The organism is Proteus sp. TSJ240517, assembly GCF_047921575.1.
Taxonomy (GTDB): Bacteria; Pseudomonadota; Gammaproteobacteria; order Enterobacterales; family Enterobacteriaceae; genus Proteus.
Genome location: NZ_JBLRMH010000006.1, coordinates 1 through 230,686, shown reverse-complemented (window position 1 = coordinate 230,686; position 230,686 = coordinate 1). Strand labels below are relative to the sequence as shown.

195 protein-coding genes, 6 tRNA genes, 4 pseudogenes and 2 riboswitches (1 of these 207 cut by a window edge) are annotated in these 230,686 nt (G+C 38.5%); of the genes and pseudogenes, 114 read left to right on the top strand and 91 right to left on the bottom strand.

Annotated elements, in window-relative coordinates; all coding sequences use genetic code 11:
- The 5 genes from ACNARN_RS12135 to ACNARN_RS12115 all read right to left on the bottom strand — a co-directional run.
- Nucleotides 1-90, bottom strand: the start of a protein-coding gene (locus ACNARN_RS12135) for an autotransporter outer membrane beta-barrel domain-containing protein (RefSeq protein ID WP_416304502.1). It extends 798 nt beyond the left edge of the window; the window shows 90 of its 888 coding nt (coding positions 1-90); its start codon is at nt 88-90; its stop codon lies off the left edge, out of view.
- A 444-nt stretch (nt 91-534) separates the two neighbouring features.
- Complete coding sequence (locus ACNARN_RS12130; RefSeq protein WP_416304501.1) at nt 535-1,791, bottom strand: hypothetical protein; 1,257 nt, start codon at nt 1,789-1,791, stop codon at nt 535-537.
- A 505-nt stretch (nt 1,792-2,296) separates the two neighbouring features.
- Nucleotides 2,297-3,163 (bottom strand): YjjW family glycine radical enzyme activase, encoded by an 867-nt coding sequence (locus ACNARN_RS12125; RefSeq protein WP_416304500.1) that lies wholly within the window; start codon nt 3,161-3,163, stop codon nt 2,297-2,299.
- The gene (locus ACNARN_RS12120) at nt 3,135-4,676 is read right to left on the bottom strand and encodes a YjjI family glycine radical enzyme (RefSeq protein ID WP_416304499.1); all 1,542 of its coding nucleotides are present in this window, start codon (nt 4,674-4,676) and stop codon (nt 3,135-3,137) included. The genes ACNARN_RS12125 and ACNARN_RS12120 overlap by 29 nt, the downstream gene beginning before the upstream one ends.
- A 226-nt stretch (nt 4,677-4,902) precedes the next feature.
- Nucleotides 4,903-5,631: a YtjB family periplasmic protein gene (locus ACNARN_RS12115; RefSeq protein WP_196532861.1), complete on the bottom strand. Its 729-nt coding sequence runs from the start codon at nt 5,629-5,631 to the stop codon at nt 4,903-4,905.
- A 109-nt stretch (nt 5,632-5,740) separates the two neighbouring features.
- Here ACNARN_RS12115 and serB point away from each other — a divergent pair, with 109 nt between their 5' ends.
- From serB to ACNARN_RS12095, 4 genes are all read left to right on the top strand, one after another.
- Nucleotides 5,741-6,718, top strand: a complete 978-nt coding sequence (serB, locus tag ACNARN_RS12110; RefSeq protein ID WP_109374385.1) for a phosphoserine phosphatase — start codon at nt 5,741-5,743, stop codon at nt 6,716-6,718.
- A gap of 38 nt (nt 6,719-6,756) precedes the next feature.
- Nucleotides 6,757-8,148 carry a DNA repair protein RadA gene (radA, locus tag ACNARN_RS12105; RefSeq protein ID WP_075672711.1) on the top strand — a complete coding sequence of 464 codons (1,392 nt, stop codon included), beginning with the start codon at nt 6,757-6,759 and terminating at the stop codon, nt 8,146-8,148.
- An 11-nt stretch (nt 8,149-8,159) separates the two neighbouring features.
- A complete protein-coding gene (gene nadR, locus ACNARN_RS12100; protein WP_109374384.1) occupies nt 8,160-9,404 on the top strand; it encodes a multifunctional transcriptional regulator/nicotinamide-nucleotide adenylyltransferase/ribosylnicotinamide kinase NadR in 1,245 nt (414 codons plus the stop codon).
- A gap of 380 nt (nt 9,405-9,784) precedes the next feature.
- The gene (locus ACNARN_RS12095) at nt 9,785-10,924 is read left to right on the top strand and encodes an ElyC/SanA/YdcF family protein (RefSeq protein WP_198620698.1); all 1,140 of its coding nucleotides are present in this window, start codon (nt 9,785-9,787) and stop codon (nt 10,922-10,924) included.
- 73 nt (nt 10,925-10,997) lie between these two features.
- Here ACNARN_RS12095 and ACNARN_RS12090 read toward each other — a convergent pair whose 3' ends face one another.
- Both ACNARN_RS12090 and ACNARN_RS12085 read right to left on the bottom strand, forming a co-directional pair.
- Nucleotides 10,998-11,348: a type II toxin-antitoxin system RelE/ParE family toxin gene (locus ACNARN_RS12090; RefSeq protein ID WP_198620701.1), complete on the bottom strand. Its 351-nt coding sequence runs from the start codon at nt 11,346-11,348 to the stop codon at nt 10,998-11,000.
- Nucleotides 11,349-11,362: 14 nt separating this feature from the next.
- Nucleotides 11,363-11,632 carry a hypothetical protein gene (locus tag ACNARN_RS12085; protein ID WP_072069015.1) on the bottom strand — a complete coding sequence of 90 codons (270 nt, stop codon included), beginning with the start codon at nt 11,630-11,632 and terminating at the stop codon, nt 11,363-11,365.
- 231 nt (nt 11,633-11,863) lie between these two features.
- Here ACNARN_RS12085 and ACNARN_RS12080 point away from each other — a divergent pair, with 231 nt between their 5' ends.
- From ACNARN_RS12080 to ACNARN_RS12060, 5 genes are all read left to right on the top strand, one after another.
- The gene (locus tag ACNARN_RS12080; RefSeq protein WP_416304498.1) at nt 11,864-13,423 is read left to right on the top strand and encodes an alpha/beta hydrolase-fold protein; all 1,560 of its coding nucleotides are present in this window, start codon (nt 11,864-11,866) and stop codon (nt 13,421-13,423) included.
- A 187-nt stretch (nt 13,424-13,610) separates the two neighbouring features.
- Nucleotides 13,611-15,050: an alkaline phosphatase gene (gene phoA / locus ACNARN_RS12075; protein ID WP_196532858.1), complete on the top strand. Its 1,440-nt coding sequence runs from the start codon at nt 13,611-13,613 to the stop codon at nt 15,048-15,050.
- A 420-nt stretch (nt 15,051-15,470) separates the two neighbouring features.
- On the top strand, nt 15,471-17,096 hold the full coding sequence (locus ACNARN_RS12070) for a Na/Pi cotransporter family protein (protein WP_109374378.1): 1,626 nt from the start codon (nt 15,471-15,473) through the stop codon (nt 17,094-17,096).
- Nucleotides 17,097-17,098: 2 nt separating this feature from the next.
- Nucleotides 17,099-17,647 (top strand): GNAT family N-acetyltransferase, encoded by a 549-nt coding sequence (locus tag ACNARN_RS12065; protein ID WP_198620702.1) that lies wholly within the window; start codon nt 17,099-17,101, stop codon nt 17,645-17,647.
- A gap of 207 nt (nt 17,648-17,854) precedes the next feature.
- Nucleotides 17,855-18,118, top strand: coding sequence for a DUF1435 family protein (locus ACNARN_RS12060; protein WP_198620703.1), 264 nt, complete (start codon nt 17,855-17,857; stop codon nt 18,116-18,118).
- 66 nt (nt 18,119-18,184) lie between these two features.
- On the opposite strand, the gene ACNARN_RS12055 is transcribed toward ACNARN_RS12060, so the two are convergent.
- The 3 genes from ACNARN_RS12055 to rsmC all read right to left on the bottom strand — a co-directional run bounded on the left by ACNARN_RS12055 (nt 18,185) and on the right by rsmC (nt 19,579).
- Nucleotides 18,185-18,271: transfer RNA gene (locus tag ACNARN_RS12055), tRNA-Leu, on the bottom strand.
- Between the two features lie 35 nt (nt 18,272-18,306).
- Nucleotides 18,307-18,393, bottom strand: a tRNA-Leu gene (locus tag ACNARN_RS12050).
- 169 nt (nt 18,394-18,562) lie between these two features.
- Nucleotides 18,563-19,579: a 16S rRNA (guanine(1207)-N(2))-methyltransferase RsmC gene (gene rsmC, locus ACNARN_RS12045; protein WP_198620704.1), complete on the bottom strand. Its 1,017-nt coding sequence runs from the start codon at nt 19,577-19,579 to the stop codon at nt 18,563-18,565.
- Nucleotides 19,580-19,708: 129 nt separating this feature from the next.
- Between rsmC and ACNARN_RS12040 the strand changes: the two genes are divergently transcribed.
- The 15 genes and pseudogenes from ACNARN_RS12040 (at nt 19,709) to deoD (ending at nt 34,160) form a co-directional block, all read left to right on the top strand.
- Nucleotides 19,709-20,119, top strand: coding sequence for a DNA polymerase III subunit psi (locus ACNARN_RS12040; protein ID WP_023582915.1), 411 nt, complete (start codon nt 19,709-19,711; stop codon nt 20,117-20,119).
- Nucleotides 20,088-20,534: a ribosomal protein S18-alanine N-acetyltransferase gene (rimI, locus tag ACNARN_RS12035; protein ID WP_109374374.1), complete on the top strand. Its 447-nt coding sequence runs from the start codon at nt 20,088-20,090 to the stop codon at nt 20,532-20,534. Before ACNARN_RS12040 ends, rimI begins: the two co-directional genes overlap by 32 nt.
- A 633-nt stretch (nt 20,535-21,167) precedes the next feature.
- Entirely contained in the window at nt 21,168-21,398 is a 231-nt protein-coding gene (locus ACNARN_RS12030; protein ID WP_232797591.1) for an AbiEi antitoxin N-terminal domain-containing protein, read from the top strand.
- A 6-nt stretch (nt 21,399-21,404) separates the two neighbouring features.
- Nucleotides 21,405-21,548, top strand: a complete 144-nt coding sequence (locus tag ACNARN_RS12025; RefSeq protein WP_416304497.1) for a hypothetical protein — start codon at nt 21,405-21,407, stop codon at nt 21,546-21,548.
- Nucleotides 21,549-21,557: 9 nt separating this feature from the next.
- Nucleotides 21,558-22,010 carry a type IV toxin-antitoxin system AbiEi family antitoxin domain-containing protein gene (locus ACNARN_RS12020; protein WP_416304511.1) on the top strand — a complete coding sequence of 151 codons (453 nt, stop codon included), beginning with the start codon at nt 21,558-21,560 and terminating at the stop codon, nt 22,008-22,010.
- A 40-nt stretch (nt 22,011-22,050) separates the two neighbouring features.
- Nucleotides 22,051-22,850, top strand: a pseudogene (locus tag ACNARN_RS12015) (nucleotidyl transferase AbiEii/AbiGii toxin family protein).
- 277 nt (nt 22,851-23,127) lie between these two features.
- Nucleotides 23,128-24,717, top strand: coding sequence for a peptide chain release factor 3 (gene prfC / locus ACNARN_RS12010; RefSeq protein WP_109374372.1), 1,590 nt, complete (start codon nt 23,128-23,130; stop codon nt 24,715-24,717).
- Between the two features lie 694 nt (nt 24,718-25,411).
- Nucleotides 25,412-25,756, top strand: coding sequence for a BON domain-containing protein (locus ACNARN_RS12005; protein WP_198620706.1), 345 nt, complete (start codon nt 25,412-25,414; stop codon nt 25,754-25,756).
- Between the two features lie 129 nt (nt 25,757-25,885).
- Complete coding sequence (locus tag ACNARN_RS12000; RefSeq protein ID WP_109372965.1) at nt 25,886-26,950, top strand: patatin-like phospholipase family protein; 1,065 nt, start codon at nt 25,886-25,888, stop codon at nt 26,948-26,950.
- Complete coding sequence (locus ACNARN_RS11995) at nt 26,943-27,737, top strand: TatD family hydrolase (protein WP_198620707.1); 795 nt, start codon at nt 26,943-26,945, stop codon at nt 27,735-27,737. The genes ACNARN_RS12000 and ACNARN_RS11995 overlap by 8 nt, the downstream gene beginning before the upstream one ends.
- 342 nt (nt 27,738-28,079) lie before the next feature.
- On the top strand, nt 28,080-29,381 hold the full coding sequence (locus tag ACNARN_RS11990; RefSeq protein WP_416304496.1) for a NupC/NupG family nucleoside CNT transporter: 1,302 nt from the start codon (nt 28,080-28,082) through the stop codon (nt 29,379-29,381).
- 519 nt (nt 29,382-29,900) lie between these two features.
- Nucleotides 29,901-30,680 carry a deoxyribose-phosphate aldolase gene (gene deoC, locus ACNARN_RS11985; RefSeq protein WP_416304495.1) on the top strand — a complete coding sequence of 260 codons (780 nt, stop codon included), beginning with the start codon at nt 29,901-29,903 and terminating at the stop codon, nt 30,678-30,680.
- 70 nt (nt 30,681-30,750) lie between these two features.
- On the top strand, nt 30,751-32,073 hold the full coding sequence (gene deoA / locus ACNARN_RS11980; RefSeq protein WP_198620708.1) for a thymidine phosphorylase: 1,323 nt from the start codon (nt 30,751-30,753) through the stop codon (nt 32,071-32,073).
- Nucleotides 32,074-32,139: 66 nt separating this feature from the next.
- Nucleotides 32,140-33,366: a phosphopentomutase gene (gene deoB, locus ACNARN_RS11975; protein WP_099074519.1), complete on the top strand. Its 1,227-nt coding sequence runs from the start codon at nt 32,140-32,142 to the stop codon at nt 33,364-33,366.
- A gap of 77 nt (nt 33,367-33,443) precedes the next feature.
- Entirely contained in the window at nt 33,444-34,160 is a 717-nt protein-coding gene (deoD, locus tag ACNARN_RS11970) for a purine-nucleoside phosphorylase (protein ID WP_100158856.1), read from the top strand.
- Between the two features lie 144 nt (nt 34,161-34,304).
- Here deoD and ACNARN_RS11965 read toward each other — a convergent pair whose 3' ends face one another.
- Nucleotides 34,305-34,694, bottom strand: coding sequence for a hypothetical protein (locus ACNARN_RS11965; protein WP_416304494.1), 390 nt, complete (start codon nt 34,692-34,694; stop codon nt 34,305-34,307).
- Between the two features lie 693 nt (nt 34,695-35,387).
- On the opposite strand from ACNARN_RS11965, the gene ACNARN_RS11960 reads away from it, so the two are divergent.
- Nucleotides 35,388-37,124, top strand: a complete 1,737-nt coding sequence (locus tag ACNARN_RS11960) for a pyridoxal phosphate-dependent decarboxylase family protein (protein ID WP_198620710.1) — start codon at nt 35,388-35,390, stop codon at nt 37,122-37,124.
- A gap of 96 nt (nt 37,125-37,220) precedes the next feature.
- Here the strand turns inward: ACNARN_RS11960 and ACNARN_RS11955 are convergent, their stop codons facing one another.
- The 4 genes from ACNARN_RS11955 to ACNARN_RS11940 all read right to left on the bottom strand — a co-directional run bounded on the left by ACNARN_RS11955 (nt 37,221) and on the right by ACNARN_RS11940 (nt 41,362).
- The gene (locus ACNARN_RS11955; protein WP_198620711.1) at nt 37,221-37,487 is read right to left on the bottom strand and encodes a DksA/TraR family C4-type zinc finger protein; all 267 of its coding nucleotides are present in this window, start codon (nt 37,485-37,487) and stop codon (nt 37,221-37,223) included.
- Nucleotides 37,488-37,645: 158 nt separating this feature from the next.
- A complete protein-coding gene (locus ACNARN_RS11950; protein ID WP_099660231.1) occupies nt 37,646-38,806 on the bottom strand; it encodes an MFS transporter in 1,161 nt (386 codons plus the stop codon).
- Nucleotides 38,807-38,833: 27 nt separating this feature from the next.
- Complete coding sequence (locus tag ACNARN_RS11945) at nt 38,834-40,135, bottom strand: hypothetical protein (protein ID WP_416304493.1); 1,302 nt, start codon at nt 40,133-40,135, stop codon at nt 38,834-38,836.
- 39 nt (nt 40,136-40,174) lie between these two features.
- Nucleotides 40,175-41,362, bottom strand: a complete 1,188-nt coding sequence (locus tag ACNARN_RS11940; RefSeq protein WP_285714945.1) for an ROK family transcriptional regulator — start codon at nt 41,360-41,362, stop codon at nt 40,175-40,177.
- Between the two features lie 285 nt (nt 41,363-41,647).
- Here ACNARN_RS11940 and ACNARN_RS11935 point away from each other — a divergent pair, with 285 nt between their 5' ends.
- Nucleotides 41,648-42,052: a Rap1a/Tai family immunity protein gene (locus tag ACNARN_RS11935; protein WP_198620714.1), complete on the top strand. Its 405-nt coding sequence runs from the start codon at nt 41,648-41,650 to the stop codon at nt 42,050-42,052.
- Between the two features lie 106 nt (nt 42,053-42,158).
- Here ACNARN_RS11935 and pyk read toward each other — a convergent pair whose 3' ends face one another.
- Nucleotides 42,159-43,610, bottom strand: coding sequence for a pyruvate kinase (gene pyk, locus ACNARN_RS11930; protein WP_349442874.1), 1,452 nt, complete (start codon nt 43,608-43,610; stop codon nt 42,159-42,161).
- 65 nt (nt 43,611-43,675) lie between these two features.
- Nucleotides 43,676-45,013 carry an MFS transporter gene (locus ACNARN_RS11925; protein WP_151436087.1) on the bottom strand — a complete coding sequence of 446 codons (1,338 nt, stop codon included), beginning with the start codon at nt 45,011-45,013 and terminating at the stop codon, nt 43,676-43,678.
- 313 nt (nt 45,014-45,326) lie between these two features.
- Here ACNARN_RS11925 and ACNARN_RS11920 point away from each other — a divergent pair, with 313 nt between their 5' ends.
- From ACNARN_RS11920 to ACNARN_RS11875, 10 genes are all read left to right on the top strand, one after another.
- Nucleotides 45,327-46,616 carry an ABC transporter substrate-binding protein gene (locus tag ACNARN_RS11920; protein ID WP_109372977.1) on the top strand — a complete coding sequence of 430 codons (1,290 nt, stop codon included), beginning with the start codon at nt 45,327-45,329 and terminating at the stop codon, nt 46,614-46,616.
- A 57-nt stretch (nt 46,617-46,673) separates the two neighbouring features.
- On the top strand, nt 46,674-49,049 hold the full coding sequence (locus ACNARN_RS11915; protein WP_198620716.1) for an ATP-binding protein: 2,376 nt from the start codon (nt 46,674-46,676) through the stop codon (nt 49,047-49,049).
- On the top strand, nt 49,027-50,304 hold the full coding sequence (locus ACNARN_RS11910) for a sigma-54-dependent transcriptional regulator (RefSeq protein ID WP_196532842.1): 1,278 nt from the start codon (nt 49,027-49,029) through the stop codon (nt 50,302-50,304). Before ACNARN_RS11915 ends, ACNARN_RS11910 begins: the two co-directional genes overlap by 23 nt.
- Nucleotides 50,305-51,527: 1,223 nt before the next feature.
- The gene (locus ACNARN_RS11905) at nt 51,528-52,094 is read left to right on the top strand and encodes a fimbrial protein (RefSeq protein WP_109372980.1); all 567 of its coding nucleotides are present in this window, start codon (nt 51,528-51,530) and stop codon (nt 52,092-52,094) included.
- Nucleotides 52,095-52,187: 93 nt separating this feature from the next.
- Nucleotides 52,188-54,683, top strand: a complete 2,496-nt coding sequence (locus ACNARN_RS11900) for a fimbria/pilus outer membrane usher protein (RefSeq protein WP_416304492.1) — start codon at nt 52,188-52,190, stop codon at nt 54,681-54,683.
- A 26-nt stretch (nt 54,684-54,709) separates the two neighbouring features.
- Nucleotides 54,710-55,456 carry a molecular chaperone gene (locus tag ACNARN_RS11895; protein ID WP_368927804.1) on the top strand — a complete coding sequence of 249 codons (747 nt, stop codon included), beginning with the start codon at nt 54,710-54,712 and terminating at the stop codon, nt 55,454-55,456.
- 4 nt (nt 55,457-55,460) lie between these two features.
- Nucleotides 55,461-55,946 carry a fimbrial protein gene (locus ACNARN_RS11890; RefSeq protein ID WP_109372983.1) on the top strand — a complete coding sequence of 162 codons (486 nt, stop codon included), beginning with the start codon at nt 55,461-55,463 and terminating at the stop codon, nt 55,944-55,946.
- 16 nt (nt 55,947-55,962) lie between these two features.
- On the top strand, nt 55,963-56,454 hold the full coding sequence (locus ACNARN_RS11885) for a fimbrial protein (protein ID WP_109372984.1): 492 nt from the start codon (nt 55,963-55,965) through the stop codon (nt 56,452-56,454).
- Nucleotides 56,454-56,990 (top strand): fimbrial protein, encoded by a 537-nt coding sequence (locus ACNARN_RS11880; protein WP_349442872.1) that lies wholly within the window; start codon nt 56,454-56,456, stop codon nt 56,988-56,990. The genes ACNARN_RS11885 and ACNARN_RS11880 overlap by 1 nt, the downstream gene beginning before the upstream one ends.
- A 6-nt stretch (nt 56,991-56,996) precedes the next feature.
- On the top strand, nt 56,997-57,848 hold the full coding sequence (locus ACNARN_RS11875; protein WP_198620722.1) for a hypothetical protein: 852 nt from the start codon (nt 56,997-56,999) through the stop codon (nt 57,846-57,848).
- 105 nt (nt 57,849-57,953) lie between these two features.
- On the opposite strand, the gene dhaM is transcribed toward ACNARN_RS11875, so the two are convergent.
- The 4 genes from dhaM to ACNARN_RS11855 all read right to left on the bottom strand — a co-directional run bounded on the left by dhaM (nt 57,954) and on the right by ACNARN_RS11855 (nt 61,703).
- A complete protein-coding gene (dhaM, locus tag ACNARN_RS11870; protein WP_198620723.1) occupies nt 57,954-59,402 on the bottom strand; it encodes a dihydroxyacetone kinase phosphoryl donor subunit DhaM in 1,449 nt (482 codons plus the stop codon).
- Nucleotides 59,403-59,443: 41 nt separating this feature from the next.
- Nucleotides 59,444-60,076, bottom strand: coding sequence for a dihydroxyacetone kinase subunit DhaL (gene dhaL / locus ACNARN_RS11865; RefSeq protein ID WP_198620724.1), 633 nt, complete (start codon nt 60,074-60,076; stop codon nt 59,444-59,446).
- 29 nt (nt 60,077-60,105) lie between these two features.
- Nucleotides 60,106-61,170 (bottom strand): dihydroxyacetone kinase subunit DhaK, encoded by a 1,065-nt coding sequence (gene dhaK, locus ACNARN_RS11860; RefSeq protein WP_198620725.1) that lies wholly within the window; start codon nt 61,168-61,170, stop codon nt 60,106-60,108.
- Between the two features lie 272 nt (nt 61,171-61,442).
- Nucleotides 61,443-61,703: an ogr/Delta-like zinc finger family protein gene (locus ACNARN_RS11855; protein WP_109372990.1), complete on the bottom strand. Its 261-nt coding sequence runs from the start codon at nt 61,701-61,703 to the stop codon at nt 61,443-61,445.
- A gap of 504 nt (nt 61,704-62,207) precedes the next feature.
- On the opposite strand from ACNARN_RS11855, the gene ACNARN_RS11850 reads away from it, so the two are divergent.
- Nucleotides 62,208-62,543, top strand: coding sequence for a hypothetical protein (locus ACNARN_RS11850; protein ID WP_416304491.1), 336 nt, complete (start codon nt 62,208-62,210; stop codon nt 62,541-62,543).
- 63 nt (nt 62,544-62,606) lie between these two features.
- On the opposite strand, the gene ACNARN_RS11845 is transcribed toward ACNARN_RS11850, so the two are convergent.
- Both ACNARN_RS11845 and ACNARN_RS11840 read right to left on the bottom strand, forming a co-directional pair.
- Nucleotides 62,607-63,551 (bottom strand): sugar kinase, encoded by a 945-nt coding sequence (locus ACNARN_RS11845; protein WP_198626221.1) that lies wholly within the window; start codon nt 63,549-63,551, stop codon nt 62,607-62,609.
- Nucleotides 63,551-64,570, bottom strand: a complete 1,020-nt coding sequence (locus ACNARN_RS11840; RefSeq protein ID WP_416304490.1) for an SPFH domain-containing protein — start codon at nt 64,568-64,570, stop codon at nt 63,551-63,553. Before ACNARN_RS11840 ends, ACNARN_RS11845 begins: the two co-directional genes overlap by 1 nt.
- Nucleotides 64,571-64,723: 153 nt before the next feature.
- Here ACNARN_RS11840 and ACNARN_RS11835 point away from each other — a divergent pair, with 153 nt between their 5' ends.
- Nucleotides 64,724-65,437, top strand: coding sequence for an NUDIX hydrolase (locus tag ACNARN_RS11835; RefSeq protein WP_416304489.1), 714 nt, complete (start codon nt 64,724-64,726; stop codon nt 65,435-65,437).
- Here ACNARN_RS11835 and aes read toward each other — a convergent pair.
- The gene (gene aes, locus ACNARN_RS11830; RefSeq protein ID WP_416304488.1) at nt 65,434-66,402 is read right to left on the bottom strand and encodes an acetyl esterase; all 969 of its coding nucleotides are present in this window, start codon (nt 66,400-66,402) and stop codon (nt 65,434-65,436) included. The two genes, ACNARN_RS11835 and aes, sit on opposite strands and share 4 nt — an antisense overlap.
- Before the next feature lie 257 nt (nt 66,403-66,659).
- Between aes and ACNARN_RS11825 the strand changes: the two genes are divergently transcribed.
- Nucleotides 66,660-67,076, top strand: coding sequence for a TonB family protein (locus tag ACNARN_RS11825; protein WP_160230682.1), 417 nt, complete (start codon nt 66,660-66,662; stop codon nt 67,074-67,076).
- 67 nt (nt 67,077-67,143) lie between these two features.
- On the opposite strand, the gene ACNARN_RS11820 is transcribed toward ACNARN_RS11825, so the two are convergent.
- From ACNARN_RS11820 to ACNARN_RS11760, 13 genes and pseudogenes are all read right to left on the bottom strand, one after another.
- Entirely contained in the window at nt 67,144-68,643 is a 1,500-nt protein-coding gene (locus ACNARN_RS11820; protein ID WP_368927801.1) for a helix-hairpin-helix domain-containing protein, read from the bottom strand.
- 27 nt (nt 68,644-68,670) lie between these two features.
- Nucleotides 68,671-70,167, bottom strand: coding sequence for a PP2C family serine/threonine-protein phosphatase (locus tag ACNARN_RS11815; RefSeq protein WP_416304487.1), 1,497 nt, complete (start codon nt 70,165-70,167; stop codon nt 68,671-68,673).
- Nucleotides 70,167-71,207, bottom strand: coding sequence for a TerY-C metal binding domain-containing protein (locus ACNARN_RS11810; RefSeq protein WP_416304486.1), 1,041 nt, complete (start codon nt 71,205-71,207; stop codon nt 70,167-70,169). Before ACNARN_RS11810 ends, ACNARN_RS11815 begins: the two co-directional genes overlap by 1 nt.
- Before the next feature lie 105 nt (nt 71,208-71,312).
- Complete coding sequence (locus ACNARN_RS11805; RefSeq protein ID WP_075672662.1) at nt 71,313-71,951, bottom strand: vWA domain-containing protein; 639 nt, start codon at nt 71,949-71,951, stop codon at nt 71,313-71,315.
- Nucleotides 71,951-72,592, bottom strand: a complete 642-nt coding sequence (locus ACNARN_RS11800; protein ID WP_198626217.1) for a TerD family protein — start codon at nt 72,590-72,592, stop codon at nt 71,951-71,953. Before ACNARN_RS11800 ends, ACNARN_RS11805 begins: the two co-directional genes overlap by 1 nt.
- A 17-nt stretch (nt 72,593-72,609) precedes the next feature.
- Nucleotides 72,610-73,248: a vWA domain-containing protein gene (locus ACNARN_RS11795; RefSeq protein WP_198620735.1), complete on the bottom strand. Its 639-nt coding sequence runs from the start codon at nt 73,246-73,248 to the stop codon at nt 72,610-72,612.
- Nucleotides 73,249-73,761: 513 nt separating this feature from the next.
- Nucleotides 73,762-74,259, bottom strand: coding sequence for a tellurium resistance protein TerW (locus ACNARN_RS11790; protein ID WP_109373001.1), 498 nt, complete (start codon nt 74,257-74,259; stop codon nt 73,762-73,764).
- Nucleotides 74,260-74,543: 284 nt separating this feature from the next.
- Nucleotides 74,544-75,488 carry an HpcH/HpaI aldolase/citrate lyase family protein gene (locus ACNARN_RS11785; protein ID WP_198620736.1) on the bottom strand — a complete coding sequence of 315 codons (945 nt, stop codon included), beginning with the start codon at nt 75,486-75,488 and terminating at the stop codon, nt 74,544-74,546.
- Nucleotides 75,488-75,694 (bottom strand): annotated as a pseudogene (locus tag ACNARN_RS11780) (RNA-binding protein); the annotation flags it as partial. The pseudogene ACNARN_RS11780 and the gene ACNARN_RS11785, both read right to left, overlap by 1 nt.
- Nucleotides 75,695-75,819: 125 nt before the next feature.
- Nucleotides 75,820-76,564 (bottom strand): annotated as a pseudogene (locus ACNARN_RS11775) (cysteine protease StiP domain-containing protein); the annotation flags it as partial.
- Between the two features lie 2 nt (nt 76,565-76,566).
- Nucleotides 76,567-77,337: a hypothetical protein gene (locus ACNARN_RS11770; RefSeq protein ID WP_198620738.1), complete on the bottom strand. Its 771-nt coding sequence runs from the start codon at nt 77,335-77,337 to the stop codon at nt 76,567-76,569.
- Complete coding sequence (locus tag ACNARN_RS11765) at nt 77,330-78,466, bottom strand: phosphoribosyltransferase domain-containing protein (RefSeq protein ID WP_311750492.1); 1,137 nt, start codon at nt 78,464-78,466, stop codon at nt 77,330-77,332. Before ACNARN_RS11765 ends, ACNARN_RS11770 begins: the two co-directional genes overlap by 8 nt.
- A 14-nt stretch (nt 78,467-78,480) precedes the next feature.
- Nucleotides 78,481-79,548, bottom strand: coding sequence for an ATP-grasp domain-containing protein (locus ACNARN_RS11760; RefSeq protein WP_416304485.1), 1,068 nt, complete (start codon nt 79,546-79,548; stop codon nt 78,481-78,483).
- A gap of 324 nt (nt 79,549-79,872) precedes the next feature.
- Between ACNARN_RS11760 and ACNARN_RS11755 the strand changes: the two genes are divergently transcribed.
- From ACNARN_RS11755 to ACNARN_RS11730, 6 genes are all read left to right on the top strand, one after another.
- On the top strand, nt 79,873-80,457 hold the full coding sequence (locus tag ACNARN_RS11755) for a TerD family protein (protein WP_198620741.1): 585 nt from the start codon (nt 79,873-79,875) through the stop codon (nt 80,455-80,457).
- Nucleotides 80,458-81,618: a TerD family protein gene (locus ACNARN_RS11750; RefSeq protein WP_416304484.1), complete on the top strand. Its 1,161-nt coding sequence runs from the start codon at nt 80,458-80,460 to the stop codon at nt 81,616-81,618. It begins immediately after the preceding gene.
- Between the two features lie 25 nt (nt 81,619-81,643).
- Nucleotides 81,644-82,099 (top strand): tellurite resistance TerB family protein, encoded by a 456-nt coding sequence (locus tag ACNARN_RS11745; protein ID WP_109373009.1) that lies wholly within the window; start codon nt 81,644-81,646, stop codon nt 82,097-82,099.
- Between the two features lie 34 nt (nt 82,100-82,133).
- Entirely contained in the window at nt 82,134-83,174 is a 1,041-nt protein-coding gene (locus tag ACNARN_RS11740; RefSeq protein WP_198620743.1) for a TerC/Alx family metal homeostasis membrane protein, read from the top strand.
- A 53-nt stretch (nt 83,175-83,227) separates the two neighbouring features.
- Nucleotides 83,228-83,806: a TerD family protein gene (locus ACNARN_RS11735; RefSeq protein WP_100158820.1), complete on the top strand. Its 579-nt coding sequence runs from the start codon at nt 83,228-83,230 to the stop codon at nt 83,804-83,806.
- Nucleotides 83,807-83,885: 79 nt separating this feature from the next.
- Entirely contained in the window at nt 83,886-84,461 is a 576-nt protein-coding gene (locus ACNARN_RS11730) for a TerD family protein (protein ID WP_109373011.1), read from the top strand.
- Nucleotides 84,462-84,551: 90 nt separating this feature from the next.
- Here ACNARN_RS11730 and ACNARN_RS11725 read toward each other — a convergent pair whose 3' ends face one another.
- A complete protein-coding gene (locus tag ACNARN_RS11725) occupies nt 84,552-85,226 on the bottom strand; it encodes an HAD family hydrolase (protein WP_198620744.1) in 675 nt (224 codons plus the stop codon).
- 417 nt (nt 85,227-85,643) lie between these two features.
- On the opposite strand from ACNARN_RS11725, the gene ACNARN_RS11720 reads away from it, so the two are divergent.
- Both ACNARN_RS11720 and ACNARN_RS11715 read left to right on the top strand, forming a co-directional pair.
- A complete protein-coding gene (locus ACNARN_RS11720) occupies nt 85,644-87,170 on the top strand; it encodes a methyl-accepting chemotaxis protein (RefSeq protein ID WP_198620745.1) in 1,527 nt (508 codons plus the stop codon).
- Nucleotides 87,171-87,437: 267 nt separating this feature from the next.
- Nucleotides 87,438-88,967, top strand: a complete 1,530-nt coding sequence (locus tag ACNARN_RS11715; RefSeq protein ID WP_198620746.1) for a methyl-accepting chemotaxis protein — start codon at nt 87,438-87,440, stop codon at nt 88,965-88,967.
- Nucleotides 88,968-89,125: 158 nt separating this feature from the next.
- Here the strand turns inward: ACNARN_RS11715 and ACNARN_RS11710 are convergent, their stop codons facing one another.
- The 7 genes from ACNARN_RS11710 to rpsU form a co-directional block, all read right to left on the bottom strand.
- Nucleotides 89,126-90,043, bottom strand: a complete 918-nt coding sequence (locus tag ACNARN_RS11710) for a bestrophin family protein (RefSeq protein ID WP_198620771.1) — start codon at nt 90,041-90,043, stop codon at nt 89,126-89,128.
- Between the two features lie 207 nt (nt 90,044-90,250).
- Nucleotides 90,251-90,970 (bottom strand): enterotoxin A family protein, encoded by a 720-nt coding sequence (locus tag ACNARN_RS11705; protein ID WP_198630319.1) that lies wholly within the window; start codon nt 90,968-90,970, stop codon nt 90,251-90,253.
- Nucleotides 90,971-91,057: 87 nt separating this feature from the next.
- The gene (locus ACNARN_RS11700; protein WP_198626213.1) at nt 91,058-91,417 is read right to left on the bottom strand and encodes a hypothetical protein; all 360 of its coding nucleotides are present in this window, start codon (nt 91,415-91,417) and stop codon (nt 91,058-91,060) included.
- A 554-nt stretch (nt 91,418-91,971) separates the two neighbouring features.
- Nucleotides 91,972-92,048 (bottom strand) — tRNA-Ile (locus ACNARN_RS11695).
- A 317-nt stretch (nt 92,049-92,365) separates the two neighbouring features.
- Nucleotides 92,366-94,222, bottom strand: coding sequence for an RNA polymerase sigma factor RpoD (gene rpoD, locus ACNARN_RS11690; protein WP_198620772.1), 1,857 nt, complete (start codon nt 94,220-94,222; stop codon nt 92,366-92,368).
- 186 nt (nt 94,223-94,408) lie between these two features.
- The gene (dnaG, locus tag ACNARN_RS11685) at nt 94,409-96,157 is read right to left on the bottom strand and encodes a DNA primase (RefSeq protein WP_198620773.1); all 1,749 of its coding nucleotides are present in this window, start codon (nt 96,155-96,157) and stop codon (nt 94,409-94,411) included.
- Nucleotides 96,158-96,269: 112 nt separating this feature from the next.
- Nucleotides 96,270-96,485 carry a 30S ribosomal protein S21 gene (gene rpsU / locus ACNARN_RS11680; RefSeq protein WP_001144069.1) on the bottom strand — a complete coding sequence of 72 codons (216 nt, stop codon included), beginning with the start codon at nt 96,483-96,485 and terminating at the stop codon, nt 96,270-96,272.
- 342 nt (nt 96,486-96,827) lie between these two features.
- On the opposite strand from rpsU, the gene tsaD reads away from it, so the two are divergent.
- The gene (gene tsaD, locus ACNARN_RS11675; RefSeq protein ID WP_198620749.1) at nt 96,828-97,847 is read left to right on the top strand and encodes a tRNA (adenosine(37)-N6)-threonylcarbamoyltransferase complex transferase subunit TsaD; all 1,020 of its coding nucleotides are present in this window, start codon (nt 96,828-96,830) and stop codon (nt 97,845-97,847) included.
- 81 nt (nt 97,848-97,928) lie between these two features.
- Here the strand turns inward: tsaD and ACNARN_RS11670 are convergent, their stop codons facing one another.
- From ACNARN_RS11670 to plsY, 5 genes are all read right to left on the bottom strand, one after another.
- Entirely contained in the window at nt 97,929-99,341 is a 1,413-nt protein-coding gene (locus ACNARN_RS11670; RefSeq protein WP_198620750.1) for a 3-deoxy-7-phosphoheptulonate synthase class II, read from the bottom strand.
- A 59-nt stretch (nt 99,342-99,400) separates the two neighbouring features.
- Nucleotides 99,401-99,799: a cupin domain-containing protein gene (locus ACNARN_RS11665; protein ID WP_196532807.1), complete on the bottom strand. Its 399-nt coding sequence runs from the start codon at nt 99,797-99,799 to the stop codon at nt 99,401-99,403.
- A gap of 78 nt (nt 99,800-99,877) precedes the next feature.
- Nucleotides 99,878-100,402, bottom strand: coding sequence for a prephenate dehydratase domain-containing protein (locus ACNARN_RS11660; RefSeq protein ID WP_198620751.1), 525 nt, complete (start codon nt 100,400-100,402; stop codon nt 99,878-99,880).
- Nucleotides 100,403-100,418: 16 nt separating this feature from the next.
- Nucleotides 100,419-101,117, bottom strand: a complete 699-nt coding sequence (locus tag ACNARN_RS11655) for an RraA family protein (protein WP_198620752.1) — start codon at nt 101,115-101,117, stop codon at nt 100,419-100,421.
- A gap of 440 nt (nt 101,118-101,557) precedes the next feature.
- Nucleotides 101,558-102,214 (bottom strand): glycerol-3-phosphate 1-O-acyltransferase PlsY, encoded by a 657-nt coding sequence (plsY, locus tag ACNARN_RS11650; RefSeq protein WP_023582777.1) that lies wholly within the window; start codon nt 102,212-102,214, stop codon nt 101,558-101,560.
- Nucleotides 102,215-102,318: 104 nt separating this feature from the next.
- Between plsY and folB the strand changes: the two genes are divergently transcribed.
- Nucleotides 102,319-102,669 carry a bifunctional dihydroneopterin aldolase/7,8-dihydroneopterin epimerase gene (folB, locus tag ACNARN_RS11645; protein ID WP_099074474.1) on the top strand — a complete coding sequence of 117 codons (351 nt, stop codon included), beginning with the start codon at nt 102,319-102,321 and terminating at the stop codon, nt 102,667-102,669.
- On the opposite strand, the gene ACNARN_RS11640 is transcribed toward folB, so the two are convergent.
- Both ACNARN_RS11640 and ACNARN_RS11635 read right to left on the bottom strand, forming a co-directional pair.
- On the bottom strand, nt 102,670-103,908 hold the full coding sequence (locus ACNARN_RS11640; protein WP_368927796.1) for a multifunctional CCA addition/repair protein: 1,239 nt from the start codon (nt 103,906-103,908) through the stop codon (nt 102,670-102,672).
- A gap of 26 nt (nt 103,909-103,934) precedes the next feature.
- Nucleotides 103,935-104,555: a TIGR04211 family SH3 domain-containing protein gene (locus tag ACNARN_RS11635; protein WP_109373056.1), complete on the bottom strand. Its 621-nt coding sequence runs from the start codon at nt 104,553-104,555 to the stop codon at nt 103,935-103,937.
- Nucleotides 104,556-104,774: 219 nt separating this feature from the next.
- On the opposite strand from ACNARN_RS11635, the gene ACNARN_RS11630 reads away from it, so the two are divergent.
- The 3 genes from ACNARN_RS11630 to hldE all read left to right on the top strand — a co-directional run bounded on the left by ACNARN_RS11630 (nt 104,775) and on the right by hldE (nt 110,085).
- Complete coding sequence (locus tag ACNARN_RS11630; protein WP_198630321.1) at nt 104,775-105,698, top strand: inorganic triphosphatase; 924 nt, start codon at nt 104,775-104,777, stop codon at nt 105,696-105,698.
- Between the two features lie 26 nt (nt 105,699-105,724).
- Nucleotides 105,725-108,565, top strand: a complete 2,841-nt coding sequence (gene glnE, locus ACNARN_RS11625) for a bifunctional [glutamate--ammonia ligase]-adenylyl-L-tyrosine phosphorylase/[glutamate--ammonia-ligase] adenylyltransferase (protein ID WP_416304483.1) — start codon at nt 105,725-105,727, stop codon at nt 108,563-108,565.
- A 95-nt stretch (nt 108,566-108,660) separates the two neighbouring features.
- Nucleotides 108,661-110,085, top strand: coding sequence for a bifunctional D-glycero-beta-D-manno-heptose-7-phosphate kinase/D-glycero-beta-D-manno-heptose 1-phosphate adenylyltransferase HldE (hldE, locus tag ACNARN_RS11620; protein ID WP_109373059.1), 1,425 nt, complete (start codon nt 108,661-108,663; stop codon nt 110,083-110,085).
- A gap of 108 nt (nt 110,086-110,193) precedes the next feature.
- Here hldE and ACNARN_RS11615 read toward each other — a convergent pair whose 3' ends face one another.
- On the bottom strand, nt 110,194-110,898 hold the full coding sequence (locus ACNARN_RS11615; RefSeq protein WP_198632361.1) for a GntR family transcriptional regulator: 705 nt from the start codon (nt 110,896-110,898) through the stop codon (nt 110,194-110,196).
- Between the two features lie 301 nt (nt 110,899-111,199).
- Between ACNARN_RS11615 and ACNARN_RS11610 the strand changes: the two genes are divergently transcribed.
- Both ACNARN_RS11610 and ACNARN_RS11605 read left to right on the top strand, forming a co-directional pair.
- On the top strand, nt 111,200-112,828 hold the full coding sequence (locus tag ACNARN_RS11610) for an alpha-glucoside-specific PTS transporter subunit IIBC (protein WP_368887867.1): 1,629 nt from the start codon (nt 111,200-111,202) through the stop codon (nt 112,826-112,828).
- A complete protein-coding gene (locus tag ACNARN_RS11605) occupies nt 112,828-114,150 on the top strand; it encodes a 6-phospho-alpha-glucosidase (protein WP_198626207.1) in 1,323 nt (440 codons plus the stop codon). The genes ACNARN_RS11610 and ACNARN_RS11605 overlap by 1 nt, the downstream gene beginning before the upstream one ends.
- 103 nt (nt 114,151-114,253) lie before the next feature.
- Here the strand turns inward: ACNARN_RS11605 and ubiK are convergent, their stop codons facing one another.
- A complete protein-coding gene (ubiK, locus tag ACNARN_RS11600; protein ID WP_198620759.1) occupies nt 114,254-114,574 on the bottom strand; it encodes a ubiquinone biosynthesis accessory factor UbiK in 321 nt (106 codons plus the stop codon).
- Between the two features lie 202 nt (nt 114,575-114,776).
- A riboswitch (FMN riboswitch) is annotated at nt 114,777-114,936 on the top strand.
- 124 nt (nt 114,937-115,060) lie between these two features.
- Here ubiK and ribB point away from each other — a divergent pair.
- From ribB to ACNARN_RS11580, 4 genes are all read left to right on the top strand, one after another.
- Nucleotides 115,061-115,714 carry a 3,4-dihydroxy-2-butanone-4-phosphate synthase gene (ribB, locus tag ACNARN_RS11595; protein ID WP_023582768.1) on the top strand — a complete coding sequence of 218 codons (654 nt, stop codon included), beginning with the start codon at nt 115,061-115,063 and terminating at the stop codon, nt 115,712-115,714.
- Nucleotides 115,715-115,892: 178 nt separating this feature from the next.
- A complete protein-coding gene (ygiD, locus tag ACNARN_RS11590; protein ID WP_416304482.1) occupies nt 115,893-116,678 on the top strand; it encodes a 4,5-DOPA dioxygenase extradiol in 786 nt (261 codons plus the stop codon).
- A gap of 344 nt (nt 116,679-117,022) precedes the next feature.
- Nucleotides 117,023-117,274, top strand: a complete 252-nt coding sequence (locus ACNARN_RS11585) for a type II toxin-antitoxin system CcdA family antitoxin (protein ID WP_198626206.1) — start codon at nt 117,023-117,025, stop codon at nt 117,272-117,274.
- Entirely contained in the window at nt 117,274-117,447 is a 174-nt protein-coding gene (locus ACNARN_RS11580) for a CcdB family protein (protein WP_416304481.1), read from the top strand. The genes ACNARN_RS11585 and ACNARN_RS11580 overlap by 1 nt, the downstream gene beginning before the upstream one ends.
- Before the next feature lie 245 nt (nt 117,448-117,692).
- Here the strand turns inward: ACNARN_RS11580 and ACNARN_RS11575 are convergent, their stop codons facing one another.
- The 3 genes from ACNARN_RS11575 to tolC all read right to left on the bottom strand — a co-directional run bounded on the left by ACNARN_RS11575 (nt 117,693) and on the right by tolC (nt 121,320).
- The gene (locus tag ACNARN_RS11575; protein ID WP_109373065.1) at nt 117,693-118,856 is read right to left on the bottom strand and encodes a glutathionylspermidine synthase family protein; all 1,164 of its coding nucleotides are present in this window, start codon (nt 118,854-118,856) and stop codon (nt 117,693-117,695) included.
- An 8-nt stretch (nt 118,857-118,864) separates the two neighbouring features.
- Entirely contained in the window at nt 118,865-119,593 is a 729-nt protein-coding gene (locus ACNARN_RS11570) for a DUF1190 family protein (RefSeq protein WP_072070058.1), read from the bottom strand.
- Between the two features lie 329 nt (nt 119,594-119,922).
- Nucleotides 119,923-121,320, bottom strand: a complete 1,398-nt coding sequence (gene tolC / locus ACNARN_RS11565) for an outer membrane channel protein TolC (RefSeq protein WP_109373066.1) — start codon at nt 121,318-121,320, stop codon at nt 119,923-119,925.
- A gap of 213 nt (nt 121,321-121,533) precedes the next feature.
- Between tolC and nudF the strand changes: the two genes are divergently transcribed.
- The 10 genes and pseudogenes from nudF (at nt 121,534) to ACNARN_RS11515 (ending at nt 136,317) form a co-directional block, all read left to right on the top strand.
- Nucleotides 121,534-122,169, top strand: coding sequence for an ADP-ribose diphosphatase (nudF, locus tag ACNARN_RS11560; RefSeq protein ID WP_349442855.1), 636 nt, complete (start codon nt 121,534-121,536; stop codon nt 122,167-122,169).
- A gap of 226 nt (nt 122,170-122,395) precedes the next feature.
- A complete protein-coding gene (cpdA, locus tag ACNARN_RS11555) occupies nt 122,396-123,235 on the top strand; it encodes a 3',5'-cyclic-AMP phosphodiesterase (protein WP_109373068.1) in 840 nt (279 codons plus the stop codon).
- A 3-nt stretch (nt 123,236-123,238) separates the two neighbouring features.
- Nucleotides 123,239-123,814, top strand: coding sequence for an esterase YqiA (gene yqiA / locus ACNARN_RS11550; protein WP_198620762.1), 576 nt, complete (start codon nt 123,239-123,241; stop codon nt 123,812-123,814).
- A gap of 124 nt (nt 123,815-123,938) precedes the next feature.
- Nucleotides 123,939-125,834: a DNA topoisomerase IV subunit B gene (gene parE / locus ACNARN_RS11545; protein ID WP_198620763.1), complete on the top strand. Its 1,896-nt coding sequence runs from the start codon at nt 123,939-123,941 to the stop codon at nt 125,832-125,834.
- A gap of 31 nt (nt 125,835-125,865) precedes the next feature.
- Nucleotides 125,866-128,046: pseudogene (gene parC / locus ACNARN_RS11540) on the top strand (DNA topoisomerase IV subunit A); the annotation flags it as partial.
- A gap of 51 nt (nt 128,047-128,097) precedes the next feature.
- On the top strand, nt 128,098-128,823 hold the full coding sequence (locus ACNARN_RS11535; protein WP_406588771.1) for a DNA gyrase C-terminal beta-propeller domain-containing protein: 726 nt from the start codon (nt 128,098-128,100) through the stop codon (nt 128,821-128,823).
- 64 nt (nt 128,824-128,887) lie between these two features.
- Nucleotides 128,888-129,637, top strand: coding sequence for a 1-acylglycerol-3-phosphate O-acyltransferase (locus ACNARN_RS11530; RefSeq protein ID WP_198620765.1), 750 nt, complete (start codon nt 128,888-128,890; stop codon nt 129,635-129,637).
- 387 nt (nt 129,638-130,024) lie between these two features.
- Entirely contained in the window at nt 130,025-131,446 is a 1,422-nt protein-coding gene (gene ftsP, locus ACNARN_RS11525) for a cell division protein FtsP (RefSeq protein WP_198620766.1), read from the top strand.
- Nucleotides 131,447-131,899: 453 nt separating this feature from the next.
- Nucleotides 131,900-135,130, top strand: coding sequence for an autotransporter Pta (gene pta, locus ACNARN_RS11520; RefSeq protein ID WP_416304480.1), 3,231 nt, complete (start codon nt 131,900-131,902; stop codon nt 135,128-135,130).
- Between the two features lie 110 nt (nt 135,131-135,240).
- Nucleotides 135,241-136,317, top strand: coding sequence for a hypothetical protein (locus tag ACNARN_RS11515; protein WP_416304479.1), 1,077 nt, complete (start codon nt 135,241-135,243; stop codon nt 136,315-136,317).
- Nucleotides 136,318-136,363: 46 nt separating this feature from the next.
- Here the strand turns inward: ACNARN_RS11515 and ACNARN_RS11510 are convergent, their stop codons facing one another.
- A complete protein-coding gene (locus ACNARN_RS11510) occupies nt 136,364-136,978 on the bottom strand; it encodes a LysE family translocator (protein ID WP_416304478.1) in 615 nt (204 codons plus the stop codon).
- A 175-nt stretch (nt 136,979-137,153) separates the two neighbouring features.
- Here ACNARN_RS11510 and folA point away from each other — a divergent pair, with 175 nt between their 5' ends.
- Nucleotides 137,154-137,639 carry a type 3 dihydrofolate reductase gene (gene folA, locus ACNARN_RS11505; protein ID WP_088494660.1) on the top strand — a complete coding sequence of 162 codons (486 nt, stop codon included), beginning with the start codon at nt 137,154-137,156 and terminating at the stop codon, nt 137,637-137,639.
- Nucleotides 137,640-138,077: 438 nt separating this feature from the next.
- Here folA and apaH read toward each other — a convergent pair whose 3' ends face one another.
- Genes apaH through lptD form a run of 6 tightly spaced genes read right to left on the bottom strand, consistent with a single transcriptional unit; the run spans nt 138,078 to nt 144,864 of the window.
- The gene (gene apaH, locus ACNARN_RS11500) at nt 138,078-138,899 is read right to left on the bottom strand and encodes a bis(5'-nucleosyl)-tetraphosphatase (symmetrical) ApaH (RefSeq protein ID WP_198620961.1); all 822 of its coding nucleotides are present in this window, start codon (nt 138,897-138,899) and stop codon (nt 138,078-138,080) included.
- Nucleotides 138,900-138,901: 2 nt separating this feature from the next.
- Nucleotides 138,902-139,279: a Co2+/Mg2+ efflux protein ApaG gene (gene apaG / locus ACNARN_RS11495; RefSeq protein WP_006535978.1), complete on the bottom strand. Its 378-nt coding sequence runs from the start codon at nt 139,277-139,279 to the stop codon at nt 138,902-138,904.
- Between the two features lie 25 nt (nt 139,280-139,304).
- Nucleotides 139,305-140,123, bottom strand: a complete 819-nt coding sequence (gene rsmA / locus ACNARN_RS11490; RefSeq protein WP_156734007.1) for a 16S rRNA (adenine(1518)-N(6)/adenine(1519)-N(6))-dimethyltransferase RsmA — start codon at nt 140,121-140,123, stop codon at nt 139,305-139,307.
- Nucleotides 140,116-141,114 carry a 4-hydroxythreonine-4-phosphate dehydrogenase PdxA gene (gene pdxA, locus ACNARN_RS11485; RefSeq protein ID WP_198620960.1) on the bottom strand — a complete coding sequence of 333 codons (999 nt, stop codon included), beginning with the start codon at nt 141,112-141,114 and terminating at the stop codon, nt 140,116-140,118. The genes rsmA and pdxA overlap by 8 nt, the downstream gene beginning before the upstream one ends.
- Nucleotides 141,104-142,441: a peptidylprolyl isomerase SurA gene (gene surA / locus ACNARN_RS11480; RefSeq protein ID WP_198632353.1), complete on the bottom strand. Its 1,338-nt coding sequence runs from the start codon at nt 142,439-142,441 to the stop codon at nt 141,104-141,106. The genes pdxA and surA overlap by 11 nt, the downstream gene beginning before the upstream one ends.
- A 50-nt stretch (nt 142,442-142,491) precedes the next feature.
- The gene (gene lptD / locus ACNARN_RS11475) at nt 142,492-144,864 is read right to left on the bottom strand and encodes an LPS assembly protein LptD (protein WP_416304477.1); all 2,373 of its coding nucleotides are present in this window, start codon (nt 144,862-144,864) and stop codon (nt 142,492-142,494) included.
- A 430-nt stretch (nt 144,865-145,294) separates the two neighbouring features.
- Here lptD and djlA point away from each other — a divergent pair, with 430 nt between their 5' ends.
- Complete coding sequence (gene djlA, locus ACNARN_RS11470; protein WP_109373082.1) at nt 145,295-146,095, top strand: co-chaperone DjlA; 801 nt, start codon at nt 145,295-145,297, stop codon at nt 146,093-146,095.
- Between the two features lie 243 nt (nt 146,096-146,338).
- On the opposite strand, the gene rluA is transcribed toward djlA, so the two are convergent.
- From rluA to thiB, 6 genes are all read right to left on the bottom strand, one after another.
- Nucleotides 146,339-146,992 carry a bifunctional tRNA pseudouridine(32) synthase/23S rRNA pseudouridine(746) synthase RluA gene (rluA, locus tag ACNARN_RS11465; protein WP_072064290.1) on the bottom strand — a complete coding sequence of 218 codons (654 nt, stop codon included), beginning with the start codon at nt 146,990-146,992 and terminating at the stop codon, nt 146,339-146,341.
- A 55-nt stretch (nt 146,993-147,047) separates the two neighbouring features.
- Nucleotides 147,048-149,951: an RNA polymerase-associated protein RapA gene (gene rapA / locus ACNARN_RS11460; RefSeq protein ID WP_349442849.1), complete on the bottom strand. Its 2,904-nt coding sequence runs from the start codon at nt 149,949-149,951 to the stop codon at nt 147,048-147,050.
- 185 nt (nt 149,952-150,136) lie between these two features.
- Nucleotides 150,137-152,491 (bottom strand): DNA polymerase II, encoded by a 2,355-nt coding sequence (locus ACNARN_RS11455; protein WP_416304476.1) that lies wholly within the window; start codon nt 152,489-152,491, stop codon nt 150,137-150,139.
- Between the two features lie 88 nt (nt 152,492-152,579).
- Nucleotides 152,580-153,281 carry a thiamine ABC transporter ATP-binding protein ThiQ gene (thiQ, locus tag ACNARN_RS11450; protein WP_198620955.1) on the bottom strand — a complete coding sequence of 234 codons (702 nt, stop codon included), beginning with the start codon at nt 153,279-153,281 and terminating at the stop codon, nt 152,580-152,582.
- Nucleotides 153,274-154,854, bottom strand: a complete 1,581-nt coding sequence (thiP, locus tag ACNARN_RS11445; RefSeq protein ID WP_198632352.1) for a thiamine/thiamine pyrophosphate ABC transporter permease ThiP — start codon at nt 154,852-154,854, stop codon at nt 153,274-153,276. Before thiP ends, thiQ begins: the two co-directional genes overlap by 8 nt.
- A complete protein-coding gene (gene thiB / locus ACNARN_RS11440; RefSeq protein ID WP_198620965.1) occupies nt 154,854-155,816 on the bottom strand; it encodes a thiamine ABC transporter substrate binding subunit in 963 nt (320 codons plus the stop codon). The genes thiP and thiB overlap by 1 nt, the downstream gene beginning before the upstream one ends.
- Before the next feature lie 115 nt (nt 155,817-155,931).
- A riboswitch (TPP riboswitch) is annotated at nt 155,932-156,023 on the bottom strand.
- Between the two features lie 112 nt (nt 156,024-156,135).
- On the opposite strand from thiB, the gene rppH reads away from it, so the two are divergent.
- The 7 genes from rppH to ACNARN_RS11405 all read left to right on the top strand — a co-directional run bounded on the left by rppH (nt 156,136) and on the right by ACNARN_RS11405 (nt 162,576).
- Nucleotides 156,136-156,666 (top strand): RNA pyrophosphohydrolase, encoded by a 531-nt coding sequence (gene rppH, locus ACNARN_RS11435; RefSeq protein WP_036934096.1) that lies wholly within the window; start codon nt 156,136-156,138, stop codon nt 156,664-156,666.
- 8 nt (nt 156,667-156,674) lie between these two features.
- Nucleotides 156,675-158,921 carry a phosphoenolpyruvate--protein phosphotransferase gene (ptsP, locus tag ACNARN_RS11430; protein WP_416304475.1) on the top strand — a complete coding sequence of 749 codons (2,247 nt, stop codon included), beginning with the start codon at nt 156,675-156,677 and terminating at the stop codon, nt 158,919-158,921.
- A 79-nt stretch (nt 158,922-159,000) separates the two neighbouring features.
- Nucleotides 159,001-159,891: a prolipoprotein diacylglyceryl transferase gene (lgt, locus tag ACNARN_RS11425; RefSeq protein ID WP_109373089.1), complete on the top strand. Its 891-nt coding sequence runs from the start codon at nt 159,001-159,003 to the stop codon at nt 159,889-159,891.
- Between the two features lie 46 nt (nt 159,892-159,937).
- Entirely contained in the window at nt 159,938-160,789 is an 852-nt protein-coding gene (locus ACNARN_RS11420) for a thymidylate synthase (protein WP_198626198.1), read from the top strand.
- Between the two features lie 181 nt (nt 160,790-160,970).
- Nucleotides 160,971-161,480 (top strand): potassium:proton antiporter, encoded by a 510-nt coding sequence (locus ACNARN_RS11415; protein ID WP_416304474.1) that lies wholly within the window; start codon nt 160,971-160,973, stop codon nt 161,478-161,480.
- On the top strand, nt 161,474-162,118 hold the full coding sequence (locus tag ACNARN_RS11410; RefSeq protein WP_198626197.1) for a prepilin peptidase-dependent protein: 645 nt from the start codon (nt 161,474-161,476) through the stop codon (nt 162,116-162,118). Before ACNARN_RS11415 ends, ACNARN_RS11410 begins: the two co-directional genes overlap by 7 nt.
- Entirely contained in the window at nt 162,115-162,576 is a 462-nt protein-coding gene (locus tag ACNARN_RS11405; RefSeq protein ID WP_349442845.1) for a DUF2509 family protein, read from the top strand. Before ACNARN_RS11410 ends, ACNARN_RS11405 begins: the two co-directional genes overlap by 4 nt.
- Nucleotides 162,577-162,663: 87 nt before the next feature.
- On the opposite strand, the gene ACNARN_RS11400 is transcribed toward ACNARN_RS11405, so the two are convergent.
- Nucleotides 162,664-162,786 carry a hypothetical protein gene (locus ACNARN_RS11400; RefSeq protein WP_269812639.1) on the bottom strand — a complete coding sequence of 41 codons (123 nt, stop codon included), beginning with the start codon at nt 162,784-162,786 and terminating at the stop codon, nt 162,664-162,666.
- Between the two features lie 134 nt (nt 162,787-162,920).
- Here ACNARN_RS11400 and recC point away from each other — a divergent pair, with 134 nt between their 5' ends.
- The 4 genes from recC to recD are packed head-to-tail and all read left to right on the top strand — an operon-like array spanning nt 162,921 to nt 174,729.
- Nucleotides 162,921-166,304, top strand: coding sequence for an exodeoxyribonuclease V subunit gamma (gene recC / locus ACNARN_RS11395; protein ID WP_368927786.1), 3,384 nt, complete (start codon nt 162,921-162,923; stop codon nt 166,302-166,304).
- 15 nt (nt 166,305-166,319) lie between these two features.
- Nucleotides 166,320-169,208, top strand: coding sequence for a pitrilysin (gene ptrA / locus ACNARN_RS11390; protein ID WP_416304473.1), 2,889 nt, complete (start codon nt 166,320-166,322; stop codon nt 169,206-169,208).
- On the top strand, nt 169,205-172,816 hold the full coding sequence (gene recB, locus ACNARN_RS11385) for an exodeoxyribonuclease V subunit beta (protein ID WP_416304472.1): 3,612 nt from the start codon (nt 169,205-169,207) through the stop codon (nt 172,814-172,816). The genes ptrA and recB overlap by 4 nt, the downstream gene beginning before the upstream one ends.
- 2 nt (nt 172,817-172,818) lie before the next feature.
- Complete coding sequence (gene recD, locus ACNARN_RS11380) at nt 172,819-174,729, top strand: exodeoxyribonuclease V subunit alpha (protein WP_198620947.1); 1,911 nt, start codon at nt 172,819-172,821, stop codon at nt 174,727-174,729.
- A 72-nt stretch (nt 174,730-174,801) separates the two neighbouring features.
- Here the strand turns inward: recD and argA are convergent, their stop codons facing one another.
- Nucleotides 174,802-176,136, bottom strand: coding sequence for an amino-acid N-acetyltransferase (gene argA / locus ACNARN_RS11375; protein WP_196532769.1), 1,335 nt, complete (start codon nt 176,134-176,136; stop codon nt 174,802-174,804).
- 240 nt (nt 176,137-176,376) lie between these two features.
- On the opposite strand from argA, the gene amiC reads away from it, so the two are divergent.
- Nucleotides 176,377-177,639, top strand: a complete 1,263-nt coding sequence (amiC, locus tag ACNARN_RS11370) for an N-acetylmuramoyl-L-alanine amidase AmiC (RefSeq protein ID WP_109373098.1) — start codon at nt 176,377-176,379, stop codon at nt 177,637-177,639.
- 204 nt (nt 177,640-177,843) lie between these two features.
- Here amiC and ACNARN_RS11365 read toward each other — a convergent pair.
- The 3 genes from ACNARN_RS11365 to ACNARN_RS11355 all read right to left on the bottom strand — a co-directional run bounded on the left by ACNARN_RS11365 (nt 177,844) and on the right by ACNARN_RS11355 (nt 178,126).
- Nucleotides 177,844-177,920: transfer RNA gene (locus ACNARN_RS11365), tRNA-Met, on the bottom strand.
- A gap of 22 nt (nt 177,921-177,942) precedes the next feature.
- A tRNA-Met gene (locus ACNARN_RS11360) sits at nt 177,943-178,019 on the bottom strand.
- A 30-nt stretch (nt 178,020-178,049) separates the two neighbouring features.
- Nucleotides 178,050-178,126, bottom strand: a tRNA-Met gene (locus ACNARN_RS11355).
- A 296-nt stretch (nt 178,127-178,422) separates the two neighbouring features.
- Here ACNARN_RS11355 and mltA point away from each other — a divergent pair.
- Both mltA and tcdA read left to right on the top strand, forming a co-directional pair.
- A complete protein-coding gene (mltA, locus tag ACNARN_RS11350; protein WP_198620946.1) occupies nt 178,423-179,517 on the top strand; it encodes a murein transglycosylase A in 1,095 nt (364 codons plus the stop codon).
- A 110-nt stretch (nt 179,518-179,627) separates the two neighbouring features.
- Nucleotides 179,628-180,476, top strand: coding sequence for a tRNA cyclic N6-threonylcarbamoyladenosine(37) synthase TcdA (gene tcdA / locus ACNARN_RS11345; protein ID WP_198630374.1), 849 nt, complete (start codon nt 179,628-179,630; stop codon nt 180,474-180,476).
- A 77-nt stretch (nt 180,477-180,553) separates the two neighbouring features.
- Here tcdA and csdE read toward each other — a convergent pair whose 3' ends face one another.
- Together csdE and csdA are read right to left on the bottom strand one after the other, a co-directional pair.
- Nucleotides 180,554-180,994: a cysteine desulfurase sulfur acceptor subunit CsdE gene (csdE, locus tag ACNARN_RS11340; RefSeq protein WP_198620945.1), complete on the bottom strand. Its 441-nt coding sequence runs from the start codon at nt 180,992-180,994 to the stop codon at nt 180,554-180,556.
- A gap of 5 nt (nt 180,995-180,999) precedes the next feature.
- On the bottom strand, nt 181,000-182,211 hold the full coding sequence (csdA, locus tag ACNARN_RS11335; RefSeq protein WP_198632346.1) for a cysteine desulfurase CsdA: 1,212 nt from the start codon (nt 182,209-182,211) through the stop codon (nt 181,000-181,002).
- Between the two features lie 663 nt (nt 182,212-182,874).
- Between csdA and ACNARN_RS11330 the strand changes: the two genes are divergently transcribed.
- From ACNARN_RS11330 to rlmM, 3 genes are read left to right on the top strand one after another with little or no spacing between them, the layout of a single operon-like run.
- On the top strand, nt 182,875-183,795 hold the full coding sequence (locus tag ACNARN_RS11330; RefSeq protein WP_023582728.1) for a transcriptional regulator GcvA: 921 nt from the start codon (nt 182,875-182,877) through the stop codon (nt 183,793-183,795).
- 43 nt (nt 183,796-183,838) lie between these two features.
- Nucleotides 183,839-184,234, top strand: a complete 396-nt coding sequence (locus tag ACNARN_RS11325; protein WP_036913817.1) for a DUF423 domain-containing protein — start codon at nt 183,839-183,841, stop codon at nt 184,232-184,234.
- On the top strand, nt 184,227-185,324 hold the full coding sequence (rlmM, locus tag ACNARN_RS11320) for a 23S rRNA (cytidine(2498)-2'-O)-methyltransferase RlmM (protein WP_109373102.1): 1,098 nt from the start codon (nt 184,227-184,229) through the stop codon (nt 185,322-185,324). The genes ACNARN_RS11325 and rlmM overlap by 8 nt, the downstream gene beginning before the upstream one ends.
- A 134-nt stretch (nt 185,325-185,458) precedes the next feature.
- Here the strand turns inward: rlmM and xni are convergent, their stop codons facing one another.
- From xni to queF, 3 genes are all read right to left on the bottom strand, one after another.
- Nucleotides 185,459-186,208 (bottom strand): flap endonuclease Xni, encoded by a 750-nt coding sequence (xni, locus tag ACNARN_RS11315; RefSeq protein ID WP_416304471.1) that lies wholly within the window; start codon nt 186,206-186,208, stop codon nt 185,459-185,461.
- Nucleotides 186,209-186,214: 6 nt separating this feature from the next.
- A complete protein-coding gene (gene ppnN, locus ACNARN_RS11310) occupies nt 186,215-187,582 on the bottom strand; it encodes a nucleotide 5'-monophosphate nucleosidase PpnN (RefSeq protein WP_109373104.1) in 1,368 nt (455 codons plus the stop codon).
- A gap of 90 nt (nt 187,583-187,672) precedes the next feature.
- Nucleotides 187,673-188,518, bottom strand: a complete 846-nt coding sequence (queF, locus tag ACNARN_RS11305) for an NADPH-dependent 7-cyano-7-deazaguanine reductase QueF (protein ID WP_416304470.1) — start codon at nt 188,516-188,518, stop codon at nt 187,673-187,675.
- Nucleotides 188,519-188,674: 156 nt separating this feature from the next.
- Between queF and syd the strand changes: the two genes are divergently transcribed.
- The 6 genes from syd (at nt 188,675) to ACNARN_RS11275 (ending at nt 194,733) form a co-directional block, all read left to right on the top strand.
- Complete coding sequence (gene syd, locus ACNARN_RS11300; RefSeq protein WP_196532763.1) at nt 188,675-189,226, top strand: SecY-interacting protein; 552 nt, start codon at nt 188,675-188,677, stop codon at nt 189,224-189,226.
- A gap of 465 nt (nt 189,227-189,691) precedes the next feature.
- Nucleotides 189,692-190,015: a YqcC family protein gene (locus ACNARN_RS11295; protein ID WP_109373107.1), complete on the top strand. Its 324-nt coding sequence runs from the start codon at nt 189,692-189,694 to the stop codon at nt 190,013-190,015.
- A gap of 8 nt (nt 190,016-190,023) precedes the next feature.
- The gene (truC, locus tag ACNARN_RS11290; protein WP_196574366.1) at nt 190,024-190,788 is read left to right on the top strand and encodes a tRNA pseudouridine(65) synthase TruC; all 765 of its coding nucleotides are present in this window, start codon (nt 190,024-190,026) and stop codon (nt 190,786-190,788) included.
- Nucleotides 190,789-191,090: 302 nt separating this feature from the next.
- On the top strand, nt 191,091-192,536 hold the full coding sequence (gene ptsG, locus ACNARN_RS11285) for a PTS glucose transporter subunit IIBC (protein ID WP_198620940.1): 1,446 nt from the start codon (nt 191,091-191,093) through the stop codon (nt 192,534-192,536).
- Nucleotides 192,537-192,694: 158 nt separating this feature from the next.
- Nucleotides 192,695-194,215, top strand: coding sequence for a hypothetical protein (locus tag ACNARN_RS11280; protein WP_416304469.1), 1,521 nt, complete (start codon nt 192,695-192,697; stop codon nt 194,213-194,215).
- Between the two features lie 74 nt (nt 194,216-194,289).
- On the top strand, nt 194,290-194,733 hold the full coding sequence (locus ACNARN_RS11275; RefSeq protein WP_416304468.1) for a flavodoxin: 444 nt from the start codon (nt 194,290-194,292) through the stop codon (nt 194,731-194,733).
- A 146-nt stretch (nt 194,734-194,879) separates the two neighbouring features.
- Here the strand turns inward: ACNARN_RS11275 and ACNARN_RS11270 are convergent, their stop codons facing one another.
- The 4 genes from ACNARN_RS11270 to map form a co-directional block, all read right to left on the bottom strand.
- Nucleotides 194,880-195,266 carry a DUF3461 family protein gene (locus ACNARN_RS11270; protein ID WP_006535910.1) on the bottom strand — a complete coding sequence of 129 codons (387 nt, stop codon included), beginning with the start codon at nt 195,264-195,266 and terminating at the stop codon, nt 194,880-194,882.
- A gap of 70 nt (nt 195,267-195,336) precedes the next feature.
- On the bottom strand, nt 195,337-196,161 hold the full coding sequence (gene dapD, locus ACNARN_RS11265) for a 2,3,4,5-tetrahydropyridine-2,6-dicarboxylate N-succinyltransferase (RefSeq protein WP_160230642.1): 825 nt from the start codon (nt 196,159-196,161) through the stop codon (nt 195,337-195,339).
- 34 nt (nt 196,162-196,195) lie between these two features.
- Nucleotides 196,196-198,841 (bottom strand): bifunctional uridylyltransferase/uridylyl-removing protein GlnD, encoded by a 2,646-nt coding sequence (gene glnD / locus ACNARN_RS11260; RefSeq protein ID WP_416304467.1) that lies wholly within the window; start codon nt 198,839-198,841, stop codon nt 196,196-196,198.
- Between the two features lie 157 nt (nt 198,842-198,998).
- Complete coding sequence (gene map / locus ACNARN_RS11255) at nt 198,999-199,796, bottom strand: type I methionyl aminopeptidase (RefSeq protein WP_075671708.1); 798 nt, start codon at nt 199,794-199,796, stop codon at nt 198,999-199,001.
- A gap of 597 nt (nt 199,797-200,393) precedes the next feature.
- On the opposite strand from map, the gene rpsB reads away from it, so the two are divergent.
- From rpsB to tilS, 19 genes are all read left to right on the top strand, one after another.
- Nucleotides 200,394-201,119, top strand: a complete 726-nt coding sequence (gene rpsB, locus ACNARN_RS11250; RefSeq protein WP_023582712.1) for a 30S ribosomal protein S2 — start codon at nt 200,394-200,396, stop codon at nt 201,117-201,119.
- Nucleotides 201,120-201,254: 135 nt separating this feature from the next.
- Nucleotides 201,255-202,106 (top strand): translation elongation factor Ts, encoded by an 852-nt coding sequence (tsf, locus tag ACNARN_RS11245; RefSeq protein WP_109373115.1) that lies wholly within the window; start codon nt 201,255-201,257, stop codon nt 202,104-202,106.
- A 136-nt stretch (nt 202,107-202,242) separates the two neighbouring features.
- Nucleotides 202,243-202,971 carry a UMP kinase gene (gene pyrH, locus ACNARN_RS11240; protein WP_023582710.1) on the top strand — a complete coding sequence of 243 codons (729 nt, stop codon included), beginning with the start codon at nt 202,243-202,245 and terminating at the stop codon, nt 202,969-202,971.
- A gap of 112 nt (nt 202,972-203,083) precedes the next feature.
- Complete coding sequence (frr, locus tag ACNARN_RS11235; RefSeq protein WP_109373116.1) at nt 203,084-203,641, top strand: ribosome recycling factor; 558 nt, start codon at nt 203,084-203,086, stop codon at nt 203,639-203,641.
- Nucleotides 203,642-203,833: 192 nt separating this feature from the next.
- Nucleotides 203,834-205,027 carry a 1-deoxy-D-xylulose-5-phosphate reductoisomerase gene (ispC, locus tag ACNARN_RS11230; RefSeq protein WP_198626184.1) on the top strand — a complete coding sequence of 398 codons (1,194 nt, stop codon included), beginning with the start codon at nt 203,834-203,836 and terminating at the stop codon, nt 205,025-205,027.
- A gap of 282 nt (nt 205,028-205,309) precedes the next feature.
- A complete protein-coding gene (gene uppS, locus ACNARN_RS11225; protein WP_416304510.1) occupies nt 205,310-206,011 on the top strand; it encodes a polyprenyl diphosphate synthase in 702 nt (233 codons plus the stop codon).
- Nucleotide 206,012: 1 nt separating this feature from the next.
- On the top strand, nt 206,013-206,876 hold the full coding sequence (cdsA, locus tag ACNARN_RS11220) for a phosphatidate cytidylyltransferase (RefSeq protein WP_198620934.1): 864 nt from the start codon (nt 206,013-206,015) through the stop codon (nt 206,874-206,876).
- 9 nt (nt 206,877-206,885) lie between these two features.
- A complete protein-coding gene (gene rseP, locus ACNARN_RS11215) occupies nt 206,886-208,238 on the top strand; it encodes a sigma E protease regulator RseP (RefSeq protein ID WP_416304466.1) in 1,353 nt (450 codons plus the stop codon).
- Nucleotides 208,239-208,277: 39 nt separating this feature from the next.
- Entirely contained in the window at nt 208,278-210,671 is a 2,394-nt protein-coding gene (gene bamA, locus ACNARN_RS11210) for an outer membrane protein assembly factor BamA (protein WP_416304465.1), read from the top strand.
- 92 nt (nt 210,672-210,763) lie between these two features.
- Entirely contained in the window at nt 210,764-211,261 is a 498-nt protein-coding gene (locus tag ACNARN_RS11205) for an OmpH family outer membrane protein (RefSeq protein WP_036934019.1), read from the top strand.
- 3 nt (nt 211,262-211,264) lie between these two features.
- Nucleotides 211,265-212,293, top strand: coding sequence for a UDP-3-O-(3-hydroxymyristoyl)glucosamine N-acyltransferase (gene lpxD / locus ACNARN_RS11200; protein ID WP_109373121.1), 1,029 nt, complete (start codon nt 211,265-211,267; stop codon nt 212,291-212,293).
- Between the two features lie 123 nt (nt 212,294-212,416).
- Nucleotides 212,417-212,869 (top strand): 3-hydroxyacyl-ACP dehydratase FabZ, encoded by a 453-nt coding sequence (gene fabZ / locus ACNARN_RS11195; RefSeq protein WP_006535887.1) that lies wholly within the window; start codon nt 212,417-212,419, stop codon nt 212,867-212,869.
- A gap of 3 nt (nt 212,870-212,872) precedes the next feature.
- A complete protein-coding gene (gene lpxA / locus ACNARN_RS11190; protein ID WP_088494703.1) occupies nt 212,873-213,676 on the top strand; it encodes an acyl-ACP--UDP-N-acetylglucosamine O-acyltransferase in 804 nt (267 codons plus the stop codon).
- 7 nt (nt 213,677-213,683) lie between these two features.
- The gene (gene lpxB / locus ACNARN_RS11185) at nt 213,684-214,856 is read left to right on the top strand and encodes a lipid-A-disaccharide synthase (RefSeq protein ID WP_416304464.1); all 1,173 of its coding nucleotides are present in this window, start codon (nt 213,684-213,686) and stop codon (nt 214,854-214,856) included.
- The gene (rnhB, locus tag ACNARN_RS11180) at nt 214,856-215,446 is read left to right on the top strand and encodes a ribonuclease HII (protein WP_416304463.1); all 591 of its coding nucleotides are present in this window, start codon (nt 214,856-214,858) and stop codon (nt 215,444-215,446) included. The genes lpxB and rnhB overlap by 1 nt, the downstream gene beginning before the upstream one ends.
- Nucleotides 215,447-215,467: 21 nt before the next feature.
- The gene (dnaE, locus tag ACNARN_RS11175) at nt 215,468-218,950 is read left to right on the top strand and encodes a DNA polymerase III subunit alpha (RefSeq protein ID WP_160230641.1); all 3,483 of its coding nucleotides are present in this window, start codon (nt 215,468-215,470) and stop codon (nt 218,948-218,950) included.
- Nucleotides 218,951-218,962: 12 nt separating this feature from the next.
- Complete coding sequence (accA, locus tag ACNARN_RS11170) at nt 218,963-219,922, top strand: acetyl-CoA carboxylase carboxyl transferase subunit alpha (protein ID WP_416304462.1); 960 nt, start codon at nt 218,963-218,965, stop codon at nt 219,920-219,922.
- A gap of 239 nt (nt 219,923-220,161) precedes the next feature.
- Nucleotides 220,162-220,905: an SDR family NAD(P)-dependent oxidoreductase gene (locus tag ACNARN_RS11165; protein WP_198630373.1), complete on the top strand. Its 744-nt coding sequence runs from the start codon at nt 220,162-220,164 to the stop codon at nt 220,903-220,905.
- Nucleotides 220,906-221,077: 172 nt separating this feature from the next.
- On the top strand, nt 221,078-222,409 hold the full coding sequence (tilS, locus tag ACNARN_RS11160) for a tRNA lysidine(34) synthetase TilS (protein ID WP_416304461.1): 1,332 nt from the start codon (nt 221,078-221,080) through the stop codon (nt 222,407-222,409).
- A gap of 33 nt (nt 222,410-222,442) precedes the next feature.
- On the opposite strand, the gene rof is transcribed toward tilS, so the two are convergent.
- Nucleotides 222,443-222,703 (bottom strand): Rho-binding antiterminator, encoded by a 261-nt coding sequence (gene rof, locus ACNARN_RS11155; protein WP_109373127.1) that lies wholly within the window; start codon nt 222,701-222,703, stop codon nt 222,443-222,445.
- A 262-nt stretch (nt 222,704-222,965) separates the two neighbouring features.
- On the opposite strand from rof, the gene nlpE reads away from it, so the two are divergent.
- Nucleotides 222,966-223,646, top strand: a complete 681-nt coding sequence (nlpE, locus tag ACNARN_RS11150) for an envelope stress response activation lipoprotein NlpE (protein WP_160230640.1) — start codon at nt 222,966-222,968, stop codon at nt 223,644-223,646.
- A gap of 89 nt (nt 223,647-223,735) precedes the next feature.
- Here nlpE and proS read toward each other — a convergent pair whose 3' ends face one another.
- The 6 genes from proS to metN form a co-directional block, all read right to left on the bottom strand.
- Entirely contained in the window at nt 223,736-225,451 is a 1,716-nt protein-coding gene (gene proS / locus ACNARN_RS11145; RefSeq protein WP_198620929.1) for a proline--tRNA ligase, read from the bottom strand.
- Between the two features lie 478 nt (nt 225,452-225,929).
- A complete protein-coding gene (gene tsaA, locus ACNARN_RS11140; protein WP_198626180.1) occupies nt 225,930-226,637 on the bottom strand; it encodes a tRNA (N6-threonylcarbamoyladenosine(37)-N6)-methyltransferase TrmO in 708 nt (235 codons plus the stop codon).
- A complete protein-coding gene (rcsF, locus tag ACNARN_RS11135) occupies nt 226,634-227,044 on the bottom strand; it encodes an Rcs stress response system protein RcsF (protein ID WP_109373131.1) in 411 nt (136 codons plus the stop codon). Before rcsF ends, tsaA begins: the two co-directional genes overlap by 4 nt.
- A gap of 130 nt (nt 227,045-227,174) precedes the next feature.
- Nucleotides 227,175-227,990 carry a MetQ/NlpA family lipoprotein gene (locus tag ACNARN_RS11130; RefSeq protein WP_109373132.1) on the bottom strand — a complete coding sequence of 272 codons (816 nt, stop codon included), beginning with the start codon at nt 227,988-227,990 and terminating at the stop codon, nt 227,175-227,177.
- Nucleotides 227,991-228,056: 66 nt separating this feature from the next.
- Nucleotides 228,057-228,710 carry a methionine ABC transporter permease MetI gene (locus ACNARN_RS11125; RefSeq protein ID WP_109373133.1) on the bottom strand — a complete coding sequence of 218 codons (654 nt, stop codon included), beginning with the start codon at nt 228,708-228,710 and terminating at the stop codon, nt 228,057-228,059.
- Complete coding sequence (gene metN, locus ACNARN_RS11120; protein ID WP_099074391.1) at nt 228,703-229,734, bottom strand: methionine ABC transporter ATP-binding protein MetN; 1,032 nt, start codon at nt 229,732-229,734, stop codon at nt 228,703-228,705. Before metN ends, ACNARN_RS11125 begins: the two co-directional genes overlap by 8 nt.
- A gap of 192 nt (nt 229,735-229,926) precedes the next feature.
- Here metN and gmhB point away from each other — a divergent pair, with 192 nt between their 5' ends.
- The gene (gene gmhB / locus ACNARN_RS11115) at nt 229,927-230,493 is read left to right on the top strand and encodes a D-glycero-beta-D-manno-heptose 1,7-bisphosphate 7-phosphatase (RefSeq protein WP_109373134.1); all 567 of its coding nucleotides are present in this window, start codon (nt 229,927-229,929) and stop codon (nt 230,491-230,493) included.
- The last annotated feature ends 193 nt before the right edge of the window (nt 230,494-230,686 follow it).

Sequence of the window (230,686 nt, the reverse complement as noted above, 5' to 3'; positions counted from 1 at the left end):
GTGTGCAAAGCCACTAATACAGGCTTTTTCAGTACCCACAGAACAAGTTGCTGAAGCTAAATGGCGCAGTTGTCCTTGTTGCATATCCATCAGTTTATAACCGTTTTCAGCCATTAATTGCATTGATTTATAAGTATTTTCAATGTCGATAGGTTTGCTGATAACGATCGATGGTTTTGTGTTTTCTTTCTCTTTGGCCTTTTCTTTAGTGCGTTGTGCAAGTTCATCTTCTACAGAGATAGTGTTTCCAATATTTTTATCTATCTCAACATTAGTATTTTCTTGGCGTTGTTTCTCTTCTTGTTCAAGGCGTTTAGCTTCTTCTTGTCGCTGTTTCTCTGCGAGTTCTTGACGCTTAGCTTCTTCTTGTCGCTGTTTCTCTGCGAGTTCTTGACGCTTAGCTTCTTCTTGGCGTTGTTTCTCTGCTAGTTCAAGGCGCTTAGCTTCTTCTTGGCGTTGTTTCTCTGCTTGTTCTTGGCGTTTAGCTTCTTCTTGTCGCTGTTTCTCTGCGAGTTCTTGACGCTTAGCTTCTTCTTAGCGTTGTTTCTCTGCGAGTTCTTGGCGTTTAGCCTCTTCTTGTCGCAGTGTTTCTTCATCGATAATTTGTTTATCTTCTTTTGTATTATTTATTTTCCATGCGACAAGTTTCCATTTATTATCTCCATCTTGTGCAACACCAAAAATAGAATGACCATCTCTAGACAATGAGTGGGCTTCGGATTCATTATCAGCATTTCCTAGACCTTGTAATGAAATCATTTCGTTCTTATTATAAAAATAAGCAAAGCCATTTCTCAGATTTTCTGATTCAATATCACTATTTTCATCGTTGTATTCTTTTACAAAATTCTTTCTTTTTTTATTATTTTCTGACCAACCAACAATAATGTTACCATCACGAGAAATATCGGTTGCTTCGGAGTTGTAATTTTCGTTTTTAGTGAATGCTTGAGGTGTTATTATTTTATTTAATTTTGCATCATAGACGAATGCTTTACGTAACAGTTTGATATCTTTGCCAATAACATTATCAATACCATAATCAATAGCTACTTTTTCGGTTAACATTGTCTCTAACCAACCAATGGCTATATTGTTATCAGAAAAAGCATTTATTTTTGATGAACCATAACCATAAGTAGTTTTTCGAATAATATTTAACTTATTTTTTTTTCTATCATAAACATAACCTAATCTTATTCTTTTTATTACCTCGTAAGCTAATGCACCAGTTTTCTCTATTTCTTCAATATCTTTTTCAGTTAGTTTTAAATCTTTTCCATCCTTTAAACTGGGTATTATTTTCTCTAATTTTTTCCATTGAGCCGGAAAGCGTGGATTACCTTTTCTGTCTAGTGAACCATATAGAAAATGACCATCTGCTGATACTCCCATAATATCAGGACTTTGATCTTCGATTATGTTATCACGATCATATTCATCTTGTTGATTATCTTTTAAAAAATCGAGAGTTTGATAAGCTTTAAATTTCTCTTTTTCTTGATGATCTTTTAGTGCGCTATTTTCAAGTTCAGAAAGTAATATCTTTGTTTTATTATTAAGATCATAAATAAAAAATGTTTTTTTTTTAAAAGGAACATAAGTTTTCTCTCTATCATTATCTCTTGAATAAAGACTGAATAAACCGTCATGAGTAGTGAAATAATGATTGTCTATATCATCAATAGTTACAATTTCTTTTGATTGTGTATCATAGATGAAAAAAACATTTTCTTTGTCATCTGTTTTTCCATAACCTGTCGCAAATTGTCCATTATCTGATAAAGACAAAAAATTTATTCTGTGCAAGTTGTCTATTTTTATTTCTTCAAAGCTCGCTCCAGAATTGTAGCTAATAAGATTTCTTTTTCTTTTACTTAAAATTTTATCTTTACCATCAAGGATTATATCTGTAATAATTAGAGTGTTTTTCTGATTTAAAAAATGAGGTAAATCTCTATCGGAAAACGTACCATGTAAATGTCTATTATTACCTAAGTTTAAATTATTACGATTAATCTCCTGAAATTTAAATTCAATGTCATTTGTTTCTATTAATGGTGATGGACTATTTAAAGCGTAGCTATATGTAGAATTAATTATTATTGAAGCAATAATTGATAGTTTTAGTTTTTTTTATTCATAAGCATAAATTGTATTCCATTTATATTGGCAGGTTTTTTTGAAGACTAATTTGATCTTCTTTTTCTGTCAATATAAATGGATTTTATTTTAAAATGCATTGCTAATTATATTTATTATAATTTTAAATTATTATTTTTTTTATTGATTTTTGTTATGAATATATTTCAGGGGTTTTAACGTTGAATATATTTCTTTTATTTAATTCTTTACTAAATAAATCAATATGTTGTTTTTGTGCTGATGTCCATTTACTTGCTTCGCCATATACACCATGCTGATGAAAAGCATTAATTCTAACTAATACTGATTTACCAAGCGAATTAATAAACTGAGAAAGTAATTCAATATTCTCTAAATAATCAGTTTTTTCTGGAATATATAAAAGGCGTAATTCTGTAAGCAAATTATTATTAGCTAACCATTTGATTGATTCTTTAATACGCTGATTGCTACGACCGGTTAAATAAACATGTGTCTTTTCACCCCAACTTTTTAAATCGATCATGGCACCATCCATATAAGGGGCTATTTTTTGCCAACCATTAAGAGAAAGTGTGCCATTGCTGTCGATTAAACAGGTGAGATGCTTGAGATCGGGGGCTTGCTTAATTGTTTTAAAGTATTCGATTAAAAAAGGAAGTTGTAACGTCGATTCTCCGCCACTGACAGTGACGCCATTAATAAATGCAGCGTATTTACGTGTAATAGTGATTAATTCATCAACGGTATAACTTAATGTCATCGGGCTTGATTGACGAGGGCATTGCTGAATACAGGTGTCGCATTGTTCACAACTGGCACTGTTCCAACTTATAACACCATTTTGTAATGAAAGTGCTTGTTGTGGGCAAGTCGGAATGCAGTCACCACAATTGTCACAGATCCCCATTGTGTAGGGATTGTGGCAATTTTTACAGCGTAGATTACACCCTTGTAGGAAGATGGCTAGGCGATTGCCCGGGCCATCGACACAAGAGAAGGGCAGTATCTTATTTATCGAAACGCATCTGCTGTTCATAACTGATCACACGCGGTTTACGCTCAGTAATATGGCAGTTCGCGGTGGCTTCATCGCCTAACCAAGTGGTGTTTAAACGAGAGCCTTCTTCTTTGTATTTTTTCAAATCAGATAAGCGCACCATATAACCGGTGACTCTCACTAAATCATTTCCACCCACGTTTGCTGAGAACTCCCTTAGCCCTGAAGCGAAAGCGCCTAAACACAGTTGCATTAATGCATCAGGGTTTTGTTTAATGGTTTCATCTACCGTTAAAATATCGCTAATACCTGAAGTATAAAACGCATGATGTGGTGCAACAGTCATTAAGTGGGTAACGGGATCTGGCTCTTTACCATAAGGAATACGCGTTGCAGGAGTGGTGCCAATATCCGAGCTAATGCCCGATTGTGCATGTAGCATGGCACGCTGTTTCCAGCCATATTTCACAGGGGTATCCGCGACAAATTGCGCTAATTTTTCACTAATAATATAGCTGAGTTTATTTGCTGATTCGTTATCGCCATAAGCGACTTGTTTGCCTTCTTTTTCAAGTAATAAAGCAACGGCTTCTGCCATACCGTAAATTCCAAACATAGGGGCAAAGCGATCAGGTGAGATCAAACCTTCTTCCACTAAGAAGCTTTGTTTAAAGAAGTGGGATTTTTCATAGAGAAACTCACAGCGGGCATCGATGATCTCGATTTGTTTTTGCATATAAAATGGCAAGACATTTTCAAGAAAATCGTGGCTATTTTGGCTGCGCTTTGCCACTTCTTTAAGGTTAATCCGTACTAAAGTGCTACCACCACCACTTTGAGGTAAAGAGTTATAACAACTCACAATACCGTATTCATCTTTACCAAAGACAGCATCTTGTAATGTGCCATTGGCAATATGGGGCTTGCTACTATGGCAAATATTGGTGATTGCCTGATGTAATAAATCAGATGGCGTTAAATTAGCGTCATAAATAAAGGTGAGATTAGGCGCGACTTGTTGAAGCTCGACATCTACTTTTAGAATTAATCGCGTGATGATGGAGTCTTCAGGGCCAATATTGGCATGCATAAACGCATCAGGCAGTGTTCTATCAAGATAGCGCCAAAAACGTTTTAATTTAGGATAAAGCTGCTCTTCGGTAAGAGAACCGACATAAGGCAGTAAAATTTTATCAATACGTCCTAAGTAAACGGGCATTGAGGTAACTGATGGAACATGATGATAAAGAATGGTCAGCATGTTTAGTGCATCATCAAAATCTTGTGCAGGTTCTAGCTCTAAATAGCGAGAGCCTTGTGCTAAAAATTTCGCGTAATCAGGTAATACATAACGAGGTTTATAAGGTGCATGACCTTCATACATATCGCAAATGACCCGTTCATCTAATGCGCTAGCTGCATCTTTAGGAATTGCAGGATAAGGCAGCATATTTTCAGCTTCTAAAGCGAGAAAATGACGTTTTTGTTCAGGGGAAAGGGTTGGGTTTTCTACGATTTGTTGACAACGTTGGATAACAGATTGTTCAGTCATAACCACCTCAGCACTCAAAGAGCCAGAAAAAGATTTAAAACTTATCTTTTTAGATTAATGAATTGGCTAAGGTTTACTGTGATTTTAAACAAATCCCTTTTAAAGATTAAGGGAATAGCACGAAAATACGCATAAATTAGATATATCTAAATTCAGTTTGTGTTGGCTAAAAAGTGAGTTCAGCTCATCACTCAACTCACTTTTTATTTTTTAATCGGATAAGAGTTTATGCTTTATTTGAGCTATTTTCGGTGTCGTTATCTCTCTCTTTGACATTATTTTCTTCTCCTTCTTCTTCATCACTTTCTTTTTCTTCAATATCATCTTTTTCAGTGCGAGGTGGTAAATTGGCCGTTAATAAATACGGCGATTGTTGCCAATGAACAGGTGTTAATTGAAGAAGGTTATGAGAAAGCAAAAAGCCAATGGCAAGTGCGACCAATAACATCACACGTAATAAATTCGTGGTGTTATCCACTTGGCTAGATTCAGTGACAAGCTGATGAGTATCCAGTGTGAGCCTTAAAAAGCCTTTGGGTTTATCTTTACCTGGCACAGGCACAACAAGCTGGTGATTAAACGAGCCCCCACTTTTTTGCCCTTCTAGTGCTAATCGCTCTTTAACCGTGACATTTTCACCGCTATGCGCTATTTGTGTGCCATCTTCTAAATAAAGGCTGGCATCAAGTACCCGACTATCATGAGTTAGATGATTTAAATTAGCCATAATGAGGGGATTTACGTTATCTTTGCTACTGTCATCTATATAAGTGGATAAAGAGAACGCAACTTGTTCTGCCAGCGTTTTTGCAAGCTCTTCAAACTGAGTAATACGGGCATGCTGATTAGCACGGCTAAAATAAGACGCGCCTTGCATAAGAAATGCCAATAGTGCGATACAAATCAGTATAATCGCCGTTTTTTGGAGTTTGAATTTTAGTTTGTCTTTAAGCATGTTCATCCTTTTGCGTAAGCAAGTATATGCATGTTGCCAGATGAGCCAGAGATAGAATAGGCTGAATAACGATTATTTTGTTCCGACAGGGGAAAACAGGAGAATAAGTATGTCAAATAGTCTGACCTATTGCTATTTACCGGATGAGATCCGTAAATGGCCAGGTCTGCCGTTATCACTCAGTGGTGAAGAGGTGATGCCACTGGATTATCGTGCGGGTGATAGCGGATGGTTACTTTATGGACGTGAACTTGATAAGAAAAGAATAAGTGAGTTCCAACATAAATTAGGCGTGGCAATCGTGGTGGTTTCTTCATGGCGTATTGACGATTACCAAGTGGTACGTATCGCAGGTAGTCTAACCCGTCGAATTCGCCGTTTATCTGATGAATGTGGCCTAGATGTCGTTCCTCTAGGTGAAATTCCTCGCTTACGTTCTCCAGGACTTTTAGTGATGGATATGGATTCAACGGCGATTCAAATTGAATGTATTGATGAAATAGCCAAACTTGCTGGCGTGGGCGATAAAGTTGCAGAGATAACAGAACGTGCCATGCAAGGGGAAATGGATTTTAGTGAAAGCTTAAAGTTGCGTGTTGCTGAACTGAAAGGCGCTGATGCATCTATCTTGCAAAAGGTGATGGATGATTTGCCTCTTATGCCGGGATTAACCAGCTTAGTGCGTAAACTTCAGGCGATGGATTGGCATATTGCTATTGCGTCAGGTGGCTTTACTTATTTTGCGGATAATTTAAAACAAAAATTACGCTTAGTGTCTGCTGTTGCTAATCATCTTGAAATTAAAGATGGCAAGTTGACAGGTAAAGTCAAAGGTACGATTGTTGATGCGAAGTACAAAGCACAAGTGTTAGCGCGTTTAGCGAAAGATTTAGAGATCCCAATGGAGCAAACCATTGCCATTGGTGATGGGGCAAACGATCTTAAAATGTTGAGAAAAGCAGGGCTTGGTATTGCTTATCATGCAAAACCTAAAGTGTATGCTCAAGCAAAAGTCGCTATTCGTCACGCCGACCTAATGGGTGTATTGTGCGTTTTAAGTGGTGGTCTAAAACACGAAGAGCGTTAAGCGCGTTTTTCTAAAATTGTTATTGTTGGGAGAGAAGTGTGGCAAAAGCAGCAAAAAGAGCCTTTGTATGTAATGAATGTGGTGCAGATTATCCTCGTTGGCAAGGGCAATGCTCTGCTTGTCATGCGTGGAATACAATTACAGAAGTGCGCCTTGCTGCCGCCCCTTCTTCCCGTAATGAGCGCTTTAGTGGATTTGCGGGTGATGCAAAAGGCGTTAGCCGAGTTCAAAAGCTCTCTGAAATTAGCCTTGAAGCCTTACCGCGTTTCTCAACGGGCTTTAAAGAGTTTGATCGCGTATTAGGTGGTGGTGTAGTCCCTGGAAGTGCCATTTTAATCGGGGGAAGCCCGGGCGCGGGTAAGAGTACCTTATTGCTACAAACCATGTGTCGTTTAGCAACGGAAATGAAAACGCTATATGTTACAGGTGAAGAGTCACTCCAACAGGTAGCTATGCGTGCACATCGATTAGGTTTACCGACAGCAGAGCTAAATATGTTGTCAGAAACTAGCATTGAGCAAATTTGTTTAATTGCCTCACAAGAACAACCTAAATTAATGGTGATTGACTCTATTCAAGTGATGCATATGGCAGATATTCAATCTTCACCGGGTAGTGTTGCTCAAGTGCGAGAAACCGCTGCTTATCTAACTCGTTTTGCTAAAACCAATGATGTTGCCATTATCATGGTTGGTCATGTGACAAAAGATGGCACATTGGCAGGGCCTAAAGTATTGGAACACTGTATTGACTGTTCTGTCATGCTAGATGGTGAAACGGATTCTCGTTTTCGTACCTTACGCAGTCATAAAAACCGTTTCGGCGCCGTTAATGAGTTAGGCGTTTTTGCGATGACAGAGCAAGGATTACGAGAAGTGAGCAATCCATCTGCTATCTTTTTAAGTCGAGGTGATGAAATCACATCAGGTAGCTCTGTTATGGTTGTGTGGGAAGGTACAAGACCTTTGCTGGTGGAGATACAAGCCTTAGTTGACCACTCAATGTTGTCCAATCCTCGCCGTGTTGCAGTGGGATTAGAGCAAAATAGATTAGCTATTCTGCTTGCTGTATTACATCGTCATGGCGGGTTACAAATGTCTGATCAAGACGTTTTTGTGAATGTGGTTGGTGGGGTAAAAGTCACAGAAACCAGTGCAGATTTAGCCTTGTTATTGTCATTAGTATCCAGTTTTCGTAATCGTCCTTTACCTCGTGATTTAGTGATATTTGGCGAAGTCGGACTTGCAGGTGAAATTCGACCAGTCCCTAGCGGACAAGAGCGTATTGCAGAAGCAGCAAAACATGGATTTAAACGAGCGATTGTACCTAGTGCAAATATGCCGAAAAAAAATCCCCCTGATATGAAAGTGTATGGTGTGAAAAAGCTGTCAGATGCGTTATCTGTCCTCGATGATTTAGAAGATTTCTAAAGGAGTGAAATATGGGACCTTTTGATTATATCAAACAGGCTATCAGAAAAAATGGTTATACTTTACAACAGGTTGCTGATGAAAGTGATATGACAAAAGGCTATCTTAGCCAATTAATTAATAATAAAATCAAAAGTCCCAGCGCTCAAAAGATGTCGGCTTTACACCAATTTTTAGGGTTAGAATATCCCGTAAAAAAGAAAACGATTGGTGTTATTTTTGGTAAGTTTTATCCGCTTCATACGGGGCATATTTATTTAATTCAACGTGCTTGCAGCCAAGTAGATGAATTACATGTCATTTTATGTCATGACGAGCCTCGTGATAAAAATCTATTTATCAACAGTGCAATGTCACAACAGCCAACGGTGAGTGATAGATTGCGTTGGTTATTACAAACCTTTAAATATCAAAAAAATATTCGTATTCATGAGTTTGACGAGCACGGTATAGAGCCACAACCCCATGGCTGGGAAATGTGGAGTGAAGGGATCAAAATGTTTTTGCGAGAAAAGCAGATAACCCCTGATTTTATCTATACCAGCGAACGAGAAGATGCGGATCAATATAATGCTTTCTTGGGGATTGAAACGGTTTTGATTGATCCTGAGCGTTCATTTATGAATATCAGTGGCAGTCAAATTCGCCAAGCACCATTTAAATATTGGGAATATATTCCAACGGAAGTAAAACCCTTCTTTGTGCGCACAGTGGCGATTTTAGGCGGTGAATCCAGTGGTAAATCCACGTTAGTCAATAAGCTCGCCAATATTTTCAATACCACCAGCGCATGGGAATATGGTCGTGATTATGTGTTTTCTCACCTTGGTGGGGATGAAATGGCCTTACAATATTCCGACTACGATAAAATTGCATTGGGACATGCTCAATATATTGATTTTGCTGTTAAATATGCAAATAAAGTGGCATTTGTTGATACGGATTTTGTCACTACACAAGCATTTTGTTTACGTTATGAAGGTAAAGAGCATCCCTTTGTTCAAGCGCTGATTGATGAATACCGTTTTGATTTAGTTATCTTACTAGAAAACAATACGCCGTGGGTAGCAGATGGCTTGCGTAGTTTAGGCAGTGATAAAGAGAGACGTTATTTCCAAACCTTACTGATGGAAATGCTCGATAAAAATAATATTGAATATATTAAAGTTAATTCCCCTGATTATGACGAACGTTTCTTAAGTTGCGTTGAATTAGTGAGAGAATTATTGATGATGCAATCAAAGCATATTGAATAATATAAAGATTAAAAACGCCATTAGTGGCGTTTTTTACATTGAATAATAAAAATAATTACTCAATTTTAAACGTCTCTCTTCCCTCTAAAGAATAGATCGTTTGTATTCTTTATCACTGATGATCTATCAGAACAAAATCACTTACCAAAAGATAAAAATACATAAAAAAATCTGTCAAATAAACTATCTACGTAATAATGCTATTTTTTTCAATAAGGTGAAAAAGATTACTGAAAATTAATGCAGGGATCTCTATTATAGATAGCAGGTATAGATTTATCGGTGTGTATTTCTTTTGCCATTAGGTGTGGGGAGTCACACTCTCTATCTTCATTCGCTCAGGTGAAGAAGCAGACTATTTTTCGTAAAAGGACAAGATAATGGCGCAACCTTCCCGTGTTTCACTTCATATCAAGAAAACAGTCATTTCGTTAGCGATCGCTGCTTTAGGTTTTACCGTCTCATCAAATGCATTGGCTTACCAAAAAGTTCATCAACCAGATAATAGCTATCAACAGTATGTCTCTCAGCGCCAAACGGTTGATAGTTTGATCCAAGATGCATTAGATGCTTTTAAGTCACCAGCGCGTGTCTCTGATGCTGGCTTTACGGGAAAACTGCCATCCAATATGGAAATTGTGGCGCAAAAACTACAGCAAGCTTATAAGTTAGAACCTTATCGCCTCGATTTATTATTTAGTACCGCGAGTGCTTATATCTATAACAATGATGTTTCTCGCGCAATTACGATTTATAAACAGATTTTAGAAGCGGCTCCTGATGATATTGATGCGCTAATTTATGTCACTTCATGGACTCGTTTTGAAGGTAAAGATAAAGAGAGCGAAGCGTATTTCAATAAATTGAAATCATTAAATCCAGCAAAAGCAGAAGAAATCAGTCGTTTCTTTGCACAAATTGATCGCGTTAGCAAAATGCCGTTAAGCGATAAATTAACGCCTGCTGATTTAGCGAAATTGAAGAAAACCAAAGATAATAATGCGATTGTGACATTAGGTTATGCGTTAAATCCTGATGGCACTATGAATAAGATTTTAATTGAGCGCTTAAATAAAACTTTAGAAGTCGCTAAACAATTGCCTGAAGCAATGATTGTTGTGACTGGGGGCGTACCTAAAGCGCACCAAACTGAAGGTAAGTTAATGGCAGATTGGCTGGTGAAAAATGGGATTGCACCAGAACGTATTTTCCAAGAGAACTATGCGCGTACAACTGTCGAAAATGCGTTATTTAGTCGCTATGCTTTAACCAAACATCGTATTAAAACAGCAGTGATTATTAGCTCTGGTAGCCATGTTCGTCGTGCTGACGCAATTTTCACTATCGCAAGTTGGCAAAGTGGTCCAAGTGATATTACTTACTTAACGGTTGTCGCTCCTGATAAACCATTGGCCGAATTACAAAAAGCCAGCAAATCAGATATACAGGGCATTTATCGTGATGGCTTAAAAGCGCTGGGATTATGGAGTTTCCGCAGTTATCCGCTAGAAGAGCGTTGATGGGAGCGTTTTAACGTTAATTAACTTAGAAAGAAAGTCTCCTCAATAACAAAAATGATTGAGGAGGTTTTCATCATTTTTTCAATATTAAACAACGATAAAGCATTCCTTCAATATCTTGTTTTGTACTTATAAAAAGTAATATATCGACCGTATTATTTTCTTCATTGAATTCATATAAACAACGAAACTGACTGTTTACATCAATACGTTCACGAATAGCGATCCCTTTATCTGCCAACATTGCATTATAACGATAACGGGTAGGATCTTGAGAAATAGCATCAATAGCTGAGTCAAAAAGTTGATCTATAAATACAGCAGCGGTTTCACTGTTATTGGTGCAACTGAGTTTAAATGATTCCGCATCTTTTAATGACCATAGAGCCGTCTCTGATACTCTAATGTTTACAGTTTTTTTCAAAAGCACCTCTAATATTAAGTTCGAGATCCACGTAGTTTTCTTTTGACATCTTCAGGAGACATAACTTGCTCATTTGCTATATCTTCTTTCGCTATCATTACCAATTTCAATAGAGCATTTGATTGACGCTCTTTTTCTCTTTCTTGTAACTCCAGTTGTCTTTCTTCGGCTGTTTGTACAAAAAGCTCCGCTTGACCATTTTTTGTAATATAAACACCACCTTGAAATAATTCTGGATTACCAAGTCCTTCTCGAGCTAGTTTTTGCGACATCGTTATAGACATAATAATTACCTTCATTTAATTGCTATTCATATGCAAGATAGACATAAATAGCGAACTCCTATAATTATTGACTTTATCTTGCTATCACATAGGGAGTGATAATGATTATTTTATTATTTTTCGCTGGGGTGTCAAATTTATTATAAATTTGTACACGCTTAATTTTTATTGAATTGATAACAATTATCATTACTATTGTTTCTCACAATAGTTTATAACGAGAATAATAAAGTGAGAATTCCTCTGATGATATGTGCATTAATGGCATCTTTCCCTAGTTTTTCCAATTGCTTAACCGTAACCGAAGGCAAAGAAATAACAGGTCAGTTTGATAACAACAACACGTTGTGTTTTACCACGCAACTAGAGAGTCAACGTTATGCCGAACTGAATGTGAAAGGGATACAAAACCTGCGATTAGAAACCCCAAATGGCACACATATCCGTAGCTTATTAAAAGATATTCCTGCGGATGGGCAACAAAAAGTGCGTTTTTTATTGCCTGAAACCGCAAGTTATCAATTAGTTGCACTGGGTGAAAAGGGAAAATCATGGCAACTCATACTGACAACACAGCCTTATCAACCTTTAGATAAAGATGCGAAAATTGCACCTATTAGTCCTCGTTTACAAACACTTGCTCAACAACTCAATCAACAAAGTATTCAGGCATTTTGGCAACAAGTACGCCATGAAGGTACACCCCTTATTGAGCCTTATGATAAGGATAAAAAGTTAGTCACTTTCTTATGGCAAGGTGCAAAGAAGAATGTCTATTTATTGGGATCACCAGAGGGTAATCATGATCCATTAACCCATTTAGCCAATAGTGATATTTGGTATCGTAGCTATATCGTACCTAACGATACATTAATGCAATATAAATTAGCGCCTGATGTGCCTATCATTGAAAATGCAGAGCCATTCGAACAACGTCGCGCTATTTTAACCACAGCACAGGCAGATCCGCTGAATTCTCAAGATTCACCAAGCAAATCTGAGGATATTTATAATCACTTTTCTTTATTATCGTTAGATAGTCAACGTGAATGCCAATTGCCTGATATTCTTGATAGAAAAATGAAAGGCAACACAGAAATTGTGCGTTTTCACAGTCAGATCTTAAATAACGATCGTGAAATAGCGCTTTACCAGCCCGCTCAAAAAATGGAAGTACCTCGACTTTTAGTGTTATTTGATGGTCAAACTTATCGTCGTCAATATGGTCTTGATCAGTTTTTTGATAAGCAGATCGAAGACGGGAAATTGGCGCCGATGATGATCCTCTTTGTTGATAGCATTGATAGTGATCGCCGTAGTATTGAATTACCGCCTAATCCTGATTTTTATCGCTTTTTAGCCGACGAATTATTTGTTTGGTTGGAAAAAGAGAAAGGTATTCACGTATCAGGAGAAGAAACCATTGTGGCAGGTTCGAGTTATGGAGGATTAGCGTCTTCATGGGTGGCATTTAATCGTCCTGATCGCTTTGGTAAAGTGCTGAGTATGTCAGGCTCTTATTGGTGGGCGCCTGAAAATGAAGAGCCTGAATGGCTTATTCGACAATTTGAGCAAGCAGATAAAAAGCCATTACAGTTTTTCTTAGAGGCGGGGTTATTTGAAAACCGTGGTGATAAAGGGGGGATTTTAAATAATAATCGCCATCTTAAACGGGTTTTAGAACAAAAAGGTTACCCAGTTCAATCGCTAGAAATGGCAAGTGGGCATGATTATATCTCTTGGTGTGAAACGCTATATCTCGGTGCGAAAGCATTAACTAAAGAACATTAATATTGATAATGACAGAAGCTTATGAGTGATGATAAACGGCATAAGCTTCTGATTTGTCACCAACCTGTCATAAAGCTGTCATCAAAATCGCATTTACTCTTCATTTCTCTGTCATTTAACTGCCGTAAGCTTTTCCTGACTTAAAACATTAACCCTGTTTTTTACTTTAGAGTGCAAGGAAAAAGCTATGTCTCATCGTTACCAACGTTCTATTTTATCCGTTATTGTAACAACGCTATTAGCTGGCGCGAGTTTCTCTTCTTTTGCTGCTCCCGTTGCTGCTGATGCCATTTTAGCTCAAGATCGTGCAGCAAAAGGTAATATCACGGAATTTGGCGGTGCTCGCCGTATGACTCAAGATCAAACTGAGGCATTAAAAGCCGCTTTAAATAATAACCAAGCGAAAAATGTAATCCTCTTTATTGGTGATGGTATGGGGGATTCTGAAATCACCGTTGCACGTAACTATGCCGAAGGTGCGGGTGGTTTCTTTAAAGGTATCGATGCCTTACCTATTACGGGTCAATACACACACTACGCTTTAGACAGAAAAACCCAAAAACCTAATTATGTAACAGACTCTGCCGCTTCTGCGACAGCATGGGCTTCGGGTGTGAAAACCTATAATGGTGCATTAGGGATTGATGTGTTTGGTAAGGATCATCAAACTATTTTGGAATTAGCAAAAGCCAATGGAAAGGCGACAGGGAACGTGACAACCTCTGAAATTCAAGATGCAACACCTGCGGCTCTGTTCTCGCATGTAACAGGACGTAAATGCTATGGCCCTGTTGAAACCTTAGAGAAATGCTCAACAAACGCATTGGAAAATGGCGGTAGAGGTTCTATCTCTGAGCAATTATTAGTGACTCGCGCTGATGTCACATTAGGTGGTGGAGCAAAAAGTTTTGCTCAAACGGCTGTAGCGGGTGAATACAAAGGCAAAACGTTAGAGCAACAAGCCATTGAGCGTGGTTATCAAATCGTGAAAGATGCCAAATCACTCGATGCGATTACGCTTGCGAACCAAGATAAGCCTGTACTAGGTTTATTCCATGAAGGCAATATGGCAGTGGCATGGGAAGGCCCTAAAGCGACTTACCACGGTAATTTAAACAACCCACCTTTAGAGTGCAAACCTAACGCTAAACTTGATCCGAATGCGCCAACACTGGCACAAATGACCAAAAAAGCGATCGATTTGCTGAAAACCAATGAAAATGGCTTCTTCTTACAAGTCGAAAGTGCCTCTATCGATAAGCAAGATCATAATGCGAATCCTTGCGGACAAATTGGTGAAACTGTTGCGCTAGATGAAGCCGTACAAATCGGTTTAGATTTTGCTAAACAAAACGGCGACACTCTGATTATCGTGACTGCTGATCATGCGCATTCAAGCCAAATTATTGAAGCTGATGTGAAATCCAGCGGGTTAACACAGGCACTTATCACTAAAGATGGTGCGGTTATGGTGGTGAATTACGGTAACTCAGAAGAAGAGTCTCAAGAGCATACAGGAGCACAATTACGCGTTGCCGCTTATGGTCCACATGCGGCTAATGTGGTTGGGTTAACTGACCAAACAGATTTGTTTTTCACAATGCGTGATGCGATGGGTCTGAAGTAAGTTCAAGTTGAATTTATAGTCTGTCTGAACTTGTAGTCGAATTGCCTTACTAAATTGTTGTATTTTCGCGCGACTTAGAGAGATACCCTCTAGTCGCGTTTTTTTATTAAGAATTGAGTCTGCTAAAAATAAAATGATAATAAATCAATAGGTTATTTATAGTCTGATTTTGAAAGTGACACTTTCTCTGCTATAATTAGCAGAATTCACACATTAATCCATATAATATTCTCAACTTCTCCATTGATTATTGCACTTAAGTTGCAATATCTTTTTGTCTAATAACCCAATGTGTTATTAAGGCATTACCAGCAAATATCTTTTCTCAGAGCGTTATCTGCTCATGGTCTTTCTCTTTTTTATGAGATTGAAGGAGAACAGAGTCAAACAAACAACGATAAGAATAAGGTTATTTTTTCTATGCTGACACTGCTTCATTTACTCTCATCTGTCGCGCTTCTTGTCTGGGGAACACATATTGTTCGTACAGGCATTATGCGTGTTTTTGGCTCTGATTTACGCCGAATTTTAGGTAAAAGTATTAATAAAAAATCCAACGCCTTTCTTGCGGGGGTGGGCGTAACGGCATTAGTGCAAAGCAGTAATGCGACGGCACTTTTGGTTATCTCTTTTGTGACGCAAGGACTGATTTCGATTACACCAGCACTTGTTATTATGCTAGGCGCGGATGTGGGTACTGCGTTAATGGCGCGTGTGCTGACATTTGATCTCTCTTGGTTATCGCCACTCCTTATCCTTATCGGTGTTATTACTTTTTTAAGTCGTAAAAAAGAGCGAGTAGGACAACTAGGACGTGTGGGCATTGGTCTTGGTTTGATTTTGTTGGCTTTACAACTCATTGTGGCATCGGCAGAACCTATTATGCACGCAAGTGCAGTCCAAGCTATTTTTACCTCGCTTAGTGGCGATACTATTTTAGCGCTATTGGTGGGGGCACTCTTTGCAATGGTGAGTTACTCGAGCCTTGCGGCAGTGTTGTTAACGGCAACATTAAGTGCAACAGGGTTAATGCCATTATATATCAGCCTTTCCATTGTAATTGGCTCAAATATTGGTAGTGGGTTGCTTGCATTAATAAGTAGTCGGGGACAAAGCGTTGCCTCTCGACAAGTTGTGTTGGGAAGCTTATTTTTTAAACTGATTGGCGCATTGATTGTTTTACCATGGATAACGTATCTTGCTTCTGAAATACAAAAATATGGCTTTTCACCGGCTGAAGTCGTTATCTATTTTCATGTTATTTATAATCTTGCTCGCTGTATTTTGATGATCCCTTTTGTCGGCATAATGGCGAAATTATGTCAGCGACTCATTCCTGAATTACCGACCACGGGCTCTGAAATGGCACCGCGTTATTTAGATCAATCCGCTATTGATACGCCTTCATTGGCAATTGCTAATGCGGTTAGAGAATCACTACGATTAGGTGATGTTATAGAACAAATGCTGCAACGTTTTACTGCGTTAATGGAAGGCGATCGTCAGCAAAAAAGGGAAATTAGCCAGTTAGAAGAAGAGGTAGAATTACTCCACAGCAGCATTAAATTGTATATGGCACAAATTCAACAGCATGATCTAGGAACTGAAGATTCTCGACGTTGGGCTGAAATTATTGATACAGCGATGAATTTACAACAATCATCCGCTATTATTGCGCGTATGTCGGCTGAAGTGGTTAGCAAAGGTTTAAATCACCACTTGTTTTTATCGGAGGAAGGACGTCGTGAATTACAGACACTCCTTGAGCGTCTGCAAAGTAATCTGAATCTGGCGATGTCGGTATTTGTTTCCGGCAACATGGAACATGCTCGTAAATTACGTCGAGCAAAACATCGTTTCCGTTTACTCAACCAGCGTTACTCGTTTGCCCATGTAGAACGTCTTCATTTGCATAATATGCAAAGCATTGAAACCAGTTCACTGCATACCAGTTTGCTCGGTGATATGAAACGGTTGAATTCCTTGTTCTGTGCTGTGGCTTATCACGTACTAGAACGAAGTGAATCATCATCAGAACAGGTTTAATAATGAAATACATTATTCGTCAATTAACACGAAATGAAATTCCACAAGTATGGGCAATTGATAGAACCGAGCTTATTGAAAAGCTATATGTCTTAAAAGAAGGAATATTGCTTTTATCAGAGCAACGCTTTGATATGAAAGGTTGGCCAGAAGGTGAATCAGAACATTACACACCTGTTTTACTTGAAAGTTTTGATCGAGGAGCGCCTTTTTGGGGTGTTTTTAAACAAGATCAGTTGGTCGCGGCGGCAAGTGTTGATCCACAAAAACGGGGTCAAAATGGCACTTTACTTCAACTCTCTTTTTTACATGTTAGCCACCAGCAACGTGGGCAAGGTTTAGCACGAATATTATTTGATTATTGTGTGGAATATGCGAAGAAAAAAGGGGCTGGTGGATTATATATCTCATCAACACCTTCTGAAAATAGCGTGAATTTTTATCAGCATTTAGGGTGTCGTTTAATTGATATTCCTGATCCTGAGCTTTATGAAAGAGAGCCTGAAGATATTCATTTAGTCTTTCATTTTATCGAGCCAAATAACGCTTAATTTTGTTTATTGACTATGATAACAACATAATAAAATGAAATGCTTTATCGTGAAAATGATAAGGCATTTTTTATGCCTGAGACTAAAGAATACACATAACCATTTAAAAAATAAGGATATAAGGTAAGTTTTTTTCTTTATATAAGTTGATTTAGCATAAGTGTTATATATAATAATGAAAATCATTATCATTAATGGTGAGTTATTATGGCTAAATCAACGCGCTTATCTCCAGTTACGTCTTGGACATCTCGCATTAGTTTATGGGAAATGTTGGCGGTTTCTTCTTTACTAACAGTGATCACACATTCTATTGCAGGAACATCCGCTTTTACGCTGGTTTTAGTGGTTTCAATGCTGTTATCAACCTTGATGCTGTTCCATAAAAAATTACAAATGTGGGTAATGATCCCTGCAGGCGTTGTATTAACCTACAGTTTGATGACACTTTTAGTCGCGTATCATGGATAGAGAAAAGAATACTCGGTGTGTAATCGAATGGGTGTTATTACAAGGAAAAAATAAAGGCTCATTGAGTGGTGCGAAGAGGGGGACTTGAACCCCCACGTCCGTAAGAACACTAACACCTGAAGCTAGCGCGTCTACCAATTCCGCCATCCTCGCAGTTTTACTCAATCATTTTTGCTCTACAAATTGTTTGGTGCGAAAGGGGGGACTTGAACCCCCACGTCCGTAAGGACACTAACACCTGAAGCTAGCGCGTCTACCAATTCCGCCACTCTCGCAATATCAACATCATCTGTGCAGATAGGTGGCGAATTTTATGCTTTTTATTTTTGGCGTCAATTATTTTTTATCAATAAATTATCTTGGTGATGAAAAATAAAACACCTTGGAGCATTACTTAAAATCAGTCCAAAAATAAAGCCCTGTTATAAATAACAGGGCTTGTGATTACTCTTTTTTAGTTGCTTGGTAAACTTTGAATTTACCTGTTGATGCAAGCACTTCATGAGAGCCAAATACATGATCCAGTATATCTGGATAAGGGATAAATGAATTCGCCACAATGCGTAATTTACCGCCTCTTTTTAGATAATTTGGTGCAAGGCGTATAATATCTTCAGCTGCTTCATAGCTTGTACCTAAACCATCATGGAAAGGTGGGTTTGAGATTATCCAATCATAAGTCTCTTCAACTGCTGAATAGACATTACTCGCAATCACTCGACCTTCTAATTCATTCACGTTTAAGGTAGCGATACTAGAAGAAATTGCCGCAGCATTCACATCACACAGTGTTAGTTTCAACATTGGGTTTTTCTTGCCAAGTACAGTAGCAAGAACGCCACAACCACATGCCATATCCAGTAAATCTCCAACCATTGCATCATCAAAAGTTGATAGTAATAAACGGCTACCCTCATCTAATGCATTTTGGCTAAATACACCCGGTAATGCCATTACAGTAAGATCGTCATGGCGATAAGTTTGCCACCAGTTATTACGGTCAAACAGTGTTTGATATGTTTGAGTACCAAAAAATAAGCTACAACGGCGTGCTGAATCTATTTTTTTAAGTTTAGCGATACCGTTCATTAATTCTGTGGCACTTTTAACACCGCTACGGTTTTCACCGACGATAAAGATTTCAGTACCCACTTGTAAGTTAGAGCAAAGGCTACGCAGTTGGAAAGTGGCTTCGTTTTTATTTTTAGGCCAAAAATAGATCAAGGTATTGCAATATTTCACAAAGGATTGATCAGCAACTAAACCAAAGAGTACGTTATCACCCATTGATTTTAGTAATGGTAGCCATTGGTGATATTGGTTGGTATATGCTCTGACACTTTTCGCCTGAATTTGCGCCGCGAAAGTATCTTGAAGATCACCTGCAATAAGTACATGCCTGTCTGCGAAATGATCTAGGTGACGAAGAATAACTTCGCTAGCAGGGGACAGTGAGGACATTATGATTATTACTCCTTAAAAAACATGAGACGCATGATATCAGATATAAAGAAACCGACGCTATTTATTGGCGTAGTTTATGCCCTCTGATACTATGTACCGTTGTTCTACACTTGATAGGTAAGCATAATGAGCCGTAAAGACAGAATGTTATCCCAACTTGGAATTCGTCAGTGGGTACTTCGTAAGCCTGCTGTGTTAAAAGGCGAGCATTCTGTTCAATTTCCGGATACAACACGTTTACTTATCATTACTGATGATACCGTTGATCTAAATAACGGGCTTTTCTCTGATATTTTTAGCGCCATGGGGATAGATAAAGACGAAATCTATTGTATTACAACAGATGATGTGAGCATGCTCACAGAATCATTTGATCTTCCCTGCTGGTTATTAGGCACTGATCTCATACTTCCCTCTGAATATACTTCTCTGAGAAGCCCTTCATTACATCAGTTATATTTTGATGCTGATGCAAAACGCGATCTTTGGAAACAAATCTATCAATATGAAGACCATTTCACTCTTAAACCCTGCTGATTTACCTTTAGCATGGCAAATTGAAAAATTAAGTCACTCATTCCCTTGGAGTGAAGAAACATTTTATAGTAACCAAGGAAGTCATTATTTTAATCTGAAAATTTGCATTGATAATATTATTGTAGGTTTCGCAATTACGCAATTAATATTAGATGAGGCAACACTTTTTAATATTGCAATCCATCCTGATTATCAGGGAAAAGGTTATGGCAAAGCGCTTTTACTAGAACTAATTGAAAAACTTGAGAAAAAAAATATCACCACCTTGTGGTTAGAGGTGCGAGAATCTAATGAAAAAGCGTTCAATCTCTATGAATCTATAGGATTTAATTTCGTTTCGAAACGCAAAAACTATTACCCAACAAAGACGGGGAATGAAGATGCGATTATCATGGCTTATCCTATTTCTTTCTAATTAAATTTTTATTTAAGTTAAATTTTAAACGCCTTCTATTAGGCGTTTTTTATTTTATTTAAAGTATTAGAATTTTATTTTTTATTAATTGTATTTAAAATTTATCTTTATTTTTACTTAATGTAAATTTATAAAGTTAATTTCACTTTTGTCATCGTTTAATTTTAAAACACTAGGTGATTATCACGGTGTTAAAAAGGTGAATAGTATTTAAAATAAGTAAATTGAGTATTTATTTTTGTTTTAAATAAAGTGATTGATCTCTAAATATAGAAAAATTAAATCTAAATAAAGGTGTATTTATTTTGGTTTTTATATTCAATCCCAATTTTAACCGAAAATAAATAGGCTAATTCTTTGCTTTATTAGTAGCTCAAAAAGGTAACTTGTAAAATTTTTAGTAAACATCGGTATGCTGAGAGTTTCAATGAAAACAAGGTTACTCTATGAGGCGATAGTTAGATTGGTTCTTACAAAGCAAACAAACCAAAGCATTGCAGATGTTACTCGCAGACTGAACTAAGTAAGCCTTCTAGGTTTTAGTAGTGTGGGTTTAAAAATTGGCTATTATACGGCGATTTTCGCCGTGAAATGATAAAAAGATAAACTAGAGAAAGGATTTGGTGTTTAGAAATGATTAGTCATTCCCTGCGAGAAACGGTGAAAGAGTCTTATAAACAGTCTCTTAAAACTCTTTTACCTTATGGCATGTTAGCTACAAAGAAATGGCTTGCAGAGCAGGGCTTGAGTGCGCATTCATTAGATAACGCTGTCAAAACCGATACGTTATTGCTACTAGCTACAGGTGTTTACAGCCAGTATTCCCGATCTGTCACTTGGGAAGGCGTAGTAGCTTCTATGTAGCGTATGATGGGTAAAAGTGTAGATGAACAACTTCCGCCTGTTGTGGTAGGTGGATTGTCAGCGCTTTCCATATCTGGTTTGTCACAATATTTGTCATTAGGGAGTACACCTCATATTCATTTATATGCAGCGAGAAAGCTTCCCTCCTAGCTTGCGAGACTGTCATTACCAATTAAGTTCGAAGGGCATAGTACAAGTAAACTTTGGCCTGATAGCTTATTCAAAGATAGAGCATTTGTTAAAGAGTATAAATGGGAAGAGCAATTGCCACCTGTGTATTTTTCATGCCCAGAAAAAGCCATATTGGAGGTATTGGTGGATTTGCCTGAAAGTGAGCCATTTGAACATGCCGATGAGTTAATGCAGGGGTTGGTGAACTTATCTCCAAGAAAGCTTGATACGCTTTTAAAAGCATGTAAAAGCGTAAAGGCCAAACGCTTGTTCTTTTGGCTTGCAAAATGCCAAGCTTATCCTTGGTTTGATAAGTTAAATGTAGAAAATTACGATTTAGGCTCAGGTAAACGTGTTGTTGCTAAAGGTGGAAAGTTGGATACAGAGTATCTAATAACAGTACCTCAGCATATGGCATTGGCAAGTAAAGGATCAGTTTAGAATGGATAGAAATAGTATTTATTACAAATAAGTACAGCTTTTGATACAAGTATTGCCTTTCGTTGCCAAACAGAAATGCTTTGCGCTCAAAGGTGGTACAGCAATCAATTTATTTGTCAGGACTTTCCTCGTTTATCGGTCGATATTGATTTGGTGTATCTGCCAATGAAGAGTCGTGATGATACTTTACAGGAAATCTGTGATGCTCTGAGGTTGATCGTTGCTCGCAATGATGTGCAGATCAAAGTCGAGCTATCACCAGTATTGCGCGGTACTGTTTATGAACCAAAGTTGATGGAAGTTTGCGCAGCCGTAGAAGACGAATTTGGTTATGTTGAAATGCCTGTTGTTGATCTAGCTGATCTTTATGCAGGAAAGATATGTGCAGCATTGGATAGACAGCATCCAAGAGACTTATTTGATGTTAAGTGGCTTTTGGAGAATGAAGGGCTAACGGATGAAATTCGTAAAGCATGACTCGTCTATTTATCAAGTTATAATCGGTCAATGGCTGAGGCTGAATTGCTCAGTCCGCAATTTAAGGATATTACTATTACCTACGAAGGTGAATTTACCAATATGACCGAGACGGATGTTCCGTTGGTGGAACTAGAAGCCGTAAGGGTGCGCCTAGTAGACCTCATTCACCAAGGACTGACCAATATTGAAAAGGCTTTTTTGCTATCCTTTAAAAATCGAAATCCCAATTGGTCTTTACTCAGCTTGGATGGAGCCAGTGAGCTTCCTGCCATCAAATGGAAACAAATCAATTTGGCAATAATGCCGAATGAAAAACATGCACAAGCCCTAGAAAAGCTGAAAGATGTTCTCGGTATATGATTTCTAAAAAATAGACATTTATGTCGTGTTGAACACTTCCATGCCGTGCTCCTGTTACAATATTAACTGTTACAAGATCGAGTATTGCAGTTTAAATTGTAGAAATGGTAACCAATTACGCAACCATTGATTGTTTATACTGACAAGATAGGCGAAAATAAGCGCCAATTAAGATTAACTTACGGGTTGAATGTCTTTATAGTCACTTTAATTGTTACTTATAGCAATATATCAGTGTGTTACATTCTCTCGTCTATCAACTAGAAGATCACCATTGATGTCTAATCCTATTTTTCAGCAAGAAGTTGCTCGTCGTAGAACTTTTGCCATTATTTCCCACCCCGATGCGGGTAAGACAACCATCACTGAAAAAGTGCTGTTATTCGGACAAGCAATTCAACGTGCAGGAACCGTAAAAGGCCGCGGTTCAAATCAGCATGCAAAGTCTGACTGGATGGAAATGGAAAAACAACGTGGTATTTCTATTACAACCTCAGTCATGCAGTTCCCTTATGCAGATTGCTTAGTTAACTTATTAGATACCCCGGGGCATGAAGACTTCTCTGAAGATACTTATCGTACTTTAACCGCAGTTGACTGCTGTTTAATGGTCATTGACTCCTCTAAAGGTGTCGAAGATCGTACTCGTAAGTTAATGGAAGTAACACGTTTACGTGATACCCCAATTCTGACCTTTATGAATAAACTCGACCGTGATATTCGTGATCCAATGGAAGTCATGGACGAAGTTGAAACAGAATTAAAAATTGCGTGTAGCCCAGTTACTTGGCCTATTGGTTGCGGAAAGCTCTTCAAAGGGGTTTACCACATTCTGAAAGATGAAACTTATCTTTATCAAACAGGTCAAGGTCACACTATTCAGGATTCTCGTGTCATCAAAGGGTTAGATAACCCTGAGCTTGATGAAGCTATTGGTGATGATTTAGCAAGTCAATTACGTGATGAATTAGAATTAGTATTAGGTGCTTCTCATGAATTTGATCATGAGGCATTTTTAGCTGGCGAATTAACTCCAGTGTTCTTTGGTACAGCATTAGGTAACTTTGGTGTTAACCATATGCTTGATGGCCTTGTAAAATGGGCGCCAGCACCAATGCCACGCGAAACCGATGTGCGTAAAGTTACCGCTTCTGAAGAAACGTTCACAGGTTTCGTCTTTAAGATCCAAGCAAATATGGATCCTAAACACCGCGACCGTGTTGCATTCTTACGTGTTGTATCTGGTATGTATGATAAAGGCATGAAACTGCATCAAGTTCGTCTCAAAAAAGATGTGGTAATTTCAGATGCATTAACCTTTATGGCGGGTGACCGTTCTCATGTTGAGCATGCTTATCCTGGGGATATTATTGGTCTTCACAACCACGGAACCATTCAAATTGGTGACACCTTTACTCAAGGTGAGATCCTGAAGTTTACAGGTATTCCAAACTTTGCCCCAGAATTGTTCCGCCGTATTCGTTTACGTGATCCGTTAAAACAGAAACAGTTACTTAAAGGATTGGTACAGTTATCAGAAGAGGGTGCTGTACAGGTCTTTAGACCATTGGCAAATAACGATTTAATCGTAGGTGCCGTGGGTGTGCTTCAGTTTGATGTGGTTGTTGCAAGACTGAAGAGTGAATATAACGTTGAAGCAATTTATGAATCCGTTAACGTTTCAACAGCACGCTGGGTTGAATGTAATAACGAGAAAAAACTCGAAGAGTTTAAACGTAAAAATGAACAAAACTTGGCACTTGATGGCGGCGATAATTTAACTTATATCGCACCAACGATGGTCAACTTGAATTTAACGCGTGAGCGTTATCCTGAGGTTGAGTTCCATCAGACCCGTGAACACTAAATACTCGTCATACTTCAAGTTGCAGCGTTGTTGACTATGTTCATTCGCACTAGTCACATACTTTTGTATGTTCCTAGCGACTCATTCACTTGTCGCCTAGCTGCACCTTGAATTATTTAGAGTATTTATTTGCCATGTTTCAAGTTGCAGCGTTGTTGACTACGTTCATTCGCACTAGTCACATACTGATGTATGCTCCTAGCGACTCATTCACTTGTCGCCTAGTTGCACCTTGAATTATTTAGAGTAAGGGTGCTGTTATTTGAATATTTAACTCAATGAAAAGGCTATATTTTTAATATAGCCTTTTTTGTTTTTTTACCTCATTGCACATTATTTAACAATAACACTCTGTGAGATACTCGATTTCTCTATCAAATTCGTTTTGTATACCCTGAATATCCTGCCCAAAACCCTTCTTCATTCGGAATTACTCTTTTTTTTTTCTGCTAAAATTATACTCGTTTTTATACTTATTTATAAATAAATGTAAAATTTTTTATAATTTTATGGGTTGTTAATAGAATAAAATCATTAGGATTAGTCTTTATTTGTTATTTTTTGCTTTATTAAATGCCAATAGATTATTAGTGTAATAGCTTAGTTTGTTAAAATTTTTTAGTACTTAATAAAAATACACATATTAAAAATACACATATTTCCTATCGCAGTTATTGTGATTAGGGGGAGAGCAATGAAACAATATAAAACGCTAAAATTAGCGTTAGTAATGTCAATGGGCTTAACTTTTTTCAGTATGGGCGCGTCAGCCGAAACATCGTGGTATAGCGAAATTAATACTGTAACGAATAACACAGGGCAGAATCTAAGCGATACTTCTATTTCTAATAAAATTAAAGATACGCTATTGGCAATGCAAGATATCGATAGTGACAATATTTCTATTCGTACTGAATTTGGGCATGTCTTTCTTTCAGGTTTTGTTGATAGTAAAGCGCAAGAAGAAAAAATATTGCAAGTTATTGAAAAAATTGCAGGTGTTAAAAGCGTAGACTCAGATGTAAATATCAAATCATAAACATGATTTTCTTTTATATTCGTCATATTCTAAGAAGATATTGTCTAAATTATTTATATGAATACGTAAAAAGAATGACGCCAAAAAAATGTGAGGGTATCCTTTGTTAAGTTGTATAAAGGAGACATTATGGGGAAGTATATACCTGTCACATTAAATAATATTACAGCACTCGAATTTCAATCATCACTGCCACAAGGTAAAGTTGCTTTAGTTTGTGAAGGCGGGGGGCAACGCGGGATCTTTACTGCGGGTGTTCTTGATGAATTTATGCGTTCACAGTTTGATCCCTTTGATATTTTACTTGGGGTATCTGCGGGAGCGCAAAATTTATCTGCTTTTGCCTGTGGTCAGCGTGGGTATGCACGTAAAATTATTAATCGCTATACAACCAATAATCAATTCTTCAATCCTATTCGCTTTGTTCGTGGCGGTAATTTACTCGATCTTGATTGGTATATAGAAACAACGGCTAAAGAAATGCCTCTTGATATGCCAACAGCATTACGCCGTTTTGATGCGGGTCGCGAATTTTATATGGTGGCAAGTCGTTCTGATAATTTTCAGGCAAATTATTTTCAGCCCGATGAACCGACTTGGCTTGAGATAATCAAAGCATCCAGTGCCATTCCTGCTTTTTATCGTAATGGTGTCTTATTTCATGATGTTGTTTATCATGACGGCGGTATCAGCGATGCTATTCCTGTGAGAGAAGCTTATCGACGTGGTTGTCGTACTATTGTCGTTGTTCGTACCGTTCCTTCTGAATATCAATACACAACAGAATGGGTTGAGCGTATGGGAAAATGGTTTGAAAATAGCCGTTTACAGCGCTTTATGGCGATGGCTCAAGTCCATATCGAAACCTATACCGACACAATTAAATTTATCCAATCTCCCCCAGAAGATGTTGTTGTTATTGAAATATATCCACCAACTACATTGCAATCTAGTGCATTAGGAAGTCGTTTAAATGCATTAAATCATGATTATCATGTAGGTAGACGTTGCGGGCGTTATTTTCTGGCGACAATTGGCCAGCATTTCTCTAAGAAAAAATTCAAACAGTACGATAGAAAAGTCTTTAGTTTGTTTGAACAAGAAGCGAAGGCTGATAAAGCGGAGAATGCTTCTATTATTCAACAAGGAACTCGGAGCGTACATCCTGACGTGAGGCAAATTCAGAATGAATAAATTTATTGATACTCACTGCCATTTTGATTTTCCGGTTTTTTATGATGATATTGCCAACAGCTTGTCACTAGCACATCAAGCTCATATTGAAAAAATAATTATTCCCGCCGTTGCACGTTGGAATTTTGATGTTGTTGCAGAGTTAGCGAATAATCATCATCAATTATATTGTGCATTGGGGTTACACCCTTTATATATTGAAGAGCACACTGAACAGCATCTCTTAGAATTAAAACAGAAATTAAAAACAGCTTCTCGTTGTGTTGCCATCGGAGAGATAGGACTTGATGACTATATGGATAATCCTCAGCCTGAGAAGCAAGAGGCGTTTTTAATTGCACAGCTTAAACTAGCGATTGAATTTGATTTGCCTGTGATCCTACATTCACGTAAAACCCACGATAAGTTAAGCGCACTTTTACGCCGTTATGATGTGCCTCGCAAAGGGGTTATTCATGGTTTTGCAGGAAGTCTGCAACAGGCAGAAAAGTTTATTCAGCAAGGCTATTTTATTGGCGTTGGTGGAACTATTACTTATGAGCGAGCACAAAAAACTCGCCGCGCAATTGCCTCGTTACCACTAGAATATCTGTTATTAGAGACAGATGCTCCTGATATGCCTGTGAGTGGTTTTCAAGGTGAACCTAATCGCCCTGAGCGTATTCAGAACGTTTTTTCCCAACTCTGTGAGCTGCGTCAAGGATCACCAGAGGTGATCGCAGAGCAACTCTATCTCAATAGCCTACAATTATTCCGATTAAAAGATAACACCTCGTCTTTATCCTAAACTTATTTAATCAAAAAGATTAAAAATACGCCTTATTTTAATTGTACTTATACAAATAAAACGTTCATTTATTTCTGCTATTTAAGATTAAAGCCATCATTTGTTAATCGAATGATATTTTTTTTAAATTAGCCTATTCAATAAGTGCGTTTTTTAGGTTTATTTATGTGATCTACTTCTCATTTGTGGGTTTTGTGTTGCTTTTTTCAAGCGCTATTTGTGATGGATATAGAGGGTTCTTTTTCTGGACTAGGTATAATTATCTGGCAAAAAGAGTCAATAATCTCAGGCTAGAGCATTATTGATAATCCATTAAATTTTTATGTGAACAGGGATCCTTCAATGCAACTCATTATGAGCTTGGTCGGAATGGCAACATTAATATTGATAGCCATTCTATTTTCCAGCAATCGACGTGCAATTAGACTACGTACAGTTGGTGGCGCATTCCTTATTCAGATTGGCTTAGGTGCATTTGTTCTTTATTCCGACGGTGGTCGCGAAGTGCTTCTTGCGGTTTCTGATGGTGTTAAGAATGTTATTGATTACGGCAATAATGGGATGAGCTTCCTATTTGCAGGCCTAGTATCAGATAAAATGTTCGAGTTGTTTGGTGGTGGCGGTTTCGTATTCGCCCTACGCGTACTGCCTGTTATCGTGTTTTTCTCCTCTTTAATTGCTGTGCTGTATTACCTCGGCATTATGCAAATTGTGATTAAGATTCTTGGTGGTGGTTTACAAAAAGTCCTTGGTACATCACGCACAGAATCGATGTCTGCAACAGCCAATATCTTTGTGGGTCAGACCGAAGCTCCGCTTGTTGTTCGTCCTTATATTGCAAGAATGACAACCTCTGAGTTATTCGCTGTTATGTGTGGTGGTCTTGCTTCTGTTGCGGGTTCTGTTCTTGCTGGATATGCAAGCATGGGTGTGCCATTAGAGTATTTGATTACGGCATCATTTATGGCAGCACCAGGTGGTTTACTCTTTGCTAAGCTGTTGATCCCTGAAACAGAAACGCCAGACGATCAAAAAGATGCGCTGGATAAAATGATCGATGAAGAAAAACCAGCAAATATTATTGATGCGGCCGCAGCTGGCGCATCTTCAGGTCTACAACTGGCACTTAACGTCGGTGCTATGTTACTTGCTTTCGTTGCGTTAATTGCATTAGTCAATGGTATCTTAGGTGGCATTGGTGGCTGGTTTGGTTATGAGAATTTCTCATTAGAATTAGTATTAGGTTGGGTTTTTGCACCTATTGCTTTCTTAATCGGTGTACCTTGGAGTGAAGCGACCGTTGCTGGCTCATTTATTGGTCAAAAACTAGTTATTAATGAATTCTATGCTTACTCTGAATTTAGCAAATATCTACAAGATGAAGCTCAAGTTGCTGCATCAGGCTTAATCATCTTATCAGAGCAAACAAAGATAATTATCTCCTTTGCACTGTGCGGTTTTGCTAACCTCTCTTCCGTTGCTGTACTGCTAGGTGGTTTAGGCGGAATGGCTCCAAATCGCCGTAAAGACGTGGCTCGTTTAGGGATGAAAGCCGTACTTGCTGGTACACTCTCTAACTTAATGAGTGCGACGATTGCAGGTTTCTTCTTTGCATTAACCGCAATGGCTGTTGTTGCTGCTTAATTGATTTTGATTATAAAGAGCAGATGGGTTTTGCCTGTCTGCTCTTTTATGTTTGTTTTCTGCTGTAATGTTAACTACTTTTATTGTGAGAGATATTTCGCAATTTGTATTGAATAGGGTCAATAGCGATATCATTTCATATTGATCTCGCTTTTTTTGCGTTATAAAGACGACTTAGAGGCGTTATTCGAGTAACATTAAACCAGAAAATGACCTAATTGTGATGTTGGTCACACTTACATGTCATTGTTTGCAAGTTGCATTTGATTAGTGTGACGTAAAGCACATCTAATTGTTCCTTAGCGTGTTCAAATAAGATGTGCTGAAACTTCATGGAATGGCGAAGGCTCAATGACGGGTCGCCGAAGTGAGCATAGCGCGGTGAGAGGGAGCTCAGCTGTCGTTGTAGCGCAAGTTACAACAACATCTTCAAGGAACCAAGTCCGCTCGCCAACAAATTTAATCGCTAACCTTAAGCGTACGCCCAAAAGGGCTTGAGAAACATCGTTGGAGAGTTTTATGACAGATTTAACCGCTGCAGCGCGCCTTGCGCTGTCTTTGATGGATTTAACTACATTAAATGATGACGACACTGATGCAAAAGTGACTGCATTGTGTCATCAGGCTAAAAGCCCTGAAGGGAATACAGCCGCTATTTGTATCTATCCACGTTTTATTCCGTTAGCACGTAAAGTGTTACGCGAACAGGGTACTCCAGAAGTCCGTATCGCAACCGTAACTAACTTCCCTCATGGTAATGATGATTTAGATATCACATTAGCAGAAACCAACGCGGCATTAGCTTATGGCGCAGATGAGGTTGACGTAGTTTTCCCTTACCGTGCATTTATGGCAGGTAACGAGCAAATCGGTTTTGATATCGTTAAAGCATGTAAAGAAGCTTGCGCAGACGCGGGTGCTTTACTGAAAGTAATTATTGAAACGGGTGAGCTGAAAGATCCAGCGCTTATCCGTAAAGCATCTGAAATTTCAATCAAAGCAGGTGCTGACTTTATTAAAACTTCCACAGGTAAAGTACCTGTAAATGCAACACTGGAAAGCGCTGAGTTAATGATCCAAGTGATCCACGATATGGGTGTTGGCAAAGAAGTTGGTTTCAAACCAGCGGGTGGTGTACGTACCGCTGAAGAAGCTGCTCAATACCTTGCATTAGCTAACCGCATTATGGGTGACAACTGGGTTGATGCCCGTCACTTCCGCTTTGGTGCGTCAAGCCTGTTAGGTAATTTATTAGCCACTTTAGGTCATGGCGAACAAAAATCGTCTAGTGGTTACTAATCCATTCGTGAAATACGCCCACTTTTCGTTATTGTGGGCGTTACCAATGCTATAAAACCAGGAGGTTGCAGTGTTTCTTGCCCAAGAGATTATTCGTAAAAAGCGTGATGGTCATCCTTTAACTGAGGAAGAAATTCGTTTTTTCATTAATGGCGTCAGAGATAATACTGTTTCTGAAGGTCAAATTGCTGCCTTAGCAATGACTATTTATTTCCACGACATGACAATGCCAGAGCGTGTTGCTTTGACATTAGCTATGCGTGATTCCGGTTCAGTACTGAACTGGAAAAGCCTAAACTTAAATGGCCCAATTGTTGATAAACATTCAACCGGTGGTGTGGGTGATGTTACTTCACTGATGTTAGGGCCAATGGTTGCTGCTTGTGGTGGTTATGTTCCTATGATTTCTGGTCGTGGATTAGGCCACACAGGCGGAACATTAGATAAGCTTGAAGCAATACCGGGCTTTGATATTTTCCCTGATGATGAGAAATTCCGCGACATTATTCGCAATGTCGGCGTTGCCATCATTGGACAAACTAATTCATTAGCACCTGCTGACAAACGCTTTTATGCTACCCGTGATATTACTGCTACAGTTGATTCAATCCCGCTTATCACTGCATCTATTTTAGGTAAAAAATTAGCTGAAGGCTTAGATGCATTAGTGATGGACGTTAAAGTTGGCTCGGGTGCTTTTATGCCGACTTATCAAAAATCGGAAGAGCTGGCTGAGTCAATTGTCCAAGTAGCAAATGGCGCTGGCTGTCAAACCACTGCACTGTTAACTGATATGAACGAAGTATTAGCTTCTAGCGCAGGTAATGCGGTTGAAGTTCGTGAAGCGGTTCAATTCTTAACAGGCGAATATCGTAATCCACGTCTATTTGAAGTCACTATGGCGCTGTGTGTTGAAATGTTAGTATCAGGTCGTTTAGCGGATGATCGTCAACAAGCTCGCCAAAAACTGCAAGATGTGTTGGATAACGGTAAAGCAGCAGAAGTCTTTGGTCGTATGGTTGCAGCACAGAAAGGCCCAACTGATTTTGTTGAAAACTACAATAAATACCTGCCAACTGCGGTATTAAGTAAACCTGTATTCGCTGAGAAAACCGGATTCATCACAGAGATGGATACACGTGCATTAGGTATGTCTGTTGTGACATTAGGTGGTGGTCGCCGTAAAGCGACTGATGCTATTGATTACAGTGTTGGCTTAAGCGACATCGCAGCACTTGGTGCTGAGATCAATACAGATACACCTTTAGCAATGATCCATGCTAACAGTGAAAAGTCATGGCAAGAAGCTGCGGCTGAAGTCCGTAAAGCGATGGTAATTGGTGACAGCAAACGCGAAGCTTCACCAATGGTGTACCGCCAAATCAGCGAATAAGAACTCAATTACGATTTATAAGTGACATATCCGTAGCCTACGGAGAATGACACAGGAGAGAGAATTATGAAACGTGTACATATCATGGTATTAGATTCCTTCGGTATCGGTGCTGCCGGTGATGCGGAGAAATTCGGTGACCAAGGTTCAGACACTTTAGGGCATATCGCACAAGCGTTTGCTGACGGTAAAGCAGATAGAGACGGCCGTAAAGGTCCTCTTCATTTACCTAATCTTTGCCGTTTAGGTTTAGGTAAAGCTGCGGAAGAATCAACAGGTAAATTCCCTATCGGTTTAGACAAAAACGCAGATATTATCGGTGCTTATGGCTACGCGAGTGAAATCTCTTCTGGTAAAGATACTCCGTCAGGCCACTGGGAAATCGCAGGTGTTCCTGTTCTATTTGATTGGGGATACTTCAAAGAACTGAAAAATTCATTCCCACAAGAGCTGTTAGAAAACATCGTTAAACGTGCCAAATTACCTGGATACTTAGGTAACTGCCACGCATCTGGTACAGTGATTCTGGATGAACTGGGTGAAGAGCATATGAAAACTGGTAAGCCGATTTTCTATACCTCTGCTGACTCTGTATTCCAAATTGCATGTCATGAAGAAACTTACGGTTTAGATGAATTATATGAGCTGTGTGAAATTGCTCGTGATGAACTAAACAAAGGCGATTACAACATTGGTCGTGTTATTGCGCGTCCATTTATCGGTGACAAACCAGGTAACTTCGCTCGTACAGGTAACCGTCATGATTTAGCGGTTGAGCCACCAGCACCAACTATGTTGAAAAAACTGGTTGATGAAAAACAAGGCCACGTTGTTTCTATCGGTAAAATTGCTGACATCTACGCAAACGTAGGTATCACTAAGAAAGTGAAAGCAACGGGTATTGATGCTCTGTTTGATGCGACACTTGAAGAAATGAAACTTGCGGGTGATAACACTATCGTCTTTACCAACTTTGTTGATTTTGACTCCTCTTACGGTCACCGTCGTGATGCTGTAGGTTATGGTGAAGCACTTGAGTTATTCGATCGTCGCTTACCAGAACTGATGGAACTGGTAAAAGAAGATGACATTCTTATTTTAACCGCAGACCACGGTTGCGACCCAACTTGGCCAGGTTCTGATCATACTCGTGAGCACATTCCTGTTCTGGTTTATGGTCCTAAAGTTAAACCAGGTTCATTAGGTCATCGTGAAACCTTCGCGGATATCGGTCAAACTGTTGTGAAATACTTCGGTTTATCACCAGTCGATTACGGTAAAGCGATGTTCTAATTTTATTTCGGTAGGTATAGCAATATACCTACCGAATAATATTTAAATAGTAAAAAGATCAATTAAAAGGAAGAGTTATGGCTACCCCTCATATTAACGCAGAAATGGGCGATTTTGCTGATGTCGTTTTAATGCCGGGCGACCCGCTTCGTGCTAAATACATCGCTGAAACTTTTTTACAAGATGTCCGTCAAGTAAATAACGTTCGTGGCATGTTAGGTTTTACAGGTACGTATAAAGGCCGTAAGATTTCTGTTATGGGTCACGGTATGGGTATTCCTTCTTGCTCAATTTACGCAAAAGAATTAATTACTGATTTCGGCGTAAAAGTGATCATCCGTGTGGGCTCATGTGGTGCGGTATTACCAGACGTTGAACTACGTGACGTTGTTATCGGTATGGGTGCATGTACAGACTCTAAAGTTAACCGTCTACGTTTCAAAGACCAAGACTTTGCCGCTATTGCAGATTTTGAATTAGTTCAAAATGCAGTATCTGCAGCTAAAGCAAAAGATATTAAAGTTCGTGTTGGTAATATCTTCTCTGCTGATCTGTTCTACTCTCCAGATCCAGAAATGTTTGATGTTATGGAAAAATACGGCATCCTTGGTGTTGAAATGGAAGCTGCTGGTATCTATGGTGTTGCTGCTGAATATGGTGCAAGAGCACTGACTATCTGTACTGTCTCTGATCACATCAAAAAAGGGACACAAACTACAGCAGAAGAGCGTCAAACGACTTTTAACGAAATGATTGAAATTGCATTAGAATCTGTTCTGTTATTAGAAGACTAATCAATACATCTCGTTGCTTAATAATAGTAAAAACCCAATTCTTTGAATTGGGTTTTTTTATGTCTAATCAATAATATGGCAAATTAAGGTGCATAAATATAGGTTTCTAAATAAGGATCCATTTTAATTGAGTAATTTTTTAAATTATCCAGACATTGGTGTTAATGGCCCTTTGCACTCTTTTTTACTGATAATATTATTGTCTTTATAAACAATAACACCATTAAATTGCCATCCTCTACCTTCACCGTCGTAAACAACGTAGCTGTAGTTCCCATTCTTAAATCGAACATAAGTCGATGCCCCTGCAACAAACATCTGATGCCCGTAAAAGACATTATTATTGGGTTGTTGAGGTACTGGTAGTGTTATCTCTGTTTTAGCAAGTGTGCCATAACGATACACAGGGGGTTTTCCCTGTTCAGCGGATACACTGACATACTTACCATTTTCAAGTTGGCAGGTAAATTCTTCAGCATGGACACTTGCGTATAATAATACGAATACAGCAACAACAGCCATATGTGCTTTCATATTGTGTTCTCCGTTAATTACCTACTCTATTACTTTAAGTATCGGCAAAGAAAACAAAATATGTAGAGTAAATATTCTGATTATTTAGCCAAGTTACTAATTTTCATTTTAACCAATATTTGCTTTATTTCCAGAATAATCAACTGTGATAATTTCTTTGTTTATTTTTTCATTGAATGTTATCTGCCAAACCAGCCTTATCCAATATTTTATATCTAATAATAGTTAAAATTAGAATTAATTTGCTAATTATGGAAAATGTCATAGTGATTTCTTTTGATTTTGTTCTTTTTAATTAAATTAAATGTAATTTTCACTGTGCCAATTGTAGAAATAACAGATTAATTCAATTAATTAAATTAAGAGTTCAGTAATATCAGTTGGTTAGCATTCTATTGTTATATTTTGATTATATTTCAAATAGTTAATAGTATTGCAGGTGATTATTTTTGTTTTTATCTTTATTTTCATTGTGATGTCAGTCACATAAGCATATAAATGAAATAATCACATCTGTAAATTTAACTTTCCGAAAATTTCTATTGTATTGATATTAAATAAAATATTTTGTTTTATGTGGTTGCCAGCAGAACCTATGCGATCGCATGAAGCACTAACTAATTTAATTAGAAAATGTATAGTATTGCTATGCAATCAATTTAAAATTTTGTCGGTTTCTATTTGGAGAATATAGTGAAAAATCAAGATTTATTAGGTCTATCTTCTGCTAACATTCTAAATGCGGAATTTGAGAAGAAATACCACGACGTTATTGCTCACTTTTTCAGCCGAGATCCGAAGTATTGGCCGATATTTCAGGATAAAACCATCCAATCGATTACACAGTTTAGAAAAACAACGACTAATGATAATGACCAATTACAGCGTTATTCTAATGGGCCACAATTACTTGAACGTTTAATGGCAGATACACAAATCCAACAAAACATTAATTACCCAGAAAACGATCCTAATGAATTACTGATGTTAGTTTCGACACTGTGTAAAAACTGGGAAAACCCACTAGCTGTTGAAAACGTTATTGCGATGCCAAGTGATCCAGGTGTTTATGGATCAATCTTAGGATTAATGGGCAATCCTAATATGGTGTATTGCGAATATTCAGGTGTTGCTGATGCGTTAGAAAAAGTGACGATCAAAAAAGTCGCAAAATTAGTGGGATACGATCCTGAAGTTGCCTCTGGTGTATTCACTCAAGGTGGCACCATGTGTAACTTATATGGTTATCTTTTTGGCTTACGCAAATCTATGCCAAATTCTAAACATTTAGGTATGGCAGCAGATCAAGACTATCGCATTATTAACTCTCAAGGTGGTCACTATTCAAACATGACCAACCTTGCACTATTAGGTGTTGATGTCGATAACAAAACGATCCGTATTAAAGTATCTGAAGATAATACGATTAATCTAGAACACTTAGAGCGTGAATTAAGAGCTTGCTTTACTGTTAAGTGTAAAGTGCCAACTATCATGTTAACCACAGGCACAACAGATACCTTTGGTGTCGATGATGTGAAAGGTGTTTGTGAATTACGTGACCGCTTATGTGAAGAATTTGAGATCCCTGTTAAGCCACATGTCCACGTTGATGCTGCCGTTGGTTGGCCGATTATTTTCTTCTTAGAATATGACTTTAGCGGTAACCCTCTAGCAATTAATGATGTCACTTTAGAAGGCTTACGCCAGAACGTTGAGAAATTCAAACATCTGAAATATGCCGACTCTATCACTATCGACTTCCACAAATGGGGATATGTACCTTACACCTCAAGCTTAGTACTAGTGAAAAATGGTAATGACTTCGTTGCACTGGAAAACGATCCTGAAAACTTCACCTATTTTGAGCACGAATTAGAAGGTCAAACCCACTTACAATCAACTATTGAATGTACACGTAGTGGTGTGGGTATTTTTGGTGCTTATTCTGCGATGCACTATATGGGCATTGAAGGTTACCAAACTATTATTGCCCACTGTTTGCAAAACGCGAACTATATGCGCCATCAGTTATTAGAGATGGGCAATGCAAAAGTGATCGTGCCACAAAACCAAGGGCCAAGTGTTGGCTTTAAATTGTATGATCCAAACTTAGTGAAAGATCCTAATGTTGCTTTTGATCTAGAGTTAACGTGCGCTACAGACAAAGAAGCGTATGATTTTATGGTTCACAATACTCAGTGGCATAGAAAACTTTTCTTACAGCGCGGTAGAGAAGGCTTATTTACTAACTGGGTTGATTCTATTGCTTGTTCTAAATATGCAAAAAATAACCGTTATATTTATCTTCCAGGTGAAAAAGCGGTATTTATGAACCCAAATACTGAACGCGCACATATTGATAATTTCATGAAGATTTTAACTGAAATGAGTCAAAATATGAGCTGGAAAAAGGCTGCAAAAATCTAATTAAATCCTTGTCTGATTAAATAAAACAAACTGTACTTTAGTAGAGGAAACTCATATTAAGGTACAGTTTTTGTTTTATATGATAATAGTTGCAGATTATCTGAGTTGGCTATCTTTACTACCACGGCGATTATATCCACTAAAGGCATTATTCTTTTTATCAATTACCTCTTGGCAATTTAAACAATAACGTACGCCAGGAACGGCTTTTTGCCGAGCCACAGAGATTGGCTCACCGCACTCATCACAAAACGCAGCGCTTTCGCCGTGTGTCATTTGATTGCGAGCTCTTGCAATTGCATCATCAATGGTGGCATCGATTTGCTCTTGAACAGCACTATCATTAGCCCATCCACTTGCCATCATATTCTCCTACTTTAACAGTGAATATAAACATTATTATTGGGGCTTTGGTGAAAAAATCAACAGAGAGAAAGGGGAAATGCGTCTTAGGATATTGCAAGAGAAATAAAAAACCCCTCATGCAGAGGGGTAAATTTTAGAGGCATAATACGTCGTTGTTATTGTTTTTGTTCTCTAATAAACAGAGAAATAATAAAGAAGAGGGCGACGAATACGATAATTAGGTTAAAGCCAACAGAAACATTATAGCTTTCTGAAACCTGACCGATTAATGAACCAGCTAAGGCTCCGCCCAATCCTGAAGCAACATAAATAAGTCCCATCACCGAGCCACTTTTGCTGGTTAATTTTGTAGCAACCGCTGCGGCTGTTGGAAATAGAACAGATAATGCAAAACCAAACACCATAAATAGATAAACAACATCTTGCACAAAAATACGGCTGACAATAATGGCTATCAGAGAGAACAGTGAGAACAGAATAAGCGTTTTGCGATCACCTAATGCAAGGTTAATAAAGCCACCAATAAAGCGACCGATGGTAAATAAGAAAGCAAAACTAGAAATAACATAAGCCGCTGTTTCTGCTTTTTGCGCATTGCTCATATTCCCAATATCCATAGAGGTATAGAAAATAGGGAAGAAGTTTAAGAACGCGGCTTCGGCGGCAACATATAAAGTGATAAATAAAATAACCAGTAACAGTGACTTTTGTGTCAGTAACTCTAAAAAGTCACTGAATTTCATATCGACTTGTGCGCTACTTTCTATTTTTAAGGTGCTTAATACTAAAATAATCACAGCAACAATAACAGCAACACCCACATAAAAGGTACGCCATGAAATAGAGTGTGAGAAGAGATATTGTAAAATAAGTGGGGTGACAATCATCCCTACACCAAACATGGCGTTAGAGACGTTAAACATCATCCCTGCTTTCTCTTTATAGAAAGTCGGAATAACCGTCACGATAGAGACAAGCATCGAGCCAATCCCTAAACCAATCACCAGATAAAAGCCAAAAAATAGCATCACATTGAAAGCAAGGCTGGTTCCTGTTAAACCGACAGCCATCATTAATGAGCCAATAAACATCATGACTTTTAACCCTTTCTTATCGGTAAAATAGCCCGTTAATAAACTGGCGACTAAAAAGCCGATTTGGAAAAAGGTAATTAATGAGCCTACTTGGCTCATATTTAATGAAATATCATGTTGAACCTGTTCGAGAATAAGCCCTTTTGTATTTTGAATGCCACCGAGTAAAAACATCGTGACAAACAGAAGGAAAAAAACTTTCCATTTTTGTTGTTTAGCCATAATTTGATCCTGATTTTCCACGGTGTATTATTTTTTAACTGTGTTGTTGTTATAAGAGTTATTATTAGGTGTATTGTGTTCACCAATCGCATCAAATAATTCTTGCGTCGCCCATCCGTAGCAATAATAAAGCAGAGAATCACATGCACTTTCTTCTGCAGCAATAACCGCTTCAATTAATTGAGAGGCTGGTAAATTCCACATTTGAATACCGCTATAAATAAAGGTATTTGGCTGTGAAAGCTGGCGAACTTTATTATTTTGTTCTGCAACAAAGTGAATAGGGAAGCCTTGCTGTTTAAAGGTTTCATATGAAATATCATAAGGTAGTTCAAATAAACGTTTAAACGCAGTAAATGCACGCTCTTGGCTTTCACTATCATGAGCAAAATGATTAATTAACCCTTGAACATCTGCACCACCCCCTAATTTATGATAAGGGAAATGTTTGAGTGTTGAAGAATAACGCGTTAATTCATGATAGTTCTGACCTAAGATCCAACTGTAAGCGGGTGGCCACAAATCGAGCCATAACGTAATTCCACCTGCTGTTTGTTTTGCATCAGACAGTAATCTTTCAACCAATTGAGTCACACTTTGTTGGCGAAATAGTTGCCATGCTTTTAACAGAGGTTCTTCTTTTAATGCGGTAACAGGCGTTTCGAAATCCCCTTGTTTTAATGAATCAGCTAAAGCAGCAAGGCGATGTTTGATTTTATTAACGGGTAAACCTTGTTGCACCATTTTCTTTTCACAGTGAGGGCAAAAACAGGTAAATAGCCCTGCTGGATTCACTTCTTTGCCTGCCCAATCAGGGAATCGAATTCGATCAATTAAAAAGGTGTCATAACCGTAGTTTTGTTTTAATGCTGTGAATGTCTTTTGCCAAAGTTGTGCAACATCGGGGGCGTTAGGACAGAGCCAATGCGCTTGTGGACGGCCTTTAAAGTCCACTACTTGATTATGTTCTACATCCCCGATGAAGTCGCCATTAAGAATATTAGCCCATGGAATGACTTTATATTTTCCACCATCAGTGGCTTTTTTTATCGTCATTAGCGGATCTGCACCCGATAAAATTGTGGGATCAACACGTTGGCTTAGACGAGGAAAATCGGTATGAGTATTGATGTGTAATGTACCTGTTCCCATAACCATATTATGAATAGGGTTATGAGGCAGATCGCCAACAGGGTAAGGGTTACGTTCAAAAATCGTATTAATTTCGACAAATAAATGCTCAACATGCTTCATACCGTCAAGGCGTTGAAGAATAGCGGGCATGCCTTCGTCTAAAATATCATGTGGGTGAAGATGTATTCCTGCCATGAGTCGCTCCCATCTCGTTTAAAGACTTTTTTATTAGGGTTATCTCAATTGGATCTCGGGCATAAATTGAATTGATGGATAAACCGTAGCTAAGGCGAGAATAGCAATGCCATAAAGCGGGCCTTTTTCCCATAATTCAGAAAGCTCGATATTCACTTTGGTGTTAGCAAATAAATGTCTATCTAGATTTGCCTGAACACGCGGTAAAAAGGTGTCAGCAGAACGGGTGATCCCGCCTGTTAATACCACTTTTTCCAGATTTGCAATGGCGACTAAATTCATAATGCCGATAGCAAGATAATCTGCCATTTCCTCAACTAAGGATTGAGCAAGCGGATCACCTTGTTGTGAGGCTTGAATAATCTCAATCGCACTAAGATTTTCCCCTCGCAAGCTCGCCATTCGCTCACTTAAACCTGAGCCGGAGCAGAAACTCTCAAAGCACCCTTTATTGCGCCAATTACGAAAAAGATGATCACGAGCAAACATCATATAGCCGATTTCACCAGCCGCATTGTTTGCGCCGCGGATAACTTTTCCATCCATCAGCAAGGCGGAGCCTAATCCTGTGCCAATACCAATCAGTGCACAACTGTGTGTATGACGGCAGCGGCCTTTCCACATTTCACCCACAAGTGCTGCACGAATATCATTTTCGAGTACAACGGGTACATTGAGTTTTTCTGTAAGCTGTTGTGCTAAAGGTAAGTTATCCCATTGAGGTAAGTTAGGGGAGCCTTCTAGCACAACACCATTTTTGATATCGATGATCCCTGGTGTGGCGACACCGATAACATTGATCTTTTGACGGTCTACGCCGCTTTTTTCGATCACATTTTCAATACTTTGTGCAAATTGCGTAATAAAGTCATCACGGTCGTCAGTATCAAAGGTAGGTTCTTGATATTCATACAACAATTCGGCATCTAAGTTAAAAACCGCATAAGCTATCTTGGTTCCACCTAAGTCAATGCTGACACCTAAACTGTGTTGAGGATCGAAGTTAACTAAAATACCTTTTCTGCCTTGTCCGGCTGGCGAACTGACTCCGCTTTCATAAACGATTTTTTCTTCAAGGAGATCGTTAATAATTTCAGACACCGTCGCTTTTGTAATTCCGCTAATTTTGGCTATCTGAGCCCGTGACAAAGGACCTTGATGACGAATGACATTTAATACAAGCGAGGCATTCATTTGCCGTAATGTATTGGGTACGTTCGGTGTCACGTTACTACTCCATTTGTTTAGAAACAAAACTAAAAGATGTTTTTTTTATATAAAATCGTCTGTGTTTGACAGTTATGCACCGTTTTATTTACTTTGTAAAGTATAAACCAACTAATTAGTTTAGAAACCATCCTAAATGAGTTTATGATCACAATTTGATGAGTTTGATTTGCACAATGTGATCCTCTAAAAAATCTTCAGTGTATATATTCACTGCACATATTCTTAACGCAATAAAACGGCTAGAATTAAATCCATATCTATTGAAATAAAGAGAACATTAGAATGAAAAAAGGAATGTTATTAAAGGGGATAATAGGAATGTTATTGTTATTCCCAGTGTATTCACAAGCGATAACGCTGAGTGCTTATCTTCAAGTTAAACAATTGCTTACTCAAGATAATCCTGCTAATAAACAATTAGAGTCCGTGACACAAGCTTATTTAAACGGTATTGCGAATGGATTGAATTTTTATGCTGTTGCTGTGAAAATTGAGAATCAAAATAACGATGATTTTCGTCCTCTTTATTGCCCACCGCCTAAAATAGAACAAAATGGAGATTTTATGGTTAAGCATATTGATGCTTATTTAGATAAAAATCCCATTGTTAAGCAGAAACAAAAAAATGCACCCATAGAATTGGTTTATATTCTTGCATTACAAGATGCTTATCCTTGCGATAAGTAGAAAGAAAAATAGCCACACTCCTTGTGGCTAAAATGATTTTGGTGTGCTCTTTTTCTTGTTATTTACTTCAGGTTGCCTCTCTCATAAGCCCCTTGATGGAAGACACTCAAGCCGTCGCTGCTTCAACTTGTTTTACAGGAACAAGATGACAACAATCGCTTTCACCGGTTTTCTCAAAAGTTGATAAACGGGTGATCAAGAGTGAATTCATGTCTGTTAATAATCCCTCTGTTTGCAGTTTTTGCATGATGCTTTCATCGCAGTCATTGTTATTTTGACGTTGATAAGCCACAGGTGTTACACCACGTAATACAGTTAATTGACCTGCAAGTGCGGGATTATCTGTTAATGCATATACGTTGTTGTTCGGCATAAAGCGTGACAATAAGGTCACTGATTTGCCATTTTCTGTTAATGCGGCAACACTTAAATGCTTGTCGTCATGGAATGCTGTGGTTGCCGCGGCTAATGCAATCCAACGACCTGTTTGTGAATAGTAAGAGGGTGATTGCCATGGGTTTTCTGCGTTTGCTGCAAAAGAACGCTCAGCTCCCTCAGCGACTCGCGCCATTGCACTAACGGCTTCTACAGGGTATTTCCCTGCTGCCGTTTCCGCTGAAAGCATCACAGCATCCGTTCCATCACCTACGGCATTAGCGATATCCATCACTTCAGCACGCGTTGGCATTGGGCTTTCAATCATCGATTCCATCATTTGAGTTGCGGTAATAACAGGGCAACCTAATGCGCGACAACGTGCAATGAGTTGCTTTTGTGCGCCTGGTAAGCTGGCATCACCAATTTCTACTGCTAAATCACCGCGTGCCACCATAATGACATCAGATGCTTTAATGATGTCATCCATGTTTTCTTCACAAGAAACCACTTCTGCTCGTTCAACTTTAGCAACGATTTTGGCGTGACTCCCTGCTGCAATCACTAAGCCTCGTGCATATTCAATATCAGCACCATTACGTGGGAATGAAACGGCGATGTAGTCTGCTTGAATAGCCGCTGCTGTGTGTATGTCCTGTTTATCTTTGTCTGTTAATGCAGGAGCAGATAAACCACCACCAAGTAAGTTAATGCCTTTACGGTTAGATAATTTGCCTCCAACAGTAACGACAGTCTCTATTTTATTATTATTGACGGCGCTGACTTGTAATTGAATATTGCCATCATCAAGTAACAGAATATTCCCTGGTGTGACTTCTTGAACAAGTTGTGGGTAGTCCAAACCAACTTGTTGTTCGTCGCCTAATGTGCTGTCTAAATCTGCATTTAGAATAAAGCTATCGCCTTGTTTTAATTGAACTGAATCATTTTTAAAGTTAGCGATACGAATTTTCGGGCCTTGCAGGTCAGCTAAGATCCCGATAAATACACGATGTTTTTCTGCGACCTGACGGATAGTTGCGGCTGTGGACTGATGCTGTTCGCGAGTGCCGTGTGAAAAGTTTAAACGAAATACGTTAGCACCCGCCATAATCAGCTTTTCAATCATCTGTTCTGAACAGCTAGCTGGGCCAAGAGTCGCAACAATTTTTGTCTTACGCATAATGACATTCTCTTTTTAAAGAGGGATACCCAAAGGTATCCCTTGATGACAACTTAATTAATTCATTAATCCATGGTAACTTTTTTCGCATTCCAGACTAGCGTCGCTAAAATCATGGAAACGATGGCAGAACCAATCCAGAAATACTGTACTGTGGTGAAGTCGTAGTGAGTGATATCGCCAACTTGTGTGACTTTAATCAGTGATGCTGAAATCAGTTCTTGAGCCGATGCTGCAATGTAAGCGAACAGTCCGATAAAGCCTTTTACTGCACCTACTGCGTTTTTCGGCATCAGGTCACAAGCGGTTAAACCTGCTAAGAACACAACCAGACCACCCATTGCAAAACCAACCATACTTAATGCAATAGCATCCATAACACGGCTTTGTGGACCCCAGAACATCAGTGCAAAACCAGCGATGTTGGCGATACCATAAATTAGAGTTGGAATATGACGGTTAGCGTTAAACAGTTTGTCTGAAGCCATACCCGCTAAGATTGCGCCGAAGAAACCCGCGATTGGGTAAGTAGACATGGCGAAACCCGCATCAATCAGTGAGTAGCCTTTTGAACCTTGTAGGTAAAGAACGGCCCATGAACTGATTGCATAACGAGAGATATACATAGCCGCACATGCTGCTGCGATGATCCACACTGTTGGTTGTTTTAATACGAATAACTGAGCGCGACGTGTTTCTTTAGGATCGCTTGATTTAACGGCTTCTGACTCTTCGCCATATGCGGTTGCTGGATCAGGTAAGCCATAAGTACGAGGACGATCTTTCAAAATCATCAGCAAGATGATGCCCGCAGCAATACCTGCGATACCTGCACCGATAAAACCTGCACGCCAGCCGAAGAAGCTCACTATGGTTGCCGTTAAGATCCACGTAATTGCTTCACCGATATTACGCGAGCCACCCCAGATGGAATAAACTGTACCGCGCTGTTTTGGCGAGAACCATTGGAAGATAGAGACACAAGAAGGTGCCGAACCGACAGATTGGAACCAGCCGTTAATACCCCATAATAGGATAAAGAACAGGCTCGCCGTTGACATTCCCATGAAGATACAAACAAAGGATGAGGCAATCAACGAGATGGACATAAAGCGTCCAATATTGGCATAATCTGACAAGAAGCCGTTAGAGAACTTACCAAAAGCGTAGGTAAAGAAGAACGCAGAACCCATTAAACCGAGTTCAGCGGTGGTTACGATACCTGCATCCAGCATAGGTTTTTTCACCACACCGAGTGCCATACGAACCACATAGAACATGGCATAACCAAGAACAAGACCAAAGAAGACCTGCCATTGGTGCTTTTTATATATTGCGCGGATCTTTTCACTTGACGCTTCTATTAGCGGCAGATCCTTTCTGGTTTTAAAGAAACTTAGCATAGAGATGACTCCGAATATTATTCATGTCTGAAGCTGATTTTGGTTTTCAGAGCTGATGCTATTCATTTAGGTCATCTTGGTGCAAAAGAGGGAATTTGAGTCATCGATGACACATTCTGCTGAATCGGTGAGTCAAATTTGTAACATCGCTATTAGGCGTTGGTTTAAAAATGAGTGAAGATATCGTCGTATCATTGTTAGAAATGAGTCATTAAGGACTCATTAGCCCAAAATAATAAATATTGCTAAATATCAGAAGTTTGAAGTTCGACACATTTTTATGTTTATTCAAAACAAAACCAGGGGTATGTCCATGAGAATAAAAATAACACTGAGCCTCGTCTGTTTACTGTTTAGTTGGCTGTTTATCACACCGGTGCGTAGTGATGAGCAGCCACTTGTTATACTGACGACACTTTCAGATACACCAATGCGACCACTTACAGAGGCTTTTAGCGCTCGTTATCCAGATACTAAGGTGCAAGTGGTTTATCGTCGCGTCGCGATTGCAACACGGATGATGAAACAATATCCCACACAGCCAGTTGATATTGTGATGTCGTCATCGGCTAATTTTTTCCATCATCTAGATAGAGAAGGGCTACTAGCTCGATTACCCGTAAATTACGAAACGCCAAAATGGTTAACGCGCCATAGTGATATCTTAAACGATAAGATAACCACGGTTGGTTATTCCGGTATTGGGATTATGAGTAATACGCAATACCTACAAAAACTCGGTATTCCTGCACCTAAAAGTTGGGTTGATTTAAGTGATCCTATTTACCAAGGGCACTTAACCATGACCACTCCAGCGAACTCTGGCACGATGCAATTAATGGTGGAAAATGTGCTACAAGAGTACGGCTGGGAGCGTGGATGGCAGATCTTACTCGAAACCAGTGGTAATCTTTCCTCGATTTCGGCACGTAGTTCCCGTGTCAGTGATGCTATCGCCAGAGGCATTGTAGGTGCAGGCCCAATTATCGATAACTACGCTTTTAATCATCAGAAACGCTTTGATTTTGTCGAATTTAGCTATTTTGATAAGTCGATTATTTTACCGGCTTATGTTGCTATTGTTGCCGAAAGCAGTAAAAGAGACACCGCAGCTAAATTTATTGCCTTTCTTTTATCGGATGAAGGACAAGAGATCATCTATAAAAGTGATATGGCAAAGATCCCATTAAGCAAAGAGATTTTACGTAATAACGATGAACTTGCTAATAACACGGAATTTATTTTAAACAGCAATGAGGCGTATCGCCGTAGTGAAGTCGTTAATGCGTTATTTGATCAAATGATCACCCATAATTTTCCTTTAATGCGCCAAGTTTGGAATGATATCCACGAAGCAGAAAGACAGGAAAATAAAACGCCAGAACGTATTTCTGCGATCAGTAAAGCGCGAAAAATAGCAAGTTCAGTGCTTATTAGCGAAAAAGAGGCTAATTCACCGACATTACAAGCGTTATTTATGAAAGAAGCCGATCAGCGAGAATACTCTGATCAAGCATTAGCTGTGCTGTATCAATGGCGCACATTAGAAGCTGAAAGGCTTGAACAAGCACTGGTTTTATTGAAAGAGACAAAATCACCCTAACCGCCTTGTGGTTCAAATATACAGCAGGAAGCGCTGTTTTTATGAAAGGTATTACGGATGAAATTATTAGTGCCTAAACAATTTGGCAAACTAGGTAGACGCCTGTATATGGCGTTTATCTTTAGTTCTTTACTCACCTTATTGATTGGTGTGGTTATCTTTTTTATGTGGGGAAAACTGGCGACACAAATTAATGCGTCAGTGGGAGAGTCTCTACCGATGTTAACCACCAGCTATACCATGGAGCGTTATAGCACCAATTTACAGATGCTATTAAAAGAGCGAGAACAGACTCAACGAAAATCGATTTCAGAGCAACAACAGCAGGAAATTCATCAGTTATTAGATAATTTGCGTGAGTTTCCTATTGAGCAAAAGCCACAGCGTGACTTTTATACTCAACTTGTTGATGAGTTATCGGAGCTTATTAATCAACAAGATGTATTATTGGATAAACGACGTGAATTAGAAAACCGCCTTGCACAATTATTAGGGCAATTAGCGTGGATGCATGACGCCGTTGGTGAAGACATTAAACCACTCCTTAATGAAATTGAGTGGCATGTCAGCCAAATGATCAATGAAAAAAATGTACAGGAAAACAGCCTACAACTCCTATTGGAATCAACCTTATTACAAGAGTTGTTTACGACAGAAAATGAATTAATCAGCTTGGTTGAAGAAATTGCACATCAACGTTATAGCCGTGATATTGATGTCGCTTTCCACTATATCAGCGTCAAAATTGATGAAATTATTGCCTTAAATCAGAAACTAAAAAGCTATCCATCGACTATTGCCCATCGTCAGGTATTACAAGAGATTATTGCGATCACCCGTTATGACGGTGATATCTATCAAACACTGATTGATGATGTGGAAAACGAGAAAAAGCTCAAAGCATTAACTCCTGAATTAAATGAAAAATTATCACAATTTGATAATGCTGTAAGAGGTAATGTTTTTGCTACAAGTGAAGCGCTAAATAAGCTTAATGATAATACCCGCAAACTAATGGCAACAGGGAAAATCGTTATTGTAGTCATCATTATTGCATCACTATTGCTGAGTATTATTGTGATGAAAATCTTGATTGATAGAAGACTTATCGCAAGATTGAATAAACTAAGTGATGACTTAGCGCATGTAGCCAAAGGTCATTTAACCGAGCCTGTACTGATTGAAGGACAAGATGAAATTGGCCTGTTAAGTCGCCGGCTTCGTCGATTTTGGCGTCAAATGAAAGAAGTTGAAACCAGCAATGCGTTAAATCTTATTAATAATACCGATGCAAGTTTAATTACCTGTCACCACGATGGCAGAATAGAAACGGTAAACCCAAGTGCAGCAACACTATTAGGTACAGGAAAAGAACAAAATAATAAGCCACTTTGGTTACTGTTTAGTGGTGAGGCGAGCACCATGCTTAAAGCGCAATTTAGTTCAAGTGGTCAGCTTTACTTATTAGGGCAGAGTGAATGTACTATCAGGATGGTAAAAGAAGGTGAGCCTCATTTCTTACAATTTAATATTCGAGAATATCCTCATAAAGATGAACACAAATATATTGTGACGATCACGGATATTACGCGCCAAGAGCTAAGCAGATTAGAGCTTCAACGGCTGGTGGCATTAAAAACACAAGATTTGCAGGATAAAAACCAGCAATTAAATGAAGAGATATTGCGCCGTGAACAGGCACAGAAACATTTAATTCAGACACAAGAAGAGTTAGTACAAGCAGCTAAAATGGCAGTTGTAGGGCAGGCGATGACAAGCCTTGCACATGAGCTTAATCAGCCACTCTCTGCAATTAACACCTATCTATACAGTGCAAAACTGACTATGCAGATGGAAAAATACGATCAATTACCTGATTCTATCGAACGCATTGAAAAGCTGTGCGCACGAATGAATCGAATAATTACTGCATTGCGTAATTTTTCACGTAAATCTTCGTCTGAAATTAGCTTTGTTTCAGCGCCATTAAAAGAGCTAGTAGATAGTGCGATGGTGCTGGTGGAGTCCCGTTCTAAACGAGAGCAGTGCATTATTACGAATAATATTCCTGATGAATTAACCATTTGTGCAGACCCGACACAAATTGAGCAAGTCTTGGTTAATTTGTTTGTTAATGCAATGGATGCTATTGCGGGTGTTGGTGAAAGCCAAATCACAATTGATCTTTTATCTGTTGATCCTAAACGAAAATTAGTGGCGATCGCGGACAGTGGAAAAGGATTCAATTCAGATGTTTTACCAAAACTATTTACCCCATTTACAACCACAAAAGATGTGGGGCTTGGGTTAGGGTTATCCATTTGCCGTTCAATTATGCAACGGTTTGGTTATGAAATTTACTTGGCCTCTACATTAAATGGTGGCGCCATGGTTGTTTTGGAGTTTACAGATGACACAATCACACATGCCTGATATCGACGTTTTATTAATTGATGACGATGAAGATATTCTTGAATCTTATCGCCATTTACTCAATCTTGCGGGAATGGTTGCTAGAGTAACCGACTCACCAGAAAAAGCATTAAGCCTTTTAACACCAGAATGGCAGGGTGCTGTTGTACTTGATATCTATATGCCAGCAATGAATGGCATGGAAGTATTAGAGCGCATTAAACAAATTGACTCTCGTATCCCCGTTATCATGATCACAGGACATGGCGATATACCGTTAGCAGTAGAAGCGGTAAAAAAAGGCGCTTATGATTTTATTGAAAAACCGATTAATCCACCTGTTTTCTTAGAGTTAGTGGCGAAGGCACACAAAGAGCGTCAATCCATTCTTTCGCTTAGGAATGCGGTAATAAGTACCACACAAGAGCGATTAGTGGGAGACAGTGCGCAAATCACCGCGATTAGAGAGCAAGTACAACAAATTGCCGATATCGATAAAGATTTAATGATAGAAGGGGAAATGGGAACAGGGCGTCATCTTCTTGCTCAGCTATTGCATGAATTAAGCCCGCATAGTGATAAAGCTATCCAAACAGTCGATTGCCAAAATTTATCGGATATCAAACAGGTTATTGCTCAAATTGAAGCGGATGAAGTAGGAACGCTGATTTTACGTTCTCCATATGATTTATCATCTGAGGCACAACGCTGGTTAAGTTCTTATCTATTAGATATGGAACGCCAAGGAAAGCGCCACTTTAGAACGATTGCGATTTTAGAAAATAATACACAGCAACTGGTAACAGAAGGACGATTAATCCCTGAATTCTATTACTATTTTTCACAAATCACTTTTTCACTGCCTCCGTTAAGTGCCAGACGCCCAGACATTATTCCGTTATTTAGGGCTTTCTTACGACAAAGTGCACAGAGGCTCGGTATTGCGGTACCGAAAATTGATCGTAATTATCTCGATATTTTAAAGCGTTACGATTGGCCGGGTAATATTCGTGAGTTACGAAATGTTGCTGAATTATATGCGGTAGGCATTGTGAAAATGGTTGATAGTGAACAACATCGCGCCATTATTCCACCTGAAGGCCCTTTGGATAATCTTGTGGATGAATATGAGCGTCGATTAATCGAAGATGCGTTATATTTATTTGCGGGACGTGTTAGTGATGTGGCGGATTATTTGGGTATTCCACGTAAAAAGCTGTATTTACGAATGAAAAAACATGATCTCGATAAAGATAGCTATAAACCAAAAGTTTGATTTACCCACTATTCAATAACAAAGAAGCGCCATACTGGCGCTCTTTCACAGTTTTCTTTTGTTGTTATTATATTTAATATTTTATATTAAGTTTATTTTGCCTTTTATTTTACCTGTAATCGTAAAAAGATAGAATTTATCATTTTTTATATTTTAATAGGTCTTGTTGTGGATAAAAACTCTGTTATTTTTTTATTCAATATTTACACCTTTTGCGTGTCAAAATAGTGAGCTGTTTTAAATTTATTTTTCTTAAAATCTTATTAATAGCTAAATATAAAAATTGGGTGTCTTTATTTGACGTTAATAATGGTATTTTTTATATAACAGTTACGAGATATTATTGTTATTGCTCCATAATTGACTATATTAAAAAGAATGCTCTTTAAAGGAGTATCATATTTAATTTGTATTTATAATTTATTTTTAATTCTTGTTGAGAACAAATTAACGATATTTAAATATGTTGTCATAATTAGATTATCTTATTTCTAATTAAATTAAAGAATATAATATAATTTCTCAATTGAGATGAATCCTAAGTGTTTTTGTATATATGCTGGCTTTATCGTGTCAGCAAGATATTATTTTCTATATTTTGATATTTTTTCGTTATAAAAAACTTATTATTTTTATTTGTTTGGTTTTTATATTCATTTTACTTGCTATGAGTGTTAATGATGGCGGCTTTATTTTTTATTAAGTAATAATATCTAATCTATATGTAATTTTAGTTTAAAATACTTTAATTGCTCATCTAAAGAATTGTTTCATTTGATAACTATCCTCTTATTATACTAATAATATCATTTTTTGACTTTTGACTTATTTTACGCCTTTTGCGAGTATTTCATTGCAAAACAAGTAAAGAAATATTATTTAAATTGTTTCTTTTCTTTAATTTCTTACTCTTACTTTCTGATTAAAATTTATTAATTATTTATATGTCAAATTAAGGTGTTTTTATTAATTAAGAAACTTAATTTCTAAAATATTTAAAAATGACGTTTAAAAAGTTAATAAGGTTAACTTATTCCGTAAATTAATTTGAATATGAATGCATAAAGGACACATTCGTAGAATATCCCCTATTTTGGTTTTATATGGATCTGTGAAGTTTAAAGAAGTTTAAATTGTAGAAGGGCGATGTATTTATTATTTATCGCTTATTTAGTCAGAAGCCAAGAAATATCACTATCTTTATTGTATATAAAGGAAATTTTATGAAATTTACTAAATTAGCTTTAGGTGTTGCGTTATCTTTAGTTGTTGCTGCTCCTAGCTTTGCAGCAGATCCAGCGGAAAGCCGTGAAGGTAAAGTGCGTTTTACTGGCTTTATCAATGATGTTCCTTGTTCAATCGATGATAAAAGTTTAGATCAAACTGTTAAGTTTGGTGAAATCGCATTGCATGAACTGACTAGCAATAAATTCCGTTCAGATAGCGAAAACTTCGATATTATTCTGAAAAACTGCTCAACTGAAACTTACAAAACTGCAAAAGTATCATTCACTGGTGCAACCGTAAGTGGTTTTGACGGTTATACTGGCGAATTACTGGGCTTAGGTGGCAAAGTACAAAATGCAGGTATCGTTATCACTGACCGTGGTAATAATCCAATTACTTTTGGTCAAGGTTTCCCAGTAGCAGGTCACGCTTTAAATAATGGTGACGGCTCTCTCACAACATTGCAGTTCTCAGCTTACGTGAAAGGTAATGAAGCTGTTGATAAGAAAGCAACAACGGGTTCTTTCGACACAGTAGCTAACTTCAAAGTTATCTACGAATAATTGTTGTTTTTTTTATAAGATGTGTGGCGCTTAGGCGCCATGCATCTCATCAATATTGTCTTCTGTTAATAATGCTGAGGATGGCATAGCAAAATGAAAAGCATGAAAATAAATACGATCACAAAAGTAATGCTTTTATTCTTTGTTCCTTTTTCGTTGCCTATTTTTGCAGAAGAAGCTGTAGATTTTAATACCGATTTCTTAACAGACAAAGGTATTGAAAATACTGACTTTACTAAATTCTCTTACGCAAATTATATTCAACCAGGCACTCATTTACTGGCAACTGACGTTAATAAACAAAGAGTAAGAAACGAAGAGCCTATTTTATTTTTTTCCCCAGATTACAACGCAGAGTTATCTATTCCTTGTATCACCCCAGAGGTTTACCCCATTTTAGGTTTAAAATCTGAATGGGAAAAAAAAGTCACTTGGTTAACAACGAATAATACCCAGTGTCTTGATTTCTGCTCCGTGCCAAATATGAATGCTGTGGGTGATCTCTACACCGGTATTTTAAGTATCAGCATTCCTCAAGCCTTTATGGAATATCAAGATCCAAGTTGGGATCCGCCATCACGTTGGGATGATGGTATTGCGGGATCCTTTCTTGATTACAATATGAGTAATCGCCTTATTCGATATGAAAACAACGATAAAAGGACCGAAACGGGAACCAATATTAGTGGTGTAATGGGCATTAATATGGGCGCTTGGCGTTTTCGTTCAGATTGGCAAGCCTCTGGCGGTAATTTAAATAGCAACGATAAATCATGGCGTTGGAACCAGCTTTATATTTTCCGAGCTATTCGATCTTTAGGTGCAAAATTAACGTTAGGTGAACAATATCTCTCATCAGAGCTTTTTGATAGCTTCCGTTATCTTGGTGCTTCATTAGAAAGTGATAACGCGATGATCCCGCCTCGTTTACAGGGCTATGCACCTGAAATTGCGGGAGTTGCAAGAACGAACGCCACGGTTATTGTGCGTCAAGATGGTCGTATTGTTTATCAAAATGAAGTAAGTCCAGGGCCGTTTCGAATTCAAGATGTCAACACATTTGGGGGCGGTACCTTAGATGTTTCTATTGAAGAACAAGATGGTTCTGTTCAAACATTTAAAGTAGAAACCTCGCGTTTAGGTACACTGACAAGACCTGGCCAGTTTTTGTATAAGTTGGTGATGGGTAAGCCAACTAAAAATGAACATGACACTGAAGGTCCTGCATTTTCATTAGGCTCCTTTTCATGGGGGGCAGCGAATAACACCACGATTTATGGCGGATTATTAGCCTCAACTGAATATCAAAATATTGCTTTAGGTCTAGGGCAAGACTTAGCGCCATTTGGGGTGCTTTCTTTTAATATTTCGGCTTCGCGTGCTGAGATGGGCAATAATTTTGATGATAAGACACTATCTGGTACTTCTTATAACGTTACTTATTCGAAACAATTTGATCAAATAAATAGCCAGATTACGTTTGCGGGTTATCGCTTCTCTCAACGAGACTATTTAAGTATGACTCAATTTTTAGATGGTCGTTATCGTGGGCTTCATATTGACAGTGGTAAAGAGCTTTATACCGCCATCTTTGGTACAGCTTTCCCTGATTACAATATCAATACGTATTTAAACTATTCTCGCCAAACCTATTGGAATCGACCTTCAACTGATAACTACAGTTTTACGGTTTCTAGTTATTTTGATTGGGCTAATTTTAAAAATTTATCCATTAACTTATCCGCGTATAAAGTGGAATCTAGCCATAATAATGACGAAGGGGTTTATGTGTCATTAGGTGTACCGCTAGAGCGTAATGATGCCAATATGAGTTATTCGGGATCATTTAATCGCAATAATACGAGTAATTCTGTTAACTATTATGAGCGACTGAATGAAAGAAGTACCTATAACTTATCTGCGGGTACGTGGGATAGCGATAAAGTGAATCTGTCAGGTTTCTATAATTACGACGGTAATTTAGCAAAACTGACGACAAGTGGAACTTATACCCAAAATAATCAAAGCGCTTTATCGATGCAATTAATGGGTGGGATAACGCTAACCCCAGAAGGGGGAGCATTGCACCGAGTCACTTCAATGGGAAATTCACGCATATTGGTTGATACCAATAATGTTGAAGATATTCCGATTAAAACAGGTTTAACACCAATTGAAACTAACCGTCACGGTAAAGCAGTTTTAATGGGTGTGCAAAACTATTCTCGTAGCCATATTACGATTGATATCAATAATCTTCCTGAAAATGCTGATGCTGTTCAATCATCCCAATACGCTACCTTGACAGAAGGGGCGATCGGTTACCGTAAATTTAACGTGATTGAAGGTGAGAAAGTCTTAGCGGTGATCACGATGGCTGATAAGAAACATCCTCCTTTTGGCGCCAGTGTTTATAACAAAGATAAATTAGAAGTCGGCATTATTTCAGATGATGGTTTTGTTTATTTATCAGGTGTAAAAGCAGGTGAAACATTAGATCTTGCTTGGAATGGCGAAACTTGCCAATTCCAATTACCTCAAGTGCTAGAAAATAATTTAAGCAACATGTTGTTGCTTCCTTGTAAGTAATTAAATTTAAGTCAACGGTGAATGAAATGAAATATATCAATACAAAAACATTGGGCGCTATCGTTATACTTTGCCTTTTTTCTCAATCCGCTTATTCCGCTATCGCATTAGATAGAACTCGTGTTTTATATAATGAAGGTGAGCGCTCAGTCAGTATGGTTTTAGAAAATGAAAATGAATCTAAACCTTATTTAGCACAGTCTTGGCTTGAGAATAGTAAAGATGAAAAAATCAATTCTCCTTTTGTGGTAACACCGCCAGTTCAGCGTATCGAAGCCGGTAGCAAAAGCCAAATTAAAATACAGGCATTACCAGCAACAAATATGTTGCCCACAGACAGAGAAAGTATTTATTACCTTAATGTTCGTGAAATTCCACCTCGTAGTGATTCTCCTAATGTTTTACAGATTGCATTGCAGACAAAAATTAAAGTGTTTTATCGACCAAAAAGCATTGTTGCACCAAGCCGTTTAGAGGCTAATCCAATGGAAAAAGACATTGTGATTGAAAAACAAAGTGACCATTACAATGTGAAAAATCCGTCGCCTTATTACTTAACCATTACCAAAGTCAGAAAGAACAATACGGAAGTAAAAGACTTTGAAGCGGTGATGATTGAACCTTTTGGTCAACGTTCACTGGGAACAAAAGTGGGTGATTTAGGTACGACACCTACCCTTGAATATCTCAATGATTTTGGTGGGCTGGTTGACTTAACATTCCAATGTCGTGGAGATATTTGTTCAGCAAATATCAAAGATAAGAAGGCGTAATATTATGCTTATATTCCGAGGTGTAATACTTTTTCTTTGTATGAGTTTTCTCGCTCCTTCTGTATGGGCTGTTTCTGGCTTTTTAAGAGTGACTGTGAGCGGGAGTGTGGAGTCACGCCCTTGCAAGATTAACGATGGTAAACCTATTGAAGTGAACTTTAATGATGTGATGACCACAAGAATAGAAAACGAAAATTATAAACAAAAAATGGATTACACCTTGGATTGTAAAACAACAGGTGACCCAAGTATGTCACTGAAATTTACTGGTGACGGCGCTGGGTTTGATACGCGTTATTTAAAAACAAGCGTGACAGATTTAGGGGTGTTATTTAAAACCGCTGACACCAATGTTTATATGACAGAGCCGTTTAAGTTTAACTATCAAACTCGACCTGAGCTTTATGCTGTACTCGTGAAAAAAAGTGGCGCCGCGCTACCAACTGGCTCCTTTACGGCGACTGCAACTATGCAGGTTTATTACAACTAACGGAGGAATAAACAGTATGCGTTATTATCCATTCCTCACGATGTTATTTTTATTTTCAATATCATCTTCACCTAGTCTAGCGAAAGATAATGAGACACAGGTGCTGATTAAAGGTAATTTATTAACGCCACCACCTTGCAAAGTGAATGACGGTAATATGATTGAGGTGAATTTTGGTCCTGTGGCGATAAAAACAATTAAAGGCTATGACCAAAAAAGAGAAATTAATTACCAAATTACCTGTGAAGAAAATTTAAATAACTGGAATATGTATTTATCAATTGATGGTAATAAAAGTAGCTTCGATCCTAATGGGCTGAGAACCAATATTAATGAGTTAACCGTAAAATTTATGATGGGTGATTCCATTATTGATTTAAATAAAAAGTATTCGGTTAATTTAAATAACCCTGAAAAAATTTGGGCAGTATTGGTGAAAAAAGAAAATAGTGAACTGGTACCAGGTAATTTTACCGCGGGTGGCACCTTGTTTGTGGAGTACCAATAATGAATAAATCAATGTTATCTGGTTGTATTATTGGTGGTTGTTTATTGTTTTCATCTTCTATCTTTGCGGCTGAAAATCTTAATATCTTTGGTTCATTAATTATCGCACCTTGCAAAGTTCTACCTGAACACTCTCAGGTTGATGTGGTATTTGATGAAATTCGCTTAGATGATATTTATAAAAGTTATTTTGAATTCGAGAAAAAGGATTTCAAAATTACTTTATCAGAGTGCGATATCTCTATTGCCAAGCAAGTGAAAATAAAATTTGAAGGGGCAACTCATAATGAACTTGCCGGATTATTAGCATTAGACGATAACGCTAATAATCCTGATTTAGGAATACAAATTACGACTAAAGAAGGAGTCCCTATTAAATTAGGGGATTACACTAGCTTATATAATATTCCTAATAATGGCATTTTTGAGCTTAATTTTATTGCTTATTTGCAAGCGACAGCAAAAGCGATCGCAGATAAATCAATTAAGCCGGGGCATTTTTCTGCTACTGCCGTGTTTTCTTTGAAATATGAGTAAAAGATAATGAAAAAAATACAGCAAATTTTAAAGTTATTAATTGTACTATGCAGTTTTTCTCTATTTAGTGTACAAGCAGGTTATTTTACTTATATTACTAAATCAGGTCCTTCTCCAGAAATTAAAGGTAATATTCGTTATGACTATGTGTTGGAATATTGGACGGAAATGGGATTTACGCCAAACCCTTGTAAAAGTTTAGGTTTGAGTGGTCGGTGTTATATTCAATTAAACCACTTCCACTCAAAACCTGATAAAGGAGGAACGGGTACTGAGCATCGAGCGAGATGGCGGTGTGATGTAGATTTACAACATTTAAGCTCTATGGCTGAAATACGCGATGTGGCTGTTAATCAATGCGGGTTGACTTTCCCTTATGTGAATTATAGTACTCATGCTGGATCTGTTACTGTTGATGAATGTATTGCTTTTTTTATGACGAGTAGTGCAACGGGAGGAAGTGGAAGAATGGTACCTGGTGGCGTATGTGGTATTGCTCCACCGCCTGAAGGTAAATGTGCATTTGTTTCTAATAATCTTACTATTTCACATGGTGTACTTGATGTGACACAAGTTGATGGTAATGAGGCGGAAGAACAATTTGCGCTCACTTGTAATGAAACTATGCCAGTAAAAATTACTAGTTCGATGGAAGATCATTTTTTAAACTTAAAACCAGATGGTAGCATCCGCTCTTTTTTAACGTTAAATGGTTCACCTGCATCAATTGGTACACAAGTTAACGCAATAATGAATGAATACACCTATGTAAGAGTGAAGTCAAAACTTCAAACTAATGGCACTCCTTCATTAGGTAACTTTAGTGGTGCTACGACATTGGTATTATCAATACCTTAATAAAATTAGAAGAGTCAATAATGACCTAGATTTGATAGCGTTTTTCGTTGACTTACCCGCACATTATTGTGCGGGTTTTTTTATGTGGTTAATTTGAAAAGCGGTTTATAACATTATCGGTTCGATAACTAATTCGCTCTTATTGGTATCTAATTTTAACTTTTGGGATTCAGTGACTTTTAATAGTGCGGAACCTAAATTGACTAACATCGGTAAGCGCATTTCAGCCGCGATAATGGCGCTGTGAGAGAGACTATCACCTTTTGCTAAAGCAATACCGACCAATTGACTATCAACTAATTGAATTAATGTGGAAGGGAAAAGCTCTTTTGCGACCAAAATAGCGGGTTGTGAAGGGGTAAAGCTTGGGCGAGTTTTATCTTGTAAATGGTAAAGCACTTGATTACGTAGATCACGAAGATCGAGTTCACGCGCGCGTAAATAGGGATCGGTAAGTGCGCAATACATCTGTGTTCTTTCTTGCATTTCATCCGACCAACTTTGCTGGGCACTGATCTTCTCTGTTTTGATGCGATCTATCACGCTTGTTATTAACTCATCATCATCTAACATCATGATATGACCGTTAAAAATAGCACCAATATGCTCACCTAATTTTTGGCTAGCTTTATTGGCACTCTGTTTTAGTGCTTTTAGCGTACTCTTTATTGCAAAATTAAGTTTGCCAATTTGAGCATCAATATCAATCGGTTCTGATAAGTTTTCGACGGGTGAGAGCTCTATTTCATGCCAAACAAAAGCAGGTGCTTTAATTTGAGATACAGGGGCTAAAATACCGTTTAATGTTATGGTATTAGAATCAGAAGGTAGCTCTTCACCAAAGCCATTTCGGGCAAGTTCAAGAAAAGCCGCAATCGCCTCATTTTCTTGTTCACCAGAGGCAATTAGCGTTATCTCATCGCCTTGGCGAATTTGTATTAATGAAAGCTGATTTAAACTGAGAGGATTAATACGTCTATCCCCTTTAACTAATTGATAATCAGCTTGAAAAGTAGAAAGCACCTCAACTAAAGTTGCCGCCGGTCTTACGTGTAAACCATGAGGATTACGAACTACCCAACTTGCCTCTTTACCATGAATTTTGACAGGGGCATTAATATCATTTTTAGGTTGAACGAAATTTTCACCAAGTTGGATTTTCTTTGGATATAAAGAATTTGAAGCTTCTTCAATCACTTTTTCTAGTGATGCCCCTGAAGATGCCGCTACAACTGCTGCAAGTGTACCTTCAACTAAAGGTGCTGAGCAGAGAGTGACTTTCTCAGCTAGCTCGGGATCAAGTAACTCAATCGCAGTTTCTGCACTTAAGATTGCACTGCCTAAATCCATCATCACAACAATAGATTGTGCTTGTGATAGCGATTCTATCGCCGTCATAATTTTAACGGCATCAGTACCAATCGCATGTTCTTCATCGTTGATACCTGCGGCAACCGCAAGTTGGCAATGAGTCGGATTAAGCATCTGACTGGCAAGTTCTGCCACACCATCAGCGAGATGTTTACTATGAGAAACAATAACAATATTTATCATGGTAGACCTTTATTGGTTGCTTGTATTGGTTGCTTGGTCAGTTATGCATTAATACTATTAGCAAGGGCTTGTATCATCAGTACCACAGAAGCACTGCCAGGATCTTTATGTCCGATACTGCGCTCACCTAAGTAACTTGCTCGCCCTTTTCGAGCTTGCATCGCAATGGTGTTTTCAGCGGCTTTTTCAGCGACAACTTGTGCTTGAGAGAGGGCTTCTTTGATAGAAAGGTTTTGTTCATTAGCGTGTTTTAATGACTCAACCACAGGCCACCAAACATCACACATGGTTTTGTCATTTGGCTCTGCTTTTCCTCGGCTTACAATGCCTTCTACACCTTCTGTTACCATTTCAACAAGTTGATTTAGTTCTAGGTTTTGCAATGAAGCTGTAGGTTTGGCTGCACGAATAAAGAAGGTACCAAATAAAGGACCACTTGCACCGCCAATATTTGAAAGCAATGTCATGCCCGTAGTTTTGAGGATAGTGCCAATATCTTGTCCTGCAAACTCAGGTAGTTTTTCCTGCACTTTTCTAAAGCCACGGTTCATATTTAAACCGTGGTCAGCATCACCAATTTCACGATCTAAATCCGTTAAATAATCACTATTTTGTTCAAACAGTAGTGCACATTGTTGTAACCAAAGAATAATTTGAGCGTGAGTTAAAGCCATTTTGTGTTCCTTTTCTTGTTATTAAAGACTTATTTCACCATCGCAGGTGTATTCACAGGGGCATCCCATAAGGTAAGTAACTCGTTATCAACTTTTAATAACGTAATTGAGATCCCTGACATATCAAGCGAAGTACAATAAGAACCAATTAAAGAACGTTCGATGGTTAAGCCAAATTTTTCACAGCATTGAGTTAAACGGTTATAAACACCATAAAGTTCAGATTGTGGTGTGGCACCAAGGTTATTAACTAAAACAATGACGCGATCGCCAGATTTTAAAGGCTGTTTTTCCTGATTTTCCTCGATCCAAGTGCCGCTTTCACGATCCCAATTGCGGATCACTCGTTGATAGTGACCATTCTCAATCAAGGTATTAAACATGGCATCAACAGTATCATTGAGAGAGGTAAATTTACGACGGTCAATACCTGGTTCGCCGTGAATACCGACACCAAACTCCATTTCATTTTCAGGTAAAGTAAAAGAAGGTTTTCCTGCGGCTGGAACGGTACAAGCTTCCAAGGCAATGCCGATAGAAAAACCATTGTTATTAATGTGATGACCTAATTTAACCAGTTCATCAAGAGAGTCGCCTCTTTCAGCTGCCGCACCCAGTAGTTTTTCTATTAAAACGGTATTGGCAACACCACGGCGTCCTGCGGTATATAAGCTATCTTTTACCGCCACGTCATCATCAACTAATACCGTTGCAATTTTTACACCATCGTCATGAAGCAGTTCTGTCGCTGTTTCAAAGTTAAGCACATCACCGGTGTAGTTTTTCACGATCATTAAAACGCCTTCACCACTATCAATCTCTTTGGCACAGTCATACATTTTATCAGGTGTTGGTGACGTAAATATTTCACCAGGACATGCACCATCAAGCATTCCTTTACCGACAAAACCTGCATGCATGGGTTCATGTCCGCTACCACCGCCAGACAATAGAGCAACTTTACCTTTTACTGGAGCATCTTTTCGCGTGACATAAAAAGAGGAGGGATGAAGTTTGATTTCAGGATGGGCTTTAGCAAAGCCTTGTAGTTGTTCAGATAACACATCATCAACTCGATTAATCAGCTTTTTCATCTTAAATGCTCCATTTGAAATTTGTGTTTAGTCTTCAAACCAGAAATGAGGTTTCTGGTTTAGGGGCTGACACATTATTTATTAAAGGATTGGTAAACACGGCATCAATAGGCGATGTTTGTTTTATTTAAAACATAAGAATTATTTTTATTTAGCTTAAAAATGAATCTACATCATTTATCTTTCTATAAGAATAGGTTAGTCAAATAACCTGTCAGAATGGGAGCAAGATCATAAAAATAAATGAAAAAAAGAGTGTCTGTTCGAGATGATTACATGCCTTGCAAAAGAGTAAGTGCTTTCTCTCGTTGCTCTGGAGAAAGATTTTTGATCACGTCTAATAACAACGTATCTTTGTTTTTTGCACTTGGCATAAGGGTGTGACTAAACGTGAGGTTTAAAACAAAGGTATGTCCGCATTCAGGATCACGACAAGCACAATAGAGATCAGATAACTCTTTGTGTTTACGATTACTTTTCTTTATAAGCGCTTTTTCGCCACATTCAGGACAATAAATAGTTAGGACACGCATGTTATTTTTCTCTTTATTATCAGTTCTATTATGCTTTCTATATTAGCTTAAATTTGTATTATAACCAGTCTTATTATTGTTTTTTGATGTAAATAATTGTTTTGAAGCGATTTAAAGGTGCTAAAAACAAATAAAATTGTTTTAAGTGGGTGGGTTAGTTCGGTTATTGTCGGATAAACACACATAACCGATGTTAACCGAACAAACTTACTAGCCTAAAATACAAAGTTTGTAGATAATGGCTTCACGTTAAATCATACGGAGATGAGCAACATATTGAATTTATTGTTTATTTTTTCTGTTGTTTTTCAGTGTGAGTAGAAGGCAATAGACAAGGATGTCTATTACAAGTTAACAAGGAAGTGAGTAAAAATACTTTTCAATAGTTGAGGGCTGGGTGTGAAAGGATTTCGCATAGCGTTCAAGTGAAAAGTGTTAAAAGCTGATCTTTATAATAAAAGTCGATGAAATAAGTTTTGTCTCGAATGACTAAGGAGTTAGGTCATGTTCAACACACAAGCGTTATATGCATGGATTGCACTCATGGCGTTTAGTTTGGGTTGGATTGCTCAAGGATGGCATCGAGACAATATGACGTTAGAACAACGGATGTTAATAACGGCAATCGAAGATCAGGTGAGCATGGATGCTAGCCCTGATCTTCAACTTTTTTCTTCTTTTTTTGGCGATAAATCACTAGAACACGCTTCTTCACTTCGGTTTTCTCCGTCATATCAAGAGATGGTGAAATTGAGTTTAAATAATCAGTGTGCCAATGCTGACTTTATTACTGTGTTTAATAATACACAATGTGAAGTTGGTGGCGATTTAATTAACTGATAATTAATAGATTTATTCTATTTTTGTCATGTCTTTATTGTTATTTATTCACCCTCATCAAGCCTAAATACGCTGACGCCCTTTAGGGCTAATAAGTTGGCCTTGTATGTCCGCGATACCAATATGTGCTATACAGCCTGCATTAAACTGTAAATAGTCATCTTCGATACCATCAGAAAAAATAACCCCATTTTCAGGCATTAAAGATTCTAATTGTAAAGGTGAATCAGGCTCAATTGTTCCAAAGGTTAGAGCTACGCCTGTTGTTCGACTTGGAAAAGGTTCTCTCACACTAAATTGCAGCTTTTTGTCACCCCAGCTAAATCCTTGTAACAGGGGATGTGATGCTTCTCCTGTGATTGCCATCGCGCCAGCGAGAATAGATTGAAACCAACCTGTCGAGCCAAGTCCCGTAGACACAATAATTCCTGATGAAGATTGTGCTTCTTGAGCACCACTCCATTGTAAAATATAGCGTGCAGACGTGTGGCTTTTGGGACCAATAAATAGATCATTAACGGCTAACAGTGATTGACCATCATTGGTTGTCGCTTGTGCAAAGGTCACGGATTTAAACGGCATTTTCTGATTAATGGTATTAATCACCGTCTCTTTTAATTCACCTATTTCAAAAGGAAGTAATTTGCCATCCCACCTTGAAGGATCGGGATTGATGGCAATAATAGGCTGTCCATTAAGGTATTTCAGTGTATTGGCGACCAGCCCATCTTGACCAATCACCACCACAATATCGTGGGGTGAGAATTGATAGCTAGGCAATAAGTTTCTTTCTAATAGCTGAAAACGTCCCAATGATTTTAAAACCAGTTCAGCTTCTGTTAGTTGCTTTTGATATAAATTGTGTTCGTTGAGGTAATCCGTTACCTCAACATTGTTGTGTTCTAAATAGAATTTGGCTTGTGACCACGTATTAAAACGCTCAATTAATTCCTGTAAGCGGCTTTTTCTCATCACCAGCACAAAGCGAAAATCTTCGTTACGTTGCATTATTTACTCCCTTTTTTCATAAATTGGCTAAATAAATCAGGAGTGATATTTAACTCACCAATTTTCCCTGAATTCAGCGCTAAGGTTTCAAATGCCATTGCCATTAATTGCTGAGAGTCCATTTTTGCTAGTGCCATGGCTTTTAGGTTTTCAACTGGCAGTTCACGATAAGCACGCATGGTCGCTTCAATAGCATAAGCATCAGCTTCTGATTGTGTTCGCTGATTTTCAGCACTTAACGCGACCAGTTCTTTACGTTTTGCTTCAGCATTTACTTTGGCTTCAAGGCGCTCTTTTTCAATCTCCGCTTGTTCCCGTAATAATGTGCGTTCGTTTTCTAAACGTGCTTCTTCAATTTCTTGTCGTTTACGTTGAACAGATAAGTCGGTTTCCAATTCAGCCTCTTTAATGGTGCGTTCTTGTTCTACCGAGAATTTACGACGAGCATAAATGGCATCGTCGGCTTCTTTCAGTAAGGATTCTCTTGCTTCGGCTTCGAGTGCTTTTAAGGTTTCTGGTGATGGAGTGATTGCTGCAATAGAGACATCTAAAATCGCAATACCTAATGCATCTAATGATGGGTGTTCAATTAATTGTTCCATCACCAAAGTAACTAATGATTGGCTAAGTAATAACGCTTCTCTAAGTGGTGTACTTTGGATCTTTGCTTGGATTAAGGTTTGTGCAATACGCACAACGCGATCACTGAGTTTTAGTGGATCTTCTGATGCATAAGATTTGCCGTTTTTGCTCAAGTTAAAATTGAGCACTTCTGCGGCTTTTTCAGGTGTTTTGACCTGAAATGAAATTTGTCCTTGAATGCGTAAGCCTTGAAAGTCCAAGGTTTGAAAGTTGAAAATAAACGGCGCTTCTTGGGCGTTTAAAGGTAGTGCGGCAATAGAGGTTGTGGCTGAGTTATACCAAAAACTCAATCCTTTACCTTGCTGGCGAATTTTGCCGTTTACCGATTTAATAATGAAAGTTGATGAGTCTGCTTTGAAATAATTTAAGTTAAACATAGGATATCTCCAATTAGTGTCCTTATGACAATAACTTGATTGTGTCCTATCGACACTATGCTTGTCAACTGATTTAGTGTCTTTATGACAAAATTTGATTTTTTGCTGTTTAGGCTTAAAATAGTTTCATCGTTTTCTAATAAAGCTTACGCCATGAATGAACAAGATTTTTTAGCCAGTTATAACCGCCGTGATTTCCTATCCCCACTGATTACTGTTGATGCGGTACTGTTTACTTATCATGAAGAGCAGTTAAAAGTATTGTTAGTGAAAAGAGGAGAGCATCCTGAAAAAGGAAAATGGGGTTTACCTAGTGGATTTGTCGATGAAGTTCAGGACAAATGCCTTGAAGATACTGTGCTAAGAAAATTAAAAGAGAAAACGGGTGTGATCCCTCCTTATATTGAGCAACTTTGTTCCGTGGGAAATAACCAGCGTGATGTAAGAGGTTGGTCTGTGACGGTCTGTTATACCGCGTTGATTGCACATCAAGTGTGTGAAGCACATATTGATTCCGTGGATTCGGTAATGTGGTGTCCTATTGATGAGATTGCACAACAACGCTTAGCTTTTGATCACCATGAATTAATTACACAAGCAAGAGAGCGATTAAAGCAAAAATCACTCTATTCGATTGTTCCCGGATTTGCATTGCCAGAAGTTTTTACCTTGCCAGAGTTGCAACATGTTCATGAAATTCTGATTGGTAAAGAGATCCAGAAAAAATCCTTTAGACGACGCATCGAACAAGCCGATTTATTGATTGATACAGGAGAAAAACGGGCAGAGAGAGGACGCCCTGCAAGTCTGTATCGACTTAAAGAGGCGTCTGCGGATTATCGTTTTATTCGAAATCTTGAGTTTTAATTCTTAAGTTGTTTTACAAAGTAATGAGCGCCATCTCGAATGGCGTCATCAGCCACTTTCATCATGCGTGAGTAGTGTAAAAAGGCATGTAATGTGCCTGGATACATTTTATATTCACAAGGTGATTGATGTGCTTCAAGGGTTTTAAAGAGAGTCACGCTATCATCAATAAGTGGGTCGTATTGTGCGCTGGCGATAAAGCAAGGGGGAATATCTTGCGTTAAATCGTTATTAAATAAGCAATAATAAGGTGCATCACGATTGCCTAACGCGGTTAAATAGGCATTATCATATTCTTCTAGATCTTGCTGGCGCAACCCATCCCATTCACCACCATAAAGCCGACGGCTAGTGGAATCACGTAAACCGTATAATCCATACCATAATAAAGCTGCACTTACCTTGCCACAGTGGATTTGTTTGTCGCGTAACCACAGTACAGTAGCAAGCGATAACATGGCTCCCGCAGAATCGCCTGCAAAACCAATGTGTTGAGTGTTAATACCGTAGTGTTCAGCATGTTGATTATAAAACTGGCAGACTTGCGCTGATTCATCAATCGCTTGTGGATAATGTGCTTCTGGTGATAGTGAGTAATCAATACCAATCACTGCACAACCTGTATAAGACGCGAGTAAACGCATAATGCGATCGTGGGTATCTAAATTCCCTAAAATAAAGCCCCCGCCATGAAGATAATAGAGTGTTGCGGATGTTTTTTCTGTGGGTTGATAAAGGCGTGTTAGAACCTCGCCATAAGACGTGCTAACGGAAATATCTTGAATGCTAAACATTTCGGGTGCATCTGCATTCCAATAACGTCTGTCTTGATTGTAAGCAAGGCGCATAGAAGGGTAGTCATTACTTTCTGGCGCAGGTTGCGGATTATCTGCATAAAATTGCATAACTTGCTGCATTTCTGGCGAAATAAGTTCTAGTACATTGATTTTATTTTTAGTTTTCATTAGCCCCTCCAATTATCACTTCTCGGTATTGTAAATACTGGGGCTTAATAAACTGGGATCTTGATATCCAATATTGAACGTTAGCGCTAAATAGCAAGGGTGAGACGTGAATATGTGATCTGACTTTGATTTAAATAGGACGGCTGAAATATGATTAATTACACAGTTTTTCTTAACTAAATATTTAATTGAGAATAGAAATGATAATGAGATATATTATTGTGTCTTTATATTTAATCTTATTTCAGAAAAGAAAAATGAAAATAAAATTAGCTATTTTAAGTTTACTTTGCAGCACCATTTTATTAAATGGATGTGCTATTCAATCAACACAGTCGGATGTGCAATTATTGAAAGCAAAATTAGCCGATGAACCAGAGAAAATAACTCAGAGTGAAATAAATGAGTCAAATCTTACGGTTAAAAATCACCCTAAGAATTTATTACGAGTATTTCCTAATTATCCTGCAAAAGCGTATTCTCAAGGCATTGAGGGAGCGTTAAATATAAAATTTGATATTGATGAAAATGGATATGTGCAAAATATTAGGATGTTAGATTCCCCTTTAGTGGAGGTTTTTGGTTTATCGACTATTCGAGCTATGGAAAAATGGCGTTATGAGTCAGGAAAACCGACAAAAGATTTAAATTTAACAATGGAATTTAAACGTTGATTTAAAAATAGCTTATAGCAAAGAGAATAACCCACGATAAATTAAATGGATTATTCTCTCTTTATCGTTAATTTGAGACTAATTGCACCACAACCAGTCGTCCGCCTTCTTCTGTTGATAACACAAATTGCAACCCATCTGTTAGCGCAATTTTATCGCCAATGGCTATCTGTTTTTTCTCTGGCAATACCATCAATCCCTCAATACGTTCATTCACCAGCCACCATGTTGAATTGTGAAAAACGAAATAACCGACACGTTTTTTCTGTTCATCAGTAGTGCGTTCATTGGGCGCAATAAGGCGATTAACATGCCAAGGAAAGAGTGATTGATTACTCCATACCATTAAGCGGTGATCGTCAGGTCTGAAACTGCCTGCCTTACGTGAAGAGTAGAGATTTAAAATCGGCAATTGACCTTTATAAGGCGTATGGCAATAAGGACAAACGGGCTGTGTTTTTCCAGAAAAAACATACCATTGCTGTTCACAATCTTTATTTTGACAAGGCTGAACTAAATCTACCGTTTTGACTAAAGCCGTCTCCCATTCATCTGCGGTAGGGCGTTGTGAAGGATCGTGTAATCCCGTGATAAACGCTCTTTCAAAAAGAGGCGTAAGGTAAGGCCCCATAATGGTATAAGGGATTTTTTGGGGATCAGCCCAAGGTAGCGATGACGGTTTTACCTGATTAAGTTTTACCGCATTGCTACGATCAGTTGGGTGCTCAATAAATAATGCTTTTTCACCCATAGAGAGCGTTTCATCACGCATTTCATCGTCAAGATCGTGAATTTTACCGCCCCGTAATGGGTGACGATAAAACAGATACATATAGATTAATACCGCAAGTGCGTGTCTATCTGTCGTGATGCTTGGCAAAATACGGTTAGGATCTTCTTTCGGTAAATGGCTGGTTTTTACTACTTCAGGCGCGATAAAGTCAGGGGTTCCCACCACATCAGGCGGATATTTACCGGGAACCACTAAACCGTCAATATCAATCACACAGGCATGGCCTTGCTCAGGATCGATAAGGACGTTTTTATAGCTTAAATCACTGTGGCATAAGCCTGCTGCATGCATTCGTCGTACTGCACGAGAGAGCAATAAACAGACTTTAAGGTAATTTAATAGATTGCCTCTTTCACGAGGATCGAGAAATTTATTTTGGTTATTGGCACTTGCAAACCATTTACCTTCTTTTTCTCGACCTTTTATCGCAAGAAAGTCATTGTTTTTAGAACCATATTTAAAGAAAAAGTGGGATTGATAAGTTGGAACAACAATACCAATTTTGCCTTGATGTTCGACAACATCCGTTGGCCAGCAAAAGAGGTTTTTCCAATATTCTCCACCACTTTGTTCAAAGATATTATGTCGATAAGAGCCTGTTATCATATCGATTCTATCTTTGGCTTGTGCATTCTGTTGTGTTTTATAGAAGGCAACAACGTAGGTTCGGTCAGGGGAAAAATAGACATCTTTCATTGAGCCAGAGCCAATGATCTCATTGACGTACTGAACTGTTTTTCCACTTTGCGTTGTACAGGTAATGATCTCTGCCATGAAACTCACCGATTCTCTCTTTTATGATTACCAAGCCACAACCAGAGTGCGGTCATCGTGATTGCCTGCTGAAAAGAAATTCAGCCATTCAGCCAATGCGCTATCTGCATGTTCAGGAGAGGCTAAACAAGGCGATATTTCATCAATGAATGCAGCCCATTTATTGGGATCTTGTAAGCCATTATCCGTTTCAAATACGGGATCGGACACTCCGTCTGTCATTAAAATAAGATGTGAAATTTCTTTCCACTTACCAATAATAATGCGTCGATTAAATTCAGCATCGTTGAGCGCACTATCATCAAGAAAACGGGTTTGTCCTGCATATTCACCACTATCAGGAATACCTAAAATACGCACTTTTCCAGCAGGGCCATAAGCGGCAATCGCACCATCTCCCATCCAAAATGAGGCAGCAAATAACTCATCATTGATACGCAAAGAAACCGTGGCTAATAACGTTGTTGAAAATGATTTTACGGGTTCATTAATATGAATCGCTTCATTTTTGAGGTTATTAATCGCTAATTGGGCGGCATTACGAAAGAGTTGTGCAAAGAAGCTTCCTACTTGATTAATGGCGCTGTTGTCATTCCATTGATGGATGGTTTCAAGATGAGGTTTAATTGCTTCATTTTCCAAACTTAATTGTGATTTTAAATAGTGGCTGACCGTATTGATAGCAATGCGTGAGCCTTCGCGAGAATAGCGAGCACTGCCTGCACCATCAGCAACAATTAAAATATTCCATTGGCTTTGGTTATCGTGGTGAATATAAAAATCATCATCACGGAATGTGCCTGCATGTTCATGAGAACGCCCACGACGGCTTGCTCCTACAATTCGAATGTCTTCTTCAAGAATAAGTTGGCTATCGATGTGGGCTTTGGGATAAGGGCTATCAGCGGGAGGTTCATTGATTTGCCATAAGCTACGCGGATCAGGATTGATGATTAATAAGACTTCATCTTGATAACGAATAGCATTAACAGACCAATGGACAACCAATATGAAATTGCCACTTTTTGTTGGCATTCCTACTAAGCAACAACTTTCATGATCAAAGGTTATTCCAACTCCTTCAGGGACATCAACCGCTTCAATTTCGGCAATTTCGAGGGTATTTAGCTCGATACTGAGCGTAGAATTGAATGCAGTGCCTACTTTTGCATTAGAAAGGGTAATTTTTGCCGTAGGGCGATGAATAATCGGTTTTTCTATTGGCATTGGTGATGAGTGTGTTGGAATTTGACCTGGCTTTAATGGACACTCTTCTGGTAATGATGTTTCTTCAGCAGCTAAATTGCGAGCTGGTGGCAATAACAGAAGAATAGGGGGGATTTTGTCTTGTGGTGTTATTTTTTCTGCCGCTTTAGCATTGATTTTATCAATAATAAAATCAATGTATTGAGCGATTTCCACATCTTCATACAACGCAATAACGAGCTCCTCATGTACAGGAATGCGATGTTGTGTCAGCGTGTCATCAATAATCAGTTTTGTGAGTAGGGCTTTTTTATCCATTAGCCTTTACCTCGTGTGACATCAAAGTCAGATTGGCTGCTGTTATCACCAAAGGTGATGTTGTTATCACACCAAGGGCAAACAACGCTTTCAGGGCCATTCACACAAAGTAATTTACCACATTGGCAAACGGCAAAAGCAGTAGCATTGCCGCAATAAGGGCAGCTAGGTGTACCATGAAGTTCGCTGGTGTTAACTTGATATGCCGTGGCGCTGAGATCACTCCATGCAAAGTAATCTTCATTTAAGGTGTAGCAACCCGTTAAGTTAAAACCATTAAGATTGAGGTTAAAATCGAGCCCTGAAGCTTTCATTGGTGGTCGTTCATATTTCATTAAATAAGGTGAACGTGTGTGGCTACAACGCCCGACAAAAGTGACACAAGACTCATCATAGGCACGAGCAACATCATCTTTCGCAAGACGAACAATATACTCTGTTTGATTTAAAAGTGGTGGCGGCTCTTCGCCAACACTTCGGCTATGAGAAACCACTGACATCGTTATCCATTTAATGAAACGAGTAAAATCGCCTTCTTGTGCTTCGGTAAATAACAGCACGTTTTCAGTTAATTGCGACAGCACATGTAAGTCTGCACTTAAGCCTAATCCAATCGCAATTAAGTTAACTTTGTTGGCGTAGTGAGCTTTCCAGCGCTTGATCTCTTGCGCGTAATCATCAGTAGGTCTGCCGTCAGTTAAAAGATAAACGACAGGTTTCCAATCGCCTTTTTGCTCAAGTGTGGTTTTTCTTACTTGCGTGTCGATTTGGTGAGAAAGTTCTCGTAATGCGCTGCCTAATGACGTGCCTCCGCCTAAAGGAAGTTGAGGAGGATAAAAGGAGACGACTTCAGTGAGTGGAACAATCGTTTTTGCAACACCAGCAAAGGCGATAACAGAAATACAAGCCGTTTCAAGGGCGTGCGGATCTCTTCTCAGATCGTTAATAATAGTTGTTAGACCGTCATTCATCTTTTTTAGGTTTTCACCGATCATTGATTCTGAACAATCTAAAACAAAGAAAATGGGTAGCCTTCTCATTGTTATACCTTATCTCTTTATCGTGGCTGTTATGTATTGTGATGGATAAACCAAAGTCTGAATAAAATAAAAGCAAAGCCTTTTGGAGCGCTTTGCTTTTGTAGATCACAGTACCAGTTGGATTTCAGGAGGTGGCGGCGGTAGGGTGTCTTTATCCGTATTCACTCCTGCACTTGAACTGCCAGATGCGACACTGGCAGAAACCCATTTAAAAAAGCCCGAGAAGGCATTGGAGTCTAGCGTTTCTAAAGCTACCACTTGAGATGTAAGCTCTTTAAGGTGATCGTGTTTGGCTTTAGGGCCAACAGCACAAGCGATGATCGAACCAAATGAACGCTTTTTCACTTCTTTAATCGCTTCACCATAGGCGTAAGCATCAGACGGTGTGCCATCCGTCATTAAAAAAACGAGAGGACGCCAGTCACCTTTTTGATCACCATCGGAACGTTTAATATCACGATCGACACACTTGATTAAACATTCCAGCGCAGCACCCGTGAAAGTACCGCCAGAGCTAGGTACGGTGATATCTGAGAATTGGAAATCTTCTAATGCAGTTAATGGGATAAATTCACGAGCCTCGTTATCATAGGTAATGATAGAGATATGCACGCTTTCTAATGCGTAAGGATCTTGTCTCAATGCATTAAGCATTGTTTGTATCCCAACGTTAACCGCATGAATAGATTCACCTCTCATTGATCCTGAAGTATCAATCAGCAGGTAAACGGGAAGTCTTCTCATTAGGCGAAATCCTTTAAGTAAGAAATAAAGCTATCTGAACTTGAAGGCTCTCCAATGGCGTTCAGTTTCCAGCCATTATCTTCTCTGACTAATTCAGCAAACAGCATTGAACGTTGGTTGTTGAAGGCTTCGCCTCCAGATAAATCAAAACGAGCCATTTCTACATTTTTCGCATCAACAGCGCGGATAAAGGCGTTTTGTACTTTACCAAAATGTTGTTGTAGTTCTCGACCATTGTAAATCTGAACAATAAAGACAATTTTGGTAAATTTAGGATCAAGTGTGTTTAATTTCACAATGATCTGTTCATCATCGCCATCACCTGCGCCTGTTCGGTTATCACCCGTTAACCAAATTTGTCCTGATTTGTGTTGTAGGCTATTAAAGAAAATAATATCGCCATTAACGAGAGAAGGTTGCCCACCTTCAATTTGACCTAAATCGTTTACTTTGCCATTTTCACCACATAAGAAGGCAATAACATCTAAATCGTATTCTTCGCTTTTTTTACCAAAAAGCCCACCAAGGAATCCGCGTTTTTCTTCGTTGATATCCCAGCCTAAACCGATAGTGACAGAGGAAAGGTCATATTCATTTTTCTTTAAACTAACACCTTGTCCTTTTTTTAAACTAATAGACATATTCATTCCTTTTTTATTTAAAGTACAACGTTAACCTCAGGAGGTGGCGGTGGTAAGTCATCAAGATCACTAATATCTTTCTTAGTTAAATCGACTTTTTGACTACCGACAGAAATACTGGCTGAAACCCACTTAAAGAATGACTTAATGGTATTGGAGTCCGCAGTATCTAGCTGTAATACAATTTCAGTGATATTTTTTAGTACATCAGTTTGTGCTGATTGTCCTACTGCACACGCAATAACAACGCCAGTGCGTGCCGCTTTAAATTTCTCAACGCCTTTTTTCCAATCGTCTGTGGGGGCGCCATCTGTCATCACAAAAACTAACGGACGCCAATCTCCTTTTGTTTCAGCTGTAGTTTTTTGTACTTCTTTTTCAATACGACTAGAAACTAAAGTGAGCGCAGAACCTAATGCTGTTGTTCCACTTGCGACTAAATCTGGTACTTTAAAATTGATTAAATCAGTGAGTGGCACAACCTGTTGCGCGGTTGAGTCAAAGGTGATGATAGAAATATAAGCAGTTTCTAATGCGTAAGGATCTTGGCGTAGTGTTGATAAGAGCATTTCAACGCCATTTTTTACTGCTGCAATAGGCTCTCCATACATGGAAGTCGATGTATCAAGCAAAAGGTAAACTGGCAATCTTCTCATGCATTTATCCTGTGAGTGAGATAGAAATAAGCGATTAATATACTAACCGACCCATGAAGGTGTTCAATTGAGATTATGCTTAGTTTAATTAAATTAGAGAAAAAACGCAGTGATGATTGTCCAATATTATTAATCTGAATGAAGATAGTATGAAAAGTAAAATAAAAGAGAAATTAGCCTGTTTGTCATCCTTAAATTGAGTGATGGAGCGATTTTATTTTATTAAAGAAAATATATTTTATTGAACCGTCTTAATAAGAGTAATGATAAATGAATGACTAATAGTGATTAGGTATAAATACTCTTTTTAATTAAAAAATAACAATTATAAAAGTCAATAAATTCAAAGTATTAGTTAATTGGTGTTTTTTGTTTTTAAAGTAATTTAAAATAAATTAAGAGTGTGAGGAAATATATGAAACAATTCTATTAGATAAGTGTTTTTATATATTTTCTGCTTTTGTTGTTTTTATAAAATAACTTGATACCGAAGTATCAAGTTGCTTTTTTTATTTAATTCGAATTCTTTTTTTCTTTTTCTTTCTCTGCTATTTCAGCGAGTGTTGATTGAATTAAATTTTCAATATAGTGATCAACTAATAATTCAACAGCTTCACTACGTGTGGAATTATTTAAATAAGATAATCTATCAATCTTGCGCAATGCTGACATTTTTAATGAAAGTGAAACAGATTTCTTCTTATCTTTATCGAGATAAACTCGGCTTGTCATTCCATTGTGGCGTAGATCTTCGCTGGCGGATAATGCCTCACGCATACGGCGTAACGCCTTACTATCGAGTTGACCTCGTTCAGTCATTTGATATGCACGAGAGGCTTTGCTGTATTTTATTTCAGCACCATAAGAATCTCTTATCTCTTTTAATACACGAGTTAACGTAGGCTCTGAGCATTCAAGAGCAGAAATAATCTTAATGGTTGGAACCTTTTTTCCTGAGCTTAAAAGGGTTGCCAGTGTAAAGACTCTGACCTGACGAGTGCTTAATTGCATGCTTAGTTACCACTTATTTTGTCATTGGTGTGTTAAAATATTCAGCAATAATTTCTATTATTCTTGTTCTGTGTTGACAAGGATAAATAAAATAAGATGCCTATTAAATGTAGTATAAATTAATAACTGAAATAAAAAAAATACACTTTTTTAAATAAAAAGATTCACGTTGTTCTTATAAGTTCTAGTTAAAGATAACATGCTTTAACTAGAAACTTATAAATCGAAATCAATATAAGATAATTATTTTATCTTATCGAATTTATCACCTGCTATAGAGTATTTTATGTTGCGTTAAAACGTTGAGCATTATTTTGTTGGTTAGGAATAATGCCATAAATTTTAGCTCTAGTTAAAATACTCAATGCCCAGCGACGATGTGTTGCTGGTTCACACATTGCACCTTGTGATTTAAAGACGGCTTGTGTTGAATTTAAAATACGTAATGCATCTGAATGATCGGATTGAGACACCATGAGAGCTTGTTCAATTTTATGAATTTGCTTTGGATGGATCGCTGTTTTACCGACAAGGCCATTAGCAATATCAAGTGCCAGCTCTTTATCCATAATATGGTGATCATCAATATGCTCACAAACAGGTGCTGTGAGGGCAAATTGGCGAGCGCCAAAGACAGCAACTAACATTTTTATCACGTAACCCATTGGGCCATCATAAAGTGTTAATTGGCGATTACGTCTAAGAGAAATGACATTCATTAAATCATTACCACCAATACGTAATGCAATAATTCTGTTATGACAAGGGTGAGTTAGTAGGTGGTTTGCAAGCTCTGTCATTTGAATAACATCAAACACTTCTTCTGTTTCAAGTGTTGGCATCATACATAAATGCGTATTTTCAATAATATTCCACCAAATTGGCAGAGAAACTTGTGTGAACTTAGGCAAAACAAGACCATCGATGGCGCTGACATCAAGATTTTCAGTGATCCATTGACCCATTTCAGTGTGGCGAGGGCGAATAAACAGCAGTGGCCAATGGCTACAATCGCTGTTTTTTTTGTGCTCTGCTAAGGTATTTAATAAGGTTGCCAAGTTTTCTAATGCAACAGGAATATCTGCATCACTCACGGCATCTTCTAAACAGATAATTAAAGAGCGTAACCCTTCAATTTTCTGATTGATGATTGTGGGTGCGATATCTGTTCGTGTCGCGGGCATATAAAGCGTTGCCCCTAAATTCCATGGGGATAATCGTTCAATCATTATTTCACCTTTTTAATGATAGTCACTGCACGATATTGACCAAGCGCTTGCCCTATTTCAATAACAGCAATATTTTTTTCCTGCGCAAGATAAACCAGTAACGCGACATCAGGATCGGTTATTTCTCTCACAAGAACATGATCAGGTACACGGCGTAAAACAGCGCGTGTAGCTTCAGCAATACCGGGTTTTATACGATTGATATTTGAAATATCATATTTGTTTGCAAGTGAACTAACGACGTTTTCGCTCAGCTTTTTTAAGTCTGATTGTTGTTCTTTAAATGTAGCTAGTGGAGTATCGTTATCGATTAATGTATCAACGACTTTTCCAACAGTATCAACAAGGTAACGACTGCATTCATACTGTTTTAAATGTTGGCAATCCACAAAACCATGAAAGCCTTCTTCAGTCCAAATTGAACGTGAAATTAATCCTGAAACAGGCGCTCCCATGATCCCAAATGGGATAAGCCAATCTTCATCGCTGGCACTTAACCATGCACAGCCACAAGGATCAGCAAGGACGACAAGACGAGGCTGAGCTGGATAGCCTTTTCGCCCTGATAACGAACGAATAAGTTCACCTGTAATAGCGCCTTTTCCTGTCCATCCATCGACAAACACAATACCTTCTGTACCGTGGCGTTGTTCTATCCATGAAAGCGCTTCGCTATCAATGCCTCTATCTCGAATAATACTAATGCCGTAGTGATAAGAGGTTTTTCCCATTTTACGTAATGTTTGTTGCAACATGACGCCTAAAGGAACACCTGCACGAACAAGGCTTGTCAAGATAATTGGGGTATCACCAAAGCGTTCAATCAATGATTTAGCCAGCATTATGACTTCAGTTGCTAAGCGTGTAGCGCCTGTTTCTAGCGCTTTTTCAAAGAGATCTAGATGCCATGTTGTTGGCTCTGGCTCTTGACTTAGCATGTCAGAATAGTGGCGCTTACCCGATTGTATCAGCTCTTCTTTTAACTCAACGGGCGTCATTTCGATATTAACCGGTTGAAGTAGAAAATCGACATCCCCTGATACATAAGAGCCCGAAAAAGGCTTATGATCCATCATGTTTATTCTCCAAAAATTTTTGTGTTGATCGCATCCGCAAATTGGCTTTGACGAGGAAGTCCATACCAACTACATAATTTCATAAAGCGATGATCACTTAGGCTGTCACCGAGTCCAATCACAGGAAAAACACCACGCTCAGTTTTTAATTTATTGAGCAAATAGGTGGCAGCTTTGCCTTTTTCGATAGGCTCAGGTAACCAAGCAATATTGTTGCTGTTACGATGAATATAAAAACCTTCAGTTGAGAATGTTTTTTCTATCTCATCACCTATGGTGTATAGCTCGTCTAATCGGGTGCTATCGTTATGCTTCATGACTAAATAAATAGGCAAATCACCGTATTCATAGTTAATTCGCGCCCAACCATCAATATTTCGTTCCGCCATTAATTGCGTGATTGATTGTTGTAGAGTCAATAAACGCTGTGTATATGGCGCTAAGCTTTGAGTGATGTGGTTTTGCCATTGTGTATCAGCATTGCCTTCTGGCGTTAATATCACCGCACCATGTGTAGTAATCGCCCAAGAATGAAAAGGAATGGTGACTCGGCTAATCTCTTCTGTTCCACGAGCAGTAACAGGAATTAAATCCGCATGCTCTAACATCCAATCTACAAGCATGGCTTGCTCTTGGGTCATAAAGCTACGGGGTTCTAAGCTTCTATCTAGCGCGCCAGTCTTATAGGGTTCTAGTGCTAATTCATCCACCATCTTACGACGTGTTTGAAATAGTGTGTCATCGAGATCAGTTAAAATAACGGGCTTAGTCATAACTAATTACCTCAACAATAGGTGCAACTTTATTGAGGGCTTCAATCAGTTGGCTATCAATGCTTTCAGCTGGTGTTTCACAACAAAGCAAAATGCGATCAAATTGTTGATGCGCCACGTTATAGACGAAGTTAGGAATACCTAAACCATAATTATCAGTAAATGTGATCGCTGATTGAATGGCAAAATTAGTTGAAATAGGTGAACGCGTTGTCGAACTATATTTTACGATAGCACCTTGTTTTTCAAGACGTTCAGCTAATAAAAACGGCTCCCAAACAAATTCTCCCGATCCTAAAACAAGGATTTTTTCACCTAAAGAAGCATTGATGGATAAACCCAGATCGCTTGCGGGCGTTGTCATCCCTAATCGACCCCAGCTCTGTTTACCAGTGATAGCAACTTGCCCTGATGCAGTGATATTAACATTAGGCATAATAGGTAAAGGCGCATTTGGATCGGCATCCCATTGCCACTTCCCTTGAACTAAAGAGAGGGTTTTAATCGGTAATGGGGAGCGCTCAGCGATAGAATCACCACTCCAATCGGTTAAGGTTACCGCTATAACCTGCTCAATATGGGTTAATCCACCTTCTTCACGTAGTGCTGAAAGCAGGTTGATAAAGGTATTACCTGTAGTCGCTTCATCATCAATTAATACAACGGTTTTTGCTTTTTGTACCCACTGGCGTTGCTCTGCTGTTGTAGGTAAATAGAGTAAGTGATCAGTCGCGTGGCTGTGATTTTCTTTAAATTCACACAGCAACTCACCTTTATCAACAGGATGACGTGTTGATGTTAAATAAATGGCTTGTTGATAGCGATTTCTCACTTCATCAAAAATGCCAGCACCTAAACCCACCGCCGTTTCTGCCATACCAATAAACAGTACAGGACCTTCAAGTGAGTCAGGAAATTGATGGGCAAGTTTTTGGTAGGTTTCACGCATTTTTTTCGGTGAAACAGGAATATGACGACCTAATACTTTACTGACAAATAGAAATGCACGCTTAGGATTGCGTCTTTCTGCAATATCAAATAATTCATCAAGTAACTCAATAGAACAATTTGGCGTCACACTTAATGTGCCACAAGAAAGAAGGCGACGATAAACGGATGAGTCACTCATACTATTTTTCATTATTAATTATTATCCGTACTGATTAAGTTTGTTAACGCTGAATTGAAAACAATAGAATCGGTGATTGAGCGTATTTTTGTTGGTGTAAAATGGTTATTTTGGGCTTCAGCCTCTTCAATACTTATTAATCCTAATTGGCGTAAAGCAAAAATACCTGCAAGATTAATTCCACAATGTTGGGTATAACCAATACCACCAGAAGGGCGCATATTAATTTCAAGTAAGAGTGGGCGACCTTGATGATTATTTCGAGTTTGCACATTCACAAGACCATCGGCTTTCATCGCCGTTGCGCACGCTTTACCTAATTCATAAGCCTCGCCTGAGATCTCTAGATGTTGTATTGCACCCTCTTTGCGTCGAGCTACAGCTGCAATAACATCACCTTGTTCAACCACCATATCAACAGAGTATTCAGGACCAGGCAAATAAGGCATTAAGACTAAAGGTTCAAAATGTTCAACTGCCTTTAATGCATCAAGATATTGTTGAGGATTGACTTGGCGATTTTCTGGGTGATTAAACAGTGCCATCGGTGAAACTTGATTATCAAAGCGCCAAAAACCCATACCATAAATCCCTTTTACAGGTTTGATGCATAAAGGTATTTCGCCAAAAGGAGGCTCTTTTATATGCGTTTCTAATTCATCGATAGATTTAATGTAAATAGAAGGTACTGCAGGAAGCCCACATTGTTCCATCGCTTGTGCAAATGCAACTTTATTATCAGCTAACTGAAGCTGTTCAAGTTGTGTGGCCCCAGTTGTTAATTTTACCCCAAATGACTCAATTTCTTGGCGGTGTAATTCAAACCATGCGCTATTACGACCGGTGTGAATGGCACGGACTTGATGCTGTTTTACAACATCATCGATAAATTGTAAGCGTAATGTCTCTTCAAGAGGTTCATAAAAAGCCCCATCAGCAAGCGATAAAATCTCATTTCGAGTATGACGATGAGATGCGAGCACAAAGATCTCTTGGTGCTGCTGTTTTGCAAAGTCTTTAACACTTTGAATTATATCGCGTTGTGATGATAAACCTTCCATAAACCAAATTGTGTTATTCATTACTCTGTATACCGTGAAATAAAAGTGTAGGGTTCAATGCTTATAATCATGAAGATTTCGAAGAACTGTGTCAATCATAATATGATTTATTTGAGTTAATTTTTAAATTGGGTAATTGAGTAAGTTATTATTATGATTTTTTTGTGTTTTTAATATTTTATTACAATGAAAATATCATTAATATCAATAAATTGATAAAACTTTAAATTTAAGTGAGAAAAATAGTCTTGCTCGTGTACTTCATCATGATATGATGATTTTCATGATATGGAATTAATCACAAATGGCGTTATTGTTTCACTCTACCTCTGAAGGAATTTAATTATGGTTTCATTAAGCAAGAATCAAACAGTTTCTCTCAGTAAACAAGTACCTACACTGAGCCACTTAATGTTTGGTTTGGGCTGGGATCCGATTAAGAAAAAAGGATTATTAGGCGGTCTTTTTGGTGGTGGTGGTTCTATCGATTTAGATGCAAGTTGCGTATTACTTGACGCAAATGGTAATCAAATCGATACCATTTGGTTTAGAAAATTAAAATCAAGTTGTCAGTCGGTTATTCACTCTGGTGATAACTTAACGGGTGACGGTGATGGCGATGATGAAACAATTTTCGTTGATTTAAACCGTTTACCAACAAATGTTGAATACTTGGTATTTACAGTAAATAGTTTCCGTGGACAAACATTTAATGAAGTTGAAAACGCATTCTGCCGAGTTGTTGATAAAACAACGAATAAAGAGCTGGTGCGTTATACCTTAACAGAGCAAGGCTCTCATACAGGTATCGTGATTGCTTCTTTACAACGTAATCATGGTCAATGGGATTTCACTGCGTTTGGTGCGCCTTGTAAAGGCCGTGTTATTAATGACATGATGCCTGATATTGTGGCTACGGTGGTGCGATAAATGAATATGACTCCAGGCGGGAACGTACCTGTTCCTAATCAAACATTAATCATTAGAATTCAATCAGGTGCACCAGTTGATGTGTCTGCTTTTAGACTTTATGCGTCAGGTAAAGTGAATGGCGACACCGATATGGTGTTTTATGGACAGACAGCTAATGATGATCGCACCGTTATTTATGCGACAGCAGGAAACAGCACATCTTTTACGGTGGATCTAACGCGCTTACGTCCAGATGTTGAAAAAATTGCGTTTACGGCGACTTGTGAAGGTCAACAAACTATCGCAAATTTACAACGATTATCAATTCAAGTTGATGCTAATAACGAAGTTGTGGCAAACGGTAATGTTGATATTAACGGTCGTCCTGAAGCGGCATTAATTTTAGGTGAATTGTATCTTCGTAATAGTAGTTGGAAGTTCCGTTTTATCGCTCAAGGATTTAACGGCGGTTTAAAGCCATTAGCTGAACATTTTGGTGTTGATATTGCAGACTCTGCACCAGCACCAGCACCAGCACCAAAACCGGCGCCAGCGCCAAGTTCGGTGAACTTAAGTAAGGTTTCTTTAACTAAAGAAAAACCGGCAATTAGCCTAACGAAGAAAGATGACTTCGGTAAAATTCGGATCAACCTTGATTGGCATCGAGAAAGCAAAAGTGGGGGTTCTGGGTTATTAGGTGGGTTGTTCGGTGGCAATAAAGGTATCGATTTAGATATCGGTGCTTTTGTTGAACTTCAGCAAGGACATAAGTCCGTTATTCAAGCATTAGGAAACGGGTTTGGTGATTTCAATCGTATTCCTTATGTTGAATTGCAAGGCGATGATCGTACGGGAGATGTTGCTGGTGGTGAATGGATCTTTGTGAATGGACGTGAATGGAAAAATATCAAGCAAGTGCTGATTTTCGCGTTTATTTATGAAGGTGTACCGAATTGGAGCAAAACAGATGGTGTTGTCACCATTCATGTACCAGAACAACCTCCTATCGAAACCCGTTTAACTGACGGTAATAATGGTCGCAATATGTGTGCGATTGCACGACTCGTTAATGAGAATGGTTCGATAAAAGTTGAACGTCTCAATGAGTTTTTTAAAGGTCACCGTGATATGGATAATGCCTACGGGTGGGGATTTCGCTGGACAGCGGGTTCTAAGTGATCAAGTTGATATAAGGAAAAATAGCATGAGTTTTTTTAACAAATTAAAAGATGGTTTTAATTCAGGTCGCTCTGAGTTAGCAAAGCAAGTTGGTCGCTTTAAAAACAAAAAATTTATGCAAGGCACTGTTGCTGTTTGCGCACGTATTGCCATTGCCAGCGGTGGAGTGAGTTCTGAAGAAAAACAGAAGATGCTCGGTTTTTTAAAAGCATCGGATGAACTTAAAGTTTTTGATACTTCTGAAGTTATCGAATTCTTTAATAAGCTAATCCTGAGTTTCGAATTTGATACTGAAGTCGGTAAAGGCGAAACCATGAAGTATATTCTGGCAATGAAAGATCAGCCAGAAGCTGCGCAATTAGCTATTCGTGTCGGTATTGCTGTTGCGAAAAGTGATGGTGATTTTGACAATGATGAAAAAGAAGCTGTGCGCGCTATTGCCATTGCATTAGGTTTTGAGCCCGCAGAATTTGGTTTGTAATTAATTTAATATAGGGAACCGTTTAGGAATTATTATGGTATCCACACATATTGGTTTTCCGACAGAAACTGTCATTGTCTTTGTTGTACTTGCGATTGGCGCTATTTTTATCGACTTATTTATGCATCGCTCAGATAAGCCGATAACATTAAAGAATGCCATATTTTGGTCTATATTCTGGGTTGCTATTGCAATGGTATTCGCAGGATTCCTTTATATTCACCATGGTGCAGAGGTTGCGAGCTTATTCGTAACAGGTTATGCGCTAGAGAAAGTGCTTTCGGTTGATAACTTGTTTGTCATGATGGCGATTTTCTCTTGGTTTGCTGTGCCTGATCGCTTCCGTCACCGCGTTCTTTATTGGGGTATCATCGGTGCTATTGTTTTCCGTGGGATCTTTGTTGCCATCGGTACAGGACTGTTAAGTTTAGGACCATATGTTGAGATAGTATTTGCCTTAATCGTGGCTTGGACGGCAGTTATGATGCTGAAAAGCGGTGATGATAGTGAAGAAATTGAAGACTATTCGCAGCATCTTGCTTATCGCTTAGTAAAACGATTTTTCCCTATATGGCCAAAAATCACTGGACATGCATTCTTACTAACACAAAAAGAAGTTGATGTAGAGTTAGCGAAACCTGAAAACAAAGATATTACTATCGGTCGTGGTACAAAAGCTGCGCTATATGCAACGCCACTAATGCTGTGTGTGGCAGTCGTAGAGCTTTCTGATGTGATGTTTGCTTTCGACTCGGTTCCCGCTATTATCGCAGTAAGCCGTGAACCTTTAATTGTATATAGTGCAATGATGTTCGCAATTTTAGGCTTACGTACGCTTTACTTCGTGTTAGAAGCGTTAAAACAGTATCTCGTTTACCTTGAAAAAGCGGTTATTGTGTTGTTGTTCTTTATTGCTGTAAAACTGGGTCTAAATGCAACAGATCATATTTGGCAACATGGATACAGCATCTCCGCGACAACCAGCCTATTTGTTGTGCTTGGTGTTCTTGCTCTGGGTATTATTGCAAGTTTCTTATTCCCAGAGAAAAAGGATAATGAAGGTAAGTCAGAATAATTAGTATTCTTGAGAAATCAGAATATCAAAAACTAAATTAAAGAGGTTAAAAAATGAGCGTTTCTCTTTCTAAAGGTGGTAATGTCTCTCTGAGCAAAGCAGCCCCAACGATGAAAAACGTCCTTGTCGGACTTGGTTGGGATGCCCGTTCTACAGATGGTCAAGATTTTGACTTAGATGCATCTGTATTTCTGTTAGCGGCTAATGGAAAAGTACGTAGCGATGCCGATTTCATTTTTTATAACAACTTAAGATCTGCTGATGGCTCTGTTGTTCACACGGGTGATAACCGTACTGGTGAAGGCGATGGTGATGATGAAGCGCTGAAAATCAAATTAGACATGATCCCAAATGATGTCGATAAGGTTATCTTCGTTGTGACTATCCATGATGCGCAAGCTCGTCGCCAAAGCTTTGGCCAAGTATCAGGTGCATTTATTCGTTTAGTTAATGATGACAACCAAATTGAAGTTGCTCGTTATGACTTAACGGAAGATGCATCAACAGAAACAGCAATGTTATTTGGTGAGCTATATCGCCATAACTCGGAGTGGAAATTCCGTGCTGTTGGTCAAGGTTATGCAGGTGGTTTAGGTTCAGTTTGTGCTCAATACGGTATTAATGCCTCTTGATAGTGGATTTATAAGACACTAACCGCTGGCAGTCATAAGATGTGATTGCCAGTTTATTCAATAAAGTAGGAGCTTTGATATGGCAGTTTCCCTTGTTAAAGGCGGTAATGTTTCTCTGACTAAAGAAGCACCAACAATGTCGGTTGCTATGGTTGGTCTAGGATGGGATGCCCGCGTGACTGATGGCGCAGAGTTCGATTTAGATGCGTCAGTGTTCATGGTAGGTGAAGATGGAAAAGTACTTTCAGACGCAAGTTTTATCTTCTTTAATAACAAAGTGAGTCAATGTGGAAGCGTTGAACACCAAGGAGATAACCGTACTGGGGAAGGCGATGGTGATGATGAGCAAGTAAAAATCACCCTATCAAAAGTCCCTGCTGAAGTGAAAAAATTGGTATTCGCAGTCACTATTTATGATGCTGAAAATCGTAAACAAAACTTCGGTATGGTGAGCAACAGTTTTATGCGCGTTTTTAATAACGACAATAATACTGAAATTGCACGCTTTGATCTTTCTGAAGATGCATCTACAGAAACTGCAATGATCTTTGGTGAGTTATATCGCCATGGTACAGAGTGGAAATTTAAAGCTGTAGGTCAAGGTTTTGCGGGTGGTTTAGGTGCATTAGCATCACAACACGGCGTGAATATCTAATCTCTACACTATTAGTACATATAGTACATAGTGCATGGTAAAAACCCTCGTTAATCGAGGGTTTTTTTGTGCTCAATTTTGTGGGTAAGATTATTTTTTTGTTTCTATCTTTATGGGTGATTTTTTCGATTTACTTTTGCCTGTATGAAAGTGGCGCCAATGAGGATCTTGTGCTGCAAAAAGCAACTCATGATCACCTCGAGAATCTCCCCAAGCTCTTAAATGATATTGTGTGAGATCCCCATAAACACTTTCTAACCGCTTGATTTTTTCACCACAGCGACAGTTATTACCAATAATTTTCCCCGTTAATACACCTTCAACAACTTCGAGCGTTGTACCAATTAATTTAATGCCTAAGCGATCAGCAAAGGGTTGTAATACCATTGCTGGTGATGCTGAACAAATGGTGACTTCAGCGTGACTGTTCACCTCTTCAGCAACGGCTAATAAACCGGTAGGGCGCATTAGTTTAGCCCAGTAAAGTTGGCAGAAGGCTTCGGCTTTTTCTTTTAACCAATTCTCATCAATGTTGGTTAAAAAGGTTTTAATAAGTACTTCTTTTAATTCATCACGAGTAAGTTTGCGTCTAAAGCAACGTAATGTGGGCAATACCATCTTAATCAAACGGCGTGAAAATTTACGTTTACCAAAAGCAAACTTTAAAAAAGGAATAAAACTGTCGTGATAGGTCAGCGTGCCATCAAAATCAAACACTGATAATGTTTTTACGGTGTTTTTTGAGTTTTCAAACTGAGGTTGCATAAAAAGTTAAGCTCCGTAAATCATCAGAGTTTTTTAAGGTCATGGTGCATATTATATCATCGTTCTCAAAATGAGATAGTACGGTTGTTACTTATTGAAAATAAAACTATTTATACTTTTATGAATAATAGGGTGTAGGAGTAATCGATGAAAAGCATCAGCAGATATTGGCTACCCAATAAAGTAATGCGTGATTGATAAAAAATAGCGTATTTATTATTAACATTATTGGTTGCATTATTTTATAAAATAAGAATAAAGCGTGATTTATTTAAAATATGATTAGTGGTTATTTATAGAATAAAAATTTTTAAATAAAAATTATTAACTTATATGTATCAATGATAATTAAATAAAAAAATAACTTCGTCGATAAAAAATAAAGTTTATCGATATGTACATATAGGTATTTTTATTATGAGTATTAAACAAAGTGCTAAAATAGGCGCATCTGCACTGTTATTAATTTTTATTTTATCCTCTGTATTATCTACATTTTTCATCTATAAAATGAAAAATAATTTTACTCAAGTTGAAGTATTATTGACACGTTACACCGATGTTTTGATGGCGCGTTATCAATTAGCGATTATGCGTTCTAATGTGAATTTTCTGATACAAGATACCGCCGAAACAAATGCTAAAGATGCTGAAATTATTGAGAAAAACAAAAAAATTGCGGTAAGTGCTAAACATGCAATGGATATATGGGTAAAAGAAAAGAAAGTCACAGTAGAAGCACAAAAAAGTGCAGATGAAATAGCAAAGTTATTTTATAGCCTAATTGATAGACTCTTGATTGCGTCAAATGGCTCAGAAGCAATACATATAAAGGATACAGAGTTTGCCAATGATTTTGATAGATTAAATAATTTATTTGATAACTATGTTTCTGTTAAAGCCAAAAATAGTGCTGGGCTCAGAAATAGACAAGATACGATGGTTCAGCTTTCTATTTATTCCACTCTCATATCCTTATTAATTCTATTCGTTATTTTATATTTTGCTATTCGTTGGATAAACAAAACCTTTATTTATAACCTTAATACGTTGTCTAATGTGTTAAATAAAGTTGGTAAAGGGGAGTTAGTTTTCGATTTACCTAAAATGAAAAAAGATGAATTTGGTGAGTTATTTTCACATGTGAGTGATATGCAAAAAGCGTTAACTTCGACCATTCTTACCGTAAAAAGAGAAACGTTAGAGATAAAACGAGGAGCTTCTGAAATTGCATCAGGTAATCAGGAGCTCTCTGCTCGTACTGAAGAGCAAGCTAGTGCATTACAACAAACCGCAGCCAGTATGGAAGAGATTAAAACCGCAGTAGCCAATAACACCGAAAATACTCAAGAAGCCAATGAGATTATTAATCAATCCAATGACATCGTTATAGATGGTGCTAGTGTAATGAAAGAAGCTATCTCATCGATGAAAAAAATAGAGCAAGGCGCGTTAAAAGTGGGTGAGATTAACGAAGTGATTAATAATCTTGCGAGTCAAACGAATATTTTAGCGCTAAATGCAGCAGTAGAAGCTGCGAGAGCAGGGGAACAAGGGCGAGGTTTTACCGTTGTTGCGGCTGAAGTAAGAAATTTAGCAGCCAAAAGTGCAGATGCTGCAAAAGAGATCAGCCAGATATTAAAAGCATCTATAAAAGATGTCGCAGAAGGAACCGCTCTCGTTAATAAAACGGGAAAACATATGCAAGAGATCGTTTCTTCAATTACAAAAGTAAATAATATTATGCAAGGGATAAGTCTCGCTTCTGAAGAGCAACGGGTTGGTATTGAACAAATTGCGGTGGCGATTAATCAGATGGATACGGTTGTGCAACAAAACGCCTCTTTAGTGGATCAAGGCGCATCTTCAACGATGATGTTAGACGAAAAAGCACAGGTATTGATGGATAATGTAGCGGTATTTCAGATTGAGGAACCGATGTAATAACGATTAAAACAGCTCACTTTGAAGTATTGTATTGAAGTGCGCTGTTTTATTTTTAACTTATTAATAACACTAAAATATTATTTCATTGTGAGATATTATCAAAGTTAAAATATGAATATCAGTATAAAAAACTAGTCGTAATCATTGATTGAAAACTGTAATAAGTATTTGTATCGATAATTCTGATTAATAAGTAAATAAAATCTATTTCGTGCCGATAAATGAGTACATTTGTATCACTTTATTACCGGGGTGGATTATTTCATGAGTATTGAAAGATCAGCTAAAGTAGGTTCTATCATATTATTAGCCATTTTCTTATTATCATCTGTATTGTCGTCATTTTTTATTTATAGGATGCAAGAGAACTTCGCATCATTGGATTCTTTGAATACCAGATTGAATAGTGTTCAAGAAGCAAGGTATGAATTAGCGACCATTCGTTCTCACGTCAACTACCTAATGTTGTTGAAAACAATGACGGATGAGAATAAGCAAGAAACAATTAAATCACTTGTTGCTGAAGCGAAAGAGTTGGCGACAAAATCAAAAGCGACTATCACACATTGGGTAGGCGTGAAGAAGATAAGTCCTGACGCTCAACGTAATTCAGAACAACTATCAGTGTTATTCTATTATCTTCTAGATGAACTTATTGCACCTATAGATACGCTAGATTACACAGAATCAAACCTCTCTGGTGACTTTAATCGTTTATCTGATCTCTTTGATGAATATCTTATGATCACTAAAGCTGTGAATGATGATATTAAAACACAGCAAGCTTGGATGGTTCATCTTTCTATTTATACCTCGATTATTGCGTTAGCCATTATCCTTTCTCTGCTTTATATGGTTATTCGTTGGATAAACAAAACTTTTATCTTCAATCTCAATACATTGTCTTCGATTTTACAAAAAGTGGGAGAGGGAGATTTAAGTTTCACTCTACCTAAGAAACGAAATGATGAGTTTGGAACTTTGTTCTCTAATGTAGGGGATATGCAAACAGCGCTAACATCGACTATTCAACTTGTTAAAGAAGAAGCGCTAGAGATCAAAAAAGGTTCGGCAGAAATTGCTTCTGGCAACCAAGATCTCTCTTCTCGTACTGAGGAGCAAGCAAGTGCTTTACAACAAACAGCAGCAAGTATGGAAGAGATAAAAATCGCAGTAGTGAATAATACGGATAATGCGATTTTAGCAAACTCCATTACCGCAGAAACACGCGATTTAGCGATTGATGGTTCTAACATTATGAATGATGCGATTAACTCAATGAAGAAAATTGAGGTAGGAACATTAAAAGTTGCTGAAATCAATGATGTGGTTAATAACATAGCAAGCCAAACCAATATTCTGGCATTAAACGCAGCCGTTGAAGCGGCGCGTGCAGGTGAGCAAGGCCGTGGATTTACTGTTGTTGCAACAGAAGTGAGAAATTTAGCAGCAAGAAGTGCAGATGCTGCGCGTGAAATTAATCAAATTATCAGAGAATCCGTTGCTGATGTGGCTCATGGCCGTGAGTTGGTTAATAAAACGGGTGAGCATATGCAAGAGATAGTCTCTTCTATTACTAAAGTCAGCGATATTATGCAGGGCATTAGTATTGCATCAGAAGAGCAAAAAGTCGGGATCGAACAAATAGCTGTCGCAATTAACCAAATGGATTCTGTTGTACAGCAAAATGCTGCCTTGGTTGAACAAGGTGCAACATCAACAATGATCTTAGATGAGAAAGCACAAAACTTAACAGATAAAGTTTCAGTCTTTCAAATTAAAGAACAATATTAATCCGTTAAGTTAGTCTGTTAATATTGTATTCAAAACAAGCTCACTCTGAGTGTAAAACTCAAGTGAGCTTTATTATTATTGGCTTTAGCCAGTTTAAGTCGCGTCAGCGTCTTAAATATAAAATCACCCGCTTACGGGTGGTTATGATTATTTATTGATCATAGTAAGTTATAATGTTTATCTGGTCTTACAGTTATCGGTAATGGGGTAATATCTTGCATTTCTAATAAGTTTCTTTCAATCGTATTACAAATGGCATTTAAGGGTAAGTCATTTGCAGATACACCAAAAGGATCTTCTAATTCTTCAGCTAATGAATCCCAAGATAAAAAAGTATAAGAGATAAAAACTGATACAAACGGTGTCATATAATGGAGATCTGCTACCAAAGCAAAAGGTAATAATGTACAAAATAAATAAACAGTACGTTGCAATATCAAAGTATAAGCAAATGGAACTGGGGTATTTGAGATCCGTTCGCAACCTCCGAGTACATCAGATAAATTATTAATATCCTTATTAATTGATTGAAAAATAACATCACTTATCATCTTGTTATCTCTCAGTTCACCTATTTTTAAACCGATATGTAATAAAATACGATTAGTGGGATAAGGGCTATTCATTATTTCATTAAATAAAGTTCGAGGTAATAGGCGGTAAAGATCAACCATTGGATCTGTTTTTCTTAGCTCGTGCTTTAAGCTCCAACTAAAAGCAATTAATAGATTAGAAAAGTCTCGATTAAATTGTTTATCTTCAGGTAATAATGCTTTTATATTTCTTAATATATTACGATGAGTAATTAACATATTACCCCATAGGGTTCTGGCTTCCACAAGCCTGCTATAGCTTGCATTATTTCTGAAACCAAGGAATATTGCGATGGCAATACCGAGTAAACTAAAAGGAGCAACTGTTAAGTGTATTCCTAATTGTTCATACCATTGATAAATCAAAATAGCGATAATTGACATGATAACATTAAGGCATAAACGAAAGATTATTTTTGAAAGCACTGAACCATGCCAATCAAATAACCGAAAGAACCAGTGTTGATTAGGACGAATGACCATAATAGTAATTATATAAGACAAGATTTGAATTGTGAGAATATTATCTCAATAAAAGAAGTAATAAGCCAATTAATTCTATTAAAATAATTAATAAGTATGAAAGTTCTGATTCATATATACCTATATGAATCAGAAAGATAAATTTATATTATTAGACATGAGTATCGTTAATGTAATAATGCAGACATAGTTGATTTGATTTATTAATCATAATGCTTCAGCCACCTCCATAACTGTACTTAGTACAGAACCCCAAGTGAATGAAGATGAAGGTAGCACTGCGGATGCTTCTGCTAACTCATTGTTTATATTTGTCATAGATAATCCCATCACTAGATGAGGTAAATTATCTATTTTTAATGGGTTATAACCTTTATAGGGTTCATCAGATGAATATGTTTTTTCTGGTGAATAATGAGGATTTACCATTGTTTCTTCAAGGATCTCACTACCTTCTTTAGTGTAAATAGTGACAAGTTCTATTAATTGATTTGGAATATTTATATATGCAGAATATTCTTGCTCTTCAGTTAATACTGATCTTAATACGTCACTAACACGTTCTTTAATTTTATCATGATAATAATAGACAGTCTCAAGTGCAGAATAAAAATTATTTGTTGCCCTTATCTTATAAATATAAGATTTATTTTCGCTTGAGACATTGAGTAAATCTTTTGCGAATTTTTCACTTGATTTAAAACTTGATGTTGTCGGAATAAATGCAGAGTCTTTACTCCCTCTTCTCCCTGAAACACCGTTTACATGGGAATGAAAATTGATATTATTTCCCCAAGCGACAAATCCTTTTTTAAATACCTCCTCGGGTGGTCTTGAATCTGCTCGGTACACTTTACTAACAGGTCTTGCATATGATAGTTGTATATTAAATAAAATAAATAATATAATTAAAATTATTTTTTTCATTATAACCTCTATTTTTCAATAAATGCTTTATAGTGTTATGTCATTTCCCTTTTTTATTTAGTCATGATTTCTTTTACTTTTGGATAATTAGTGTCTTGATAACCCAATCATAAAGAGGGCATCGTTACCAGGAAAAGTTTTTTCACTTCCAATACATACGGCTATATTTGTTTGTGTCAGAAATGAAACCTTAGCGATATCGTAAAGTGCAGTTGCGTTGTACATAATGCCATAATGATAAGAGCCACCAGTGGTAGGGACAAATTTTATATTGGCTGCTAACACTGGTTTTTCCCCATCGTTATAACTATTAGTTACAACCGTGAGGCTGGAAATTTTGCCATTTTTTACTTTTCCATTTAGTTTTTTGCAATAACCGTCAAAATCAATACCGGCATGCGAAAATGCTGAAAAGGAAAGAATACTAATAATAAGTAATTTTTTCATTTATAACCTCTATATTTGTTTACGGTATTTATATGTGATTGTTGTGTATTCCATTCAATAAATAATTAATGTTTATTGTGGGGGCTAATATGTACATCAAGGTAATGGAAACGATTTAAATATACAGAGGTGAATTATTTTTTAAATATTTTATTTTAATATGTTGTAATGGAAAAATAATATGTTTTTTTGGATCAAGAAATTTTCATATTCTATTAATGAAAGAATAAAGTTTGAGATGTGGAAAAAGGAACACGATAAAAAATAACACATTAATAGTAAAAGAAATTTCATGCTTTACGTGGGATTGATGATCCATATTTCACGCGAGAGCATTTTAGAGAATATTTATTTTTCAGTGAGTTATAGATTTTTGAAACTGAAATAGAATGGAATTCAAAACAAATAATAAAAAATTTTTAAAATGTAGTGATTCTATAAATATTAACGTAGCTAAAAATATCTGATGGGGCAAAAATGGGGCAATGGTTTATAGAAACAAAAAAGCCACTTGCTAAGAAGTGGCTTAATGTGCTGATTTAACAGCTAAAATTTGGTGGCCCCTACTGGACTTGAACCAGTGACCAAGCGATTATGAGTCGCCTGCTCTAACCAACTGAGCTAAGGGGCCTTAATGGAGTGTGATTATACGTGCCATTTGGCACGAGGTCTAGCCTTTGAATGACTGTATGCGCAAATTCTGTTCAATCTAAACAATAAAAAAATAAAACGGAGAATAACTGTGATATCAATAACATAGCGTAACGAGTTATGGATAAGCTTACGCACAGGTACAATAATATAAATAATAAGGCTATTTTTTATAAATATATGTAGGTGAAATCTATCGTAGATTAGATAGATTGTAGATACCGTATCGAAATTCCATAAAAAAACGCCTGTGATATCACAGGCGTTTGTTATAACTTTTATTGAAAAGTAAGTCGATTATTCATCAAGGAAGCTGCGTAACACTTCAGAACGGCTTGGGTGGCGTAATTTACGCAGTGCCTTCGCTTCAATCTGACGAATACGTTCACGGGTAACATCAAACTGTTTACCCACTTCTTCCAAGGTATGGTCGGTATTCATATCGATACCAAAACGCATACGCAGGACTTTCGCTTCACGCAATGTTAAGCCTGCTAACACTTCGTGAGTTGCTGAACGTAAGCTTTCTGATGTTGCAGAATCCAGTGGTAATTCGAGAGTAGTATCCTCGATAAAATCACCTAAATGTGAATCTTCATCGTCACCGATTGGGGTTTCCATGGAGATTGGTTCTTTAGCGATTTTCAGTACCTTACGGATCTTGTCTTCAGGCATCAGCATGCGTTCTGCAAGTTCTTCTGGTGAAGGTTCACGCCCCATCTCTTGCAACATTTGACGAGAGATACGGTTCAGTTTATTAATCGTTTCGATCATGTGAACAGGGATACGGATTGTACGCGCCTGATCAGCGATTGAACGAGTAATTGCCTGACGGATCCACCATGTTGCATAAGTTGAGAACTTATAACCACGACGGTATTCAAATTTATCAACCGCTTTCATCAGACCAATATTCCCTTCCTGAATCAGGTCAAGGAACTGTAAGCCACGGTTGGTATATTTTTTCGCGATAGAGATAACGAGACGTAAGTTCGCTTCGACCATCTCTTTTTTCGCACGACGTGCTTTTGCTTCACCGATAGACATACGACGGTTAATATCTTTAACCTGTTCGATTGTCAGTCCAGTTTCAACTTCAATTTGTTGCAGTTTTTGTAAGCTGCGTTGTACTTCTTCTTCAATACCTGCCAGTTTTTCAGACCAAGGCTTATTCATTGCACGAGCAGCAGTGAACCATGTGTCATTGGTTTCGTTACCTGTAAACAGCGTAATGAAGGTTTTCTTTGGCATCTTAACTTGATCAACACAAAGACGCATGATGTGACGTTCTTGAGCACGAACTCTGTCCATCATGTCACGCATATTGTTAACCAAATAATCAAATTGTTTCGGTACTAAACGGAACTGTTTGAAAATTTCAGATAATAATAAGATTTCAAGCTCTGTATCTTTGTGGTTGCGACCTTTCGCCTTGATAGTTTGGCGAGTTTTTTCATATTGCTCACGAAGCTCAGTAAATTTCTGACGCGCTAATTCAGGATCGATGCTGTTATCATCATCGCTATCGCTGTCATTGTCGCCATCTTCATCTTCGTCTTCATCTTCGTCTTCAGCGCTGTTGTCAACTTCATCATCATCTTTGCCTAAGTTGACATCTTCACTTTCTGCCATTTCTTCGGCATTAGGGTCAATAAACGCAGTAATTAAGTCTGAAAGACGTGCTTCGCCAGCTTCAACGCGATCATACTGTTCAAGAAGATAAGTAATTGCTTCAGGATATTCTGCAACGGAACATTGAACTTGGTTAATACCATCTTCAATGCGTTTTGCGATATCAATTTCACCTTCCCGGGTGAGCAGTTCAACGGTACCCATTTCGCGCATATACATACGCACAGGGTCGGTTGTACGGCCAATCTCAGATTCTACACTAGAAAGTACCTGAGCTGCGGCTTCTGCAGCATCATCATCAGTATCATTTGAATTTTCTGCCAGCATCAGATCATCGGCGTCAGGTGCTTCTTCCATAACCTGAATGCCCATGTCGTTAATCATCTGGATGATGTCTTCGATTTGATCTGAATCGACGATATCTTCCGGCAGATGGTCATTGACCTCAGCATAGGTCAGGTAGCCTTGCTCCTTACCTTTAGTAACAAGTAGCTTCAGCTGTGACTGCGGGTTTTGCTCCATAAGACGGTATCCACACTTCAAAGTAATTTGGGTTGGTGTCGGTCGGCGATAACTGTTCAGCCAACAATAACTACGGAGGGGCATTTTCATTGTCGATTGCTACGGTCCCCTCAGCGTAGCAAATGTAGGTTTTTAGTACCTACCGATAGCGGCAATTAAGCCGTGTTTTTAATCTTAATTCTGTGTTTACTTTTTAACGCGTGCCTGTATTATCAATTGGACTTCTTCGCGTTCATCTTGCGTTAGGCCTTCTGTTCTCTCTTTCGCAATAAGTGTGTTTAAACGTTCATCCATTGCGGTTAAAAAAAGATGATCTAACGTGTCTGTAAAGGTTTTTTCTGCAATCTCATCTATATCTATATCGTTCCACATTGCCAATTTTTCAAGCTGTTTACCGAATTTATTCTCTCTATAGAGTTCGATAATCTGTCCCGTATTTAGGCCAGGTTGTGCTTGGCAAACAGAAACTAATTCAATAAAAAGTGATAGACCTGCAATTTTTTCTGTACTTAATCCCTCGAGAGGGGGCACTAATTTAGAGAATTCTGGGTTTTGTATCAATAGGGCAATCAATATACGCATCGGTGTTGTGCGTAATTTTGTCGGTTGATACGATAAATCGTGATTAACCGGCGTTCTACCAAATAAACGATCCATCTGCTCAATATCGGGATTTCCCGTTAAGCTTCCAAGCTCTCTTAATAAATATAGACGTAAAGTTTCACTTGGGATCTTATCTATTAATGGTCTGGCTAAACTATATAGCTTACCATTGCCTTCTTGAGTACTCAGATCCACTTGAGGAACGAGTGAATCAAATAAAAATTCTGATAATGAATGTGCTTGTTCCATACGTTTTTCAAAAGCTTCTTTACCTTCACGACGAACCAATGAATCGGGATCATCACCTTCGGGTAAAAACATAAAACGTAAAGAGCGACCATCATTTAAAAAAGGAAGGGCGGTTTCTAATGCTCGCCATGCGGCATCACGTCCAGCTCTATCTCCATCATAGCAGCAAATAATGTTATCCGTTGTCCGAAAGAGCAACTGGATATGTTCTGCGGTGGTGGAGGTTCCTAATGAGGCAACGGCATAATCAATACCAAACTGCGCTAATGCCACAACATCCATATAACCTTCAACAACTAATAGCTTTGTGACGTTATTATTAGATTGTTGCGCTTCATAAAGTCCGTAAAGTTGACGTCCTTTATGGAATATCTCTGTTTCTGGTGAGTTTAAGTATTTAGGTAAATCATCACCTAAAACACGCCCACCAAAGGCAATAACACGACCACGTCTATCTCGGATAGGAAACATGACTCGTTGGCGAAAACGATCATAAGTGCGACCATTATCGTTAGTTATTACCATACCCGCTTCAAGAAGTAAGGCTTTATTATCGGCACTTTGACCAAAACGTTTTAGGACGTTATCCCAACCTGTTGGTACAAATCCAATAGAAAAACGGGTAATAATATCTTCACTAAGCCCACGATGCGCAAGGTAGTTTCTTGCTTCCTGTGCATCAGGTTTATTGAGAGCGCTACTATAATACTGATTCAATTTCTCCATCACTTGATAGAGATTTTGTCTTATATGTCGTTCAATAGGGCTACTGCTTGTTCCTGATTCATAAGGAACGTCTAACCCATGCATTGCTGCTAACTCTTCAATGGTTTCGACAAAATCGAGTCTGTCGTAATTCATCAAAAAATCAATAGCATTGCCATGCGCGCCGCAACCAAAACAGTGGTAAAACTGTTTGTCGCTATTTACTGTGAAAGAGGGCGTTTTTTCATTATGAAACGGACAACACGCTGAATGATTTTTGCCTTGTTTTTTTAACGGCACGCGAGCGTCGATAAGATCGATGATATCGGTTCGAGCTAGCAAATCATTGATAAATGAACGTGGAATTCGTCCAGCCATAAGCCCTTTTACGCCTGTTGTTGAACGAGAATAAGCCGCGCTCTCAGGAGAAAGCACGGCCTTTAACTGCGACTACAGTGTCTGCATACGTTGCGGTATAAGCCGCAAAATATTAGTACAGACGAGTACGACGTGCGTTTTCGCGAGCTAATTTTTTAGCGTGACGTTTTACTGCTGATGCTTTAGCGCGTTTACGTTCAGTCGTTGGTTTTTCATAAAACTCACGACGACGAACTTCTGCTAATACGCCTGCTTTTTCACAAGAGCGTTTGAAACGACGAAGAGCAACGTCAAATGGCTCGTTTTCACGTACTTTGATTACCGGCATGTGCCTCTCACCTCAATAGAAATCGGTTTGCGCTGGCATTATTTAAGCCAGCCGACATTTAAAATGGTGCGGAATTTTACTTCAAAGCAGGGCACTTTGTAAAGAGATGCACAAAATTGAAACGCAAACTCTCACTTTTGTGTCTTTTTAATAAGTACACAAAAAGCGACAGTCGCTAACCACACATTTAAATCACTTAAAATAGGTGAATAATTATAGACCAGAAAAAGGAATTTGTCACATGCTGGTATGTAAAAGATGTTGCGAAGGCGTATAAAATCACCGAAATAATGATACAATCGATTCATTACGCGAGTTAGCGAAGAAGAATTTGGAAGCGTCATGCGAGTTTTAGGTATTGAAACATCTTGCGATGAAACCGGTATCGCAATCTATGATGATAAAGCCGGCCTATTAGCGAATCAACTTTATAGCCAGATTAAACTGCACGCCGATTATGGTGGGGTAGTTCCTGAGCTTGCTTCACGGGATCATATCCGTAAAACAGTACCTCTTATTCAAGCAGCACTGAAAGAAGCAAATCTTACGGCGCAAGATATTGATGCGGTTGCTTATACTGCTGGCCCCGGTCTTGTTGGCGCGTTGCTTGTAGGGGCAACCATTGGACGCTCATTAGCTTTTGCGTGGGATGTCCCAGCTATTCCTGTTCATCATATGGAAGGCCATTTATTGGCTCCAATGCTTGAAGAGAAAACACCAGAGTTTCCATTTGTGGCACTTTTGGTTTCTGGTGGCCATACACAGTTAATTAGTGTGACGGGAATTGGCGAATACGCCTTATTAGGTGAATCTATTGATGATGCTGCTGGCGAAGCTTTTGATAAAACGGCAAAACTGCTGGGATTAGATTACCCTGGTGGCCCAGTATTATCGAAAATGGCGCAACAAGGCACAGAAGGTCGCTTTGTCTTTCCTCGCCCAATGACAGATAGACCTGGACTTGATTTTAGTTTCTCGGGTTTAAAAACCTTTGCAGCTAATACTATTCGTCAAAATGATGATTCAGACCAAACTCGCGCTGATATTGCACGGGCATTTGAAGATGCGGTTGTTGATACGCTTGCGATAAAATGTCGTAGAGCTTTAGAACAAACAGGCTTTAAACGTTTGGTGATGGCAGGTGGTGTAAGTGCTAATCGTACATTACGTGCAAAAATGGAAACCGTAATGAAGCAATTAGGTGGCGAAGTTTTTTATGCGCGTCCTGAATTGTGTACTGATAATGGCGCAATGATTGCACTAGCAGGAATGATCCGCTTTAAAGGCGGTACAGAAGGCCCGTTAAGTGTGACCGTAAGACCTCGCTGGCCTTTAGCTGAGTTGCCTGCATTAACGCGTTAATAGTTATAAGCTAAAAAATAATTCAAAATTGAAGCGCTTTGGTGTGTTATCAAAGCGCTTTTTTGTATCTTTATTTTAAAGCTAGCTATAAGACATTGTCGTCCAGTGTTGTCCCACAAGAAAAGCGAGCTCTAATGATTGTGTTCGATTAAGTCGAGGATCACATAACGTTTGGTAGCCATGACTTAAGTCCGTAGGATTAATTTGTTGTAACCCACCTGTACATTCAGTGACTTCTTGTCCTGTCATTTCTAAATGTATTCCTCCTGCCTGAATACCCATATCATGAAGAATATGAATAAAAGCACGAGTTTCTGAGGCAATATCAGAAAAATGTCGAGTCTTGATACCTGTACTGGTAGATTGTGTATTGCCATGCATAGGATCGATAAGCCAGATAACAGAGCGCTGATGATGTTGTATAGTTTCGACCAATTCAGGTAGATGAGAATGAATGGCATCTTTTCCCATACGTACAATTAAAATAATTTTACCTATTTCATTTTCAGGATTTAACCTATCAATCAGCTGAATGAGTTTTTCTCCTGACATTCTTGAGCTACATTTTATACCAATAGGATTTTCTATCCCGCGAAGATATTCAATATGAGCGTGGTCAATATCGGTTGTCCTTTCTCCAACCCAAACCATATGTGCTGAACAGTTATACCATTTGTTATCTTCAGAATCTTGGCGACTCATTGCTTCTTCATAATGCAAAAGTAATGCTTCATGGCTGATATAATATGAGGAAGTATCGGGACGCTTATTGATAATATATTGCTGAGAATGATAGAGCTGCTCCAACAAATTAGAATAGTGTGCAGGCTCTGTTGAACCTGGGTAGGTTTTAATCTCTAGTGCGGTTTTATGTCCTGCATATTGAGTATAATTCATTGCTCGTAACAAATTTAATGTTACCGCAGAATGATGATAAGCCGTGATCATTCTTAGTGGATCGGGCTGTCTGCTTTTGCTTGAGAAATCTAGACCATTAATAATTTCGCCACGATAGCTGGGTAAGGTTAAGCCATTTAGTGTTTCAAAAGGTTGGCTGCGAGGCTTGGCATATTGTCCTGCGATACGTCCCAGCTTTATCACGGGTAATCCTGTTGATTGCTCTATTAATGCAGACATCTGTGCCAAGGTAAAAGTTAAATCTCGAATAATGGTTGATTGGCAATTATCAAAAGATTCTGCGCAATCTCCACCTTGAAGGAGAAAAGCTTCTCCATTCGCGACTAGTTTTAATAAATTTTTAAAAGCTCTTATTTCTGATGCCAGAATTAATGGTGGACTGTCTTTTAATCTTTCTTGGCAATAAGTAAGCGCATGAATATCTGGATATTCTGGTAATTGTTTGGACGGTAATGCCTTCCACGATGAAGGTCGCCATGATAATGAAACCACATTGCTTGATAGTATGTGATTGGCTAATTGAGGTGTTTTATCATTACGTCCGGTCAAAACATCAATATCATAAGTACTAAACATCGTGAGTACTCCTATAACTGACGAGAGAAGATGAGCGAGGATTAAACCTCGCTACACACTTATTCTTGTGGTTGAGAGGTCTCTAAATAGGTTTTGATAACGCCATTTTGTCTCGCCACATAGTCTTCTCTTACTGGGGTATACACATCAATAACCTCAGAAGGCTCTAGTGCGATAGCGTGGTGAACAGCCCAAGAGGGAATAATAAAAGAGTCACCAGCATGTAAATAAACGATGCGATCATCAACAGTGAGTTTGAGCGAGCCCTTTAATATTGTTGTGGCTGTTTCATGCTCATGTTTGTGTTCTGGAATAATGGCATTAGGTTTAAATGTCCAAAATGCAATTGTAAAATCAGTGCCATGAATAAATTTGGCTTGAATTTTACTTTCTTCACCTTCATTGCGATTTAAATCCATATCATAAGAAATCATTTCATCAGACAAATATAAGCTCATATTTTCTTCCTCATTATTTAAAAATAATATCCCATTAATGAATAATTCATAGATAGTTAATTGAAATGTAATCAATGATTAATTCAATTTTGAATGAATGGAAAATCCCATTGGCACTGGGCCAAAGTCATATAATATATTTAAGTGATATTTATTAGCGGCTTTTAATGTTGTAATACAACCGTCAACATTTCCTAAGCTACATTGTAAAGCTGCTTCACTATTAGAATTGAAAAGTTCTTTCTCAATATTGTCGAGCTCTTTAATTTTATTAAAGAGATCTTTAGGTGCAGGATGAGAACCTAATTTTTTTATTTCATTAATATTGTTAAATCGACTAGCAAACAACATATTATGAGTGTCCATAACAAAGCAGTCGGTTAATTTAATAAATGAAAGATTACTAAAAACAATATTATGTAAATAGGGATAAACAATACAACCTAACAAAACACTATTTGGACTTTTCTCCATCTCTTTCACTGCGGTTTCTAACGTAGGATGAAGAATAATATTACCTTGTTGGTTATTTTTATTTAACCAGTAATGTGCGGCCTTTTCACAGTTTGTTCCAGAAGGCCCTAAAGTATGAATATTTATCATTTTTATGAAGCCTCAATTATATACGACCAGTTGTGTTAATTAGCTCAGGTAAGCGTTCCCCTTGTTTGATTTTCTTTAGCATACTATTTTCAATGCTATGAATTTTTTTTGCTTCTTCTAGTACTTTATCAACGAGGTTTAAGGGAATAATTACGGTGCCATTAGGATCTGAAATTACTAGATCGCCACTATAAATAGTTGAGTATTCAATAGTACAATGGGTTCCAGTCTCACTCACAAGGTAGGCTCCTTGTGTATCTGTGGGAGTAAGATTGGTGGCAATAACTGGAATTGTTAAATCCATAAGCTCATTTTTATCGCGTACAGCTCCACCTAGAATAATGGCGTCAAATCCGAGCTTTTCAAAATAAGTACAGCTCATTCCACCTGCAAGAGCCGCTTCTGTGATTAATTCATACCCACCAGCAATATAAATTAATCCTTTGGCATCTGTTAATTCAGGAACTAAAAAAGGGCTTACTTGCTCCCAAGTTGAAGGTTGTTTTTCTAAAATAGATTTTTGTTTCCTTATTAATTTCCATTGAACTGTATAAGCTTGGGCTACGGAATAAAAATCTTCTAGATTAATACTTCTTAATTGACTATTCAGGACGGTTGTTTTTCCTAACCCATCAAGAATATCAACCAATGTTGATGTACTTAACTTCATTTTTTTTATTGAGTTAATTATATTTTTATCTATTTTTACAAACATAGTTTACTCCAATAAAATGGATGGTTAAATAATTGTTGTTTTTTGGGCTCGTATTAATTAATAGATGTAAATTAATGGTTGTTCAAGTAATTTGTTATTGTAAAAGATGAATTTAATATAGTTCGATGATTATGTTGATTATTTAATTTTAATAATAACTTTAATGTTGTTTGTTTAATTGTTGTTATAATTTTTATTGGTTAATATTAATTGGGGTTGATTTTTGTTTTCTAATTTAATTAACCTCTATGGTTAATTCTATTTTAATAAAACTGTCATGTTTATTTTAAGGCAATATGCTGCTAACTATTATTTAAATGACTTTTAATTACAATTAAAATTAGGGATAATTAATTTATTAAGTTTATATTAAAGAGAAAAAAAGCTACTTATTAATTTAATAGGTAGCTTTTTTTATTATGACATTTGGGCAAAGGAGGTTAATCTTCTTTTTCTTGCTCTTTAGCTTCTTGAATGATCTCTTTTTCTGTTTTTTCAGTCTTTTTCTTTAATTTATGCCAGATACGGCTCTCTTGACCACGCCATAAACGTTGAATATTGTCGTGATGACGGTAAAGTACCAGACATGATAATAAAGCAACGGGATAAGTGAATTCTGGTTTAAACCACCAAACATAAAAAGGGGCAAGCAGTGCGCTGATAATCGCACCAAGCGATGAATAGCCACTCAGTAAGACGGTGAGTAACCACGTTCCTGCGATAAGCCCACTTAAATCCCAACCAATGGCAGCGATAGCACCAAATGCAGTGGCTACACCTTTTCCGCCTTTAAAGTGGAAAAAAACAGGATAAATATGACCTAGACAAGCTGCTATTGCGACAATACCGAGGTAAAAAGGAGGCACATTTAAGTAATAGGCGAGCCAAACAGGGATCATCCCTTTTAGGACGTCACAAATAAGAACGGCTGCCGCGGCTGCCTTTCCTCCAATACGTAGGACGTTGGTTGCTCCGGGATTGCCAGAGCCAAATTTTCTTGGATCAGGGAGTCTTGCCAGTCGGCAAATCAATATCGCGCTGGAGATTGAGCCGCACAAGTAGGCGAAGATGATCATTCCAAGTGCGTTAGCACTCATTTGTATTCTCCAATGTTTATGTAAGTTCGTTAAGCATGTATGGATAATACGCATATTTCATCGGAAGTGGTATCCGATGAGCAGAAAAAATAAGAGATGACGTGATGGATATCGTATTTATTGAGCAATTATCAGTAATAACCACAATCGGTGTTTATGATTGGGAAAAAACCATAAAACAAAAATTAGTGTTCGATATCGAAATGGAATGGGATAACAAACGCGCATCCCAAACTGATGATGTGGTTCATTGTTTAGATTATGCCAGTGTGAGCAATGCAATTATTGACTATGTTGAGACTCGACGTTTTGAATTAGTTGAACGTGTTGCTGAAGAAGTGGCACAGCTATTGATAACGCAATTTGCTGTACCAAGAGTAAAAATTAAATTAGCGAAACCAGGAGCTGTTGCACAAGCCACAAATGTAGGTGTGATTATTGAGCGTAAAGCTTAATTAGCGCTGTTCCTGATTAAGTCGCGATTTCCATTTTATAATCGCGACTTCTCGTTGCTTGGTTAGCGCATCTCGTATTGCACTGCCTTTTAATCCACTTTCAATGATTGGCTTAATATCCACATTATTTGCAACAAGGAAAGCTTGGCAAAGAAACGCACGTTGTGGATAAGCAATATTTTCTAAGCCCTTACGTCCTCTCGCATCCGCTTCACTCACCATTGCAAGTTGTTCAACACGTTCTGGTTTTCGCCATGCATCAATAGCATCAAATAAGCGGATTATTTTAGAGGGGCGCATTCTATCAATACGATGGATATGATCATGAAATCTTGTCGTTAAACGCGCGAGATCACGGATATGATTAGGAATACGATAACGTTGACACAAGGCTTCAACTAAAGGCACACCCGCAGGGCCATGACCGTGATGATGAGGCCAATTTTCAGGAGGTGTTAATCCTTTTCCCAAATCATGGCATAAGGCACTAAAGCGTACCGCAATATCGTCTGTTAATTGACTGGCGATATTAAGTACCATCATGGCATGAATGCCAGTATCGATTTCTGGGTGCCATTTTTCAGGAGCAGGTACACCAAACAAAGCATCAATTTCAGGAAAAAGAACGCTTAAAGCACCACATTGACGTAAAACTTCAAAATAGACTTGAGGCGCGGGGCTCTCAAGGGCTTTTTCAGTCTCTTTCCAAACACGTTCAGCAGTCAGTGTATTTAACTCACCACTTTGTGCCATCGTCTTCATTAATTGCAGTGTTTCAGGTGCAACATTAAATCCTAAAGGCGCAAACCGTGCCGCAAAACGTGCAACTCGCAAAACTCTTAACGGATCTTCTGAAAATGCCTCAGAAACATGGCGAAGTTGTCTCGCATTGATGTCATCTATGCCGTGGTAAGGATCGACATATCCGCCATCAACGGAATAAGCGATAGCGTTAATGGTGAGATCACGACGCGCAAGATCGTCTTCTAATGTGACATCGGGTGCTGCATAGCAAGTGAATCCCGTGTAACCTGAGCCTGATTTTCGTTCTGTACGCGCAAGGGCATATTCTTCATGAGTATCTGGATGAAGAAAAACAGGAAAATCTTTGCCTACTTGTTGATAGCCTTGTTGTAATAGCATTTGAGGTGTTGCACCAACAACAACCCAATCTCTGTCTTTTACTGGCATCTGTAACAGTTGGTCGCGTACAGCGCCACCAACAAGGTATATATTCACGGGATCACTGTTCCTTTGGTTGGATATTAGTTCATCCAACGATCATTACGTTTACGACGACGCGGAATAATATGTGGAAGGATCAGGCCAAAGACAAGACCTGCACCAGCAACACCACCACCATACATAAACCACTGTAAGATGATATCGCGTTGTCTGTCATCTAATTGTTGATTAGCAAAATCGAGTTTTTTCTCTGCGACAGCGAGCTTAGTTCTCATTTGTTCATTTTCTTTTTTCAAGCCATTGATGATGTCATCACTGTTTGAAACTTTATTTTGCATATCTATTGTACGTTGATTCCAACTTTGGTCGATATTCGCCAGTTTGTCGCGCAGTGTTTGGATCTCTTTTTCCATCGCAGGAATGCGAGTACGCATGCTTGGCTGAGCACTCAGTTGGCTTTCAGGTATCCAAACAGTACGATCTTTATCGTCTTTAATTTGTACGTAACCCGTTGCTGCATTACGAGAAAGTACGGTGACTGTTGAGCCAGAATTTAAAGAGCCAACGATTCGATACTGATTTCCTGGTCCACTATGCACATAAGTGGATAATTCATCGGAAACATAACGAGTTTCTGCGTGTGAGCTCAGAGAAAAGCCTAAGCCAAGTAAGGAAAGAAAAAGTAAGGGTAATTTTCGCATTATGTTTTCAACTTTTTTATCTATACAAGAGAATATTTTTACTGATACTAAAGAGTAAAGTTTGCGTAAGCAAATAGTAAACCAGAATGAGAACAGTCTTAACTGGTAGAATATAGGGATAATCTGCCTTTTATTCATTATTGTTATTAGGCTATCACTTGCAAAATGAAAATGCGTCAAATATTTTACTAATCAATTGATTTACTTAAGGGAAATAGAATGAGCCAATTAGAAACTGAACTCAAAATGAGTGCCATACCTGCCGCTATTCCTCACATTATTCAGCGCATTCTGACTCTACCTCATCAGCATACTGCACCCAAAAAGCTGACTAATCTTTACTTTGAAACCGCAGATAATCAAATTCGTCGCTGGGATATGGGGCTGCGTATTCGTGGTGTTGATGAACGTTATGAAATGACAATTAAAACTGCCGGTAAAGTCGTTGCTGGTTTGCATCAACGTCCAGAATATAACGTGGAATTAGAACAACCTAAATTAGATCTAGCACGATTCCCAGCAGAAATCTGGCCTGAAAATACCGACTTTACACAATTAGAGTCTCAACTTGATGTGCTGTTTAATACGGACTTTTACCGTGAAATTTGGCTGGTGGATTTTCAAAATAGCCAAATTGAAGTGGTGTTAGATAAAGGTGCTATTCGCACTCATCAATATGAGTTGCCCATTGAAGAGTTCGAGTTAGAACTCAAAAAAGGCAATGTGTCAGATGTTATCGCATTAGCGACTTATTTAGGTGAAAAGGGCGGATTGCGTCTTGCTTCTCGCAGTAAGGCGGCTCGAGGCTATTATTTGGCGAAAGATAAACCTGCATTATCGTTGAGTGTGGTGAATCTTTCTCCTAGTGATACAACGGCTCAGCAATTGACTAAATGGTTAAGTGCGATACAGGCATTAGAAGAAGCGATTTTTGCCAATCCGACGCCACCGACAATTACCATGCCTGCCATGTTGGCATTATTTTCAGATTGGTGCAAAAAACAGTCTGATTTGCCTAGATCTATGGAGCAATCACTCAATGCGATTTCACCGTTAACATTTACAACAGCAACCGACTATTATCATGTTTTATGGTTGAATTTTAAGTTATCTTCTATGGCATGGTTACTGTCTATTGCTTAATTTCCTGACAACTTGAGAGTCTATTTATGTCTGTTATCGGTGTATTTCAACAATTGTGGAATAAAGCACAGTGTGGGTTCTCTTCTCAATTGAATGCGTTAGCGCCTTTTAGTGAACAAGAACAACAGTTTTTTGCTTTTAGCCCCTTTGTAACAGAGCATTTGCGCATTAATCCTCAATGGTTGACTGATATCAGACAAAATCCGCCAACGAGTGTGGAATGGCAGAGTTATGAGCCTCAATTGACAGCAAAATTAGCCGATATTGATAATGAAGATGACGTTATGCGAGTTTTACGCCAATTTCGTCATCAACAATTAGTGCGCATTGCATGGCTACAATTTTTTCAATTAGCCGATATTCCTTGTGTGCTAAAACATTTGAGCGTATTAGCTGAAACATTAATTTGTGGCGCAAGAGATACGCTTTATCAGCAATGTTGCCAACAATGGGGAACGCCTTGTGATAATGAGGGAAAACCTCAGCCATTACTGATTTTAGGAATGGGAAAACTAGGTGGGTTTGAACTTAACTTTTCTTCTGATATCGACTTAATTTTTGCCTATCCTGAAAATGGGTTTACACAAGGTGGACGACGAGAATTAGATAATGCGCAGTTTTTTACGCGCTTAGGTCAAAAGCTGATTAAAGCGCTGGATCAGCATACTATTGATGGTTTTGTCTACCGCGTTGATATGCGGTTACGTCCTTTTGGCGAAAGTGGGCCTTTGGTAATGAGCTTTGCGGCACTGGAAGATTATTATCAAGAGCAAGGGCGCGATTGGGAACGTTACGCCATGATCAAAGCACGCGTTTTAGGGGCAGAAAAGAAAGAGTATTGCCAAGTATTGCGCCAAATGTTGCGTCCTTTTGTTTATCGTCGTTATATTGATTTTAGTGTTATTCAATCACTTAGAAATATGAAATCCATGATAAGTCGTGAAGTTCGTCGTCGTGGCATGATTGATAATATAAAATTAGGCTCTGGTGGTATTCGTGAAATCGAATTTATTACGCAAGTTTTCCAGCTAATTCGTGGTGGTAGAGAGCCTGAGCTTCAAAGCAATTCATTGTTAACGGTGCTTAACGTTATTGCGAAACTTGAATTACTCACCGCAGAAGAAACGGTACAATTGGCTGAAAGCTACCTTTTTCTTCGCCGATTAGAAAATCTTTTACAGTCTATTGGTGATCAACAAACCCAAACCTTACCTGAAAGTGAAGAAGATAAAGCCAGATTGACTTTGGCAATGGGATTTGATGATTGGGAAGCGCTTTATCAAGAAATTAACCACAAGATGCAGGCTGTTTCCGTGATTTTCACGCAATTAATCGGTGAAGAAGACGAAAACGATGATGAAGACGATATCTCTGAATTTAAGCGTCTTTGGTTACTTGGTCGCTTGCCTGAAACATCATCATTATTTCATGAAACATTAACCAGTGAAGCGCTTGAGGCAATAAATCAGACGTTGCAGAATTTTCGCCAAGATATTGGCAAGCGAACCATTGGGCCAAGAGGACGCGATGTTCTTGATGCCTTAATGCCAAAACTATTGGCTAAAATTTGCCAGCAACCCCTTACCTTAGTGACACTACAACGCGTGACGCCTTTGCTATTAAGCATTGTGAGTCGTACAACGTATTTAGAGTTGATGCAAGAATCGGATGAAGTTTTAACGCATGTTATACGACTTTGTGCGGCATCACCGATGATCGCTGAACAATTAGCGCTTCATCCTTTACTATTGGACGAATTACTTGATCCTAATTCTCTCTATCAACCCCTGCCTTTAGATGCGTATCGTGATGAATTACGCCAATATTTATTACGTGTACCAGAAGAAGATGAAGAGCAACGATTAGAAGCATTACGCCAGTTTAAGCAAGCCCAATTACTACGTATCGCCGCTGAAGATATTACAGGTGTATTGCCAGTAATGAAGGTTAGCGATCACTTAACGTATTTAGCAGAAGCTATTATTCATTCTGTTGTTCATCAAGCTTGGTCATATATGGTGAAACGTTATGGTGAACCTGAACATTTAGCTCATCGTGATGGGCTGGGTTTTGCGGTGATTGGATACGGTAAATTGGGGGGATGGGAGTTAGGATATAGCTCTGATTTGGACTTGGTCTTTTTATTAGATTGTCCAATAAACACTGTGACAACAGGGGCAAAACAGATTGATGCTCGCCAGTTTTATCTGCGTTTAGCACAGCGTATTATCCATTTGTTTAGTACCAGAACATCTTCTGGCGTGTTGTATGAAGTCGATGCGCGTCTACGTCCTTCGGGTGAATCAGGTATGTTGGTAAGTACTATTCAAGCTTTTGATGAATATCAGAAAAATGAAGCTTGGACTTGGGAGCATCAAGCTTTAATTCGCGCTAGAATGATTTATGGCGATGATAAATTACAACAGATGTTTTCACGTATTCGTCATGAAACGTTATGCCTTTCTCGTGATGCTGATGTGTTACAAAATGAAGTACGCGATATGCGTAAAAAAATGGTGCAACATCTTGCACCAACGCAAGCCGATAAGTTTGATTTAAAAACCTCATCTGGCGGTATTACTGATATTGAATTTATTGCGCAATATTTAGTATTGCGTTTTTCTCACCAATATCCGGCTTTAACTCGTTGGTCTGATAATGTGCGTATTTTTGAATTAATGGCAAAGCATCAAGTGATGGATGAAGATGAAGCTCTCGCTTTAACACATGCTTATGTCACATTGCGTAATGAATTACATCATCTGGCGCTACAAGCATTACCTGCCATTGTGGATAATCATTGTTTTATCGCAGAGCGAGAGTGTGTATTAAAAAGCAAATTGAAGTGGCTTGGTGAACAAGAGTAATGGTTTGTTGGCATGAAGTCTTATGTGTATCTCTTTTTGCTTAACAAGTTATGGTATTATTTCGGCTTATTTTGAAAATAAATGTGGAGTATGGGATGAAAGTAACGCTACCGGATTTTAATAAAGCCAATGTGTTGGTTGTCGGTGACGTCATGTTAGACCGCTATTGGTATGGCCCAACAAGTCGAATTTCACCAGAAGCCCCAGTGCCAGTGGTTAAAGTTGATACCACAGAAGAGCGACCAGGTGGTGCAGCAAACGTTGCGATGAATATTGCGTCTCTTGGTGCTAATTCGCGTTTAGTGGGTTTAACAGGTATCGATGAAGCCGCAAAAGCATTGAGCAATACATTAAATCAGGTCAATGTGCGTTGTGATTTTGTCTCTGTTGCGACACACCCAACGATCACAAAATTACGTGTACTTTCACGTAATCAGCAATTAATCCGTCTTGATTTTGAAGAAGGATTTAGCAATGTTGATCCTCAACCTATTTATGAACGTATTCAGCAAGCATTACCTTCTATTGGCGCATTGGTTTTATCTGACTATGCCAAAGGGGCACTTTCTCATGTTCAAGAAATGATCCAACTGGCAAAAAAAGCGGGTGTACCTGTATTAATCGATCCTAAGGGATCAGATTTTGAACGCTATCGCGGTGCGACGCTATTAACGCCAAATATGTCTGAATTTGAACAAGTGGTTGGTGTTTGTAAAACGGATGATGAGCTGGTGGAAAAAGGGACTCAATTAGTTCGAGATTTAGATCTTGAAGCGTTGCTGATCACTCGCTCAGAGCGAGGAATGAGCTTACTGCGTGCTAATGAAGCTCCATTGCATTTACCAACCCAAGCCCAAGAAGTTTATGATGTAACAGGGGCAGGTGATACAGTAATTGGCGTATTAGCAACCTCTTTAGCTGCTGGCAAACCTTTAGGTGAAGCCTGTTTCCTTGCTAACGCAGCGGCAGGCGTTGTTGTGGGTAAATTAGGGACATCAACGGTATCACCTATTGAGCTTGAAAATGCTATTCGTGGTCGAGCTGATAACGGGTTTGGCATGATGGAAGAAGAACAATTAAAACAAGCCGTCGAATTAGCGCGTCAGCGCGGTGAGCGTATTGTGATGACAAATGGTTGTTTTGATATTCTTCATGCAGGTCATGTTAGCTATTTGGCGAATGCACGTAAATTAGGTGATCGCCTTATTGTTGCGGTAAATAGTGATGCGTCTACTAAGCGCTTAAAAGGTGAAAGTCGTCCTGTTAACCCATTAGAACAGCGTATGACTGTGTTGGGCGCATTAGGTGCCGTCGATTGGGTTGTTGCGTTTGAAGAAGATACACCACAGCGCTTAATTGCCTCTGTATTACCGGATATCTTAGTTAAAGGTGGCGACTATAAGCCTGAAGATATTGCAGGTAGCAAAGAAGTTTGGGCAGCAGGTGGTGAAGTAAAAGTGCTGAATTTTGAAGACGGCATTTCTACAACAAATATTATTAATGCGATTAAAAAGAAATAATGGCATTTATAAAAAATGAAAGGCGCTCTTCGGAGTGCTTTTTTTTGCTCTTATAACAATAAATCTAATTATTAATATTAAAGTTTCAATATTATTTTATATTAATGATTATTGTTCTCGTTTTAAATGATATTCAACAATATAATCTTGGGTGTTTCTATACATTATTGAGTAATTAATATAATCACCATGAATACTGTATGATAATGTGCTGAGCCTTAATATGGGAATGTTATTCTCTATTTTTAATAATTGACAAATATTGTTATCTGGCATGATAGGGTGGAATGTTTCGTAACTTCCCGCTATTTTTATTTGGCAAACATTTTCAATAAAATCAAATTTAGATCCTTCTAAGTGCGTTAATGTTAAATTACTAAAATATTTTACGGGCATATAACTGTCTTCAACAATAAGCGGTTTGTTGTCTACAAAACGTATTCGTCTTGAATAAAATATACGTTCATTTGAATTAATACGTAATTTGCTAGAAATAGATAAAGGGCAGGGAATAACACTAAACTCTACCACTTCGCTTCTTACGTTGTGCCCTGTATTTGCCATTAATTCGACAAAGCCTTTTAGGCTAGCATTTTCATGATGAACATCTTTTTCTTTAATATAAGTCCCTGAGCCATGTTTTCGTTCTAATAATCCTGCAATAACTAATAAATCTACTGCTTTACGTATTGTCATTCTTGATGCGTTGTATTGTTGCGCTAATGTTTTTTCTGCGGGTAGTGGGTCGCCAATTTGATATCCAGCAGAATTTATTTGAATTCTTAGGCTTTTTGCAATGTCTTTATAGATCATTTTTATACCTCTTTTTATTCTAAAAATTAGCTTATTCTATTTAACTTATATGAATCTAATCTTTTGATATATAGCATAATCATTTATACCTTTAAAATGTGAACGTTATCAAAAAATAAAAAATGATCTGTCTTTTAACTAAAAAGTAGATCACTTTGTGTGAAAGATTAGTATGAATCAGATCACGAATAGTTCATTTGAGATGAGAGAATAAAGAGAAAAGAATCTAATCTAATTTCACAGAATAAAAATAAATTAAAAAGCGTGTCATTTCAGTAGCAGTAAATAAGAGGATATTTTTATGCTCAGTCAAATACAAAGATTTGGTGGAGCCATGTTTACCCCTGTCCTGCTATTTCCTTTTGCAGGTATTGTTGTAGGCATTGCAATTCTATTACAGAATCCATTATTTATTAGTGAAGATTTATTAAAACCCGATAGTTTATTCGCTCAAATTGTTCATATTATTGAAGAAGGAGGGTGGACTGTTTTTCGTAATATGCCTCTTATTTTTGCAATTGGTTTACCAATAGGTTTAGCTAAAACTGCACAAGCAAGAGCTTGCCTTGCCGTTATGGTGAGTTTTCTCACTTGGAATTATTTTATTAATGCAATGGGAATTGTTTGGGGCAGTTATTTTGGCGTGGACTTTACAAATGAAGTTGGTGGAAATAGTGGTCTTACAATGATTGCTGGTATTAAAACATTAGATACCAGTATTATTGGCGCAATTATTATCGCTGGTATTGTCACGGGTATTCATAATCGTTATTTCGATAAACAACTTCCGGTATTTTTGGGGATATTTCAAGGAACATCTTATGTCGTATTAATTAGTTTTTTTATGATGTTACCGTTAGCGTGGATAACGTTATTTTTCTGGCCTAAAGTGCAAATTGGTATTCAATCTTTGCAAGTATTTATGGTTGAATCGGGTTCTTTGGGTGTTTGGATATATACCTTTCTTGAGCGTATTTTAATTCCTACTGGTTTACATCACTTTATTTACGGACCTTTTATTTTCGGCCCAGCAGTCACTGAACATGGTATTCAAGTTGATTGGGCTCAAAATATGCAATATTTCAGTCAAAGTACCCAATCTTTAAAAGAGTTATTTCCTGAAGGTGGTTTTGCACTACATGGTAATAGCAAAGTTTTTGGTTCTATTGGTATAGCGCTTGCTCTTTATTTTACGGCTGCACCTAAAAATAGAGCTAAAATTGCTGGCTTACTTATACCTTCTGCATTGACCGCTGTATTTGTGGGAATAACAGAACCATTAGAATTTACGTTCTTATTTATCTCACCTCTCTTATTTGCCATTCATGCAGTATTGGCTGCCACACTAGCCACAACCCTCTATCACTTTGGGGTTGTTGGGAATATGGGCGGTGGGATCATCGATAATTTCCTTCCTATGAATTGGATCCCAATGTTTCATAACCATTACGGAATGATTATTACACAGATAGTCATCGGCCTTACTTTTACAATGATTTGGTTTGTGGTGTTTAGAACGTTAATTATCAAACTTAATTTAAAAACACCTGGTCGTGAAGAAGACGACGAAGAGATCAAACTCTATAGCAAACAAGATTATAAAAATAAAAAGTCACAGGCTTCAGATAATCCCAAATCGGCAAAAGAAGACCGAAAGTTGGCACTACCTAAAGGCATTCTCGATGGCTTAGGTGGAAGTGCAAATATCAAATCTTTAAATAACTGTGCAACACGTTTACGTATTGAAGTGATAGATAGCGAACTAGTTGAAACAGATGCCTATTTTAAAGGGCTCGGTGTACATGGTGTGGTGCGCAAAGGTCATGCATTACAAATTATTATCGGGCTACACGTTTCTCAAGTGAGAGACCAAATTGAACAATTAATGAAAGAAGATACACAAAAAATCACCTTGTCGGAGGCTATATAATGAAGAAGTTCTCAGTCGTAATTGCAGGTGGCGGTAGTACATTTACACCCGGTATTATTTTGATGCTATTGGAAAATTTAAAGCGTTTTCCATTAAGAGCCATCAAATTTTATGACAATGATGCCGAGCGGCAAGAAACTATTGCTAAAGCGTGTGAAATTATTCTTACTGAAAAAGCACCTGATATTGAATTTTGCTATACCACTGATCCTAAAACAGCTTTTACTGATGTTGATTTTGTCATGGCACATATTCGTGTCGGTAAATACCCAATGCGTGAAAAAGATGAAAAAATTCCTTTACGTCACGGGGTGTTAGGGCAAGAAACGTGTGGGCCTGGTGGCATTGCTTACGGCATGCGCTCTATTGGTGGCGTGTTAGAATTGGTTGAATATATGGAAAAATATTCACCAAATGCATGGATGCTAAATTATTCTAATCCAGCAGCTATTGTCGCTGAAGCTACCCGTCGTTTAAAACCAAATGCAAAAATCTTAAATATCTGCGATATGCCAATTGGTATTGAATCACGCATGGCACAAATTGCAGGATTAAAGTCACGTAAAGAGATGCGTGTCCGTTATTATGGTTTAAATCACTTTGGCTGGTGGACACAAATTGAAGATTTGCAAGGTAATGATTTATTACCCATTATCCGTAAGCATGTTGCTGAACATGGATATATTCCAAAAGTGGCAGGGGAGCCTGTTGAAGCAAGCTGGAATGATACATTCGGTAAAGCAAAAGATGTGTGGGCATTAGATCCTGATACGATGCCAAATACTTATCTTAAATATTATCTATTCCCTGATTATGTTGTTGAGCATTCTGATCCTAACCATACGCGTGCGAATGAAGTGATGGAGCACAGAGAAAAGAATGTTTTCAGTGCTTGTCGTGCCATTACGGCAGCGGGTAAATCATCAGCGGGTCATCTTGAGATAGATGAACATGCCTCTTATATTGTCGATCTCGCAACGGCGATCGCATTTAATACTCAAGAAAGAATGTTACTGATCGTTCCTAATAATGGATCAATTATTAATTTTGATCCTGATGCAATGGTTGAGATCCCTTGCATTGTCGGAAGTCACGGGCCAGAGCCGTTAGTGATGGGCAAAATTCCATTATTCCAAAAAGGGATGATGAGTCAGCAAGTTGCAGTTGAAAAATTAGTGGTAGAAGCATGGATTGAAAAATCATATTTGAAACTGTGGCAGGCTATTACAATGTCCAAAACGGTGCCAAGTGCGACTGTCGCAAAAGCAATTTTAGATGATTTAATTGAAGTTAATAAAGACTATTGGCCAGAGTTAAAATAGTGATCAATTGACTTGTTGTGTATAAAAAAATAACCCTGCGTCTTTGTGAGATACAGGGTTTTTGCTTTATTACTAAATCAAAATCAGCAATAAAGTGAACGAATTAAGCTTTATTGTCAGCTTGCGCCTCTACCACAATTTCAACGTCTTCAATTTGAGCAACTTCAGCTTGAGGTTTTGCAAGCAGACCCGCTTCTAGCTCATTTAAACGTTGTTCTAAACGATTAAGTTTTTCACGAGTACGTAATAAGACTTGAGTTTGTACATCAAACTCTTCGCGATTGACTAAATCCAATTTGTTTAATTGAGATTGCAGAACAGTGCGGATTTTTTTATCAATATCATCACCAAAATCTTTAATGCCTTGTGGCAGAACGTTTTGGATTTGGCGCGCGACTTGTTCAAGTTTTTTCGGGTCCAACATGGGGAGTCCTCACAAATAAAATAGAAAGCTGAGGCTAAGTGTAATATGAGGGCAGAGGGAATTAAACCAGATATCAAGATTATTGTTACTTTTTTATTATAAATCGTTAAATAACCGTATGTCATAAAATGATAATGTGATGAAACAAAGATTGTCACCGAATGATGATTGCCTCTTATAATTTTAAAGCGTATAGTTTCACCGTTAATCTCAGGGCGGGGTGTAAGTCCCCACCGGCGGTAGATACCTAAATACTTAGGTAAAGCCCGCGAGCGCTTTGTGTTGCCATTGTAATGCAAAGGTCAGCAGATCCAGTGTGATTCTGGAGCCGACAGTTAAAGTCTGGATGGGAGAGAATAAAATAGCATCAGTAGGATCATTGTATCCATTCCTGTTGTTTCTGCTTGTGTGTTTATTAAGCAGAGATCCACTCCTAAGACTGCCCTGATTCTGGTAACTTTCATTAATTATTGAGGTTTTTTTACCATGAATCAGACGCTACTTTCCGAATTCGGTAATCCATTTGAGCGTGTTGAACTTGCTCTAGAAGCCCTTCGTGCTGGTAAAGGCGTGATGGTGCTCGACGACGAGAACCGTGAAAATGAAGGCGATATGGTTTTCGCAGCAGAAACTATGACCACAGAACAGATGGCGATGTCTATTCGTCATGGTAGTGGCATTGTTTGTTTATGCATTACAGAAGAACGCCGTCAACAACTTGATTTGCCTATGATGGTGGAAAATAACACCAGTCATTTTCATACCGCGTTTACGGTAACAATTGAAGCGGCACAAGGGGTTACAACGGGTGTTTCAGCATCAGATCGTTTAACCACAGTACGTGCAGCGGCAGCTGATAATGCAAAACCAAGTGATTTAAATCGTCCAGGTCACGTATTCCCATTACGTGCTCAACCTGGCGGTGTGTTAACGCGTGGCGGACACACTGAAGCTTCGATTGATTTAGCAACTTTAGCCGGTTTTAAACCTGTTGCAGTGTTATGCGAGTTAACAAACGATGATGGCACAATGGCAAGAGCACCAGAAGTGATCACTTTTGCTAAAAAGCACAATATGCCAGTGTTAACTATTGAAGATTTAGTGGCTTATCGTCTTCGTGAGGAGAAAAAAGCTGGCTGAAATTAACATGTTATAAACGACACTGAAAACACACACACACTTATATCAAGCCACTTAAGGAAACTTAGGTGGCTTTTTTCATATTTTTTGAATAACTATTTCATACTTCTTTGACTATATTTCAAGTAAGAAGGCAGTATGCTTATGTGATAAGAACACTCGCCATAAGAGGTGGTTTATGGAAACAAAAATGATGCCAGCGCTGTTTATTGGGCATGGTAGTCCAATGAATGTATTAGAAGATAATACATATACTCGCCTCTGGTCAAAATTAGGGGAAATGCTTCCTCAATCTAAAGCGATTTTAGTGATTTCAGCCCATTGGTATACCGATGGAACTTATGTAACAGCAATGTCGCAACCAAAGACAATTCATGATTTTTATGGATTTCCACCAGAATTGTATGCAATAGAATACCCAGCGCGAGGCTCAATAGGTTTAGCAGCGCTGATTGAAGATCTTATTGATCCAATTAAATTAAAACTCGATATGGATCAATGGGGATTCGATCATGGAAGTTGGGGAATACTTGAAAAAATGTACCCGAATGCCAATATCCCAGTTGTTCAATTAAGTATTGATGCACGTCAATCGGCACAATGGCATTATGAATTAGGTCAAAAATTAGTTGAACTACGTAAAGAAGGTGTCTTAATTATTGGTAGCGGTAATATTGTTCATAACTTAAGAATGATGGATTGGCAAAACAGTGATGCAGCGCCTTATCCTTGGGCACTTTCGTTTAGTGAAGCAATAGAAAGTAGCTTGCAAAGTGACAAAGAGCCAACTGATCTCTTTACGATTTTATCAACGGAAGAAGGACGATTGTCACATCCAACAGCAGAGCATTTTTTACCCGCGTTATACCTATTAGGTTTAAAACAGGAAGGTGAAAAAGTAACGTTGCTAAATAATGATATCGTTAATAAATCGCTCAGTATGATGACATTTCAAATTGGATAAGATTGTTCAATAAAAACTAATTTATAATATCTAAAGGTCAAATGCACTTTTGTGGAATTTGACCTTTTTTATATTAAATATAATGTATCGACTCATTATATTTCCCTCGTTATTGACCTTTCCAATTTTCTATATAGATATAATAAATAATTTTAACCTTTTGTTTATATTGATTTTATTTTTATTTGGATAAATATCTGATAAGCTTCATTACTATTCAATGAATGCTTTTTATATTCTATTAAATAAGTCAATTATGTTTTTTTGAATATCTCTAGTTTGATGTTGATAATTATCTGCTCTACACTTATGCACATAAATGATGCGCATAAATGGAGTTTATAATGAAAACATTGGTAATGAGTAAAAAAGATAAACGAGGAGTTAATGTGTATCTAACTGCAAAATTGGTGGACGAAGCACGAGAGCTTGGAATTAATTTATCAGCAACACTCGATCAAATGTTATCTGATGCAATTCGTGAAAAAAAGCGGGAACAGTGGAAAGCTGAAAACAAAAACGGCATTCAAGCGCTTAATGAATTTGAACAGGAAATGGGGTTGTTTACTGATGATGATGAATATGGGGTTATTTAATGTCTCAATATACGGTATATCGTAATAAATCCCTTAAATCGAAAGAACAGTACCCTTATTTTATTGATATTCAAAATGAGCTACTAAGTGATATTGATTCTCGGGTTATTATACCGATTACCCAGTTATCATATAAGAATTCTCAAGTAGAAATATTGACACCCATTATTTAAATAGATAATCAGAAATATGTTGTTATGACGAAATCTATAACAGTCGTGGCAAAGAATAAGTTAAGAACAGCTGATATCGTGTGTATTAAGCCTGAGATCCATACAGCGATTGTGTCTGCTATGGATATGATTATTTCTGGAATATAGTCATATATTGAAATCATCAAAATGGAAAGATTTTTGCAATAAAAAACACCTTACTGCTTATAAGCAATAAGGTGCTCAATATAATTTTAAGATTTCTATTAATCTAAAATAATATGTGGATAGAAGCGTGAGAGATCTTGAGTGATAAGCTCTCTATCTTCTCTAATACAAATACCTGCGGATTGGTCGTTAACCAACCAACTACCAATTAATGTATAGCTATCACCAAATTTTGGTAGTGGATGGAAATCTTGAACAATAAAGCCTTCTTCACCGTAAGGACCATCTGCAACAGCAATATCTTTGCCATTTTCAACAATACGAATATTTGCACCTTCACGTGAAAACAGTGGCTTGATAACATAACGTGATAATGAATCAGGTGCTTTACCATCATAAAAATAAGCAGGTAGCAGATTTGGGTGATTAGGGAACATCTCCCAAAGCATTGGCAGTAATGCTTTATTCGAGATAATACTCTTCCAAGATGGCTCCAACCAACGAATTCCCGCATCAGCTAACTTAGTTGAGAAGTCTTCGCGGAACATAAATTCCCAAGGGTAAAGCTTAAACATATTGCTGATTATCTGATCTTGCAGATCAGTCAACTCACCACGTTCACCTAGACCTAGATCTTCAATAAACACAAAGTCAGTTGTTACTTCGGCTTCTTCAGCACAATCTTGTAAATATTGAACCGTACCGCGATCTTCTTCAGTATCTTGGCAACAAGACATATGCAGATAACGCATTCCATATTGATCACGAAGCTCTGCGAATCGATCAATTAACTTCTCTTGAATGCTATTAAATTGATCGGCATTTTGCGGTAAACGACCTGCGTTGACTTGATCTTCAAGCCAGATCCATTGGAAAAAAGCAGATTCATACAGCGACGTTGGCGTATCTGCATTATTTTCTAACAGTTTTGCTGGGCTTTTGCCGTCATAGGCTAAATCAAGACGTGAATAGAGCGAAGGTTGAGATGATTTCCATGAATCACGTACAAAATCCCAGCAGTGACGAGGAATTTGAAAACGAGTCAGCAACTCTTCACTATTAGCCACTTTATCAGCGACCTGTAAGCACATCTGATGCAACTCTTCTGTTGTTTCTTCTAACGTTTCAACCTCTTCCATTGAGAATTGATAATAAGCATCTTCAGACCAATAAGGCTCGCCATACATTGTATGAAAATTAAAGCCAAATTCAGTGGCTTTTTCACGCCAATCTGGGCGCTCAATGATATTTTCGCGTTTCATGGTTTTAATTAACCACCTGAACGATAAGAAGATGAACCGGTTGAGCTACGGTTATTATTTGTTGCACTGGTACGTTGAGCCGCTGCTTGTCTCGAAACTGTATTACCAAAGCCGCCACGAGTTACTGTCGAGGTTGTTGATGGTTTTGGTGTCATGGCTGTTTTTGGTACGTTCATTTGACGACCACCAACTGCAGGACCATAGTTACGGCCTGTTGCGTCCACAAATTTACCATTCGCAGGGCTTGTTGGATTACGTGAACTAAACAGAGGTTGTGCTGGCGCCCCACCACCCATTAGGCGACCCATCATATAACCCGCCATTAATGGCATAAAGAAGCTACCACCAGAGTTAGCTTGGGCCATTTGTGAGCTGTCTGGGCTTAAATTATTTGCATTTTCGGTACTAACAGGCTGTCCATCGATAGACGCTGTTTGTGTACATTGTGCATCACCAAATTCAGCTACGCAGTCTTCTAATGTTGCGTATTTCGGTGCTGTACGCTGTGCTTCTTGCAATGCAGTGCGATAAGAGTCTTCGCACTGTGCCGCTTGTGAAGGATTCGCTTGAGCACATTCTTGTGCATTCATATACAGTGAAACTGTCTCATCGCTCTCTTCACATCCTGAAAGCGCGAATACAGCAGTGATGGCGATTGCAACAGGCGCCAGACGATAAGGACGAAATGCTTTACGGAAAGCATCACGATTAATCGATTTGGTACGTTTCATTGGCATATTGATAAGATCCATAAAAGGTAAAACGTTCAAAATAAAAGCTAGGATAGGTTAAATAGTCTAGAAAATAAATAAGAAACGCCTAATCATCAGGGATAACCAGAAATTTGTGATCTTTATAAGGTTAAGAGTAATGAAATTAGGTAAATCCTCTCTTTTAAACCTAATTGTAATTAAGGTATTTGTTAATACAAGAATATAGATATTGCTGAGATCTTAATTTAAGCCATAACACAATATCTTATGCGGAGAGGATGTATAAAAAAAACCGCTTATCAGTTTATCGCTGAAAGCGGTTTTTTATAAGTGACTAAATTCTTAATTCACGATCAAGGCGCAACGTTAAGAGCAGGGCTTGTTAACGAGCGAATAATGCTATCTGGTGAAGTAGAAACTTCTGCACCTAGTGCATTATTTAACTGAATTAAGTCATTTTCATTTAATGTACCACGCGCATATTCAATATTTAATTGGTTAATTAAATAGTCATAACGTGCGTTGGATAATTTCTGTTTTGCATCATAAAGCGTTGTGGTGGCATTCAACACATCAACAATAGTACGAGTACCTACTTGATAACCCGCTTCAGTTGCATCTAATGAACTTTGCGCAGAAACAACAACTTGTTGATACGCTTTAATGCTACTGATTGATGCAGAAATATTGTTATAAGAAGAACGCGCGATTTGGACAATAGAACGATAAACCGATTCTAATTGTTCGCTTGCACTCGTAAAACCATATTGTGCTTGTTCAACTTGTGAGCTTGTTTTGCCGCCGGTATACAGAGGGATACTAACAGATAGACCAATACTATTTTGACCACTGTAACTATTGCGACTATTACCCGCTGTTGCTGGTGGTAATGCGCTACCGTGGCTATGGCTATTGGACACACCCGTTGATGCATTTAAATCTACTGTTGGTAAGTGACCTGATTGTGCTAAACGAATATTTTCGCGCGCTAAATCTTGACCTAAACGTGCGCTTAATAAACTTAAGTTACGTTCTTCAGCATCTTTTAGCAGTTTCTCAATAGAGTCTGGTGAAGTTGTTGAAAAACGGCTGATGTTTAGTGATGCTAGATTAATGTAATAGATACCACTTACTTGGCGTAGTTTTTCTAATGCATTATCTAATTGATTTCGGCCAGCCACTTCTTGTGCCAGTACGCTATCGTAATTTGCACGCGCATTTTGTACGTCAGTAATAGCCACTAAACCTACGTTAAAACGTTGAGTTGTTTGATCTAACTGACGGTAAACTTGCTCTTTTTGCGCTTCAATAAATGATAATGAATCGATAGCACGCAAAACATCAAAGTAAGCGGTCGCGGTGTCTAAAATCAGTTTTTGCTGACTTGTTTGGTAAGTCACATCGCTCATGCCCGCTGTTTTTTCTTGAATGTTTAATTGGCGCCATAACGCCATGTTAAACACACTTTGAGTCAGCGTTAAACTTGCACCAATAGCGTTGGACTCGGTGTTGCTATTATCACGGTAGCCACTTTTATAATCTGCGGATGCGCCTAATCCTAATTGTGGTAATAATGAGCCACGAGCTTCATTAATTTTTTCAAAAGCTTGATTTCGTTCAGCTAATGACTTGCGTAACTCAGGGTTACTGTCCTTTGCTTTTTGATAAACTTGAAGCAGATCCTCAGCCTGACTTGCAGTGCTGAATCCTGCCAAACTCATCGTGACCAAAAGAGAGAGCAGTTTTTTCATTTTAATTCCTTGTTGCAACAGTTTCGCTGAGTTGCCTCTGTTAATCTTGATTGGGGATAATTCTAGCAGATTGTTTCCCTAACTAGGGGTAGCCATTTGTGCCATATCCTTTTATTTTAGATTAACTTTACATGAATTGTTGGCAAATTTCTTTAAATCTGTATTAAACGTAAGCAATAAAAAGACTCTTAAATGTAACTTAAGGAACATTGTATGAAGAAAAGGGAAAATACACCATTTTTATACGGTCGTGAAGATGTGAAATTGCTCAATCAAAGAGATTTATACAAAGGCTTTTTCCGCATGACCGAATATCGCTTTAAACATCGCCTTTTTGAAGGTGGATGGAGTGAGGAAGTTAAGCGAGAGGTTTTTGAACGAGGCAATGCAGGTGTTTTGCTTGCTTACGATCCCAAACGTGATGAAGTGGTGTTAATTGAGCAAATTCGTATTCCTGCGTATGAAACCAGTGAGACACCTTGGTTGCTTGAAGTGGTTGCGGGCATGGTCGAACCAGGAGAAAGTCCAGAAGATGTTGTTAGACGTGAAGCCCAAGAAGAAGCGGGTGTTATTGTTGGACGATGTGAACCTATTGTGAGTTATCTTTCAAGCCCCGGCGGTACGAGCGAAAGAATGCATGTTTACGTTGGTGAAGTTGATGCAACAACAGCAAAAGGTATTCATGGATTAGCGTGTGAGAATGAAGATATTCGTGTTCATGTTGTTAGCAGAGAACAAGCTTATCTTTGGGTTGAAGAGGGGGTTATTGACAACGCAGCATCCGTTATCGCGCTTCAATGGCTACAACTTCATCATGTTGCGTTAAGAAAGCGTTGGTCGATAATTTAATACATTAATCAATCTTTAAAGGATGTTTTTAGTAATATTATCAAGTAGAGTAACTATCTCTAAGTGTACGATATCAAATGAATTAAATTGTAAAATGAAGTGAAAAAAACGTGATTGAAAGCGAGAATATTTCTCACTAATCTTTTGAAATGTGTATTGGTTGGCAGATCTTTACTACGAAAATACGTTAACATAACGGCTAATGAGAGTGAAACAAGGAAACCTTTTGGAAAGCCAGCTTGAATTATCGGTGAAACACAAAAACACCGTAAGAATATTACAAATCACAGACACCCACCTCTTTGCTAATGTGGAAGATACTCTGCTGGGTATAAATACCTATCGTAGCTACCATGCGGTATTAAATACGATTAGAGAGCAGGGTCTTGATGTTGACTTGATTGTTGCGACAGGTGATTTAGTTCAAGATCAAACCTTTGAAGCTTATCAGCATTTTGCTGATGGCATTGCAACGCTGACACCTCCTTGTGTTTGGTTGCCGGGTAATCATGACTATCAACCTGCAATGATTGATGCTTTAAATCAGGCAGGAATTTTGTCAGCTAAACAAGTGTTGATTGGTGATAATTGGCAAATGCTGTTATTAGATAGCCAAATTCAAGGCGTTCCTCATGGTGAGTTATCAGATTGTCAGTTAGATTGGCTAACACGCTGTCTCGAAAGTCAAAAGCACAGAGATACGATTATCTTGTTGCATCATCATCCTATGCCTTCAGGGTGTACATGGTTAGATCAACACAGTTTAAGAAATTCTCAAGAATTGGCAGAACGTTTAAGAAATCACTCTCAAGTCAAAATGATGCTTTGTGGCCATATTCACCAAGAAATGGATGAAATGTGGAATGGCATTCGTTTGTTGGCAACGCCTTCTACATGCATTCAGTTTCGCCCTCATTGTACGAATTTTACATTAGATACTGTTTCTCCGGGCTGGCGCTATTTGGAAATGTCACTTTCATCTGATGAGAAGGGCAAAATTGAAACACAAGTTTACCGTTTAGCGGGCACTGAATTTTGTCCTGATCTTGATGCGGATGGCTATTAAGTTATGCCTCGTATTCTTTACTTGCATGGCTTTAATAGCTCACCTCAATCAGCAAAGGCACAGGCTTTTCGTCAATGGCTTGAAGGAACACATCCTGAAATTGAATTGTTAGTACCTCAACTGCCACCTTATCCTCAAGAAGCCGCTCAGCTAATTGAAACGTTAGTTAAAGAGAGTACAGATGACAAGCTTGGATTAATTGGCTCATCATTAGGTGGCTATTTATCTATTTGGCTATCTCAACGTTTTAATTTACCCGCTGTTGTTGTTAATCCTGCGATACGTCCTTTCGATCTTTTGCAAGATTTCTTGGGTGAGAACGAAAATCCTTATACACATCAAAAATATAAGCTAGAACCTCATCATATGGATGAGTTGCTTGCTTTGCGTATTCCTGCAATTACCTCACCAGAACTTATTTGGTTGCTTCAACAAACTGGAGATGAAATACTTGATTATCGTCAAGCTGTCTCATATCTTGGCGCGTGTAGGCAAACCATAGAATCGGATGGAAACCATGCTTTTGTGGGTTTTGAACGTTTTTTTCCGAAAATTATTCAATTTTTAAAGATAATTTAGCCTTTCGGTCGATTAACCTGTAAAACGTAGGTTGATGTATCTAGCCGAAAATTAATATCATATTGCCGCCAACACCTGTTATTATAAACAGTATTTTTCTAACAGCGAACCGCAGATTAAAACAATGACTCAATCAAGTTATAACGCAAAGGATATTGAGGTTCTTAATGGTCTAGAGCCTGTACGTCGTCGTCCGGGGATGTATACAGATACAACAAGACCGAACCATTTGGCACAGGAAGTGATAGATAATAGCGTGGACGAGGCGCTTGCGGGACACGCATCGAAGGTCGATGTCATTTTATATGCAGACCAATCTATCGAAGTTATCGATAATGGGCGAGGAATGCCTGTCGATATTCACCCTGAACTTAACGTTTCTGCTATCGAGCTAATCCTTGCTCACCTCCACGCCGGAGGAAAATTCTCTAATAAAAATTATCAATTTTCTGGCGGGTTACATGGTGTGGGGATCTCGGTTGTTAACGCCCTCTCAAAGCGTATTGAAGTAACTGTTCGTCGTGATGGTAAAATTTACCAAATTGCTTTTGAAAATGGCGATAAAGTTGAAGAGTTACATGAGATTGGCACCTGTGCAAAACGGGACACAGGAACGAGTGTGCATTTTTGGCCTGATGGCTCTTATTTTGATGTTCCTCGTTTTTCTTCTAAAAGCTTATCTCACGTATTAAAAGCCAAAGCAGTATTGTGTCCGGGCGTTAATGTTTCTTTTGTCGATAAAGTAAACAACACCCAAGAAAATTGGTGCTACGCTGATGGTTTAACCGATTATTTAAGTGAAGCTGTTGCTGAGTTTGTTCGCCTTCCTGAAGAGCCTTTTACAGGCAAATTTGAAGGTGATAATGAAGCTGTTGAATGGTCTATGTTATGGCTGCCTGAAGGTGGCGATCTACTCACTGAAAGCTATGTTAACTTAATTCCGACAGTTCAAGGTGGTACACACGTAAATGGTTTACGCCAAGGTGTGTTAGATGCAATGCGTGAATTTTGTGAATTCCGTAATTTACTACCGAGAGGTCTTAAATTAACTGCCGATGATACATGGGATCGTTGTGCTTATGTATTATCAGTGAAAATGCAAGATCCTCAATTTGCAGGGCAAACCAAAGAGCGACTCTCTTCAAGACAAACCAGTGCGTTTGTTGCAAATGCTGTAAAAAATGCTTTTAGCTTATGGCTAAATCAGAATGTTCAAGTCGGTGAGTTACTTGCTGAAATGGCAATTAGCAGCGCTCAACGTCGTATGCGAGCTGCTAAAAAAGTGGTGAGAAAGAAACTCACTTCAGGGCCAGCATTGCCGGGTAAATTGGCTGATTGTACTTCTCAAGATTTACGTTACACCGAACTGTTTTTAGTTGAAGGGGACTCTGCTGGAGGCTCTGCTAAACAAGCTCGAGATCGTGAATATCAAGCGATTATGCCTCTGCGCGGTAAAATCTTAAATACATGGGAAGTCTCTTCAGATGAAGTACTTGCGTCACAAGAAGTCCATGATATTTCGGTAGCAATTGGTATGGACCCTGATAGTGATGATTTAAGCCAACTGCGTTACGGTAAAGTGTGTATTCTTGCGGATGCGGACTCGGATGGTTTACATATCGCAACCTTATTGTGTGCTTTATTTGTGCGCCACTTCCCTGCTCTTGTTAAGGAAGGGCACGTTTATATGGCAATGCCACCACTTTACCGCATCGACTTAGGTAAAGAAGTTCATTATGCCCTTGATGAATCAGAAAAAAATGCCATTTTACAACGTTTAAGCCGTAAAAAAGGAAAGCCTAACGTACAGCGCTTTAAAGGGTTGGGTGAAATGAACCCACTTCAACTGCGTGAAACAACGCTTGATCCTAATACGCGTCGTTTAGTGCAATTGGTGATTGATGATGAAAATTATCAAGAAACCCTAGGCATGATGGATATGTTGTTAGCGAAGAAACGCTCTGAAGATCGCCGAAATTGGTTACAAGAGAAAGGCGATGAAGTTGACATCGAAGTGTAATGGATACCACAAGAGTCTGAGGAAAAATTGAATGAGTGAATTGACTCATGATGGTGTAGAGCGCCAACCGCTCCACTTATTTACAGAAAATGCCTATCTCAACTACTCCATGTACGTCATTATGGATCGTGCATTACCTTTTATTGGAGATGGGCTAAAACCCGTACAACGTCGCATCGTTTATGCGATGTCAGAGCTTGGCTTAAGTAATAACGCTAAATTTAAAAAATCAGCCCGTACTGTGGGTGACGTGCTAGGTAAATATCACCCGCATGGTGATAGTGCATGTTATGAAGCAATGGTACTTATGGCTCAGCCGTTCTCTTATCGTTATCCGTTAATTGATGGACAAGGTAACTGGGGTGCGCCGGATGATCCAAAATCTTTCGCCGCGATGCGTTATACCGAATCACGTCTTTCTAAATATTCACAAACATTATTGAGTGAGTTAGGACATGGTACGGTAGATTGGATCCCTAACTTTGACGGCACGATGCAAGAGCCGAAAATGTTGCCTGCACGCTTACCTAATATCGTGCTTAATGGCACAACGGGTATTGCTGTTGGGATGGCAACGGATATTCCGCCTCACAATGCGCGTGAAATAGGGCAAGCTTTAGTGATACTTTTAGATAATCCTGATGCAGGATTATCTGACGTAATGCAATATGTTCAAGGCCCTGATTATCCGACTGAAGCTGAAATTATTACGGCTCAAGACGATATCAAGAAGATTTATAAAACAGGGCGTGGTTCTGTCAGAATGCGTGCTGTTTGGCAAAAAGAAGAGGGATGTGCAGTGATCACTGCATTGCCTCATCAAGTTTCTGGCGCCAAAGTACTTGAGCAAATCGCAGCATTGATGCGTGCCAAAAAACTGCCTTTAGTTGAAGATTTACGTGATGAATCTGATCATGAAAATCCTACTAGACTTGTTATTGTTCCTCGTAGTAATCGTGTTGATTTAGAACAAGTCATGTACTACTTGTTTGTGAATACTGACTTGGAGAAAAGTTATCGCGTTAACCTGAATATGATTGGGTTAGATAACCGTCCAGCAGTAAAAGGACTACTAACTATTTTAAACGAATGGTTAGTTTATCGTCGCCAAACAGTGACAAACCGCTTAAATCATCGTTTAGAGAAAGTTTTACGTCGCTTAGAAATCCTCAAAGGTTTATTAATTGCTTATCTCAATATTGATGAAGTGATTGAAATTATTCGTCATGAAGATGAACCCAAAGCAGAATTAATGCGTCGCTTTGAGTTATCTGATATTCAAGCTGAAGCTATTTTAGAACTACGTTTGCGTCATTTAGCCAAACTTGAAGAGATGAAACTAAAAGGCGAAAGTGATGAGCTTGAAAAAGAACGCGACAGCATTGAGAAATTGTTAAGTTCACCACGCCGTTTAAATACTTTACTGAAAAAAGAGATTGAAGCCGACGCTAAAGAATTTGGTGATGATCGACGCTCACCTATTCGCCCTCAAGAAGAGGCGAAAGTGGTGAATGAACAAGATATGTTGCCATCAGAGCCTGTGACTATTGTGTTGTCTGAAATGGGCTGGGTACGTAATGCAAAAGGGCATGATATTGATCCTAGTGGCATGAGTTATCGCGCAGGAGATAGCTATCACAGTGCAGTACGAGGCATGAGTAATCAGCCTGTTCTGTTCCTTGATTCCACAGGTCGAAGCTATACCTTAAGTCCAAATGATATGCCTTCAGGACGTAGCCAAGGCGAACCACTAACCGGTAAGTTAACTTTCCCACCTGAAGCCAGCGTGAAATACATGTTAGCGGGAAGTGCTGGACAAGAATATTTATTGGCAACAAAAGAAGGTTATGGTTCGGTTCTCTCTTACGATGAGATGGAAACGAAGAATAAGACAGGTAAAGGGCTACTCACTGTTTCTGAAGAGACTGAATTATTAGCACCGCTCTTAGTTGATCCTCAAAAGAAAAATGAGCAACACTGGTTTATTATCATCACTGACAAAACACGTATTTTAGCCATTTCAGCAGAACAACTGAATGAAATGAATAAAAAAGGGCGTGGTACGCGTCTTGTTGCTTTAGGAAAAGAGCAAGGCGATGTGATTGAACAAATGCTGTTTGCACCTAAAGATGAAGCATTAATCTTTACTGTTGATGGTCAGCAAGAAGTGCTTAAAGCAGAAGAGATCTACTATTTTAGTGGTAATGCGGGTGATGAACCTATTCCGTTAAAACATCTACATCCTGAAGCTGTTACCGTCATTATGTCTGAAAAAGGGCTTATTCGTTGCCAAAAAGGACATAACATTGATGCAAAATCGGCTGGTTTTAAATCTGGTGATGACTATTTTGATGCCGTTGAAGGTATGAGTAATCAACCAGTACACTTAATTGATACCACAGGTCAAAGCTATACCGTTGATGTTGATGCATTACCTTCTGGTCGTAGCAAAGGCGATGCGCTAACTGAACGATTAAAAGTTCAGAAAGGTGCGCAATTACGTCATGTTGTTATGGGCGAAAATACCGATAAGATCTTAATGGCATCTGATGCTGGTTATGGTTTTATCTGTCAGGTTGATGATTTAACTTCTAAAAATAAAGCAGGAAAATCACTACTGACTTTACCTGAAAATGCATTACCATTACCGCCACAACGCTTGAATAATGAGCTCACTGATCTCATTATGATCATTACTAAAGGCGGTAGAATGCTGATTTTTGAAGCAGCAGAATTACCAACTATGGTAAAAGGAAAGGGAAATCAGATGGTTTCTATTCCAGCTTCACAAGCAGCAAGTGGTGAGGATAACGTCGCTTGGTTACGAGTATTACCTGAAAATGCCTCTGTTACCCTGCATTTTGGTAAACGTAAAATGACAATGTCGATGAATGAGTTAGTTAGCTTTAAAGCAAAACGTGGACGTCGAGGAACCTCTTTACCTCGCGGTGCTCAAGTTATCGATCATATTGATATTGAAACAAATTAAATCTAATACTTAATTGATATTGAGTGGGTCTGTTGACCCACTTCTATTTAGGACGCTAAAACTTATGTTAGCCATTATTCGAGGCATCATTGTCATTCTTTACACCATTATTGTGGTGACGTTTGGAATGATTTATTGCATGTTTTCACCAAGAAATCCTAAACATGTAATGACTTACGGACGCTTATTCGGCAAGTTATCTACTGTTTTTGGGATTAAACTCGTTGAGCGTTTTCCAAAAGAAGCGGAAAGCTATGGCCCAAGTATTTATATCGGAAACCATCAAAACAATTTTGATATGGTGACGATGTCAAATGCGGTACAACCTAATACCGTAACAGTGGGTAAAAAAAGCTTAATTTTTATTCCTTTCTTTGGTCAGTTGTATTGGATAACGGGTAATATTTTGATTGATAGAGCAAATCGCTCTAAAGCGCATGGCACTATTTCACAAGTTGCCGATCAAATTAAATCGAAGAAGATTTCTGTTTGGATGTTTCCTGAAGGAACTCGTAGCCGTGGTCGCGGCCTTTTACCGTTTAAAACAGGGGCGTTCCATGCGGCCATTCAAGCTGGTGTGCCTATTATTCCTGTTTGTGTTTCTACAACACAGGGTAAAATTAAGCTAAATCGTTGGAACAATGGTTACGTTATTGTTGAAATGTTGCCTCCAATTGATGTTTCAAAATACGGCAAAGATCAAGTTCGAGAATTAGCAGAAGATTGTCGTCAAATTATGAAAGCGAAAATCGAAGAGCTAGATAAAGAAGTTGAAGAAATGAATAAGCGTGATTTTCCCGGTAAATTAAATTAATACTTATTTAGTTTCTTTGTTAGTACGAATATAAGCCTGATTTTCATATACTCGTCATACTTCAAGGTGCAACGTTGTTGACTACGCTCATTCGCACTAGTCACATACTTATGTATGCTCCTAGCGAATCATTCACTTGTCGCCTAGTTGCACCTTGAATTATTTAGAGTATATATTTTTATGTATTCCAGTTGTTCCCTAGCTGCATTTTGAATTATTTAGCGTGCTGGTTATCAACTATTTTTAGGATTTATGTCACATCCGCGCTATTATGCTCCTGTAATTTCATTTAAGTCCTTTTGTCTTTAAATCACAGCAGCTTTTTTTTCCTGTCACAGCATTTTTGATTATGCGATAGGAATATTTGTACTTTGTTGCGGAGAAAGTATGTCATTTAGTCGTCGCCAGTTTATTCAGGCTTCAGGCTTAGCGGTATGTCTGGGCTCTATATCTTCTTCTGTTCGTGCTGAATCAGTCAATGATAAACAATTACCTATACCGCCATTGTTGGAATCTCGTCGTGGTCAGCCACTGTTTTTGACGTTGCAAAATGTTCATTGGGCGTTTAATGGTACGCAAAAAGCGGAAGTTTGGGGGATCAATGGCTCAACTCCGGGACCGACAATCAAAGTCAAAAGTGGCGATGATATAAAACTTATTTATAGTAACCGCCTTAATGAAGCGGTATCAATGACGGTAAGCGGCTTATTAGTTCCGGGTACACAAGTCGGTGGCGCGGCAAGATTAATGTCACCTGGCGCTTACTGGTCGCCAGTATTGCCTATTCGTCAGAAAGCAGCAACATGTTGGTATCACGCCAATACTCCCTTTAAAATGGCACCTCATGTTTATAATGGGTTGGTGGGAATGTGGATTGTGGAAGATGAAGAGAGCAAATCCCTACCTTTACCAAAACATTATGGAGTGAATGACTTTCCGATCATTATTCAAGATAAGCGGATTGATAATTTTGGTACACCACAATACGACAAAGAAGCCGCTAGTGATGGTTTCTATGGTGATACATTGCTAGTCAATGGACGTGAAGATCCTTATATTGAAGTCTCTAGAGGTTGGATCCGCTTACGTTTAGTCAATGCATCTAATGCTCGTCGTTATGAGCTAACCGCAAATGATGGTCGTTCACTTTACCTTATCGCCTCTGATCAAGGTCTATTAACATCACCCGTTGAGTTGAAATCAATTCCTATGGCTCCGGGCGAGAGACGCGAAATATTGGTGGATATGTCTGAAGGGAGTGAAGTCACAATTACCGCAGGGCAAAGTGCGGGTTTTATGGATAGACTTCGCGGTATTTTTGAACCTTCAGATTTACTACGTAATGCCAATATACTAACCATTAAACCAACTGGGTTAATGTCATTAGTAACAGACAAAGCACCTGCACAATTAGCGGTAGATGACACACAAATTACCACCTCTATTCAGCCTAGAACCATTCAACTGCATAACAGTCCTCCGGGAATAAACAATGCTCGTTGGGAGCTTTCAAGAATTGATTTAGTCGGTAAGCAAAATGGGTGGGAGCGTTGGCTTGTAACAGTACCGACGCCGCAACCATTCCATATTGAAGGTGCCCGTTTTAAAGTGATTAACCATAATGGTCAGAAACCCGCACCTGCAGATTTTGGCTGGAAAGATACTGTTTGGATCGAAAGCCAAAGTGAATTGCTGGTGGAATTAAAACAACCTTCTTATTCGCATTTTCCTTTTCTATATTACAGTCAGTTATTAGAAAATGCAGATAAAGGTATGGTAGGACAAATGGAAGTTACACCTTTAGAATAAAAACTAAGTAGTAACACCAAATTAAAAGGAAAACAGTATTTTTAAAATAAAGATACTGTTTTTTTTATATCAAAAATAATGTGGATTATATTTTTTAGACTAAAGTTAAATAGAGAAAAATATTCTCAAAAAAAATTGTTAATCAATTTGATATTTTTGTTTATTTATTTAAGTTCTCTTTATTAAGTTGATTTAAATATTGTCATTAATGAGGTTAATATTGAAATAGGTTAATTTTGGTTGTTTGTAATATAATAACAAGTGATCTAATTTTGTTTAATCTATCTATTAATTTGTGATTACGTAGTCAATCTATCTATTTTTGTGGCATGAAAACCTATTTTTGAGATGCCCTTCAAGTAATTATTTCTCTAGAAACTAGAGAATCTTTGCGTCTTTTATTTTTGATCCTTAATTAATGTTATTAAATTTTAATATAACTGAAGGTACAGAATGAACAAAGAAATAGCTTTAAGTCATCATCACAAAATGAATAAAAAAAATAAAATAAATAATAATATATTTCAACTTTCCATTGTTGCATCAGCACTTCTTTTTTCTGGATATTCCGTAGCATATTCAGAAGCTGGGCAATTAGGAGATACCAAAAGTTGGGAAAGCCAAGAATATCAAAAAGACTGGGGGCTGGCTGCTATGAATGCCTCTAGTGCTTATGCACTTGGTTTTCATGGGCAGGGTGCCAAAATCGGTGTAATGGACTCTGGTGCATTATTATCACATGAAGAGTTAAGTGGTTCACGTTTTCATGCGGTGAAAGCCAAAGGTCAATATGGCTCAACAGGGATGCGTTATCCTCAAGAAATGGGGGGGCATTATGAAAAAGGTCAAGCCTTTGATGTTGATGGAGGCTGGATCAAAGGTGTGAATGATACACATGGTACACACGTTACAGGAACAGTCGGTGCTAACCGTGACGGTAATGGCATGCATGGGGTTGCGTGGGGTTCTGATGTTTATTTAGGAAATACTGGCGCAACAGATAGCAATAACTACGGCCCTTATCAAGATTACACTTATTTCTATACTGGCTGGAAAGCGATGGTAGATGCAGGGGCGCAGGTAATTAATAACAGTTGGGGAACAAACCCTCGAATTGTTAATACGATTCCAACTAAAGGACCTGATGGGGGGAATACCACTGTACACATGCCTGTTGATACCACAGCGCAAACTGAATACGAATATTTTTATTTCAAGAAAGTTTATGGTGATAAACCTTCTTTTGTTGATGCCGCTTATGATGCTGTAAAAGGGACTAATACCGTACAAGTATTCACAACGGGTAATCGTGACTTTGCCCAGCCTTATTATCGTCCTCTTTATCCTTATTTTAATCCAGAAGCAGAAAAGCATTGGATTGCAGTCGCTGGTCTTGAACAAACCGCAGATAAATCGGGGTATCAATTAATTAAAGTCTTCAATGAAGCGGGTAATGCGAAATGGTGGACGGTTGTTGCACCGGGTCGTGCTATTTATTCTTCAGTTGTTGATGAAGAAGGTAACGCAGGCTGGAATACCTTTAGTGGTACATCAATGGCAGCGCCTCATGTTACTGGTGCGATGGGGGTATTAATGTCACGTTATGCATCAATGAATGCAATGCAAGTACGTGATGTGATGTTTACAACGGCTAATCACCGTAATTCAGATGGCTCTTTATATGATAGCTGGACTGCGGCGGAAGGCACTCCTGATGTGCGTTATGGTTGGGGTACACCGGATTTAGATAAAGGCATGTATGGACCTGGTCAATTCTTAGGTAAATTTGAGTATGACCTAAGCATGACGCCACTTGATGTATGGACAAATGATATCTCACAAGTAGCTTTAGATTTACGTGAACAAGAAGATCTTGCCTGGTTAAATGAATATAAAGACAAAGGTATTGCTGCGGGAGGTGACTACAATTTAGGCACTGATTTTGTTATCAATGATGGTAACTCAGATCCAACCTCACACATTGTCAGCAAAGAAGATGCTGAAAAATGGCGTAAAGAGTATTACCAAAAACGTGCTGATGCTATTCAGGCTAAAATTGACGCGGGTTTATATGACGGCGCTTTAGTTAAAAAAGGTGAAGGTACATTAGTGATGACTGGCGATAATACTTATCGCGGAGGTACAACAGTCGAACAAGGTACTTTATATGGCTTTACAGAATCATTTGGCACAGAAGCGGTCAATGTGAATGGCGGTAAATTAAGTGTTATTGATCGCTATAACGATACTTTTACTCAAAAAGGTCAATTGGCCTCAAATGAAAGACACAAAGCCAATATTAATATCAACGATAAAGGGACTTATTTAGTTACCGTTGGACATGATGTTAATGTTGGTGATATTGCACTCAACAAAGGCGCGAATTTAGATGTTGGCGCTGATAGTGAAGGGCAATTAAAAGATATCTACCTTAATAACACGGTCGCAACAGGTACAGTTAATGCAGACAATTTAGTTGATAATCGTGTTAAAACTAAAATGTTAGCGAATAACGATATTGCTTCAAATAATGATTATGCATTATTTGATAAAAATGTGTCTGTAAAAGACAACACCATTACAGGTACATTAAGTAAGAAAGAAAATACCTCACTGGCAACTTTTGCAAATAATGAAAATGGTCGCTCAATTGCTAATACTTTAGACAATACAGGTAGTGGTGATCTATTTAATGCAGTATTACCAATGAATGAAAGAGATCTGAATAAGACCTATGAATCATTAGGTAGTGATATGTATTTAAATGCCAATAGTGCGAGTGTGGTTAATGTTTTAGGGTTAACGCGGACAGTGAAAGATCAAGCCATGGGTATTGGTCAAGGTCGCTATGCTAAATTGGATAACAGCAACGCGCGTATTTGGATGACAGGCATTGGTCAATGGGGTAATGCTGATTATGGTCACAGCAATATGGATGTTGATTTCTATGTCGGCTTATTAGGCGCAGAAATTGATGTGACTGAAAATACTAAGGCGGGTCTGTTCTTTGGTGCGGGTTCAACCAAATATAAAGGTAATGAGCACGGTAAAATAGACAGCAACGATATTCATATTGGTGCTTACGGTGTGTCTAATTTGTATGACGTGGCTTCATTGAACTATGGTTTCACACATACTAACCAAGATAGAGATGCAAAAAGAACACTTTGGGTAGGACAAAATGCAGGTTATAACTCTACCAGTTATGATGCAAAAATTACTCAAATTTTCTTAGAGGGTGCTTATACTCAATTTAATACCAATCAGTATTCTATTGAACCATACGCAGGATTTAGCTGGTTACGTGTATCAACTGATGATATCAATGAGAATGTCGGTAATATGAAATTTACCACTAAGACAGACTCACAAGATATTCAAGTGGGTACTATCGGTTTACGTGGTGGCTATCCATTTATGGCAGGTAATATAAATATGGCATTAAAAGGCGATATTTCTGCAAGCCATCTGTTTGGTGATAATCGTCCTGAATCACGCCTCTTCTTATCAAATTCCGGTGATGCAACATTACGCGGTGGTAAGCTGGATAATTTATTTGGTGTTGGCTTAGGTGTTGATGCACAGTTAAGTAAATCAACGACTTTCGGACTTTCTTACCAAGGTCAATATAATAGTGATGTAAGTTCAAGTGGAATTAATGCAACATTGAAAATTAATTTCTAAATTGTATTAATTAATTTAAATATTAAAGCCCTTAGTAATAAGGGCTTTTTTTTATATTTAAAATTATTAATTTAAGTATAAGTATTATTATTTAATAGAGTGTGACAATTATGGTTAAATCAATAAGTAATGATACTTCTTTTAATTATTCATGTAATAAATTTATTGTTGATTTAAATAAAGCTAGAAATAGAATTAATAAGATAGAAAATATCAATCTTTCTCTCTTTTTATCAGTCGAAAAAAAATCTTTTATCTATAAAATAGTAGAGAAAATAAAGTCTATTTTTAATGTAGAGAAAAAAATAGAATTTATTAAAACAAAATGGATGTTTAATTTATCAAAATTTTTAACTGATGATATACGCAAAAAGAAGGTAAAGGATCTTGATAAAATAACTATTAGCAAAAAAGAATTGCATGATTTTATTATTGATTATAATGATAATAATAAATTAAACTCATTTAATTGGTTTGTTGGTCAGTATGTTAAAACAAAAGGTGATTTATTATTAGTAACAAAAATAGCATATTTCTTAGAAGATAATAAGCGTAAATTTAATCCATTTAAATTAATCATTGAATCAAAATGTATATCAAATTATTTATTTCTATTCAACTCTCTAATTACAGAAGTAAATAATGAAATAAAAAAGAAAATTTTCTTCGATATTATTGAAGACTACTTTGATAAGAATAAAAGTGATTTTGAATCTAGCCTTAAAGTAAAAAAACTAGATTTATTTTTAGAAAATAGTTATGTCATTGAACGTTCTGATGAATTAAAGCAAGCGTTTAAGAATATCATGAAAAATATGATTAATAAAAATATTGATTTTAATGAATTTATAAAAGATCTTATTGGTATTGTAGTTGAAGAGATTGAAGGCGTTGAAGAAACGAAAGAAGTAAAAAAATTACAAGAATATTTTAATCGTTATTGTGCGGCAGAATATTATTTAAAAGTTTTGAATGATGTGATAAATAAATATAAATTAGATTGTATAAATCATGAACAATTTAATAAAATTATGAAAAATACAAATAATATTATTAAAGATATTAATAGCTATATTTTCCAACATTTAAATAAAATTAATGATGATTCATATATAGGAATAGATAAAGAACAATATCTTATTAGAGTGGATCAAATTTTAGATGTGTTTAAACGGCTAGAGTGCTAAGTGAAAAGAAAAGCACCTATAAAGGTGCTTTTCTCAGAAGATAAGGTTAACTTAATGCTACTTTAATCCCCAAACCAATCAGTACCACACCTAGCACTTTATCAATGCTTTTTTGGATTTTATTGAGCATTTTTCTGACTGGCGCACTTTGGATTAATAGAACCAATAAAGGCCAATAGACTAAAGCTAAACCCCAAATAATAAAGGCATACCACAATTTTTCACCGATGCTGGAATCAACACTTAATACTTGAGTGAAAACGGCAAGGAAGAACAGGGTGGCTTTAGGGTTAAGTAAATTGCAGAGAAAACCTTGCATAAAGGCTTTTTTAAAGCTGATTTGTGAATGTTGTGCTGCTTTTTCATCAATCGAATGATTAGATTTTGAGAGTAAGCTCTGAAAACCAATCCACAGTAAATAAGCGGCTCCAGCATATTTTAAGATGGAAAAAAGCCAAGGTGTTGTGGTGATAAGCACAGCAATACCTACAACACAATATGACATATGCACAAGTAATGCAGCTACAATACCCATTGCGGTCATCATTGCCGCAGAACGTTGATAACGCGCAGCATTTTTTACAACGAGAAAAAAGTCAGGGCCTGGTGAGATCATACCAAGTAAAGCAATTGTAAAAACAACTAAAGAAGTTTCAAGCATAATAGCGCCTTGTATATAACAATATTATAATGATTGAATCTTATATGATTAAGTTAACATTTCGAGTATAAAGCAATTATTTATTATCAAGGAAGCATAATTTGTATCGACTCAGGTTTTAGCTTTACGTATAGTGTGAACAGTTTTTTTCCCATCTTTACCCGTAGGTGTGTAAATGAATATTAGTTTAATCGCAGCATTAGCGATGGATCGCATTATTGGTATGGAAAAGGCAATGCCTTGGACATTACCGGGTGACCTAGCATGGTTTAAAAAGAATACGCTAAATAAACCCGTTATTATGGGGCGGGTGACTTATGAGTCTATTGGACGTCCTTTACCGAATCGTCTTAATATTGTTTTAAGTAGCCAGCCAGGAACAGATAGCGATGTTGTTTGGGTTAAATCCGTAGAAGAAGCTTTGCAAGCTGCTGAAAATCATGAAGAAATTATGGTTATCGGTGGTGGAAAAGTGTATGAGCAATTTCTGCCTATGGCAAATACACTCTATCTAACTCATATCGATGCTGAAGTCATCGGTGATACAACATTCCCAGATTATGAGCCTGATGAGTGGGATTCTACCTTCATGGAATACCATGAAGCAGATGAAAATAACTCACATAACTACTGCTTCGAAATATTAAAAAGAAGAAAATAACAAGAATTAAATAAAAAGGGAGATTAAATATCTCCCTTTTTATTATTCCTATTTTATTAATATAAGAATAATAAAAAATAAGATTTATTATTCTAACTAAAATTTTTATTTATAAAGATTTATTTATTAAATGTAATCATTATTTATATTTTAATAAACTCATTTTATAAGAATAATATATGAGATATTAATCAATATAGCGATTTTTTATTCTCAATATCGTGTTTTTTTGTACTTATTTTTCTATGAAAAAAAATAACATATTGATTATTAATAGTTAAATTTAGAGATATTTTAAAGTGTTCGTTTTTGTATATAAAATGTTCTCTTTATAATAAAAAAGAGTAATTTAGGTAATATGTGAGGATAAAACCCGCATAGCGCAAAAGGCAATGTGGCCATTTTTGCGCTTTAAGAAAGAAGGGGATAATAAGTGATTTATTTGGGAGCAGATAGGCTAGATTGAGTGAAATATTGTTTGTCTTCCCAACGTAAACAAGTGAGATCCCCACCCCAGCAACATCCTGTATCTAACGCATAAATATTATCAGGAGTGCCTTTCCCTTCAAGAGAGGCCCAATGCCCAAATATAATGCTATAGCCTTCAGGTAATTGGCTTGGCAAATCGAACCAAGGCTTTAATGGTGCAGGCGCGTCTTGTGGTTTATCTTTGCAAATCATATCAAGCTGACCATTAGGAAAGCAGTAACGCATACGAGTGAGTGCATTAGTACTAAAGCGTAATCGCGCTAGACCCGAAAGTTCTGGTGACCAGTTGTTTGGTAAATCACCATACATTGAGTTAATAAATAAAGGGTAGCTATCACTACTTAAAATAGCTTCGACTTCACGAGCGCACATTTGGGCTGTTTCTAAATCCCATTGTGGCGTGATCCCTGCGTGAGCCATGATGATTTTTTTGTCTTCATCAACTTGCAATACAGGTTGGCGTCTTAACCAATTAATTAATTCGTCTGCATCTGGCGCATTAAGTAAATCATTCAACTTATCTCTTGGTTTATTGCGGCTAATTTTTGCAAATACACCTAAAAGATGAAGATCATGATTGCCCAAGACGAGTTTAAGTGAAGTCCCTAAGCTTTTTACAAAGCGCAGTACTTCAAGAGAATCAGGGCCTCGTGCAACAAGATCACCCGTTAACCACAATGTGTCTTGTGCTGGATTGAAACTGACTTTATCAAGAAGGTGGCGCAGTTCATGGTAACAGCCATGAATATCACCAATTAAATAAGTTGCCATAGTTAGTTTATCAATGTTGGAAGTGCAAGGCGGAAAACAGGGATCTCTATTTGAAATAATCGACCATCAGTGTCAATCATTTCATAATGACCTTCCATTGTTCCCATTGGTGTTTCAAGAACGGCACCACTGGTATAGCGATATTGTGTGCCAGGTTCAATAAGCGGCTGTTCGCCAACAACACCTTCACCTCGAACTTCAGTGGTATTACCTTGTGCATTGGTGATCAACCAATAGCGGCGCAGGAGGCGAATTGCACATTTATTCAAATTATGAATTGATATGGTATAAGCAAAAACATATCGCTCATCTTCAGGGGAAGATTGGCTTTCAATGTAAACGCTTTGTACCTGTATCGCCACTTTTGATGAGGTAAACATAGTGCCTCCTGTCTCTGGCTTTATCTTATGCTTGTGAGTCTTGCTTTTGCGATAACCAGTTTGCCACTTTGCAGTATTGCTCAACAGAAATATTTTCTGCTCTTGCAGTTGGATCGATATCAAGAGCTATCATATCTTCTGCTGTGAGTAATCCACCTAAGCTATTACGTAGTGTTTTACGGCGTTGATTGAATGCTTGAGCGGTAATACGGCTAAGCATTGTAATATCCGTTACTGGGTATGGCTTTTCTTTGTAAGGGATCAAGCGAACAACCGCTGAATCAACTTTAGGTGCCGGTTTAAATGAAGTTGGTGGAACTTCAAGTACAGGGATGATTTGGCAATAATATTGCGCCATCACACTTAGGCGACCATAAGTTTTGCTGCCGTGACCAGCAACAAGGCGATTGACCACTTCTTTTTGCAACATAAATGTCATATCAGAAATTGCGTCAGCAAAACTGAATAAGTGGAACATGAGTGGTGTAGAAATGTTATAAGGCAAGTTACCAAAAACACGCAGAGGCTGCTGACGCTCTTTTGCTAATTGCGCAAAATCAATCGTCATAGCATCTTGCTGAATAATGGTCAGCTTGTCTTTTAATGTAGGATGAACTTCTAAACGAGCGGCTAAATCACGGTCAATTTCTACAACCGTCATTTTATCCATTCTTGCGCCTACTGGCTCTGTAATTGCACCTAAACCAGGACCAATTTCAACAATGGCTTCACCAGGTTGAGGATAAATGGATTCAACAATACTTTCAATAATATAGCTGTCTGTTAAAAAGTTCTGCCCGAAGCGTTTGCGGGCAAAGTGCCCCTGATGGACTCTATTATTCATTACAATTTTGTATCATATTAATGGCTAAATTTAATGCGGTGCAAAAACTGCCAGCATCTGCGCTTTTCGTACCTGCAAGCTCAAGGGCGGTGCCATGATCAACAGAAGTACGGATAAAAGGAAGGCCGAGAGTTATATTCACGGCACGACCGAAACCTTCGTATTTTAGCACAGGTAATCCCTGATCGTGATACATCGCAAGTACCGCATCAGCATGTGTTAAATATTTAGGTTGGAATAAGGTATCAGCAGGATAAGGACCGTGAAGATGAATGCCTTGCTGACGTAATTGTGTTAATGCAGGCTCAATAATATCAATTTCTTCACGTCCCATATGACCGCTTTCCCCTGCATGAGGATTAAGGCCACAAACATAAATTTGAGGTTCTGCTATACCAAATTTGGTTTTTAAATCGTGGTTTAAAATAGTGATAATTTCATGCAGAAGCTCACCTGTAATTGCATCCGCCACATCTCGTAATGGTAAATGTGTGGTTGCTAATGCGACTCTTAATGTATCTGTCGCCAGCATCATAACGACACGTTCACAGTGGCTACGATCAGCAAAAAATTCGGTGTGTCCTGTAAAATGCACACCTGCATCATTGATAATGCCTTTATGAACTGGTCCAGTCACGAGTGCCGAAAACTCACCATTTAGGCAACCATCACAAGCACGAGCTAATGTTTCTACAACGTATAAACCATTGCGTGCATCTAATGTACTTGGAATGACATTAGTGTGAAGTGCAATTGGGAGTACATAAATTTGGCTTGGTGTGTGTATTTGAGGTGGCGTAGCAGGATCGTATTCAACTAATGAAAGAGGCAGGTTTAACAATTCTGCTCTTGTTTTAAGTAACTGAGGATCAGCACAAACAACCCAAGGTAAATCCCAACTCATTTGTGCTAATGAGATAATAAGGTCAGGACCAACCCCGGCTGGTTCGCCGGGGGTGATAACAAGTGGTTTTATTTGCTTAGTTTGCATTATTCTCGTTCATTATTTTCACATAAGCCCCTACTCGTAGCTCTTGCATCCAGTTTTGTACTTCTTCATTAAATTTACGGTTGAAGAGTAAACGGTATGCTTGTTCTTTATTCGCGGCATCTGTTTTATCAACACTACGTGTGTCTTCTAATTCAATTAAATGCCAGCCAAAGTTTGAGCGAACAGGTTGGCTTAATTCGTTTTTATTTAAGCGCATCAACGCATCACGGAATGCCGGATCGTAAACATCAGGCATTGACCATCCTAACTCACCGCCGCGTAATGCTGAACCTGGATCTTCAGAGTACTCTTTTGCTGCATCAGCAAAGGTTATTTTACCACTGCGAATATCGGCAGAGATCTGCTGTAACTTGGCATAGGCTTGCTCATCATTCATGATTGGCGAGCTTTTTAGCAGAATATGACGGCTTTTCACTTCTGTAACAGAAAGGGTATTAGAACCACCACGAATATCGTTTACTTTGATAATGTGTAAGCCAACACCAGAGTGAAGAGGCCCTACGATTTGGCCTTTTTGCGCATTTGCTAATTCTTTTGCAAATAGTGTTGGTAATTCATCAATAGATGCCCAACCCATATTACCGCCATTTAAAGCTTGTGGATCAGCAGAATAAGTTGCAGCCAATTTACCGAAATCCGCACCATTTTTAAGCTGATTCATAATGCGAGCAATGACTTGCTTTGCTTTTTCCATTTCTGCTGGCGCAGGATTTTCTGATAATGGAATTAAGATATGGCTCAGGTTTAGATCAACACTTTGGCTTGCTTGACCTTCAATTTGCTTCGCAAGAGAATCAACTTCTTGAGGCAAAATAGTAATACGGCGACGCACTTCATTGTTGCGAACTTCAGCTAGCATCATCTCTTTACGGATATCTTGTCGATATTCGTTATAAGAAATCCCATCGGCAGCAAGACGCTTTTTCAGTTGCTCAAGAGAGAGTTTATTTTCAGCAGCAATACCCTGAATTGTAGATTCTACTGCGGCATCAGGAATATCAATTTGCATTTGCTGTGCCATTTGCAAAATGATGTTATCCATCACCAAACGCTCTAGAATTTGTTGGCGAAGAACTTGCTCATCAGGCATCTCTTGTCCCGCATTTTTTGCGTTCATTTTGACTGTCTGTAGCATTCTATTGACGTCACTTTCTAGAACGACACCGTTATTGACAATCGCCGATACACGGTTTAATTCTTGAGCAGCAAATGTTGTTGAGCTGGTGGCTGCACCGACCGTGATCATTAAGCCGATAAACAGCGTTTTCCAATTTTTCATAAGTTTCCCATTATGTATTTTCCGCATCTTATTGCGGGGTGACATATTTATTCAGCCAATTCCGTAGTCTGATTAAATCAGAATGCTCTTTGATAAGGTAAGATACCGCGTTCAAGCATTTTCTGGCTACCCAAACTATGATTGTTACTTAGGCCTCTGAGTTCCACATTGACAGACCATTTATTATCAATATCGCTGTGGTCAACTTTCCAGCCAACAATTTTCCGTTCATAACCCACATTCACAGCCCAGCAACAGGTGTTGTATTGTAGACCAACCATTTGGCTAACAGGCTCTGATTCTTTGGTATCAAAGTAATAAGCACCCACAAGTCCCCAACGCTCTGCTAATGGCCAGCTTCCTACGACACCAACTTGTGAAATACCTTTTTGGTATTCAGGAAGTTTATTAATACCACCATCATAAGGGCGAACACGCGTGGCTTGGATATAATCACGATCAACATAACGATAGCTTAACTGTAGAAGATGATCGCTATCTGCGCGATATTCCATAATCGCATCGCCCATTGAGACGCTACCTAAGCGACGGTCATATTGTAAACCACCACGCATACCTACAGTATCTGTGATCCGCCAGTAGGCATCACCCGCCCATACCATTGAACCTGTTTCATCTTTGCTATTAATAATCTCATTACCAATAGAAGAAGGACCTGTTCTTGGACGCTCAAAGAAGTAGATTTGACCTACAGAAACGTTAAAACGTTCAACTAATTCGCTATCATAAAAACGCGAAGTTACACCCGTGGTTAATTGGTTTGCAGAAGCAATGCGGTCTAAACCACCATACATTCTATCGCGGAAAAGTCCGCCATAGTTTGATTGTAATAATGCGGAGTCAAAGTTATTGATATTAGACTGATCTTTATAAGGAACATAAAGATATTGCACACGAGGTTCGAGGGTTTGAGTAATATCATTGGTTTGATATTGGCGCTCGAAAACCACTTTCATATCAGATTTAAACTGTGGCAATACACGATTAACGCTGTCATCTAATTGGTTAGGATATCTTTTCTTATAAGCCTCAGGAATGTCCTGATCGTAATGAGTTGCCATCACTTTCAGTTCATTATTAAAGCTTGCCCAACCTGTTGATGCAGGCAGTGATATCGTTGGCTCAATATGGAAACGATTTGCTTCAGGGGTGTTATCTCCCACACTGGTAAAGCGAACAAATTGAGCGTAAGTACGGAAATCAAACGGCCCGATATCATTCTTATAATAATTGAGATCAAGTTGTGGCTCTGCACGATAAGCCCTTGCATCTTTATTATCAGAGAAGACTTGGAACTGTTTGGTTGTTAATGTGGCATTCCAGTTCTGTTGCGCATAACCCGTACTAAATTTCTGAGTTGCATAACCATCTGTGGTGTTACCATATTGAGAGGTGAAATCAGTGAAGTACTTGTTATCACTTACTTTTGTGTAATCGATATTAAATCGCCACACATTGTTCATGACGCCACTATGTCCCCAGTAGAATAACCAACGTGTTGCAGAATCACGAGGAAGATAGCCAGCTTTATTTTCTTCTTTATCTTTATTGTATTGGCTATCGTGATTAATCCAATCAACGGCAATCGTACCGCTACCTGGAGTCGTTAAATAGCGGAATTCATTATCTAATTTTAAACCACGACGGCTGATATAGTTAGTCGTAATGGTCGCATCATAATTAGGAGCTATATTCCAATAATAAGGGAGTTGGAAATCAAATCCAGAGCTACGGGAATAGCTTCCGTTAGGAATTAAGAAACCAGAACGGCGTTTATCACCAATTGGTAATTGAAGATAAGGGCTATAAAAGATAGGCACATTGGCGACACGAAAACGCGCATTCCAAATTTCAGCGACTTGCTCTTCACGGTCTAAAATAACCTCTGAGCCAACAACGCTCCAGCTATCATCTCCTGGTAAACAAGAGGTGAACATGCCTTTATCCATAATGGTATAGCGGTTTTCGCCACGCATTTGCATTTTATCTGCGTAACCACGGCCTTGACGGCCAACCATTTGGTAATCACCTTGCTCAATATCCGTATCTTTATTATTAAGATTAGACCAAGCACGCGGGCCTTTTAAGATGATTTGAGGATCATCATAAGACACATTTCCCGTTGCTGTGACCATTCTTAATGGTGTTTCTCCCTCAGTCTGTGTCAGTTCAACACTGTCGGCACTTAAGGTTTGGTTTCCCTGTTTAATATCAACATCACCTTTATATTTGATCATGCGAGGATATTCACCTTGCATATCATTTGCAGTGATGGTGACGGGCAAGCTGTTAGGATCGCCTTGTACTAATGGTTTGTTATAAACAGGAACTCCCAGTAAACATTGGGAGGCAAGATCAGCATAAGCAGGCTGACCGTATATTGTGGCCCAAACTAGGGTGGCCAGCAGTGTGGGATAACTTTTTTTCATAAGTATTTATGTGCTTCCGTCATCAGTGGCTTCGTGCTGATAAACAGCGAGAAACTAACGCAGGGAGTTATGCGACACCAGCCCAACGTTCTGAACATTGTTCTAACGGTAACCGAAAAATAGGCGTATGCCTCATTTTTTCGATGTTTCTGTGTTGAAATAGGGTTATAGCCTTATTAGAAACAAAAAAACACCGCGCTGATGCGGTATTTCGTGCTGTATAACAACGCTAAAGTTATTCGTTTGGTCACTCATTTTACTTTAACACAATTTAAACGAAAACAGCATTACCTCTGTCCAAAGAGAAACAGTAAATCTCTTCATTTTAAGAAAAAGTCTATTTAGAGGTTGCTTGGTGTTAGGTGTGCAAGCAAATGAATAGTATGATAATGCAAAATTGCAGTCAGAGCATTGAAGATTTGAGGAGTCTATGCGCTATTGGGGAAAATTATTAGGCCTTACCATTGGTAGTTTTGCAGGAATAGGCTTTTGGGGCATTGTTATTGGTGTTTTTCTTGGGCACCTCTATGACATGCAACGAAGTAAATTAGGAAGTGGTGGGCGCTATACGCGTGATAGACAAGCTTTTTTCTTTGCCGCAACCTTTCAAGTTTTAGGCCATCTGACAAAATCAAAAGGGCGAGTGACTCAAACCGATATCTCTCTTGCCAGCGAATTAATGGATCGCATGAATCTGCATGGTGTTGGTCGCCAAGCCGCGCAACAAGCTTTTAGAGAAGGCAAATCATCCGATTTTCCATTAAGAGCCACATTGCAACGTGTTCGGCAAATTTGTGTTGGGCGCCGTGACTTACTTCAGATGTTTCTGGAAATCCAATTACAAGCTGCTTTTGCAGATGGTCAACTGCATCCAAATGAAAGAAAAATGTTGTTTATCATTATCGATGAGCTAGGTTTTTCTCGTGCGCATTTTGAACATATATTAGCAATGATGCAGGCTGGTCAGAATTTTCATTATCAAAATGGACAGGGTTATCAGCCCCAACCTCAAGGTCCAACGCTCTCTGATGCGTGTAAGGTACTTGGCGTCGATGAGAATGATGATGTTAAAACCATAAAAAGAGCTTATAGAAAATTGATGGGAGAGCATCATCCGGATAAACTTGTAGCGAAAGGTTTACCGCCAGAAATGATGGAAATCGCAAAACAAAAAGCACAGTCTATACAAGTTGCTTACGATTTGATTAAAAAAGAAAAAGGATTTCGTTAACATCTTGTAAAAGAAGATGAGAAAAGAGAGAATTATTCCGTGATAGAGATAACTTAGACTGAGTTGAGTTTATTATTTATCACGGTAAAATATAAGTGAAATTTAATTATTTCATTCTCTCTTCTCTTAAAAAAGGAACTATATCCATGTCAAACGTCCGTGTTCTTGTTGGGGTTATGGGATTAGCGCTTTGCCTGCTCCTTGCTTCATTGAGTTCAGTGACTGTTTTAGTGTCATAAGACACTAAAAATCGGCAAGGCATTCAAAATGTATCGGGGATCGAAAAGCAGGATGCGTAATAAATAATTCCTGAGCATGTAACTGCAGGCGAGGCGCCATCGCTCTTGCCTGTGGGTGTGCATAAAAGCGATCCCCAAGAATTGGATGCCCCAACGCTAGCATATGTACCCGCAATTGATGTGAACGCCCAGTAATTGGTGAGAGTTTCACTCTTGTCGCATTCTCTTCATATTCCAACACTTCATAAAAAGTTTGCGCCGCTTTCCCTGTTTCATGACAGACTTTTTGTTTTGGTCGATTAGGCCAATCACAAATCAAAGGTAAATCAACCAAACCCTCTTCTTTTTCGATATGTCCCCAAACGCGTGCGATATAGGTTTTTTTGGGTTCACGTTCACGAAATTGACGCTTTAGTTCACGCTCTGCTTCTTTATTTAGTGCAACAACAATAACGCCACTGGTTGCCATATCAAGGCGATGCACACATTCAGCATTAGGAAATTCAGCTTTAATGCGCGACATAATACTGTCGTTATGCTCTGGCGCTTTGCCCGGTACTGACAGTAATCCGCTGGGTTTATTGACGGCAATAATATGCTCATCTTGATATAAAACATGTAACCAAGGATCTGTCGGCGGGTTATACACTTCCATCATGGTGGATATCTCATCAAAACAACGGGGAGTAAAATACTCCCCGCTTTAACGGTGATTATTGGTGGGTAACAACAATGAGGCGAATTGAATCTAAACGCCACGTTGCTTCATCTAAATGGTTAAGAATATGAGCACGTTCATTTTCAATTGCTTCGACTTCATCATCACGAATATTTGGGTTTACCGCACGTAAAGCTTCTAAGCGCGACAATTCATGAGTCAGCACGCGATCCGCTTCTTCTTTCGCTTTTTGGATAAGTCCTTTCGCTTCAACTTCCATTAATGGTTCAGAAGCTTTAAGTACATGGTGGACTTCACTTTGTACCGCATTGACCAGTTTGCTCGAAGTATGACGATTAACCGCATTTAATTGGCGATTAAAGCTTTCAAACTCAACTTGAGATGCAAGATTATTACCTTTCAGATCAAGTAATAAGCGAACTGGTGTTGCCGGTAAGAAACGACTTAAGTGAAGATGTTTAGGCGCTTGCGCTTCGACCACATAAATCAGTTCCACTAACAGCGTTCCCACTGGCAATGCTTTATTTTTTAGTAAAGAAACGGCACAACTTCCTGTATCGCCAGACAAAATTAAATCTAAGCCATTACGGATAATTGGGTGTTCCCAACTAATAAATTGGGTATCTTCACGAGATAATGCTTGCTCTCTATCAAATGTGATGGTGCAACCATCTTGCGGTAATCCTGGGAAATCAGGCACTAACATATGATCGGATGGCGTTAAAATAATTAAGCTATCACTGCGATCTTCTTGATTAATACCGACGATATCAAATAAGTTCAGTGCAAAGTTCACTAACTCAGGATCGTTATCTTGCGCTGCAATCTCACCCGCTAATTCAACACCAACTTCACCACCGTTAGAATGCATTTCTAATAGGCGGTCGCGGCCTTGCTCAAGTTTGAGCTTCATTTCATCATGCTGTTTACGGCAAGCAGCGATAAACTCGTCAAAGTCCGCTAATTCATTAGGTTGCGCAAGGTAATTGACGAGAGCATCATATTTGCTGTCATAAATAGTACGACCTGTTGGACAAGTATGCTCAAAGGCATCTAAGCCTTCGTGATACCAACGCAATAATACGGATTGAGCCGTACCTTCAAGATAAGGAATGCTAATATCAATGTCGCGATTTTGACCAATTCGATCGAGGCGACCAATACGTTGTTCTAGTAAATCAGGGTTAAATGGCAGATCAAACATAACCAGTTGATTAGCAAACTGGAAGTTACGTCCTTCAGAGCCGATTTCTGAACATAGTAGAACTTGCGCGCCTTCTTCTTCAGACGCGAAATAAGCAGCTGCACGGTCGCGTTCAAGTAATGACATACCTTCGTGGAAGACTGCCGCGCGAATACCTTCACGCTCACGTAAAACTTGTTCTAATTGCAGTGCGGTTGCTGCTTGAGCACAAATTACCAGTACTTTTTCATTACGATTTGCAGTTAAGAAACCCAGTAACCATTCAACACGAGGGTCAAAGTTCCACCATGTTGCATTTTCACCTTCGAATTCTTGGTAAATACGTTCAGGGTAGAGCATCTCTTTTGCACGAACTTCGAGGTTCTTTTTCGCTGCCATAATTTCAGCCACTTTAATTGCGGTTTGATATTGTGTTGGCAGTGGCATTTTTATCGCGTGAAGTAAGCGATTCGGGAAACCTTTAACACCAGAACGAGTGTTACGGAATAACAAACGACCTGTTCCGTGTCTGTCCATTAGCATATGGATAAGTTCTTGGCGAGATTTAGTACGTTCTTCACCTTGGGTATTTGCCGCTTTCAGTAATGGCTCAACATCTTGCTCGCTGATCATTTCACTGATGATATTTTGTTGTTCGATATTTAAATCATCTTCTGATAGCAAAATAGTGACAGCATCAGCAACAGGGCGATATTTTTGTTGCTCATTAATAAATTCGTTGTAGTCATGGAAACGGCTTGGATCAAGCAGACGTAAACGGGCAAAGTGGCTTTCTTGACCTAATTGCTCAGGGGTTGCGGTTAATAGCAATACCGAAGGAATAGATTCAGCTAATTCTTCAATTACTTGATATTCACGGCTTGGAGCATCTTCACTCCAAACAAGGTGATGAGCTTCATCGACAACTAACATATCCCATGTTGCTTCAACCAAGTGTTCAAAACGTTGTTTGTTTTTACGCACAAAATCTAAAGAGCAGATGATCATCTGTTCTGTTTCAAATGGATTATCGCTATCTAATAAAGATTCGCTATAACGGCTATCATCAAACAGTGAGAAACGGAGGTTGAAACGGCGTAACATTTCAACTAACCACTGATGTTGTAAGCTTTCAGGCACAATAATCAACACGCGCTCAGCACGACCATCCATTAATTGTTGATGGATAATCATACCAGCTTCAATCGTTTTACCTAAACCCACTTCATCAGCTAATAATACACGAGGGTTATGACGTTTACCCACTTCATTGGCGATATAAAGCTGATGAGGAATAAGGCTTGCGCGGATACCACGTAAACCACTTTGTGCTTGCTTAAACTGCTCGCTCATAAACTTACGAGCGCGGTAGCGTAATGCAAAGCGATCCATACGGTCGATTTGACCTGCAAAAAGGCGATCTTGAGGCTTATTAAAAGTGAGTTTGTTATCTAAGAACACTTCACGTAATTGTGCAGGCTCTTCAGTGTCTAAACGTACACCCTGATAGATAAGTAGGCCGTTATCTTCTACAACGTTATCGATGGCGAGTTTCCAGCCTTCGTGACTGGTGACGGTATCCCCTGCATTGAACATCACCCGCGTTATTGGTGCATCATGACGGGAGTAAAGGCGGTTTTCGCCACAGGCAGGAAAAAGTAAGGTAACCATGCGGGCATCAATTGCCACAACAGTACCCAGTCCAAGCTCGCTTTCAGTATCGCTAATCCAACGTTGACCAAGAGTAAAAGGCATATATATAAACTCAGCTCTCAAATATATAATTTAGGAATTATTAATGAATGCAGTATTGCGGTGTTGTCATTAAAATCTGCGGGATAAAAAGTGCTTGTTCCTTGAACAAAGAAAAGCTAATTATCACCAAAGGGGCGTTATGTTAATAGATGCAAAGCAAACCGTCACCTGCAAAATGACACAACTTAAAATGAGAGTGTCATTTGCCCATTTAACAAGGTTGAAAAATCATCTTGTATAAAAGGTAGGATTGCATCTGCAATAGGCATTAATTGCTTATTGATATAGTGCTCATAATCAGGTGCAGTGGTAATGTGCTCTAATGGCTCAGGCCCCAAGAGGGTAATTATATAACTAATCCAACCGCCTTGCTGATATTGTTGAGGTCTATTTTGGGATAAATTATATTCATCCGCCTTACGTGCTGCTTTGACGTGAGGGGGGACGTGGTGCTGATATTCTGATAATTTTCGACGTAATCTTTTACGATACACTAATCTCTCATCATATTTTCCCGCAAGCGTATCCGCAACATAATCACGAATAAACGGCTGATAAGGTTGCTGATGAAAAATGCGTGTATAAAGCTCTTGTTGAAATTTTTGAGCAAGGGGAGTCCAATCTGTTCTGACGGTTTCTAATCCTTTAAATACCATTTTATCATTGCTGAGCCCGGCGTAGCGTTTCTTGCTACCCGTTTCCATACCTCGGATGGTGGGCATTAAAAAGCGGCGGTAATGGGTTTCGTATTCTAGTTCTAATTTGCAATCTAGTTGGTAGTTTTCAAAGAGATGTGTTTTCCACCATTGATTTACCTCTTGTACTAATTGATACCCAATCTGTTGTGCTTGTTGTTCTGTGTGAGGTGACTTCAGCCAAACAAAGGTTGAATCCGTATCGCCATAAATAACTTGATAACCTTTGGCCTCAATTAATTCTCGTGTTTTTTTCATAATTTCATGACCTCGTAGCGTAATGGAAGACGCTAAGCGAGGATCAAAAAAGCGACAACCCACAGAGCCTAAAACACCATAAAAAGCATTCATAATGATTTTGAGCGCTTGAGAGAGCGGGGCATTTTTATGTAATTTGGCATTATCTCTTTCATGCCAAATTTGAGACACAATAGCGGGTAAACAGTGCAGTTCTCGTGAAAATCGTGCTTGGCGAAATCCAGAAATAGAAAACTTTTCGTCAGGTTGGTGCATTCCTTCAATCATTCCTACTGGATCGATTAAAAAAGTACGAATAATAGAGGGATAAAGGCTTTTGTAATCAAGCACAACAACAGAATCATATAAGCCGGGAGCAGAATCCATCACAAAGCCACCAGGGCTATGCTCTTCAGGTTTTTCACCTTGATTAGGCGCGACATATCCAATGCGATGCATTGAGGGTAAGTAGAGGTGAGTAAAAGCCGCGACAGAGCCACCGCTTCTATCAACTGAAAGCCCTGTAACACAGGCTCTTTCTAATAAGAATGCCATAAGAGATGTCGCATCAAAGATACGGTTCACTAAGACACAATCTTGCCAATTATAATAAGCCAGTGCAGGTTTATCTTCTTTAAAGCGCCGATTAATTTCATCCATTCTGGCATAAGGTGTATCAATGGCTTTACCTTCACCTAACAGTGTTTGAGCAACCGATTCTAGGCTAAAAGAGGGAAAATTCCACGTCGCCATTTTCAATGCTTCAATGCCATCGATAATTAAACGACCTTGAGCCGATGCAAAAAAATGTCCTTTTTTAAATCCATGCTCACGCCATTCTAACGGGCTATTTTGACGACCTAATAATAAACTGACGCCATACCGTTGGGCATGCGTGTACAAAATACGTAGATCGAATTGAATTAAATTCCAACCAATAATGGCATCGGGATCATAGTGTTGTATCCATTCATTTAGCTTTTCAATTAAACGTAATCGGCTACTGACATAACATAAACGATAGCCTTGAGATTGTTGGCTTTCACACTCTGCGGGCAACTCATCAGTAAGCATAAACACCACATTATCGCCACAACCTGCAAGTCCAATGGAGTAAAGTTCACCAAACTCGCTGGTTTCAATATCCAAAGATACGGTTCGAAGCGTTGGGCGATAATCAGGAGCGGGTTTTAATGTAGCAATATTATTTTGTTGATAACGAAACCAGACTGGTGCGGTGATAAAGCGCTCCATCATATAACGTTCATGTGGGCGGATATCCGCTTCATAAAGTCGGATGTGATGTTCTTTAAGTTGTTGCTCAAGTTGAACAAGTTGGCGGTATTGTTTGCAATAAACACCAAAAACGGGCTGTCTTTCGAAATCTTTTAACTCGAGGGGGCGAATTTCAATATCAGGATTTTTATTAACGAGTGAGCGTAAAACAGTTTCATATTGACGGGCAACAAAACCGATAGCACGTTGCATAGGAACAGTCACTTTATGCGGACCATGATCTGTTGCCAGCCAATAAGAGACGACAATACCTTTTGGTGTGTCGCTCCAGTGGCGAGTAAGAATAAAACCTTGTTCCGTATGACCAATCATGAGCACCCAATAAACACAAATAATTTACTAAATATGTGTTTATTATAGTCAATATAGTGGTTATTTATACAGTTAATTTTAGCTAAGATTAATTAAACGGAATACCTAAAATAAGTGATTGATCCACTTTACCATTTATTAGTGATTGTGTATTTCCATCATACACAATCATACCGTTATCAATCACAATCGCTCTTGAGGCGATTTTTGCAGCATCTTCTAAACTATGCGAAACCATCAATAAGGTTAACGTCTTCTCACCACAAAGTTGCTCAAGTAGTGCCAGCATTTCAATGCGTAAAGCGGGATCTAATGCAGAAAAAGGCTCATCGAGTAATAAAATCGGTTGTTCACGTACCAAGCAGCGTGCAATTGCGACACGTTGACGCTGCCCCCCCGATAATTGGGATGGTAAGCGTTCAAGATATTCACTGAGAGCCACTTGTTTAGCGCGATCTTCTAATAGTGCTTTTTGCGCATCAGTCAGTTTTAAACTGGGATTTAACCCTAAACCAATATTCTGTCTGACAGTTAAATGTGGAAATAAGTTATTATCTTGAAATAACATGGAGATAGGACGTTTAGCAGGGACGGTTTTAGTATGGTTTTCACCATTGAGAAAAAGGCTTCCTTTTTCTGACGGTAAAAAACCCGCAATTAAACTGAGTAATGTACTTTTTCCAGCGCCACTGGGGCCTAACACAGCGATACGCTCTCCCGTATTAACGGTTAAATTAAATAAGAGATGTTGGTGTTCATAGGTGTAAGCAAGGTGCTCTAATTTAATCATGAGATTTTCCTGCCAATCGTTCTATTAGGCTAAAAAGAGTGAAGCAAAGTAGCAATAAGATCATGGCGGTCACGGCACCATCTTGAGTGTGATAAGCACCAATTTGCTGATAAAGATAGAAAGGTAAGGTTCTAAAGGTTTCATTACCAAAAAGAGCCACAATACCGAAATCCCCAATAGAAATCACACAAGCAAAAGCAAGGGCTTGTGAAATTGGTTTTTTTAATGCGCGTAATTCTATCCAACGGAGTCGATTTATACCTTGTAAATTGAGCGACTGACACAAAAGACCATAACGTGAAGCGATGTCATTCATTGGATTTTCAAGTACTTTTAATGCATACGGAATAGCAATTAATGCGTTGGTTAAAATGACTAAAACATACGGTGATTCGGGTAATCCAATCGTATTGTTGAATAGAAGGAAAAAGCCTGTTGCCAACACAATCCCCGGCATCGCCAGAATAATCAAACCACTCATTTCCATGGCTTGTCCTGCTTTTTTAAAGTGCCGTAAGCGAAGTTCTCGGCTACTCCATAGCAACATCATCGTTAATACAACACAAACAATACCTGCACCAACCGCAATAATCAGTGAGGTAGTAAACGCCTGCCAAAGTACAGGTTGTTGTATGACACGTATAAATTGACTGTTAAGACCGTCCGTTATTACCGCTAGAATTGGCGGTACTAAAAAGAGGATCGCAAGAGTGATCACTAAACCATCGGTTATTTTGCTAAAGATAGGATCATAGGGATCACGCCAATGTAGCTTTTGACTGCTTCCCACAAAAAGGGTGCCTTTTAGTTTTTGGCTAATAAGCACTAAACCTAAACAACAAAAAAGCTGGATCAACGCTAACAGTGCAGCGCGATGTAAATCGTAGTCATAGTTTAACGCTTGATAAATTGCGAGTTCAACAGTCGTTGCCGCAGGACCTCCGCCTAATGCCAATACAGTGGCAAAGCTTGCAAAGCAGAGCATAAAAATGAGTGATGCCGTGGGCAGAATTTGACGCCACAAATAGGGAAATTCAAGAAAACGAAAACGTTGCCAGCCATTCATGCCAAGCTGTGAGGCTAATTGGCGTTGTTCTGACGAAATACTTTCGAGTGCTTGTAATAGCATTCGGGTTGCTAACGGCATATTGAAAAAAATATGAGCTAATAGAATGCCTTGCAAACCATAAGGGGTAAATTGGTAGTCGATCCCTAGCCATTCACAAATTTGAGCAATCCATCCCACTCTGCCATAAACCGTTAAAATACCAAAAAGTGCAACTAGAACAGGTAACACAAGACTCATGGCACATAGGCGTAAAAACAGTGTTCGTCCTTTAAATTGGCGTCGATAGAGTGCTTTGGCGAGCCAAATAGCAGGTAATATCGAAAACAGCGCAGATAAAAAGGCTTGCCAAAAAGTAAAGCGGACAACATGCCATAAATATTCATCAGCAAAAATTGAGGTCAGCTCACCACTTGGTGCGTTAAACCACAATGCGCCAAATGACAATAACGCCACAATAAGCAGTAAACCCGAGGCACATAGCCCCGGGATAAGCCATCTTCCCATTAGCGACTAACCGCAGATTGCCAATTACGAGTCCATGTTTGGCGCTCTTTTGCGACAACATCTGCATCGAATTGCAATGATTTTTCGGGTTTAGTCATCACGGAATAGACGTCAGGTAATGGAATATCAATAACAGGATACATCCAATTGGTTGTAGGAATAGTTTCTTGGAAAGCAGGGGTGAGCATAAATTGCATAAATTGTTGCGCTAATTCAGGTTGTTTGCTCGATTTCAATTTTGCCGCGACTTCGACTTGTAAGTAATGTCCTTCATCGAAAATTGCCGCTGCATAGTTATCTTTTTTATCCGCTAAAATGTGATAACCCGGAGATGATGTGTAACTAAGCACAAAATCACCTTCACCTTTTAAGAATAAGCCATAAGACTCACTCCAACCTTTAGTCACTGTCAGCGTTTTCTCTGACAATTTTTTCCATTCAGAGGCCGTATTTTCAGGATAAAGTGACTGCATCCATAGCATTAAACCCAAACCCGGTGTGCTGGTGCGAGGATCTTGATACAAAATCTTCCACTTTTCTTTGCTATTTAGCAGTTCAGCCATACTTTTGGGCGGATTAGCAATGCGGTTTTTATCATAGATAAAAGCAAAATAACCGTAGTCATAAGGCACAAAGGTATCATCAGCCCATTTTTCAGGTAGGGTGAGTTTTGATGTATCGATATGACTTGGTGCGAAAAGTCCCGTTTCTTTTGCTGCGTGGATCAGATTGTTATCCAAACCCAAAATAATATCAGCCTTACTCTTATCACCTTCCATACGTAAGCGATTAAGCAGAGAAACACCATCAGAAAGGGCAACAAGTTTTAATTCGCAATCACATTGTTGTTCAAACGCTTTTTTTATTGCAGGCCCTGGCCCCCAATCTGCGGTAAATGAATCATAAGTGTAAACAGTCAGTGTGGGTTTTTGTGCTAAGGCTTGAGTTGAAAAAGTGCTCATAATGCCCAGAGCGCCCAGAAGGAAAGTAAAGCGAAGCGATTTAGTTAACACGTTTAGTTCCTCAGTAAAAGTCAGGTAGGATCTGAGGAGTGAGGATGGCAAATCAATGAATATTGCAACATCCTGACTCAAATCCCTACGCCAGTATTAGCTGGATCAGGTTCCACGAGTTTTTCTCAGCCTAAAAAGGCACCCCGTTGAGACTTTCCCATTGTAGATAAATACGCGCGTCGTGCAAAGTCTGTTGATAGAGGTTTACCGTTTGTGGGTAGTATGAAACAATGAGTTATCTTTCAAATTTGGTTATTGAGGTAGTCTAGTGATCGATGATGATGGCTACCGCCCGAATGTAGGGATTGTAATTTGTAATCGGCAAGGGCAAGTGCTTTGGGCTCGTCGCTATGGGCAACATTCATGGCAGTTTCCTCAAGGGGGAATTAATCCTGGAGAATCGCCAGAGCAGGCAATGTACCGAGAGTTGTTCGAAGAAGTTGGGTTAAGTCGCAAGGATGTTAAAATTCTTGCCTCCACACGTAACTGGTTACGTTACAAGTTACCGAAGCGTTTGGTGCGTTGGGACACAAAACCTGTTTGTATTGGACAAAAACAGCGTTGGTTCCTCTTGCAGTTAACAAGTAATGATAAAGACATTAATGTTCAACAAAGCAAAACGCCAGAATTTGATGGCTGGCGTTGGGTGAGTTACTGGTATCCTGTTAGACAAGTCGTCTCTTTTAAACGCGATGTTTATCGACGTGTAATGAAAGAGTTCGCACCCGTAGTCATGCCGTTGCAAGAACAAGTGTCTTTACCTCGTCCATCGTATGGATATCGGCGTAAAAGGTATTAGATAACACTATGCTGACACGTTTGCGAGAAATTGTAGAAAAAGTGGCTATGGCAGCGGGGCTTCCAGAAGCGCTTGAACTCTTAGTCAAGGAAACGTGTCAGGCAATGCACACGGATGTGTGTTCTATTTATCTTGCCGATAAACAACGTAGTTGTTTTTATCTTATGGCGACCAAAGGGTTAAAAAAACCCAGAGGGAGAGCCGTTAGCCTCTCATTTGATGAAGGCGTTGTTGGTGAAGTGGGGCGTCTTTCAGAGCTCATCAACCTCGCTGATATTCGCGAGCATCCTAGCTTTAAATACCTTCCTCAAGTTAAAGAAGATGATCTCCGTGCTTTTCTCGGTGTACCTATTGTCTATCGTCGCCAACTCCTTGGTGTATTAGTCGTTCAGCAAAAAGAGCGTCGCTTATTTAATGAAAGCGAAGAATCTTTTATGGTGACACTGGCGACACAATTAGGTGCAACGTTATCGCAAGTACAAACTAAAGGGCTTTTTGGACAATATCGTCAAAGCCGTATTAAAGCACTTTCGGTTTCGACGGGGGTGGTGATGGCATATGGCTGGCAAGAAGTCGCTCAGCCAATCCTTGAAAATGTATTTAAAGCCAGTGCACTTGATATAAAAGCAGAGCTCAATCGACTCACTGTTGCTTTAGAAGATGCAACAGCAGAATGTCGCCGTTTTAGTAAGCGTTTTATGGCGAATGCACAAAAAGAGAGTGCGGCCATTTTTGATCTCTACTCGCATTTACTTAATGATCCACAGCTTAAACATAAAATGACCGCGATAATCACACAAGGTTATGTCGCAGAATGGGCAGTTAAAGTGGTGGTTGAGAAAGTATCAGCACAATTTTCCAGCCTGAAAGACGGTTATATGCGAGAAAGAGCGTCTGATCTTAAAGCATTAGGACAGCGTTTATTATTCCATTTAGATGATGATCTAAGCTCAACCAATATTTGGCCAGAGCGTTTTATTTTGGTCGCTGATGAATTAAGTGCCAGTTTATTGGCGGAGTTACCAGAGCAACAACTTGCTGGTGTCATTGTTCGAGATGGCGCAACTCACTCACATTCTGCCATTCTTGTTAGAGCGATGGGAATACCTGCGATTATGGGAGCAGATATTCAACCTGAGCTGTTACATAATCGCATGCTTATTCTTGATGGTTATCGTGGTGAAATATTTATTGAGCCAGAGTCTTTTATTACTCAAGAATATAAACAAATTATTGATGAAGAGAGTGTATTAAGCCAAATTGCAGAAGATCAACTTGAACAGCAAGCGGTTTTAAAAAATGGTGAAGCAGTTAGCGTTCAATTGAATGCGGGATTAAATATAAAATATGAGCAACGCATTAGTGTGGGAATAGATGGTGTGGGTTTATATCGCACCGAAATTCCTTTTATGTTGCAAAGTGGTTTTCCCTCTGAAGATGAACAAAAAAACCGTTATCGTGAAATTCTCTCTTTTTTTCCAGATAAACCCGTTGTATTGCGCGCTTTAGACATTGGTGCTGATAAGCAACTTCCTTATATGCCAATTAATGAGGAAAATCCCTGCTTAGGTTGGAGAGGAATAAGAATATTGCTCGATCAACCTGAAATCTTCCTTATTCAGCTACGTGCAATGCTAAAAGCAAATCTCGAATTTAAAAATTTGAAAATATTGTTGCCGATGGTGACAAGTCTTGATGAAATCGACGAAGCAAGAACATTGCTGCTACGAGCATGTGATGAAGTTAGTCGAGAAATAAAGTGTGAGTGTGTTCCACCACCGTTAGGCATCATGCTTGAAGTTCCTTCGTTGGTGTTTATGCTGTCACAATTAGCCAATCGGGTTGATTTTATCTCTGTTGGAACAAACGATTTGACTCAGTATTTACTTGCTGTCGATCGTAATAATACCCATGTAGCATCACTCTATGATAATTTGCATCCTGCGTTATTGCGTTCACTGAATTTGATTGCAACACAATGCCAATATTATCAGTTGCCAGTGAGTGTTTGTGGTGAAATGGCGGGTACGCCAATAGGGGCATTGCTGTTAATAGGGCTCGGTTTTAGGCAGTTAAGCATGAGTGGTCGTAGTTTACCTAGGGTAAAATACTTATTGCGCCATCTTGATCCTGTGATGTTACAGCCTTTTATGCAACAGGTGTTGCAAGCTGAAACCACAACAGAAATCAAAAAATTGTCTTCTGAATTTATGGAACGGCAAGGATTAGGTGGATTAATTCGCGGAGGTATCTAGCAGACCTTCGTATAAGCCTTTTCTGTGTTGGTAATAAATAACCAGCACAGAAATTATTGATTAAGTGAAGTAGGGAATAATGAGTATAAGCTACCTTAAATTTCCAGAGATTGATCCCGTTATGTTCTCTATCGGGCCTGTGTCACTACACTGGTACGGTATGATGTATTTAGTTGGGTTTGTCTTTGCCTTATGGCTTGCAAATCGCCGAGCTGCAAAACCGAATAGTGGTTGGAATAAAAATGAAGTTGAAACATTACTTTATGTCGGTTTTGTGGGGGTATTTATCGGTGGTCGTTTAGGTTATGTTTTATTTTATAACCTACCTGTCTTTTTAAATGATCCTCTTTACCTCTTTAAAGTGTGGGATGGCGGAATGTCGTTCCATGGCGGTTTAATTGGGGTCATTTGTGCCATGATTTGGTTTGCTAAACGCACTAAACGTAAATTTTTCCAAGTGGCAGACTTTGTTGCACCGTTAATTCCATTTGGATTAGGGCTAGGCCGTATTGGTAACTTTATCAATGGCGAATTATGGGGACGTGTCACATTAGATACGCCTTGGGCGTTCTTATTCCCAACCTCGCGTTCTGCGGATCTCCAGCTTGTTGCTCAAGATCCAACAACGTTACTGCCTATTATTCAAGAATATGGTGTTTTACCTCGTCATCCCTCTCAGCTTTATGAAATGCTGTTAGAAGGCGTGGTGTTATTTATTATTCTGAATATTTTTGTGCGTAAAAGTCGTCCTGTCGGAAGTGTGTCAGGTCTATTCCTGATTGGTTATGGCGCATTCCGTATTATTGTTGAATTCTTCCGTCAACCAGACGCACAACTAGGATTATTTGGTGGTGTGAGTATGGGGCAAATACTTTCAATTCCAATGATTCTGTTGGGTATTATTTTTATGGTATGGGCTTATCGTCAAGATAAAAAAACGGCACAAAACCCAACATCTGCTCACAAATAGTGTGAGATAAATTTTTTATTATTAGCTAATTAACAAGAGAGACAACATGAAGCAGTATCTGGCATTGTGTCAACGCATTATCGATGAAGGGCAATGGATTGATAATAAACGGACAGGAACCCGTTGTTTAACGGTGATTAATGCCGATCTGGAATATGATGTTGCGAATAACCAATTTCCGCTGATAACAACACGAAAAAGTTTTTATAAAGCGGCCATTGCAGAACTGTTAGGGTATTTACGTGGCTATGACAATGCCGCTCAATTTCGTGAAATTGGTTGCAATACATGGAATGCCAATGCAAATGAAAATGGTGCATGGTTAAATAACCCTCATCGTAAAGGCGAAGACGATATGGGGCGTGTTTATGGCGTTCAAGGACGTCAATGGCAACGCCCTGATGGTTCTCATTTTGATCAATTACGTAAAGTGGTAGATGACCTGACTAAAGGTATCGATGATCGTGGTGAAATCGTAACGTTCTATAATCCGGGTGAAACGGAACTGGGTTGTTTACGCCCTTGTATGCATACGCATACCTTTTCACTTGTGGGTGATACGCTTTATTTAACCTCTTATCAGCGCAGTTGTGATGTGCCGCTAGGTTTGAATTTCAACCAAATTCAGTGCTTTGTTTTATTGGCGCTGGTGGCTCAAATTACAGGGCATAAGCCGGGTAAAGCATTTCATAAGATAATCAATGCACATATCTATGAAAATCAATTACCTCTAATGCGTGATGTGCAGTTAAAAAGAGAGCCATTACCGTTACCAACATTACATATCAATCCAAAAATCAAAACGTTGGAAGATATTGAAACTTGGGTAACAACGGATGATTTTACTGTTGAAGGTTATCAATGCCATGAAGCAATAAAATATCCATTTACAGTTTAATTTATTCCTTGCTTTAAAGGCCTCTGTTTAGCAATAAACAGGGGCTTTTTTCATTTTTACCCTTATTTTGTATTTATTCTGAAAATACGGTTATTGCGTTGTTGTTCGAAAAAAACACTTTCCTTTATTTACCTTTAAATGTTTTGTCTGCATTCTCGCAGTAGGTTAAAAGGAGAAATAAATGAACAATAACATGGATATAAGCCTAAGTAGGGCACATCAGCAAGAGGGCGAATTTGGTATAAGCTTACTTGAAATATTGGTTGTGATTATGATAGTTTCTATTTTAAGCTATTTATCAATTCCTGCTTATCAGCATTTTACTTACCAGCGTCAGTTACTGCATAGCGTGCGTGAAACCATTGCTTTTCTTTCTTATCAGCAACAACAAGCTCTATTATTTAATGTAAGAATTAAAATTACGCTTTTGTTATCACCAAATAATAAAATAATTGCGACTCCTCTTCATTCTCGCCATTTATCAGAGCAACAAGATATTTTTCAATTAGCTTCAGGCATTCAACTTAAGCAATCAACAGTTTCAAACTTTACGTTTGGTGGAATTCGTCAAACGTTAAAACCCATGAGCTTTGTTCTTCACAGTGTAGAAGGCGAAGTGAAAATTATTATTTCATCATTAGGCAGAATAAGAGCATGTAGTCAGAGCATGAAGGCATTTCCATCATGTTGAAACGATCTGGAATTTCATTTTCGTCTGGCATGATGTTGATGGAATGCCTTTTTGCTATCGCGATAAGTGGGGTTTTATTTCTATGTATCAGTCGGGCTTATCCTCAAATAATGAACACACTGATCTATTCTTACCAACAATACCAGTTAGATATTTTTTTAAGAGAACGGTTATTGGTGTTAGAAGCACAATTAAGACGCACAGGGTATTGTTATGACAGTTGTGTTAATACGTTGAAGCCAAACGGCTTGGCTGAGTCTTCTTTAAAGATAGGACAATACCCCCTTCAAGAGAAAAACTCCTGCGTTATTTTTGCTTACGACATAAACAGCAATGGCAAATGGGAACCGCCTTCTTCAAAAGAGAGTGATTATTTTGGATACCGTCTTAAAAATGGACAACTAGAACAACGAAGAGGAGTCAAAGATTGCGCCTCTTCAGGATGGCAACGTTTTTTTGAGAGTAATGAAATTGAGGTGACTGAATTTACTTTGCGTTCTTATTCAAAGCCCCATTTAATAAAAGGGATGTCTCTTTTTTATCTTTCAGTTTCTTTAAAATTTCATTTAAAACAAAATCATAAAGTGAAGTCGCATTATCAAAATATCATGCGTTTAAGGAATGTGACCTTGTTATGAATACCGATTTTACATATAGAAAAGATGAACAGGGGTTTGCAAGTTTATTGATGGTAATGGGTTTTGTTGTGATGAGTTTATCTGTACTTGGAAACTTTGCTTATCATTACAGGCAGTCTCAACAAATAGTGATGCAAGAGTTACAAGCACGACAGGCTTTTTTATTTGCTGAATCTGCATTGCAGTGGGGGATTGCACTTAATTGGGATCTTTCATCAACTCGATTAAATAAATGGCAATGTCATACTTTTCATGCAAATCCTAAAATAAAAAGCTGCCTATTTTTGCTCTCTCTAGATAAGGGCTTACTTCAAGGACAAGCAGAAAGCTTAAAAGGTTATAAAATATATCATTACCAATGGGTTAGTATCTTAAAGGATAAAAATAGAACAATAACTATTCATCCAAGCGGATGGCTAGATTATTGCCCATTAGTGCATAAGGAGTGTGTGTTATAGATAATATTCAAAATAAATCAGAAAGTGGTTCTATATTACTTAATACAATGTTTATATTGCTGTTTTTTAATATTAGTTTTGTCGCTATTATAGCGTATAGTCAATCATTAAAAGCTGATTTTCAGCAGCTAATTCAAATTCAGCAGTCAGGGCAGGAACTTTTTGTTTTATTTGAACAAATGTCTGATAAATCACCTGATTATTTCGCATCTAACCCCAAAATAATGACACGCTCACTTTTACAGTCTGAAGGTTGTCAGCAAATAGAAGGTTATGTTGCCAATAATGTATTACCCGAAATAAGGCTGTATTACTGGTCATGCTATTAATAAGATGAGGATCTGATGTTTCATATATATCACTCAAATCAGTTGTCATTACTAAAGTCACTTATGGTGCACTTTATGCAGACTAGGCCACTTTCTTCTCCTTTTGAACAAGAAGTGATCCTTGTACAAAGCCCTGGAATGTCTCAATGGTTGCAAATCCAGCTTGCCGAAAGCTTGGGTATTGCTGCTAATATCCGTTATCCATTACCAGCAACCTTTATTTGGGAAATGTTTACTCGGGTATTATCAGGTATACCTAAAGAAAGCGCTTTTTCTAAAGATGCGATGACATGGAAATTAATGGCATTACTTCCTGAATTTTTGCCTAATGAAGAATTTAAACCCTTACTGCATTACCTTGATGATGATGAAGATAAACGTAAACTTCACCAGTTAGCAGGACGTGTAGCTGACTTATTTGACCAATATTTAGTTTATCGTTCAGATTGGTTAGCTTCGTGGGAAAATGATGAGTTAATCGAAGGGTTGAGTGAAAATCAACGCTGGCAAAAAATATTGTGGGTAGCATTACAGCAATACACAAAAGATCTTAATCAGCCTCAATGGCACCGTTCTAACCTTTATCAGCAATTTATTTCGACTTTAAATAATGCAAAAGAAGGGGAGCTTCAACACTGTTTTCCACCTCGTATTTTTATTTGTGGGATTTCGGCTCTACCTCAAGTTTATTTGCAGGCATTACAAGCGATAGGGCGTCATACTGAGATCTATTTACTCTTTACTAATCCTTGCCGTTACTATTGGGGAGATATTCAAGATCCTAAATTTCTTTCTCGTCTTAATAGCAGAAAGCCACGCCATTATAAGCAATTGCATGAATCGCCTTGGTTTAAAGATGAAAAAAATGCTTCTTCGTTATTTAATGATGAGGGCGAGCAAAACATCGGTAATCCGCTATTAGCATCATGGGGAAAACTAGGTAAAGATAATCTTTATTTCCTCTCTGAACTTGAATATACCGATGTGTTAGATGCGTTTGTTGAGATCCCAAGAGATAATTTACTTCATCAATTACAAGCAGATATTCTTGATTTAGAAGATTTTTCGCAATTAGGTACAACACTTGAAACTTATGAGTGTAGTGAAAATAAACGAGTGATTTCACCAGATGATCACTCACTGACTTTCCATGCAAGCCATAGCCCACAGCGCGAAGTCGAAGTACTGCAAGACCAATTACTGTATTTATTAGAACAAGATCCTGAATTGTTACCGCGCGATATTATTGTGATGGTTGCGGATATCGATAGCTATACACCTTATATTCAAGCAGTGTTTGGTAATGCACCTTCAGAACGTTATCTTCCTTTTGCTATTTCAGATAGAAAAGCGCGTCAAGCGCACCCTGTATTACAGGCTTTTATTACGTTGCTAGAACTTCCTCAAAGTCGTTTTACCGCTGAACAAGTGTTGGCACTGCTTGAAGTCCCTGCTTTAGCAGGGCATTTTTCTATTTTTGAAAATGAACTAAAACTACTACGTCGTTGGGTTGATGAGTCAGGCATACGCTGGGGATTAGATGATGAGAATGTGGCTTCATTCTTATTGCCAATCACGGGCAAAAATACATGGGAGTTTGGCTTACTGCGCATGTTGCTTGGTTATGCGATGGAAAGTGAAAATGGTCCTTGGAAAGGTGTGCTTCCTTATGATGAATCCAGTGGATTAGTTGCGGAGCTTGCAGGGCATCTCGCTGATTTTCTTTATACATTAAGTGATTGGCGTACACGTTTAAGTGAAACTCGTTCATTAGAATCATGGCTAGAAGTTGGACAACAATTAGTTGATGCCTTTTTTGAGTCTGATGAGGAAACGGAATTAGTTTTAGTGCTTATTATCCAACAATGGCAAAAAGTGATTGAAAATGGATTGAAAGCGCAATATCAAAATGAAATTCCGCTAGTCCTTATTCGGGATGAATTAACAGTACGGTTCGATGATGAAAAAATTAGTCAGCGTTTTTTAGCTGGCAGCATTAATTTCTGTACACTAATGCCTATGCGCTCCATTCCCTTTAAAGCAGTGTGTTTATTAGGTATGAACGATGGTATTTATCCTCGTAATATTCAGCCGTTAGGATTTGATTTAATGGCGGAAAAACGCCGTCGTGGTGATAGAAAACGTCGTGATGATGACCGCTATTTATTCCTTGAAGCGCTTAGCTCAGCTGAAAAATACCTTTATATCAGCTATATCGGAAAATCGATACGTGACGATCGAGAATGCAATCCATCAGTTTTAATCAAAGAGTTACAAGATTATATTGGGCAAAATTTCCGTTTACCGGAGGATGATGAACTCAATGTCGATGACAGTGCGGCTCGTATAAATCAGCATCTATTAACACAACATAGCCGTGTTCCTTTTGCTCAAGAAAATTTCCAAATAGGCGCTTTCTTTCGTTCTTATGCCTCTGAATGGCTGCCTGCTGCCAGTGGGCAGGGAATGGTTCATCAAACTTTTACCGAGCCACTAAACGATGATGACACAATAGATCAAGTCTCTGTTGATGCGCTTGCACGTTTTTATCGTCATCCTATTCGTGCATTCTTCCAACAAAGATTAAAAATAAACTTTGTTATTGAAGAAACAGAATTACCCGAAGAAGAGCCATTTGTGATAAATGCTCTTCAACGTTATCTATTGAATCAATGGTTATTAAAAGCATTGATTGATCAAACTTCAACAGAAGCTTTGTTTGAGCGTATCAAAGCAGCAGGTCAACTTCCTGCAAGTGCATTTGGTCAAATTTATTGGGAGCAGCAAATAGAAGAGTTACTTCCTTTAGCTGAAAAGATAAGAAGTGAACGATTAGCTACACATTCTGTCACATTAGAGCAAAGCTTTAGTGCAATGCCATTGATTGGTCGTTTAAATGAGGTACAAGCTGATGGTTTATTACGTTGGCGACCTGCCAGCTTAACCGCTAATGACTTATTGCAGCTGTGGATTGAGCACCTAGTTTATTGTTTGAAACAGGGAACGGGTGAGAGTCGGTTTTACGGCAGAAAAGAGACTCAATGGTGTTTATTACCAGTTGATCCTGAATTTGCCTATTCAACGTTAGACAAGTTAATCAGTGACTATAAACAAGGGTTAAACAGCCCATTAGCGCTATTTGCGAAAAGTGGCTGGGCTTGGTTACAAGCTTGCTATGATAAAAAATCACAAGAGTTTTTACTTGATGATGAAGAGACACTTGAGAAAGCAGAATTAGTACTGATGCAACATTTAACGGATAGCTATAATCGAGATGGTGAAATGAGTGATATGTATGTTCAGCGTGCTTTCTCTCAATTAGACGAGCCTTTTTTACAAACGGTCAAACAGACGGCATTAACAATATTTAAACCAATAATTCCATTTCTGAAAAAATAAGGGAGCTCATATCAGATGAGAAAGTACTGCTCGCAACTATGGATCATGTTGCTATTGATGCTAGTGAGTATCAACAGCTTTGCCGCTGATCCACTCTGGCAAGTATTGCCTGATAGCATTGAAAAAAGTGAGAGCGATCCACGGCAATATCAAGCGATTAAACTACCTAATGAAATGACAGTATTACTGGTTTCTGATGAAAAAGCAGTTAAATCATTAACGGCAGTTGCGCTACCTGTTGGCGCATTAGAAGATCCTGATAGTCAGCAAGGTCTTGCGCACTATTTAGAACATATGGTGTTAATGGGATCGGTGAAATATCCTCAATCAGGCAGCATGTCTGAGTTCTTACAAAAGAATGGTGGCTCTCATAATGCGAGTACAACGACTTATCGTACTGCATTCTATTTAGAAGTGGAAAATAGTGCCATTAATGAAGCGGTTGATCGACTTGCTGATGCTTTAGCTGAACCTTTACTTGATCCTAAAAATGCAGATCGTGAACGTAATGCTGTTAATGCAGAATTAACTATGGCGCGCGCGCGCGATGGTATGCGTTTTTGGCAAGTCAGGGCAGAAACCTTAAACCCTGCTCATCCAAGTTCCCGTTTTATGGGCGGAAATTTAGAAACGCTGAGTGATAAGCCAAACAGTAAATTACAAGATGAATTAATTAAATTTTATCAAACGCACTATTCTGGCAACTTAATGAATGGGGTAATTTACAGTAATAAGTCACTTGATGAATTATCTAAATTAGCCGCAGACACTTTCGCTCGTATCCCGAATAAAAAGGCAGATGTGCCTGTCACCACTGTACCTGCTATGACGGATAAAGAAAAAGGGTTAATGATCCACTTAGTACCGGCTCAACCGCAAAAGACTTTACAAATTGAGTTTGGTATAGATAACAACGTTGCTGATTTTCGCAGTAAAACGGACGAATACATTGGCTATTTAATTGGTAATCGTAGTTCAGGCACTTTAGCAACATGGTTACAAGACCAAGGTTTAGCCGAAAATATTAGTGCGTTCTCAGAGCCCTATATTGATCGTAACCAAGGCTCGTTTACCATTTATGTTTCGTTAACCGATAAAGGGTTAGCGCAAAAAGACAAAGTGATTTCCGCTATCTTTTCGTACATTCGTTTAATTCAAACAGAAGGTATCAGTCAGCGTTACTTTGATGAAATTGCGAATGTATTGGATCTCTCATTCCGTTATGGCTCTATTGTAAGAGATATGAATTACATAGAAGGCATTTCGGATATGATGCTGCGTTATCCAGTCAAAAATATCCTTAATGCAGACTATATCGCTGATAATTATGAGCCTTCAGCTATCCTTTCACGTCTTGATTCACTGACACCAGAGAAGGCTCGTATTTGGGTAATAAGTCCTAATGAACCTTCTAACAAACAAGCTTACTTTGTTAACGCGCCTTATCAGGTTGATAAAATCACAGATAAGCAATTAAAAACATGGCAAACATTATCAGATGATATTTCATTATCATTGCCAGCACTTAACCCTTACATCCCTGATAATCTTTCACTGATTGATGCGGACAGTAAAATCATCAAACCACAATTGTTGTGGCAGGATAAAAGTGCTCGTCTGTTCTATATGCCATCACACTATTTTTCTGATGAACCGAAAGCGAGTGTGACATTAAGTTTGGTGAATAAAAAATCGGATATCACTGTTAAGCAACAAGTGACACAAACTTTAACAGACTATCTTGCAGGTCTAGCATTAAGTGAATTATCTTACCAAGCTTCTGTTGCGGGAATGAATATCTCATCTACATCAGGACAAGGTATTGATTTTTCAATGAATGGTTATACGCAACATTTACCAGAACTTGTTAATGCGACACTGAAAAGCTATATGGGTTTTGAGTCAACTCAAGAAGAGCTAGATCAAGCTAAATCTTGGTATCGTGAACAACTTGAAGTGACCCATAACTTAAAAGCATTTGAAGCAGCTATGCTACCAGCTCGTCGATTAAATACGATCCCGTACTATGAAGAAGCTGACAAACTCAAAGCATTAGAGTCAATTACACTGCAAGATATTATTGATAATCGCCGTGAAGTCATTAAAAACGCGGCACTTCAAGCGCTGATTATTGGTAACTTAACGCCAGAGCAAAGCCGCAATATTGCTAAATCTGCACACGAATTATTAGGTAATCAAGGCACAGAATATTGGATCGGTGAAACATTAGTATTCAATAAATTAAATGCAGTTGAATTCCAAAATAAATCGAAGAGCACAGATAACGCATTAGGTGAGCTTTATATCCCAACGGGTTATAGCCGCCTTGAAGGTCAGGCAATTTCTTCAGTGTTATCGTCTATTATCAAACCTTGGTTCTATGATCAATTAAGAACAGAAGAGCAACTTGGTTATGCTGTATTTGCTTATCAAGCTACTATGGGTGAGCAATCAGGTATCGGCTTTTTACTGCAAAGTAATGCAAAACCACCTGTTTATTTAAATGAGCGCTATAACGCATTTTATCAACAAGCTTACGAGCGTTTGAAAAAAATGAAAGAGGCTGATTTTAATCAGTATAAACAAGCGATTATTACCGAAGTTAAACAGCCACCTCAAACATTCTATGAAGAAGTTTCTCTTTATCGAAATGACTTCCATCGTAATAACTTAAAATATGATGGACGTGAAAAATTCTTAGCTGAGCTTAATAAAATAACGTTAAAACAAGCTATTGAGTTTTATGAAAAAGCAATTATAAAACCAAACGGATTTATTTTTGTTTCTCAAATTATTGGTAAAGATGGCAAAGATGCTGATTACGCCGAAAATAAACAATGGAAACGTTATGCTACGGTAAGTGAATTACAAAAAACCTTACCTATTGAGGAAATTAAAGAGTGAGTGAAGTGATACAGGCACAGCCATTAAACCCGTATACACTCCCTCTGTACCAAAGACGCCTCATCGAGGCGTCAGCAGGAACAGGGAAAACTTATACAATAGGGTTGTTGTATTTACGGTTGCTTCTTGGATTAGGCGGAGAGTCTGCATTCTACCGCCCTCTCAGTGTTGAAGAGATTTTAGTTGTGACATTTACGGATGCGGCGACAGATGAATTACGAGCCCGCATTCGTAAAAATATCCATGAACTAAGACTTGCCTGTATCCGTCATGATGTTGAAAGTAGTGATAACGCTTACCACGAATTACTTAAACAAATCCCGAATAAAGAGCTGGCTGCACAGTGGTTGTTAGAAGCAGAACGACAAATGGATGAAGCGGCTATTTATACTATTCATGGATTTTGCCAGCGTATGTTGGCAAACAATGCATTTGAATCAGGAGTCTTGTTTGAACAAGTCTTGATCCAAGATGAATATGAGCTTAAAAAACGGGTATGTGCTGACTTTTGGCGCCGTCATTGTTATCCACTTTCTTATGATGTTGCTAATGCAGTAAGCCAGATTTGGTCTGGTCCTGAACAGCTACTTTATGAAATACAGCCTTATTTACAAGGTGAAATGCCTGAAATCGAGGGTGTGGCATTAGACAGTGAAAATGAATCAGTCAAAGAGCGTCATCAAGCGGTTATTGAAGCAATTAACAAGGTGAAAACTCGTTGGCATGAACATCATCATGAAGTTGAAGCATGGATAACCGCTTCAGGTGTTGATAAACGTAGTTATAGCAGTCGTTTCTTACCTAAATGGATTGAAGAAATTACTCTGTGGGCATCAACATTAGAAACGAAAAGCTATCAATTACCTGATTGTTTGGTTCGTTTTTCTCAAGAAACGCTGAATGAAAAGGCAACGAAAGGCCCAGCACCAGAGCATATTCTTTTTATTGAAATTGAACGATTAACAAAGCAGAGCCTAACTCTGCGAGATGTTATTCTTGCCAACGCCATTCCTGAAATACGCCAAGGTATTGAAAATGAAAAGATGCGTCGTGGTGAAATGGGATTTGATGATTTATTAACACGTCTAGACAGAGCGTTAAAACGTGAAAGTGGCGAGGCTTTAGCGCAAGCTATTCGTGAACGTTATCCAGTTGCAATGATCGATGAATTCCAAGACACCGATCCTCAACAATATCGTATTTTTGATGCCATTTATGGTGAGCATGAAAATAGTGGTTTGCTGTTTATTGGTGATCCTAAACAGGCAATTTATGCTTTCCGTGGTGCGGATATTTTTACTTATATTCAAGCACGAAAGCAGACATCTCATCACTACACATTAAATACTAACTGGCGCTCTGCGCCGGGTATGGTGAATGCAGTTAACAAGCTTTTTATGCGTTCCAAGGCCCCATTTTTATTTGAACATATCCCTTTTATTGAAGTAAGTTCGGCTGAAAAAAACCAAGACATGGTCTTTATTTACCATGATGAGCCGATTTCGCCTTTTAATTTTTGGCTTGCTGAAGGCGAAAGTGTTTCTACGGGAAATTATGAGCAAATCATGGCAGCGCAATGTGCCGCACAAATTCGTGATTGGTTATCAGCAGGGGATCAGCAACAGGCTTGGCTGATTGAGCAAGGTGCAAGAAGAGCGGTTACGTCTGCTGATATTATGGTACTGGTGCGTAGCCGTAGAGAAGCGATACTGATCCGTGATGCACTGAATTTACTTTCAATACAATCCGTATTCTTATCCAATCGTGAAAGTGTATTTGAAACCAATGAAGCGAAAGATCTACTTTGGTTACTACAAGCGGTTGTAACACCAGAGAAAGAGCGTGTTTTAAGAGCCTCTTTAGCCAGCCGATTATTTGGTTTTAGCGCGAAGCAAATTGATAGCCTAAATCATGATGAACATCGCTGGAATAATTATGTAGAAAAATTTGCTGATTATTATGCATTATGGCAAAAGCGTGGTGTTTTACCAATGTTGCGTAAAATCATGATGGATAATCAAATTGCGGAAAATTTACTCGCAAGTATTGATGGTGAGCGCCGGCTTACAGATATCATGCATATTGGTGAATTATTACAAGAAACATCATTACAACTTGATAGTGAACACGCCCTTATTCGTTGGTTAGCACAACAGATTTCTCATCCTGATGCGCAATCTGAAAGTCAACAAATGCGCTTGGAAAGCGACCGAAATCTTGTGCGAATTTGTACTATTCATAAATCTAAAGGCCTTGAATATCCTATTGTTTGCTTACCTTTTGCTTGTAATTACCAAGAACAAAAAGGGGCGCTTTATCATGACAGAGAAAAATTTCACGCGAAATTAGATATTTTTAGCCGACCTGAAAGCTTACGTTTAGCAGATGAAGAGCGCTTAGCTGAAGATTTACGCTTACTTTATGTGGCATTAACACGATCTAAATTCTGCTGTTATGTTGGTGTTGCTCCTCTTGTTAAAGGGACTAAACGTAAATCAGGGCTTACTGATCTGCATAAAAATGCTTTAGGGTATTTATTACAGCAAGGTGAAGAAGGCGATAGTGAATTATTACATCAATCAATTCACGCTTTATTAGATGATAATATCAGTGTAACAACGCTTGATAACATATCAGTACATCGCTATCAGCCTCAATTAATGGCAGAAACAAAACTTGAAGCCGCTATATTTAAACGTCAGATCCATGATAATTGGCGTATAACGAGTTATTCAGGATTAACCTATCAGCATTCAAATCGTAATTATCATTTTGATTTGGGTGATATTGAGGCTTTGGTGCAATCTATCGCACCAGGACTTGATACAGATGCTAAAGGTGAGAAGCAACAAGGAGAGGTTGATGAAAATTCTATTCATCATTTCCCTCGTGGTGCAGTAGCAGGAACATTCTTACATAGTTTGCTTGAAGTGTTGGATTTTTCGCAGCCTATTGATGAACTGTGGATACAAGGACAATTGACAGCTCAAGGCTTTGATGAAAAGTGGGCTCCTCTTTTAGTTACATGGATGGAAACGCTGTTTCATACGCCTCTTAATTCTCAAGGATTATGTCTTGCTGATATCCCAAAATCACAACAACTTGATGAATTACAATTCTATTTACCTATTGAGAAAGAAGTATCATCAGCTCAATTGACTCAATTAATAAGTCAGTTTGATCCTCTATCAAAACGTTGTCCTGCTTTGCAATTTCAACAAGTAGAAGGGATGCTCAAAGGCTTTATTGATTTAGTTTTTTCTTGGGAAGGTAAATACTATGTTGTGGATTATAAATCGAATTGGTTAGGTGGATCGAGTGAGGATTACACACAAGAAGCGATGATGAATGCAATGATGGATCATCGCTACGACTTGCAATATCAACTCTATACCTTAGCGTTACATCGTTTTTTACAGCAACGTATTCCTGATTATGATTATCGAACTCATTTTGGTGGTATTTATTATCTTTTTTTACGGGGTATAGATAAAGAACATCCCGGAAATGGGGTTTACGCTTATTTGCCTGATGAAGCTTTTGTTTTGGCGTTGGATTCATTATTTACAGGTAAAAGTAGCAAATCCGATGTAGTCGGTGAGAAATAAAAATGATCAAACTATTAGAACAAGCGATTACACAAAACTTATTACGACCTTTAGATCTCCGATTTGCACAAATGCTGGTTGAAGATGAAAACCCTATTTTACTATTTGTATTTGCTTATTTGAGTGCTCAAACTGGAGCGGGGCATGTTTGTTTACCATTGAGTATTATTCAAAAAGATCAACTGTTTGATGGTAGACAAAAAGAGTTTGCACAAGAAATTTGGCAAAAAATGGGTAAGCCTTCTGCTAAAAAAATAGTAGAAGAGTTGACTCATTGTCATTGCGTTAGTCAAAGTAACGATGATTCTCCTTTCCCCATTATTTTAGATAATGGACTTCTTTATCTACAAAGAATGTGGAGCTATGAAGAGAAAGTAGCGCAATTTTTTAGGCAAGAGCACAGCATTGTTGATATTGATGAAAATGAATTAATTAAGGTACTTAACCAGCTTTTTCCAGCAACGAAAGAAAGCCAAGAAACAAATTGGCAAAAAGTAGCTGCCAGTGTTGCTATCACAAGCCCCATTTCTATTATTTCAGGGGGGCCAGGAACGGGGAAAACCACGACAGTTGCTAAAATTTTAGCGGCTTTTGTGATGCTCACATCAAATGAGAAGCCCATTATTCAATTAGCGGCGCCAACTGGAAAAGCCGCTGCGAGATTAACGGAATCTTTAGGTAAGGCTTTGGCGCAACTTAATTTAAGCGAAGAAGAAAATAAGTGGATGCCAAAGCAGGCACAGACTATTCATCGTTTATTAGGGGCTCAGCCTGAAAGTCAGCAAGTGCGTTACCACAAAGATAATCCATTACAGCTTGATATTTTAGTTGTTGATGAAGCCTCAATGGTTGATTTACCCATGATGGCACGCTTGATTGATGCACTTCCATCAAAATGTCACGTCATTTTCTTAGGTGATAAAGACCAACTTGCTTCTGTTGAGGCAGGGGCTGTATTAGGTGATATTTGCCGTTTTTCTGAAGATGGTTTTAGTCAAAAAAGATTTGATCAGATTAATCACTTAACTCAAGGTGAATTGGTTAAATCTACTGATATTATTCCTGTTTCTCAAACTCCAGTGTCTGTCGTCAGTGATTCTCTGTGTCTATTACGTAAAAGCTACCGTTTTGGTGAAGATTCAGGGATAGGACAACTTGCTTTGGCGGTTAATAAAGGACAAACCAAAATTGCTATTGCGTTGTTGAAAAAAGCAGAGGTTAGCCCACAACAGCTTGAAATAGCATTAGAGCCTCAAGATGTGAGCTTTATTGCTTTAGAGTCAAAAGAAAGTTATTTACTGATGATACAAGATGCTGTTAATGCTTATCGAGAGTATCTCACTTTAGTTTCTCAAAAAGCATCACCTGATATTATTCTTAATGCATTTAACCAATACCGTTTATTGTGCGCACGAAGAGAAGGTCCTTTTGGTGTGAGTGGTTTAAATGACAGAATTGAAATGTTATTGCATCGCCAGCGATTGATCCGTCGCCCTACAAACAGTTATCAAAGTGATTATATTGGTCGCCCAATTATGATCCAACGAAATGACAGTACGTTAGGTCTGTTTAATGGTGATATTGGCATTATGCTCAATAACGATGAAGGTGAAATGAAAGCATTTTTCCAACTACCAGATGGAAAATTGAAAGCGATCCAACCTAGCCGATTACCACAACATGAAACTGCGTATGTAATGACGGTGCATAAATCACAAGGTTCGGAATTTACCCATACAGCATTAGTTCTTCCCGATAAATTTTCACCTGTTGTTAGTCGAGAATTGTTGTATACCGCATTAACACGCGCTAAACAGAAGCTTTCTCTTTATGCTTCAGAGTCTATGGTGAAAATGGCAATACAAACGCGTATTCAACGTCGAAGTGGATTAATTGATAAATTACGTTATTAGCGGTTAGTTAATAATGGAAAATAATAAAAGACAGGCATTGAGAGGGATACCTGTCTTTTTTGTGCTTGGTAATTACTCTTTATGTAAGTCTAAAATTAAAATTTTAGAACGGCGTTGGTAATTATAGAGTGCTTGTTTTTCAATGGGTAATTTATCAATTTCAGCAGGTTCAAATCCTTTTTCTTGAAACCAGTGTATGCTACGAGTTGTTAGAACAAATAGCTTTTCTAACCCCAATTGCTTAGCATGCGCTGAAATGCGCTGTAGTAAAACCTCACCACGACAAGAGCTACGATAATCAGGATGCACTGCAACACAGGCCATTTCACCAATTTTTTCTGATGGATAAGGGTAGAGCGCTGCGCATGCGATAGTCATATTATCGCGTTCAATAATAGTGAATTGATCAATTTCAATTTCCAATTGTTCTCTTGAACGTCTGACTAAAATACCTTGCTGTTCTAATGGGCGAATAAGTTCGAGTATGCCACCAATATCATTAATATTTGCTCTACGAACTTTCTCTGCACTCTCCATGACGATTTGAGTACCAATACCATCACGAGAGAATAATTCTTGAATAAGCGCACCATCAGATTGATAACTTAATAAGTGGCTACGCTCTACACCACGACGACAGGCTTTAACAGCTCCCCGTAAGAATCTTACTGTACCTGAGTGATAATCGCCTTCTGTTTGTAGCTCTCGAATTTTATCTTCAGCTTGATTAGGCAGCAGTTCAGAAACAATGTGACCTTCTTCATCGATAACACCTTGGAATGAGCAAAAACCAATCAGCTTTTGTGCTTTAAGTTTTATCGCAAGCTGTGTTGCCACTTCTTCTGAGGTGAGATTAAAGCTTTCACCAGTAACAGACACTGCAACTGGGCCAATTAATACAATAGCATTACTGTCTAACTGGCGATGAATAGCTTCTTCATCGATACGACGAATTTTTCCGCTATGACAATAATCAACGCCATCATCAACCCCTAATGGCTGTGCAATAACAAAGTTACCACTAACAACATTAATATGCGCACCTTGTAATGGCGTATTGCTTAAACTCATTGATAGGCGAGCCGTAATATCAAGTTGCAATGTACCCGCAGCTTGTTTAACGATTTCTAAGGTTTTACTATCTGTGATGCGCGTATATTTATGATAAATCGGAGATACTTTTTGTATTTCAAGAGCAGTATCAATTTGTGGGCGAGCACCATAAACAACCACTAAACGAATGCCTAGGCTGTGTAACAACCCAATATCATTAATGATAGATGGGAAGTTTTCGTGAGCAATGGCTTCGCCACCTAGCATAATGACAAATGTTTTGCCTCTATGTGCATTAATATACGGAACCGAGTGGCGAAATCCATCGACCAATTCGGTGCTACGCTCTTTCATAAAACCCTCTCAAGTGAATTTTTATTCGAATTTAATGTATTTTTATTCTTTTTGGAGAGGAATGGCAAGTAAAATCCTATCTTATTGTTTTCCCTGAAGGCAGAATATTCGTGTAAAAGTGAGTAATTGTGCTGTTTTTAAGTGACAGTGAAGTGTGGATTGGGTAAAGTTTTTCGTTCTTAACTTTTTTTATCTCTTTTTAGAGTTTATTGACGTTAATCGTTTTTTTGGAATATTTTCATGAGTCATTCTGAGCACAATCAAACTCGTCGTCGTCTTGTTAAAGGAATTGGCGCGTTATTATTGTTAAGTATTAGTCCTGTTGGTCTTGCAGCCACAGCATCTATTGTTGCTGTGAGGGTTTGGCCTGCCTCGACTTATACTCGCGTGACTATAGAATCCAGTACACCACTGAAATATCGTCAGTTTGCATTGTCAAACCCTGAACGTATTGTGGTGGATTTAGAAGGTATTCAACTTAATAGCGTATTGAAAGGTGTTGCTAATCAAGTTCAGACTAGCGATCCGTATTTAAAACTTATTCGGGTTGGTCAAAATACACCTAAAACAGTGCGACTGGTATTTGAAGTAAAAACGCCTGTACAACCACAAATGTTTACGCTTAAACCTGTGGCTGAATTTAAAAACCGTTTAGTGCTAGATTTCTACCCAAGTCATGGGGCTGATACTGAAGATGATCCACTATTAGCACTATTGCGTGAATATAACGACGGTGATTTACAACAAGCTGTACCCGCACAAACAGACACACGTAAACCTGGCAGAGCGGGGCGTGATAGGCCGATTATTATCATGATCGATCCTGGTCATGGTGGAGAAGATCCGGGAGCAATCGGCAAATATAAAACTCGTGAAAAAGATGTGGTTTTACAAATTGCTCGTCGCTTAAGAACGCTTATTGATAAAGATGCCAAAATGAAAGCGTATATGACACGTAATGAAGATGTCTTTATTCCATTGACTGTACGTGTTGCTAAAGCGCGAAAAATGCAGGCAGATTTATTTGTCTCTATCCATGCTGATGCATTTACAAACCGCTCTGCAAGAGGTTCATCTGTTTTTGCATTATCAAAAACCGGCGCAACCAGTAATACAGCGCGTTATCTTGCTCAAACACAAAATGAGTCTGACTTAATTGGTGGGGTGAGTAAAAGTGGTGACCGCTACGTTGACCATGCAATGCTTGATCTTGTGCAAACAGCCACTATCAACGACAGTCTGAAATTTGGTAGTGAAGTGCTTAAGCTGATGGGGGGGATTAATAAATTGCATAAAAATAAAGTCGATCAGGCTGGGTTTGCGGTATTAAAAGCGCCAGAAATTCCGTCAATTCTGGTTGAAACGGCCTTTATCAGTAATATCGAAGAAGAGAAAAAGCTGAAAACAGCAAAATTCCAGCAACAGATTGCAGAATCTATTTTCAAAGGTATCAAAGCTTATTTTGCTAATGGCGGTGAATTAACGTTAGCTGATCGTAGTTAAATTCTTTTTATACCTTCTTTTCATATTCCAGTAGAAAGTGAATATCATCTGCTTTCTATTGGAATGTCTTATTGTTTTTCAACACAATAATCTTATTAAAATAAAAGAGAATGATCAGAATAAATGTATAAATAAGTTGGGTAATAGATTTGAATTAATAAATCAAAAGAGATGGTAAAAATGAGGAATAACATTGAAAAGAATTGGTTGCGGGAGCTGGATTTGAACCAACGACCTTCGGGTTATGAGCCCGACGAGCTACCATGCTGCTCCATCCCGCGACTGAATTGTTGTTTATAGAATTGGTTGCGGGAGCTGGATTTGAACCAACGACCTTCGGGTTATGAGCCCGACGAGCTACCATGCTGCTCCATCCCGCGACTGATACTATAACTTACTGCTTTGTGAATTGGTTGCGGGGGCCAGATTTGAACTGACGACCTTCGGGTTATGAGCCCGACGAGCTACCAAGCTGCTCCACCCCGCGTCTCCACAGAGGGGCACTATACTCAGGATCTGCCGAGTTGCAAGTTTTTTATGAAATTTTTACAGTTTTCTTTTAAAAACGGTCAGAAATAACACATCAAGATGCAAATTTAGGCAGTTATACTCGTCATACTCCAAGTTATTTAGAGAGTATATACTTGATGTTTAAAAGTCATATTGATTGGGTGATAATAGAATGCAGGTACAACATGTATATTCATTATCTTTATTGATTTGGCTTTGGTATCTTTCTCATTCAAAATCAGTACTCAAATTTAGTTATTAAGCGGGAAAAAAATGGTTACTTGGCGAAAATCGTTAATTTTAGGTATGTTAGCGCTTGCCTTGACTGGATGTCATCGTCCAACAGAGCAAGGGCAACAGTATAAAGATGGAAAGCTTAAGCAAGATCTCATTGAGGTAAGTTCGCCAAATACACAAGGTACACCCATTAATGGCCCTGATTACTTACAACAAGTAAGCCAGATAAACCAAACATCATCCCGTTTATACAATAGTAATAAAGAAACTTATCAAGCGGTAGAAAACTGGTTACGATCTGGTGCTGATACTCGCCAATTACGCCAATTCAATCTTTCTGCATTTCAAATGGAAGGGGTTGATAAGTACGGTAATGTTCAATTTACTGGATATTACACACCTGTTCTTGAAGCCCGTTTAACGCAACAAGGTGAATTCCAATACCCTCTTTATAAAATGCCAGCTAATAGCCGTTCAAAGTTGCCGTCTCGTGCTGCTATTTATAATGGTGCATTAAGCCAATCTTTAATTGCAGCTTACAGTAACTCCATTATGGATAATTTTATGATGGAAGTTCAGGGAAGTGGTTATGTTGATTTTGGTGATGGTAAACCTTTAACGTTCTTTGGTTATGCAGGGAAAAACGGACACCCCTACCGTAGTATTGGTAAAGTGCTTATTGATAATGGCGAAGTAGAAAGAAAAGATATGTCTATGCTGGCTATCAGAGAGTGGGCAGATAAACATAGTGATACCGAAGTGAGAAAATTATTAGAAGAAAACCCTTCATTTGTTTTTTTCAAACCAGAGCCTTTTACACCGGTTAGAGGCGCTAGTGCTATCCCACTTGTTGCACTTGCCTCTGTGGCTTCTGACAGAAGTATTATTCCTGCCGGAACTGTGTTGCTTGCTGAAATTCCTGTACTTGATAATACCGGTAATTTTACAGGCGAATATCAAATGCGTTTAATGGTGGCATTAGATGTAGGTGGGGCAATTAAAGGGCATCATTTCGATATTTATCATGGAATTGGTAAAGATGCGGGTCATATGGCAGGTTTTTATAATCATTATGGGCGTGTTTGGGTATTAAAAAAATCACAACTTAACTCATTAAATCCTTCGTCATAAAAACGATTTGCTATTTATCTGTTCGTTATTAACGGTAAAATTATGCAAACGACATGGCTATGGATATTAAGAGCCATGATTATTTCTGTTATTTAGGTTGTTATCGCATTATGCAAAATTCATTATCAGATTCATATTTACAACGCTTTTCTGGAATAGGGCGACTCTATGGGCAAAACGCGTTGTCTTATTTTGCTCAGGCTCATATCTGTGTCGTGGGTATAGGTGGAGTTGGCAGTTGGGCTGCTGAAGCATTAGCACGTAGTGGTATTGGTGCCATCACCTTAATTGATATGGATGATGTGTGTGTGACTAACACTAATCGTCAAATACATGCGTTAAAAGAAAGCGTGGGTCAGCCTAAATGCGATGTGATGAAACAGCGTATTTTAGAAATTAATCCAGAATGCAAAGTGACTAGTATTGATGATTTTGTCACGGTTGATAATGTCGCTGAAATGATGAATAACGACTTTGATTATGTTATTGATGCAATTGATAGTGTAAGACCAAAGGCTGCATTATTAGCTTATTGTCGCCGTTATAAAATTCCGGTGATCACAACGGGTGGTGCTGGTGGACAAATCGATCCAACACAAATCCAAGTGGTGGATTTAGCAAAAACAATTCAAGATCCGTTAGCCGCTAAATTAAGAGAGCGTTTGAAATCTGATTTTAATGTCGTAAAAAATAGTAAGGGAAAATTAGGGATTGATTGTGTTTTCTCAACAGAACAACTCGTTTATCCACAAGGCGATGGTACGGTTTGTGCGGCAAAAAGTACGGCGGATGGTGTGAAACGTATGGATTGTTCAGCCGGTTTTGGTGCTGTAACGATGGTAACGGCATCGTTTGGTTTTATTGCGGTGTCTCATGCTTTGAAGAAGATGCTAGCAAAGGCGCAGCGTGCTCGTCATACTTCAAGTTGTAGCGTTGTTGACGGCGTTCATTCACACTAGTCACATACTGATGTATGCTCCTAGCGACTCATTCACTTTTCGCCTAGCTACATCTTGAATTATTTAGAGTATAAAACTTAATGCTGGGATGTGAGTGATTTCAATCGCGCGATAATTGCATTCACTCCGTCAGTGCGAGATTGGCTAATTTGATTAGCCAATCCTAATTGTTCAAAAATCGCTAACATATCGATATCAGCTATTTCTTGTGCCGTTTTATTTTCAACAGCGACTAAAATAATAGCCAGTAAGCCTTTTACAATACGACCATCGCTATCACCATAAACATGGTATTTGCCGTCATTATTTAATTCAACGCCTAGCCACACTCTGTTCTCACATCCTTTGATTTCTTTTTCTGTTGTTTTTAATTCATCAGGTAATGCAGGTAATTTACGAGAAAGTTGAATTAATTGGCGATATTTATCTTCCCATGCTTTTGATTTTTGAAAATCATTAAGCAAGATATCTAGGGTGATTTCATTGCCAAAAGGATGCTGTGTTGTAATGTTGGTCATGATAATTATTCGTCTTTTAAGAGTGTTAACGCAAAAATAACAGCGTCAATAAAGGCATCAATATCAGAAAGTTGATTATAAGGCATAAAAGAAATGCGTAAACAGCCTGAAATATTTAATGAATCAATAAGAGGTTGTGCGCAGTGTTGCCCTGTGCGTAATGCAATACCTTTCTCTGTGATTAATGTTGCTAAATCACTATGATGAACACCTTCGAAATTGAAAGAAACAATCGATGAATTGGTGGCTCGGTAACTGATAAACCCATTTAGCTCACTCAGACGCCTCTCTGCTTCTTCTGCAAGCTCAAGAGCATATTGGTTAGCATGATGCATATCTTGTTTTTCTAACCAGGCTAATGTGGCTGAAAATGCAATAACACCCGCAACATTAGGCGTTCCAGCTTCAAAACGCTGAGGAATAGGCGCGGGAGTAAATCCATCAAATGTTGCGTTAGTGAGCATCTTTCCACCACCATGCCAAGGTGCCATGTCTTTTAAATGTTTTCGTTTACCATAACAAATACCTAACCCATTAGGGCCATAAAGTTTATGAGCAGAAAAAACATAGAAATCGATATCAAATGCTGTGACATCTGTTGGGTGATGCGCAATACCTTGCGCTCCATCGACAACCAGTAAGCAATTATCATATTGATGAACGCATTGAGACACTTTATCTAATGCGATTTGAGCACCTGTCACATTCGACATTTGGCTAACAGCAACAATTCGTGTCCGCTTATTGATTAAAGCATTTAAGCTATCAATTGAAGGTAAAAAATGCTCCTCAATAGGCCAACGGATCACTCGAGCGCCTGTTTGTTCCGCTAGTATCAACCAAGGAATAAGGTTTGCATGGTGTTCTTGCTCACTAACAATTATTTCATCACCTGCTTGTAAGCGTGGACGAAAATAACCTTGAGCAATAAAGTTGAGTGATTCTGTGGTGCCTTTTGTCCAAATAATCGTATCACTATCAGCACTATTGATTAATTCGGTAACTTGTTGACGTGTCGCCTCATATTGTTGCGTTGTCTCTTTAGCATGCTGATATTGGCTACGGTGAACCGTCGCAAAATTATGGCGATAAAACGCATCTGAGGCTTCTATCATGGCGAGAGGCTTTAATGCAGTTGCTGCACTATCGAGATAAATAGTTTTTTCTTTAAGAGCAGGAAATTGTTGTCGAAATAAATCAGGTGAAAATACGTTCATAGTTAGGCTGTATTGGTAGACGAATAAATTTTCGTGATTTGTCGTTAAAAATAGGGCGTATAGATTATACGGTTAATTATATTTATTTATAACGGAAACCTAAAGGTACCCGTTTGTTATAAGTCATTGCGCTCATAATAACACGATTAAGATGATGAAAGTTCACTCAATAAAAAATCACTGAGATCAGATTAAGATCCTATTTTTTCTTGTTTTAATTTATTGGGGATAATTTGTAGTGAGTTTTTTTAGAATAAAGATGATAAGTTCATTATAAAAAATGGATGAAAACATCAAAACGGTATGTGTGAGTCATTCAAAAGTAGAGAAAAATAGGGAATAAAAAAAGCACCGCCTTGGCGGTGCACTATAAAATCACTATGGACAGACAGGGTAAATGTACAGGAAGTGAAAAAAAACAGTAGCATCAGCTACTAAGTCTGGAATTTCCAGACAACTTGCAAACACAACATCACAACCACAAAGCCAAAAGTTTCGCAGTATTACTACTACACAACTTTTCGTTCCGGCTTAGGAAGTGCGCTTACTATAGGTATTTACTGGCTAATCATCAAGGGACAATTTATAATGCTTCGCATAAAAAAAACTAATGATGAAAGTTAGGATCTACTAATAGCCAAAATAGGGGTTTAAGAACTGAATATGTCTAAACGTTTACCGCCATTAAATGCGCTTAGGGTTTTTGATTCAGCGGCACGTCATTTAAGTTTTACTAAAGCCGCTGAAGAATTATTTGTGACACAAGCAGCAGTGAGCCACCAAATTAAAACATTAGAAGAATTCCTTGGGCTAAAATTATTTAGAAGACGCAACCGCTCTCTTTTATTAACCGAAGAAGGGCAGAGTTATTACCTCGATATTAAGGAAATCTTTTCATCAATTAACGAGGCAACTCGCAAATTATTAGCTCGAAGCGCGAAAGGCGCACTTACTGTTAGCCTTTCTCCAAGTTTTGCTATTCAATGGTTAGTACCACGGCTATCTGGATTTAATCAAGCTTATCCGGGAATTGATGTGCGAATTCAGGCTGTTGATAGAGAAGAAGATAAGCTGGCTGATGATGTTGATGTAGCTATTTTTTATGGTCGAGGAAATTGGACTGGTTTACGTACAGACCGCCTTTATGCGGAATATTTGATCCCTGTTTGTGCACCATCTTTACTTACAGGTGAAAAACCACTAAAAACCCCATCCGATCTGATTTATCATACATTGCTACATGATACATCTCGTCGAGATTGGCAAGCTTATGTACGTCAATTAGAGATACAAAATCAGATAAATGTGCAACAAGGGCCTATTTTTAGCCATAGTTCAATGGTGATACAGGCCGCTGTACATGGACAAGGCGTTGCATTAGTTAATAATGTAATGGCACGTAGTGAAATAGAATCAGGTCGATTAGTAAGACCTTTTCCAGATGTCCTTGTTAGTAAAAATGCATTTTATTTAGTTTGCCAAGATAGCCAGGCTGAATTAGGTAAAATTGCGGCTTTTCGCCAATGGATTTTATCTCAAGCAGCGAATGAGCAAGAAAAGCTGGGTTTACTGACATCATCTTAATATTGCGATTGGCAAATATCTTCTAGATAGGAAGGAATAAACAGTGAATAGTCGTACATTGCTTATGTTTTCCGCGATTAGTGGCTTCTTTTATGTTGCTTTTGGTGCATTTGCAACTCATAAACTTGCACCGCATTTATCGCCACAACATTGGGAATACATTCAGTTAGCGATGCGCTACCAAATCGTCCATACCTTATTACTTGTCGGGATCGCGGCAATGTTAATGCGTAAAACCATTTTATGGTTTTATTGGGCAGGTATTTTCTTTGGTGTTGGTATTCTACTTTTCAGTGGTAGCCTTTATTGTATGGCGCTAACACAAGTTAGGTTGTTATCTTATTTTACGCCAATTGGTGGATTTAGTTTTCTTATTGGTTGGGCTTTAATTTTTATTGGCGCTTTGCGTCTAAGGGCACCGGCGTCTCGCCATGAATAAAGTTGCATTATATTGTCGCCAAGGTTTTGAAAAAGAGTGCGCGGCTGAGATTACGGATAAAGCAGGTCAAATCGGCGTTTATGGCTTTCCTCGTGTTAAAGAGGGAAGCGGTTATGTGATCTTTGAATGCTACCAAGAAGGTGAAGCAGACAAGATCGCGCGTGAAGTGAGTTTCCGTGAATTAATTTTTGCTCGTCAGATGTTTGTAACAGGTGAATTACTTAAAGATTTACCGCCAGAAGATAGAATCACACCGATTGTTGGAATGTTAAAAGGTGCTGTCGAAAAAGCGGGTGAACTTCGAGTTGAAGTTGCAGATACTAACGAAAGCAAAGAATTATTAAAATTCTGCCGTAAATTTACGGTGCCATTACGTAATCATTTACGTAATGAGAAAATTTTGCTGAAAGTAGAGAATTTTAGCCGCCCTATTATCCATGTGTTTTTTATTGCACCGGGATGTTGTTATGTTGGCTACTCTTATAGTTTTAATAATTCCGCATTTTATATGGGTATTCCTCGATTAAAATTCCCATCAGATGCACCAAGTCGTTCGACATTAAAACTTGAAGAAGCATTTCATATTTTCATTCCTTATGAGGAGTGGGAAGAGCGTTTAGCAAGTGGAATGAAAGCGGTTGATTTAGGAGCATGCCCCGGCGGTTGGACATATCAATTAGTGAAACGCAGTATGATGGTACATGCTGTTGATAATGGCCCAATGGCACAATCTTTGATGGATACAGGACAAGTTCGTCATCACCAAGTTGATGGTTTTAAATTTGAACCTACAACTAAAAATATCACATGGCTTGTTTGTGATATGGTTGAAAAACCAGCTAAAGTTGCTGCATTAATGACAACTTGGATTGCTAATGAATGGTGTCGCGAAGCTATCTTTAATCTAAAACTGCCAATGAAAAAGCGCTATGAGGAAGTCTCTCATATCCTTGAAAAAATAAAGTCAGAGTTAGCGGAAAAAGGGATCAACGTTAAGATCCAAGCTAAGCACCTTTATCATGATAGAGAAGAGATAACGGTTCATATTCAAAATATTTGGGCTGCTTATCGACCAGATCGTGAGTTCTAAAACTGTTCAAAGTACATCGATTTGTTGATGACAATAAAAGGCTAAGTTTATAAATAGAAACTTAGCCTTTTTTAATGGAAGCGAGTTATTCAAAGATATATTTGCTTGTTGAGTTTTAATAACTAAGAACTGAGCTATTTTAACCGTAACTGTTGTAGATTACCGTTTAATTGAATATCAGTACGTAATGTCGTGATTTTCCGACTGATAAATGCAGACTCTTTATGGGTAATAAGTTTGTTTTTCCATTTAGTCGGAACATCATCAATATGCCGATAGAGTGATTCTAGATCTGGGTGAATTTGTAAAAGTTCGGTAGCACTTTTAGGCCCAATACCAGGAACGCCTGCAACCTTACTGCTACTTACGCCTGTTAATCCCCAATAGTCGGTAAGTTGAGATGGCTCGACACCAAACTCAGCTCTAATAAATTCTAAATCTAACCAGCGTCGTTGAAAATAATCGCGTATACGAACAGAGGGCGAAAGCAACTGGCAATAGCCTTTATCCGTTGAAATAATCGTGACTCGAAAACCTGCACTTGCCACTTTAGTTGCCAATGTTGCGGCAACGTCATCAGCTTCATCACCACCTGAGTGCCAGCTCTGTATTCCTAAATTAAGTAACATTGCTTTAATTTTAGGTAATTGTTGTCGCAAGTCATCAGGCATTGGTGTGCGACCCGCTTTATAATCGGGTAACAGTTTATGTCGCCAGCTACCGTCTCTGTCGTCTTCGTCAAAAACTGCTACGGCATGAGTAGGTTGTGTGTGGCCAAGTAGTTGATTGACACTTTGTTCGCACACTGTAAGGCAGGAAGAACCTGATGCCGCATGAATGCGGCGGATCAGGTTTAAAGCATCAATAATCAGCAAATGTATCATAATAAATTAGCTGATAATCTCGTAACACGGTTGGTAAGCTGTACCACCGGGAAGTTTCATACGGTGTTGCTCAACAAAGCCTGCTAATAAAATATCCATGCGACGCATAATTTCACTATCACCATGAATTTTATAAGGACCATGAGCTTCAATCGCTTTCATACCCACTTCTTTTACGTTACCCGCGACAATACCCGAGAAAGCACGACGTAAGTCAGCGGCTAATTTTTCTGGTGATTGATTTGTGCTTAGATTAAGTGATGCCATGTTTTCATGGGTTGGTTCAAAAGGATGTTGTAAATCAGCATTGATCTTCATTGACCAGTTAAAGCTATAAGCATCACCTGTGCTACGACGATTATCTTTTACCAATGGCATATATTTTTTCATGATACGAGCTACTTCAGGTGCATCATCAATAATGATTTGGTAATGACGACGAGCTTCGTCGCCTAATGTATTGGCGATAAAGTCATCTAATACATTAAAGTAGTCTGCACTTTCTTTAGGACCAGTTAAAATTAGTGGTAATACTTGGTCTTGGTTTTCTGGAGACATAAGAATACCAAGCAGATACAGCAATTCTTCTGCTGTTCCTACACCGCCTGGGAAAATAATAATACCATGTCCAATTCGTACGAAAGATTCCAGACGTTTTTCAATATCTGGCATAATAATCAGTTCGTTAACTAATGGATTTGGTGGCTCTGCCGCAATGATTGACGGTTCTGTCATACCAATAAAACGGCTATTTCTATAACGTTGTTGAGCATGACCCACAGCAGCACCTTTCATTGGTGCTTCCATTGCTCCGGGACCACAACCCGTACAGATATTAAGCTCACGTAGCCCTAATTCGTTACCTACTTTTCTGCCGTAAAGGTATTCAGTTTCATTGATTGAGTGACCACCCCAGCAAACGATCATATTAGGATCTTCATCAATATGAAGAGCTCGTGCATTACGCAAAATCGAGAAAATGGTATTAGTGATGTGAGTACTATTTTCTAAGTTCAGGTGAAGATCACGTTTTGCTGTTGTGATTTGCCCGTGAACAAACAATATGTCACGAAGCACTGCAAATAAGTTAGCTTGTAATGAGCGAATAATTTTTCCGTCAACAAAAGCGTCTTCAGGAGGATTGACTAACTCTAGTTTTACGCCACGTTCACGGCGCAGTACGTTAATATCAAAATCTTGGTATTTAGATAACAGTTCTTTACTACTATCAGTAAGGCTACCAGAGTTGAGAACAGCGAGAGAACAATTGCGAAACAGCTGATAAAGATCACTGCTTGCGGTTCTCTTTAGCATATCAACTTCTAGCTGTGAAAGCAGATCCATGGAACCTAATGGGCTGACATGAGTTATCACGTAGGACTCCTTTTTCTCCTGAAATAACAAACTGAAGTGCAACTGATCTTGGTATAACACAGATCATATTAACATACAGGCATTATTCCGTTATTGTCTGGCTAATCGACTAATTTCTGGAACAAACTCACAATTACTACGCCAAGGATTGATGTCTAATCCACCGCGTCGTGTATATCTTGCATAAACAGTTAATGTTTCTGGCGCACATAATTGCATGATATCGTGGAAAATTCGCTCAACACACTGTTCATGAAATTCATTGTGTTGTCTAAATGAAACTAAATAGCGTAGTAGTTTTTCACGATCAATCTTTTTACCCTTATATTGAATAGCAACTGAGCCCCAATCTGGTTGATTAGTAATAAGGCAATTTGATTTTAACAGATGGCTGACAAGGGTTTCTTCAACTAGTGTATCGGTTGTCGATTCGTTTAACCATTGCTCATCAAACTGATAATTATCAATTTCAATATCTTGTTCATCAATACACTCTCCAGCAAAATCAACAATAGGTTGTGATGTAAAATGCGAAAGTGGATAAATGGTTAGATTAACTTTGCCTTTAGCACAAGTCGTTAAATCTTTAAGTAAGGTTTTTTCGACGATATCCCAACTTTCAAAACGAGTTTGATTAAAACTATTGAGATATAATTTAAAACTTTTAGATTCAATAAGATTTTCAGTGGTTGCATCTAATTCAACATGACCAATAGCAACTTGTGGTAAGCCTTTGCTATTAAGCCATGAGAGCTCATACATGGTCCAAATATCACCACCATGAAAAGGTAAATTTTCAGCAGTTAAAGAGAGTGAATCTCGATTTAGGCTACGTGGTACACCTTGCAATAATCCGGCATCATATTGATCATGATATTGAGTCTCTTTGCCCAGAGATAATGCTTCAAGAGATTTATCACCTTGATATAAAGACATAATTTACATCCTAACTTTAGCTGAAAATAAAAGAAGGTTAATTATACTATTGAAACATCAATAGTATATGAATGCTTTATTTTTGATGCTCTGAATTAGTGACATAATCAGGTAACATAAAGGAAATTCTTATTTAAATAGATAAAACAGATAATCATGACTGAAAACATCTCCTCCGAACTAAAAGCCTTTACACAAAAGTATGTTGATTTATGGCAAGAAAAATCAGGCTTACCTCCTGCAAGTGAAGATCTTTATGGTGTTCCTTCTATTTGTATATCAAGAACAGGCGATGAAGTTGTTTACTGGTTACCGCAACCTTTTGTAGGAACAGATAAACTAGAAAAAGTTGAAAAAGCAATGGGGATTATTATTCGCCCTGAATTGCACAATTACTTTACCACTCAGTATGCTGGAGATATGCAGGTTCGTTTTAGAGAGATAGATTTCAGCTTGATTCAAGTGTGGAGTGAAGAGGATTTTATTCGCTTACAAGAAAACATTATTGGTCATTTGGTGACTCAAAAGCGTTTAAAACTTACACCAACATTGTTTATCGGCACCACAGATTCAGAAAATGAAATAATTTCTGTGTGTAATGTTTCGGGGGAAGTCATTCTTGAAACTTTCGGCAAACAGAAAAGAGAAGTTTTAGCTGAAAATTTATCTCTCTTTCTATCAGAATTAGTCGCTGTATATAATGAGTGACGTAGTCTATAAACCTTTTTTCTTGTGAGATATGTCTTACAAAAAAGCGTGTGTTTTTTTATCAAAAAACGTCACTGATAAAAATATAATCGGTTTATTTAAATAGAACAATAAGTTATTAACTTATTGTTTTTATTTATAGTTATGGCTATTTAATTGCTTTTGTTTTGTGGGTTGTTTAACTAATCAATTATTGGCATTCTACGTTCACCAAATAAGGGACTGTTTGGTGACCGATAAAATGTAGAGTAATCAAGGACACAGGAAATAGGATATTTCCATTAATGTGGATACGGACTTAATCACAGGGATAGATAAAAACGGTCTTGCTTGGATGCATGTGTTGTACAGACAACTATTTTTCTTGTCTAAAAGGAGTTTCGGCTCCTTTTATTTTTTTATTTGTTTTCTGCTATTCCATCCCAATGTTATCCTTATTCGTAAGTTTTATATAAGGGATAAATGATGACACCAGAACAACGCATTTTAGCAAAATTGCTCTTGATTGAAGAAGAGATGAAGAACATTGAGCTATGGCAATTAGAATCTCCTACTGAACAAGCATTTGAAAGTGTTGAGCCTTTCTGTATTGATACAATGAGTGCTCATGAATGGTTGCAGTGGGTATTAATTCCGCGATTGTCATCGATGATTGAAAACGAGATGCCATTACCTAATAAATTCGCAATCGCACCTTATTACGAAGAAGCATTTAAAGAAGATAAGAGTCGAGATGTTACTGATTTACTCAATCATTTGCGTGAACTTGACGCAATGTTTAAATCATAAGGTCGATAATGCTAGATATTATTTATCAAGATGAACATCTTGTTGCGGTGAATAAACCTGCGGGTTGGCTTGTTCACCGCAGTTGGTTAGATAGACATGAAACAGTGTTTGTGATGCAGACCCTAAGAGATCAAATAGGGCAACATGTTTTCCCTGTTCATCGTTTAGATAGGCCTACATCAGGTGTTCTATTAATGGCACTTTCTTCTGATGTTGCTAGAGCGCTATCTCAATCTTTTGAACAACATAAAACAGAAAAAATTTATCACGCTGTTGTTCGAGGATACGTTGAAGAGGCGTCTGTTATTGATAGCCCTTTAGTCGAGGAGCTCGACAAAATTGCAGACAAATTTGCAACTCAACCTCCACAAATTCAAGATTGCGTGACGCACTGTCAGCCATTAGGTATTGTTGAAAAAGAGGTTGCGATTGGGCGCTATCCTACATCTCGATTTAGTTTATTAGAGCTACGTCCTGAAACGGGACGCAAGCACCAATTACGTCGCCATATGTCTCATATTCGACACCCAATTATTGGTGATACTGCTCATGGTGATTTACGTCAAAACCGTGGTGTTGTAAATCATTTTCAATCTCATCGCTTGATGTTACATGCAAGCCATCTAAACTTAATTCATCCAATCACATTGCAACCACTTAACTTAACAGCTAAATGGGATCTGCCTTGGCAACACCTTATTAATCAATTTGGTTGGCGTGGATTAAGACCTGAATTAGAGCAGTATGGTGAAGATTTAGCTCATCATTTTTAATTCCTTTCTTAATTTCAAATATTACTTTCTTTGTGTGACTATTAAGGCTTTTTTACTTAAGTCTTAATGGTTTGCGCAAATTTATAATCTATTTTAACTATTTGTAAAATATATAATTCTATTAATTGATCTGATCACATGTTTGAAACGTGACAGCTATCATGTATTCATTAAGCGATTTATTTTATGATGTAAAATAAATAAGGCTTATCATTAGATAAGTTTATGAAATAAAACCCACACTACTTTAAACAAATAAAAACTTACAACATATAAAAACCCACATTCCGGGAGTCTGCTTGATGTTTAAAAACCTATTTGTTGTTTTACAAAAAATCGGAAAGTCCTTGATGTTACCGGTATCTGTACTACCTATTGCCGGTATTTTATTAGGGGTTGGTTCCGCTGATCTTTCATGGATCCCTTCTTCTGTTTCTCAAGTTATGGCAGAGGCTGGTGGTTCGGTTTTCTCTAATATGCCACTTATTTTTGCCATTGGTGTTGCGTTAGGTTTTACCAATAATGATGGGGTATCAGCACTGGCCTCTGTTGTGGCGTATGGCATTATGTCTAAAACCATGATTGTGGTTGCTCCTTGGGTTTTAGGTTTAACACCAGCAGAAATTGAGGCTCAGCACCTTACTGATACAGGAGTATTAGGGGGGATCATCGCTGGTATTATTGCCGCTTCTATGTTTAATCGTTTTTATCGCATCAAATTACCTGAGTATTTAGGCTTCTTTGCTGGTAAGCGTTTTGTTCCTATTATTTCAGGTTTAATCGCTATTTTTGTTGGGATTATCTTAGCCTTTATTTGGCCTCCTATTGGTACAGCAATTCAACGTTTTTCTGAATGGGCTGCGTATCAAAACCCTGCTGTCGCTTTTGGTATTTATGGTGTTGTAGAGCGTGCATTAGTACCATTTGGTTTACACCATATCTGGAACGTGCCATTCCAAATGCAAGTGGGTGAATACGTAAATAGTGCAGGGCAAGTATTCCACGGTGATATTCCTCGCTATATGGCAGGTGATCCAACTGCGGGTATGTTGTCAGGTGGCTTTTTATTTAAGATGTTTGGTTTACCTGCTGCCGCGATTGCGATATGGCATTCAGCACGTCCAGAGAACCGTGTAAAAGTCGGTGGTATCATGATTTCTGCGGCATTAACTGCCTTCTTAACAGGGATCACAGAACCTATCGAATTCTCATTTATGTTCGTCGCACCTATTCTTTACGTTATTCACGCTATTTTAGCGGGCTTAGCATTCGTTATTTGTATCTTGTTAGGTATGCGTGATGGAACCAGTTTCTCTCATGGCCTAATTGATTTTATCGTATTGAGTGGTAATAGCAGTAAACTGTATCTATTCCCAATTATTGGCATACTCTATGCAATAACTTATTACTCTATTTTCCGTTTCTTAATCGTGAAATTAAACCTGAAAACTCCAGGCCGAGAAGTAGAAGATAAAAACGCGAAACAAGCGGATAAAAGTGCTATGGGACAATCTTTAGTCGCTGCGTTTGGTGGCAAAGACAATATCAGTAGTTTAGATGCTTGTATTACTCGTTTACGTATTGGCGTTAAAGAGATTGAAAAAGTCGATCGTGATGAGTTGAAAAGACTAGGTGCTGCAGGTGTTGTGGTTGTTGGCTCGGGTATTCAAGCGATTTTTGGTCCTAAGTCAGATAATCTAAAAACTGAAATGGATGAATATATTCGGTCTTTGGATTCTGGTAAGTGATAAATAATAGTCTTTAATTAAAATAACACGCTTAAATTTATTATTGGGCGTGTTTTTTTATATCATAGCGCATATGAATTAAACTCTTTTTTGAAATTATTATCTGCTATTCAATAATATTATGGTTGTAATATTATAATTGAATATGAGTAATAATAATGAAAATATATTTCGATAAGTTAGCAAAATTTTTACCTGCAAATGATAAAAGAGAGAATGTGGTATTTTTACTATCTGAAAAAATAGCTAATTGTTTAAATTCATTACCTAAAAATAGTTTTTTTATTTTAAAACATAAAATTAGTAACGTTTATGTTGATAAGAATTTTTTCACTGAAATAAAAAGTGAATTAACTGATGTAATTAATAAATATATAGAGGGTAATATTCATCATTTAGATAAAATTAATGAGGCTAATAATAAATGCGGTGGTGTTTTTTTAGATAAAAAAAATATTAATTGTCTTACAGTTATAAACCTTAACTCATTAGATTCTGTAAAAAAGTTTATTGAGACTATAATTAGTGAAACAGGTTCTTCTTCTCTGAAAGATAAAATTCTTAATAAAGATAATAATCCAGCTATTAATTTATTTTTTGAGAAGGGTTTTTGGGGTGGATTTGAGAAAAAATCTATTAGCAAGTTAATTCAAGAGATAAAAAACAAAACAATAGAGTTAAATCCCGGGTGTAACCTACCTTTTATAATAGGTAAGAAAGAACATATACTTGTTAAGTTAGGTAATGTAGAAGCTGCTAATAATCAAGTTAAAATAGAAAATAAAGATGACAATAATATTGAGACTCATGTTAATAATACATTAAATAAAGAAAAAATTGAATCTGCGCTTACTAAATTTGAAATATCATTTAATTTTCTTAATGAAAATATCAATAAATTATATGATGTAATAAATAAATATTATAAATTTGCAAGTCTTAATAATGCTAATAATACCTTTGGCTTTATTAAGGATGGTGATGAAACGCTTGAGGATATTAATAAAGTTATTAATGAAAAAGACGAAGAACAATCTATAAAAAAACATTCGGATGTTTATAATGAATGTAATAAAAACTGTAAATTACTTAATGTATTTCATCAAGATTTCGTTAAAAAGTTTAGAGAAAAATCTTTAGAAAAAAATGATATTGATAAATTATCAGAAATGATAAAAAAAATTGAATCCAATACGGATTCCTTAGCGATTGAATTAAAATCTCTGGCATCTTTCTCTAATGCTTATAATAATTATGAAAATAAAATAAAAAATAAAGTTTCTAATATAGCAATCAAAAATAGCTCTTGCTGTTCGATTAATGAAATCACAACAAAAACAAATGAATGCTTATCATTATTAGATGGTTTTATAAAAAGAAAGGAGACGGGCTTTTTGTCTAAAGTGTATAAGTTCTTTTTTCCTAAAAAACATAATGAATCTTTGAATCTATTAATTGATTATAAGAGTGAAATTAATAAGGTATCATCTTATCTTGATGTTTATAAAGAAAAAAATGAATATTTTACTATTGATGATATTTGTTTAATGGTTACATCAAAGTTATCTAAAATACATTACCCTGAAAGTTGGTTGAGTTATTTATATGGGGAAAAGAGTAAGTGTAATAATTTCATTCAGTCTCTTTTTAAAAAGGATGACTCAATTTATTCTCATTGAGAATAAATTGACAATATTATATGTTTGATGCTTAGTTTATTAGTTATCAAACAGTATTAAGTGGGCTAAATATTATGGCTAAAATCGGTATTTTTGTAGGTACAGTTTACGGTAATGCATTAGCAGTTGCTGAAGAGGCACAGCGTATTTTACTTGAGCATAATCATCAAGCTAATGTTTACGAAGAAGGCACACTTGCAGATTGGGAAAAATATTCAACAGTACTTGTGATAACGTCAAGTACTGGGCAAGGTGATTTACCTGATACCATTGCTCCTCTATTTCATGAACTACGTGATAATGTAGGTTATCAACCAAACCTAAATTATGGCTTGATTGCCTTAGGCGATAGTAGTTATGACTATTTTTGTGGTGCAGGGATGCAATTTGATGAATTACTGCAAGAGCACCAATCAAAGCGTATTGGTGAAATATTAAAAATAGACAGTATGGATGTCGCGGAGCCAGAAGTATTTGCAATAGATTGGCTTGAAAACTGGGTTGGCCTATTAAATTAAGTAGAAAATAATCTGATATTTAATTGGTTAATAAAATAATGAGCCATATTCAGTATTTTAAAACACCTCTTGTTTCTATTTTATACAGTAACTAAGCGGTGTTTTTCTATAAAACTGACATACATAACAGTTAAAATGCCTTGTTATTAACGACGAGTCAGTTTTTCTAAATCGGCTTCGATTTCAGCAATTTTATTTGCTACAACGTGCTCAAGATGACGCAAGTCGTCCAGAATTTTATGTTTTAAATCGACTTCTACTTGGTCTTGTTGGCAAATTTGATCTAATTCTTCAATAACATAACGTAAGTTAGTATTGATTTCATTTACTTCTTTAAAACCTTGTCCTGATTGACCATCAGAAATTGTTTTACGTTGGCGTGGATATTTAAATTTTACGCTTTTTGCAAAGAATTCACCTTTATCTTTGCGAAAATAGATTTTTAAAATATCGTTGTTAGCTTCTTGGCGTAGAGTATAGCGGTCAATATCTTCAGGATGCGGGATCCCTAAATTTTTTAAATTATCGTACATATATTGGCACCTGATAGAAAGATGAGTGAAAGAATAGCGAACAGAATTAATTCTATCCGCTGTTCTTATATTAGTCGATAGTTCTTAACAATTCATTAATGCCTACTTTTCCACGCGTTTTAGCATCAACTTTTTTCACAATTACGGCGCAGTAAAGGCTGTAACTTCCATCTTTGGACGGTAAATTACCAGAAACAACAACAGAGCCAGCAGGGACTCGACCGTAATGAACTTCGCCTGTTTCTCTGTCATAAATTTTGGTACTTTGACCAATATAAACGCCCATTGAAATAACCGCGCCTTCTTCGACAATAACGCCTTCAACAATTTCAGAACGCGCGCCAATAAAGCAGTTATCTTCAATAATGGTTGGGTTTGCTTGTAGTGGCTCTAAAACACCACCAATACCAACGCCACCAGAGAGATGAACATTTTTCCCGATTTGAGCACATGAACCTACTGTTGCCCATGTATCAACCATGCTACCTTCATCAACGTAAGCACCAATGTTGACATAAGATGGCATTAAAACAGTGTTGCGAGCGATGTAAGCCCCTTGTCTAACTGCTGCGGGAGGAACAACACGAAAACCTTCTTTTTCAAAACGTGCTTGATCATAATCAGCAAATTTCATAGGTACTTTGTCAAAATAGCGACTTTCATTGCCATCTATCACTTGATTGTGATTAATACGAAAAGAGAGCAAAACCGCTTTTTTCAACCATTGATGAGTCACCCACTGACCATCAATTTTCTCCGCGACACGCAGTTTCCCGCTGTCTAGCAGTGCAATAACGCTATTAATGGCATCACGAATATGAGGCTCAACGTTGTTTGGAGTGATATCAGCACGATGTTCGAAGGCGTTATCAATAATAGATTGTAATGCTTGCATTAATAGTATTTCCTATATGTATTGTCGTGGGTTTCTATATTTTATCCTTTGAAACTAGGGCTTTTGTCAACCTTTCTACGACTTCATCCTTCATTTTTTGGTTTAATGCCTTATTTTCGCTATCGGTTAATACGAAGAAGTCCTCAACACGTTCGCCTATTGTGGTTATTCTGGCACCATGTAATGAAAGTGAAAGATCAGCAAACACTTTACCAATAATTGCTAATAATCCTGGACGATCTCGTGCAAATAGTTCCATATAGGTGCGCTTATTATGGTTAGAAGCGATAAAGTTAATTTTTGTCGGAACGTCAAAATGGCGTAATTTGGCGGGTAATGAGCGTGTTTTTGCATTGGCGTTATAAGGGGCGGATACAACTTGGATAAGAGCGTTGCGGATTGCATTATATCTATCAATTGCCAGAGGTTTACCATTAGGCTCTAACACAATAAAAGTATCCATAGCCATGTTATCGCGGTTAGTAAAAATTTGAGCGTTATGGATACTTAAATTGCGTCTATCCAATTCACCTGCAACAGATGCAAAAAGGGATGGTCTATCAGCACACCAAATAAAGATTTCAGTACCACCATGCTCAGTTTGTTGGCTGATTAGCACCATAGGTTCAGCGCTATTATGCTCAATTAATGCAAGCGCATGCCATGCAATTTGTTCTGGTGTATGTCGTAAAAAATAGTCGGCATGGCAACGTCCCCAAATTGCTTGCAATTTATCTTCATCAACCTGTTTCATTCGTAAAATAGTTAGTGCTTGCAAACGATGATGGCGAATACGTTCACGTAAATCGGGAATAGAGTGCATACCTTGGCGTAGCTGATTTTCTGTTGATAAAAAAAGTTCACGTAATAGGCTCTGTTTCCAGCTATTCCATAGGCTACTATTAGTTGCACAGATATCCGCAACCGTTAAGCACAAAAGATAACGTAATCGACTTTCATTTTTTACTTCTGATGCAAACTGAAAAATAATGTCAGGATCTTGAATATCACGTCGCTGTGCTGTAACAGACATAAGTAAGTGATGACTAACAAGCCATTCAACTAATGCCGATTCTCTTTGATTTAAACCATGTTGTTGAGCAAAATGAACAACATCTTGGGCTCCTAATACGGAGTGATCACCATGGCGACCTTTGGCAATATCATGAAAAAGTGCAGCTAAACGTAATAATTCAAGTTGAGGAAGTTTGGGATAAATATCAACACAAAGCGGATGTTGCTCGTGGTTTTCATAAGAATCAAAACTTTCCAGTTTTTGTAAAACACGAATTGTATGTTCATCAACGGTATAGGCATGGAATAAATCAAACTGCATTTGACCCACAATATTATTCCATTGTGGGAAGTAAGCCGCTAATACACTATGTTTGTGCATGGGAACGAAAGCACCAGAAACTGCACGAGGATGGCGCAAGATCTGCATAAAAACTTGACGTGCGAGTGGGTACTCACATAACGGCTGTACTAGATGCCGACGAGCGTAACGTAAATGGCGGAGTGTTGTTGAATAAATTCCTGTGATCTCTTTATGCTCAGCCATACGTAAAAAGAGGCGCATAATAGCGATAGGATCATCAAGGAAGCAACTGTCATCAACGACATCAATTAATGAGCCTCTTAGTTGAAATTCATTATCTAAAGGTCGCGGTTTTACATTAGGTTGCAGAGCAAGAATGGCTTCATCAAATAATTGAAGTAACATATCATTTAACTCACTGACACGACGAGTTACGCGATAATAATCCTTCATCATTTTTTCAACGGGCTGATTGCCTTCGCCTTCATAATTTAAAAGTTGAGCAACATTGAGTTGTCTATCAAACAATAGACGATTGTCATAGCGAGAAAGTACAAGATGGAGAGCAAAGCGAATTTTCCATAGTGTGTATTGGCACTCTAGTAGCTCTTGTCCTTCCGCTGGCGTTAAAAAGCCAAAGTTGACCATTTCAGAAACTGAAGCAGCACCAAAATGGCGATGTGCTACCCAAATTAGAGTGTGGATATCGCGCAGTCCACCAGGGCTGCTTTTGATATCAGGCTCTAGATTATAACTAGTGCTATGGTATCGTTGATGTCTCTGTTTTTGTTCTTCAACTTTTGCAGCAAAAAAATCAGGTGATGGCCAAAATCCTTGGCTAAAAATATGGTTAATTAATTGCTGATAAAGTGAATTATTCCCACAAATAAGACGTGCTTCTAGTAAGTTTGTTGCAACCGTTAAGTCTGAAAGACCTTCTAAAAGACATTCTTCCATTGTTCTAACACTGGCACCAATTTCAAGGCGTACATCCCACAGTAATGTAATGAGTTTGCTGATTTTATCTTCTGTTTCTGGTGATAAAGGTGTTTCACTTAAAAAGAGAAGGTCAATATCAGAAAGTGGATGTAACTCTTGCCTGCCATAACCACCGACCGCAATGATACTAAGGTCTGGATAATCGGATAATTGTGTATAGCGCCATAATTGTGTTAATAGTTGATCAATGAAATGGCTACGAGCTTGAAGTAATAAAGCGACATCAACATCATGGTGAAAAGCCTCTGTTAACCAAGACTGAAATTGTTCGATTGATTGCTTAAGTTCAGCACAATTTTGTGTATTTTCTGTCAGCAAAAAAGGGGAAGGGGGCGGAGTTTGAAATGCGTTTTTATGAGTCATTGTTCGTCTTCTTTCTCAATGTTTGCTTATGACATTAAGACTAATGTTAAAACGATAACCTGACTAGTAATTCTGCTGTTTCATAGCAAATAAAATAAAAAAAGCGACACATCTCGAAAAAATATGTCGCTTTTACATTTTTAGCTAAAAAAGAATCTTATTCGTTGACTAATACCGCAGAAATAAACGGTTCTTCTTCTTTGCGTAATGTCATGATTTCACAGCCATTATCGGTAACGACTAACGTATGTTCGTATTGTGCTGACCAACCTCTGTCTTTAGTTTTAACAGTCCAGCCATCTTTCATTGTACGAATACGGTAATCACCTGTGTTTACCATTGGTTCAATGGTGAATGCCATGCCTTTTTGTAACACAACACCGCTATCATCTGCATCGTAGTGTAGAACTTGAGGTTCTTCATGGAACCCTTCACCAATACCATGACCACAATATTCGCGAACAACAGAATAGTCATGACCTTCAACAAATTTTTGAATTGCTTTGCCAAGTTCACGTAAGCGAATACCTGGTTTAACCATTTTAATGGCAAGGTAGAGGCTTTCTTGGGTGATACGACATAAACGTTCACCTTGTATTGTTGGTTTACCTACGATAAACATTTTTGAAGTATCGCCATGAAAACCATCTTTAATGACAGTGACATCAATATTAACGATATCACCATCTTTAAGGATTTTCTCTTCGCTAGGAATACCGTGGCAAATAACATCGTTAACCGAAATACAGACTGATTTAGGGAAACCATGATAGTTAAGACAAGCAGGAATAGCCTGTTGTGCGTTAACAATATGTTCATGACAAATACGGTCTAATTCAGCGGTGTTTACGCCAGGTTTTACGAACGGTGCGATAATTTCAAGAACTTCTGCCGCAAGACGACCTGCGACGCGCATTTTTTGAATATCTTCTTCTGTCTTGATTACAATAGCCATTTGAGTTCTTCGTCTAGATTAAAAGCCACAATACGAATTAGATAACACACTTTGTTGTATTCATATTTTGTATTGCAGGTTAAATGAATGATGATGAGAAATAATTCTGATTACCATTTATAATATCAGCAGAAAGTAGGCGTGCCAATAAAGAGGATATGTGCAATCTGTCTGATATCGAGAATAATGACGAACATTACGCCTTCTTAATCTGATTGTCTTTACATATTGCGCTTTTCTATTTGGTGTTTTTCTAGCAAATTGATATTAGAGCAATATTTCTCATCATTGCGTTAGTCTCGCTTTTTTCTTTGTTCAAATGATGTGTTTTTATGTCAAATAAGCCCGTGGCAAACGCAAGTAATAGTGGTTTCTTGAGGTTATTTATGGTATAAAGCGCGCCGGAGTTCTGTTATTGCATCACACTGTGAGTAATAGCTGTAAATCTGAAACATTCAATTGTGTTAATTACACACACAAATCGGCACATAACGCCGGGGTGCTCTTATGTAAAGGCCAAACCTTTACAGCTGATGAGTCGGTCGTATGGGATTTGTGGACGAAATAACCCCAAATTTAAATTTATAGAGGTCTAAAATGGCAACTGTTTCAATGCGCGATATGCTGCAAGCCGGTGTTCACTTCGGTCACCAAACTCGTTACTGGAATCCAAAAATGAAACCATTCATCTTTGGTGCGCGTAACAAAGTTCATATCATTAACTTGGAAAAAACTGTTCCAATGTTCAATGAAGCTCTGGTTGAACTGAACAAAATTGCTTCTCGTAAAGGCAAAATCCTGTTTGTTGGTACTAAGCGCTCTGCCGTTGAAGCTGTTAAAGAAGCAGCAGAAAGCTGTGACCAGTTTTATGTAAACCACCGCTGGTTAGGCGGTATGCTGACTAACTGGAAAACTGTTCGTCAGTCAATCAAACGCCTGAAAGATTTAGAATCACAATCTCAGGACGGTACTTTTGACAAACTGACCAAGAAAGAAGCGTTAATGCGTTCTCGTGAACTTGGTAAGTTAGAAAATAGCCTGGGTGGTATCAAAGACATGGGCGGTTTACCTGACGCTCTGTTTGTTATCGATGCTGAACACGAACACATTGCTATCAAAGAAGCAAACAACCTGGGTATTCCAGTATTTGCTATCGTTGATACTAACTCTGATCCAGATGGTATCGACTTCATTATCCCTGGTAATGACGATGCAATCCGTGCGGTTAAATTATATCTGACCGCCGCAGCTACAGCTGTTCGTGAAGGTCGTTCTCAAGATCTGGCTGTTCAGGCTGAAGAAGGCTTAGTCGAAGCTGAATAATAAGGCATGCTCGTAAGAGCCCTTATTTAACCAGGTATTGCTATATATTGGTTAGGGGGCCTCAATAGGCCCCCTTTACACATCTGCTATGAGAACATCTATGGCTAGTCCATAGAAAAGTCGAGGAAGAAACAAATGTCTGGAATTACCGCTGCATTGGTAAAAGAACTGCGTGAACGTACTGGCGCAGGCATGATGGAATGTAAAAAAGCGCTAGTTGAAGCTAATGGTGATATCGAATTAGCAATCGACAACATGCGTAAATCAGGTCAAGCTAAAGCTGCTAAAAAAGCAGGCCGTGTTGCTGCTGAAGGTATCATCCTTGCAGAAGTTGCTGCTGATGGTAAATTCGGTGCGCTGGTTGAGCTGAACTGTGAAACAGACTTCGTTGCTAAAGATGCTGGTTTCATCGCTTTCGGTAAAGAAGTTATGGCTGCTGTATTAGCAGACAAAACTGATGATATCGATGCTCTGAAAGCTAAATTCGAAGAAGCACGTACTGCATTAGTTGCTAAAATCGGTGAAAACATCAACATTCGTCGTGTTGCTGTATTAGAAGCTGACGAATTAGGTACTTACCTACACGGTGCTCGCATCGGTGTTCTAGTTTCAGCTAAAGGCGCTAACGAAGAACTGATCAAACACATTGCTATGCACGTTGCTGCAAGCAAACCAGAATATGTTCGTCCTGAAGATGTTCCTGCTGATGTTGTTGAACATGAGCACCAAATTCAGATGGATATTGCAATGCAATCAGGTAAACCACGCGAAATCGCAGAAAAAATGGTTATCGGTCGCATGAACAAATTCACCGGTGAGATTTCTCTGACTGGTCAGCATTTCGTAATGGATCCAAGCAAAACTGTTGGCGAACTGCTGAAAGAAAACAATGCTGATGTTATCAACTTCGTTCGTTTCGAAGTTGGTGAAGGTATTGAGAAAGTTGAAGCTGATTTCGCAGCTGAAGTTGCTGCAATGAGCAAATAATAACGCTTAGCGTTAACAGAACCGCCTAATGGCGGTTCTGTTTTGTTGTAATCTCCACTGGCTGTTTGCTTTTTTTTGTTAAAAAGAGAAGCTATCTAAAACCTCCAATTAACTAATCTGCTTAGGACAGAACACCATGGCTACCAATGCAAAACCTGTATATCAGCGAATTTTATTAAAGCTGAGTGGCGAAGCCCTGCAAGGCGCAGAAGGTTTCGGTATCGATGCGAGCGTACTTGATCGCATGGCTCAGGAAATCAAAGAACTCGTTGAATTAGGTATACAAGTCGGTGTCGTAATTGGCGGTGGTAACTTGTTCCGTGGCGCGGGTCTTGCTGCGGCAGGTATGAACCGTGTTGTGGGTGACCACATGGGAATGCTCGCGACAGTAATGAATGGTTTAGCAATGCGTGATTCATTGCACCGTGCTTATGTAAACGCACGCCTTATGTCTGCATTTCCACTGAATGGTGTCTGCGATAACTACAGTTGGGCAGAAGCAATTAGCTTATTACGCCACGGTCGAGTCGTTATTTTCTCGGCTGGTACAGGTAACCCATTCTTTACTACCGATTCAGCTGCGTGTTTACGCGGTATTGAAATTGAAGCTGACGTTGTATTAAAAGCAACGAAAGTGGACGGCGTTTATTCTGCCGATCCAACCAAAGATCCTGATGCAGTACTTTATGAAACACTGACTTATCAGGATGTATTAGAACGTGAATTGAAAGTCATGGATCTTGCTGCATTCACATTAGCCCGAGATCATAATTTACCTATCCGCGTATTCAATATGAATAAACCGGGTGCATTACGTCGGGTTGTAATGGGTGAAAGTGAAGGAACTTTGATTTCTCACGCTTAATACACAGAGACAACGGTATAATTTGGCGCTAACATCTAGAGTACGCCAATTTATTTATGTCGATATGATTTCATATCGACTGGAAGATAACCAGTTCCCAAGGGTTTATAACGTGATTAATGAAATCAAAAAAGATGCTCAAGAACGCATGGATAAAAGCGTTGAAGCACTAAAAAGCCAGATTAATAAAGTTCGTACTGGTCGTGCGTCTCCTAGCCTTTTAGATGGCATTGTAGTTGAATACTACGGAGCGCCAACGCCATTAAACCAAGTTGCTAACGTTGTCGCAGAAGATGGCCGTACACTGGCAATCACTGTATTCGACCGTACTTTAGCACCAGCTGTTGAAAAAGCGATTATGGCATCAGATTTAGGTTTAAATCCTTCATCTGCTGGCACCATTATCCGTGTTCCACTGCCTCCGTTAACTGAAGAACGTCGTAAAGACTTAATCAAAGTTGTTCGTGGTGATGCAGAACAAGGTCGCGTTTCTGTTCGTAATATCCGTCGTGATGCTAACGATAAAATAAAAGCATTACTGAAAGATAAAGAAATCAGCGAAGATGATGAACGCCGTTCACAAGATGACATTCAGAAGTTAACTGACATGTTCATTAAAAAAATTGATGATGCATTAGCGCTGAAAGAAGCAGAGTTAATGGAATTCTAATTTTTATATCTTTTTTCGATAATGCCGCTCTTTAGCGGCATTATTTTTAATTATTTATTTGAAAATTCGTGCTTAATACCTTCTTTTGTCACATTATTTATTAAAGTTTTCATCTTTAATCCTCATTTACCTTGCCATACTGATATAATTCTCTTTAATTAAAACGTTGTAGACATACTGATTGATTAATAAATGAAACAAATAACTATATTAGGCTCAACAGGATCTATCGGAACTAGCACTCTTTCCGTAATTGAAAATAATCCTGATGAGTATCAGGTCCTTGCTCTAGCCGCAGGTAAAAATGCAGACAAGATGGCACAGCAGTGCCTTGCTTTCCAGCCTAAATACGCTGTGATGTCTGATGAAAAAAGTGCAAATCAACTTAAACAGTTACTCGCTAATACATCTTGTAAAACAGAAATTCTATCTGGCTCTCATGCGATCAATGAAATTGCAGCTCTTGATGAAGCTGATCAGGTCATGTCTGCTATAACTGGTGTTGCAGGATTAAAACCGACACTTGCAGCCATTGAAAAAGGCAAAAGAATTCTGTTAGCGAATAAAGAATCACTGATAACGAGTGGGCGTCTTTTCTTTGATGCGGTTGCTAAATATGGTGCGACAATTTTACCCATTGATAGCGAACATAATGCAATTTATCAAAGCTTACCTAAAGCAATCCAAGAAAATCTAGGTCATGCGTCTTTAGCGAATGAAGGTGTGACAAGCATTTTGTTAACAGGCTCTGGTGGGCCATTTCGCTATACGCCATTAGAAGAGCTGGATGTAATGACGCCAGATCAAGCGTGTGCGCATCCAAATTGGTCTATGGGGCGTAAAATTTCGGTTGATTCTGCAACGATGATGAATAAAGGGCTTGAGTATATTGAAGCTCGTTACTTCTTTAATGCTTCTGAAGAAGAAATGGAAGTTATTATTCATCCACAATCTGTCATTCATTCAATGGTTCGCTATCGAGATGGCAGTATTATCGCTCAAATTGGTGAGCCCGATATGAGAACACCAATTGCGTACTCAATGGCTTATCCTCATCGTACTCAATCTGGTGCAAAAGCATTAGATTTCTTTGAGATTCAATCTCTAGAGTTTATTCGCCCAGATTATCAACGTTACCCTTGTTTAGCACTTGCTATTGAAGCGTCAAAACGTGGGCAAGCGGCAACAACAGTGTTAAATGCGGCTAATGAAGTGGTTGTTGATGCATTTTTACACGAAAAAGTGAAATTTACTGATATTGCTAAAATTAATCGCAAAGTTGTTGAACATTTTGACCTATCAGAGCCTCAAAGTATTAATGATGTCCTAGAAATTGATAAATTAGCAAGATTAGAAACTCATCAGATAATCACCCAATTTGTATAATGGTGATTATATTTAATATAGGGTGTTTGTTCGTCTTTCTGGCTAATGGTATAGTTGCCGAATCACTAAAGACAATAATGAAAATTAACAGTTCATTACTAAGGCTATCGCTTTAGCAACTTTGAGGCTTTGCCAAAGGCCGTGGGTGACACGGTTTTTTTTGTGCATAGGTTATCCGAAGAGGACTGTCTGTATCAGTATCAGATTAGCAAAGGGTTAAATTGAGTGAACTTATCCAGTGATGATTCATCCGCATCAAAACCAAAGCATGTTGCTATCATTATGGATGGCAATGGACGCTGGGCAAAAAAGCAAGGGAAGCTCCGAGTAACGGGGCATCGCGCGGGAATTAAAGCAGTTCGGGATGCAGTTAGCTTTTCCGTAAAACACAAAATTGAATCGCTAACGTTATATGCATTTAGTAGCGAAAACTGGAATAGACCAGAGCAGGAAGTGAGTTCTCTCATGGAGTTATTCGTTTTCGCTTTAGATAACGAAGTGAAGAGCCTGCATAAACATAATGTTAAATTAACGGTTATTGGTGATATTAGCCGTTTTAGCCGTCGTTTACAGGACAGAATTAAAAGTTCTGAGGCACTCACTGCGAATAATACAGGGCTTAATTTAAATATTGCGGCTAATTATGGCGGTCGGTGGGATATTACTCAAAGCGTAAAACAATTAGCGACATCCCTCGCAAAAGGGGAAATTAGTCTCGAAGATATTAATGAAAATACAATATCTTCACATCTTTGCTTGCATAATCAGCCTGAAGTCGATCTTGTTATTCGTACAGGTGGTGAGCATCGTATAAGTAATTTTCTTATTTGGCAGATTGCTTATGCTGAGCTTTATTTTACACAGGTTTTATGGCCTGATTTTGATGAACAAGTTTTTCAGAATGCATTAGATGCTTTTGCTAAACGGGAAAGACGTTTCGGTGGTACTACATCAGAAACAGATACTATAAATCTGGGAGGATAACTTGCTTAAGTATCGTGTCATCACCGCATTAATTTTAATCCCTATTGTTATTGCTGCACTATTTCTACTTCCTCCAGCAGGTTTTGGATTAGTGATTATCGCAATATCAGGCTTAGCGGGTTGGGAATGGGCACAATTTATTGGCTGGCATTCTCAAGGCAAACGTATTGCAACAGGGATCGGTTTTGCTGCATTGTTACTCGTTATGCAGTTTTCTTTACCTAATTTTGACCACCTACTAGACACTCCAATGATAAAAAATGGTTTGTGGGCGGGTTTAATTTGGTGGGTAGCAGCAATTTTATTAGTTGTAAGTTATCCTAATTCAGCCAATATGTGGAAAAATTCAGTTTTTATTAAGCTATTGTTCGGTATATTGACGATTGTTCCTTTTTATTGTGGCATGATGGCGCTGCGTATGCTGGGTTATAACACTGACACTTATACAGGCGCATGGTGGTTACTGTATGTCATGTTATTAGTTTGGGCTGCTGACTCTGGAGCTTATGCTTTCGGACGTTTAATTGGAAAACATAAAATGGCGCCTAAAGTATCCCCAGGTAAAACCCTCGAAGGGTTAGTTGGTGGGTTGATTACGGCAGGTGTTGCATCGTGGTTATTTACTTATTTTGCACCTGTGACTGAAGTACCCAATAACTTGTTATTAATATCTGGCGTTGTCGTCATAGTCTCGGTATTTGGTGATCTAGCAGAAAGCATGTTTAAACGTGTTGCAGGCATTAAAGACAGTAGCCAATTGATACCGGGACATGGTGGTGTGCTTGATAGAATTGATAGTTTGACTGCGGCTATCCCAGTCTTTGCAGGATTGGTCTTTCTGATTTCTTCTGGCTTTAAACTATAAAGGTAAGTAATGGGTATCCTGTGGAATCTTGCCGCATTTATTATCGTTTTAGGTATTTTAATTACGGTACATGAGTTTGGACATTTTTGGGTAGCTAGGCGCTGTGGTATTTATGTCGAGCGTTTTTCTATTGGTTTTGGAAAAGCAATTTGGCGCAAAATAGATAAACATGGCACTGAATTTGTTATCGCATGGATACCTTTGGGTGGCTATGTAAAAATGTTAGATGAAAGAGTCGCTGAGGTTGCACCTGAGCGCCGTCATCTTGCATTTAATAATAAAACAGTTGGTCAGCGTGCTGCGGTTGTTGCCGCAGGACCTATTGCCAACTTTTTGTTAGCGATTGTCGCCTATTGGATAGTTTTTATGATAGGTGTTCCTGCATTAAAACCTATAATTGCAGACATTCGTCCGAATTCTATCGCAGAACAAGCAAAATTAACGCCTGGAATGGAACTAAAATCCGTTGCAGGTATCGAAACGCCTGATCAGAATGCAGTTCGTTTAGCGTTAGTTAGTCAAATTGGTGCCAAAGAGGTTTCATTCGTTGTTTCAGATCTAAATTCTCTTTCTGAGAGTGAGAATATACTGAATTTACAACAATGGAATTTTGATCCTGAAAAACAAGATCCTATCTTGTCCCTAGGGATAATGCCTGTTGGCGCAAGGTTAGACTCAAAGATTATTGAAGTTACGGAAGGCTCCGCTGCTGAAAAAGCGGGTTTACAGGCAGGGGATCGTATCGTTAAAGTTGACGGTCAGCCAATTGATACATGGCATCCATTTACTTATTTTGTTCGACAAAGTCCAAATAAAGTCTTGGAGCTTCTTGTTGAACGTAACGGCTCGTCGTTGATGTCGAATATTACACCGACAGCTGTTGCACTGAAAGATGGTACTGAAGTAGGGCAAGTTGGTGCGCAATTGCAAATATTACCTCCTGATGAGCAATATTTGATAATGCAGCAATACAACCCATTTTCAGCGCTCTATGAAGCATCTGATAAAACATGGCAGTTGATGGGTTTAACTGTCAAAATGATTGGCAAGTTAGTGGTTGGTGACGTCAAATTAACTAACCTTAGTGGACCTGTTTCTATCGCGAAAGGCGCAGGAATGTCTGCTGATTCTGGTTTTGTTTATTATTTGATGTTTATGGCGCTTATCAGTGTCAATTTGGGGATCATTAACTTGTTTCCCCTGCCTGTCCTAGATGGCGGGCACCTGCTTTTCCTGGTTATCGAGAAGATAAAGGGAGGGCCGGTATCTGAGCGTGTACAAGATTTCTGTTATCGTATTGGTATTATGGCACTGATGCTTTTAATGGGACTTGCACTTTTCAATGATTTCTCTCGCTTATAATTGGTAAGCAGGGACCGGTTAGGAAAACACAAAACAACGATGGCGATGAAAAAGTTGCTTATAGCGTCGCTGCTGCTGGGCAGCGCCACTGCATACGGTTCAGACGGATTCGTAGTTCAGGACATTCAATTTGAAGGTCTTCAACGCGTCGCCGTTGGTGCAGCATTACTGAACATGCCTGTCCGAGTTGGAGACTCGGTCGGTAATGATGATATCAGCCGAACTATCCGTTCATTATTTGCGACAGGAAACTTTGATGATGTTCGTGTCCTGCGTGACGGAAATACTCTGATTGTTCAAGTAAAAGAGCGTCCAACTATTGCCAGCATTACTTTCTCTGGTAACAAAGCAATCAAGGAAGAGATGCTAAAACAGAATCTTGATGCTTCTAACATTCGTATCGGTGAAACACTTGACCGCACAATGCTAGCGAATATCGAGAAAGGGCTTGAAGATTTCTATTATAGTGTTGGTAAATATAATGCAACTGTAAAAGTGGTTGTTACACCTCTTCCTCGTAATCGTGTTGACTTAAAACTCGTGTTTGCAGAGGGTGTTTCAGCAACTATTCAGCAAATCAACATTGTTGGTAATAAAGCATTTTCTACTGCTGAGCTCGTTAACCGTTTCCAATTACGTGATGATGTTCCTTGGTGGAACTTAGCGGCTGATGAAAAATATCAGAAGCAAAAACTGGCTGGTGACTTAGAAACATTAAGAAGCTTCTATCTTGATCGTGGTTATGCACGTTTTGATATTGAATCGACGAATGTCAGTTTAACGCCAGACAAAAAGGGAATTTACATTACCATTAACCTGAAAGAAGGTGATAAATACACAGTAGAAAATACTGAAGTCAATGGTAATACTGCGGGCTACACTAAACAAATTGAAGAGCTTATCGAAATTGCACCCGGCTCTCTTTATAATGGCGCGCAAGTCACTAAAACAGAAAATGATATTAAAAATCTGTTAGGTCGTTATGGATATGCTTATCCTCGCGTTATGACAACCCCTGAAATTAATGATGAAAATAAAACCGTCAAACTGCATGTAAACGTAGATGCAGGAAACCGTTTCTATGTTCGTCAAGTCCGTTTCGCTGGTAATGACATCACTAAAGACTCTGTTTTACGTCGTGAAATGCGTCAAATGGAAGGTGCATGGTTAGGTAGCGATTTAGTTGAACAAGGTAAAGAGCGTTTAAATCGTTTAGGTTATTTCGAAACGGTTGAAACAGAAACTCAGCGTATTCCAGGTTCTCCTGATCAGGTTGATATCGTTTATCGTGTCAAAGAGCGTAACACAGGCTCTCTTAACTTTGGTGTCGGTTTCGGTACTGAAAGTGGCGTGAGCTTCCAAGTAGGTGTTACTCAAGATAACTGGTTAGGTACAGGTAACGCAGTTGCTATTAACGCGAGTAAAAATGATTACTCAACTTACGCAGAATTATCTGTGACTGACCCATACTTTACCGTTAATGGTGTGAGTTTAGGCGGTCGAGTTTTCTATAATGACTTCCGCGCTAATGATGCTGATTTATCTGGTTATACCAATAAATCTTATGGTGTAGATGGTACATTAGGCTTCCCAATTAATGAATATAACTCAGCACGTCTTGGCTTAGGCTATACTCATAATGGTCTGTCACGTATGGAACCGCAGGTTGCAATGTGGCGTTACCTAGAAAGTATGGGTGAAAATCCAGGCTTTGATAAACGTGAATCGTTTAATGCTGATGACTATACTGTCAGTATGGGGTGGACATTTAATAACTTAAACAAAGGTTTCTTCCCAACATCAGGTGCGAGAAGTAACTTAAGTGGGCGTGTGACTGTACCGGGCTCTGACAACAAGTACTATAAAGTCACTTGGGACGGTATGTACTATTACCCAATTAATGAGAAAGAGTCTTGGGTAACCTTACTTAAAGGTCGTTTAGGCTACGGTGATGGTTTAGGTGGTAAAGAATTACCATTCTATGAAAACTTCTATGCAGGTGGTTCGGGTACAGTTCGTGGTTTCCGTTCAAATAATATCGGTCCTAAAGCGGTTTACCTTGATGCAAATGGTAAGCCAAAACCAGGTGAGCCATCTAGCGATGCTATCGGTGGTAACGCAATGGCTGTGGCAAGTTTTGAGCTGATCACTCCAACGCCATTTGTAGATGATAAATACTCATCTTCAGTCAGAACCTCTCTGTTTGTTGATGCAGGTACGGTGTGGGATACTAAGTGGAGTAGCACTAACTCAGCTTGGACAGCAGGTATGCCTGATTATAGCCGTGCAAGTGATATACGTGTTTCAACCGGTGTTGCGTTACAATGGTTATCTCCTTTAGGTCCGTTAGTATTCTCTTATGCTAAGCCAATAAAAGATTACGAAGGCGATAAATCAGAGCAATTCCAGTTTAATATTGGTAGAACGTGGTAGCGATGTAAGTAAAGTTGATGCCTGATTCACAATGCTGAAAAAGGCATCCGATTTCTGACAAAAAATTATTTTTGGTTTTAAGGAGTTTAATCGTGAAAAAATTGTTATGTGCCGCTGCCCTAGGAATGGCATTGACCATGTCAGCAGGTGTTCAAGCCGCAGATAAAGTAGGTGTTGTGAACATCGGTCAAGTTCTCCAACAAATTCCTAACCGTGATGCGGTAGAGAAACAATTGGAAAATGAATTCAAATCACGTGACACTGAATTGCAGAACTTAGGTAAAGCATTACAGACAGCTGTTGAGAAATATCAAAAAGACGCGCCAACTATGAATGCAACACAACGTGCAAATACAGAGAAAGATCTGGTTGCTAAACGTGAAGCATATGCACAAAAAGCACAAGCTTTTGAGCAAGACTTTAGCCGTCGTCAAGCTGAAGAACGTAACAAAATCATGAAACGTGTATTAGACGCTGTTGATGCAGTAGCGAAGAAAGAAGGCTATGATGTGATCCTTGATGCTAACACTGTACCTTATTTCGCAGATGGTAAAGATATTACTGCTCAGGTTCAAAAACAGGTTAAATAATAGATGTTTTCAATTCGATTAGCTGATCTTGCTCAGCAGTTGAATGCACAGTTACACGGCGATGGTGATATCACTATCGCCGGTCTTGCTTCAATGAGCCTAGCAAATAGCGAACAAATTACATTTCTTTCCGATAGTCGCTATCGTGAAAAATTAAGTGAATGTCAGGCTGCTGCTGTTGTATTAACAGAAGCTGATCTTCCGTTTTGTCCCGTTGCCGCACTTGTGGTGAAAAACCCGTATCTTGCCTATGCTCAAATGGCACAGATAATGGATACAACACCACAGCCAGCACAGGATATCCATCCAAGTGCTGTTATTTCTCCTGACGCTAAGTTAGGAAAAAATGTATCAGTGGGTGCAAATGCCGTTATCGAATCTGATGTTATCCTTGGTGATAATGTTGTGATTGGTGCCGGTTGTTTTGTGGGTAAAAAAGCACATATTGGCGATAATAGCCGTTTATGGGCAAATGTATCTATTTATCATGAAGTTATCATTGGTAAAGATTGTTTGGTTCAGTCAGGTACTGTGATTGGTTCAGATGGTTTTGGTTATGCTAATGAACGTGGTAATTGGATCAAAATTCCACAATTAGGTTCAGTAGTGATTGGTGATCGCGTTGAAATCGGTGCATGTACTACAATCGACCGAGGCGCATTAGATAACACAGTTATCGGTAATGGTGTTATCATTGATAACCAGTGCCAAATCGCACATAACGTTATTATTGGTGATAATACCGCAGTTGCTGGTGGTGTCATCATGGCGGGCAGCCTGAAAATAGGCCGCTATTGTATGATTGGTGGAGCAAGTGTTATCAATGGTCACATGGAAATCTGTGATAAAGTCACGGTAACAGGTATGGGAATGGTAATGCGTCCTATCACTGAACCGGGTGTTTATTCTTCAGGAATTCCGCTGCAATCGAATAAAGCATGGCGTAAAACCGCAGCTCTTGTGTTGCGAATTGATGAAATGCAAAAAAGGCTCAAGTCGCTTGAACGTCAAGTAGAAAGTAGCGACAAGTAACAATATACGTCATTGACGAATGTTACCCATTTTGCGACCTGCGGGTTAACTCACTTTTTGAGTCACAGCAGGTCGTGTCATTATTAATTAGACTCAGTTTTATTAGACAGGAAGAGTATTGCAATGAGTGAGAATCATACTCTGCAAATCGAAGAAATTTTAGATTTACTTCCACACCGTTACCCATTCTTATTGGTTGATCGTGTCCTTGATTTTGAAGAAAAGAAATTTCTAAGAGCAGTAAAAAATGTATCTTTTAATGAGCCTTTCTTTCAAGGTCACTTTCCAGGAAAACCAATTTTTCCGGGCGTACTGATCCTCGAAGCCATGGCACAGGCAACGGGTATTTTAGCATTCAAAAGCGTAGGAAAGCTGGAACCTGGTGAACTCTACTATTTTGCTGCTATTGACGGTGCTCGCTTTAAACGTCCTGTCTTACCTGGGGATCAAATGATCCTAGAGGTAGAATTCATTAAAGAACGTCGTGGTGTTGCTCGCTTTAAAGGCGTCGCTAAAGTTGATGGGGAAATTGCTTGCGAAGCTGAAATGATGTGTGCTCGCCGCCGTGAGGTCTAGCCTATGATAGATAAATCCGCAGTAATTCACCCTTCCTCAATTATTGAAGAGGGTGCGGTAATCGGTGCTAATGTTCGCATTGGCCCTTTTTGTGTCATTGGTGCTAACGTTGAGATTGGTGAAGGTACTGACATCAAATCTCATGTTGTTATCAATGGGCACACACGCATTGGCCGAGATAATCAGATTTATCAATTCACTTCTATCGGTGAAGTTAATCAGGATCTGAAATATCGTGGTGAACCAACGCAAGTCATTATTGGTGATCGAAACCTTATTCGTGAAAGTGTGACTATCCACCGTGGAACAACCCAAGGTGGCAATATCACAAAAATTGGTAACGATAATCTACTGATGATTAATACCCACGTCGCACATGATTGTATCATTGGTGATCGTTGTATTATTGCAAATAACGGCACACTGGGTGGTCACGTCACTTTAGGTGATTTTGTGATTATCGGTGGTATGAGCGCCGTTCATCAGTTTTGCCAAATTGGCTCTCATGTGATGGTCGGTGGATGTTCAGGCGTGGCACAAGACGTTCCTCCTTTTGTTATTGCACAAGGAAACCACGCGACGCCTTATGGGCTGAATATTGAAGGATTAAAGCGCAGAGGTTTTGCTAAAGAAGATCTTCATGCAATTCGTAATGCTTACAAAGTACTTTACCGTAATGGTAAAACACTGGAAGAAGCGCGTGAAGAAATTGGACAATTGGTTGCTGATAATAATAATCCGCATGTCAAACTGTTCAGTGATTTTCTGGAGAACTCAGCAAAATCTAACCGCGGTATCATTCGCTAATTAGGATATGACCTTGTCAGGCCAATTATCTACTACTCGGTGTCCGTTAGTTATCGGCTTAGTTGCTGGTGAAACGTCCGGTGATATCTTGGGCGCGGGATTAATCCGCGCTCTAAAACAAATGCATCCCAATGTTCGCTTTGTCGGCGTTGCTGGACCTCTTATGCAAGCTGAAGGTTGTGAAGCTTGGTATGAGATGGAAGAGCTTGCCGTCATGGGGATCGTTGAAGTTCTCGAACGATTACCTCGCTTATTAAAGATCAGAAAAGATCTCACTCAACGATTCTCAGAATTAAAACCAGATGTTTTCGTGGGGATTGACGCACCTGATTTTAATATCACTCTTGAAGGTCGTTTAAAGCAAAAAGGGATCAAAACTATTCACTATGTCAGTCCATCTGTGTGGGCTTGGCGTCAAAAACGTGTTTTCAAAATTGGTAAAGCGACAGATCTCGTCTTAGCTTTTCTGCCTTTTGAAAAAGCGTTTTATGATAAGTATCAGGTTCCTTGTCGTTTTATTGGTCATACAATGGCTGATGCCATAGCCTTAAATCCAGATAAAAAGGCTGCTCGTGAACATCTAGGGATATCTGAAGAAATCCCTTGTCTAGCACTGCTTCCTGGTAGTCGTCATGCTGAAGTTGAAATGCTAAGTGCTGATTTTATAAAAACAGCACAGTTACTAAAACAGCAAATCCCCTCTCTTCATATTGTTGTGCCATTAGTTAATGCTAAGCGACGAGCCCAATTTGAACAGATACATCAAAATGTGGCACCAGAACTTGAAATACAACTTCTTGATGGGCAAGCAAGAGAAGCAATGACAGCGAGCGATGCAACATTGTTAGCATCAGGCACAGCTGCATTAGAATGCATGTTAACGAAATGCCCGATGGTTGTTGGCTATCGCATGAAACCATTTACTTTCTGGTTAGCAAAAAGGTTAGTTAAAACGCCTTATGTCTCGTTACCTAATTTGTTAGCTGGCCGAGAAATTATCAAAGAATTATTGCAAGAAGAGTGCGAACCCTCAGTGTTAGCACAACAACTTTTACCTCTTTTAACCGATGAAGAAAAAGTACGTCAATTAAAAGAGATATTTTTACAGCTACATAGTGACATTCGTTGTAATGCGGATGAGCAAGCAGCAAATGCAGTATTAGAATTGGTAGAAAAATAATGGAATTTGTATATCCAAAAGCAAATCTTATTGCTGGAGTTGATGAGGTTGGTCGAGGCCCATTAGTCGGTGCAGTAGTTACCGCTGCTGTTATTCTTGATCCAGCAAATCCAATTAAAGGATTAACAGACTCCAAAAAGCTAACAGAAAAAAAGCGTAATGCTCTTTATGACGAAATAAAAGAAAAAGCATTATGCTGGGCGATAGGCCGTGCAGAGCCAGAAGAAATTGATAAATTAAATATTCTTTGGGCAACCATGAAAGCAATGGAACGTGCTGTTGCGGGATTATCAATAACACCTGATATGGTCTTAATTGATGGTAATCGTTGCCCTAAATTACCAATGGCCTCTCAAGCGGTTATAAAAGGTGATAGTTTAGTTCAAGAAATTAGTGCAGCTTCTATTATTGCTAAAGTGACTCGTGATAGAGAAATGGAAGAGTTAGATAAGCTTTACCCTGATTATGGTTTTGCTAAACATAAAGGGTATCCAACTGTTTTCCATATGGAAAAACTAGCCTTATTAGGGGCAACACCCTATCATCGAAAAAGTTTTGCGCCTGTAAAACGTGCTTTAAATTTAAAGTAATCCACAGAGTAATTAAACACTATGGCAGATCCTCGTTTTATCCATCTTAGGGTACACAGCGATTATTCAATGATCGATGGATTGGCAAAAACAGGGCCTCTTGTGAAGAAAGTGGCTTCGCTGGGAATGCCTGCTTTTGCGATTACTGATTTCACTAACTTATGTGGGTTAGTGAAATTTTATGGTGCTGCACATGGTGCTGGCATTAAACCTATCATTGGTGCTGATGTTTACCTTGAAACAGAATTATTAGGTGATGAATATGCTCATCTTACTATTCTTGCCCGTAATAATGTAGGCTACCAAAACCTCACTTTATTGATTTCAGAAGCTTACAAACACGGTTATGGTGCTGTTGGACCGACGATTAAACAAGAGTGGTTAACAACCTACAAAGAAGGGCTCTTGTTGCTTTCTGGCGGTAGAATGGGGGATGTGGGTAAGTTCCTACTTCGCGGAAATCGCGCTTTAGTTGATCAGTGCCTTGAATATTATCAAACTCATTTTCCCGATAGTTATTATCTAGAGCTTATTCGTACAGGCCGTACTGATGAGGAAACTTATCTTCATGAAGCAGTAGCACTGGCTTCTGAAAAAGGTCTGCCCGTCGTTGCAACCAATGATGTCTGTTTTCTCGACAGTGATGATTTTGACGCACATGAAATTCGTGTCGCAATTCATGACGGTTTTACGTTATCTGATCCCAAACGTCCTAAGAATTATAGTCCTCAGCAATATATGCGCACAGAAGAAGAAATGTGTGAATTATTTGCTGATATACCTGAAGCATTAGAAAACAGTGTTGAAATCGCTAAACGCTGTAATGTCACGATCCGCTTAGGGGAATACTTTCTTCCACAATTCCCAACAGGGGATATGAGCACAGAAGATTTCCTCGTCAAAAAATCGAAAGAAGGTTTAGAAGAACGCTTAGCCTTTTTATTTCCCGATCCTGAAGAGCGACAAAAAAGACGCCCTGAATATGATGAGCGTCTTGATATTGAGCTGCAAGTGATTAACCAAATGGGATTCCCTGGTTACTTCCTGATCGTGATGGAATTTATTCAGTGGTCTAAAGATAACGGTGTTCCTGTCGGACCAGGGCGTGGTTCTGGTGCTGGTTCATTAGTCGCTTACTCACTCAAAATCACTGACCTTGATCCTCTTGAATTCGACTTACTTTTCGAACGTTTTCTTAACCCAGAACGTGTATCGATGCCAGACTTTGACGTCGATTTCTGTATGGAAAAACGCGATAGAGTTATCGACCACGTTGCTGAAATGTATGGTCGAGATGCGGTATCTCAGATCATTACATTTGGTACGATGGCGGCGAAAGCCGTTATTCGTGATGTTGGACGTGTTTTAGGCCACCCTTACGGTTTTGTTGATAGAATTTCAAAACTCGTTCCTCCTGATCCAGGTATGACGCTGGAAAAAGCGTTTGCAGCCGAGCCTCAATTACCAGAAATTTATGAAGCCGACGAAGAGGTTAAGTCTCTTATTGATATGGCTCGTAAATTAGAAGGTGTGACGCGTAATGCAGGTAAACACGCGGGTGGTGTCGTTATTTCACCAACGAAAATCACCGATTTTGCGCCACTTTATTGTGATGCTGAGGGAAATAACCCCGTTACACAATTTGATAAGAGCGACGTTGAATACGCGGGTCTTGTTAAATTCGACTTCTTAGGTTTAAGAACACTAACCATCATTAACTGGGCATTAGAGATGATTAATGCCCGACGAGCTAAAAAATCTCTCGAACCTGTTGATATTTCGGCGATCCCATTAACGGATCAGCGCAGTTTTGACATGTTGCAGCGTTCAGAAACGACCGCGGTATTCCAGTTGGAATCTCGTGGTATGAAAGATCTCATCAAACGCCTACGTCCTGACTGTTTTGAAGATATGATTGCACTTGTTGCCCTATTTCGTCCGGGGCCATTGCAATCAGGCATGGTAGATAACTTTATTGACCGTAAACACGGTGTTGAAGAGATCTCATATCCTGATGTTAAGTGGCAACATGAAAGCTTACAGCCCGTTCTAGAACCAACCTATGGTGTTATCCTATACCAAGAACAAGTTATGCAAATTGCACAGGTTCTTGCGGGATATACGCTAGGTGGCGCGGATATGTTACGACGCGCAATGGGTAAGAAAAAACCTGAAGAAATGGCAAAGCAGCGCTCTGTTTTTGAAGAGGGTGCTATTAAAAACGGTGTCGATGGTGAGCTTGCCATGAGGATCTTTGACTTGGTGGAGAAATTCGCCGGTTATGGATTTAACAAATCACACTCAGCAGCGTATGCATTAGTTTCTTATCAAACATTGTGGCTAAAAGCCCACTATCCAGCTGAATTTATGGCTGCTGTAATGACGGCTGATATGGATAACACTGAAAAAGTGGTGGGATTGGTTGATGAATGTTGGAGAATGGGCTTAAAGGTTCTTCCTCCTGATATTAATAGTGGTCTTTATCATTTCCACGTAAATGATGAAGGCGAAATCGTTTACGGTATTGGTGCCATTAAAGGTGTGGGTGAAGGGCCAATTGAAGCAATTGTAGAGGCGCGTCAGCAAGGCGGTCACTTTAAAGATATTTTTGATCTCTGTGCTAGAACAGAAACCAAAAAATTGAATCGCCGAGTGATGGAAAAACTGATAATGTCAGGCGCATTCGATAAGCTGGGACCTCATCGTGCTGCTTTAATGTCTTCATTAGAAGATGCATTAAAAGCCGCAGACCAACATGCCAAGGCTGAAGCAATAGGCCAATCGGATATGTTTGGTGTGTTAGCTGAAGCGCCTGAACAAGTTGAGCGTTCTTATGCCAATATACCTAAATGGCCAGACCAAGTCGTTTTAGAAGGTGAGCGAGAGACGTTAGGTTTATATTTAACAGGTCATCCGATCACACGTTATTTAAAAGAAATTGAACGATATGCGGCAGGAACGCGTCTAAAAGATTTAGTACCAACACCTCGTGGTCAAATGGTGAAGGTAGCAGGCTTAGTACTTGCTTCTAAAGTATTTACAACGAAACGCGGAAATCGGATCGGCGTTTGTACCTTAGATGATCGTTCAGGTCGCTTAGAAATTATGTTATTTTCTGATGCATTGGATAAATACCAACATTTATTAGAACAAGACAAGATTTTAATTGCTACTGGGCAGGTCAGCTTTGATGATTTCAATGGTGGGCTTAAAATGACAGTCCGCGAACTTATGGATATCAACGAAGCCCGTGAAAAATATGCACGAGGACTTGCTATCTCATTATCAGACAGGCAAATTAATGAGCAATTATTAAATCGTCTTCGCGGCGTTTTAGAACCTCATCGTTCAGGCACGATACCGGTTCATCTTTATTTTGAAAAGCATGATGCCTGCGCACGTTTACGATTTGGTGCGACTTGGCGTGTAACGCCAACAGATATGCTTTTAACGGATCTGCGAACTCTGCTGGGTAATGAGCAGGTAGAATTAGAATTTGACTAAAATAGGAATGTTATGAGTCTTAATTTTCTGGATTTTGAACAGCCAATTGCCGAGTTAGAAGCGAAAATTGATTCGCTAACCGCAGTTAGCCAACATGATGAAAAAATTGATATTAATATCGATGAAGAAGTTTCACGCTTAAGAGAAAAAAGCCTAGAGCTAACGCGTAAGATTTTTTCTGATCTTGGTGCATGGCAAGTAGCACAACTTGCACGTCATCCATTAAGACCTTACACACTGGATTATATTCATCGTATCTTTACTGACTTCCAAGAATTAGCAGGCGACCGTGCTTATGCTGATGATAAAGCCATTGTTGGTGGTATCGCTCGTTTAGATGGTCGTCCAGTGATGGTTATTGGGCACCAAAAAGGGCGTGAAACGAAAGAGAAAATCCGCCGTAACTTTGGTATGCCAGCGCCAGAAGGCTATCGCAAAGCGCTTCGTTTAATGGAAATGGCGCAACGTTTTAATCTTCCTATTATCACTTTTATTGATACTCCAGGTGCTTATCCTGGTGTTGGTGCTGAAGAGCGCGGTCAATCAGAAGCGATTGCACGTAACTTACGTGAAATGTCACGCTTTGACGTGCCAATCATCTGTACTGTTATTGGCGAAGGTGGTTCTGGTGGTGCACTGGCCATTGGTGTTGGTGATAAAGTGAATATGCTGCAATACAGCACCTATTCTGTTATTTCACCAGAAGGTTGTGCATCTATCCTTTGGAAAAGTGCTGATAAAGCACCATTAGCCGCAGAAGCGATGGGTATCACTGCAAATCGTTTAAAAGAGCTTAAGCTGATTGATACAGTTATTCCTGAGCCTTTAGGGGGCGCACATCGTCACTATGATGAAATTGCAGCGTCTTTAAAAGCACAAATCAAAGCTGATTTAGACGAGTTAGATGCATTTGAATCAGAAGAGCTAACAAACCGTCGCTACCAACGTTTAATGGAATACGGTTACTGCTAATAGCACCACGTTATTCAAAAAGTAAAAGAAAACCTCATGTTGATAACATGAGGTTTTTTTGTCTCTAAAAACTATCCTCATTGAGATAATAAAATGAGGTTATATTCACTATAATGCATTATATATCAATGTGTTAAGTTGATCTCAAAAACAATATTAATTCACTTTTTTACTAAAAGAATAATCAACCCTATCTATTATTTTATAGGGTCATTTACTTCTTTTGTGAGGAAAAAGCGATGATATCGTTTAATGGTAAGGTTGGGATAATTACAGGTGGTAATAGCGGGATTGGATTAGCTTCTGCGGAAAAGTTTCTATCTTTAGGCGCATCTGTTGTTATCACTGGCAGTAATTTAACCCGAGGGCAAAAAGCAGAAAAATACCTAAAAGAAAAAGGGCTTTCGGGTGAATTTATACAAATGGATGTGAAAAGTGAAAAAGAGAACGAACAACTTATTGATTATGTAGTAAATAAATATGGGCGACTGGATTTCATCTTTGCTAATGCTGGTATTTTAACTGATAACATCGCAGATAAATTAGAATATGAAAAATGGAAAGGAGTATTAGACGTTAATCTTAATGGGCTCTTTCTGATTAATCGTGCAGCTATTCAATATTGGCTGAAAAACAAACTATCAGGTGCAATTGTTAATTGTAGCTCGATTTGCTCTTTTGTTGGTCAACACGAGTTTCCTGCCTATTGTGCATCAAAAGGTGGTGTTAAATTACTGACACAAACACTTGCTATTGATTATGCAAGCAAAGGTATTCGTATTAATGCGGTTTGTCCAGGTTATATTGATACACCTTTATTAGAAGGGCGTGAACTAGATAAGCAAAAGTTGGCGACATTGCACCCGATTGGTCGTCTTGGTACGCCAGAAGAAGTGGCTAATGTTGTAGCATTTTTGGCTAGTGACGCAGCTTCGTTTGTCACTGGAGCCTCTTATTTGGTCGATGGTGGTTTTACAGCATAAATAGCTTTTGTTCAAAGGCAGAATAATCAATATTCTGCTTTCTTTGGCTCTTTCTATGAGCCATTCAAGATCCTTGGATATGGTATTAATTGCAGGAATGCTTTGTATTCGTGCAAAATCAGGTAGAAAAGCTTAACATAATCATCTGAATTCACAGATAAATGATAATGCTATGGAACTGGAAAACTGTTCACTTCTTGAAGAAATCAAACAACAGATTGATCCTTACACTAAAATTTTGGTGGGTTTTAGTGGTGGGGTAGATTCAACAGTTTTATTGCATGGGCTTGTTCGTTTGCGTGATGAATTCCAGTTACCTTTAGAATTAACAGCTATCTATATTCATCATGGATTAAATATCAAAGCAGATGATTGGCTTGCCCACTGTAAACAATATTGTCAGAAATGGCGTGTCGATTTTATCAGTGAAAAAGTGAATGTAGACCCTAAAGAAGGCGGTCTTGAGAATGGTGCAAGAGAGGCGCGTTATCAAGCTTTTCGCCGATATTTACAGCCACAACAAGTATTAGTGACTGCTCAACACCAAGATGATCAAGCTGAAACTTTTTTACTGGCTTTAAAGCGAGGCAGTGGCCCTGCTGGATTGTCTTCAATGCCTGCCAAGATGGTGTTTGAGAATAGTTATTTACTTCGACCATTACTTAATATTACTCGTGAGCAAATCGAGTCCTATGCGACAGAGCAACGATTAATTTGGATAGAAGACGATAGTAATCAAGATGATCGTTATGATCGCAATTTTTTACGATTGCGTGTTATGCCCTTACTAGCTCAACGTTGGCCTCATTTTTCACAAGCGGTAACTAGAAGTGCTGCATTGTGTGGTGAACAAGAAGCACTACTAGACGAACTATTAGATTCTGAACTTAATAGTTTAATGGACAGTGAACACAGCTTAGATATTAATCAACTTGCCCATTGTAGTGTTATAAAGCGCAATGCTTTACTGAGGCGCTGGTTTGCTAAACACAATAAAACCATGCCTTCAAGACAACAAATATTACGACTATGGCAAGAAGTGGCTTTAGCCAAAGCGGATGCTGAACCTAGATTACAATTTTATCAAGATGAAGTCAGACGTTATAAACAGCGCCTTTATCTAGTTCCAATCATTAAAGAGCCTGCTGAGCATGCTATTGAGTGGTCGCTCAATGAGCCTTTATGTTTACCTAATGGATTAGGTGCTCTATCACTCGTAGCCGAAACTGGAAAAAACACTGTCAGAAAGCCTTCGAGTGATGAAAAAGTCACTGTGCGTTTTGGTTTAACACAAGCATCTTTACGTATTGTAGGGCGAGAGCATGCTCGACATAGTAAAAAGATTTGGCAAGAGCTTGAAGTTGCACCTTGGCGTAGAACCCGGATCCCTTTGATTTATTATAATGATACGTTAATTGCAGCTATTGACACATTTGTTACTTTTGAGGGAAAAGCAACATCAGAACACGCTATTACTATTGAGTGGCGAAAGGCTCATGAATGAACAACCGCCAGTTGGCGGTTGTTCTTTATTCGGTTATTCCGATTTTATAACAATTGTCCCAAGTTCGGGATTAGAAAAGCTGGCAATAACATCCAGTCGTAAATCTTTAGAGCCTTCAGACGTTTTGACTTTTAGGTATTCAACTTTCTTGCTTAAGAAAAGGTCATCCGCAACACCTTCAATAAGCTCACCATCATGCAGTTCAATATGGAGCGCTAAACCACGCTGGCATGCTAACTCCAGATACTCATAATCATCACAGTTAATTGGTTGATATTCTGTATTTGTTGACATATTCCCTCACCACTCTTTCGTGGCGGTGTTGCCGCCAGTGAATAATTCAGAATAAAATCATTATGCTGTTATTCGATGTGAGCACAATAGTTATTATAATAATTTTCTGAAATAGTTCTTTATTCGAAGTGATTTGAGAAATAATTAACAATTATGGGTGCATTTATCTTAAAGCTTGTTTTATTGCCCCCTTTTATTTTAAAAAATGTTAGAATCATATAGAGAATGATTTATTAAAAAGTACCCAGAATGTAGGGAGTCGATGATGGGGAAAAAATTTTTATTTGCAGCCGTTGCTGCTGGGTTATTTATACTGTCAGGTTGCCAAAATAATATTGGCTTATCACTTGATGGAAAAATTGTAGACCAAACTTACAACAGTATTCTGCCTTGTGCCGATTGCTCTGGCATCGACACGACAATTCTTGTTAATCAAGATGGCTCTTATGTTATGGAGCAAAGCTATCAAGGTTCACCTGATGATAAACGTAGTTTCTTTGAATCAGGAACATGGGTATTAGGTAAAGATAAGCTGACATTGACTAATAGTTATGGTGAGAAGAGCTATTATTTACCTCGTGAAGATAAATTAGTCATGCTTGATATTGATGGCAACGTTATTAATTCAGAACTAAATTATACTTTAGCTAAGGTTCAACCTAAACAGCTTGCCGGCGAGTTCACTTATTTTGCTGATGCAGGTACGTTTAAAGATTGCCAATCAGGGCGTGTTTACGCAGCCAGTGGTATTGAATTGGAAAAAGGCTATTTCTCAACGGGTGTTGAGGGTGGAACACCTGTTTACCTCGAAGTAAATGGTTATTACAGTATTCGTCCTTCAATGGAAGACGGTCAATATGACCGAGCTTTAGTTGTTGCAGATGAAAAACCTCGTTTTAATCGTCATGGTTCTTGTGGAAATCATCGTGGTAGCAGAAGCTAAGTTTTAGTTATTCTATTCCTAATAAAAAACCCGCTTTTGCGGGTTTTTTGTTGCTCAATGAAGCCTCTTATCGTCAAGAGGCTTAATGATTAAGCGAGTTGCTCTTTGATAAAGGCAACAACATCATCAACATTGACTAGTGATTTATCATCACTACGACGTGCTTTATATTCGATTTGATTGTTATCGAGGTTACGATCACCAATCACGATCGTGTGTGGAATACCGATAAGTTCCATATCAGCAAACATTACACCCGGACGTTCTTTACGATCATCAAACAGAACATCAATACCTTGAGCACGTAATTCGTCATAAAGTTTGTCAGCGACTTCTTTAACACGATAAGAACGATGCATATTCATTGGTAAAATAGCAACTTGGAATGGTGCAATCGCATCTGGCCAAATAATACCGCGAGCATCATGATTTTGTTCAATAGCGGCAGCAACAATACGAGTTACACCGATACCATAGCAGCCCATAGTAACGATTTGGTTATGACCTTCTTCGTTTTGTACGGTTGCTTTTAATGCTTCTGAATATTTTGTGCCAAGTTGGAAGATATGACCAACTTCAATACCACGTTTGATTAGTAATGTTCCTTTACCGTCAGGGCTTGGATCGCCTTCAACAACATTACGGATGTCTGCAATTTCAGCAACAGGTAGGTCACGCTCCCAGTTGATACCAAAATAGTGTTTACCATCAACGTTTGCACCTGCACCGAAATCACTCATCACAGAAACAGAACGATCCATAATAACAGGTAGTGGCAGATTAACTGGGCCTAATGAACCTGGACCTGCATTTACAGCTTGGCGAATCTCAGCTTCAGTAGCGAAAGTTAAAGGTGCTGCAACGATAGCGCATTTTTCTGCTTTAACTTCATTAAGTTCGTGATCGCCACGGACTAATAATGCAACTAATGGGTGACCACTCTCTTTTGTACCATGAACAATCAGTGTCTTAACTGTTTTTTCAATTGGTAGATTGAATTGTTCAACTAATTCAGCAATTGTTTTAGCGTTTGGTGTATCCACTAAACGTAATTCTTCAGTTGCAGCAGCTCGTGGAGTTGCAGGCATTACTGCTTCTGCTAATTCGATATTGGCTGCATAGTCAGAGCCAGTTGAGAAGACGATGTCATCTTCACCGCTGTCTGCTAAAACTTGGAATTCATGAGAGGCATTGCCACCGATAGAGCCTGTATCTGCAAGTACTGGACGGAAATCTAAACCAATACGTGAGAAAATTTTGCTGTAAGCTTCATACATTCTGTCGTAAGTCTCTTGTAAAGACTCTTGAGAGATATGGAAAGAGTAAGCATCTTTCATGATAAATTCACGAGAACGCATAACACCAAAACGAGGGCGTACTTCGTCGCGGAATTTAGTTTGAATTTGATATAAGTTCAGTGGAAGTTGTTTGTAAGAGGTAATTTCATTACGAACAATATCAGTAACAACTTCTTCATGAGTTGGGCCTAAAACGAATGGGCGCTCACCTCTATCTGAAAAACGCAGTAATTCAGGGCCATACTGTTCCCAACGACCACTTTCTAGCCATAAGTCAGCGGGTTGAACAACGGGCATTGAAATCTCAAGAGATCCTGCGTTGTCCATCTCTTCACGAACAATTTTTTCAATTTTTCTTAGAACACGAACCCCTGTCGGCATCCAATCATAAAGACCAGAAGCGAGTTTACGGATCATGCCTGCGCGAAGCATAAGTTGATGGCTGACAATTTCTGCATCAGCAGGTGTCTCTTTTAAAGTAGAGAGCAAATAGTGGCTAGTACGCATTATTAGGTTCCATTAGAACAAAAATACTTAGGCTGACTGTCACGCCAGTCTATATCAATATAATTAGAGAAAGACTCTAGAGCGTGTTTATCTTTGCTGCTTATTTTTACAGCAAAAGAAATTTATAAAACAAGCAACATATTCAACATTTTGGGTTTGGGCATTGATTGATATTAACAATGACCACTTAAAAATAAAAACAGCCCTACGGGTTCGATTAAAAGACGTTTCACTCATTTTATTCTGCATTGAGAGGCGCTAGCCTAGTTCACTAGGCGGCGAGCCCCTCTCCTTGCCTAAAATGCTTTTAATTCGAATAAAAATCGACCATCAAAGGTCAACACGCTCTAGTCTACCAGTGACTTAGGTCTGCCAAAAGGGGCAAAGCATTTTTTTCAATCTGATTTGTCTAAAGACATGAGAATGACTCTCAGATTAGATTATTCATGATAGCAATATCAATGAAGATAATAGCAAGTTACCGCGGTTCTACACTAAGAACAAGTGTCTGTTGTCCATTGACTTGCCAGCGAACATTGAATTCGAGTAAGTGTACCGCATAAATTCTATCATTTTGTTCTCCCTTTTTATAAGCAGGACGAGGATCTTGCTGTAATACTTGGGTAATAAAGCGTGAAAGATGAGGGTATTCACTTGCATAGTGTTGCAGTTGTTCGGATGCAATCTGTGAAAAGAAAACTGGCATTTCGTTATTAGGGGCTTCTTGTGCAAACCCTGCAATCGCATTTGGACGAGATTCTGCAAACGGTAAATAAGGTTTGATATCAAGAATAGGAGTGCCATCCACTAAATCGAGACTGCCTAATTCTAAAATAACAGACTGATTTTCGGCATTTACTTTTTTTAATTCAACTAACGACATACCAATTGGATTAGGACGAAAGGTTGAACGGGTGGCGAAAACGCCAATCTTTGCGTTTCCACCCAATCTCGGTGGGCGAACCAAAGGATGCCAACCTTGTTGTGCTGTTTGGTGAAAAACAAACAGTAACCAAAGGTGGCTAAATTGTTCTAAACCTCTGACTGCATCGGGGTGATTATAAGGGGTATGTAGAATAAGTTGACCGCCGCCATCCTGGACTAATCCAGGTTGGCGTGGAACGGCAAATTTTTCTTTATAAGGGCTTGAAATATACCCTATAGGATTCATTTGGTAGGTGTTCATTTTGTAATGAGTAGGGCTGTGCCTTCACAAATGGCGGATTGATAGCAACCTAAGCCTGTGACAATTTGGCATTCATGCAATAAAACGGCATTCGCATTTTTGTAAGCCGCTTTTGTTGCCATTCTTTTTTTAGCAATAGGTAAACTTGCTGGTGGGTCTTGTAATGTTTGACGACAAGACTCGCCAGCGACAATACCGAGATCTTTAAAAGGTGCACCTAAAAGGTCTTCTGTTTTTTCAACAATACGCACTGAAGGTAAAGTTTGTGACCTCGGTTTTTGTGGTTGTCCTGGTTTATTTAAACGCATATCCGTAAATTTAGACTGATCAACATCAGATGATTTTTGCATTGAACAGCCTGTCATAAACAGCGCCATGATGCCAAGAAGTAGCAAGCGCATGTGCATGGGTTATATCCTCTTTATTATTGTCTATACAAAAATTAAACGGCACTAATTTAATGCAAATTAGCCAAGTAAAAAAGAGAAAGGCGAACAAATGTCCGCCTTTTTTATAATTAAGTTAAATTTTAACGTATTACCAGCCTTTTACAGCACCGCCGTTAAAGATTTTATTTGCAGCACTATCAACTTCATCAGTTTGGTAAGCTTGAATAAATTTCTTCACATTCTCACTGTCTTTATTATCTTCGCGAGCAACAATGATATTTACATATGGAGATTCTTTGTCTTCAACAAAAATACCGTCTTTTGCTGGTGTTAAGTTTACTTGGCTTGCATAAGTGGTATTGATTACCGCCAAATAGATTTTTTGATCATCTAATGAACGTGGTAATTGAGGTGCTTCTAATTCTACTAATTTTAGATTTTTAGGATTTTCAATAATATCTAAAGAAGTCGGTAATAAGCCTACACCATCTTTTAATTTAATTAATCCCACTTTTTCTAATAACAGCAGTGAACGACCTAAGTTAGTTGGATCGTTAGGGATAGCCACTTGAGCGCCATCAGGTAAATCAGCTAAATCAGTAATTTTTTTAGAGTAACCCGCGATAGGGTAAATAAACGTATTTCCTACCGCAGTAATCTTGAAATTACGATCTTTAATTTGTTGATCCAAATAAGGCTTGTGTTGGAATGCATTAAGATCGATATCACCACGACTTAATGATTCATTAGGCATTACGAAGTCATTGAAAGTAACGAGTTCTACATCAAGACCATATTTATCTTTAGCAACTTGTTTTGCTACTTCTGCAACTTGTTGTTCAGAGCCAGAAATAACACCAACACGAATATGGTTTGGATCTTTTTCTTTTTCACCACAACCAGCTAATACTAATGCGCCAACTAAAGCACTTACGACTGCGAGCGATTTAAATTTCAATGACATACATTTACCCTTATTTGATCTGTTAATTAAAAGGTTTCGATTTAATAATTGAAACCTTCAATCTAATTATTTATGTGTTGTCAGCTTCACTAAGCGATCGCCGAAAAACTGAATGATAAAAACAAGAATAACGAGTAGAACAATCACAATATTCATTACAGTTGCATTATAGCCAACGTAACCATATTGATAGCCAATTTGACCTAAACCACCTGCACCAACAGCACCACCCATCGCTGAGTAACCCACTAATGTAATTAGTGTAATGGTTGCAGCATTAATCAAGCCTGGTAAAGATTCTGGTAATAAAATTTTCTTAATAATTTGCATTGGTGTTGCACCCATAGAACGAGATGCTTCAATTAATCCTTGTGGGATTTCCAATAGCGTATTTTCGACCATACGAGCAATAAAAGGTGCTGCGGCAACAGTTAATGGCACGATGGCTGCTTGCAAGCCAATAGATGTTCCTACAATCAAGCGAGTAAAAGGGATCATCCATACTAGTAAGATAATAAAAGGGATAGCCCTAAAAATATTCACAAGTGCTGAGATAACACGATAGGCAGGTGGATTTGCCATAATTTGTTCAGGACGAGTGACATAAAGTAAAACACCAAGTGGTAGCCCGATGACAAAACCAAAGAAGCCTGAAACGAAGGTCATGACTAAGGTTTCCCAGATCCCACTAATTAATAAATAAACCATTCCTTCAGACATAACCGAGAACCTCTACTTTCACATGATGCTCTTCTAAAAACGCAATCGACTTTTCAGTATTACCATTCTTACCGTGTAGCTCAGCTAACATCACGCCAAACTTCACACCACCGGCATAGTCCATTTGTGAACTTAAGATATTAATATCTGCGTCAAAACGACGAGCAACGATGGACATTAATGGTGCATCAACGGATTGACCGTTAAATTCAAGTTTCAATAATGGGAACAAACCTTCTTCCCACTCTGGTTTCATACGTTCTTTGTAATCTTCAGGAATATCCAATTGTAGTGTTGATTGGATAAAAGCCTGAGAAACAGGTGTTTTTGGATGAGAGAAAACTTCACTCACTGCATCACTTTCAACTAATTCACCACCACTTATTACTGCGACTTGATCACAAATGCGTTTTACAACGTCCATTTCATGAGTGATTAATAAAATGGTGAGGCCTAAACGACGGTTAATGTCTTTCAGCAATTCTAAAATAGAACGTGTTGTTGCTGGATCAAGTGCGCTGGTGGCTTCATCACACAACAAAACGTTGGGTGAATTTGCTAATGCACGCGCTATTGCAACACGTTGCTTTTGTCCACCAGATAAGTTTGCTGGGTAATACTCTTTCTTATCTGATAAACCAACTAATTCAAGTAATTCATTAACACGCTTATTAATCTCAGCGCGAGGTGTGTTATCAAGTTCTAATGGCAGTGCCACATTATCAAATACGGTACGTGAAGACAGTAAGTTGAAATGTTGGAAAATCATGCCAATACCACGACGTGCTTTCGTTAATTCTTTATCAGATAACTTTGTGAGATCACGCCCATCAACAAGCACTTCACCTGAAGTGGGTTTTTCTAACATATTCACACAACGTATAAGTGTACTTTTACCCGCACCTGACGATCCGATAACACCAAAAATCTGCCCTTGTGGCACATGCAGGTTAATATTTGATAGCGCTTGTATAGAACGCTCTCCCTGCTTAAATACTTTGTTTATATTCGTCAGTTTAATCATTTTTTTCTTTATATAAGTAGATATGGGACATAAAGACTATTCTGCCCGAGTTAAAATAGATGTTAAGGCGTCTAGACGGCTAAGTCAATAAAAAAGAGTTGAAGACTAATAAAGAAAGAAAGCCGTGGATATCATTCTCTATATAAGAAAAAACATGCGATACTAATAAAAATATCTAAATGGAGTAATGCTGTGAGCAAGGGGATTTCTGCGATTTTCTTAGATCGCGATGGAACTATTAATATAGACCATGGTTATGTGTCTGAAATTGATAACTTTGAATTTATCGATGGCGTGATTGAGGCAATGGCTGAATTAAAAGCTATGGGATATGCCTTGGTACTAGTGACTAATCAATCGGGCATTGGGCGTGGCTACTATAGTGAAGATCAATTTTTACACCTAACAGAGTGGATGGATTGGTCTTTGGCAGATAGAGGTGTTGATTTAGATGGTATCTATTATTGTCCTCATCATCCTGACGCCACTGTAGAAGAATATAAGAAAGAATGTGATTGTCGCAAACCAGCCTCAGGTATGTTTATGGATGCAAAAGCACAATTAAACATCGATATGGCTTCTTCTTATATGGTTGGCGATAAAAAAGAAGATATGTTGGCAGCAAAAACTGCGGGAGTGGGTCATAAAATTCTTGTTCGCACTGGAAAAGAGATAACTGAAGAGGCACAACAGTGTGCAGATTTTGTTCTCGATAGCCTTGCAGACTTGCCAAAATGGCTAAAAAGCCACAAAAAATAGGCACTTCGTTTAATTTACCAACAAACGAACATTTTTTTTAAAAAAAACTATTGCCAGCCTCAGAAAACTCCCTATAATGCGTCCTCGTTGTCACGGCACAGGGCGCTAAGCGAACTGACTGAGAGAACGAAGAAAAAAGTGAAAAGCCTTGAAAATAAACGCTTGACACTGAATGAGGAAGATGTAGAATGCA

What these genes read in the sequence shown, in the direction of transcription:
- ACNARN_RS12125 (WP_416304500.1), bottom strand. Translation starts at nt 3,163, where the DNA reads ATGAACAGCAGATGCGTTTCGATAAATAAGATACTGCCCTTCTCTTGT.
- ACNARN_RS12120 (WP_416304499.1), bottom strand. Translation starts at nt 4,676, where the DNA reads ATGACTGAACAATCTGTTATCCAACGTTGTCAACAAATCGTAGAAAAC.
- ACNARN_RS12115 (WP_196532861.1), bottom strand. Translation starts at nt 5,631, where the DNA reads ATGCTTAAAGACAAACTAAAATTCAAACTCCAAAAAACGGCGATTATA.
- serB (WP_109374385.1), top strand. Translation starts at nt 5,741, where the DNA reads ATGTCAAATAGTCTGACCTATTGCTATTTACCGGATGAGATCCGTAAA.
- nadR (WP_109374384.1), top strand. Translation starts at nt 8,160, where the DNA reads ATGGGACCTTTTGATTATATCAAACAGGCTATCAGAAAAAATGGTTAT.
- ACNARN_RS12095 (WP_198620698.1), top strand. Translation starts at nt 9,785, where the DNA reads ATGGCGCAACCTTCCCGTGTTTCACTTCATATCAAGAAAACAGTCATT.
- ACNARN_RS12085 (WP_072069015.1), bottom strand. Translation starts at nt 11,632, where the DNA reads ATGTCTATAACGATGTCGCAAAAACTAGCTCGAGAAGGACTTGGTAAT.
- phoA (WP_196532858.1), top strand. Translation starts at nt 13,611, where the DNA reads ATGTCTCATCGTTACCAACGTTCTATTTTATCCGTTATTGTAACAACG.
- ACNARN_RS12070 (WP_109374378.1), top strand. Translation starts at nt 15,471, where the DNA reads ATGCTGACACTGCTTCATTTACTCTCATCTGTCGCGCTTCTTGTCTGG.
- ACNARN_RS12065 (WP_198620702.1), top strand. Translation starts at nt 17,099, where the DNA reads ATGAAATACATTATTCGTCAATTAACACGAAATGAAATTCCACAAGTA.
- ACNARN_RS12060 (WP_198620703.1), top strand. Translation starts at nt 17,855, where the DNA reads ATGGCTAAATCAACGCGCTTATCTCCAGTTACGTCTTGGACATCTCGC.
- rsmC (WP_198620704.1), bottom strand. Translation starts at nt 19,579, where the DNA reads ATGTCCTCACTGTCCCCTGCTAGCGAAGTTATTCTTCGTCACCTAGAT.
- ACNARN_RS12040 (WP_023582915.1), top strand. Translation starts at nt 19,709, where the DNA reads ATGAGCCGTAAAGACAGAATGTTATCCCAACTTGGAATTCGTCAGTGG.
- rimI (WP_109374374.1), top strand. Translation starts at nt 20,088, where the DNA reads ATGAAGACCATTTCACTCTTAAACCCTGCTGATTTACCTTTAGCATGG.
- ACNARN_RS12030 (WP_232797591.1), top strand. Translation starts at nt 21,168, where the DNA reads ATGATTAGTCATTCCCTGCGAGAAACGGTGAAAGAGTCTTATAAACAG.
- ACNARN_RS12025 (WP_416304497.1), top strand. Translation starts at nt 21,405, where the DNA reads ATGGGTAAAAGTGTAGATGAACAACTTCCGCCTGTTGTGGTAGGTGGA.
- prfC (WP_109374372.1), top strand. Translation starts at nt 23,128, where the DNA reads ATGTCTAATCCTATTTTTCAGCAAGAAGTTGCTCGTCGTAGAACTTTT.
- ACNARN_RS12005 (WP_198620706.1), top strand. Translation starts at nt 25,412, where the DNA reads ATGAAACAATATAAAACGCTAAAATTAGCGTTAGTAATGTCAATGGGC.
- ACNARN_RS12000 (WP_109372965.1), top strand. Translation starts at nt 25,886, where the DNA reads ATGGGGAAGTATATACCTGTCACATTAAATAATATTACAGCACTCGAA.
- ACNARN_RS11995 (WP_198620707.1), top strand. Translation starts at nt 26,943, where the DNA reads ATGAATAAATTTATTGATACTCACTGCCATTTTGATTTTCCGGTTTTT.
- ACNARN_RS11990 (WP_416304496.1), top strand. Translation starts at nt 28,080, where the DNA reads ATGCAACTCATTATGAGCTTGGTCGGAATGGCAACATTAATATTGATA.
- deoC (WP_416304495.1), top strand. Translation starts at nt 29,901, where the DNA reads ATGACAGATTTAACCGCTGCAGCGCGCCTTGCGCTGTCTTTGATGGAT.
- deoB (WP_099074519.1), top strand. Translation starts at nt 32,140, where the DNA reads ATGAAACGTGTACATATCATGGTATTAGATTCCTTCGGTATCGGTGCT.
- deoD (WP_100158856.1), top strand. Translation starts at nt 33,444, where the DNA reads ATGGCTACCCCTCATATTAACGCAGAAATGGGCGATTTTGCTGATGTC.
- ACNARN_RS11965 (WP_416304494.1), bottom strand. Translation starts at nt 34,694, where the DNA reads ATGAAAGCACATATGGCTGTTGTTGCTGTATTCGTATTATTATACGCA.
- ACNARN_RS11955 (WP_198620711.1), bottom strand. Translation starts at nt 37,487, where the DNA reads ATGGCAAGTGGATGGGCTAATGATAGTGCTGTTCAAGAGCAAATCGAT.
- ACNARN_RS11950 (WP_099660231.1), bottom strand. Translation starts at nt 38,806, where the DNA reads ATGGCTAAACAACAAAAATGGAAAGTTTTTTTCCTTCTGTTTGTCACG.
- ACNARN_RS11945 (WP_416304493.1), bottom strand. Translation starts at nt 40,135, where the DNA reads ATGGCAGGAATACATCTTCACCCACATGATATTTTAGACGAAGGCATG.
- ACNARN_RS11935 (WP_198620714.1), top strand. Translation starts at nt 41,648, where the DNA reads ATGAAAAAAGGAATGTTATTAAAGGGGATAATAGGAATGTTATTGTTA.
- pyk (WP_349442874.1), bottom strand. Translation starts at nt 43,610, where the DNA reads ATGCGTAAGACAAAAATTGTTGCGACTCTTGGCCCAGCTAGCTGTTCA.
- ACNARN_RS11925 (WP_151436087.1), bottom strand. Translation starts at nt 45,013, where the DNA reads ATGCTAAGTTTCTTTAAAACCAGAAAGGATCTGCCGCTAATAGAAGCG.
- ACNARN_RS11920 (WP_109372977.1), top strand. Translation starts at nt 45,327, where the DNA reads ATGAGAATAAAAATAACACTGAGCCTCGTCTGTTTACTGTTTAGTTGG.
- ACNARN_RS11915 (WP_198620716.1), top strand. Translation starts at nt 46,674, where the DNA reads ATGAAATTATTAGTGCCTAAACAATTTGGCAAACTAGGTAGACGCCTG.
- ACNARN_RS11910 (WP_196532842.1), top strand. Translation starts at nt 49,027, where the DNA reads ATGACACAATCACACATGCCTGATATCGACGTTTTATTAATTGATGAC.
- ACNARN_RS11905 (WP_109372980.1), top strand. Translation starts at nt 51,528, where the DNA reads ATGAAATTTACTAAATTAGCTTTAGGTGTTGCGTTATCTTTAGTTGTT.
- ACNARN_RS11900 (WP_416304492.1), top strand. Translation starts at nt 52,188, where the DNA reads ATGAAAAGCATGAAAATAAATACGATCACAAAAGTAATGCTTTTATTC.
- ACNARN_RS11895 (WP_368927804.1), top strand. Translation starts at nt 54,710, where the DNA reads ATGAAATATATCAATACAAAAACATTGGGCGCTATCGTTATACTTTGC.
- ACNARN_RS11890 (WP_109372983.1), top strand. Translation starts at nt 55,461, where the DNA reads ATGCTTATATTCCGAGGTGTAATACTTTTTCTTTGTATGAGTTTTCTC.
- ACNARN_RS11885 (WP_109372984.1), top strand. Translation starts at nt 55,963, where the DNA reads ATGCGTTATTATCCATTCCTCACGATGTTATTTTTATTTTCAATATCA.
- ACNARN_RS11880 (WP_349442872.1), top strand. Translation starts at nt 56,454, where the DNA reads ATGAATAAATCAATGTTATCTGGTTGTATTATTGGTGGTTGTTTATTG.
- ACNARN_RS11875 (WP_198620722.1), top strand. Translation starts at nt 56,997, where the DNA reads ATGAAAAAAATACAGCAAATTTTAAAGTTATTAATTGTACTATGCAGT.
- dhaM (WP_198620723.1), bottom strand. Translation starts at nt 59,402, where the DNA reads ATGATAAATATTGTTATTGTTTCTCATAGTAAACATCTCGCTGATGGT.
- dhaL (WP_198620724.1), bottom strand. Translation starts at nt 60,076, where the DNA reads ATGGCTTTAACTCACGCTCAAATTATTCTTTGGTTACAACAATGTGCA.
- dhaK (WP_198620725.1), bottom strand. Translation starts at nt 61,170, where the DNA reads ATGAAAAAGCTGATTAATCGAGTTGATGATGTGTTATCTGAACAACTA.
- ACNARN_RS11855 (WP_109372990.1), bottom strand. Translation starts at nt 61,703, where the DNA reads ATGCGTGTCCTAACTATTTATTGTCCTGAATGTGGCGAAAAAGCGCTT.
- ACNARN_RS11850 (WP_416304491.1), top strand. Translation starts at nt 62,208, where the DNA reads ATGTTCAACACACAAGCGTTATATGCATGGATTGCACTCATGGCGTTT.
- ACNARN_RS11845 (WP_198626221.1), bottom strand. Translation starts at nt 63,551, where the DNA reads ATGCAACGTAACGAAGATTTTCGCTTTGTGCTGGTGATGAGAAAAAGC.
- ACNARN_RS11840 (WP_416304490.1), bottom strand. Translation starts at nt 64,570, where the DNA reads ATGTTTAACTTAAATTATTTCAAAGCAGACTCATCAACTTTCATTATT.
- ACNARN_RS11835 (WP_416304489.1), top strand. Translation starts at nt 64,724, where the DNA reads ATGAATGAACAAGATTTTTTAGCCAGTTATAACCGCCGTGATTTCCTA.
- aes (WP_416304488.1), bottom strand. Translation starts at nt 66,402, where the DNA reads ATGAAAACTAAAAATAAAATCAATGTACTAGAACTTATTTCGCCAGAA.
- ACNARN_RS11825 (WP_160230682.1), top strand. Translation starts at nt 66,660, where the DNA reads ATGAAAATAAAATTAGCTATTTTAAGTTTACTTTGCAGCACCATTTTA.
- ACNARN_RS11820 (WP_368927801.1), bottom strand. Translation starts at nt 68,643, where the DNA reads ATGGCAGAGATCATTACCTGTACAACGCAAAGTGGAAAAACAGTTCAG.
- ACNARN_RS11815 (WP_416304487.1), bottom strand. Translation starts at nt 70,167, where the DNA reads ATGGATAAAAAAGCCCTACTCACAAAACTGATTATTGATGACACGCTG.
- ACNARN_RS11810 (WP_416304486.1), bottom strand. Translation starts at nt 71,207, where the DNA reads ATGAGAAGGCTACCCATTTTCTTTGTTTTAGATTGTTCAGAATCAATG.
- ACNARN_RS11805 (WP_075672662.1), bottom strand. Translation starts at nt 71,951, where the DNA reads ATGAGAAGACTTCCCGTTTACCTGCTGATTGATACTTCAGGATCAATG.
- ACNARN_RS11800 (WP_198626217.1), bottom strand. Translation starts at nt 72,592, where the DNA reads ATGTCTATTAGTTTAAAAAAAGGACAAGGTGTTAGTTTAAAGAAAAAT.
- ACNARN_RS11795 (WP_198620735.1), bottom strand. Translation starts at nt 73,248, where the DNA reads ATGAGAAGATTGCCAGTTTACCTTTTGCTTGATACATCGACTTCCATG.
- ACNARN_RS11790 (WP_109373001.1), bottom strand. Translation starts at nt 74,259, where the DNA reads ATGCAATTAAGCACTCGTCAGGTCAGAGTCTTTACACTGGCAACCCTT.
- ACNARN_RS11785 (WP_198620736.1), bottom strand. Translation starts at nt 75,488, where the DNA reads ATGATTGAACGATTATCCCCATGGAATTTAGGGGCAACGCTTTATATG.
- ACNARN_RS11770 (WP_198620738.1), bottom strand. Translation starts at nt 77,337, where the DNA reads ATGACTAAGCCCGTTATTTTAACTGATCTCGATGACACACTATTTCAA.
- ACNARN_RS11765 (WP_311750492.1), bottom strand. Translation starts at nt 78,466, where the DNA reads ATGAGTGACTCATCCGTTTATCGTCGCCTTCTTTCTTGTGGCACATTA.
- ACNARN_RS11760 (WP_416304485.1), bottom strand. Translation starts at nt 79,548, where the DNA reads ATGAATAACACAATTTGGTTTATGGAAGGTTTATCATCACAACGCGAT.
- ACNARN_RS11755 (WP_198620741.1), top strand. Translation starts at nt 79,873, where the DNA reads ATGGTTTCATTAAGCAAGAATCAAACAGTTTCTCTCAGTAAACAAGTA.
- ACNARN_RS11750 (WP_416304484.1), top strand. Translation starts at nt 80,458, where the DNA reads ATGAATATGACTCCAGGCGGGAACGTACCTGTTCCTAATCAAACATTA.
- ACNARN_RS11745 (WP_109373009.1), top strand. Translation starts at nt 81,644, where the DNA reads ATGAGTTTTTTTAACAAATTAAAAGATGGTTTTAATTCAGGTCGCTCT.
- ACNARN_RS11740 (WP_198620743.1), top strand. Translation starts at nt 82,134, where the DNA reads ATGGTATCCACACATATTGGTTTTCCGACAGAAACTGTCATTGTCTTT.
- ACNARN_RS11735 (WP_100158820.1), top strand. Translation starts at nt 83,228, where the DNA reads ATGAGCGTTTCTCTTTCTAAAGGTGGTAATGTCTCTCTGAGCAAAGCA.
- ACNARN_RS11730 (WP_109373011.1), top strand. Translation starts at nt 83,886, where the DNA reads ATGGCAGTTTCCCTTGTTAAAGGCGGTAATGTTTCTCTGACTAAAGAA.
- ACNARN_RS11725 (WP_198620744.1), bottom strand. Translation starts at nt 85,226, where the DNA reads ATGCAACCTCAGTTTGAAAACTCAAAAAACACCGTAAAAACATTATCA.
- ACNARN_RS11720 (WP_198620745.1), top strand. Translation starts at nt 85,644, where the DNA reads ATGAGTATTAAACAAAGTGCTAAAATAGGCGCATCTGCACTGTTATTA.
- ACNARN_RS11715 (WP_198620746.1), top strand. Translation starts at nt 87,438, where the DNA reads ATGAGTATTGAAAGATCAGCTAAAGTAGGTTCTATCATATTATTAGCC.
- ACNARN_RS11710 (WP_198620771.1), bottom strand. Translation starts at nt 90,043, where the DNA reads ATGGTCATTCGTCCTAATCAACACTGGTTCTTTCGGTTATTTGATTGG.
- ACNARN_RS11705 (WP_198630319.1), bottom strand. Translation starts at nt 90,970, where the DNA reads ATGAAAAAAATAATTTTAATTATATTATTTATTTTATTTAATATACAA.
- ACNARN_RS11700 (WP_198626213.1), bottom strand. Translation starts at nt 91,417, where the DNA reads ATGAAAAAATTACTTATTATTAGTATTCTTTCCTTTTCAGCATTTTCG.
- rpoD (WP_198620772.1), bottom strand. Translation starts at nt 94,222, where the DNA reads ATGGAGCAAAACCCGCAGTCACAGCTGAAGCTACTTGTTACTAAAGGT.
- dnaG (WP_198620773.1), bottom strand. Translation starts at nt 96,157, where the DNA reads ATGGCTGGACGAATTCCACGTTCATTTATCAATGATTTGCTAGCTCGA.
- rpsU (WP_001144069.1), bottom strand. Translation starts at nt 96,485, where the DNA reads ATGCCGGTAATCAAAGTACGTGAAAACGAGCCATTTGACGTTGCTCTT.
- tsaD (WP_198620749.1), top strand. Translation starts at nt 96,828, where the DNA reads ATGCGAGTTTTAGGTATTGAAACATCTTGCGATGAAACCGGTATCGCA.
- ACNARN_RS11670 (WP_198620750.1), bottom strand. Translation starts at nt 99,341, where the DNA reads ATGTTTAGTACTTATGATATTGATGTTTTGACCGGACGTAATGATAAA.
- ACNARN_RS11665 (WP_196532807.1), bottom strand. Translation starts at nt 99,799, where the DNA reads ATGAGCTTATATTTGTCTGATGAAATGATTTCTTATGATATGGATTTA.
- ACNARN_RS11660 (WP_198620751.1), bottom strand. Translation starts at nt 100,402, where the DNA reads ATGATAAATATTCATACTTTAGGGCCTTCTGGAACAAACTGTGAAAAG.
- ACNARN_RS11655 (WP_198620752.1), bottom strand. Translation starts at nt 101,117, where the DNA reads ATGTTTGTAAAAATAGATAAAAATATAATTAACTCAATAAAAAAAATG.
- plsY (WP_023582777.1), bottom strand. Translation starts at nt 102,214, where the DNA reads ATGAGTGCTAACGCACTTGGAATGATCATCTTCGCCTACTTGTGCGGC.
- folB (WP_099074474.1), top strand. Translation starts at nt 102,319, where the DNA reads ATGGATATCGTATTTATTGAGCAATTATCAGTAATAACCACAATCGGT.
- ACNARN_RS11635 (WP_109373056.1), bottom strand. Translation starts at nt 104,555, where the DNA reads ATGCGAAAATTACCCTTACTTTTTCTTTCCTTACTTGGCTTAGGCTTT.
- ACNARN_RS11630 (WP_198630321.1), top strand. Translation starts at nt 104,775, where the DNA reads ATGAGCCAATTAGAAACTGAACTCAAAATGAGTGCCATACCTGCCGCT.
- glnE (WP_416304483.1), top strand. Translation starts at nt 105,725, where the DNA reads ATGTCTGTTATCGGTGTATTTCAACAATTGTGGAATAAAGCACAGTGT.
- hldE (WP_109373059.1), top strand. Translation starts at nt 108,661, where the DNA reads ATGAAAGTAACGCTACCGGATTTTAATAAAGCCAATGTGTTGGTTGTC.
- ACNARN_RS11615 (WP_198632361.1), bottom strand. Translation starts at nt 110,898, where the DNA reads ATGATCTATAAAGACATTGCAAAAAGCCTAAGAATTCAAATAAATTCT.
- ACNARN_RS11610 (WP_368887867.1), top strand. Translation starts at nt 111,200, where the DNA reads ATGCTCAGTCAAATACAAAGATTTGGTGGAGCCATGTTTACCCCTGTC.
- ACNARN_RS11605 (WP_198626207.1), top strand. Translation starts at nt 112,828, where the DNA reads ATGAAGAAGTTCTCAGTCGTAATTGCAGGTGGCGGTAGTACATTTACA.
- ubiK (WP_198620759.1), bottom strand. Translation starts at nt 114,574, where the DNA reads ATGTTGGACCCGAAAAAACTTGAACAAGTCGCGCGCCAAATCCAAAAC.
- ribB (WP_023582768.1), top strand. Translation starts at nt 115,061, where the DNA reads ATGAATCAGACGCTACTTTCCGAATTCGGTAATCCATTTGAGCGTGTT.
- ygiD (WP_416304482.1), top strand. Translation starts at nt 115,893, where the DNA reads ATGGAAACAAAAATGATGCCAGCGCTGTTTATTGGGCATGGTAGTCCA.
- ACNARN_RS11585 (WP_198626206.1), top strand. Translation starts at nt 117,023, where the DNA reads ATGAAAACATTGGTAATGAGTAAAAAAGATAAACGAGGAGTTAATGTG.
- ACNARN_RS11580 (WP_416304481.1), top strand. Translation starts at nt 117,274, where the DNA reads ATGTCTCAATATACGGTATATCGTAATAAATCCCTTAAATCGAAAGAA.
- ACNARN_RS11575 (WP_109373065.1), bottom strand. Translation starts at nt 118,856, where the DNA reads ATGAAACGCGAAAATATCATTGAGCGCCCAGATTGGCGTGAAAAAGCC.
- ACNARN_RS11570 (WP_072070058.1), bottom strand. Translation starts at nt 119,593, where the DNA reads ATGCCAATGAAACGTACCAAATCGATTAATCGTGATGCTTTCCGTAAA.
- tolC (WP_109373066.1), bottom strand. Translation starts at nt 121,320, where the DNA reads ATGAAAAAACTGCTCTCTCTTTTGGTCACGATGAGTTTGGCAGGATTC.
- nudF (WP_349442855.1), top strand. Translation starts at nt 121,534, where the DNA reads ATGAAGAAAAGGGAAAATACACCATTTTTATACGGTCGTGAAGATGTG.
- yqiA (WP_198620762.1), top strand. Translation starts at nt 123,239, where the DNA reads ATGCCTCGTATTCTTTACTTGCATGGCTTTAATAGCTCACCTCAATCA.
- parE (WP_198620763.1), top strand. Translation starts at nt 123,939, where the DNA reads ATGACTCAATCAAGTTATAACGCAAAGGATATTGAGGTTCTTAATGGT.
- ACNARN_RS11535 (WP_406588771.1), top strand. Translation starts at nt 128,098, where the DNA reads ATGTCTGAAAAAGGGCTTATTCGTTGCCAAAAAGGACATAACATTGAT.
- ACNARN_RS11530 (WP_198620765.1), top strand. Translation starts at nt 128,888, where the DNA reads ATGTTAGCCATTATTCGAGGCATCATTGTCATTCTTTACACCATTATT.
- ftsP (WP_198620766.1), top strand. Translation starts at nt 130,025, where the DNA reads ATGTCATTTAGTCGTCGCCAGTTTATTCAGGCTTCAGGCTTAGCGGTA.
- pta (WP_416304480.1), top strand. Translation starts at nt 131,900, where the DNA reads ATGAACAAAGAAATAGCTTTAAGTCATCATCACAAAATGAATAAAAAA.
- ACNARN_RS11515 (WP_416304479.1), top strand. Translation starts at nt 135,241, where the DNA reads ATGGTTAAATCAATAAGTAATGATACTTCTTTTAATTATTCATGTAAT.
- ACNARN_RS11510 (WP_416304478.1), bottom strand. Translation starts at nt 136,978, where the DNA reads ATGCTTGAAACTTCTTTAGTTGTTTTTACAATTGCTTTACTTGGTATG.
- folA (WP_088494660.1), top strand. Translation starts at nt 137,154, where the DNA reads ATGAATATTAGTTTAATCGCAGCATTAGCGATGGATCGCATTATTGGT.
- apaH (WP_198620961.1), bottom strand. Translation starts at nt 138,899, where the DNA reads ATGGCAACTTATTTAATTGGTGATATTCATGGCTGTTACCATGAACTG.
- apaG (WP_006535978.1), bottom strand. Translation starts at nt 139,279, where the DNA reads ATGTTTACCTCATCAAAAGTGGCGATACAGGTACAAAGCGTTTACATT.
- rsmA (WP_156734007.1), bottom strand. Translation starts at nt 140,123, where the DNA reads ATGAATAATAGAGTCCATCAGGGGCACTTTGCCCGCAAACGCTTCGGG.
- pdxA (WP_198620960.1), bottom strand. Translation starts at nt 141,114, where the DNA reads ATGCAAACTAAGCAAATAAAACCACTTGTTATCACCCCCGGCGAACCA.
- surA (WP_198632353.1), bottom strand. Translation starts at nt 142,441, where the DNA reads ATGCGGAAAATACATAATGGGAAACTTATGAAAAATTGGAAAACGCTG.
- lptD (WP_416304477.1), bottom strand. Translation starts at nt 144,864, where the DNA reads ATGAAAAAAAGTTATCCCACACTGCTGGCCACCCTAGTTTGGGCCACA.
- djlA (WP_109373082.1), top strand. Translation starts at nt 145,295, where the DNA reads ATGCGCTATTGGGGAAAATTATTAGGCCTTACCATTGGTAGTTTTGCA.
- rluA (WP_072064290.1), bottom strand. Translation starts at nt 146,992, where the DNA reads ATGATGGAAGTGTATAACCCGCCGACAGATCCTTGGTTACATGTTTTA.
- rapA (WP_349442849.1), bottom strand. Translation starts at nt 149,951, where the DNA reads ATGCCTTTTACTCTTGGTCAACGTTGGATTAGCGATACTGAAAGCGAG.
- ACNARN_RS11455 (WP_416304476.1), bottom strand. Translation starts at nt 152,491, where the DNA reads ATGATTGGTCATACGGAACAAGGTTTTATTCTTACTCGCCACTGGAGC.
- thiQ (WP_198620955.1), bottom strand. Translation starts at nt 153,281, where the DNA reads ATGATTAAATTAGAGCACCTTGCTTACACCTATGAACACCAACATCTC.
- thiP (WP_198632352.1), bottom strand. Translation starts at nt 154,854, where the DNA reads ATGGGAAGATGGCTTATCCCGGGGCTATGTGCCTCGGGTTTACTGCTT.
- thiB (WP_198620965.1), bottom strand. Translation starts at nt 155,816, where the DNA reads ATGAGCACTTTTTCAACTCAAGCCTTAGCACAAAAACCCACACTGACT.
- ptsP (WP_416304475.1), top strand. Translation starts at nt 156,675, where the DNA reads ATGCTGACACGTTTGCGAGAAATTGTAGAAAAAGTGGCTATGGCAGCG.
- lgt (WP_109373089.1), top strand. Translation starts at nt 159,001, where the DNA reads ATGAGTATAAGCTACCTTAAATTTCCAGAGATTGATCCCGTTATGTTC.
- ACNARN_RS11420 (WP_198626198.1), top strand. Translation starts at nt 159,938, where the DNA reads ATGAAGCAGTATCTGGCATTGTGTCAACGCATTATCGATGAAGGGCAA.
- ACNARN_RS11415 (WP_416304474.1), top strand. Translation starts at nt 160,971, where the DNA reads ATGAACAATAACATGGATATAAGCCTAAGTAGGGCACATCAGCAAGAG.
- ACNARN_RS11410 (WP_198626197.1), top strand. Translation starts at nt 161,474, where the DNA reads ATGTTGAAACGATCTGGAATTTCATTTTCGTCTGGCATGATGTTGATG.
- ACNARN_RS11405 (WP_349442845.1), top strand. Translation starts at nt 162,115, where the DNA reads ATGAATACCGATTTTACATATAGAAAAGATGAACAGGGGTTTGCAAGT.
- ACNARN_RS11400 (WP_269812639.1), bottom strand. Translation starts at nt 162,786, where the DNA reads ATGCGAAATAATCAGGTGATTTATCAGACATTTGTTCAAATAAAACAA.
- recC (WP_368927786.1), top strand. Translation starts at nt 162,921, where the DNA reads ATGTTTCATATATATCACTCAAATCAGTTGTCATTACTAAAGTCACTT.
- ptrA (WP_416304473.1), top strand. Translation starts at nt 166,320, where the DNA reads ATGAGAAAGTACTGCTCGCAACTATGGATCATGTTGCTATTGATGCTA.
- recD (WP_198620947.1), top strand. Translation starts at nt 172,819, where the DNA reads ATGATCAAACTATTAGAACAAGCGATTACACAAAACTTATTACGACCT.
- argA (WP_196532769.1), bottom strand. Translation starts at nt 176,136, where the DNA reads ATGAAAGAGCGTAGCACCGAATTGGTCGATGGATTTCGCCACTCGGTT.
- amiC (WP_109373098.1), top strand. Translation starts at nt 176,377, where the DNA reads ATGAGTCATTCTGAGCACAATCAAACTCGTCGTCGTCTTGTTAAAGGA.
- mltA (WP_198620946.1), top strand. Translation starts at nt 178,423, where the DNA reads ATGGTTACTTGGCGAAAATCGTTAATTTTAGGTATGTTAGCGCTTGCC.
- tcdA (WP_198630374.1), top strand. Translation starts at nt 179,628, where the DNA reads ATGCAAAATTCATTATCAGATTCATATTTACAACGCTTTTCTGGAATA.
- csdE (WP_198620945.1), bottom strand. Translation starts at nt 180,994, where the DNA reads ATGACCAACATTACAACACAGCATCCTTTTGGCAATGAAATCACCCTA.
- csdA (WP_198632346.1), bottom strand. Translation starts at nt 182,211, where the DNA reads ATGAACGTATTTTCACCTGATTTATTTCGACAACAATTTCCTGCTCTT.
- ACNARN_RS11330 (WP_023582728.1), top strand. Translation starts at nt 182,875, where the DNA reads ATGTCTAAACGTTTACCGCCATTAAATGCGCTTAGGGTTTTTGATTCA.
- rlmM (WP_109373102.1), top strand. Translation starts at nt 184,227, where the DNA reads ATGAATAAAGTTGCATTATATTGTCGCCAAGGTTTTGAAAAAGAGTGC.
- xni (WP_416304471.1), bottom strand. Translation starts at nt 186,208, where the DNA reads ATGATACATTTGCTGATTATTGATGCTTTAAACCTGATCCGCCGCATT.
- queF (WP_416304470.1), bottom strand. Translation starts at nt 188,518, where the DNA reads ATGTCTTTATATCAAGGTGATAAATCTCTTGAAGCATTATCTCTGGGC.
- syd (WP_196532763.1), top strand. Translation starts at nt 188,675, where the DNA reads ATGACTGAAAACATCTCCTCCGAACTAAAAGCCTTTACACAAAAGTAT.
- ACNARN_RS11295 (WP_109373107.1), top strand. Translation starts at nt 189,692, where the DNA reads ATGACACCAGAACAACGCATTTTAGCAAAATTGCTCTTGATTGAAGAA.
- truC (WP_196574366.1), top strand. Translation starts at nt 190,024, where the DNA reads ATGCTAGATATTATTTATCAAGATGAACATCTTGTTGCGGTGAATAAA.
- ptsG (WP_198620940.1), top strand. Translation starts at nt 191,091, where the DNA reads ATGTTTAAAAACCTATTTGTTGTTTTACAAAAAATCGGAAAGTCCTTG.
- ACNARN_RS11280 (WP_416304469.1), top strand. Translation starts at nt 192,695, where the DNA reads ATGAAAATATATTTCGATAAGTTAGCAAAATTTTTACCTGCAAATGAT.
- ACNARN_RS11275 (WP_416304468.1), top strand. Translation starts at nt 194,290, where the DNA reads ATGGCTAAAATCGGTATTTTTGTAGGTACAGTTTACGGTAATGCATTA.
- ACNARN_RS11270 (WP_006535910.1), bottom strand. Translation starts at nt 195,266, where the DNA reads ATGTACGATAATTTAAAAAATTTAGGGATCCCGCATCCTGAAGATATT.
- dapD (WP_160230642.1), bottom strand. Translation starts at nt 196,161, where the DNA reads ATGCAAGCATTACAATCTATTATTGATAACGCCTTCGAACATCGTGCT.
- glnD (WP_416304467.1), bottom strand. Translation starts at nt 198,841, where the DNA reads ATGACTCATAAAAACGCATTTCAAACTCCGCCCCCTTCCCCTTTTTTG.
- map (WP_075671708.1), bottom strand. Translation starts at nt 199,796, where the DNA reads ATGGCTATTGTAATCAAGACAGAAGAAGATATTCAAAAAATGCGCGTC.
- rpsB (WP_023582712.1), top strand. Translation starts at nt 200,394, where the DNA reads ATGGCAACTGTTTCAATGCGCGATATGCTGCAAGCCGGTGTTCACTTC.
- tsf (WP_109373115.1), top strand. Translation starts at nt 201,255, where the DNA reads ATGTCTGGAATTACCGCTGCATTGGTAAAAGAACTGCGTGAACGTACT.
- pyrH (WP_023582710.1), top strand. Translation starts at nt 202,243, where the DNA reads ATGGCTACCAATGCAAAACCTGTATATCAGCGAATTTTATTAAAGCTG.
- ispC (WP_198626184.1), top strand. Translation starts at nt 203,834, where the DNA reads ATGAAACAAATAACTATATTAGGCTCAACAGGATCTATCGGAACTAGC.
- uppS (WP_416304510.1), top strand. Translation starts at nt 205,310, where the DNA reads ATGGATGGCAATGGACGCTGGGCAAAAAAGCAAGGGAAGCTCCGAGTA.
- rseP (WP_416304466.1), top strand. Translation starts at nt 206,886, where the DNA reads ATGGGTATCCTGTGGAATCTTGCCGCATTTATTATCGTTTTAGGTATT.
- bamA (WP_416304465.1), top strand. Translation starts at nt 208,278, where the DNA reads ATGGCGATGAAAAAGTTGCTTATAGCGTCGCTGCTGCTGGGCAGCGCC.
- lpxD (WP_109373121.1), top strand. Translation starts at nt 211,265, where the DNA reads ATGTTTTCAATTCGATTAGCTGATCTTGCTCAGCAGTTGAATGCACAG.
- fabZ (WP_006535887.1), top strand. Translation starts at nt 212,417, where the DNA reads ATGAGTGAGAATCATACTCTGCAAATCGAAGAAATTTTAGATTTACTT.
- lpxA (WP_088494703.1), top strand. Translation starts at nt 212,873, where the DNA reads ATGATAGATAAATCCGCAGTAATTCACCCTTCCTCAATTATTGAAGAG.
- lpxB (WP_416304464.1), top strand. Translation starts at nt 213,684, where the DNA reads ATGACCTTGTCAGGCCAATTATCTACTACTCGGTGTCCGTTAGTTATC.
- rnhB (WP_416304463.1), top strand. Translation starts at nt 214,856, where the DNA reads ATGGAATTTGTATATCCAAAAGCAAATCTTATTGCTGGAGTTGATGAG.
- dnaE (WP_160230641.1), top strand. Translation starts at nt 215,468, where the DNA reads ATGGCAGATCCTCGTTTTATCCATCTTAGGGTACACAGCGATTATTCA.
- accA (WP_416304462.1), top strand. Translation starts at nt 218,963, where the DNA reads ATGAGTCTTAATTTTCTGGATTTTGAACAGCCAATTGCCGAGTTAGAA.
- ACNARN_RS11165 (WP_198630373.1), top strand. Translation starts at nt 220,162, where the DNA reads ATGATATCGTTTAATGGTAAGGTTGGGATAATTACAGGTGGTAATAGC.
- tilS (WP_416304461.1), top strand. Translation starts at nt 221,078, where the DNA reads ATGGAACTGGAAAACTGTTCACTTCTTGAAGAAATCAAACAACAGATT.
- rof (WP_109373127.1), bottom strand. Translation starts at nt 222,703, where the DNA reads ATGTCAACAAATACAGAATATCAACCAATTAACTGTGATGATTATGAG.
- nlpE (WP_160230640.1), top strand. Translation starts at nt 222,966, where the DNA reads ATGATGGGGAAAAAATTTTTATTTGCAGCCGTTGCTGCTGGGTTATTT.
- proS (WP_198620929.1), bottom strand. Translation starts at nt 225,451, where the DNA reads ATGCGTACTAGCCACTATTTGCTCTCTACTTTAAAAGAGACACCTGCT.
- tsaA (WP_198626180.1), bottom strand. Translation starts at nt 226,637, where the DNA reads ATGAACACCTACCAAATGAATCCTATAGGGTATATTTCAAGCCCTTAT.
- rcsF (WP_109373131.1), bottom strand. Translation starts at nt 227,044, where the DNA reads ATGCACATGCGCTTGCTACTTCTTGGCATCATGGCGCTGTTTATGACA.
- ACNARN_RS11130 (WP_109373132.1), bottom strand. Translation starts at nt 227,990, where the DNA reads ATGTCATTGAAATTTAAATCGCTCGCAGTCGTAAGTGCTTTAGTTGGC.
- ACNARN_RS11125 (WP_109373133.1), bottom strand. Translation starts at nt 228,710, where the DNA reads ATGTCTGAAGGAATGGTTTATTTATTAATTAGTGGGATCTGGGAAACC.
- metN (WP_099074391.1), bottom strand. Translation starts at nt 229,734, where the DNA reads ATGATTAAACTGACGAATATAAACAAAGTATTTAAGCAGGGAGAGCGT.